At 40.1% G+C, this 230,686-nt stretch carries 199 protein-coding genes (2 of these 199 only partly in view); 127 read left to right on the forward strand and 72 right to left on the reverse strand.

Going from position 1 to position 230,686, the window contains the following annotated elements; all coding sequences use genetic code 11:
* Positions 1-333, reverse strand: partial view of a DUF4112 domain-containing protein gene (locus SAE01_RS00465; RefSeq protein ID WP_147201562.1) — the 5' portion only. The gene continues 141 nt to the left of window position 1, outside the view; 333 of the gene's 474 nt are visible here — the first part of the coding sequence; it begins with the start codon at positions 331-333; the stop codon falls past the left edge of the window.
* Positions 334-506: 173 nt separating this feature from the next.
* Here SAE01_RS00465 and SAE01_RS00470 point away from each other — a divergent pair, with 173 nt between their 5' ends.
* Positions 507-2,654, forward strand: a complete 2,148-nt coding sequence (locus tag SAE01_RS00470) for a glycoside hydrolase family 31 protein (protein WP_147202233.1) — start codon at positions 507-509, stop codon at positions 2,652-2,654.
* Between the two features lie 133 nt (positions 2,655-2,787).
* Here the strand turns inward: SAE01_RS00470 and SAE01_RS00475 are convergent, their stop codons facing one another.
* Together SAE01_RS00475 and SAE01_RS00480 are read right to left on the reverse strand one after the other, a co-directional pair.
* Positions 2,788-4,290, reverse strand: a complete 1,503-nt coding sequence (locus SAE01_RS00475) for a RagB/SusD family nutrient uptake outer membrane protein (protein WP_147201563.1) — start codon at positions 4,288-4,290, stop codon at positions 2,788-2,790.
* 11 nt (positions 4,291-4,301) lie between these two features.
* Positions 4,302-7,403 (reverse strand): SusC/RagA family TonB-linked outer membrane protein, encoded by a 3,102-nt coding sequence (locus SAE01_RS00480; protein ID WP_147201564.1) that lies wholly within the window; start codon positions 7,401-7,403, stop codon positions 4,302-4,304.
* Positions 7,404-7,851: 448 nt separating this feature from the next.
* Here SAE01_RS00480 and SAE01_RS00485 point away from each other — a divergent pair, with 448 nt between their 5' ends.
* From SAE01_RS00485 to SAE01_RS00645, 33 genes are all read left to right on the forward strand, one after another.
* Positions 7,852-8,646, forward strand: a complete 795-nt coding sequence (locus tag SAE01_RS00485; protein WP_147201565.1) for a polysaccharide biosynthesis/export family protein — start codon at positions 7,852-7,854, stop codon at positions 8,644-8,646.
* A 10-nt stretch (positions 8,647-8,656) separates the two neighbouring features.
* A complete protein-coding gene (locus SAE01_RS00490) occupies positions 8,657-11,068 on the forward strand; it encodes a GumC family protein (protein WP_147201566.1) in 2,412 nt (803 codons plus the stop codon).
* A gap of 65 nt (positions 11,069-11,133) precedes the next feature.
* Positions 11,134-14,046 (forward strand): asparagine synthase (glutamine-hydrolyzing), encoded by a 2,913-nt coding sequence (asnB, locus tag SAE01_RS00495; RefSeq protein ID WP_147201567.1) that lies wholly within the window; start codon positions 11,134-11,136, stop codon positions 14,044-14,046.
* A 5-nt stretch (positions 14,047-14,051) separates the two neighbouring features.
* Positions 14,052-14,927: an ABC transporter permease gene (locus SAE01_RS00500; protein WP_218029041.1), complete on the forward strand. Its 876-nt coding sequence runs from the start codon at positions 14,052-14,054 to the stop codon at positions 14,925-14,927.
* Between the two features lie 102 nt (positions 14,928-15,029).
* Entirely contained in the window at positions 15,030-16,265 is a 1,236-nt protein-coding gene (locus tag SAE01_RS00505) for an ABC transporter ATP-binding protein (protein WP_147201568.1), read from the forward strand.
* Positions 16,265-17,227: an FkbM family methyltransferase gene (locus tag SAE01_RS00510; RefSeq protein WP_147201569.1), complete on the forward strand. Its 963-nt coding sequence runs from the start codon at positions 16,265-16,267 to the stop codon at positions 17,225-17,227. The genes SAE01_RS00505 and SAE01_RS00510 overlap by 1 nt, the downstream gene beginning before the upstream one ends.
* Positions 17,217-18,257, forward strand: a complete 1,041-nt coding sequence (locus SAE01_RS00515) for a glycosyltransferase (RefSeq protein WP_147201570.1) — start codon at positions 17,217-17,219, stop codon at positions 18,255-18,257. Before SAE01_RS00510 ends, SAE01_RS00515 begins: the two co-directional genes overlap by 11 nt.
* Before the next feature lie 7 nt (positions 18,258-18,264).
* Positions 18,265-19,341: a glycosyltransferase family 2 protein gene (locus SAE01_RS00520; protein ID WP_262713350.1), complete on the forward strand. Its 1,077-nt coding sequence runs from the start codon at positions 18,265-18,267 to the stop codon at positions 19,339-19,341.
* A gap of 14 nt (positions 19,342-19,355) precedes the next feature.
* Entirely contained in the window at positions 19,356-20,534 is a 1,179-nt protein-coding gene (locus SAE01_RS00525; protein ID WP_147201572.1) for a glycosyltransferase family 4 protein, read from the forward strand.
* On the forward strand, positions 20,534-21,457 hold the full coding sequence (locus SAE01_RS00530; protein ID WP_147201573.1) for a hypothetical protein: 924 nt from the start codon (positions 20,534-20,536) through the stop codon (positions 21,455-21,457). The genes SAE01_RS00525 and SAE01_RS00530 overlap by 1 nt, the downstream gene beginning before the upstream one ends.
* Positions 21,458-21,497: 40 nt before the next feature.
* Positions 21,498-22,520 (forward strand): glycosyltransferase family 2 protein, encoded by a 1,023-nt coding sequence (locus tag SAE01_RS00535; RefSeq protein WP_147201574.1) that lies wholly within the window; start codon positions 21,498-21,500, stop codon positions 22,518-22,520.
* A 106-nt stretch (positions 22,521-22,626) separates the two neighbouring features.
* Complete coding sequence (locus SAE01_RS00540; protein WP_170234041.1) at positions 22,627-23,451, forward strand: FkbM family methyltransferase; 825 nt, start codon at positions 22,627-22,629, stop codon at positions 23,449-23,451.
* Positions 23,452-24,588 (forward strand): glycosyltransferase family 4 protein, encoded by a 1,137-nt coding sequence (locus SAE01_RS00545; RefSeq protein WP_147201576.1) that lies wholly within the window; start codon positions 23,452-23,454, stop codon positions 24,586-24,588. It begins immediately after the preceding gene.
* A gap of 105 nt (positions 24,589-24,693) precedes the next feature.
* Entirely contained in the window at positions 24,694-25,647 is a 954-nt protein-coding gene (locus tag SAE01_RS00550) for a glycosyltransferase family 2 protein (RefSeq protein ID WP_147201577.1), read from the forward strand.
* 167 nt (positions 25,648-25,814) lie between these two features.
* A complete protein-coding gene (locus tag SAE01_RS00555) occupies positions 25,815-26,660 on the forward strand; it encodes a glycosyltransferase (RefSeq protein WP_170234042.1) in 846 nt (281 codons plus the stop codon).
* Position 26,661: 1 nt separating this feature from the next.
* Positions 26,662-27,627: a glycosyltransferase family 2 protein gene (locus tag SAE01_RS00560; protein WP_170234043.1), complete on the forward strand. Its 966-nt coding sequence runs from the start codon at positions 26,662-26,664 to the stop codon at positions 27,625-27,627.
* Positions 27,624-28,490: a glycosyltransferase gene (locus SAE01_RS00565; protein ID WP_147201580.1), complete on the forward strand. Its 867-nt coding sequence runs from the start codon at positions 27,624-27,626 to the stop codon at positions 28,488-28,490. Before SAE01_RS00560 ends, SAE01_RS00565 begins: the two co-directional genes overlap by 4 nt.
* A gap of 4 nt (positions 28,491-28,494) precedes the next feature.
* Positions 28,495-29,667: a glycosyltransferase family 4 protein gene (locus tag SAE01_RS00570; protein ID WP_147201581.1), complete on the forward strand. Its 1,173-nt coding sequence runs from the start codon at positions 28,495-28,497 to the stop codon at positions 29,665-29,667.
* Between the two features lies 1 nt (position 29,668).
* The gene (locus tag SAE01_RS00575; protein WP_147201582.1) at positions 29,669-30,427 is read left to right on the forward strand and encodes a class I SAM-dependent methyltransferase; all 759 of its coding nucleotides are present in this window, start codon (positions 29,669-29,671) and stop codon (positions 30,425-30,427) included.
* Between the two features lie 18 nt (positions 30,428-30,445).
* Positions 30,446-31,321: a glycosyltransferase family 2 protein gene (locus SAE01_RS00580; RefSeq protein ID WP_147201583.1), complete on the forward strand. Its 876-nt coding sequence runs from the start codon at positions 30,446-30,448 to the stop codon at positions 31,319-31,321.
* 87 nt (positions 31,322-31,408) lie between these two features.
* Positions 31,409-32,200: an FkbM family methyltransferase gene (locus SAE01_RS00585; protein WP_147201584.1), complete on the forward strand. Its 792-nt coding sequence runs from the start codon at positions 31,409-31,411 to the stop codon at positions 32,198-32,200.
* Positions 32,201-32,232: 32 nt separating this feature from the next.
* Positions 32,233-33,189 carry a hypothetical protein gene (locus SAE01_RS00590; protein WP_147201585.1) on the forward strand — a complete coding sequence of 319 codons (957 nt, stop codon included), beginning with the start codon at positions 32,233-32,235 and terminating at the stop codon, positions 33,187-33,189.
* On the forward strand, positions 33,186-34,118 hold the full coding sequence (locus tag SAE01_RS00595) for a glycosyltransferase (RefSeq protein ID WP_147201586.1): 933 nt from the start codon (positions 33,186-33,188) through the stop codon (positions 34,116-34,118). Before SAE01_RS00590 ends, SAE01_RS00595 begins: the two co-directional genes overlap by 4 nt.
* Before the next feature lies 1 nt (position 34,119).
* Positions 34,120-35,424, forward strand: a complete 1,305-nt coding sequence (locus SAE01_RS00600) for a glycosyltransferase (RefSeq protein ID WP_147201587.1) — start codon at positions 34,120-34,122, stop codon at positions 35,422-35,424.
* Entirely contained in the window at positions 35,424-36,446 is a 1,023-nt protein-coding gene (locus tag SAE01_RS00605) for a glycosyltransferase (RefSeq protein WP_147201588.1), read from the forward strand. The genes SAE01_RS00600 and SAE01_RS00605 overlap by 1 nt, the downstream gene beginning before the upstream one ends.
* A gap of 402 nt (positions 36,447-36,848) precedes the next feature.
* A complete protein-coding gene (locus SAE01_RS00610) occupies positions 36,849-38,057 on the forward strand; it encodes a glycosyltransferase family protein (RefSeq protein ID WP_147201589.1) in 1,209 nt (402 codons plus the stop codon).
* Positions 38,054-39,334 carry a glycosyltransferase family protein gene (locus tag SAE01_RS00615; RefSeq protein ID WP_147201590.1) on the forward strand — a complete coding sequence of 427 codons (1,281 nt, stop codon included), beginning with the start codon at positions 38,054-38,056 and terminating at the stop codon, positions 39,332-39,334. Before SAE01_RS00610 ends, SAE01_RS00615 begins: the two co-directional genes overlap by 4 nt.
* Positions 39,335-39,416: 82 nt before the next feature.
* Positions 39,417-40,637 (forward strand): glycosyltransferase family 4 protein, encoded by a 1,221-nt coding sequence (locus SAE01_RS00620; RefSeq protein WP_246113127.1) that lies wholly within the window; start codon positions 39,417-39,419, stop codon positions 40,635-40,637.
* Between the two features lie 5 nt (positions 40,638-40,642).
* A complete protein-coding gene (locus SAE01_RS00625; RefSeq protein WP_147201591.1) occupies positions 40,643-42,031 on the forward strand; it encodes a hypothetical protein in 1,389 nt (462 codons plus the stop codon).
* Between the two features lie 119 nt (positions 42,032-42,150).
* Entirely contained in the window at positions 42,151-43,305 is a 1,155-nt protein-coding gene (locus SAE01_RS00630) for a glycosyltransferase (protein ID WP_147201592.1), read from the forward strand.
* A gap of 288 nt (positions 43,306-43,593) precedes the next feature.
* A complete protein-coding gene (locus SAE01_RS00635) occupies positions 43,594-44,205 on the forward strand; it encodes an exosortase/archaeosortase family protein (protein ID WP_147201593.1) in 612 nt (203 codons plus the stop codon).
* Positions 44,153-44,722 (forward strand): WcaF family extracellular polysaccharide biosynthesis acetyltransferase, encoded by a 570-nt coding sequence (locus SAE01_RS00640; protein ID WP_147201594.1) that lies wholly within the window; start codon positions 44,153-44,155, stop codon positions 44,720-44,722. The genes SAE01_RS00635 and SAE01_RS00640 overlap by 53 nt, the downstream gene beginning before the upstream one ends.
* 177 nt (positions 44,723-44,899) lie before the next feature.
* The gene (locus SAE01_RS00645) at positions 44,900-45,718 is read left to right on the forward strand and encodes a glycosyltransferase family 2 protein (protein ID WP_147201595.1); all 819 of its coding nucleotides are present in this window, start codon (positions 44,900-44,902) and stop codon (positions 45,716-45,718) included.
* 45 nt (positions 45,719-45,763) lie between these two features.
* Here SAE01_RS00645 and SAE01_RS00650 read toward each other — a convergent pair whose 3' ends face one another.
* The 3 genes from SAE01_RS00650 to SAE01_RS00660 all read right to left on the reverse strand — a co-directional run bounded on the left by SAE01_RS00650 (position 45,764) and on the right by SAE01_RS00660 (position 47,434).
* Positions 45,764-46,021 (reverse strand): hypothetical protein, encoded by a 258-nt coding sequence (locus SAE01_RS00650; protein ID WP_147201596.1) that lies wholly within the window; start codon positions 46,019-46,021, stop codon positions 45,764-45,766.
* A gap of 101 nt (positions 46,022-46,122) precedes the next feature.
* Entirely contained in the window at positions 46,123-46,860 is a 738-nt protein-coding gene (locus SAE01_RS00655; RefSeq protein WP_147201597.1) for an SDR family oxidoreductase, read from the reverse strand.
* Between the two features lie 79 nt (positions 46,861-46,939).
* Positions 46,940-47,434 (reverse strand): metallophosphoesterase family protein, encoded by a 495-nt coding sequence (locus SAE01_RS00660; protein WP_147201598.1) that lies wholly within the window; start codon positions 47,432-47,434, stop codon positions 46,940-46,942.
* Positions 47,435-47,706: 272 nt separating this feature from the next.
* Here SAE01_RS00660 and SAE01_RS00665 point away from each other — a divergent pair, with 272 nt between their 5' ends.
* The gene (locus SAE01_RS00665; RefSeq protein ID WP_147201599.1) at positions 47,707-48,108 is read left to right on the forward strand and encodes a hypothetical protein; all 402 of its coding nucleotides are present in this window, start codon (positions 47,707-47,709) and stop codon (positions 48,106-48,108) included.
* A gap of 137 nt (positions 48,109-48,245) precedes the next feature.
* Complete coding sequence (locus tag SAE01_RS00670) at positions 48,246-51,071, forward strand: TolB family protein (RefSeq protein ID WP_147201600.1); 2,826 nt, start codon at positions 48,246-48,248, stop codon at positions 51,069-51,071.
* A 173-nt stretch (positions 51,072-51,244) separates the two neighbouring features.
* Here SAE01_RS00670 and SAE01_RS00675 read toward each other — a convergent pair whose 3' ends face one another.
* Complete coding sequence (locus tag SAE01_RS00675; RefSeq protein ID WP_147201601.1) at positions 51,245-52,909, reverse strand: T9SS type B sorting domain-containing protein; 1,665 nt, start codon at positions 52,907-52,909, stop codon at positions 51,245-51,247.
* A 119-nt stretch (positions 52,910-53,028) separates the two neighbouring features.
* Entirely contained in the window at positions 53,029-53,598 is a 570-nt protein-coding gene (locus tag SAE01_RS00680) for an alpha-ketoglutarate-dependent dioxygenase AlkB (protein ID WP_147201602.1), read from the reverse strand.
* A gap of 165 nt (positions 53,599-53,763) precedes the next feature.
* Here SAE01_RS00680 and SAE01_RS00685 point away from each other — a divergent pair, with 165 nt between their 5' ends.
* Positions 53,764-54,795 carry a hypothetical protein gene (locus tag SAE01_RS00685; protein WP_147201603.1) on the forward strand — a complete coding sequence of 344 codons (1,032 nt, stop codon included), beginning with the start codon at positions 53,764-53,766 and terminating at the stop codon, positions 54,793-54,795.
* A gap of 328 nt (positions 54,796-55,123) precedes the next feature.
* Here SAE01_RS00685 and SAE01_RS00690 read toward each other — a convergent pair whose 3' ends face one another.
* The 5 genes from SAE01_RS00690 to SAE01_RS00710 all read right to left on the reverse strand — a co-directional run bounded on the left by SAE01_RS00690 (position 55,124) and on the right by SAE01_RS00710 (position 60,078).
* Entirely contained in the window at positions 55,124-56,137 is a 1,014-nt protein-coding gene (locus tag SAE01_RS00690) for a fatty acid desaturase (protein ID WP_147201604.1), read from the reverse strand.
* Positions 56,138-56,280: 143 nt separating this feature from the next.
* Positions 56,281-57,372 carry a dual-specificity RNA methyltransferase RlmN gene (gene rlmN, locus SAE01_RS00695; RefSeq protein ID WP_147201605.1) on the reverse strand — a complete coding sequence of 364 codons (1,092 nt, stop codon included), beginning with the start codon at positions 57,370-57,372 and terminating at the stop codon, positions 56,281-56,283.
* Between the two features lie 263 nt (positions 57,373-57,635).
* Entirely contained in the window at positions 57,636-58,043 is a 408-nt protein-coding gene (locus SAE01_RS00700) for a hypothetical protein (RefSeq protein ID WP_147201606.1), read from the reverse strand.
* Between the two features lie 112 nt (positions 58,044-58,155).
* The gene (gene hisS / locus SAE01_RS00705) at positions 58,156-59,517 is read right to left on the reverse strand and encodes a histidine--tRNA ligase (protein WP_147201607.1); all 1,362 of its coding nucleotides are present in this window, start codon (positions 59,515-59,517) and stop codon (positions 58,156-58,158) included.
* 87 nt (positions 59,518-59,604) lie between these two features.
* Positions 59,605-60,078 carry a low molecular weight protein-tyrosine-phosphatase gene (locus SAE01_RS00710; RefSeq protein ID WP_147201608.1) on the reverse strand — a complete coding sequence of 158 codons (474 nt, stop codon included), beginning with the start codon at positions 60,076-60,078 and terminating at the stop codon, positions 59,605-59,607.
* Positions 60,079-60,246: 168 nt separating this feature from the next.
* On the opposite strand from SAE01_RS00710, the gene SAE01_RS00715 reads away from it, so the two are divergent.
* Genes SAE01_RS00715 through SAE01_RS00725 form a run of 3 tightly spaced genes read left to right on the forward strand, consistent with a single transcriptional unit; the run spans position 60,247 to position 61,971 of the window.
* Complete coding sequence (locus tag SAE01_RS00715; RefSeq protein ID WP_147201609.1) at positions 60,247-61,497, forward strand: Zn-dependent hydrolase; 1,251 nt, start codon at positions 60,247-60,249, stop codon at positions 61,495-61,497.
* Positions 61,498-61,518: 21 nt separating this feature from the next.
* Positions 61,519-61,713, forward strand: a complete 195-nt coding sequence (locus SAE01_RS00720) for a hypothetical protein (RefSeq protein WP_147201610.1) — start codon at positions 61,519-61,521, stop codon at positions 61,711-61,713.
* Between the two features lie 3 nt (positions 61,714-61,716).
* On the forward strand, positions 61,717-61,971 hold the full coding sequence (locus SAE01_RS00725) for a type II toxin-antitoxin system RelE family toxin (protein WP_147201611.1): 255 nt from the start codon (positions 61,717-61,719) through the stop codon (positions 61,969-61,971).
* Between the two features lie 348 nt (positions 61,972-62,319).
* Here the strand turns inward: SAE01_RS00725 and SAE01_RS00730 are convergent, their stop codons facing one another.
* The 3 genes from SAE01_RS00730 to SAE01_RS00740 form a co-directional block, all read right to left on the reverse strand.
* On the reverse strand, positions 62,320-63,276 hold the full coding sequence (locus SAE01_RS00730) for an alpha/beta fold hydrolase (protein ID WP_147201612.1): 957 nt from the start codon (positions 63,274-63,276) through the stop codon (positions 62,320-62,322).
* 107 nt (positions 63,277-63,383) lie between these two features.
* A complete protein-coding gene (locus SAE01_RS00735) occupies positions 63,384-64,241 on the reverse strand; it encodes a phosphoenolpyruvate hydrolase family protein (protein WP_147201613.1) in 858 nt (285 codons plus the stop codon).
* A 35-nt stretch (positions 64,242-64,276) separates the two neighbouring features.
* Positions 64,277-65,500, reverse strand: coding sequence for a Tm-1-like ATP-binding domain-containing protein (locus tag SAE01_RS00740; RefSeq protein ID WP_147201614.1), 1,224 nt, complete (start codon positions 65,498-65,500; stop codon positions 64,277-64,279).
* 180 nt (positions 65,501-65,680) lie between these two features.
* On the opposite strand from SAE01_RS00740, the gene SAE01_RS00745 reads away from it, so the two are divergent.
* The gene (locus SAE01_RS00745) at positions 65,681-66,916 is read left to right on the forward strand and encodes an MFS transporter (RefSeq protein WP_147201615.1); all 1,236 of its coding nucleotides are present in this window, start codon (positions 65,681-65,683) and stop codon (positions 66,914-66,916) included.
* A gap of 73 nt (positions 66,917-66,989) precedes the next feature.
* Here SAE01_RS00745 and SAE01_RS00750 read toward each other — a convergent pair whose 3' ends face one another.
* Positions 66,990-67,955: a cytochrome c family protein gene (locus SAE01_RS00750; RefSeq protein ID WP_147201616.1), complete on the reverse strand. Its 966-nt coding sequence runs from the start codon at positions 67,953-67,955 to the stop codon at positions 66,990-66,992.
* 338 nt (positions 67,956-68,293) lie between these two features.
* Between SAE01_RS00750 and SAE01_RS00755 the strand changes: the two genes are divergently transcribed.
* Together SAE01_RS00755 and SAE01_RS00760 are read left to right on the forward strand one after the other, a co-directional pair.
* Positions 68,294-68,578, forward strand: coding sequence for a hypothetical protein (locus tag SAE01_RS00755; RefSeq protein WP_147201617.1), 285 nt, complete (start codon positions 68,294-68,296; stop codon positions 68,576-68,578).
* 194 nt (positions 68,579-68,772) lie between these two features.
* Positions 68,773-70,131 carry an erythromycin esterase family protein gene (locus SAE01_RS00760; protein WP_147201618.1) on the forward strand — a complete coding sequence of 453 codons (1,359 nt, stop codon included), beginning with the start codon at positions 68,773-68,775 and terminating at the stop codon, positions 70,129-70,131.
* A 152-nt stretch (positions 70,132-70,283) separates the two neighbouring features.
* Here SAE01_RS00760 and SAE01_RS00765 read toward each other — a convergent pair whose 3' ends face one another.
* The gene (locus SAE01_RS00765; protein ID WP_147201619.1) at positions 70,284-72,497 is read right to left on the reverse strand and encodes a xanthine dehydrogenase family protein molybdopterin-binding subunit; all 2,214 of its coding nucleotides are present in this window, start codon (positions 72,495-72,497) and stop codon (positions 70,284-70,286) included.
* 2 nt (positions 72,498-72,499) lie between these two features.
* On the reverse strand, positions 72,500-72,958 hold the full coding sequence (locus SAE01_RS00770; protein WP_147201620.1) for a (2Fe-2S)-binding protein: 459 nt from the start codon (positions 72,956-72,958) through the stop codon (positions 72,500-72,502).
* A 287-nt stretch (positions 72,959-73,245) separates the two neighbouring features.
* On the opposite strand from SAE01_RS00770, the gene SAE01_RS00775 reads away from it, so the two are divergent.
* From SAE01_RS00775 to SAE01_RS00790, 4 genes are all read left to right on the forward strand, one after another.
* The gene (locus SAE01_RS00775; RefSeq protein ID WP_147201621.1) at positions 73,246-73,479 is read left to right on the forward strand and encodes a hypothetical protein; all 234 of its coding nucleotides are present in this window, start codon (positions 73,246-73,248) and stop codon (positions 73,477-73,479) included.
* A gap of 1 nt (position 73,480) precedes the next feature.
* Positions 73,481-74,380, forward strand: a complete 900-nt coding sequence (locus tag SAE01_RS00780) for a PstS family phosphate ABC transporter substrate-binding protein (protein WP_170234045.1) — start codon at positions 73,481-73,483, stop codon at positions 74,378-74,380.
* A gap of 38 nt (positions 74,381-74,418) precedes the next feature.
* On the forward strand, positions 74,419-76,104 hold the full coding sequence (locus SAE01_RS00785) for a tetratricopeptide repeat protein (RefSeq protein WP_147201623.1): 1,686 nt from the start codon (positions 74,419-74,421) through the stop codon (positions 76,102-76,104).
* A 113-nt stretch (positions 76,105-76,217) separates the two neighbouring features.
* Positions 76,218-76,898 (forward strand): YggS family pyridoxal phosphate-dependent enzyme, encoded by a 681-nt coding sequence (locus SAE01_RS00790; RefSeq protein WP_147201624.1) that lies wholly within the window; start codon positions 76,218-76,220, stop codon positions 76,896-76,898.
* Here SAE01_RS00790 and SAE01_RS00795 read toward each other — a convergent pair whose 3' ends face one another.
* The 4 genes from SAE01_RS00795 to SAE01_RS00810 all read right to left on the reverse strand — a co-directional run bounded on the left by SAE01_RS00795 (position 76,899) and on the right by SAE01_RS00810 (position 81,039).
* A complete protein-coding gene (locus SAE01_RS00795; protein WP_147201625.1) occupies positions 76,899-77,099 on the reverse strand; it encodes a hypothetical protein in 201 nt (66 codons plus the stop codon). It lies immediately after the preceding gene.
* A gap of 35 nt (positions 77,100-77,134) precedes the next feature.
* A complete protein-coding gene (locus tag SAE01_RS00800) occupies positions 77,135-78,664 on the reverse strand; it encodes a serine hydrolase (protein WP_147201626.1) in 1,530 nt (509 codons plus the stop codon).
* A 246-nt stretch (positions 78,665-78,910) separates the two neighbouring features.
* Positions 78,911-80,029, reverse strand: a complete 1,119-nt coding sequence (locus SAE01_RS00805; RefSeq protein WP_147201627.1) for a WD40/YVTN/BNR-like repeat-containing protein — start codon at positions 80,027-80,029, stop codon at positions 78,911-78,913.
* A gap of 197 nt (positions 80,030-80,226) precedes the next feature.
* The gene (locus SAE01_RS00810; RefSeq protein ID WP_147201628.1) at positions 80,227-81,039 is read right to left on the reverse strand and encodes a hypothetical protein; all 813 of its coding nucleotides are present in this window, start codon (positions 81,037-81,039) and stop codon (positions 80,227-80,229) included.
* Positions 81,040-81,511: 472 nt separating this feature from the next.
* Here SAE01_RS00810 and SAE01_RS00815 point away from each other — a divergent pair, with 472 nt between their 5' ends.
* From SAE01_RS00815 to SAE01_RS00835, 5 genes are all read left to right on the forward strand, one after another.
* Positions 81,512-83,464, forward strand: a complete 1,953-nt coding sequence (locus tag SAE01_RS00815) for a DNA topoisomerase IV subunit B (RefSeq protein WP_147201629.1) — start codon at positions 81,512-81,514, stop codon at positions 83,462-83,464.
* 245 nt (positions 83,465-83,709) lie between these two features.
* Positions 83,710-84,564, forward strand: coding sequence for a DUF1835 domain-containing protein (locus SAE01_RS00820; protein ID WP_147201630.1), 855 nt, complete (start codon positions 83,710-83,712; stop codon positions 84,562-84,564).
* An 18-nt stretch (positions 84,565-84,582) separates the two neighbouring features.
* A complete protein-coding gene (locus SAE01_RS00825; RefSeq protein ID WP_147201631.1) occupies positions 84,583-85,923 on the forward strand; it encodes a serine hydrolase in 1,341 nt (446 codons plus the stop codon).
* Positions 85,923-86,309, forward strand: a complete 387-nt coding sequence (gene gloA2 / locus SAE01_RS00830; RefSeq protein WP_147201632.1) for an SMU1112c/YaeR family gloxylase I-like metalloprotein — start codon at positions 85,923-85,925, stop codon at positions 86,307-86,309. Before SAE01_RS00825 ends, gloA2 begins: the two co-directional genes overlap by 1 nt.
* A gap of 14 nt (positions 86,310-86,323) precedes the next feature.
* Positions 86,324-88,834, forward strand: a complete 2,511-nt coding sequence (locus SAE01_RS00835; protein WP_147201633.1) for a DNA gyrase/topoisomerase IV subunit A — start codon at positions 86,324-86,326, stop codon at positions 88,832-88,834.
* 206 nt (positions 88,835-89,040) lie between these two features.
* Here the strand turns inward: SAE01_RS00835 and SAE01_RS00840 are convergent, their stop codons facing one another.
* On the reverse strand, positions 89,041-89,556 hold the full coding sequence (locus tag SAE01_RS00840) for a DUF4251 domain-containing protein (RefSeq protein ID WP_147201634.1): 516 nt from the start codon (positions 89,554-89,556) through the stop codon (positions 89,041-89,043).
* Between the two features lie 243 nt (positions 89,557-89,799).
* Between SAE01_RS00840 and SAE01_RS00845 the strand changes: the two genes are divergently transcribed.
* The 9 genes from SAE01_RS00845 to SAE01_RS25135 all read left to right on the forward strand — a co-directional run bounded on the left by SAE01_RS00845 (position 89,800) and on the right by SAE01_RS25135 (position 99,448).
* Complete coding sequence (locus tag SAE01_RS00845; protein ID WP_147201635.1) at positions 89,800-92,472, forward strand: DNA translocase FtsK; 2,673 nt, start codon at positions 89,800-89,802, stop codon at positions 92,470-92,472.
* 270 nt (positions 92,473-92,742) lie between these two features.
* Positions 92,743-93,372: an outer membrane lipoprotein periplasmic chaperone LolA1 gene (gene lolA1 / locus SAE01_RS00850; protein WP_147201636.1), complete on the forward strand. Its 630-nt coding sequence runs from the start codon at positions 92,743-92,745 to the stop codon at positions 93,370-93,372.
* Between the two features lie 93 nt (positions 93,373-93,465).
* Complete coding sequence (locus tag SAE01_RS00855; protein ID WP_147201637.1) at positions 93,466-94,770, forward strand: aminopeptidase P N-terminal domain-containing protein; 1,305 nt, start codon at positions 93,466-93,468, stop codon at positions 94,768-94,770.
* Positions 94,771-94,845: 75 nt separating this feature from the next.
* A complete protein-coding gene (locus SAE01_RS00860; protein WP_147201638.1) occupies positions 94,846-95,655 on the forward strand; it encodes a CDP-alcohol phosphatidyltransferase family protein in 810 nt (269 codons plus the stop codon).
* A gap of 66 nt (positions 95,656-95,721) precedes the next feature.
* Positions 95,722-95,970 carry a phosphoribosylformylglycinamidine synthase subunit PurS gene (gene purS, locus SAE01_RS00865; RefSeq protein ID WP_147201639.1) on the forward strand — a complete coding sequence of 83 codons (249 nt, stop codon included), beginning with the start codon at positions 95,722-95,724 and terminating at the stop codon, positions 95,968-95,970.
* 172 nt (positions 95,971-96,142) lie between these two features.
* Positions 96,143-96,808 carry a 16S rRNA (cytidine(1402)-2'-O)-methyltransferase gene (rsmI, locus tag SAE01_RS00870; protein WP_147201640.1) on the forward strand — a complete coding sequence of 222 codons (666 nt, stop codon included), beginning with the start codon at positions 96,143-96,145 and terminating at the stop codon, positions 96,806-96,808.
* A gap of 25 nt (positions 96,809-96,833) precedes the next feature.
* Positions 96,834-97,280, forward strand: a complete 447-nt coding sequence (locus tag SAE01_RS00875) for a PepSY-like domain-containing protein (protein ID WP_147201641.1) — start codon at positions 96,834-96,836, stop codon at positions 97,278-97,280.
* A 34-nt stretch (positions 97,281-97,314) separates the two neighbouring features.
* A complete protein-coding gene (locus SAE01_RS00880) occupies positions 97,315-99,174 on the forward strand; it encodes a M1 family metallopeptidase (protein ID WP_147201642.1) in 1,860 nt (619 codons plus the stop codon).
* A 97-nt stretch (positions 99,175-99,271) separates the two neighbouring features.
* A complete protein-coding gene (locus tag SAE01_RS25135) occupies positions 99,272-99,448 on the forward strand; it encodes a DUF6728 family protein (protein WP_307725110.1) in 177 nt (58 codons plus the stop codon).
* Positions 99,449-99,484: 36 nt separating this feature from the next.
* On the opposite strand, the gene SAE01_RS00885 is transcribed toward SAE01_RS25135, so the two are convergent.
* The 4 genes from SAE01_RS00885 to SAE01_RS00900 all read right to left on the reverse strand — a co-directional run bounded on the left by SAE01_RS00885 (position 99,485) and on the right by SAE01_RS00900 (position 102,090).
* On the reverse strand, positions 99,485-99,775 hold the full coding sequence (locus SAE01_RS00885; protein ID WP_147201643.1) for an ATP-dependent Clp protease adaptor ClpS: 291 nt from the start codon (positions 99,773-99,775) through the stop codon (positions 99,485-99,487).
* Positions 99,776-100,500: 725 nt separating this feature from the next.
* Positions 100,501-100,929 (reverse strand): SRPBCC family protein, encoded by a 429-nt coding sequence (locus SAE01_RS00890; RefSeq protein WP_147201644.1) that lies wholly within the window; start codon positions 100,927-100,929, stop codon positions 100,501-100,503.
* A 101-nt stretch (positions 100,930-101,030) separates the two neighbouring features.
* Complete coding sequence (locus SAE01_RS00895; protein ID WP_147201645.1) at positions 101,031-101,453, reverse strand: hypothetical protein; 423 nt, start codon at positions 101,451-101,453, stop codon at positions 101,031-101,033.
* 283 nt (positions 101,454-101,736) lie between these two features.
* On the reverse strand, positions 101,737-102,090 hold the full coding sequence (locus SAE01_RS00900; protein ID WP_147201646.1) for a YraN family protein: 354 nt from the start codon (positions 102,088-102,090) through the stop codon (positions 101,737-101,739).
* A gap of 40 nt (positions 102,091-102,130) precedes the next feature.
* On the opposite strand from SAE01_RS00900, the gene manA reads away from it, so the two are divergent.
* Both manA and SAE01_RS00910 read left to right on the forward strand, forming a co-directional pair.
* On the forward strand, positions 102,131-103,324 hold the full coding sequence (manA, locus tag SAE01_RS00905; RefSeq protein ID WP_147201647.1) for a mannose-6-phosphate isomerase, class I: 1,194 nt from the start codon (positions 102,131-102,133) through the stop codon (positions 103,322-103,324).
* A gap of 88 nt (positions 103,325-103,412) precedes the next feature.
* Entirely contained in the window at positions 103,413-103,985 is a 573-nt protein-coding gene (locus SAE01_RS00910) for a DUF6580 family putative transport protein (protein WP_147201648.1), read from the forward strand.
* A gap of 64 nt (positions 103,986-104,049) precedes the next feature.
* On the opposite strand, the gene SAE01_RS00915 is transcribed toward SAE01_RS00910, so the two are convergent.
* Together SAE01_RS00915 and SAE01_RS00920 are read right to left on the reverse strand one after the other, a co-directional pair.
* On the reverse strand, positions 104,050-104,769 hold the full coding sequence (locus SAE01_RS00915; RefSeq protein ID WP_147201649.1) for a LytR/AlgR family response regulator transcription factor: 720 nt from the start codon (positions 104,767-104,769) through the stop codon (positions 104,050-104,052).
* On the reverse strand, positions 104,769-105,806 hold the full coding sequence (locus SAE01_RS00920; protein ID WP_147201650.1) for a sensor histidine kinase: 1,038 nt from the start codon (positions 105,804-105,806) through the stop codon (positions 104,769-104,771). Before SAE01_RS00920 ends, SAE01_RS00915 begins: the two co-directional genes overlap by 1 nt.
* Before the next feature lie 646 nt (positions 105,807-106,452).
* Here SAE01_RS00920 and SAE01_RS00925 point away from each other — a divergent pair.
* Entirely contained in the window at positions 106,453-107,694 is a 1,242-nt protein-coding gene (locus SAE01_RS00925) for a multidrug effflux MFS transporter (protein ID WP_147201651.1), read from the forward strand.
* Between the two features lie 40 nt (positions 107,695-107,734).
* Here SAE01_RS00925 and SAE01_RS00930 read toward each other — a convergent pair whose 3' ends face one another.
* A complete protein-coding gene (locus SAE01_RS00930) occupies positions 107,735-108,157 on the reverse strand; it encodes a hypothetical protein (protein ID WP_147201652.1) in 423 nt (140 codons plus the stop codon).
* Positions 108,158-108,470: 313 nt separating this feature from the next.
* Between SAE01_RS00930 and SAE01_RS00935 the strand changes: the two genes are divergently transcribed.
* A complete protein-coding gene (locus SAE01_RS00935) occupies positions 108,471-109,904 on the forward strand; it encodes a Gfo/Idh/MocA family protein (protein ID WP_147201653.1) in 1,434 nt (477 codons plus the stop codon).
* 60 nt (positions 109,905-109,964) lie between these two features.
* On the opposite strand, the gene SAE01_RS00940 is transcribed toward SAE01_RS00935, so the two are convergent.
* The 5 genes from SAE01_RS00940 to SAE01_RS24345 form a co-directional block, all read right to left on the reverse strand.
* Complete coding sequence (locus tag SAE01_RS00940; protein ID WP_147201654.1) at positions 109,965-110,597, reverse strand: transmembrane-type terpene cyclase; 633 nt, start codon at positions 110,595-110,597, stop codon at positions 109,965-109,967.
* Positions 110,598-110,805: 208 nt separating this feature from the next.
* On the reverse strand, positions 110,806-112,053 hold the full coding sequence (locus SAE01_RS00945; protein WP_147201655.1) for a hypothetical protein: 1,248 nt from the start codon (positions 112,051-112,053) through the stop codon (positions 110,806-110,808).
* Positions 112,054-112,179: 126 nt separating this feature from the next.
* The gene (locus tag SAE01_RS00950; RefSeq protein ID WP_147201656.1) at positions 112,180-113,508 is read right to left on the reverse strand and encodes a DEAD/DEAH box helicase; all 1,329 of its coding nucleotides are present in this window, start codon (positions 113,506-113,508) and stop codon (positions 112,180-112,182) included.
* A 166-nt stretch (positions 113,509-113,674) separates the two neighbouring features.
* Positions 113,675-114,049, reverse strand: coding sequence for a hypothetical protein (locus SAE01_RS00955; protein ID WP_147201657.1), 375 nt, complete (start codon positions 114,047-114,049; stop codon positions 113,675-113,677).
* Positions 114,050-114,116: 67 nt separating this feature from the next.
* Complete coding sequence (locus tag SAE01_RS24345; RefSeq protein WP_170234046.1) at positions 114,117-114,326, reverse strand: hypothetical protein; 210 nt, start codon at positions 114,324-114,326, stop codon at positions 114,117-114,119.
* Between the two features lie 4 nt (positions 114,327-114,330).
* On the opposite strand from SAE01_RS24345, the gene SAE01_RS00960 reads away from it, so the two are divergent.
* The 3 genes from SAE01_RS00960 to SAE01_RS00970 all read left to right on the forward strand — a co-directional run bounded on the left by SAE01_RS00960 (position 114,331) and on the right by SAE01_RS00970 (position 118,858).
* Complete coding sequence (locus SAE01_RS00960) at positions 114,331-116,628, forward strand: TonB-dependent receptor plug domain-containing protein (RefSeq protein WP_170234047.1); 2,298 nt, start codon at positions 114,331-114,333, stop codon at positions 116,626-116,628.
* A 2-nt stretch (positions 116,629-116,630) separates the two neighbouring features.
* Positions 116,631-117,626, forward strand: a complete 996-nt coding sequence (locus tag SAE01_RS00965) for a DUF4249 domain-containing protein (protein ID WP_147201659.1) — start codon at positions 116,631-116,633, stop codon at positions 117,624-117,626.
* A 140-nt stretch (positions 117,627-117,766) separates the two neighbouring features.
* On the forward strand, positions 117,767-118,858 hold the full coding sequence (locus tag SAE01_RS00970) for a spore photoproduct lyase family protein (protein ID WP_147201660.1): 1,092 nt from the start codon (positions 117,767-117,769) through the stop codon (positions 118,856-118,858).
* Between the two features lie 337 nt (positions 118,859-119,195).
* Here SAE01_RS00970 and SAE01_RS00975 read toward each other — a convergent pair whose 3' ends face one another.
* The 3 genes from SAE01_RS00975 to mce form a co-directional block, all read right to left on the reverse strand.
* Positions 119,196-120,350 (reverse strand): mannonate dehydratase, encoded by a 1,155-nt coding sequence (locus SAE01_RS00975; protein ID WP_147201661.1) that lies wholly within the window; start codon positions 120,348-120,350, stop codon positions 119,196-119,198.
* A 225-nt stretch (positions 120,351-120,575) separates the two neighbouring features.
* Positions 120,576-120,965, reverse strand: a complete 390-nt coding sequence (locus SAE01_RS00980) for a hypothetical protein (protein ID WP_147201662.1) — start codon at positions 120,963-120,965, stop codon at positions 120,576-120,578.
* 249 nt (positions 120,966-121,214) lie between these two features.
* Positions 121,215-121,619, reverse strand: coding sequence for a methylmalonyl-CoA epimerase (mce, locus tag SAE01_RS00985; protein ID WP_147201663.1), 405 nt, complete (start codon positions 121,617-121,619; stop codon positions 121,215-121,217).
* Positions 121,620-121,753: 134 nt separating this feature from the next.
* Here mce and SAE01_RS00990 point away from each other — a divergent pair, with 134 nt between their 5' ends.
* From SAE01_RS00990 to SAE01_RS01005, 4 genes are all read left to right on the forward strand, one after another.
* Complete coding sequence (locus tag SAE01_RS00990) at positions 121,754-122,971, forward strand: IscS subfamily cysteine desulfurase (RefSeq protein WP_307725111.1); 1,218 nt, start codon at positions 121,754-121,756, stop codon at positions 122,969-122,971.
* 93 nt (positions 122,972-123,064) lie between these two features.
* A complete protein-coding gene (gene iscU / locus SAE01_RS00995) occupies positions 123,065-123,484 on the forward strand; it encodes a Fe-S cluster assembly scaffold IscU (protein WP_147201664.1) in 420 nt (139 codons plus the stop codon).
* Between the two features lie 129 nt (positions 123,485-123,613).
* Entirely contained in the window at positions 123,614-123,943 is a 330-nt protein-coding gene (locus SAE01_RS01000; RefSeq protein WP_147201665.1) for a HesB/IscA family protein, read from the forward strand.
* Between the two features lie 383 nt (positions 123,944-124,326).
* The gene (locus SAE01_RS01005; RefSeq protein ID WP_147201666.1) at positions 124,327-124,554 is read left to right on the forward strand and encodes a CDGSH iron-sulfur domain-containing protein; all 228 of its coding nucleotides are present in this window, start codon (positions 124,327-124,329) and stop codon (positions 124,552-124,554) included.
* Between the two features lie 148 nt (positions 124,555-124,702).
* Here SAE01_RS01005 and SAE01_RS01010 read toward each other — a convergent pair whose 3' ends face one another.
* The 6 genes from SAE01_RS01010 to SAE01_RS01035 all read right to left on the reverse strand — a co-directional run bounded on the left by SAE01_RS01010 (position 124,703) and on the right by SAE01_RS01035 (position 135,429).
* A complete protein-coding gene (locus SAE01_RS01010; protein WP_147201667.1) occupies positions 124,703-125,698 on the reverse strand; it encodes a catalase family protein in 996 nt (331 codons plus the stop codon).
* On the reverse strand, positions 125,689-127,113 hold the full coding sequence (locus SAE01_RS01015) for a Dyp-type peroxidase (protein WP_147201668.1): 1,425 nt from the start codon (positions 127,111-127,113) through the stop codon (positions 125,689-125,691). The genes SAE01_RS01010 and SAE01_RS01015 overlap by 10 nt, the downstream gene beginning before the upstream one ends.
* A gap of 280 nt (positions 127,114-127,393) precedes the next feature.
* On the reverse strand, positions 127,394-128,674 hold the full coding sequence (locus SAE01_RS01020; protein WP_147201669.1) for a hypothetical protein: 1,281 nt from the start codon (positions 128,672-128,674) through the stop codon (positions 127,394-127,396).
* 18 nt (positions 128,675-128,692) lie between these two features.
* Positions 128,693-131,047: a GMC family oxidoreductase N-terminal domain-containing protein gene (locus SAE01_RS01025; protein ID WP_147201670.1), complete on the reverse strand. Its 2,355-nt coding sequence runs from the start codon at positions 131,045-131,047 to the stop codon at positions 128,693-128,695.
* A 385-nt stretch (positions 131,048-131,432) separates the two neighbouring features.
* On the reverse strand, positions 131,433-131,741 hold the full coding sequence (locus SAE01_RS01030) for a hypothetical protein (RefSeq protein ID WP_147201671.1): 309 nt from the start codon (positions 131,739-131,741) through the stop codon (positions 131,433-131,435).
* Between the two features lie 214 nt (positions 131,742-131,955).
* A complete protein-coding gene (locus SAE01_RS01035) occupies positions 131,956-135,429 on the reverse strand; it encodes an amidohydrolase family protein (RefSeq protein ID WP_218029042.1) in 3,474 nt (1,157 codons plus the stop codon).
* A 311-nt stretch (positions 135,430-135,740) separates the two neighbouring features.
* Between SAE01_RS01035 and gldF the strand changes: the two genes are divergently transcribed.
* The 5 genes from gldF (at position 135,741) to SAE01_RS01060 (ending at position 143,290) form a co-directional block, all read left to right on the forward strand.
* Complete coding sequence (gene gldF, locus SAE01_RS01040; RefSeq protein ID WP_147201672.1) at positions 135,741-136,463, forward strand: gliding motility-associated ABC transporter permease subunit GldF; 723 nt, start codon at positions 135,741-135,743, stop codon at positions 136,461-136,463.
* A 229-nt stretch (positions 136,464-136,692) separates the two neighbouring features.
* A complete protein-coding gene (gene gldG / locus SAE01_RS01045; protein ID WP_147201673.1) occupies positions 136,693-138,405 on the forward strand; it encodes a gliding motility-associated ABC transporter substrate-binding protein GldG in 1,713 nt (570 codons plus the stop codon).
* A 166-nt stretch (positions 138,406-138,571) separates the two neighbouring features.
* On the forward strand, positions 138,572-139,546 hold the full coding sequence (locus SAE01_RS01050; RefSeq protein ID WP_147201674.1) for a TerC/Alx family metal homeostasis membrane protein: 975 nt from the start codon (positions 138,572-138,574) through the stop codon (positions 139,544-139,546).
* 21 nt (positions 139,547-139,567) lie between these two features.
* The gene (locus tag SAE01_RS01055; protein ID WP_147201675.1) at positions 139,568-142,033 is read left to right on the forward strand and encodes a bifunctional UDP-N-acetylmuramoyl-tripeptide:D-alanyl-D-alanine ligase/alanine racemase; all 2,466 of its coding nucleotides are present in this window, start codon (positions 139,568-139,570) and stop codon (positions 142,031-142,033) included.
* 222 nt (positions 142,034-142,255) lie between these two features.
* Complete coding sequence (locus tag SAE01_RS01060; RefSeq protein WP_147201676.1) at positions 142,256-143,290, forward strand: toll/interleukin-1 receptor domain-containing protein; 1,035 nt, start codon at positions 142,256-142,258, stop codon at positions 143,288-143,290.
* Positions 143,291-143,336: 46 nt separating this feature from the next.
* Here SAE01_RS01060 and SAE01_RS01065 read toward each other — a convergent pair whose 3' ends face one another.
* From SAE01_RS01065 to SAE01_RS01080, 4 genes are all read right to left on the reverse strand, one after another.
* The gene (locus tag SAE01_RS01065) at positions 143,337-143,525 is read right to left on the reverse strand and encodes a hypothetical protein (protein ID WP_147201677.1); all 189 of its coding nucleotides are present in this window, start codon (positions 143,523-143,525) and stop codon (positions 143,337-143,339) included.
* 91 nt (positions 143,526-143,616) lie between these two features.
* Complete coding sequence (locus SAE01_RS01070; RefSeq protein WP_147201678.1) at positions 143,617-146,652, reverse strand: glycosyltransferase family 117 protein; 3,036 nt, start codon at positions 146,650-146,652, stop codon at positions 143,617-143,619.
* A gap of 331 nt (positions 146,653-146,983) precedes the next feature.
* Positions 146,984-148,309, reverse strand: a complete 1,326-nt coding sequence (locus tag SAE01_RS01075; protein ID WP_147201679.1) for a M56 family metallopeptidase — start codon at positions 148,307-148,309, stop codon at positions 146,984-146,986.
* Between the two features lie 10 nt (positions 148,310-148,319).
* On the reverse strand, positions 148,320-148,679 hold the full coding sequence (locus SAE01_RS01080; protein ID WP_147201680.1) for a BlaI/MecI/CopY family transcriptional regulator: 360 nt from the start codon (positions 148,677-148,679) through the stop codon (positions 148,320-148,322).
* A 191-nt stretch (positions 148,680-148,870) separates the two neighbouring features.
* Here SAE01_RS01080 and SAE01_RS01085 point away from each other — a divergent pair, with 191 nt between their 5' ends.
* Entirely contained in the window at positions 148,871-149,878 is a 1,008-nt protein-coding gene (locus SAE01_RS01085; protein ID WP_147201681.1) for an aldo/keto reductase, read from the forward strand.
* A gap of 248 nt (positions 149,879-150,126) precedes the next feature.
* Positions 150,127-151,290, forward strand: coding sequence for a mannonate dehydratase (gene uxuA, locus SAE01_RS01090; protein ID WP_147201682.1), 1,164 nt, complete (start codon positions 150,127-150,129; stop codon positions 151,288-151,290).
* A 5-nt stretch (positions 151,291-151,295) separates the two neighbouring features.
* Here uxuA and SAE01_RS01095 read toward each other — a convergent pair whose 3' ends face one another.
* Positions 151,296-151,871, reverse strand: coding sequence for a hypothetical protein (locus SAE01_RS01095; protein WP_147201683.1), 576 nt, complete (start codon positions 151,869-151,871; stop codon positions 151,296-151,298).
* Between the two features lie 368 nt (positions 151,872-152,239).
* On the opposite strand from SAE01_RS01095, the gene SAE01_RS01100 reads away from it, so the two are divergent.
* A complete protein-coding gene (locus SAE01_RS01100) occupies positions 152,240-152,656 on the forward strand; it encodes a response regulator (RefSeq protein ID WP_147201684.1) in 417 nt (138 codons plus the stop codon).
* Positions 152,657-152,661: 5 nt separating this feature from the next.
* Here the strand turns inward: SAE01_RS01100 and SAE01_RS01105 are convergent, their stop codons facing one another.
* Entirely contained in the window at positions 152,662-153,234 is a 573-nt protein-coding gene (locus SAE01_RS01105; RefSeq protein ID WP_147201685.1) for a hypothetical protein, read from the reverse strand.
* Between the two features lie 138 nt (positions 153,235-153,372).
* On the reverse strand, positions 153,373-153,618 hold the full coding sequence (locus tag SAE01_RS01110) for a hypothetical protein (RefSeq protein WP_147201686.1): 246 nt from the start codon (positions 153,616-153,618) through the stop codon (positions 153,373-153,375).
* A gap of 201 nt (positions 153,619-153,819) precedes the next feature.
* Between SAE01_RS01110 and SAE01_RS01115 the strand changes: the two genes are divergently transcribed.
* On the forward strand, positions 153,820-154,038 hold the full coding sequence (locus SAE01_RS01115; RefSeq protein ID WP_147201687.1) for a hypervirulence associated TUDOR domain-containing protein: 219 nt from the start codon (positions 153,820-153,822) through the stop codon (positions 154,036-154,038).
* A gap of 119 nt (positions 154,039-154,157) precedes the next feature.
* Here the strand turns inward: SAE01_RS01115 and SAE01_RS01120 are convergent, their stop codons facing one another.
* Positions 154,158-154,370 carry a hypothetical protein gene (locus SAE01_RS01120; protein ID WP_147201688.1) on the reverse strand — a complete coding sequence of 71 codons (213 nt, stop codon included), beginning with the start codon at positions 154,368-154,370 and terminating at the stop codon, positions 154,158-154,160.
* A gap of 287 nt (positions 154,371-154,657) precedes the next feature.
* Entirely contained in the window at positions 154,658-155,722 is a 1,065-nt protein-coding gene (locus SAE01_RS01125) for a hypothetical protein (RefSeq protein ID WP_147201689.1), read from the reverse strand.
* A 216-nt stretch (positions 155,723-155,938) separates the two neighbouring features.
* On the opposite strand from SAE01_RS01125, the gene SAE01_RS01130 reads away from it, so the two are divergent.
* The 6 genes from SAE01_RS01130 (at position 155,939) to SAE01_RS01155 (ending at position 162,758) form a co-directional block, all read left to right on the forward strand.
* Positions 155,939-157,222 carry a M20/M25/M40 family metallo-hydrolase gene (locus SAE01_RS01130; RefSeq protein WP_147201690.1) on the forward strand — a complete coding sequence of 428 codons (1,284 nt, stop codon included), beginning with the start codon at positions 155,939-155,941 and terminating at the stop codon, positions 157,220-157,222.
* 376 nt (positions 157,223-157,598) lie between these two features.
* The gene (gene fabF / locus SAE01_RS01135) at positions 157,599-158,846 is read left to right on the forward strand and encodes a beta-ketoacyl-ACP synthase II (RefSeq protein ID WP_147201691.1); all 1,248 of its coding nucleotides are present in this window, start codon (positions 157,599-157,601) and stop codon (positions 158,844-158,846) included.
* Between the two features lie 338 nt (positions 158,847-159,184).
* Positions 159,185-159,733, forward strand: coding sequence for an RNA polymerase sigma factor (locus tag SAE01_RS01140; RefSeq protein WP_147201692.1), 549 nt, complete (start codon positions 159,185-159,187; stop codon positions 159,731-159,733).
* A 59-nt stretch (positions 159,734-159,792) separates the two neighbouring features.
* A complete protein-coding gene (locus SAE01_RS01145) occupies positions 159,793-160,794 on the forward strand; it encodes a sensor histidine kinase (protein ID WP_147201693.1) in 1,002 nt (333 codons plus the stop codon).
* On the forward strand, positions 160,791-161,510 hold the full coding sequence (locus SAE01_RS01150; protein WP_147201694.1) for a LytR/AlgR family response regulator transcription factor: 720 nt from the start codon (positions 160,791-160,793) through the stop codon (positions 161,508-161,510). The genes SAE01_RS01145 and SAE01_RS01150 overlap by 4 nt, the downstream gene beginning before the upstream one ends.
* 135 nt (positions 161,511-161,645) lie before the next feature.
* Complete coding sequence (locus SAE01_RS01155; protein ID WP_170234048.1) at positions 161,646-162,758, forward strand: Kelch repeat-containing protein; 1,113 nt, start codon at positions 161,646-161,648, stop codon at positions 162,756-162,758.
* Between the two features lie 80 nt (positions 162,759-162,838).
* On the opposite strand, the gene SAE01_RS01160 is transcribed toward SAE01_RS01155, so the two are convergent.
* From SAE01_RS01160 to SAE01_RS01175, 4 genes are all read right to left on the reverse strand, one after another.
* On the reverse strand, positions 162,839-163,879 hold the full coding sequence (locus SAE01_RS01160; protein ID WP_147201696.1) for a methyltransferase: 1,041 nt from the start codon (positions 163,877-163,879) through the stop codon (positions 162,839-162,841).
* Between the two features lie 87 nt (positions 163,880-163,966).
* Complete coding sequence (locus tag SAE01_RS01165; RefSeq protein ID WP_147201697.1) at positions 163,967-164,839, reverse strand: M28 family peptidase; 873 nt, start codon at positions 164,837-164,839, stop codon at positions 163,967-163,969.
* An 88-nt stretch (positions 164,840-164,927) separates the two neighbouring features.
* Entirely contained in the window at positions 164,928-167,021 is a 2,094-nt protein-coding gene (locus SAE01_RS01170) for a right-handed parallel beta-helix repeat-containing protein (protein ID WP_147201698.1), read from the reverse strand.
* Positions 167,022-167,250: 229 nt separating this feature from the next.
* The gene (locus SAE01_RS01175) at positions 167,251-168,645 is read right to left on the reverse strand and encodes a tetratricopeptide repeat-containing protein (protein ID WP_147201699.1); all 1,395 of its coding nucleotides are present in this window, start codon (positions 168,643-168,645) and stop codon (positions 167,251-167,253) included.
* Between the two features lie 491 nt (positions 168,646-169,136).
* Here SAE01_RS01175 and SAE01_RS01180 point away from each other — a divergent pair, with 491 nt between their 5' ends.
* The 17 genes from SAE01_RS01180 (at position 169,137) to SAE01_RS01260 (ending at position 187,091) form a co-directional block, all read left to right on the forward strand.
* Positions 169,137-169,487 carry an NADH-quinone oxidoreductase subunit A gene (locus SAE01_RS01180; RefSeq protein WP_147201700.1) on the forward strand — a complete coding sequence of 117 codons (351 nt, stop codon included), beginning with the start codon at positions 169,137-169,139 and terminating at the stop codon, positions 169,485-169,487.
* Positions 169,478-170,029 (forward strand): NADH-quinone oxidoreductase subunit B, encoded by a 552-nt coding sequence (locus SAE01_RS01185; RefSeq protein WP_147201701.1) that lies wholly within the window; start codon positions 169,478-169,480, stop codon positions 170,027-170,029. The genes SAE01_RS01180 and SAE01_RS01185 overlap by 10 nt, the downstream gene beginning before the upstream one ends.
* Complete coding sequence (locus tag SAE01_RS01190; protein ID WP_147201702.1) at positions 170,026-170,478, forward strand: NADH-quinone oxidoreductase subunit C; 453 nt, start codon at positions 170,026-170,028, stop codon at positions 170,476-170,478. The genes SAE01_RS01185 and SAE01_RS01190 overlap by 4 nt, the downstream gene beginning before the upstream one ends.
* Before the next feature lie 58 nt (positions 170,479-170,536).
* A complete protein-coding gene (locus SAE01_RS01195) occupies positions 170,537-171,682 on the forward strand; it encodes an NADH-quinone oxidoreductase subunit D (protein WP_147201703.1) in 1,146 nt (381 codons plus the stop codon).
* A 58-nt stretch (positions 171,683-171,740) separates the two neighbouring features.
* Positions 171,741-172,817 (forward strand): NADH-quinone oxidoreductase subunit NuoH, encoded by a 1,077-nt coding sequence (gene nuoH / locus SAE01_RS01200; RefSeq protein ID WP_147201704.1) that lies wholly within the window; start codon positions 171,741-171,743, stop codon positions 172,815-172,817.
* Between the two features lie 53 nt (positions 172,818-172,870).
* Complete coding sequence (locus tag SAE01_RS01205; RefSeq protein ID WP_147201705.1) at positions 172,871-173,347, forward strand: 4Fe-4S binding protein; 477 nt, start codon at positions 172,871-172,873, stop codon at positions 173,345-173,347.
* Positions 173,348-173,465: 118 nt separating this feature from the next.
* Entirely contained in the window at positions 173,466-174,086 is a 621-nt protein-coding gene (locus tag SAE01_RS01210; protein ID WP_147201706.1) for an NADH-quinone oxidoreductase subunit J family protein, read from the forward strand.
* Position 174,087: 1 nt separating this feature from the next.
* Positions 174,088-174,402: an NADH-quinone oxidoreductase subunit NuoK gene (gene nuoK, locus SAE01_RS01215; protein WP_147201707.1), complete on the forward strand. Its 315-nt coding sequence runs from the start codon at positions 174,088-174,090 to the stop codon at positions 174,400-174,402.
* A gap of 47 nt (positions 174,403-174,449) precedes the next feature.
* On the forward strand, positions 174,450-176,384 hold the full coding sequence (gene nuoL / locus SAE01_RS01220; RefSeq protein WP_147201708.1) for an NADH-quinone oxidoreductase subunit L: 1,935 nt from the start codon (positions 174,450-174,452) through the stop codon (positions 176,382-176,384).
* A gap of 74 nt (positions 176,385-176,458) precedes the next feature.
* A complete protein-coding gene (locus tag SAE01_RS01225) occupies positions 176,459-177,937 on the forward strand; it encodes a complex I subunit 4 family protein (RefSeq protein WP_147201709.1) in 1,479 nt (492 codons plus the stop codon).
* Positions 177,938-177,998: 61 nt separating this feature from the next.
* Positions 177,999-179,408 carry an NADH-quinone oxidoreductase subunit N gene (locus SAE01_RS01230; protein WP_147201710.1) on the forward strand — a complete coding sequence of 470 codons (1,410 nt, stop codon included), beginning with the start codon at positions 177,999-178,001 and terminating at the stop codon, positions 179,406-179,408.
* Positions 179,409-179,517: 109 nt separating this feature from the next.
* Positions 179,518-179,901 (forward strand): hypothetical protein, encoded by a 384-nt coding sequence (locus SAE01_RS01235; protein ID WP_147201711.1) that lies wholly within the window; start codon positions 179,518-179,520, stop codon positions 179,899-179,901.
* A gap of 269 nt (positions 179,902-180,170) precedes the next feature.
* Positions 180,171-182,126, forward strand: coding sequence for an ABC-F family ATP-binding cassette domain-containing protein (locus SAE01_RS01240; RefSeq protein ID WP_147201712.1), 1,956 nt, complete (start codon positions 180,171-180,173; stop codon positions 182,124-182,126).
* Positions 182,127-182,244: 118 nt separating this feature from the next.
* Entirely contained in the window at positions 182,245-182,766 is a 522-nt protein-coding gene (locus SAE01_RS01245) for a DUF8685 domain-containing protein (protein ID WP_147201713.1), read from the forward strand.
* Positions 182,767-182,854: 88 nt separating this feature from the next.
* On the forward strand, positions 182,855-184,078 hold the full coding sequence (locus SAE01_RS01250; RefSeq protein ID WP_147202238.1) for an MFS transporter: 1,224 nt from the start codon (positions 182,855-182,857) through the stop codon (positions 184,076-184,078).
* A gap of 235 nt (positions 184,079-184,313) precedes the next feature.
* The gene (locus SAE01_RS01255; protein ID WP_147201714.1) at positions 184,314-185,732 is read left to right on the forward strand and encodes an MATE family efflux transporter; all 1,419 of its coding nucleotides are present in this window, start codon (positions 184,314-184,316) and stop codon (positions 185,730-185,732) included.
* Positions 185,733-185,933: 201 nt separating this feature from the next.
* Positions 185,934-187,091, forward strand: coding sequence for a sigma-54-dependent transcriptional regulator (locus tag SAE01_RS01260; RefSeq protein WP_147201715.1), 1,158 nt, complete (start codon positions 185,934-185,936; stop codon positions 187,089-187,091).
* Positions 187,092-187,170: 79 nt separating this feature from the next.
* On the opposite strand, the gene SAE01_RS01265 is transcribed toward SAE01_RS01260, so the two are convergent.
* A complete protein-coding gene (locus SAE01_RS01265) occupies positions 187,171-188,046 on the reverse strand; it encodes a MerR family transcriptional regulator (protein ID WP_147201716.1) in 876 nt (291 codons plus the stop codon).
* 148 nt (positions 188,047-188,194) lie between these two features.
* On the opposite strand from SAE01_RS01265, the gene lepB reads away from it, so the two are divergent.
* Together lepB and SAE01_RS01275 are read left to right on the forward strand one after the other, a co-directional pair.
* The gene (gene lepB, locus SAE01_RS01270; RefSeq protein ID WP_147201717.1) at positions 188,195-189,700 is read left to right on the forward strand and encodes a signal peptidase I; all 1,506 of its coding nucleotides are present in this window, start codon (positions 188,195-188,197) and stop codon (positions 189,698-189,700) included.
* 66 nt (positions 189,701-189,766) lie between these two features.
* The gene (locus tag SAE01_RS01275; RefSeq protein WP_147201718.1) at positions 189,767-190,261 is read left to right on the forward strand and encodes a cytidine deaminase; all 495 of its coding nucleotides are present in this window, start codon (positions 189,767-189,769) and stop codon (positions 190,259-190,261) included.
* On the opposite strand, the gene SAE01_RS01280 is transcribed toward SAE01_RS01275, so the two are convergent.
* Positions 190,258-190,719, reverse strand: coding sequence for a hypothetical protein (locus tag SAE01_RS01280; protein WP_147201719.1), 462 nt, complete (start codon positions 190,717-190,719; stop codon positions 190,258-190,260). The genes SAE01_RS01275 and SAE01_RS01280 overlap by 4 nt on opposite strands.
* Before the next feature lie 139 nt (positions 190,720-190,858).
* Here SAE01_RS01280 and SAE01_RS01285 point away from each other — a divergent pair, with 139 nt between their 5' ends.
* The gene (locus SAE01_RS01285; RefSeq protein WP_147201720.1) at positions 190,859-191,329 is read left to right on the forward strand and encodes a PA2169 family four-helix-bundle protein; all 471 of its coding nucleotides are present in this window, start codon (positions 190,859-190,861) and stop codon (positions 191,327-191,329) included.
* 101 nt (positions 191,330-191,430) lie between these two features.
* On the opposite strand, the gene SAE01_RS01290 is transcribed toward SAE01_RS01285, so the two are convergent.
* The 3 genes from SAE01_RS01290 to SAE01_RS01300 all read right to left on the reverse strand — a co-directional run bounded on the left by SAE01_RS01290 (position 191,431) and on the right by SAE01_RS01300 (position 193,403).
* Positions 191,431-192,492, reverse strand: a complete 1,062-nt coding sequence (locus SAE01_RS01290) for a flavin reductase family protein (RefSeq protein WP_218029043.1) — start codon at positions 192,490-192,492, stop codon at positions 191,431-191,433.
* Between the two features lie 86 nt (positions 192,493-192,578).
* Positions 192,579-193,073, reverse strand: coding sequence for a methylated-DNA--[protein]-cysteine S-methyltransferase (locus tag SAE01_RS01295; protein WP_147201722.1), 495 nt, complete (start codon positions 193,071-193,073; stop codon positions 192,579-192,581).
* On the reverse strand, positions 193,074-193,403 hold the full coding sequence (locus SAE01_RS01300; RefSeq protein WP_147201723.1) for a tRNA-binding protein: 330 nt from the start codon (positions 193,401-193,403) through the stop codon (positions 193,074-193,076).
* A gap of 42 nt (positions 193,404-193,445) precedes the next feature.
* Between SAE01_RS01300 and SAE01_RS01305 the strand changes: the two genes are divergently transcribed.
* From SAE01_RS01305 to SAE01_RS01315, 3 genes are all read left to right on the forward strand, one after another.
* Entirely contained in the window at positions 193,446-193,859 is a 414-nt protein-coding gene (locus SAE01_RS01305) for an OsmC family peroxiredoxin (RefSeq protein ID WP_147201724.1), read from the forward strand.
* Positions 193,860-193,963: 104 nt separating this feature from the next.
* Positions 193,964-194,992: a nucleoside hydrolase gene (locus SAE01_RS01310; protein WP_147201725.1), complete on the forward strand. Its 1,029-nt coding sequence runs from the start codon at positions 193,964-193,966 to the stop codon at positions 194,990-194,992.
* 28 nt (positions 194,993-195,020) lie between these two features.
* A complete protein-coding gene (locus SAE01_RS01315; protein ID WP_147201726.1) occupies positions 195,021-196,490 on the forward strand; it encodes a sulfatase family protein in 1,470 nt (489 codons plus the stop codon).
* Between the two features lie 33 nt (positions 196,491-196,523).
* Here SAE01_RS01315 and SAE01_RS01320 read toward each other — a convergent pair whose 3' ends face one another.
* The 5 genes from SAE01_RS01320 to SAE01_RS01340 all read right to left on the reverse strand — a co-directional run bounded on the left by SAE01_RS01320 (position 196,524) and on the right by SAE01_RS01340 (position 201,221).
* Positions 196,524-197,102 carry a D-sedoheptulose-7-phosphate isomerase gene (locus SAE01_RS01320; protein ID WP_147201727.1) on the reverse strand — a complete coding sequence of 193 codons (579 nt, stop codon included), beginning with the start codon at positions 197,100-197,102 and terminating at the stop codon, positions 196,524-196,526.
* A gap of 17 nt (positions 197,103-197,119) precedes the next feature.
* Complete coding sequence (locus SAE01_RS01325) at positions 197,120-198,079, reverse strand: ROK family protein (RefSeq protein WP_147201728.1); 960 nt, start codon at positions 198,077-198,079, stop codon at positions 197,120-197,122.
* Between the two features lie 90 nt (positions 198,080-198,169).
* Positions 198,170-198,937 (reverse strand): TIGR03915 family putative DNA repair protein, encoded by a 768-nt coding sequence (locus SAE01_RS01330; protein ID WP_147201729.1) that lies wholly within the window; start codon positions 198,935-198,937, stop codon positions 198,170-198,172.
* On the reverse strand, positions 198,938-200,194 hold the full coding sequence (locus tag SAE01_RS01335; protein ID WP_147201730.1) for a putative DNA modification/repair radical SAM protein: 1,257 nt from the start codon (positions 200,192-200,194) through the stop codon (positions 198,938-198,940).
* Between the two features lie 202 nt (positions 200,195-200,396).
* Positions 200,397-201,221 carry a sugar phosphate isomerase/epimerase family protein gene (locus tag SAE01_RS01340; protein ID WP_147201731.1) on the reverse strand — a complete coding sequence of 275 codons (825 nt, stop codon included), beginning with the start codon at positions 201,219-201,221 and terminating at the stop codon, positions 200,397-200,399.
* Between the two features lie 276 nt (positions 201,222-201,497).
* Between SAE01_RS01340 and SAE01_RS25035 the strand changes: the two genes are divergently transcribed.
* The 4 genes from SAE01_RS25035 (at position 201,498) to SAE01_RS01360 (ending at position 206,817) form a co-directional block, all read left to right on the forward strand.
* A complete protein-coding gene (locus SAE01_RS25035; RefSeq protein WP_170234049.1) occupies positions 201,498-203,318 on the forward strand; it encodes an outer membrane beta-barrel protein in 1,821 nt (606 codons plus the stop codon).
* 50 nt (positions 203,319-203,368) lie between these two features.
* Complete coding sequence (locus SAE01_RS25040) at positions 203,369-203,875, forward strand: outer membrane beta-barrel protein (RefSeq protein WP_262713351.1); 507 nt, start codon at positions 203,369-203,371, stop codon at positions 203,873-203,875.
* A 230-nt stretch (positions 203,876-204,105) separates the two neighbouring features.
* Positions 204,106-206,427 carry a hypothetical protein gene (locus tag SAE01_RS01355; protein WP_147201734.1) on the forward strand — a complete coding sequence of 774 codons (2,322 nt, stop codon included), beginning with the start codon at positions 204,106-204,108 and terminating at the stop codon, positions 206,425-206,427.
* A gap of 231 nt (positions 206,428-206,658) precedes the next feature.
* Positions 206,659-206,817: a lmo0937 family membrane protein gene (locus SAE01_RS01360; protein WP_147201735.1), complete on the forward strand. Its 159-nt coding sequence runs from the start codon at positions 206,659-206,661 to the stop codon at positions 206,815-206,817.
* 120 nt (positions 206,818-206,937) lie between these two features.
* On the opposite strand, the gene SAE01_RS01365 is transcribed toward SAE01_RS01360, so the two are convergent.
* Both SAE01_RS01365 and SAE01_RS01370 read right to left on the reverse strand, forming a co-directional pair.
* The gene (locus SAE01_RS01365; protein WP_147201736.1) at positions 206,938-207,525 is read right to left on the reverse strand and encodes a glutathione peroxidase; all 588 of its coding nucleotides are present in this window, start codon (positions 207,523-207,525) and stop codon (positions 206,938-206,940) included.
* A 145-nt stretch (positions 207,526-207,670) separates the two neighbouring features.
* Positions 207,671-208,459 (reverse strand): 3-keto-disaccharide hydrolase, encoded by a 789-nt coding sequence (locus SAE01_RS01370; protein WP_147201737.1) that lies wholly within the window; start codon positions 208,457-208,459, stop codon positions 207,671-207,673.
* Between the two features lie 143 nt (positions 208,460-208,602).
* Here SAE01_RS01370 and SAE01_RS01375 point away from each other — a divergent pair, with 143 nt between their 5' ends.
* Together SAE01_RS01375 and dnaK are read left to right on the forward strand one after the other, a co-directional pair.
* Positions 208,603-210,168, forward strand: coding sequence for an N-acyl-D-amino-acid deacylase family protein (locus SAE01_RS01375; RefSeq protein ID WP_147201738.1), 1,566 nt, complete (start codon positions 208,603-208,605; stop codon positions 210,166-210,168).
* Between the two features lie 243 nt (positions 210,169-210,411).
* A complete protein-coding gene (gene dnaK / locus SAE01_RS01380) occupies positions 210,412-212,325 on the forward strand; it encodes a molecular chaperone DnaK (protein ID WP_147201739.1) in 1,914 nt (637 codons plus the stop codon).
* 115 nt (positions 212,326-212,440) lie between these two features.
* Here the strand turns inward: dnaK and SAE01_RS25165 are convergent, their stop codons facing one another.
* Together SAE01_RS25165 and SAE01_RS01390 are read right to left on the reverse strand one after the other, a co-directional pair.
* A complete protein-coding gene (locus SAE01_RS25165) occupies positions 212,441-212,791 on the reverse strand; it encodes a Uma2 family endonuclease (protein ID WP_147202239.1) in 351 nt (116 codons plus the stop codon).
* Complete coding sequence (locus tag SAE01_RS01390; RefSeq protein WP_147201740.1) at positions 212,740-213,039, reverse strand: Uma2 family endonuclease; 300 nt, start codon at positions 213,037-213,039, stop codon at positions 212,740-212,742. The genes SAE01_RS25165 and SAE01_RS01390 overlap by 52 nt, the downstream gene beginning before the upstream one ends.
* 146 nt (positions 213,040-213,185) lie before the next feature.
* Between SAE01_RS01390 and SAE01_RS01395 the strand changes: the two genes are divergently transcribed.
* The 11 genes from SAE01_RS01395 to SAE01_RS01445 form a co-directional block, all read left to right on the forward strand.
* Positions 213,186-213,614, forward strand: a complete 429-nt coding sequence (locus SAE01_RS01395; protein ID WP_147201741.1) for a hypothetical protein — start codon at positions 213,186-213,188, stop codon at positions 213,612-213,614.
* A 501-nt stretch (positions 213,615-214,115) separates the two neighbouring features.
* Positions 214,116-215,105 carry a PorP/SprF family type IX secretion system membrane protein gene (locus SAE01_RS01400; protein ID WP_147201742.1) on the forward strand — a complete coding sequence of 330 codons (990 nt, stop codon included), beginning with the start codon at positions 214,116-214,118 and terminating at the stop codon, positions 215,103-215,105.
* Between the two features lie 312 nt (positions 215,106-215,417).
* Complete coding sequence (locus SAE01_RS01405) at positions 215,418-217,694, forward strand: GH92 family glycosyl hydrolase (RefSeq protein WP_147201743.1); 2,277 nt, start codon at positions 215,418-215,420, stop codon at positions 217,692-217,694.
* A gap of 53 nt (positions 217,695-217,747) precedes the next feature.
* Positions 217,748-218,869 carry a glycoside hydrolase family 76 protein gene (locus SAE01_RS01410; protein ID WP_147201744.1) on the forward strand — a complete coding sequence of 374 codons (1,122 nt, stop codon included), beginning with the start codon at positions 217,748-217,750 and terminating at the stop codon, positions 218,867-218,869.
* A gap of 75 nt (positions 218,870-218,944) precedes the next feature.
* Positions 218,945-220,369: a glycoside hydrolase family 125 protein gene (locus SAE01_RS01415; protein ID WP_147201745.1), complete on the forward strand. Its 1,425-nt coding sequence runs from the start codon at positions 218,945-218,947 to the stop codon at positions 220,367-220,369.
* Between the two features lie 437 nt (positions 220,370-220,806).
* Complete coding sequence (locus tag SAE01_RS01420) at positions 220,807-224,022, forward strand: SusC/RagA family TonB-linked outer membrane protein (RefSeq protein ID WP_147201746.1); 3,216 nt, start codon at positions 220,807-220,809, stop codon at positions 224,020-224,022.
* A gap of 22 nt (positions 224,023-224,044) precedes the next feature.
* Positions 224,045-225,949: a RagB/SusD family nutrient uptake outer membrane protein gene (locus SAE01_RS01425; protein WP_147201747.1), complete on the forward strand. Its 1,905-nt coding sequence runs from the start codon at positions 224,045-224,047 to the stop codon at positions 225,947-225,949.
* Positions 225,950-225,974: 25 nt separating this feature from the next.
* On the forward strand, positions 225,975-226,682 hold the full coding sequence (locus tag SAE01_RS01430; RefSeq protein WP_147201748.1) for a DUF3823 domain-containing protein: 708 nt from the start codon (positions 225,975-225,977) through the stop codon (positions 226,680-226,682).
* A gap of 248 nt (positions 226,683-226,930) precedes the next feature.
* A complete protein-coding gene (locus tag SAE01_RS01435) occupies positions 226,931-227,698 on the forward strand; it encodes a ThuA domain-containing protein (RefSeq protein WP_147201749.1) in 768 nt (255 codons plus the stop codon).
* Positions 227,699-227,749: 51 nt separating this feature from the next.
* Entirely contained in the window at positions 227,750-228,865 is a 1,116-nt protein-coding gene (locus tag SAE01_RS01440) for a Gfo/Idh/MocA family protein (protein WP_147201750.1), read from the forward strand.
* 196 nt (positions 228,866-229,061) lie between these two features.
* Positions 229,062-230,686 carry the start of a PVC-type heme-binding CxxCH protein gene (locus SAE01_RS01445; protein WP_147201751.1) on the forward strand. Its footprint extends 2,059 nt past the window's final position, so the window shows 1,625 of its 3,684 coding nt (coding positions 1-1,625); the start codon lies at positions 229,062-229,064; its stop codon lies beyond the right edge, outside the window.

Below are 230,686 nucleotides of genomic sequence, written 5' to 3' on the forward strand. Positions count from 1 at the left end.
TCTCATCAAACGCATGTTTTTTGTGTTTGATTTAAATCCGACGTCAAACAGGTCGCCAACTAAAGGGATAGAGCCAATGATCGTGTCAATCAAAACATTTAAAATCATCCTTGCTAACACAAAGCCGCTTGCTCCATTTTTCACCATTACAAATAACATAAATGTGGAAATGCCAAAAGTGGAAAGATCTCCTGCACCTGGTATCAAACCAATAATGGCATCAAGACCAAAACGAATATTTGTTCCCGGTACTTTAAACTGGTTGTCCATTAACCTTGCAAGAAATTCAAGCTGTCTTAATTGAGGATTATTTGTAGGAAGTTGCTCGCGCATGCTGAGGTTTTAATGTTTTGATATGGTACAATTACTCAAAAATGCTTCCAACATTTAAGGGCAAAAAAACGCAAGCAAAAAGAGGTAGGAGTGACGTCTCTAAGCTTCGAAAAATTATTTCCTTCGTTCATCGCTATTTGCTAGGTTTAGTTTGCCATCATGCTTTCCTATTTATGAAATTGAAACAATTGCTTTCTTATGCTCTACTGCTGACAACGTTCCACCAATCAATTGCACAACCACCCAAGTGGATCGTTATTGCTCCCGGTGTTTGGAAAGCAGTGATTGGTAAACCGGAAGCATACAACTTACTTATTGCGTCGGGAGCTAAACCATATGCAGCGGGGTTAGCAAAAATGAGTACAGAAGTTTTTCCTTTCAACGAGGTTGACATTGCAGCTACTGTCAATGATGGTAAGACAGCTTTACGTTTTCCATTAAATAAGGAAGAGCAGTTGTATGGCTTCGGTCTAAACTTTCAAACAGTACAACAGCGGGGCAAAATCCTGCGATTGCACGTGGATCATTACGGAGGAAAAGATGATGGCCGAACGCATGCGCCGACACCTTTTTACGTCTCATCCAACGGCTATGGTGTTTTCGTTAATTCAGCGCGTTATATCGATGTATATGCAGGAAGCGCAGTTCGTAAAGACAGTAAAGATGCGCCCTCGGAAAAAGATAGGAATACTGATAAAACATGGCCCGCTCACCCTTACTCAGATGCGGTGGAAATGCTGGTACCTGCTAGCGGTGTAGAAGTATATGTCTTTGCCGGACCTACTGCTTTAGATGCCGTTAGACGTTTCAATCTTTTTAATGGAGGAGGTGTATTGCCGCCGCGTTGGGGCCTGGGATTTACACAAAGAGTAAAGTCTTTATTGACAGACGAAGAGGTAACGAAAGAGGCACAGGCTTTCGAAGAAAAAGGTTACCCGCTAGATTTTATTGGATTGGAACCCGGTTGGCAAAGCAGATCCTACCCCGGCACTTTCGAATGGGACAAGAATCGTTACCCGGATCCCAATAAGTTTGTGAACCAGATGTTGGCCAGGGGAATACGTCTCAATTTATGGATCAACCCCTATGTATCAAAATCGGCCTCTTTTTATAATTTGATCAAACCGTACACGGCTTCCCACACCGTTTGGGTAGGCGAAATCCCTGATTTTACTATTCCCGCTGCAAGGAAGATTTTCTTCGACCAATTGCAAAAAAATCAGGTAGACATTGGCGTAAGCGGTTATAAGATTGATGAGGTAGATGGCTACGATCATTACCTCTGGCCCGATGTCACCACCTTCCCGTCGAAAATAAGTGCAGAGCAAATGAGGCAGACGTACGGAATGTTGGCGATGCGCTACAGCATGCCTATGTTTCATAGCCAGAATAAAAGAACATACGGCCTGGTCAGGGCAAATAACGGAGGCGGCGTTTCGTTTCCTTATGTTATTTACAACGACTACTATAACCACGAAGATTTCATTACCGCACTCATCAATAGTGGTACTGCCGGTGTTTTATGGACACCTGAGGTGAGGGCGTCGAAGACAGCAGGGGAATGGTTAAGACGTTTTCAGACCGTAATATTTTCACCAATGGCAATGATTAATGCGTGGTCAAGCGGCACTAAACCGTGGTCCTACCCTGAGGTTGCAGAGCAAGTAAAGGAACTGGCATTGTTGCGAATGCAGATGATGCCTTACTGGTACAGTGAGTTTGCAAAATATCATTTTGAAGGAACGCCACCGTTTAGAGGAATGCATCTTGAACCTGGGTTCAGGGCTGAAGTAAAAAAGGAAGCAGGAAGCAGTAGCTTGGAAGAAAATCCTTACGCAGAGGCTGTTGCAAAAGAAATCAAGGATCAGTATATGGCTGGAGAAAACTTGCTTGTCGCACCTTTATTTACAGGACAAAAAACGCGTAAAGTAGTTTTGCCAAAGGGCAAATGGTACGACTTCTACACGGGTGCATTTGTCGGCGACGGAGAAGTGCTCACTATTGAGCCAGGACTTAATAAAATACCGGTGTATGCAAAGGATGGAGCTATAATACCTATGATGAAACCTCTGCTGCATGCTCCCAAAACCGCCCAAAAAGTTGATCTTGAAATTCGATTTTATGGCTCAAAACCTTCAAAGTACAGGCTGTATGATGATGACGGGGAAACTTTTAATTATGAAAAAGGTGAGTATAGTTTTCGCGAGTTAAAGGTTGAAAAAAATAGTGCAGGATTATTAACCGGAACAATATCAAATGCAACGGTAGGAAAGCCGAACACAGTGGGTAATGTAACATGGAAGTTTATGACACATTGGTAAACTAATTATCCTTACTGGATTAGGAAAAAAAAATCTCCTATTTCTTCGAATTACTAATCAATGAAGAATAAATCAAATGAAAAGATGGATGACTTTTACAAATCATCCATCTTTCGTTTTCGAATAAAAAAGGTTAATATCCCTGGTTTTGTGTTAGTTTATCATTTATTAAAATCTGAGGTGCTGGTATAGGTAACAACACTTCGTTTTCTGAATAAATATAGTCCTGCGCATTAAAAGCAACACCGCCTCTACTAACGGTAGGATTTGCTTTCTCCCGAGCACCATGTGCGTTCATAAACGCAACTAGCTCTGCACCAGTTTTGGTTCTCTTAAGATCAAACCACCGGTGGTTTTCGAAAGCCAATTCTACCCTCCTTTCCTGCAGCACCGCTGTTCTAAAGGCTGTTTGGTCAAGTCCGCTTAGGGGCAAAAGTCCAGCCCTCATTCGAACTCTATTGAGGTAGTTAAATGCTTCGGCCGTTGGCCCGGTTGCTTCGTTAATAGCCTCTGCCAGCATAAGCAACACATCTGCGTACCTAATAACCGGCCAATTATCATCTGTACGACCGGCAATAGTGTGGGCATGCTTATACTTAGTTACATAAGGTATTGGCACGACTGTACCATTTGTAGCAGTGTACGAGGTTTTTAAAGACACATCCTTACGTAGGTCACCTGCCTCATATGCTGCGATCATGTCATTGGTTGGTATATTACGACCAGAAGGCACAACGCTCGCATAACCTGTAATAGCTGCACCGGAAAGCCTTGGAGCGAAAATATACATGAAATTACTTTGCTCGCCCAGGTCATTGCCTCCCTGGTACTGTATCTCGAAAACAGACTCAACATTGTTTTTTTTATTTGGATCAAATACGTCAGCATAACTTGGCATCAAGCTATAGCCAAGTGGTAAGATTCCATTTAAAGTGGAGACTGCTTCAGTATACTTTTTTTGCGTCAGGTAAACTTCACCTAATAAACTTATTGCAGAGCCTTTGGTGGCACGTCCCAGTTTTGCTGCAGGTTGTTTTGCAGGCATTGAAGCAATTGCATCCTTTAAATCACTTTCTATCTGCGTATATACCTGTGCCTGCGGAACCCTTAATTGCGCAAAAGCTTCGTTGGGCGTTTCAAGCGTTTTTGTAACCACCACTACATCGCCCCAATAACGCACGAGGTCGAAATATAATAGGGCACGCAGAAATTTCAGCTCCCCTTCAGTTTGCTTTTTTGACTCATCTGTTATTTCCGAATTTGGAAGTTTTCCCAATGTATTATTTACATTGTACATAACGCTGTAGTACAAGTTCCACAAATTCGAAATTTCGCCATTTCCTGAATTCACCGTAGAAAACTCGAAAGCTTCCCAACCTGCAGCGCCACCCCGATCTAGCGGGTTTAAATCGAAAGTGGTATTGTCTGACATCATTTCTTTAAATATGTAGCTAATGTTGGTGATGCGTTGTAGCTGTCCGTAAACGCCGTTCACCGCCTGGTCCACCTGCACCTGGTCCTTAAAGAATAGTTCGGTTCCTATTCTTGTAGGGTCAGTTTTGTTCAAAAACTCTTTGCTGCACGAGGTAGAAAATAGGCAAATAATTAGAAGCCCTATAGTTATTTGATATTTCATTAGTGTAGAATTTAAAAGTTAAGTTTAGCGCCTATAGCAAATGTTCTTGGAACCGGGTAAGCCTCATCATCGTTACCACCATCAATGCTTTGTCGCTGGCTCACGTCGGGGTTATTTCCGGGATATTTAGTAAAAAGGAATGCATTAGTAACACTTATAAAAACCTTCGCGCTGCTGATACTTTTGATCTTTGGCAAAGCGTAGCCAAGGCTAATGTTTTTGATCCACAAATAACTGGCATCATATACATAACGATCACTGCTTTCCCTCGACCATTTAAAGTAATTGGTGCCTCCCTGCGAATGCACATCATTAGGATTTGAACCCGGATTTTGAGGAGACCTCCATCGGTCTTTAGCTTTATCGAGTACATTGAACACCCCATCCATATTCATTGTAGACGCTTCAATGTTCCGGTAAATTTGGAAACCCTGTGCTCCTATAAGTAATATATTGAAGTCGAACTTTTTGTAGTCCATAGCAAGCGTATGTGCCCATGTAAATTTTGGACTCGGATTACCAATTTCAACCATGTCTTTTGTATCATACGTTACTTCGCCATTACCATCAGCATCCCAAAATCTCATTCCTCCCGGGATCACGCCATCCTGCTTAGGAGCTTTATTAATCTCGTCCTGCGTATTGAAAATTCCAAGTTTTTTATACCCGTATATCATACCTATTGGGCGTCCGACTTTCTGGATATTGTAACCACCATAAAAACTGTTACCTGTGATTAACATATCATTTGGCCCCTTAATAGCCAGTATCTTGCTACGATTGAACGCTATATTAAAACTGTTACGAATGTTTAAAAGGTGAACCTTTGCACGATAGTCGACAGCAAACTCAAAACCTTTGTTCTCTACTTTGCCGATATTATCGAGGGTTGTTGTAAAGCCGGACACTGCAGGTATACTAACAGGCAATAACATGTCGTTTGTTATCTTTTTATAGTACTCGGCGGTAACAACGACCTTATTGCTGAAAAGAGATAGATCCATTCCGATATCCACCTGCCGCGACTTTTCCCACTTCAAAGCTGAATTTGCAAAAGAAGTGACGACTTTACCTGCTGCGATTGCATTGCCCAATATATAATTATCAGTACCAAGGAATGCTAAACTTGAGTAGTTACCAATATTATTATTACCCGTTTCACCAACACTGGCTCTTAGTTTTAAATCGGTTAACCAGGAAAGCTTAGGCATGAACTTTTCCTTTGTTACCCGCCAACCTATAGATGCCGCTGGAAAGGTTCCATATTTGTTTTTAACGCCGAATCTCGAACTCCCTTCTCTTCGAATTGAGGCCGAAAGCAAGTATTTATCCTCGAAGGCGTAGTTCACCCGGCCTATATAAGCTAACAAGCTCCAGCCTGCCTCAAAAGAGCTGGAAGACCTTAAAATCGCAGCTCCCAAGTACGGTACAAGATCGTCAGGGAATGTGTTACCACTTCCCGAAACGCCCCTTAATGTTTCTTCCTGCGCAGTAAAACCAGCGAGGAAATCGAGTGAATGATTTTCACCAATATTTGGGGCGTATGTCAGTAATTGATCGAGCGAATAGTTTAATAGCTGGTCGGTATTCTCATTTGCAATAGCAAGCTTTGGAGGAGCACCAGACTGGCCTGACCCTAACAGGTTGCCTATAGTAGAAGGCTGGAAAAATCTGAAGTTGTTGTAATTCAATCTTACATTGGCTGAAGACCTAAACCTTAAATTTTTTAGTAAAGCAACTTCCACAAAGCCGTTTGATAATATATCTGCTATGTTTCGCTTATTAATAACATTGTTAAGCAGGAAAACGGGGTTGGGATAACCAAAAACACCGTCAGAACCACCTATGTATGGTCTCAATTTTCCTGCGCTGTCATACATGGGCTCCCGGGGATCCATTATAAGAGTTGATCCAACAATAGCATTCCTGCCATCGGTATTTGTCAGGTTTTGCCTCGAATAAGTTGCGGCCGTATTCCATCCAACAGTTATGAATTTATTTACTTGTCCTCCAATATTAGCTCGTATAGAGAAGCGATCATAGTTTGTTTTGATTATCGCCCCTTCCTCTTTGTAGTAACCTATTGAAAGCATCGATTTGATTGGTCCGCTTCCTGATGTCATCGAAATATTATAGTCTGTGTATGGGGCATTATTATGGAGTATCTCATTGAACCAATTTGTCGAATACTTGGTTTGTTCAGGGTAACGGAAACCAATGGGCACTTCATCTATCGATGGCTCCCTGTTTTGGAAATAGCGGACATTATCCATCCACACCTCTTTCTTAAACTGGGCGAATTCAGGGCCGTTTAAAACAGTTACTCTACGGGATTTCGGAATATTCTGGACACCATAGTCAACCGAAACATTTAAACGTGTTTGCCCTTCTTTAGCACTTCTTGTAGTTATGAGTACAACCCCATTTGAACCCCTGGCACCATAGATGGCCGTAGCAGCAGCATCTTTCAATATCGAAATGCTTTCGATGTCATTGGGGTTTATATTTACTCCAGAGCTTGTTCCCATGGCAAATCCGTCAATTACATAAAGGGGTTCGCTGCCAGCACCTAACGATGAAATACCCCTTACCCTCACCTCGAATTCAGCGCCGGGACGACCATCTTTTTGTTTCACTACCACTCCCGGTGCCTGGCCTTGCAGCAACTGTGTTACACCTCTTGACGGAGCTTCACCAATGTCTGACATGTTTACTGTTGAAATTGCAGCAGTGATGTCGCGTTTCCTTTTGCTGCCGTAGCCAACTACTACCACTTCATCAAGGCCTCCGGCAGACGTGTTTAACTGCACGTCCAACTTTGTATTACTGTTTAATACAACTTCCTTAAGCGTGTATCCAACGTGTGTAAAAACAAGGGTTGATCCCTTGGCTGCGCTTAAGGTAAAAGTTCCATCGGCATTTGTAGTAGTAGCAATTTGTTTGTCCTTTATACTTACTGTTACTCCCGATAAAGGTGTGGCATTGGTGCCTGTAGTCACCTTGCCAGTAATGTCTAAATTTTGAGCGAATGCGAAATTGTTTACAAGAATAAACGCAAGGAAAAACAATAGCCTTTTAGTCCTGTAAAAGGATTGTAGATGTTTTACTTTCATAATGGCTGATTAATGGTTTGCAATTTTGTTTTGTTGTTGCAGAGGAAGCATTAGATGTGTCTATTTAAAGATAGTTGTTGTTTTTTAACAATGCAACCACCAATGATTTGAAACTATTGGTCAATGTTTAAGACTAAAAAAACTTTTTGATGCATGTTAGAATGCTATGGGCCAAACAATTTCCTCTTTGGAAACGATGTGTACCCGTATTGGTCGTTTTTCTTTGTCGCTTAGTTTTAGTTACTCAAAATGCACTACTTTTCCTTTTTTGGGAAAAATTCTAGAAAAGGGACAATAAATAGCAGCACAAATCGTTTTGACTCTATTACCGATACATTTGCCCGCTTCGAAACGGGATCTGTAAAGAAAAGAGGGGCTTCCGTTACATCCAATAAATTAGTCACTGTGACTTAGATGGCGAAGCCGTGAAAACGATTTTATTAAAACGATGATGAGTTATAGAGTATGGTCCTGTGTCTTAGTCCTAATCGTTTCTTTTCAGTTTTTGCAATCGTGTCACCCGGAAAGAAGGTTAAAAACATTGGTATATTTTAATGAGCAGGGCGACACAACGCTTTCTAAAGTTGTTCAAAGCGTAGAGCCTAGTATACAGCCTGGGGATAGGTTAAGTATTGTCGTCAGTGCTTTAAATCCAATCTCTGCCGCTCCTTACAATTTAACATCAACAACACTGGCAGGAACAACCGCTGGTTTAGCAGCTGGATATTTAGTAGAAGCCGATGGAACAATTCAATTTCCGCAACTGGGCAAATTGCAGGTTGCAGGAATGAAGAGAAAGCAGCTTGTCGATTTCCTATCTAAGATGCTTACTAAGTATGTAAACGATCCTATCGTCATTATTGAACTTCTCAATTTTAAAATTACTGTGTTGGGTGAGGTTAATCACCAGGGAACGTTTAATATTCCTGAAGGGAAGGTAACAGTTATAGATGCTATCGGGTTAGCTGGCGATCTTCCTTTTACTGCTCGTCGGGATAACATTACTATTATTAGGGAGAAAAATGGCAATAGGGAATTTGGTAAAATAAACGTTCTTTCTAAAAATGCATTTAGTTCTCCTTACTACGTACTACAACAAAACGATGTTGTGTATGTCGAACCTACAAAAGATAAAGTGGCTGCCAGCGATCAGTCTTTCATTAGAAACTTTTCTATAGCCACCTCTGTTCTTTCTGTGTTTACAACAGTAGTTGTACTGGTGATAAATACAATAAAAAAATAGCTGTCGATTAATGTCTGATACTAGTGCCTTATCGTTGTTAAAACAGGATGATAAAAAATTTAAGCTCAGCCCCAAAGAACTTATTTTTAAATACCTGATTTACCTACCCTTATTTATTATTTCTATAGGCATTTCCTTAGCAATTGCTCAATTTTATTTAAGGTACCAAATCCCATATTATAGCTCTGGTATCTCGCTGTTAGTTAAAGATGACAAAGGTTCACGAGGCAGCAGCAATGCAGACGCGCTAGAAGAAATTGTGTTGTTTAAGCCCAAGACCAATTTGATAAATGAAATTGAAATTTTAAAGTCCGCAACTTTAATGGAGCGTGTGGTGCGTAATCTTAATTTGAACGAGCAATATTCGATAGAGGGAAATTTTAAACGTACAGAAAGTTATAACAACAGGGTATTTAATTATGAGAACATCTTCCAGAAAGATACCTCTGCTGGTTTTAGCATTGTGCTTCATTTTAAAGACAAGGACCATTTTGAAGTTCAGGGATTAAATAACCAGTGGTTTTCGCCAGGACAGGTGGTGCACGGGAGCCAGGGGGACTTCAAAATAAACCTGCTAAACGAGAATGCAATTAATCCCGAATACAAATACGTCATGCAGTGGCAGCCTCCTTTTCAAACGGCAGGGGGAATTGCAGGAGGAATAAGCATAAGGCAATTAAACCCTCAAGCCAATATTTTAAGAATAGACCTGACAACAGAAATCCCTCAAAAAGGAATTGATATACTGAATGGCTTAGTTAGAGCTTATAACAATTCTACTATAGAAAATAAGAACAAGGTTATTGATAATACGGTAAGATTTATAGACAATAGGCTAGTTCTATTAACTTCCGAACTCGGTAAAGTTGAACAAGGTTTGCAGGAATTCAGGCAGAAAAATGAAATTGTCAATATCCAGAGTCAGGGCCAGATCCAATATGAAGACCTGAAGAAAACTGAGGAGGAGCTAAATCAGCAAGAGCTGCAGATAAGGTTGATAGACATGATTTATGACTATATTAAAACTCCAACAAAAAGATATAGTCTCGTTCCGTCTTCACTAGGAGTTCAAGATCCAACGTTACAAGGTTTAATCACTAGTTATAACAGATTTCAGGCAGAAAGAGAAGAGAAGCTAAAAACTATGCCTGCTGCAAATCCGGCTGTTCAAGGGCTGGAAAGCCAAATAGAAAATGCCAGGGTAGATATACTTGAAAATTTATCCAACATTAAAAAGCCCGTCGAGTCAATACGAAGACGTCTGTTTAGCGAGTATAACAGAATAAGATCTCAAATTCAGGCTGTACCGTCCAAAGAGAGGGAACTTTTGGAAATTGCTCGCCAGCAGGGAATAAAGGAAAAATTGTACCTTTTTCTATTACAGAAAAGAGAAGAGTCGGCTATCACAATGGCATCAAGTACTTCGAATGCTTCCTCTATAGATCCCGCGTCTTCCTCGTGGGCTCCTATCAGTCCTGACCGCAGTGGTACCATGCGTACTGCATTCATTATCGGTCTCCTTGTACCACTTGGCTTTATTTATTTAAAAGACATATTAAATGATAAGATTACTAATAGGACTGATATTCTAAAAGCTACTGCCATGCCAATTATCGGTGAAATCGCACATCATAAAATGGCAGATAGGGAAGTGGTAATTGGCTCGAAAGATCGTAGTATTATTTCAGAGCAATTTAGAATGGCTCGTACAAATTTGCAATATTTCATCATTGATAAAAAGAGCCCTGTAATTCTTGTTACCTCTTCAATGGCAGGAGAAGGTAAAACATTTACCTCAATGAATTTAGGCGCGGTATGGGCAGTGGCCAACAAAAAAACGGTAATACTTGAACTGGATCTACGTAAGCCAAAAATATCCCGAGCTTTAGGTCTGCTGGATAGAAAAGGGATTAGTAATTATGTAATAGGTGACGTACTAAAGCATGAATTGCCCGTTAAATTGGAAACTACTCCTAACTTATATATCGTTCCCGCAGGGCCCGTTCCTCCCAATCCTTCTGAACTTTTATTGGATGAAAAAATTGAAGAGCTATTCATATATCTAAGAGAGAATTTTGATATCATCATTATTGACTCTGCGCCTGTAGGCTTAGTTAGCGACGCAAAAGTTCTAAGTAAGTACGCAGACTCAACGGTTTTTGTTGTTCGTCAGAGATACACTCCGCGGAAGCGATTGGAAAACATTAACGACGTTTACGTTGGCAAGGCTTTTCCAAACTTGAATCTTTTAGTTAATGATGTAAAAATAGGCGGAGTGAATTCGTACTACGGTTACGGTTATGGTTACGGCTATGGCTACGGTTCGAGCTATAATTACAATCTTTCATACAATTACGGATACTCTACCGAAATGGGTAAAAAAGGTATCGTTGAGAAATTGAGAAGTCTTTTCTTCAAATAGAATTCTTAATTGTTGTCTTATTACTAATGAACCACGAGCAAAAAACAATTTATAGATTTTAGACTTTGTGTAGAATAGCCGGCATATTTGATCCATCCACTCTTACTCTTGCTAATGACATTACTGTCATGAAAGATAGTATGAAACATGGTGGACCTGACGGTGAAGGAATATATCTGGATGATAAGCTGCCTCTGGCTTTAGGACACAGAAGATTATCGTTGCTTGATCTTACCTCGGCCGGTCATCAACCTATGGCTGATGCAAACGGCAATCTTCAAATTGTTTTTAACGGAGAGATATATAATTTTCTAGAGTTAAAAAAAGAACTGACAGTTCTGGGTCATATTTTTAAGACAGCCTGTGATACGGAGGTTATCTTGAAATCGTATCTGCAGTGGGGAAAGAATTGCTTTCAAAGATTTAATGGAATGTTCGCCATGGCGATATTTGATAAGCTTACTTCACAACTGTTGCTCGCCCGAGATCATGCCGGAATAAAACCTCTCTACTATAGCATGGAAGGAGGGAAACTTTTTTTTGCATCAGAAGTGAGAGCTTTTACTGCTCTAAAACCTACGTGGAACGAAAACGAAAAGTGGAAAATATACTTCCTTACTTTTGGTCATTTGCCAGAACCTTTTACCACTCTTAAAGGAGTGATCCTGTTAGAGAAAGGAACAGTTGCCACTATAGAATTACCAACATTGTTCATACGCCAGGAGGTGTTCTGCAAGTTTTCATTCCAAAACATCATCAATACAATACCTGAAGCAGTTACTGCAATAAGGGAAACGCTGTCAAAAGCAGTAGAACGTCATTTAATATCAGATGCACCTATCGGCCTCTTTCTAAGTGGAGGAATAGACTCAAGTTTGCTCACGCTGCTATCACATAAAACCCTACAACAGAACCTTCATACAATTTCTATCATTTTTGAAGACGAAAAGTTCTCCGAGGCTAAGTATCAGAAATTAGTAATTGATAAGACAGGTGCAAAACATAGCTCCTGCCTGGTTACCGAAGAGGAGTTTGCGGCTACGTTGCCAGACATTTTGAAGGCAATGGATCAACCAAGCATTGATGGCATCAATTCTTATTTTATTTGTAAGTATGCCCATAGGTTTGGTCTTAAAGCAGTATTAAGTGGCATTGGTGCTGATGAATTATTTGGAGGGTATGAGTCGTTTTATAGAACTGAGCGTGTGCGGTTATTCAAAATGCTTCCTGCTTTTGTAATTGGTTTGACAGAGAATTTTTTCGAACAAAGAAAAAAGAAACTGTCTTTTTTAAAGCGCAAAAGTTTCCTTGGAGATTATCTTTTCAATCGTGGCTTGTACACCCCTGAAGAAACTGCATTAATACTAGGCATTTCGGTAAAATCAGTTAATGAGGCATTGGACGCAATAAAGTTCTCCGGCTTTAGAAACAACAAAATTGACAATAGAGAATTAGTAAGCTGGGGAGAACAAAACATCTACATGCAAGGTCAGTTATTGAAGGACATTGACTATATGAGCATGTGGCATGGTCTCGAGGTACGGGTGCCTTTTCTCGACAAAGAACTTGTTGAAATTGTGCATTCTATTTCCCCCTATATTAAATACGATACAAACGTAAAAAAGCATCTCCTAATAAAATCTTTTGTAGACATTCTGCCCTCAGACATTTACAATCGAAAAAAACAGGGATTTATCTTTCCTTTCAAAAAATGGATTATTCCTGTCCAAACTACTGCCCAACGTGCTCCTGAATTTATAAAGAAGTATCAGAAGTTAAAATCGGGCAAGTTGCAATGGGTGCATTACTGGGCATATTTGTTGGCTTGTCAGAAACAAACAATTAAGTACTATGATAAGGAGCTAAAAAAGATACTCTTTCTCAACTTAGGTGCATTTCGTTTTACAGGTGGAATTGAAAAATTTAACCGAGCTTTTCTTAAAGCTCTCTCAGATCTCGAAGTGGATGGAAAGTTAGTTGCCAACTGCCAGTCTGCTTACGACTATTCAGTTGACCCTCTTTACTTTGACGCAAAAAATTATAAAGGATTTAAAGGAAATAGGGTGTCATTTGTTTATTCTGCCCTGAAGGAAGCAAGAAAATACGATACTATTATTTTAGCGCACATTAATTTATCGCTAATAGGATGGGGAATTAAAAAATTGTCTCCTAAGAAAAATGTCATCTTGATTACTCATGGTATTGAAGTATGGGATCAACTTACAGGAGTAAAAAGCTATCTTATGCACAAGGCGGATAGCGTTCTAGCAGTAAGCAATTTTACTAAAGAAGCAATTGTAAAAAAACATAAGATAAGCCCGGAAAAAGTTTCAATTTTCTCGAATACAATTGACCCATACTTTTCGTACCCTCACGAGTTTAAGAAGCCAGAGTACTTGATGAAACGGTATGGGCTAAAGGAAACTGACTCAGTAATATTTACTCTAACAAGACTTTCAGCATCAGAAAAATATAAGGGTTATGACAAGGTAATAGACGTGCTTCCTTATTTAAAAAACTGTGTTCCCAATGCTAAATATATTATTGCTGGTAAAGCTGACGGAAAGGAAAGCAAAAGGTTAGTCGCTTTACAACAAGCAAATGATCTGCTCGATACAGTAATGCTTACCGGATTTATAAAAGAGGAAGAAGTAGTTGACCATTTTTTACTTGCTGATGTGTTTGTTATGCCTAGTAGAAAAGAAGGTTTTGGAATAGTTTTTATTGAGGCTATGGCATGTGGACTTCCTGTAATAGCAGGCAATAAAGATGGCAGTGGGGACGCTCTACAGCAGGGAAAACTGGGTAGGTTGATTAACCCTGACAGTGAAGCTGAAATGTTTCAGGCAATTGTAAATACGCTGCAAAAGGAAGAGAATACGATAAACGTTCGGGCCAAAAAAGTTCTTCAACAAAAAGTGAAAAAGGCTTTTGGTTACGATACGTATAAAAGAAATCTAGAAGAAATATTAGTTTGATAAAAGTGACAGAAAACTTAGCAGTAAACTTGCCGGACGAAGGAAACTGGGATATTGTAATAGAGCCGCAGGCAAACCTTTTAGACATTAAACTAAAAGATGTCTGGCAATACCGCGATCTTCTTTTTTTGTTTGTTAAAAGAGATATAACAGCACAGTATAAACAAACAATTCTTGGCCCGTTATGGCACTTCATACAGCCAGTTTTTACTACTATAGTCTTTGTGATGGTTTTTGGCAAAATTGCCAACATCCCTACTGATGGTATTGAACCTGTTTTGTTTTATATGAGTGGTATTACCATCTGGAATTATTTTTCGTCATGCCTCAACTCAACCTCTGGGACATTTGTTGCAAATGCAGGCATTTTTGGTAAAGTGTATTTTCCTCGTCTTGTGATCCCCCTAAGTACTATGATGAGTAATATGGTCAAGTTCGGCATTCAGTTTTTTTTACTTATTGTAGCTATTGGTTATTTCGGTCTAACAAACGGTAGTTTTTATTTCGGCTTTAGTTGGCTGCTTGTGCCACTTCTGGTTATTATGATGGCAGCGATGGGGCTTGGGGCAGGAATCATTATCTCGTCACTCACCACCAAGTATCGAGACTTTACTGTACTTATTGGCTTTGCAGTCCAATTGCTTATGTATGCGACACCTGTGGCGTATCCGTTGTCTTATCTAAAAAACGAAAGTGTTATAAATGTTGTCAGATATAATCCTTTGACCCCTATTATTGAAGCTTTTCGCTTTTCTTTATTTAACAAAGGTGATTTTAACGGCTTTCAGTTGCTGTATAGTAGCATCTTTATAATAGTAGTATTATTTATCGGGCTGATTATTTTTAGTAAGGTGGAAAGAACATTTATGGATACAGTTTAGATTGTAAGTAAAGTCACGCTTTAGTATATCGAGCTCTAAACCTGATATTCCTCCGCATCTAAGAGTGTCTGCTTACTCCTTTACAGTCCCAACTTCACTCTTTTGTCAACAGTTATAAAAGTAGAAAATCTAAGTAAGCAATACCGACTTGGGCAAGTAGGCACTGGTTCATTGGCTCACGACTTGAATAGATTTTGGCATCGGATGAGAGGGAAGGAAGATCCGTATTTAAAAATCGGAGAAATAAATGACCGTTCGGTAAAAGGAAGCAGCGAATATGTATGGGCGTTAAAAGATATAAATTTCGAAGTTAAGCATGGTGAAGTGCTTGGAATTATTGGTCGGAACGGAGCAGGAAAAAGTACCTTATTAAAAATATTAAGTCGCACTACAACTCCTACAACTGGGAGTGTTAAATTAAAAGGTCGTGTTGCATCTTTACTGGAGGTAGGAACAGGCTTTCATCCTGAGCTCAGCGGCAGGGAAAATATTTTTTTAAATGGTGCTATTCTGGGAATGACTAAGCACGAGATCAAAAGCAAGTTCGATGAAATAGTTGACTTTTCTGGAGTAGATCGTTACATAGACACACCGGTAAAGCGTTACAGTAGTGGCATGTATGTGCGATTAGCCTTTGCGGTAGCTGCGTTCCTCGAGCCGGATATATTAATAATTGATGAAGTGTTGGCAGTGGGTGACGCTGAGTTTCAGAAGAAGGCGTTGGGCAAAATGAAGGATGTAAGCAACAAGGAAGGAAGAACAGTTTTGTTTGTAAGTCATAATATGACAGCAGTAGAAGCACTGTGTGAAAATGTTGTGATTATAGAAAAAGGCACCGTGAAATATACCGGACACACAATAGAAGGGATAAAGGACTACCTACGTATTGAAAGTGATAAAGGGACTTTTAAAGTAGCTACCCAGGAATTTGAGTGGCTTAATTTTTATTCCAAACCTCAATTTGATGCAAACGAAGATCTTGAATTTCAAATTGAGTTTAACAGCCGCGCCACTTATAATGAGCTTTTTGTTGATTGTGCAATTGTAAATGAGAAAGGGGATATAGTCATTCACATTAAATCTGATACCATCACTAGCCCCCATGCCGCAAGAGAAGGAAAGGTTCTAACAAATTTTTTAGTTGAATCTCCAAAACTGGTGCCTGGAAATTATTCTATCACTATTTACGCCTACAACAAAAGCGAGGTCTTGTTTTGGGGTGAGAACATTGTCGGATTTAAGATTAATTCAAAAAGCTTTTTTGGAAACAGGATGTTTATCGAAAACAACAGGGGAGTATTGCTTCCACGGATAGATGTAACTTTTCAGCAATCATAATGAGAATAAAGAATGACTATTTGAAATATTTACGTTACACCAAAAGCACGTTTTGGTCAAACTATTTATTAGAAAAAGGTGTGCCGGTCAGTGATTTTTATTATTTAAAGAAAGGTAACACTGTGCACATCAGGTCAATCGATCATTCATTTTCGCCAGGCGATTATCCCGTTTTTTTTGATGGGTATAATAAATATTGTTGGAAGTTCATCGAAAATGGTTTTCGCTTCGTATTTACCGAGAATGATTTGTTTATAGAAATCGGAGATTTGAAGATAAAGATTGATACCGTTCAGGAACTATATATAATCAATGAGGTTTTTCTTGAAAACACCTATAAAATTGAAAGCAGTTCCGACTATGTTGTATTCGATATTGGTATGAATGTCGGAATTACTTCACTATATCTTAGCAGTCTTAAAAACATAAAAGATATTTATGGATTTGAGCCTTTCAAACCAACTTTTGACTGTGCTACTGCAAATGTCGGCTACAATACTCGACATATGTCTAAGATCCATCTTAACAATTTTGGGCTCAGTAATGTTAACAGTTTTATTAACCTCGGTTACGATCCGAAGAATAAAGGCAATCTGGGAGTTAAAACTGTTGGTGTGGTTGAAAACGACGGGAAGAATGTTGAGCAGATTGAGTTAAGGAAAGCAAGCGAATGTTTACGACCGCTGGTTGATAAGCATTCTACAGACCGGTTTATTATTAAGTTGGATTGTGAAGGCAGCGAATATGACATTATCGAAAACCTTGATCAGGAGTTGATGCTTGAAAAGTTTGATGTATTTATGATCGAGTGGCATAAAATGGAGGGTTATAAGACAAGGTTAGACACTTTGATTAGTTTATTAAAAAAGAGCGGATTTGTGGTATTTGCAACAGGTAGCTTCGATCATGAAATCGGGATGATTTACGCTCTAAACAACCATTCTTTGCAACGTGAGCAATAAGAAGGTCTTTGTCTTCTACTATGAATGGGTATCGACGGAAGGTAATCACGCGGGGATGGCACATTTGGTAAAAGCATTTAAAAATAGACATCGTCAACAGGTAGTTCTCATAAAAGAAGCGCGGTATCAAAAAGAAAAAGATTCGATTATCAAGTTATGGGCAAAATACATTTGGCTTTGTTCAAACGTGCTAAAGTTACTTCTACAAGTTAAACAAAAGGACCAAATATTTTTTACTGAATATGGAGGAATTGGTTGGCAGACAAAAATTGCATCGATACTAAACCTAATCAAGCCAAGAGTTGGGTTGATTGGACTGGTTCATCTTCCTTTATCAATACTAACCGATTATTACCAAACGGAAGATAAATTGAAGAAAGTATTAAACTTGGTAAATAGTTTAATAGTGTTTGGTAGCTCTCTGGAAAAAGATTTACTCAGCTTGAACATTAAGCCAAAAGTTGTTCGAAGTTTCCACTACGTGGATCCGTATTACCTCAACGAAGACAAGGCGCAGTTGGAACGCGATGGGAAGCTCCGGGTGCTATTCATGGGCAATTTGATGAGGAACTATAAACTACTGATTTCACTGATCGGTTCGCTTGATCCCCAGACCTTTACCTTCGATGTCTGTTTGGGCAACCACAATTTGAAAGAGATATTTCAGCAATTTAAAAATGTAAATGTCTACGGGTACCTGCGGGAAAATGAGCTTTTGCAAATAATGAAAGATGCCGATATAAGTTTAAATATTTTAGAGGACACTATCGGTAGTAATGTGATAACAACTTCTTTAGCCTGCGCTTTACCATTAGTTACTAGTGATGTAGGCTCGATAAGAGATTATGCCGACGAAAGTTGTGCCTTGTTTTGTAAAAATGACACGGAATCATTTATAGCTGCTGCGAAGCATTTGCAAGAAGATTCCTTTGTCGTAAGGACGATGAGCAGACAGGCATTAGTGAAAGCAAAATCTTTTCTACTCGACGAGTCGTTAAATTTCTTCGATAATTTTTTCCATCTTAACTAGAACATATATTAAAAAATTTTCTTTAGTAGTAGGCTTCCGTAATCGTGAAGTAACAAGGATAAAAAGAGCATTAGATTCTTTAGCCCTTCAAACCTATAAACGTTTTGAATTGATTTTTATAGATTATGGAAGCGATAAAGAACTTGCCGCGGGGGTAAAAAAAGTAGTTGAGGATTATGAATTTGCTAGGTACTATTATAGTTGCAGCGAGGGATTGTTTTGGAGTCGCGCTCACGCATTAAACACTGGCATAAAAAAGGCCAGCGGTGATACTTTATTGATGTACGATATCGATCTTATTGTCGAAGCCGACTTCCTTAAAAAAATTTCTGGATTAAATTACGATAGACAATTTTACACTTTTAGCTGTTTTTATTTACCTGCGCATTTTAATCTGGAAAATAAAGACTTGACAAAAGATGGCGTACACTACGAACAGAATTATGTCGGTTTGTGTGCGGTCAAAAAGGAATTTGTATTTGATTTAGGCGGTTTCGATGAATACTTCGCAGTATGGGGTGGCGAAGACGATGATTTATATGAACGACTTAAATGGGTCGGTGTTGAAAGAGAACAAATGACGGCTTCAGATTTCAAAGTATTTCACCAATGGCATCCGAGCCAAGCACCTACTACGCCATCAACATGGTATCTCACTATGGTTGATTATTTATATTCGAAAAAAAGAAATGGGTCTAGATTAAATGAATGGGGAAAATTATACAAAGCTGAAGGTAGGGTCTGTTTAACACTTTTTAATAACCGACAATATTACTCCAAACATCGGCTGCAATTGTTAGAGAAAGAACGGTTCCTCTTTTTTAATTTGCTGATAAAAGATGTGCACGAATTGGAAGCAGGAGAAACTGCCTATTTGGAACATGAATTTCGAGCGATTAGCAAAAAGTCGAAATTCCGGTTCATTTCTAATTCAAAAAATAGTGCCACTGCTTTGAATTTAATTTCTATAGAAAAGATTAAAGATTTTTTTGAAAATTTTATTGGAGTGAACCGTAAACTTTTCAATGATTATTTTTTCTGCATCTCTGATACTAAGCTTTTGTTCATCTGTCAGAAAAAATAAGCTACGGAGAAAGAATGCTGTTATTATTTCTAAGATGTATTCAGGCATATTTCTTACTGCTGATTACAAAGAAAGAACGGCGTTCGTGTCTGGTAATACCCCAATTTCAAATTTATGGGGGCACCAAAACTTACTTTAATTCCCTAATTAAGTTTCTTACTGAAGAGAATTATCGGATAACAGTAATGCTGTCTGCTAACCAGTTAGATGACGAAATCAAAAAATTACAGTCTACTCATTCTTTTGTGATTGAAATTGTAGAATTTGATGTATGGCGGACAAGATTTCAACGTCCCCTTTTAAATAGGATTAATAAGGATTATTTGACTTATCAAATGCGGGAATTAATTTTTTTTTGGAAAGCATTAAAGACAAAGCGTGCTTCTATGCTGGTCTGCTCAATTAGCAATCCTGAAGAATTGCTATTTCTTTTTCTTTCACCAATTAGAGTTTTGTATGTGCTCCATACCGCCACGATGGATCGGATGGACAAATTCAAAAGAATCCTTCTCAACATTTGTTTAAGTAGACATAGACAAATTGTAACTGTATCAAATTTCGCTAAACGTTATGTTTTAAAAAACTGGACTGCGGGAAAGAATGGAAAATATATCCAGGTTGTACATAATTATTACCAACCGAACTTAGACTGCACTGAATTGACAACGAATGGAACCCCGGTAATTCTAACAATTGGCGGAACTGCGTCATATAAAAATCCTTTTTTTTGGACGGAGGTGTGTAAGGAAGTGGCGAGAAAATATAAAAAGCCCATTCATTTTATTTGGGCCGGAGACGGACCTTTGTTAGAAGAATGTAGAGCGAACGTGGAGGATTGCCCACAGATAAAATTTATTGGATTTGAGCGAAACGTGGAAAATTTATACAAAAATTGTTCAATATATTTTCAGCCAAGTCTTTACGAAAGTCATGGCATTGCAGTTTTGGGCGCAATGTATCATCAAAAACCATGTGTAGTTTCAAACAGAGGTGGGATGCAAGAGTCTATAACAAACAATGATACCGGTTACGTAGTTGACATAGATAATATCGATAGTGCTGTAGAAGCTTTGATATCCCTATTAAAGGATGCTAGTCTAAGTGAAGAAATGGGAAAAAAAGCCAAAAATAGGTTTGATAGACTGTTTACCATAGAACAGTGGAAAAACAAAATGGGTGTAATATTGAATTAATGATGGTTAAAAGGGCCTATTACCTATATCAAAACATCATTAGCCAATTGACTGGTGGTTCTTATGATGTCCCTTATAAACAGAAAATATTCGGTGCAGCAGAAGGTAATGATATTATTTCTCAATTGTTGACAGCAGATGAACCTTTTATGGTGTCAAGGTTTGGTTCAACTGAACTTGCAATAATTTACCATTATGAAAGATTCAAGTATAAAAAGCGGATTTTTTGGAAAGCAGATATAATAAAAGATCTCCAGGAAGGGGGCGGAGTATTTCCTCCTACAGAAGCCATATTAAAAGAATTTAGTAAGTTATACCTGGACTGCGCGGGAGACGTCGACTTGCTAGGTGTTTGGTTTAAGCCGGGTGAAAATGTTATTACCAACGGATTTTGCAAAAAGGCCAGATTAACAAAGTTGGAGGGATTAGAACCCTACTATTTTGATAATCCGTGGAGTCGTTTACTGGAAGACAAACGCGTCTTGGTTATTCATCCTTTTGAAGAATCGATAAAGTATCAGTATAACAACAAGAGGGCATTGTTATTTCCCGATAGAAATATTCTGCCACCATTTGTTTTATCCACCATAAAAGCAACACAGTCTTTTGCTTATAATCAAACTCCATTTGAAGACTGGTTTCAAGCATTAGAGTTCATGTATAAACAGATCAATGAAGTTGATTTTGATGTGGCCATTATTGGTGCCGGAGCTTATGGATTGCCTTTGGCCTCATACATCAAAAGAAAAGGAAAAAAGGCAATTCATTTGGGTGGTGCTACTCAGGTTTTATTTGGCATTAAGGGACGCAGATGGGATGAAAGATCTGAAATTTCTGCTTTATATAATGACAATTGGAAACGTCCCTACCCATCAGAGTACCCCCAAAGTGCTGAAATTGTCGAAGAAGGATGTTACTGGTAAAAATAATTTTCCTTTTCTTTCCTAATCGGCCAAAAGTTTTATGAATGGCTTTAGCATTATCATATGCTGCTATAATTCATCAAATAGAATTATAGAAACGCTTAAATATTTAACTAAGCTGGAAACGGGGGATATTTTATTTGAGGTATTGGTGATTGACAACGGAAGTACTGATGATACTAGGAACTTGGCTGCTGCTTATTTACGAAATACTAATCTTGATTATTCTATAATTACTGAACCATCAACAGGCAAGACAAACGCCCTTTTAAAAGGGTTTAATGCTTCACGCTACGACAAGATGCTTGTATGTGATGATGACGTATTACTTTGTTCTGATTACCTGCTCCTAGCAGACGAAATATTAAATGCCGATTGTAGTATTGGTCTTTTAGGTGGTAGGGGCTTACTGAAACAAGAAATACAAACACCGGAATGGTTTAAAGCCTGTGCAAATGCATTTGCAGTCGGTGATCAATCGCCGGCTTCAGGCGACATCACACTACAAAAGGGATATGTATGGGGAGCAGGCTCAGTGATTAATAAAACTGCATGGACTGACGTAAAAAAAAAAGGGTTTAGAAAGTTTTTTACAGGATTGACGGCAAATAGTAAATCAATGGCCGGTGAAGATTCAGAATTGAGCATATGGATTGTAGCTGCAGGATATAAATTGTTTTATGATGCTCGACTGATATACATCCACAATCTTAGCAACCAGCGTATTAGTTGGAAGCACATGATAGAAATGCAAATTGGCTTTGCCCGCTCGCATGTGTATTTGATTCTACTCAAAGAATTGTTAGACAACAGAAGAAATAACCTAGTTTTCGATTATGAAAGATACATATTCGCAAATTTTAAAAAGATGATTCGTTTATTGCTATCGGACTTCTTTACGATCAGGTACTTTAAATCGCTCTGGATTGCTTTAATTGAAAAAAGAGAAGGTTATATCACTACATTGGTATTGTGTCATAGATTTTACGCTGTTAAAGAGTACGTAAAGGGCAGGAGAAACCTAAGAACGATGTACGAATCAATCAACAATAATGTTATTTAGAAAAATAGTACATAAGATAGGTTCTTTACGGGGAGTATCTTTTTATTACAGAATGCGATTATGTTTCTATTATTTCACGAAGCAATTTCATTTGCCGTTTTCCCAAATGGATGAGAGTTTAAATATTTTCCTTTCAACTTATTTAATAAAGAATGATGCCTTCCTGGTTTCAGATAACTGGAGTACATACACAATCAGATACAGATTTCAAAATTCTCTGCCTTACCAATTGACATTGAGAAAGTATCCCTCCAGCGATTTCTCTGTCCGGGAACAAATATTCGGTGATCAAGAATATTTGCCTCTAACTGAATTGATAAAGAAAAGTTGTTTTCCAATTAACGAAATGAAAATAATTGATGCAGGTGGAAACATAGGCGGTACTTCTATTTTTTTTCACAATATTTTTCCTGGCGCTAAATTTATCATTGTTGAGCCTGACAATGGTAATTTTGACGTTTTGCAAAAAAATATCAAACAGAATAATTTTGGTAGCTATAAGTTAATTAAGGGTGGTCTTTGGTCGAAATGCTGTTATTTGAAAATAGATCGTGATTTTAGGGATAAAAATGACTGGTCGGTACAAGTAGTTGAGTCAGAAAAGCCAACAGATTTGTTGGGTTACGATATTGCAGGTTTAATGAAGCTTGGCAATTTTGATACTATAGACATTTTAAAAATAGATATTGAAGGGGCAGAAAAGAAGGTTTTCGACGATTTTAACTCTGTTTCCGCTTTTTTATCTAAGACACGATTTATCGCAATAGAGATTCATGATGAATATAATTGCAGAGAGCAGATAAATGATTGCCTGCTGCAAAATAATTTTATTTTTTTTACCGCAGGTGAGCTTACTATTGGGGCTAACAAATCCCTTGTTTTTAATGTCCAATCTTTTTTACCCGCTAACGCCAGCAACGAATTTGTCTGAATGAAGATTGCTTACGTTACTACTTACAATGCTTTAGACATACATAAATGGTCAGGGCTTGGTTATTACATTGCCAAAAGTATTGAGGACCAGAGTAACGAGATTGAGTACATCGGCAACTTGAATGCTAAACCTAATCTTTCATTGCGCCTTAAGTCTAAACTCTATGAAAAATTAGGGAAAAACTTTGCACTTGAAAGGGAGCCGTACATTGCGAAGCAATACGCCCGGCAAGCTGAACGGCTTGTGAAAAAAAGTAACATTTTTTTTTCGCCCGGCACAATTCCTACTGCTTTTTTACAAAGTAATAAGCCAAAGGTATTGTACACAGATGCCACGTTTGCAGGTTTGATTGATTTTTATCCTGAATTTTCTAATTTTTCTAGGGAAACTATAAAGCACGGAAATGAAATAGAGCAGGCGGCTCTGTCATCTTCAGCTATGGTTATTTTTTCGTCAAATTGGGCGGCAACCACAGCCATTGAAAGTTATAATGTGAATCCTGATAAGTTAAAAGTTGTTCCTTTTGGTGCTAACGTTGAACACAATTATGCATATGAGGATATAAAGGCAATTGTTAGGCAACGATCAACGGACGAGTGCAATATTTTGTTTTCTGGCGTTGATTGGAAAAGAAAGGGAGGGCAGTTTGCTATAGAAGTTGCAAAAAAACTAAACCAGTTAGGACTTTCTACAAAGCTTCATTTATTGGGCTTAACCAGTATACCTGATTATTCAATTCTCCCTGATTTTGTAATTAACCATGGCTTTGTAAGTAAATCCACCGAAGAGGGTAAAAAGCAAATTAACAGAATAATCACCAACAGTCATTTTTTAATTTTACCTACAAATTCGGATGCTTCTCCTTTGGCCTTAAGTGAAGCAAATTCTTTTGGGACACCTTGCGTTTGCAGTAATGTGGGAGGTATTACTACTATTATAAAAGATTACATCAATGGTAAAACTTTCCCACTTTCAGCAACTGTTGATGACTATGCGACCTATATCTATGAAGCCTTCAAAGACAATTTGCGCTACCAAGAACTTGCACTTGGGTCGTTCAACGAATACAAAGTGAGATTAAACTGGAATGTGGCTGGAGCGGAAATAAATAAGTTATTGAAAGCGCTGAACTAAAAATTAAAGAAGGAGTTTTGAGAGCTTTTTTGGTCCTGTAGCATAATATTAACCCGATTTCCTTATCAATTCTAATAATTAATATTAAAGGCATCAGCCTGCACTATGGCGATTCCCAAAATTTCTATCGTTACACCGTCCTTTAATCAAGGTCTATATATCGAAAAAACGATTTTATCTATCATTACCCAGGGCTACCCTAATCTTGAATACATAATTATTGACGGTGGAAGTACTGATAATACGATTGACATTATTAGGAAGTACGAACAGCACATCTCGTACTGGGTAAGTGAACCTGATAAAGGGCAAAGCGATGCCCTGAACAAAGGGTTGTCAAAATGCACCGGAGATATTTTCAACTGGATAAATAGTGACGACTACCTTGCTGATAACGCTCTTTTCAAAATAGCAGATTATTTTACCAAAAATGCATCAATTGATGTCGTGTGTGGATGGTGTAGTTTATTTGACGAAGAAACTTTAAAGGAGAACTTTAAACACCAGACAGAAATTTTCCCATCACTTGAAGAAACTTTGGTAGAGCAACGAATTAACCAGCCCGCGAGTTTTTACAGGCTCGGTGTTGTGAAGCAGGTTGGAGGCGTAAATCAGGCGCTTCATTACGTAATGGACCTTGACCTATGGTTTCGGTATTTGGCTGCTTACGGGCAGAAGGCTGTTTTGTTGGTAGATGATTTTTTTGCTTATTTCAGACTACACACTGCCTCTAAAACTGTTCAGTTACAGCTTAAATTCAGAGAAGAGGAAAGGTTGTTGTGGTATCATTTATTGCAGCAATTACAGGTTCAAAACACACTTACTTCTTTTTTCAGAACCTCAACAAATTATAACAACCTAATTAATTGGAATTGCCGGGCGATCAACAGGCAAAAGTTAATAAACTTTCTTTGTAAAAAGTACCTGATCGAGTTTTATAAAACAAAAAACGTCAGTGCTGCCCGCTTTGCATTTTTTAATCAATTAAAAGCTGGCAATCTTAGGTTACAGAGGAACTATGTAGGGATGTTTTATCATCTTTTTTTAAGGTTGTCATGAGAATGGTTTGAAGGAAATTCGCCAGGAGTTATTAAAATTGGAAGTTACAAGTAGGGTTGCCTTAGAGAATAAGGCGACGCAAAAAAACGCCAGCGAAACGTTTTAGGAATTGAAATAACTGTTTTCAACTGGTCAAACGAGTAAAATTTTTGGAACAAATGTGTGAGGTGAGTATAATTGTACCGTGTTATAACCAAGGAAGATATCTGCCAGAGACAATTGGTTCTGTACGTTCGCAAACTTTTTCTGATTGGGAGATCATTATCATCGACGACGGTTCCAGCGATATTGAAACCAAAGAGTTGCTTGGTAATTTAAATGAACCGAAGGTCAAAATAATACATACGGAAAATAGAGGTGTTGCGGCGGCAAGGAACACCGGAATAGAGTCAGCAAAAGGAAAGTACATTTTGCCTCTCGACGCTGACGATTTAATCGGAAAGGATTATTTAAAGGAAGCTGTTGCATGCCTTGCTGCGGACATAGAGTTAAAAGTTGTCTATTCCAATGCCAAATATTTTGGTGATGAAAAAGGATTGATCAGTTTGGAGGATTACGACCCCAAAAAAATGTTGCGGCAAAATTTGATTTTTTGCACCGCACTATTTAGGAAATCGCATTGGTTGAAATGTGGAGGTTATGACGAAGAGTTTTTGACGGGTTGGGAAGACTGGGAGTTTTGGTTGCGTTTAATTAACAGCGAAAGGCAGGTGCATAAATTGCCGGGTATTCATTTCTATTACAGGATAAAAAAGGGGTCAAGAAATGCTAACTTGCAAAATGAAAGACTTAAACATGCAGAGCAGCAGTTATATAGCAAGCATATAAAACTGTATAGGAAGTCCTATCCTAATCCTATATCTCTGATCAGAAATTACGAGAATCTTCTTTATGAACAACAACAGTTCGAGAATTATAAAAAAACCTTGCGCAGCTCATTGAGCTACCGTATTGGCAATTTTGTTTTATTGCCACTAAAATATCTAAATCGACTCAAAAAATCATCGGTATAGTTTGCCTGCAGTTTCAATCATTATTCCAAGTTGCAATCACGCTCGTTATTTGGAGCAAAGAATAGAGTCTGTTCTCTCTCAAACTTTCACCGATTTTGAACTAATTATCCTTGATGATGCAAGTAGCGACAATAGTGTGGAAATTATAAAGAGATTTACCAGGATTGATAAACGAATGTCTTTTCATCCTTCAAACAGCAACAGTGGTTCTCCGTTCGTTCAATGGAACAAAGGCGTAAGGCTTGCAAAAGCAGACCTAATATGGATTGCTGAATCAGATGATGTCGCGGCACTTGATTTTTTAAAAGTGATGGTTGAGCAACACAATGTTAATCCCGCAATAGCCCTTGCTTTTTGTCAAAGTAATCGAATGAGTGATAAAGGCATTATATCGGGTACCTGGAAGACTTTTACGGATGATTTAAAAAGCGATAGGTTCGGCGGTGACTTTATTATGAAAGGAATAGATTTTATTCGCTATTTTCTTATTCATAAAAACGTGGTACCAAACGCCAGTGCTGTAGTGTTTAAAAAAAGTGTTTATAATGAAGTGGGAGGTGCAAATGAAAAACTAACCACAAACAGTGATTGGCTTACGTGGTTGAAAATGTTGTTAAAATCTGATCTTGCTTTTACCTCCAAACCCTTAAATAATTTCCGTTATCACTCGAAAAGTGTAATAGGAAGATTAGCAAATAGTGAAAACAAAAATTACAAAGAGCAATATGACTTAACCATGCGAAATGAGTTTGAAAAATATTGTAAAGCGGCATCCGTCACTCTTCCTGAAAGTATTGCTGATGAGAACAAGAAATACCGGTCTTTTGATTATGGAAACAAGGGAATTTATCAATGGACAAAAGGCGAAGCTTTAGATGGCTTTATAAATCTTGTTAGAGCTTCGCTGTCTCCAAAACCTACTTTTGGGTATTTTAGAAGGCTAATGAAAGGGGAGAAACAGTTTTGATTTCAATTATTATTTGTTCGATTAACCACGAGTTTTTGAAACAATTAAAACTGAATATCGAAAAAACAGTTGGATTAGCATTTGAGATAATTGCGATCGATAATAATATTGAGAAAAAGTCTATATCTGCCGTATATAACCAGGGTGCTAAAGCTGCAAATTTTGATTACTTGTGCTTCCTTCATGAGGATGTGACTATTCATAGCAAGTACTGGGGACAACGTTTAATGGAGCTATTAACAGACGAAACAGTCGGGTTGATTGGAGTATCAGGAACTGTCTATAAATCCAAGTATGCCGCTACATGGTCTGCGTGTGACCAAAGCCTGTATAGGACACACTCTATACAACATTTCACTGATCGTTTAACCCCGAAGGTTACATGTATAAATCCTGGTCAAGCTTCAACTGCAGAAGTTGTCGTAGTAGACGGTGTTTTCATGGCAACACGTAAAGACGTGTTCACGCAGTTTAAATTTGATGATAACAATTTTAAACGCTTTCATGGCTATGACCTCGATTATTCGCTACAAGTAGGTACGAAATATAAAGTGGTAGTTACTTTTGAAATTTTATTAGAACATTTATCGCCAGGGCAATTGAACAGGCAGTGGCTTGATGCATCTTTAATCCTTCACAAAAAATGGAAGAAATCTTTACCAGCGAGTATTGGGAACATAAGTAAGAAAGCAGTATCAGTCTCCGATTCCCTGGCATGTAGTCTTGTTCTTATGATGATGATCAAATACAATTGCTCAAAGCTGGGCGTCGCAAACAATTACTTCAAATTGATCACAACCTTTTTTCGTTACAACCGTTTGAAGCACTCCAAAACCGTTATTAAGTATTTATTGTCGACGTAACTTCATGACTGGGAAAATTAAAGTATACCATTTTCATAATGGAAGCGGGGGAGGGGTTTTATCAGTTATCAGTAATTTGATACAGTTTCAGCAACACCCAGAAATTGAAAACCATGTTATCTATACTATAAACAAAGACACTATACAAAGTTTTAACGCACCAGAACTGCCTGGAGTTAAGAGTGAACAGGTCTTTTATTATTCACCAAAATGGAATTTTTATTATACCTGCAGTCAGTTAGCAAGACTACTACCTGATGAAAGAGGAATTATCGTAGCACACGATTGGTTAGAGCTTGGAATGGTAAGCAATCTTGGGTTAAACAATCCGGTCGCGTTTTTCTTACATGGAAATTATGAGTATTACTTTGATCTGGCAAAAAAGCATCTGGATGTAATTGACGAGTTTATTTGTATTAGCAGACCCATCTATAACAAGCTGACAAGTTTTTTAAAGAATAGGGATACAAGTATTTTCTTAAATCATTTTCCAGTACCTGAACTAGACCCTATAGATAAAAACAATTCTATTCTAAATATTTATTTCGGCGTCCGGAGTCTTACCGATGCTAACAAGCAGTTTTTGCTTCTGCCAAAAATAGACAGGTTACTGCGAGAGAGGGGTGAAATAGTACGATGGACAATTATAGGAGCGGGAGGAGCAGAAAATGAAGTTAAGGAGCCTTTAGAATCCTTACAAAACGTTACTTATTATCCGAAATTACCAAATAATGAAATTTTAAAATTGATCGCCAGCCAGGATGTATTTGTTCTCCCATCTCAAAATGAAGGGCTCCCGGTTGCACTTGTTGAAGCAATGAAGGCTGGGGTTGTCCCCCTTATTACCGATTGGCTTGGAGCAACAGAGGATTTGGTAATTAATGGCGTATCAGGATTTTATATTGCCTTAAATGATCATGGGAGATATGCAGCTATGATATCAATGTTGCATAACGATAGAAAATTGCTAAGAAAAGTTTCTTCTACTGCAAGCGAGATAGCCAGGTTGCGCTTCGACCCTTACAAAAATACTTTTGATATTGAAGAACATTTTATAACTGTCGCTAAGGAAAAAAAGGTAAAGTCTGCCAAAAAAGTTTACGGAAGCAGGTTGGACAACAAGTATATACCGAATAGTATAACAACGTATTTCCGGCACCAATCAAAAGGAAGTTGAAATGTTACAAACCTTAAGCGAAATATTTAAACTTAAAACGATTGAAATAGACGAGAGCGGCGAAAGAATTCCGCTTCATTCACACACGTCGAAAGAGCAAGGCGAGTTCTTGCAGGATATGTTTGATCTGATTAATCCAAATACATCGTTAGAGGTAGGATTTGCGTACGGAATATCAACTTTATTTATTCTTGAAAAACATCGTCAAAATAATTCATCAGAACGATGCCATATCGTTATAGAACCTGATAGCTACTGGGGCGCAGCAGCGGTTCATAATATTCAAAAAGAAGGATTAATAAAGTATTTGGAGATAAAAAAAGATTTTTCTGATAGAATATTAACTTCCCTATACCTTCAAAACCATCGCATTCAATTTGCATATATAGATACTACAAAGAGATTTGATATTGTAATGCAGGATTTCTATTTTATTGATAAAATGACAGATGTCGGAGGCGTGGTGATTTTAGATGATTGCGGTGGAGGATGGCCAGGAATACAACGTGTAGCTAGGTATGTGAATAGTCTGCCACATTATAAACTATTAGGGAAGCATGGTCAAACCCGGCAGAGTGTAAAAAGAAGCCTCATCTTAGGACTGGCTAATATATCATTGAGGTTAGTTCCGTTAAAAGAACAACTAGTAGAAACTTCTAGTTTTAAGACTAACAAAGAGTTGGGCTTGAATTATGCCTGCCTCGCTTTCAAAAAAATATTGGAGGATGACAGAAAATGGGATTGGGACAAGTCGTTTTAATTCTTGTGTTGCAATAGCATGAAAGAAGCAGCGGTGGTTAGTATTTTGATGACGGCGTATAACAGGGAAAATTTCATCAAAGAAGCAGTAGAGAGTGTACTGTCGTCGACATTTGTCGATTACGAATTCATAATTGTTGACGACTGTTCCAGCGACAATACTTATAACATTGCGAAGGACTATGAGCAAAAAGATAGTCGTATCACGGTTTACAAAAATGAAAAGAACCTGGGTGACTATCCCAATAGGAGGTATGCCGCTTCTTTAGCGCGCGGCAAGTATATAAAGTTTGTAGACTCTGACGACGTGTTGTATCCGCATGGGTTGGAAGTAATGGTAAGAGGTATGGAGCAGTTTCCATCGGCTGGCTTTGGGATGATCTGGGGAGATACGATAAGTGAACCGTCCCCGAAACTTTATACTCCTCACGAAGCATATTATTCATATTTCTTTAACAATAGATGGATGCAGGTGGGCCCCTCGGGGGTTATTTATAAAAGAGAATGTTATGAGGCAGTCGATGGTTTTGATACATTGCCTTATATAAGCGATTTTGATCTTAATTTGAAACTTGGTGCTCGTTGGTCCGTTGTCCGTTTGCAAACAGACTTGTTTTTTTATCGTGTCCACCAGGGGCAGCAACTTGACCTCGGGCAGCAATTAAAAGGGTATCCTGTTCTTACCTACTTAATCCAGAAAAAACATCTGGAGTCGCCTTTTTGTCCCTTAACAAAAGAAGAAAAGATACAGGCTTTGCTTATGATTGACAAATTGCAGGCACGAAGATCTCTCCTTCATCTTTTAAAAAGTTTTAATTGGAGGGAGTTTAAGCTTTTAGTTGAGGCGAGTGGGTTAGGATGGGTTGGATTTAGAAAAGGTATTGTTCAAACATAATTGGTGACATGAGTTATCACAAAAGGCGAGGAAGTTGTAAAAAACAATTAAAGGTTTAAGAGCCACCTAAATTTAAGACTTCAGCATATGGACTTTGACCGCACAGAATATATTCTCGCTCCTTGCGGGTTGGAGCAGGAATTGAAAATCTTATTTCCACGCAAAAAATCTCTTACTATTTTTGAAATTGGTGCATGCGAGGGAGAGGATAGTGTCAAATATTCAAGACTTTTTCCTGAAGCGAAAATCTATGCATTCGAGCCTTTGCCTGCTAACATACCACTAATTCAACACAATTTTCTTAAGTACGGAGTTAGAAATGCTTCCTATTTCAATAAAGCACTTTCAAATAAGGAGGGACAAGCCGAATTCTATGTCTCATCTGGAAGACCAGATGAAGCCCTCGAATCAGACTGGGATTATGGCAATAAATCAAGTTCCTTGCTACAACCGGAAAAGCACCTGGAAACAGCTCCCTTTATTCAATTTAAAGACAAAATTGTAGTCGAAACAATAACACTTAAATCCTTCTGTATAGCAAATAATATCAAGGCTATTGATTTTGTTCATATGGATGTGCAAGGGGCAGAACTGATGGTGTTAGAAGGGGCAGGCGACTTTATTTCATCTATAAAAGTTATTTGGCTCGAAGTATCAAAGGTGAATTTTTATAAAAACCAGCCATTGGTGGCCGATGTTAAGAAATTTATGTCAGAGAATAATTTTGTTCTAATTAAAGATGCTGCACATGGAATACAAGGAGATCAATTATATGTATCGAAAAATTATTATTCTAACCTGAAGATTTTTTTAATAGGTAAACAGCTTTATCTAGAGTCATTGTTAACTCGTGCATTACGAAAACCAGGATTTAAGTAACAACACTCAAGTGCTTGTTTTTCACTACTATTATGCTAAAAGCTTTTAATCTCCAGATAAAGAAAGTTACTTCATTAAAGGCCGAAAAGAGGTATTACGAGAGCGTTATTAGAGGTCTTGAAGAATTAAATAAAATAAGAATCGAAGCAGATGAAACAGTCTTAAACAAGTCAATAGAAGGCCTCGTATTCTCTAAAGACCGGCCCATGCAATTGCATGCATTATTAATGTCTTATTTTAAAAGGGCATCCAATCCTGCTGCAATAACTATTTTATTTAAAGCATCAAATCAAGACTTCAGCAACGCATATAAACAATTGATGAATGAAATGGGGAGTTATGCTGTTAATTTTATTGAGGAAAGCAATTTTTATAGCCAGGTGAATGAATGGGTAAAAACTAATAAAGCGGGCAGAATATTTTTTCTCACGGACGATGCGATTATTTTAGAAGAGTTTGATATGAATGACGTATTGCAATTTAATCCGCTGTCTACAATTTTCTCCCTTACAAAAGGCACCGACCTTACTTTTTGTTTCAATCATAACCGTCCTCAAAGTCTGCCTGATTTTAAAAAGATACCAAATACTAATCATTTGGATCAATATTTCTTAGATTGGGTGTGGGAAGACATGCCTAATTCTCCTGATTGGGCCTATCCATTATCGTTGGACGGAACTTTTTTTTTAAAGAAGGAAATGGAGGTTTTAATAAGAAATATAAAGTTTAGAAATCCTAATACTTTTGAAGCGAACCTACAGGTTTTTGTACGGGCTTTTTTACCTAGAAAAGGCGCTTGTTACCCTAAAGCGAAATATGTAAACATTCCTTGTAACCTTGTTCAGACGGAGGTTAAAAACCGAACGACAACTGCTTATACCGTTGAAGAGCTTAATCGGATTTGGAATACAGGAAAGCGAATTGACATTATGAAGTTCCATCTATTAGATGCACAGTCCGCACAGACAATGAAATTTGAGTTTGCATGAGTAATGCAATGCCTTTGGTAACTATTGCTATTCCTTTTTTCAACCCCGGCTCGTATGTCATCGAAACTTTGGATAGTGTTTATAACCAAAGCTACTCCAACATTCAATTGATTTTATACAATGATGGTTCTACAGATAACTCACTTGGGTTAATACACAAATGGCTGGAGCATAAAAATGATCGGTTTAAGAACCTGGTTGTAATCGACGAGAAGGTAAACAAAGGTGTTGGTTATGGTTGCGATATCATGTTTAGAAGGAGTTCAGGCATTTATTTCCAAATGCTTGGGGCAGACGATCTGATTTATTCTGATAAGATTTCCAACCAGGTGCAGCTGTTGGATCAAAACATCGAGTGTGGGATGGTTTATGGAAATATGAACAGGATAAATGAAAATGGCAGCAATTTAGGGAAGGATTATTTTACCTGGCAACGGTTTGCAACGTTTGCAGAAGAAAATCCTCCTTCTGGCTCTATATTCAATCAACTGATACAGGAAAACTTCATTCCAGCGTCTTCTGTTTTAATTAGAAAATCTGTTATTGAAGAAGTGGGTGGATATGATTCTAAATTAAAATCAGAGGACTGGGACCTTTGGTTAAGAATAGCAAAGCGGTATAAAGTTATTGGAGTAAATGAATTGTTTGGAGCTTATCGTATTTTGCCTACCTCGGCAATGCATTCCTCAAGAAATAAAATACATGTTCTTGAATCATTAAATGAAGCATTAGTTAAACATCAGGGAATATCAAAAGGAATTGATACTGTAATAAAACGCCATTTATACAAAAACACCATTGAGATGTACCGGCTAGGGCGAATTTCAAAAAGATGGGCAAATAATTTATATACTTACAAAACGGGCATAAAGCCCCTCGTTTATTACCTTCTGATGACTTTTGGTATCATGGTAAATCAAAAGAGATAAAGTGAACGTTTGTTTATGTGTAAGCTGGTATTTTCCTAACTCGGTCGGCGGCACAGAAACATATGTTCAAGCTTTAGCAAGGTATTTACAACAAGAGGGGCATGATGTAATAGTTTTGAAGCCGGGCCATAAAGACGAGGAAAATTATTTTTATGAAGGTATTGAAATTCGAAGTTTTTTTCCAGGTACTGATTTCAAGAGGCGGATGTATTTAGGATTGCAAGCACCGGAATTAACTGATTTTGAAGAAAAACTTAAGGCAACAAGTCCGGATGTTATTCATTTTCACTCGCTGACCGGACCTTCTGGTATATCAATCTCTCATATTGAAAAGGCTCGCAAAATAGCGGCTAAAGTTTATTTTACTTTTCATCTGCCTCATCTTACCTGCGCTACTTCCACCTTTAAGTACTTGAAAAAGCACGATTGCGAAGGAGTCGCAGAGCCAAAAAAATGTGCAGAATGTTTATTTGCCCATAGCGGTTGGCCAATACCGGCAGCAAAAGCATTAGGAGCGTTTTCCACTAGCCTCAATAAAAGAAATATAAAAGTTTTAGGATATAATCCTCTTTTCACCAGGCTCGGTTCTGCTGTATGGATAGAACTTAGGAAGGAGCAGTTAGGCAAGTTGAGTTCGTTATGTGACAAGCTCATTTGCTTGTCTTCCTGGTTTTGTAAGGTCCTGAAAAAAAACGGGGTTCCAAAAGAGAAGCTTGCTCTCTTTGAACAAGGCGTTCTTATGGAAGTAGGAAAGCCTGTACGAAAAGGCAACCCACAGATAGACGTATCAGAACCTGTTAGACTGGTTTTTTTAGGAAGACTAGACCCGATAAAAGGATTATCACTTTTATTATCTGTTATTAAGGAGTTTGACGAAGAAGAATTTATTATCGACCTATATGGTCCTATAGACCAAGGCTATTGGCAGCAGCTAGAACCTTACTTTAAAAAAGGAAATATACAATACAAAGGGATTTTGAAGCGGGAGGAAATCTTACAAACGTTAAGTACCTACCATGCAATGGTAGTGCCCTCATTGGTAACAGAAATGGCGCCTCTGGTATTGCAGGAGGCTTTTGCTGCAAGTATTCCCGCTATAGCTTCAGATGTTGCCGGTAATGCAGCTTTTGTAATACCCAATGTAAATGGGTGGCTTTTTAAAAGCGGAAATACGGAATCTTTAAAAGAAGTCCTTTCATGGTTATTGAAAAATAAAAATGAATTGACGAAAGCAAGTAACAATATGTACCCCGTACGAACTATTAAAGATATCGGGGGCGAACACCTGGAGTTGTATTTGAGCTAATGAAAATACTGATTGTGATGGATCCGGGGATATTGGTGCCGCCAAAAGGGTATGGTGGACATGAGAGATTAGTCGCTTTGTTTGCAAGAGAATATCAACGGGTTGGTCATGAGGTGCATCTTTTGGTCACTGCCGGTTCCTTTGTCGAAGGTTGTATAACGCATGCGTTTGGGAAAGAGGGTTTTCCTCCAAAACATTCTGATGCCTTAAAGGCAATTCCAACTGCATGGAAATTTTTGTGGGCACATCGAAATGACTTCGATTTGATCCACAATTTTGGACGATTGGTCTACTTATTACCCGTTCTAAATAAACGGGTAAAGAAGATAATGACTTATGGAAGAGAAATAAGTAAAAGAAATATTCGGTATATAAACGAGCTTCCTTTAAATAACATCGTTTTTACAGGTTGCAGTAACAATCTTGTTTCAAGAGGTAATGTAGCCGGTAAATGGAAGACTGTTTATAATGCTATTGATTTTAATAAGTATCAGCTACAGGAAAAGACAGTTGCAGAAGCACCGTTAATTTTTTTAGGAAGGATAGAAAAAGTAAAAGGATGTCATACTGCAATTTCGATCGCAAAAGCAACAAATAATAAACTTATTATCGCAGGCAATATCTCTCCACTTGCAGATGAACAGGAATATTTTAAACAAGAAATAGAGCCCTACATCGACGGCAAACAAATTTTGCATGTGGGCCCGGTAAACGATATACAGAAAAATGGATTTTTGGGGCAGAGTAAAGCGCTGCTTTTCCCTATAGAATGGAATGAGCCTTTTGGAATAGTGATGATAGAGGCAATGGCATGCGGAACACCGGTCATTGCTTTTAACAAAGGGTCTGTTGAGGAAGTTGTTGATGAAGGGTGCACCGGTTATAAGGTAAATACTGCCGCGGAAATGAAAGACGCGGTGCATAGAATACATAATATTGATCGCCGCAATTGTCGTGAACACGCAAAGAAGAGGTTCGATGTCAAGGTAGTTTCAGCACAATATCTTTCGTTAAACAGATAATAAATGAAGTTTATAAAAAAACTAGATGGCCCTGATTTTTCAGATTATTATTATTGAATGATTATTTGTATGATGTGAGAGGCGAACAGATGTGTTACAACCGGAAGTTAGGATGAATATTTAATTTTTATAATCACATATAACCTTTTACGTATTTCAAGATTAGTAAATCCTACTCCAAAAAATATCAGCTCATCTTGACCCGGTTGGGTACAAGTTTACGAGGTTACACATCTGCTACAATAAAAAATGGTTAATGAAAGTTAATGCAGCATTTAAGGCCTCAAGGAGGTCAGGAAACATTTTATTAACGAAATAATTGAAAAAGAAAAGATCAATTCCTATTCTGTTTATCCATCTTGGTTTAACAAATGAAACATTTGGTTCAAAAACGGTAGTAATTTGAAGATCGTTTTAATTACTACAGGCCAGCCTTCTGTAAATCCACGCGTCGTAAAAGAAGCTGACGCCCTTACTTCGGCTGGCCACGATGTTATTGTCTTATTTAGTTTCTGGATACAATGGGCAAATGAAGCAGATGTTAAACTTTTAAGTCATGTAAAATGGGCTTATAAACTTATTGGTGGTAGTCCAAATAAAAATAAGGCCATTTATTTTTTTACAAGGGCTCGTTTTCTAATCTGCAAGGAATTAAATAAAAAGTTTGGAAACAAACATTGGTTCGCTGAGAGAGCGCAGGCAAGATGTTTTAATGAACTGTTGCAGGCAGCCCAGTCACTTAAGGCAACATGGTACATAGGGCACAACCTAGGGGCTTTAGCGGTGGCAGTGATAGCTGCTGAGTTCCAGGATGCATCGGCAGGCTTCGATTTCGAAGACTATCATCGTGAAGAGAATACTGATATGCTCCAGTATGAGCATCAGAGAATTGTATACCTCGAGGAAAAATACATACCGCGGCTTAATTACGTAAGCACTGCGAGCTCATTAATAACTGCAAAAGTTAAGCAACACTTTCCATTCTTCTCAAAGCCCCTGATTACCCTTTTAAATTGTTTTTCATTAGCTCAGCAACCTTCATTCAATCAGAAGGCAGATAACGATAACACTCTCAATCTTTTCTGGTTTTCTCAAACTGTCGGTACAAATCGCGGATTGGAACTGGTTTTAAATGCTTTAAAAGCCCTTAACGACGAATCTATATTTTTGACACTGGTAGGACGGTGTACAACTGAAACAAAGGAAAGTTTCCAGCGAATGGCGGGCGGGGCAAAAAGAAATATTCATTTTGCCGGAATTGTTGAACCGGTTAAGATTATTAACATTGCCGCGACGATGGACATTGGGTTAGCATTGGAACCCTCTATCCCAATAAACAGGGATATTTGTTTAACGAATAAAATTTTTACGTACCTGCTTGCTGGAAATGCTGTTATTCTTTCAGATACAAGCATGCAAAAGTTATTCAATGAAAAGTATAATATCGGTCAGTGCATTGAAGGAAATCAAGCACTATCATTGGCAGAAAAAATCAAGACTTATAAAAACAAGAAAATACTGAACGCGCAGCGTCAACACAATTATCAATTGGCACATCAACTCTTTAATTGGGAACATGAGTCAAAAAAACTACTGCAGCTGCTGTCTTGAAAACTATTCTTATCATCTCCCCGCACTTTCCTCCATCAAACCTCGCAGCGGTTCACCGTTCCCGTTTGTTTGCACAACACCTTCCTTCATTTGATTGGAACCCAATCATCCTCGCCGTACATGAAGATTTCTACGAAGAAAAATTAGACTGGAACCTGCATCAGCTTTTGCCGAGCCAACTAAGAATTGAAAAAGTAAACGCGTTTAAAACTACTAAACCCAGATTAATAGGCGATATAGGATTACGAGGTTTTTTTCAATTATATAAAAGAGCAAAGCAATTAATTGAAGACGAACATATAGACTTTTTACACATTCCTGTTCCATCATTTTATGTTTCCTTATTGGGTCGTTGGTTACATCATTCAACAGGTATAAAATATGGGATCGATTATATAGATCCTTGGGTGCATCGTTTTCCCGGATCTGATAAAATATTCTCCCGGCATTGGTTTACTACCCAAATAGCTAAATTTCTGGAGCCAATAGCCGTAAAAAAAGCTTCGTTGATTACAGGTGTTGCAGAAGGTTATTATAAAGGAGTGCAGGATAGAAACCCGGATTTGGTAGAAAAATGTGTATTTGCAGCAATGCCTTACGGTGGGGAACGGGCGGACCACGATAAGGTGGAAAGCATGCATTTGAAAACATACCTGTTCGAGAAAAAGCCTGGTAAGATACAACTGGTATATGCTGGCGCCATGCTTCCAAAAGCCTATGCACCTTTAGACCGGGTTTTTACTGCTATCGCTAATTACCTGGATATCTTCACCGACCTTGAAATCCATTTTATTGGTACCGGTAATTCTGCCAACTTTGCAACTGGTTTTAATATAAAGCCGATTGCCCAAAAATATGGTTTGTGGCAACGCGTAATTTTTGAATATCCCGCACGTATACCTTACCTCGATGTGCTTGTTCATTTAAATGCTGCAACCGGCGTGTTTATTTTAGGGAGCACAGAGCCTCATTATACACCTTCAAAAGTTTACCAGGGGGTACTATCAAAAAAGCCAATTTGGGCTGTTTTGCATGCTCAAAGTACCGCTTGTGCGGTATTGGCGCAGGCAGGGGCCGGAGTTGTTTTAGAATTTGACGGTGAAGCGGACTTAGATAAGATTTCTAAAACTCTCAGGGGGAGTTGGCAGGCTTACCAAAACTTCTCGCTTCAATACGATTTTCCTAAGGTTAATAAAACAGAATTTAAAAAGTATTCTGCCGAAAACGTGACAGCTATCCTTGCAGAAAGCATTGAAAAAGCTTCGGCGATGCAATAGAAACTGAAAGTGTCGTGATAGCTATCGGAATGTGAGGCCGTAAGACTGACGGAATCAGAAACGGTTGATGCTATGAAAAGTGATGTTGGTAACAAAAAAGAGAAACTGGTTGGATACGGGACAGCAAATGAATCTTAAAAAAAAACGCCTTGCGATAATCACTTCTCATGCTATACAGTATAACGCTCCTCTTTTTAAAGCAATGAACGAGGATAATAATTGTTTTACAATCAAGGTTTTTTATACCTGGAGTCAGTCTAATGAAAAGGTTTTCGACAAGGAGTTTGGATTTGCTTTTGATTGGGATATTCCGTTATTTGAAGGATATGATTACACGTTTGTGGAAAATTCCTCATTAGACCCCGGTACACATCATTTTAGAGGAATTATTAATCCTACATTAAATGATGAAATTGAAGACTGGAAAGCGGATGCAATGTTGGTATTCAGATGGAGCTTCGTTAGTCATCTAAAAGCAATGAGGCATTTTTATAATAAGGTACCTGTATTATTTAGAGGCGATTCGACTTTAATTGATGAACCATCTGGATATTCTTTAAAAAAAATAGTGAGGCGCCTCTTTCTGAACTGGGTTTATAGTTATGTTGACCGTGCATTGTATGTTGGTAATGCCAGTAAAAAATATTTTTTGGCACATGGAGTGAAAATGACACAGTTAATTTTTTCCCCACATGCCATCGACAATGATAGGTTTTCAAGTGAAGAATTAAACTATAGTGAAAAGGCTCAAAGCTGGCGTATGAGATTGGGTATTAGGAAAAGTGATGTTGTTTTTCTGTTCGCTGCAAAACTTACAGCAAAAAAAGACCCCGAGTTGTTAATCAAAGCTTTTCTTGCTTTATCGATGGCCAATACTTGGTTGGTAATGGTAGGCAATGGCGAATTGGAAAAGCAACTAAAGGATAAGTACTACTCTTATCCCAATATCATTTTTATTGATTTTCAAAATCAAAGTGTGATGCCTGTTGTTTACCGACTGGGTGATGTTTTTATATTACCATCAAAAGGGCCCGGAGAAACGTGGGGTTTAGCAATAAATGAGGCAATGGCTTGCAAGCGTGCGGTAATTGCCAGCGACAAATGTGGTTGCAGTGAAGACCTGATCATCAATGGCAAGAACGGTTACATTTTTCAAAGTGGGAATGAAGAAAGCCTGAAACGATCCATGGAACTGGCCGGGAAGAATTTTAAAGACTTGGGAAATAATTCGGGTAAGATGATTAATGATTGGAGCTACTCAAAGACAGTGGAGCATTTGAACACGTTCTTTGAAAATAAATAGGTTTGATGAAGAGAATCGACATTAGTGGATTAGGGGGATTAATGATACTTCTGGCTGCGTTCTCTATCGCGATGCCAAACAGTTTATACCTTTTGCTTGGCTACGCTGTTTTATTGATAATTATGGTTTTTACCTGGAGGCTTTACTTGCCTAATGTCTTTACATTCCTTATGGTATTTCATTGGGTACAGGTGGTGTCATATATTTTTTTTGTAAATAGTTCATGGCATGGTGACATGAACTTTCTTACAAAATCTTCCGCGTCAGCTCTACTATATTCCTTAACGGGCCTTATCGTGATGTCATTTGTTTTTTCTGAGGTCGCTTATAAAAACATTCAGGTTTCTATTGAGGTATTTGAAGAGGCGTTGGACAAAATAGATCCGCGCAAAGTGCTTTACCTGTATCTTATTCTATATTTCTTGTCAGGGGTATTAAGTCGTTCAGCGTTTGCATTTGGCGGATTAACGCAGGTGTTCATAAACATAGCTTTACTAAAATGGGCCGGCTTTGTATTGTTAGGTTACCTCAGTTTTAAATACAAGGAATACCGCATTTTCTTTGCAGTAGCATTTATACTTGATTTCGTCGGCGGCTTTTTCAGCTTTTTTTCGTCGTTCAAAGATGTCTTTTTTTACACTGCCGTTATTGTAATGACCTTCATCTCAAAAATTGACTTTAAAGTGAGTCTTAGATCAGTGGTAGTCGTTACATCGTTGTTTTATATGGCCGTAGTTTGGACGGTTATAAAGGGTGACTACAGAAGTTTTTTAAATGAAGGTAGCGGACAACAAGTTGTGAATGTATCCCAGGAAAGAGCTTTTGATAAATTATCAGGCTTAGTTTCATCTGTTAACAAAGAGTCTATAAATGAAGGGGTCAGGTCTTTTTTTTACCGGTTACAGTACGTGTACCATTTTGCAAAAAGCATTGACATGGTTCCTGCCAATATTCCGTACCAACATGGGGCAGTGTGGCGTGAAACTGTTGAATTTGTGGTAGTACCGCGAATGTTAAATCCGAATAAAGGTTCTTTGGATAATTCGTTGAAGGCAAGTAAGTTTACCGGTATCCAGTTTTCTGGCGCTTCGCGTGGCGTATCTTTCAGCCTCGGATATTTTGCAGACTGTTATGTTGATTTTGGCGTTCCAGGTATGTTTATAGCGCTTGCAATAATTGCATTTATTTTTGCTAAAATCTACCGTTTTTTCCTTCTTAAGGCCACTGGCAACATAGTCGTGAACTACGCCATTGTTATCGCTTTTTTCGTTCAGTTTAGTTTTTTTGAAATGGATGGTACTTTTATGTTTGGGAGACTTTTTACAAGTTTTATTGTTTTTCTCGTTCTCAAGTACACTCTCTTTTCGAAAATGGAGAAATTTATCAGCTATTAAAGTATTTTAACTGTTTCCTTTTTGTTCAATAGTAACACTTTTTGAATTTAAAGTTGGCTCATGCTTGTTATTGACACCAACGTTTAAGTTCTATTGTTCGTGGGGTCGTTTAATCACTTATGGTAGATAAGAAAAGATTGCTAATTTTCTATGATTGGTTTTTTCCTGGATTTAAAGCAGGAGGACCGATCCAGTCTTTAACCAATTTAGCAGTAGCATTAATCCCTGAATTTGACATTTACGTAATAACTAGTTGCCGTGATTTGAGCTCAAGTATTCCTTACCCAAATGTCAAGGTTGATAGTTGGAATGATGTGCAGTTAAGAGAGAATCCAAATCTGATTAAAGTTTTTTATTCGGACAAAAAGAATCTGGACAAGCAAAAGATAGCTATTTTAATAAATGAAATAACTCCTTCTGTCGTTTATCTAAACGGGATGTTTTCCTACACTTTCTTTTTGGTGCCGTTAATTGTTCTAAGAAAGTTTGATAGAGCTATAAAAATTGTTATATGCCCACGGGGAATGCTAAAAAAAGGTGCTTTATTAGGGAAAGCTTTTAAAAAGAAAGTTTACATCAAGTATTTGAAATTTTCCGGTTTGCTAAATACTAGTTATTGGCATGCCACCTCAAGAGAAGAATTATGCGACATTAATAATCAATTTCCATCTAATAAAGGAATTATCATTGCAGGCAATATTCCAAGAAAGCCTTTGAGTAGTTTTCATCCTATTGCGAAACAAGTGGGTGAACTAAAGCTTGTTTACCTGGCGCTGATTAACGAGCACAAGAATTTGCTATTATTACTTCAAATAATACAAGAAATAAAGTCCGGTATTTCGTTAGATATCTATGGACCTGTTGTTGATGAGAACTATTGGAGAAAGTGCCATCGTTTAATAGAAGAAATGCCAGGGAAAGTTCAATACAAAGGGCCCGTTGAACCGAGACTGATCCATGATGTTTTAGAAAGGAATCACGCCTTTATACTATTAACCAAAGGAGAAAATTTTGGGCATGCAATATTTGAAAGTTTTGGAGTAGGGAGACCCGTAATAACGACTCATTATACTCCGTGGCAAGCCTTGCATGAAAATGACGCTGGGTGGAATGTTAGTTTAGAGAGTAGAGATGATTGCATTAATAAAATTGACAAATTTATGCAGATGCCTCAACTGGAATACAACAAGTTTTGTCTCGGAGCTCAAACGCTAGCCAATAATTATTACAATAAGCTGCATACTAATACAGCTTATAATAAACTCTTTTCATAATTATAACTGATAGTGTTTGCGTTATCTATAGCCCCTTTCCGGGGCTTTTTCTTTTAATTTATCTTTTGAAACTAGCATTGAGAAAGGGATACAATTTCTAAGGTAAAAACTCGTTTTACTATTAACAGGAATCATTTTAAAAGACGTAGAAAAAGATGCTACACAGGATTTGTTTTTAAATATAATAGGCAATAATACTTACACCTGTAATTAAAAGAATTTAATATACAAAGCCATTAATAATATTACTTTTGAGAGAGAGGTTAAAAACATCGGCTTAAAAACTATATGAACTTAATCAAAAATGTTCTTGTTAAAAACTCTCCTTATCTATTCTTATTTAAGTTTTTAGCAGTGTTTTTCTTTCTTTATTTTTTTTTCCCATTTTATCGAGGTTTAATTGGACGGGGTGGTCAAATGTATTCTCCTTATTTTGAAAGTCATTTTAATATAATAACAAGCCTTACCAGGCTTCTTACAACTTCTGCTAACTATGTATTGGAGGGCGTCGGATTTGAAACCATACAGAAAGATTACCACTCTATAAAAATTGGATATTCGAAAGGTATTACTGTTAACCCCTCATGCCTAGGTTGGGCTGTTATGAGTTTTTGGGTAGCATTTGTGTCAGCTAACAAAGGTTCATTAAGCTACAAGTTAAAATGGGTTTTATTTGGTCTTACTTCTGTTATCTTACTAAATATTATCCGCATTGCCTTGATAGCTGTTGCTAATCATGCAAATTGGCGGACCATTACTTCCTTGGATCACCACCAAACTTTCAATGTGGCTTCTTATGTTTGTATTGCCATACTTATCGGAGGATATGTAAATGTGCAAAAAAAATATGAAAGGATCCATCGTGCAGGAGAAGTCAGTGAAATTATCGGCATACGATAATAGTTGGTACCGCCCGGGACCGAAGTGGAAATCAACTTTATGGCTTGTTGTAAATATCCTTTTCTTCGACAACGGGTTTGCAATTTTCAACGGTCTAAAATGTTCTATCCTTCGCCTATTTGGGGCGAGAGTCGGGAAAAGAGTCGTGATAAAGCCTTCAGTCAACATTAAATATCCCTGGTTTTTAAATATTGGTAATGATGTTTGGATAGGTGAAAAGGTTTGGATAGATAATTTAGGAACTGTTACCATTGGAAACAACGTTTGCATTTCTCAAGGCGCTTATTTGCTAACCGGCAACCACAATTATAGCGCACCTCTGTTTGATTTAATGATTGGTACTATTGTTCTGGAAGATGGAGTGTGGCTTGGAGCTAGATCAACTGTCTGCCCTAACGTTACCTGTAAAACTCATGCTGTTCTTGCAGTTTCGTCTGTTGCTACTAAAGATCTTGAAGCCTTTTCTGTCTACCAGGGAATACCTGCCGAAAAAATTAAAACAAGAATTATTTCTTAATTCCTCATTTGGGAAAATATTTTATCTCTTTCTGCGTTTACATATATGACTATCAGAAGGTTATTACGAAGATTAATGACCTGAAAGCTGCATAAAGCACTGATAATAATTAAGAAGCACGTTTTTTCAGTAATCTATTATAGGATAATTTTTAAAAAAGTATAATATTTCAAGTTTATGAAAGTCTCAATAATTACAGCCACTCACAATAGTGAACGTACTATTAAGGACACTATCTCCTCTGTGAAACAGCAGACTCATAAAGATGTTGAACATATTATTATTGACGGCGCCTCTACTGATAAAACAGTTAACCTACTTGATCTTTATGGTCATCAGGGCCCTAAAATTTCAGAAGTGGACCGTGGCATTTATGATGCCATGAATAAGGGAGTTTCCATGGCGGGAGGAGAGATTATTGGTATTTTAAATTCTGATGATTTTTATTCAGACAGGCATGTTATTGACAAAGTGGTCAAGGTATTTGCGATGACTGGCTGTGACGCGGTTTATGGTGATCTTGAATTCGTAGATAACAAACAGACAAATAAGGTCGTACGTAAGTGGGTCGCGGGTAGTTATAGTAAAGATTCTTTTTTAAAAGGATGGATGCCACCACACCCAACAGTTTTTATAAGGAAGGAAGTTTATGAAAAGTACGGTTTGTTCAATCTCAAGTTCAAGAGCTCTTCTGATTACGAACTGCTGCTACGATTAATGTTCGTCAAAAATATTAAAGTTCAATACATACCTACCGTATTGGTTCAAATGAGGACCGGTGGTCAAAGCAACAAGTCTTTAGGTAATCGCCTAGCCGCTCACAAAGAGGATTACATGGCGTGGTTATCAAACGGCATTTCGCCAAGATGGTACACATTAGCAATGAAACCATTAAGTAAAATAAAACAGTTTAAACTAGCAGAAAGAAAAAGCTTTGCAGATCACTTAATCTTAAATAATCTTTTGCAAGGACAAGCCAGTTCAGATAGCTTCTAAACTTTTCATAATACACTTTCAAGTTTTGGTGCTTAGATCTTTGCTTTAAACCGATACAAAGTCGTCGTCACCCATACTGCCCCCCGGTTCTATTATATCATACCCTCCTTCTATATTAGGCAACTCTTTTCCGTCTGCCGTAAAGACTCCTGATCCTTGTTCTTTTTCTTGATTTTCTCCTAACTCTTTTCTTTCGAATTCCTCACGTTCTTCCTTGTTTTTAAAGTCTTCCGTATCGTGCAGAATGACCTTCGATTTTTCTATTTCTTTGTTTGCTTCTTCCAGGTCTTTGTAGTTGTCCATATGTTATTTTTATTTTTTCTTGAAAAAGTTAAGCTGCAAAAGTAGAGCCATAGTGGAAGTTAATATATAAAGGGTGATCTAATCTGTTTGGTATTCGTACATCAATTCCTATTCATAAAATCGAACATTGCTTCGCGGTTTTCGTATGAGTTTTTTGCCATCGCTATTGGTGCCATTAGTTTATCTGTTTTAATGGCTTCCATTGCTTCAGCCAGGAAATCCGCTATTGCCATTCCTCCATGAGTTTGTGTTTTATCTGCTCGACGATCAGATCCCAATTCGGTGTCAACTGCGGGCGGCGCTATCTCAAATACTTTGACCGACGTACTTCTTAATTGATGCCGAAGAGATAAGGTAATAGAATGAATGGCAGCTTTGGTAGCACAATAAACGGGCATGAAAGCAATTGGCACAAAAGCTAAGCCTGACGAGATGTTTATAATAGCAGATTCTTCTTTCGTAGAAAGATGTTGTGCGAAGAGAGATGAAAGGTGAATAGGCGCCGTGAGGTTTGTCGCAATCTCACTATTTACCCTTTCTAGGTTAATAGGTTTAGTAAGGTCAGTCAACAATTGCAAACCAGCGTTATTAATTAAAATGTTTACTTGAGGGTAGTGGTTAATAACCCAACTTGCCAAGTTTTCCCGGCCGTTGGCTTCGGCCACGTCGCACACTTCTGTAATAATACCCTTGTGTTCCTGCTCTATTTTTGCCAGGCGTTCTTTGCGCCGGCCGCATATAATTACTGTGTTTCCCAAGCGTAAAAATTCTTCGGCAAAAGCCAGCCCAATTCCGGAGGTTCCGCCTGTGATTAGTATTGTATTTCCTGTTGTTTTCATTTTAGAAGTTCTTGTGTTAAAAAGGTCAATAGTAGCAAACGAATAGAGCGAGACAACTGCAGTGTTTTAATCATATTTGTTATCTCTTTCCGAGCTCTATGACTTCGCAATCTCTGATATCTGCGCCATCTATTACAAAACGAACTAACGTCCTAACCTTATGCCAGCCTTGTTTTCCTGCAGCCCCTGGGTTTATGTGGAGGCACTCAAACTTGTTATCGTACATGATTTTTAAGATATGAGAATGACCTGAGATGAAAATTTTGGGACGGCTTGCCGCCATTTCAGTTTTTGCCAGTGGGGTATATCTTCCCGGATAGCCTCCAATATGTATCATTAATACTTTTACATCTTCGCAAGCAAACTTTAGTACCTCAGGAAACTTGCTTCTGATGTCTTGTCCATCGATATTTCCAAATACCCCTCGTAAAGGTTTAAACCTCTCTATCGCCTCCGCTACTGCGATTGAACCAAAGTCCCCTCCATGCCAGATTTCATCGCACTGATCAAAGTGTTTGAAAACGGCCTCATCCAAGTAGTGGTGAGTATCAGATATCAGCCCGATTTTTTTCAATACTTATTTGTTAGATTTAAAAATTTATCCTTTTCGCAATTTCATTAATTTAGATACTTAAATTTTAGAGCCAGCATGCAACTCTATGGTATAATATTTTTTGTGTGACGATTGCTCTATCGTTGCCCATTGAAATAACGTACAAGAGTGCGACGCAATGATGTAAAATAGTAGCAATCAAGCGGGGCCAATAAAGATTTCAGATATTATAAAAAGAAGGTTTCTAAGAAAACTACATAATAAGAAAATTAATCAACTAAAAACGACAGCTTATGCTAAAAATCAGTGAACTAAAAGAAGGGGATCTTGTAATGGCGGAATATGACGGCCAGTGGAAAGAGGGCGAAATAACAAATGTTGATCGCCTTGATGGCAAGGTAGAAATTACCACTGCAGAGGACCAGGAATTTTGGTATGACGCTAAACATATTAACCCCATTCTATTAGACGAGTCTTATTTGTTTAAACTAGGTTTTCAGAAGCAAGCAAATGATGATGGCTCAATAAAATATACAAAAGGCGCATTTAGAACACTGTTGCATGAGCAGGGGAATTTTTCAAATTTTGAAATGTGGTATCGTGAAGACAAGCGGCACATTTCTCATCCTATCTACGTGCATGAGTTTCAGAATAACTACCTCGATATGACCAAAGTTCCTTTGGTAAAAGGCTAGCCAAAAATGGGGACGGGCGTGTTTGCAAAACAAATGCGCTTCGTCTTGTTTTAAACGGAACTCTTTCATTTCATCTGCGCCTGCTGTATCAACTTCTTTACAGCAGTACCCGGAGAAGTTAGCTAAAGCACTATCACTTGCGTTTTATTTTTCTATCTATTGTCGTGTTACTTCAATCGGCCTCCGCTTACTGCCAGGTATTTGGCGGCAACCCTTCCTCAATAAAATGGAACCAGATAAATACGGATACTGCAAGAGTTATTTTTCCCGTAGGATTGGAAGATGCAGGCAAAAGAGTTTCATCAATTGTTCATGAACTTCAGAAAAGTCATACCCGATCAATCGGGAGTAACCTAAGGAAAATAAATATTGTTTTACAAAACCAGTCAACAGTCTCAAACGCTTATGTTGGCCTCGGGCCTTATCGGAGCGAGTTTTATCTATTTGCTCCAACAAACTCTTTCGAGTTAGGTGCCATTAATTGGGCTGATCTTTTGTCTGTGCATGAGTACCGGCACGTAGAGCAATATAGCAACTTCAATATCGGATTGTCTAAAGTAGCCAGTGTCTTATTTGGACAGGAAGGGCAAGCTTTAGCAAACTCAGCTTCAGTGCCTGACTGGTTTTTTGAAGGTGACGCTGTGTTTAACGAAACTGCGTTAACTAGACAGGGCAGAGGAAGGCTACCTTATTTTTTCAAGGGTTACGAGTCGCTGTTTAAGCAAGACAAGCGCTACTCGTATATGAAGCTTCGCAACGGCTCTTTGACTAATTACGTTCCCGATCATTACCAGTTGGGCTACCTATTAGTGGCGTACGGCAGGGAAAAATATGGGGCTGATTTTTGGAAAAAAGTCTCTCATGATGCGGCTGCATTCAAACCGTTCATTTATCCATGGCAGGGAGCTGTAAAAAAATATGCTGGCATTGGGTACAAACAGTTTGTAGCAGAGGCGTTTGCTTTCTATCACAACATGTGGACCTTGTCTAAAGGGAAGACGGTCGATTATATTACACCCATTCACGGTAATTACATAACTGATTATAAATATCCTTACTTAAGCGCAGACAGATCTATTATTGTTTTAAAAAGGAGCTATCGCCGTATTCCTGCATTTTATAAGTTGTTGCCGAATGGAAAAGAGGAAAAAATTGGGGTAAGAGATATTTCAAACGACGATTACTTTTCTTTCAATGCAGGTAAAATTGCCTATGCTTCTTACAAAGCTGACAAGAGGTGGGGTTACCGGGAGTTTAGCGATATAAAGGTGATGGATATTAAAACAGGTAAATCTGAAAGGATAACGAATAAAGAAAGGTACGTGTCGCCTGATATTTCGCACGATGGAAAAAAAGTAATTGCTGTTGAAATGAGGACGAACCAGATGTCGGACCTGGTTGCCCTAAGCTTAAAAGGGGAGACGTTGTTCCGGTCAAAGGCTTCAAGAGGTATCGTCTACACTTATCCTAAATTCAGCGCTAATGACTCGTTTGTATACACGCCCGTAAGAAATGAAGGTGGAGAAATGGCTTTGCTTAAAATTGAATTTTCTACAGGAAAAGAGACAAAGCTCATCCCGTTTTCTGAACGCATTTTTGGCATGCCGACCGTGCAGGGCGATACCATTTTCTTTACCAGTTCTTACCGTTCAAGTGATGAAACATGGGCGTTTATCGAAAGTAAAAACAAGACTTACCGGGTTGCGGTTCATCCTACAGGTTTTTACCAGGCAGTCTATGACGCTCCCAATAAAAGGCTGATCGCTTCAAATTTTACCGCCGATGGTTACAGGCTTGCCAGTATTCGTGATACTGCACTCTTATGGCGTTCCCTTGAAAGCAAAGAAGACGCGATCCCGGATATTTATACTGTCGCGGCTCTGCAACAGGAAAAATATACTACACTCGAAAATATCTCGACAAGAAATTTCCCGGTCAAAAAGTATAGGAAAACATTCAACCTGCTAAACTTTCACAGTTGGCGTCCGGAGTACAGCGATCCCGAATTCTCAATTATGCTCCTGGGGCAAAACGTTCTTAATACGCTTCAAAGTGATTTGTATTATACTTATAACCGAAACGAAAGCAGTCACAAGGCAGGGGTAAATGCCACTTATGGCGGATGGTTTGTTCAACCTACTTTAGGAGCCAGTCAAACATGGAACCGGTCTGTCTCTTTGAATAGAACTGCGAACCCAATAAGGGACAGTATCGCAAATTACAGTGAGTTTAATGTTAATGCGGGCCTGCGGCTTCCGCTCAATTTTTCATCTGGCAAACAATACCGTTACCTTACAGCGACCGCTACTATCAATCGTCAATCCATTAGCGGAACGGGTATTTATAAAAACTTTATCCGCGATCAAAGCTTTAATTATTGGCAGGGAAGGTTACAATATTCAGGGCAGATTCAAAAAGCGGTACAACAAATCTATCCACAATGGGCGCAAACGTTTTTACTGCAGTACCGCAGTACCGTCAACAGGATAACCGCTAACCAGTTTCTTGCTTATGGCTCCCTTTTTCTCCCCGGTTTTCATATAAACCACAACATCGTTTTTACGGTTGCTTACCAACGCCGCGATACCTTGGGACAGTACCCGTTTTCAAACAATTTTCCTTTTTCGCGTGGCTATTCGGTAGTCGATTTCCCCCGCATGTTTAGGATTGGTTCGAATTATCACTTTCCACTGGTGTATCCTGATTGGGGCGTCGGTAATGTTGTTTACTTTAAACGACTTCGGGCCAATGCCTTTCACGACCTTACTAGGGTAAAAAGCCTCCGGACCGGCAACAAGTTTTTGTTCAACTTGGTGGGTGGCGAGCTATTCTTCGATACAAAATGGTGGAACCAGCAAGATGTTTCTTTCGGCATTCGCTACAGCCGCCTGCTTGATTATGGTACACTTGGCCTTAAGCAGCCAAACAAATGGGAGATCATTTTGCCGATTGGATTATTTTGATAGGTATTTTATTAATACCAGCGACAAGTCTCCGATATAACATTCTTGCGTCGCAATCCGTTCAGCTTTTAATCATTTTTGAGCTATTTTCCGAAATCATCAAAACCAATCACAAAGACACGCTTCAAAACTTAAGGAACATATAGAGAGCGTATGGTAGGTCGATGTATAACTTATCTTAATAGAGCAACTGTTCCCTTTATGACCACCTCCTTGTCTTGAATGATTCCCTTAATGAGGTACACATATGCACCCATGTCTAGAAACCTACCCTGGTAGCTGCCGTTCCAACCTTTGGTGATATCAGCAGTTCGAAAGACAGCATTCCCCCAGCGATCAAAAACAGAAAATTCCTGCAAACGAAGAGACGCACCCGGCGGAATTCGAAACACATCATTTCTTCCATCCTCATTAGGTGTAAACGCAGTAGGCATCTGGAAGCTGTGCAGCACCTTAACAATTAACTCCTTTGTAGCCGCACACCCATTTGCATCAACGACGGTTAAACTAAACGTAGTGTCAGCCTTTAGCGGAACAGTTAAGGAGGTTAACGATAGTGGCGTAAGCAATATGCCTGAAGGTTGCCACGCAACAGAAGCTGGATTGCCTGAAACAGTAGCTGCAACCTGGGCGGGTGAGCCTGACATAACAGAAACCTCTGGTGGCGAAAAGGTAATTACAGGAGTCTTTCTTACGGTGACCACTTTACGATTAGAAGGTACATTCACCGTAATTGAGCAGCCCGGGATATTTGTTGAAAGTACACAGGAAATAGTGTCGCCATTTGCAAGTTGGGTGCTTGTGAAAGTAGATGCATTGCCAGCAGCATGCCCATTAACCTGCCACTGGTACAATTTATAATCCCCTGCGTTCTGGGCGTTGGCTGAAAAGTTGAGTGCAACTCCGGAACATACATCGAGAGTTGGTGCAGCAATCACGAGGGTTGGATCTGGATAATCCCGAACCTGTATAGCCACTTTATTTGATGGTGCACTAGTGCTGGTATGACATCTCGAGTCCTGGTCAATGGTAACTGTGCAACTTATTGAATCACCATCCTTCAAGGTACTGGTGACAAGAGACGGTCCGACGTCTCCTGTTGCTTTGCCATTTATTTCCCACCTGAAAGATGGAACCGCGCCGCCGTTGGCTTTAGCCGTAAACGTAACTTCTTCGCCCCTGCAAATTTGAGTTTTGCTTGGTGATATAGTAATGTCGGGATGGATCATTGGGTAAACGTAAATAGTCATTTCAGAACTTGCAGACCTAAGCGTACCAGGGCAAGCGGGGCTTGAAATTGTTAAGACACATTCTACGCGAGAACCATTGGTTAGATTGGTAGTAGCGTATTCAGGGGTATTTGACCCGACTGGCAGTCCGTTTACTTTCCACTGGTAAGTTGGTACTGCGTTTCCGTAAGAAGCTTTTGACGTGAAGACAGTTAATTCTCCTTCGCATATAAGGGGATCGTCGTTGGCGATCGTGATAGAAGGCTTTGTGCTTTCAATTACGTGCATTGTAATCGGCTTGCTAATGACCGTAGTGTCAACACCGCATAAAGTTTTGCAACTGTATTCGCATGTAATCAAGTCTCCGTCATCGAAATCGGCAGAAGTGTAGTTGACATTGTTATTAACCCCGGCGTTTGCGTTGTTTCTTTTCCATTTGTACACGTTGTTTGTTCCTTCATTTGTAACACTGGCGTGAAAGGTTACTGTCGTACCGAGGCAAATATTATTCTGACTAGCAGTAATGGAAACCGTGGGAATGCAGGTATTATTTTGAGCAAACAAGTTACCGGTCAAAACAAGAAATATAATCACACAAAACTTCGACATAAACAGCAGGCAATTGCGGGGAAACTCTTCGCAAGTAAGGTAAGAAATATTCTAATCCATTAAAAGGGAAGGTAAAAGCTTCAAAGTTGAAGGTGCAGCTTTTGTGCTTAGCCCTAAGCTTATGCTCGCAATGTTCGTAACGTGATAGAATAACGGGTTTCTTTCACCGGTGAAATACTATGTTGCCATTCAGTTCTTGCAGGTCCTTGAATTATATAAAGAGAACGCCGATGAACCGGAAAAGAAATAACTGACCCTCGCCCTTGTTTTGCTTTGTCCTGTGGCCGCAGTCGAAAGTTGCAATCAGCCATTATTGAGATGCCTGCAATAATATCGAAAGGTGGAGCATCACGATGCCAGTTAATAACCGAACCGGGAGGATATTCCGTTACTAGCAGTTCCGCAAATTTCCCTGGTGCTAAACGGAGGTGTTTATTCACCTTGTCTACTAAAAAATCGAAAGAAGCCGGAATTTCTTTTCCTGCTGTTAAACTACCATTGTCGAAACTGTAGTCGTAACCAAAGCTGGCTACTTTTCTATTTGCCGTAAATCCCTGGAAGTTGAAATTGTGTAAGTCAATTTTTAAAACCTGCCTGTATAGTTCAATCTCCTCATCGGTAGTGATGAAATTTTGAACATAGGTAAACCCTTCAGGATAGGCAGGCTCTATGGGAAATAAAGTGTTCATGCCTCAACAAAGACAAATTCTTCGCCAGCCTTAAATGGCTGTAAAATTTATATTAGGAGAATCTGTAAACGGTAGTAAACTGATTTAAAACCTACATAATACACAAGTGACAATGTTTAGAACTATGACTTGTCTTCAATCTATTTTAGAATATATTTGACCGTTATGAAAAATAGATTTTCCTTGAAAAGAATGCAATTATTACCCTTACTGCTAATCGTTTCTATCGGTTGCAGCCAGGCTCCTGCGGGGAATGAAAAAAAGGCAGATGTTACTAATGAAAAAGGACAGCCTGCTGGCGAACCTGTGAGAAAACTTGTTGACACTGCAGCTTACGATAAAATAATTAGAGATTTAACGAATGGCGATACAACCGGCAAGTGGCCTGCAAAAGCCCCTTATCCTTTAGCAGGAGCAATACTGCCTTTTAATAGAATCGTTGCTTACTATGGTAACCTTTTTTCTAAAAAAATGGGCATTTTGGGTGAGTTACCTAAAAATCAGATGCTTGCAAAGCTTAAGGGTGAGGTAGCCAAGTGGCAGGCTGCAGATCCTTCTATACCAGTCATTCCTGCGCTGCATTACGTGGCAGTTACTGCGCAAGGAACTCCGCAAAAGGATAATATGTATCGCTACCGCATGCCTTTTAAGCAGATTGATACCATATTAAGTTGGGCGAAGGAAATTAACGGGCAGGTGTTTGTCGACATACAAGTTGCTCATAGTAACGTTAAGACGGAAGTGCCTCTTCTTGAACCATATTTAAAAATGGCAAACGTGCACCTGGGAATTGATCCGGAATTTTCTCTTAAAAATGGTGAGGTGCCAGGTAGCAAAATCGGAACTTTTAATGCTGATGATATTAATACTGCAATCGATTATCTGGCTGAATTAGTACGAAAAAATAACCTTCCTCCTAAGATTTTAGTTGTCCATCGTTTCACCCAGGGAATGGTAACAGGTTTTGATCAGATCAAAAAAGTTCCTGAAGTACAGATCGTGATGGACATGGACGGATGGGGACCGAAATTTCTTAAGAGGTCGACGTATCTCAGGTATATTAAAAAAGAGCCTGTTCAATTCACCGGCTTCAAATTGTTTTATCACAATGATACCAAAACAGGAGCAAGCCAATTGTACACGCCACAGGAACTATTGCAGTTTGTGCCAAAACCCATTTACATCCAGTACCAGTAAGAATTCATGTAGAAATATTTTAAAGGCTCTTGCAAATAGCAAGGGCTTTTTCATTTAAAGTTGATACAGCTCAGACATTTGTGTGCCTTTGCTGGTTTCATAAAGTGCCAAATCTTTTTTTAGCTAACACTGCTGCAACATCGCCTATTAACTCCTTAGACCGACGAAGCTTGTATTATCTCAAATTGAAAAAAGGGGAATAGAAAGATTGAAAGTACAAGGGAGTGACACAACGATGTTGAGGACAGTTGTATCGTCCGTCAAAAAAGTATTAAAAACAGAAAGGAGATGCGCAAGCATCCCCTTTCTGTAAAATATGTTTTATTATTTAAGCGATTACTTCATCACCTGTTTCAACCAATTTTGCGGCTGGTATAACATGCTCTTTAGTCACCTTTACTTTGCCGCGATTTGCACGGGCAACACGGGAATAAATAGAGATGTTTTTGTCGAACAGGAAGCGGAAAAGTAAGCCCGTGTAAGAAGTATGATAACCTAATGTATCGTAATACTGGTTGGCAATCTTTTTTACTTTAGGCAACCTGTTCCAGGCTACTGAAGGAAAATCGTGGTGCTCGTTGTGATAGCCCACGTTTAGATTAACTGTGTTTAGGACGCCATAATAGCTCTTGGTTTCCTGGTCGCCGTGAGTAAGATAATGCTCCTGCACCCAACGTGCACCCAGCGGATGAAGACCAACAGAAAAGAAGAAACCTGCTACAAGATAAACAACACTGTGGGCGCCAAGGAAGTATACAACGGCAGCCATAAAGCTAAATTGAACGATCCAGTTGATCACTGTCCACTTGTCCCAAATCGCAATTTCCTTTAGACGCATAGGCCTGAGTAATTGAAAAATAGGGTAGAATAACAACCAGACGGCTTTGCCGATCCTTGAGTTGTCAATTAAACGCGCCTCCCATTGAAAGGGCATATCTGCGTCTAATTCTTCCACACCCTGGAAAGAGTGGTGTTTAATATGATACTTCTGAAAAGAAACTGAACTAGGGAAAACAAGCGGCAAATTGGCCAAGATACCTGACCATGTGTTAGCCATCCTGTTCTTGAAAAGGAGATTATGTGCACATTCATGAATACAAACAAAAAGCGTGTGGCACGCGAACGCGCCAATAAGATAAGCCGCGCCAAAAACTAACCACCAATTGGCCTCTTTTAATAAGACAGCCAGAGTGATCTGTACTCCCACACACAACAGAATAACAAAGATTGTGTAGGGGTTTCTTCCTATTAACTTACGAATCTCAGGGTGCTTTGTAATAATTTCTTTTGTCCGCTGTTTGTGTGGTTCACTTTCATCGGACCACTTAAAGTTTTTTTCCAAGGCTGCTGGTGTTTGTGTTATGAAATGGGGTACAATTTAGGCCGATATTTCTATTTAGAATACAGACTAACAATAATTTAAGGAGAGGGGCTAATGAATAATTACAAATGAATAATGAATAATCTGAGCTTCTCCACTCATTATTAATTATTCATTGTTAATTGTTCATTATTCATTTTCTCAACAAGTTCAAGTGTGTTTTTGTTGGCAAGTTGGCCGCACGCGGCATCTATATCTTTACCACGGCTCCGTCTTAGGCGAGCGTTTACACGTGCTTTTGACAGATGATTCATAAACTTTTCTACGGTTTCCTCATCTGGTTTTAGAAATTTCGCGGCATCGATAGGGTTGTATTCAATAATATTTACAAGATCTGCGGGAACCTGGCGATAAATTTTTATCAGTTCGTCCGCGTCTTTTATCGAGTCATTGAAGTTTTGAAACAGGATGTATTCAAAAGTTATCTCGTTTCCGGTTTGCTTATAAAAATAGTTCAAAGCTTCAATCAACGCTTTGATGTTGTTGCTTTCGTTGATCGGCATAATCTCGTTACGCTTCACATCATTTGCCGCGTGCAAGCTCAATGCAAGATTGAAACGTACTTTATCATCGCCCAGTTGTTTGATCATTTTTGCAACCCCCGCCGTCGAAACGGTTATTCGTCTCGGGCTCATTCCCAGTCCCTCGGGTGAAGTTATTTTCTCAATGGCTTTTAGTACGTTCTTATAGTTGAGCAACGGTTCGCCCATGCCCATAAAAACAATGTTGCTAAGCTTTTTATTATACACTTTGTTGGCCTGCTGGTTCAGCAAAACAACCTCATCATAAATTTCATCGTAATCAAGATTTCGCTTGCGTTCCATGTAACCGGTGGCGCAAAACTTACAACTAAGGCTGCAACCAATCTGTGAGGAGACACAAGCAGTCTGGCGTTCATCGGCAGGTATCAAAACACCTTCAACCATATGGCCTTCCACTGTTTTAAAGCGGCTTTTTACCGTTCCGTCTTCACTGTATTGGGTAGTCTCTACCTTTAGTGCAGGTAGTGTGAAATGTTCTTGTAGTGTAGTCCTTAATTCTTTGCTCAGGTTCGTCATAGCCTCGAAACTATGGGCCTGTTTCAGCCAAAGCCATTCGTAAACTTGTTTGGCCCTGAATTTTTTCTCACCAATTTGTTCAAAGTAATTCGTCAACTCTTCTAGACTCAAGTGACGAATATTCTTTTGTGATTTCATGGCTGCAAAGGTAAGTGAGCCGCCATCTCGTGCAGGATTATAATATGTAAAGTTTTCTGAAATCGAGGAGAAATATTTGACAAAATTTATTGTAAGGCTCTTGTGGGAACAAACTTTTGAATAAATATTAAACATCGTTGTGTCACTCACTTGTACTTTAAGCTTTTTTGTCAGCCTTTTACTTAGTTACCAAATCTTTCCAACCCATTGTATCGCAAATACAAAGAGGTGAAATCCCTTTCACCTCTTTGTACAATCAGTGATTACTTATTGTCATAATAATTTCCATTGCGGCGGTTGTTGTTGCCACGGTACTCCTTTTCGTACCGTTCGTCGTTGCGGCGATTGTTGTAACGTTCATTTCGTCTTCGTTCATTCTCGTAATACGGCCTTCCTTGTCGTGATCCGTAAATCTGCCTGCCTTGGTTCGAAGGGACATTTCTAGTGGTTCCAACAATTCGTCCATTCCTGTCCAAGACTCTACCATCCCTTGTAACAATCAGGTCTCCGTTTCGCCCATTATTTGAGGGATACGTTGGATAAGGATACCTGTCAGAACCAGACGGATATTGGCGTGATTGCGGATACTGGCGTGAGTCAGGGTAGGAGCTACTGCTACAACCTATGATTGTAACTGAAGCGGCTATGATTAGAAGTAGGGGAATTTTCATATTATTTTTTACATCACAAAAGCCAATACAGTACCAGAAACTGTTCGTTTAACACCCCTTACTGTTAAAGCCGCTTCGGCCACAAACAATTATCCAAAACTTTTCTTAATTCCTAAAAATCAGTGATAATTAGCTCGGTCTGTAATACTGTTTTTTGTTCACCCTTCTTTAAATCTTTAACCATACAAGTTCCTTCGTGCAGTTCCTTGCTTCCTATTATAACCGCATAAGCAATACCTTTTTTATCTGCGTACTTAAACTGCTTATCAAACTTTGCGTTTTCATGAAACAGTTCTGCTGAAATTCCTTTATCTCTCAGCTGCTGCATCAATCCAAAAGCTGTTTTACTTTCTGCTTCGCCCAGGTTAAAAAACAACACCTTCGTCCCTGTTTGCACAGTTGCCGGAAAGAGTTTTAATTCTTCCATCACATCGTACATTCTATCGACGCCAAAGCTGATCCCAACCCCGGGTACGTTTGGCACGCCAAACAAGCCTGTGAGGTCATCATATCTTCCACCTCCACCAATACTTCCCATTTGTACGCCTTTGGCTTTCACTTCGAAAATTATCCCGGTGTAATAGTTAAGGCCGCGCGCAAGTGTAAAATCGGCGGACAATTGACCGATGACTGACGACGGAAGGAAGCTTAGTAGAAATTCTATTTCAGCAATTCCCTTTTTACCCGTTTCTATGCCTCCAATCAGATCTTGTAGTGCAAGGATCTTTTCTTCGTTACTTCCGGTTATTAAAAGATAATTCTCAATTTTCGCGATTTGGTCTGCTTGTAAACCTCTTTGAGAAAGTTCTTCCTTTACTTTCTCCATTCCAATTTTATCCAGCTTGTCTATGGCAATAGTTATATCCATCATCTTGTCTAAACCACCACACAATTCTGCTAACGCCGCCAGTATTTTCCTGCTGTTGATCCTGATTTCTACATCTATTCCGAGCTTTTTAAAAACGTTGCTGTAAATGCTTGTAAGCTCGGCCTCATTTAAAAGGCTGGTACTGCCTACCACATCGGCATCGCACTGGTAGAACTCCCGGTATCTTCCTTTCTGAGGTCGGTCCGCCCGCCACACGGGCTGAATTTGATACCGCTTAAAAGGGAGTGTGAGCTGACCAAAATTCATAGCCACATATCTTGCAAACGGAATGGTTAAGTCATAGCGGAGAGCCCGCTCGGTTAGGCCTTTTGTATTTTTTCCGTCGAGTACTTTTTCAAGCTCCTGCCGGGCTTGCAGATGCTTTGAAGGATTATCGAGGCCATTATTTAAAATCTTAAAAATGAGCTTGTCACCTTCCTCTCCGTATTTGCCCATCAGGGTGTCGAGGTTTTCCATGGCCGGTGTTTCAAGTGGTTGAAACCCGTACAATTCAAAAACAGTTCTGATTGTGTTGAAAATAAAATTTCTTTTACTGACTATCTCTGCCGAAAAATCTCTTGTCCCTTGCGGTAATGTTGCTTTCATGTGTCGCCCCAGCCCAAACGGCTTTTATTTTACTGATTATTACTTTTTGCTTTTTGCTTCAGATTTCCTTTAAAGTAAGGATTGCAATTAAACCACGTGCATACCCGCAGCGTACTTTTTAATGATGGCATCGCAAGCTTGATCGAGCGTTTCATACACTTTGCGGAAACCTTCTTCACCGCCATACCATGGATCGGGCACTATCCGGTCTTCGCCTGGATACAGTTCGTTTAAGATAAGATCGACTTTGCCGGAGTCCCAATTATTGCCACTTATTCTTTTTACATCAAGATAATTTTCGTCATCCATCACATAGATTTTGTCGAAATTTTTCATGTCCTCTTTAGTAAAATAACGACACCTTGCTTCCCCAATATCCAGCCCGTTATCAAGCGCCACCTTTTGTGAAAACTTGTGCGGCGCACAGCCTTCATTGCGTCCCAACGTTCCTGCGCTATCCACTTCCCAATCAAGGCCGGCTTTTCTTACTTTATCTTTTAATATGCCTTCTGCCAACGGACTTCTGCAAATGTTGCCCAGGCAAACCATTAAAATCTTCATGCGGCAAAGATAACTATTAGTGGATAAGTGATGAATCGAACGGAGCTGTAGCTAGCTGAAGCAAAAAGTAGATAGCCTTGCCATGAAAGTAGAAAGTCAAAAGGCAAAAGGAAAAAGTGAGGTTATTTTTGACTTTTTACTTTCTACTTTTGAATTAAACCAACTGCAATGACCGTCAACTCTATCCGCCTCGAACAGCACTTTGAGCAAATGAGTGAAATTGGAAAGCTCGGCGAAACCGGCACCAATCGTCCCACACTTTCGCCTAGCGAGAAACAAGCGTTCGAACTTGCCTCCTCCTGGATGCAAGCAGCAGGCATGACAACCAGGATTGATAACTTTGGAAATCTCATAGGAAGGCTGGAAGGAACCAAGCCAGAACTACCGGTTTTGATGATGGGCTCGCACCTAGATAGTCAACCTTATGGTGGACGGTTTGATGGTGTAGCAGGAGTGCTATGCGCTATTGAGGCCGTTACAACAATTGTCGAAAAAGGCATAAAACCCGAGCGAACTATAGAGGTGGTTTCCTTTGCTGATGAAGAGGGCTGGCGCTTTAACAAAGGTTTGTTTGGAAGCCGCGGTATTCTTGGTCGTCTTGAAGAAGGCGAATTGGACAGGGCAGACAAAGATGGGATTACCCGTCGGCAGGCACTGATAGACTTTGGCTGCGATCCCAAGAAATTTGATGACAGCTTGTACCCACCCGGCTCCATTCATTGTTTCCTTGAGCTGCATATAGAGCAGGGGCCTGTGCTTGATCTTGCCCATAAACCCATTGGTGTTGTTTCGGGCATTTCCGGTCCTTTATGGTGGACAGTAAAGCTGAAGGGAATGGCCGGCCACGCCGGATCGGTGCCCATGCCCATTCGCCAGGACGCACTTGTTGGTGCAGCTGAAATTATTCTTGCCCTTCGCCAAATCGCTACACAAATTCCTGATGCACCTACTGTTGGTACTGTAGGGACCATGAATGTTTTTCCGGCAAGTCGAAATGTCATTCCCGAAGAAGTCACTTTTACCGTTGACCTTCGTGATATTGATCTTAGTCGCCGCAACATGTATGAGGCGCAACTTCGTGAACAGATAGAAGCAATTTGTGGCAAACATCATCTTACTTATTCCATTACAGAAGACTGGAACAGTGAACCCCGCTATTGCGCGGATTGGCTCAAACAGATTATCCATGCGCAATGCAATAATCTTAACCTCGATGCTCCCGAACTTATGAGTGGACCTTTCCATGATGCTATGGCGCTAAGCTATGCTACAGATTACGCTATGATATTTGTCCGCTGTAAAGATGGTATTAGCCACAACCCACTTGAATTTGCCTCTTACAAAGATTTGGCGTTAGGTGCGGAAGTATTGTATGGGACAGTGTTGGAGGTTTTGAAGCATGAGCCTTATAATTTGTAAATTTGAAAAAAAGGTAACAATATGGACGCTATAACTATACTGAAAAACGAGTCGAATAATCACCGGGTAATGCAGATTGACCTTGACCTTCTGGGACAGAATGATGAACAACTGGAAGATGTTTATGATATTATAGCAATTGAACTTCGCAGAAATGAAGAGACAATACCTTGGGATAAGGCGAAACAACAATTACTAGATGAAGGTAAATTGTAACATATGTATTCGATCGAGGTAAAGAAATCAGCTCTTAAAGAATTAGCTCAAATCACTCTACCTTATAGTAGAAAAATTGTTGAAGCTATCGATAACCTTGCAACTAATCCAAGACCTGAAGGGGTGAAAAAGTTGAAAGGTGAGGAAGCTTTTAGAATCCGAGTGGCAGATTACCGAATAATATATACAATCGAAGATGTAATTAAAATTGTAGAAGTTCAAAGAATTAGGCATCGAAAAGATGCTTACAAAGGATAATTTTAAAGAGGAGGGGTAGTTAAAACTTTAATTTAGTTTAGATCTTTCCTTGATCATTCTTAGTAATCGCTAAAAGTCAAAAGCCGGTAATTGGTGAGAAAATAAAAGGAACAAAATGAACGCGGCCCATGTCGCTAAAATCAAAATGATTTGTTGTTTAAACATAACCATAGGATGCATTGGCGAGTTTTTTGATTTTAGCTCACCTTGTTTGTCTACATGAATGGTTTGTCTTCTTATTAAATTTCTACTTCTTCGCATGCTTTTAAAGATGATTATTTTGCCACTAATTCAAAGTTAAATTTTATAGCTATTTCGCGATAAGGTTCGTCTTCTAATTGGATACCCTTAGGGTCTCTTTAGAAAAGTAAGAAGACGTTTTAAGTACGTAGGCAAGGCTTGTATGTGAGGTATGTGACCGACGCCGGGAACTTCCACTAGTATTGAATTTTTTATAGCATTTTTTGTTTTTCTTCCAAGAGTGGGGTACTGTCCGTATTGTTTCTTTTGCTCGTCGTTCAGCAAATTTTTACCTACAACTGTTCTGTCTTCCTGCCCGATAATTAGTAGGGTAGGAGCCTGAATTTTGTCAAAGTAGTACACCACAGGTTGCTCATATATTACCTGGTAGGTAATAGCTGAGACAAGGGCATTAGTGTCTTTGTTTCCTATCATAGAAGCGTCTAATTGAGCTTGCACATATTGTTCATACTCCGGTTTCCATTCAGGATAATACGATTGCTGGTACTTTTTTAAAGATTCGTAAGTGGACTGCTTTTCGTTTTCATAAAGTTTATCGGTTGACTGATATGGAACGAAGAGACTATAATCTTCGAGGCCGATAGGGTTTTCAAGAACTAATTTCGAAACGATGGTAGGATACATTACGGCAAACCGTATCGCCAGCATTCCACCCATTGAATGGGCCACTACATTCACTTTTGTAATGCCTAAAGTATCAAGCAGCTTCTTGGTATTATTGGCCAACAATGGAAAGCTGTAGTGAATAACCGGTTTGTCAGATTTCCCCCATCCAATCTGGTCGGGCAGGACAACCCGGTATCCTTCTTTGATAAGGGCTGCTATAACATCCCGCCAATAATAACCATTAAAATTTTTTCCGTGTAGTAACAAAACGGCTTCTCCATTTGGTTTAGCGGGCGTTACATCCATATAAGCCATCCTATGATCGCGGCCTTCAATACTAACATTCAGGTAATGAACCGGGTAAGGATATGAGAGTTGTTGTGAAAATGAGTTGGATATCGCTGTCAAAAAAATTAAAAGAATAAAGAGTGTCTTCATAACGTTCATCGCTGTGTTTTAGAAAGCTATCTACACGAATATGTTCTTCAACCTTCATGCAGATTAAGTAGCGAAACATGACGCAACGATAGTGCCATGAAAATGTATTATAATGTCAGTTCTTTAAATCTTTTTGTAAGGTCAGTAAGCGATTTTTCAACACCCATTCGTTCTAACGATGAGGCGCCCACAAAGCCATGAACTTTTGTTTCATCCAGTATGATACGTACGTCTTCAGGCGTGTTTATCGGTCCTCCGTGAGCCAGGAAAAAGATATCAGGATTTACCTTCTTTCCCGCTTCCATAATTTCTTTAGTTAACGAGATCGCATTCTCCATAGTCACGGTGGCTTCTACCACACCTACCGAGCCTCCAACTGTAGTACCTACGTGTGATATAATCGCATCAGCACCCGCTTCTGCCATCAACCTTGCTTCCTCTGGTTTGGCAACATACACTATTGAAAAGAGATCCATTTTTGTTGCAAGCCTCACCATTTCAACTTCTTTAATAAAACCCATTCCCGTTTCTTCGAGCACGTTTCTAAAATGTCCATCCACGATACAATGTGTAGGAAAATTATTTACACCAGAAAATCCCATTTCCTTCACCTTCAGCAGATGATGCCACATTCTACGGCGGGGATCAGAACCATGCACACCACAAATAACAGGGATCTCATCTACCACAGGTAAGACCTCAAACTCACCAATGTTTAGCGCTTCAGCATTTGCATCACCGTATGCCATAAGACCGGCGGTGGAACCGTGGCCGGCCATTCTAAACCGCCCCGAATTATAGATGATGATTAAGTCCGCACCACCCTTCTCGATAAACTTAGCACTAATACCTGTGCCGGCGCCGGCTGCGATAATGGCTTTGTTTTGAGTCAAGGTTAACTGTAAACGATCTCTCACTTCCTGTTTACTATAAGGGTTACCTCTTCCGGTCCATTTGTTAGGCATATAAATCTTTTGTTTTTTGAAATTTTGCTTGGGGCTTAATTCTTTTCAATTATCTCTAATAATGTACTTACCAGTCTTGTTGCAAACATTGCATCGTTGATATGTGCATCTACTTCAACGACAGGTATTTTACCTATGCTATTTGCCTTGATTGTTTCAAAAAGTACTTTATCAACTTCCGGGCGGTGAAATACTCCACCTTCTATATCTATCTGCGAAACTCCTTTTACCGGTATTAAAATAACAACAGGTGTAAGTGATTTCCTTACTTTTTGTACGAGCCTTTCGCCTAGAATTTTATTCTCTTCTTCATTTGTTCTCATTAACGTAACCTCTGGTGACCAGCTATACAACTCGCGGTTTTTATAATGGGAAGGCACTGTCTCTACTCGTCCAAAATTAACCATATCCAAACATCCGGGAACAACTACTTGTGGTATGCCTAGATTGGCAGCGGCATCCATCCGGCTAGGACCAGCGCTGCAAATTCCACCACACAAATCATCAGCTAATTCAGTAGTGGTAATGTCTAGCACAGCATTAAAATACCTTTCGCTAATTAACGCCTCCATCGTTCGGCCGCCTATTCCATTTGCATGAAAAGGGAATACTTCATATCCTTTACTTTTCAACAATTCCGTGCAGAGATTCACGCAAGCGGAAGTATTGCCAAACATACTTATTGCAATCCGTCCTTTGGTTTTAGACGCTTCCTCGGCACTTACATTTGAAATGCTGCAGATACTAGCGGCAGCCTGCTTTATTAGCAACCTACTAATGCTGTTTAGGCCCGCCATGTCTACAATAGAAGGGAATAAAATGATATCACGGCTTCCAATTAAGCCTGACAAGTCTTTCCCCGTCATCGTTGATAAACAAATTTTCGGTATGCCTAATGCGATTTCCTGCATCGCCGTAATAGCGATATAAGTTCCGCCTCCTCCACCCATTGCAATAGCTCCCTTAATCTTATTTTCCTTCATTAACGCTGCAACAATTTTTGCGGCTCCCTTGCCCATCACAGTTACGGCATGTCCCCGATCACCTTTTTTTCTTAAATCTGATAATGAAAACCCTGCTTCACGAGCCACCACATCGGCATCAAAACGAATTGGAAATTTTACGTCGGATTGCATCACACCTGTGTTCATGGCAATTATACTTTCACCCTCAGCCTCAATGCAGTTATACAGAAAGGAATATTCCTCGCTTTTTGTGTCGAAACAACCCAGGATTAATATGCTACCGCCTGCTTTCAAGATGTTGATGTACGAGTTGGTTTTGAAAAAAATAACACATTAGATGTGCCATAAGAATTTGTAACGGACCGCGTTCAAAATACAATGTTCTTATATTTTCGCCATAGATTTTTAATTTAAGCAAATACCCACTCTTCCGTTTTCGAAACCAATTCTTTTGTTCTTTATAACTTTGCCGGCATGATAAAGGAATCTCAGAGCGCTGTTACAGCCGAAACGATTGGAGTATCAAAAGAAATGGCAGAGAAAACAGTGTTCCCTATACTTTTAACCATTAGTCTTTCGCATCTGCTGAACGATACTTTACAATCCTTGATTCCTTCCATCTATCCAATGGTGAAGGATACTTACGCTTTAAGTTTCTCGCAAGTTGGTTTAATAACACTTACGTTTCAACTGGCTGCATCGCTGTTACAACCGGTTGTGGGATTTTATACAGACAAAAAGCCGCAGCCCTTTTCATTAGCAGTTGGTATGTCGCTTACGATGACCGGCCTGATCGTTTTAGCCATCAACCATAGTTACCAAATTCTACTCGTTTCTGTCGCTCTCATAGGTCTCGGCTCTTCTGTTTTCCACCCCGAAGCGAGCAAGGTTGCTTATATGGCAAGTGGCGGCAGAAGAGGGCTTGCGCAGTCGATCTTCCAGGTAGGAGGGAATGCCGGCAGCGCTTTAGGTCCGTTGTTGGCGGCAGCTATCATTATTCCTTACGGACAAACGTCTATTTTATGGTTTTGCCTGCTGGCATTACTTGCCATCACTTTGCTGGTTGGCGTAGGTAAATGGTATAGCGGAAATATGCATCGTATAAAAGGGAAGCCCGGTGCTAGCGCCAAAGCCGGTCCTGTGTTGTCAAAAGGAAGAGTAACGGGTGCGGTTATCATTTTACTGGTACTGATCTTTTCAAAATATTTTTACCTGGCCTGCATCTCAAGTTATTACACCTTCTACTTGATAGATAAGTTTCACGTATCAGTTCAAAATTCACAGGTGTACCTGTTCGTATTTCTATTTTCTGTTGCCGCAGGCACTTTGTTGGGAGGGCCGCTTGGAGACAGGTTTGGCCGTAAGTATATCATCTGGTTTTCTATACTTGGTGCTGCTCCTTTTACCCTGTTGCTTCCATACGTTTCGCTGTTTTGGACTTGTGTGTTAACCGTTTTTATCGGGTTTATTCTTGCCTCGGCTTTTTCAGCCATTTTGGTTTATGCACAGGAATTAATACCGGGCAAAGTAGGAACGGTTGCCGGTTTGTTTTTTGGATTTGCTTTTGGAATGGGTGGATTGGGATCTGCCTTGTTAGGGATGCTTGCAGATCATACGAGTATTCAAAACGTTTTTAGGGTCTGTGCCTTTTTACCATTGATTGGTTTGCTTACCGGTTTGCTGCCGGATATAGGAGGAAGGAAAAGATAAAAAAAGAACCTTTTTTAGATTTTAAATAAAAAGACCTTGAGGATAAGTCAAGGTCTTTTTTTGCGTAAGTGTTTTACTCTGCACCCTTTCGTTCGACAGCATTCTCGATCACAGGGACTGTTTTTATATAGGCATAAATAGCTCGGGCTTCTTTATCAGTAAGATTGCTATACGGTATCATGGGGTACCGTAAACCGGGCTGATTAGCTGGAAGCTGGCCGAACTTGATTGCCTTTACAAATTCTTCTTCGGTCCAATTACCAATGCCGGTGCGTTTATCCATTGTAATATTCAGGGTTGAAATTGGCTTGCCCTCCATATCAAACATCTTATTTCCACCACCAAAGAACCCTTCGGATTTTGATGGGACGAGATAATCATTTTTCGCAAAGTCTTTTGAATGACATGCATAACATTCAAGCTGATAAAGGGCTATATACTCTCCGTGCTTAACAGGGTTGGTAGTATCTGGTTGAGGAATTGGTTTTTCAGGATAATCAAATGGTTTAAATGCGCCAATGTTGGTTAGAAATTTTGTAAGAAAGGAAGGATCACATTCCGGTTGTTTAGTTGGCTCCGCTTTAACCCACTCATTGTCGCTTCGAAGAAATGCAATAATAGAACTCATGTCTTCGTCTGATATATGAACGAGTTTGGGCATGTAAGGTGGCACATACTGACCGTTGGGTTTAGTGCCGGTTCTTAAGAAAGCAACGAGTTCCCCATCGGTCCATTTTCCAATACCGGCATCAGCATGACTCGTGATATTTTTAGAATAGATTTTTCCGAATTGAGTTACTTCAGTTAGTTCTCTACCGGTAAAGCGATGCGTTTGCTCATTATAATGACAACTGCGACAAAGCATAGAGGCGAGTTTTGCCCCGTTGTCGATGCGTGCCTGTGTATACTCAATTTTAACGTCGACTTTTTTAGCCTCGTACTTTGGTATTCCCCTGAACGATACTACAGCCGCAGCTAATGCAACTAAAACGATTAGTCCGCCAATGACTAGCAGAACTACTTTGAGACCTTTTTTCATAAATCAGTTTTGGTTTAGGTTTCTCTAATATAATAAAATACAGCAGAAACGGTAGGGGAGGCTTTTTGTTATCATTTGCTAATAGTCATATATGGAATTTAAAATAACAGTTGAAAAAAGCTCAATAGTAGCAAAACAGATGAACGTAGTGCGACGCAACTATGCTTGAGAATGATAAAGAGCTGGCACCAAAAAACTGCTATAAAAAATGTTTGCGTAACCAGTGAAAGACATTGTTTTTAACAGGTTTTTCAGTGAGCGATCATACCTAACCTTCGCATCCTATGTATATATTTGTGGAGGCATTTAATTCTAGAAATCAGCAAAAAATCATGACCATGAGAAAGTTATTTATACTTGGAATGTTGGTAGTGTATAGCCATGTCACAAATGCTCAAAATGCTTCTGAAAACGTTCAAACCGTTGCCGACAGTACGCCGGTTTCAACTAACATTGCTTCTTCTGAGGCCCGCCTAAATAGGTTGGAGAAAGATATGCAGTCTCTAAAAAAGGAGAATGAAATTTTGAAAAAGCAAATGAAGCAGGCTTCATCTGCATTCCCTAATGCTAAACGGAAAATTACTGTTTCAAGAGTTGGTAGTAAGCAAGTAATTGTAGAATAACTTTTTCTACCAGACCAATTCAATGCAGCCCTTTCGGCTGCATTTTTTTTGCCCTCTTATTGTTGATTTTTTTCAACTCTTTTCTAAAAATATTAAAACAACAAGCTCTACAACCCCAACTTCTTTTTTATAGATAAGTGGTGTCTTATTTGCGTTCATATTAAGAAATATTTTACTTTAAAAAATTAGTGGTAATGAAACATGTAGCAGTAAGAGTGTGGGCGATACTATTTGCCTCCATATTAGCCTTTGGATGTAGAAAAGATAAGAGTTCGGCGCCTGGTGGCGACGTAGCCACCCATCCGCTTAATAGTTCGCAAGATTTGGATGTGCTGTTGCAACAGATCGGCAATGCACGTATTGTTCTTCTGGGAGAAGCGTCTCATGGCACAGCAGAGTTTTATAACTGGCGGGCGGCTCTTTCAAAGAGACTAATGCAGGAGAAAGGATTTGATGCAATTGGGGTAGAAGGGGAGTGGGCCGACTCTTACAGAGTCAATAATTTTATTAAAGGGCCATCGAAGGATAGCCTGGCAGCAGTCAACGTCTTGAAGCAATACAATAGATGGCCGACGTGGATGTGGGGGAATTATGAAGTTGCCTCGCTAATAACATGGATGAATGGATTTAACCAGGCAAAGCCCGCGACCGAAAAAGTGGGGTTCTATGGCCTCGACGTTTACTGCATATGGGAGTCATCGCAGGAGTTAGCACCCTATCTGCAACCATTAGATGCGGACATTGCTGGTGCATCGCAACAGGTACAACAATGTTTCTCTCCTTTTAGCGCTGATGCCCAGCAGTACGGTTACGCGGTGGCAAACGCGTCTGCTAATTGCCGCTCACAAGCTACCAACCTTTGGAACTTAATTCTTGCCAAGACAGGTAATGCAACTGCTACCACTGAACCACAGTTTGTAATGCAGCAAAATGCTTTAGTGGTGAAGAATGGTGAACAGTATTATAGAACATCGGTGACCAGTTACGAGGAATCGTGGAATATAAGAGACAAGCATATGGCGCAAACAATTAGCCGATTGCTGGAGTTTATGGGACCGGATTCGAAGCTGATTGTTTGGGAGCACAATACGCATGTGGGTGATGCCCGTTATACGGACATGGCCAGCCAGGGAACAGTGAATGTGGGTCAACTGGTAAGGGAGCAGTTTGGTGAGCAAAATGTTTTTGCGGTGGGTTTTGGATCATACCAGGGATCGGTGATAGCATCAAATACATGGGGCGGTCCGATCCAAATTATGCCTGTTCCCGCTGCACCTGCGGGAAGTTGGGAAGGTTATTTACACAGTATCAGTCCCGCAAATAAAATTCTTTTATCAAGCGAATTAAGAAGTAATGGGTCATTGCAAAACTCAATCGGTCATAGAGCGATAGGAGTGGTGTATAATCCTAATAACGAACAGGGTAATTATGTGCCCTCCATTATTCCGAAACGATATGATGCCTTTGTTTTCATAGATCAAACTTCTGCGCTGCACCCCATACCCATTCAGCAACAAAACGAACCGCCTGATACTTATCCTTCAGGCTTTTAACCTTTTTAAGTGCATTTCGTCGTCATTAAAAAAATAAGAAACTGGATTTGAGTGAAACGTGAAAGACCAGCTAATAAAAAAACCGGCGACAAAAAATTGTCCCGGTTTTTCTATGTGAAAGCCTTTGTTCTTAATAAGCTTTAAACGATTCCCTAAGCTTTTTTTGTTTTTTGAAAACTGCTCTTAGGAAGTTTTGTATTAGTCTTTATGTTAGGAGTTACAGTCGGATTTTTGAACACGTCTTCTTCCATAAACGGTTGGTTTTTTACCCTCTTTCCTGTGGCGGCAAAAATAGCATTTGCTATTGCTCCACCTGTTGGAGGAAGTGCGGGTTCACCTAAGCCCGTAGGCTCTATTCCGTTGTTAACAAAATGCACTTCAACTTCAGGAATTTCTTTCATCCGGATTAACCGATAAGTATCGAAATTCTTTTGAACTGCAGCTCCGTCTTTAAAAGAAAGCTTGCTGAACATAGCGTGCCCCATTCCATCTACGATGCCTCCCATTACTTGTTGACGCGCTCCACTTAGATTTACAACCTCGCCACAGTCCGCAGCAGCATATATTTTTTTAACAACGGGTTTTCCTGCCTTCATCACTACTTCGCCAATTTGGGCTACGTAGGAACGATGTGAAAAATAAACGCTAAATCCTTGTGATGCGCCTTTTTTTGTTCCCCATCCGGCTTTCTCCGCAACCAGCTTTGTAACACCCATCATCCTGTCGATATCATATTTTACAGCGCCAACTGGTTTTTCCTTTGCTTTTTGTAAAAGGTCAAGTCTAAATTGAATTGGATCTTTCCCCGCTGCATGTGCAACTTCGTCAAAGAACGCTTGTTCTGCGAAAGCCAGAAAGTTGGTAATTGGTGCACGCCATGCACCTGTAGTAATTGGCGAAACGTGTTCAACATTATCGATTAATAAATTGTCAACAGCACCTGAAGGAAAGTTATCTTCTCTTGTAGGATTGCCGGAATTGATACCTACACCTCTTAGCTTATAACCAACAAGATTTCCTGACGCATCTAACGCCGCTTCGAAACGATAACGAACAGCAGGGCGATAGCTACCACCAGTCATATCATCCTCGCGGGTCCAGATTACTTTTACAGGGGCTTTTATCAGGCTTGATAATTCAGCAGCCTCGGTAGCATAATCAGTTTTCAACCTTCTTCCGAAACCTCCACCGAGCCGGGTAATGTTTAAAGTAATTTTATCTTCCGGTATTCCCAATAATTTCGATGTAGCCTGGCGGGCAGCACCCGGTGTTTGTGTAGGACCTACCAACTCAACTCCATCAGCACGAACGTCTGCAAAGAAGTTCATAGGCTCCATTGGGCTGTGTGATAAGAACGGACATTGATATTCGCTCTTTATAATTTTTGCCGCGTTTTTAAAGGCCGCATCAACGTCCCCGTCTTTTCGACGTACTGTTACCGTGCCTGTGTCTAATAAAGACTTGAATAATTTATCGTGATCCGCTGTACTTTCAATGTTGCCATCTTTCTCATATTCTATCTTCACCAATTTCCTCGCTTTCATTACTTCCCACGTGGATTTGCCGACGACTGCCACGTTGTTCTTAAATGTTACTACGTTAACTATTCCGGGCATAGCCTTAGCTACTGCATCGTCTACCGATTTAATTTTGGTTCCAAAAGCCGGCGGTCGTTGAAGCATTGCATACAACATTCCTTCGCGATGAAAATCCAGCCCAAACAATCCTTTGCCTGTAACAATATCTTTATTGGCAACGTTCTTTACTTCTTTGCCTATCAGCTTGAAGTCTTTCCTGTCTTTTAATTTAACGTCTTTGGGAACAGGTAGCTTTGAAGCATCCTCTGCAAGTTCTCCATATCCTAGTTTGTTCCCCGTTTTAGAATGAACTACAAATCCGTTCAGTGCAGTACATTCTTCCACAGGAACACTCCACCTTGCAGCCGCTGCGTGCATCAGCATATTCTTTGCTGTGGCCCCGGCGTTTCTAAGTAATTTCCAGGAATGCGGCACAGCGCCACTTCCTCCTGTAACCTGCCGATCAAAGCTTTTAGTGTCTAACGGGGCTTGCAGTACTTTCACTTTTGTCCAGTCTGCTTCCAACTCTTCAGCCACAATCATTGGAAAGGAGGTCATGATGTTTTGCCCTAATTCAGGATTAGGCGAAAAAATCGTGATAGTACCGTCAGTCGCAATTGACAGGTAACTATTGAAACCTACATTTCCTGCGGCTATCCCTGCTTCGTTCACAACCACCGGAGTCTCAGCTTGCGCACTAAACCAGCTAAATCCAAGCATTAAGCCACCGCCTGTCAGTCCGGTTAGTTTTAGAAATTCTCTACGACTATTTTTATTTATAGTTGACATAATTAAATTTTTGTACTTGCTAATTTAACTGCTTCCCGAATGCGATGGTATGCACCACAACGGCAAATATTGCCATGCATCGTTCCTTCTATTTCTTCCGTAGTCGGATGAGGCTTTTGTTTCAGGAGTGCTGCGGCAGTCATAATCTGACCTGCCTGGCAATATCCACACTGAGGAACATCCACTTCGTTCCAGGCCAATTGCAGAGGGTGTTCTCCTGAAGGAGACAGTCCTTCAATAGTAACAACCTTCGACGAACCTATCGACGATATAGGTAGTACACACGACCTGGTAGCTACGCCATTAAAATGTACGGTACAGGCGCCACATTGAGCAATTCCGCAACCGTATTTGGTTCCAACTAATCCCAGGTGGTCTCTTAATACCCACAACAAAGGAGTATCTTCTGCAACATCGACCTGGTGCTCTGTCCCGTTAATATTCAACTTAAATATGGCCATGACTTTATTAATTATGAATTATATATAAAAGTAGTGAAAATAGGATTTAGTTGAAACAACAAAAATGTTTGGGGACAGCTAATACTTTTCATGCTGCAATTATGGATTTATAATTAAATGGCATCTATTCATTTAATATTTAGCAACGCAATTTCTTTTTTTGGTTAAAATTTTGTTCCGTTATAAACTAAAGTAGACATACAATTACGAAGCCTTAAATGTCTTTCACGTTGCAAATAGAGTCTACAGTAAAATTATTAATATTGCGTGCATTTAAAAAAGCAGTCATGGAAAACGATTTAAGAGAGAAAAGAGTTAAAAGCTACTCAGTGATGCGATCGGTGCTTGATTACACAATGGGCATTCTATATCTTGCGGCTGCTGCCTTTTTATTCTTTGCAGAAAAGTTTGGATTTGAAATGGATAACTTTGATATCACCTTCAGATACATGTTTGGAGGAATTTGCGCACTCTATGGTGGTTGGAGAATTTATCGCGGTTTTAAGAAAGACTATTATTAATATGAAGCAATGGAAATTTTTACTGGTGATTTTATTGCTTGCAGCGTGCAATAATCAGTCTGAAAACAATAAGCCGCAACAAAACAAAACCAGCAATACTCTATACATAAGCGTTGATGAAAGTTTTCAACCTATTATTGAAGAAGAGTTAAAAGTTTTTAAATCTGCCTACCCTGATACTAAAGTAGTAGCTGAATATAAACCTGAGGCAGAATGTCTTAGAGATTTAGAAAAGGACAGCACTAAGATTGTTATTATTTCAAGAGAGTTGAACCGGGAAGAGACGAAGTTTTTTGATGGGAAAGTTGGTTTTAAACCAGAGTTTGGGCAGTTGGCGAAAGATGCGGTCACTGTTATTGTAAACTCCGAAAACCCGGACAGTTCTTTTACAGTGAACGAACTAAAGCAATTATTAGCAGGTAAAGGCAATGGTAAATTACAAGTTGCAATAGACGGCAATACTGCAACCAGTACGGTACGATATTTAAAGGACTCTCTTCTAGCCGGGGCTGCCTTTGGAAAAAATATTACGGGCGCAAAAAATAGCGAGGATTTAATTAATTACATTTCATCTACGCCATCTGCTATTGGTTTCGTGGGTATAAGCTGGATCACTAATCCACAGAGTAAACAGCAGGAAGATGCAATAGGTAAATTAAAGATGGCTTTGATAGAGTGTAAGAACTGTGAGGAGGGTACTTTTGCCCGGCCATCACAGCAAACTATAACATTTAACCAATATCCTTTGGTACGGGGATTGTATTATGTGCTCAAAGAAAACTATGCCGGTCTTGGTTCCAGATTTGTCGAATTCCTAAGTACAGAACGGGGGCAATTAATCTTTAGAAGAGCTTTACTGGTGCCTACTAAGATGAACTTTGGAAGGAGAAGAATAATTTAAAAGAAGTAAATAACAAACAACACAAAAAACAAAGAAACATGAAGAAACTTACGACCTTGTTATTAGCAGTTTTGTTATCGGGTAAATTATTACTTGCACAAACTGTTGATGAAGCAAGAAAGAGTTTATACTATGGACGAACAACTTCAGCCAGGCAAACTCTTGACAAACTGATAGCTGCAAATCCTAAAAATGCAGATGCAATTTATTGGCTTGGGCAGACATATCTGAACATGGATAGTATCGGAGGTGCAAGACAAGTGTATCAAAATGCGCTTAACAGCGGAGTAAATGATCCATTGATATGGGTTGGAATGGGACACGTAGAACTCCTCGAAGGAAAGAAAGATGCTGCACGTCAAAGGTTTGATGCGGCTATTACTGCAAGCATCAATAAGAAAAAAGAAAATCCAAATATTTTAAATGCAATTGGTCGTGCAGAAGCTGACGGTCCTGCTAATGTCGGAGACCCGGCTTTTGGTATTGACGTACTTAAAAGAGCTGCAGCGTTAGATCCAAACAATGCTGACATCTATACCAATCTTGGTATTAGTTATTTAAAACTTGGTCCTGATCAGGGTGGTAACGCTTACGAAGCTTTTGGTAACGCTTTGAGAGTAGATCCAAAAAATGCAAGAGCAAGTTATAGGTTAGGTAAAATCTTCCAGAGTCAGGGAAATAGTGAAAAATTCCTTGATTACTATAACACTGCAGCAACTGCCGATCCAAGTTTTGCGCCTGTTTATCTTGAGCTGTACGACTACTATGCAAACCGCGATGTAAACAAAGCAAAAGAGTATTTGGAGAAGTACATTGCTAACTCTGATAAAGATTGTAGCACCGACGCAGCCTATGCTGATTACCTTTTCCGCGCTGGTAAATACCAGGAGTCTTTGGATAAGGCGAAAGCTATGGAAAATGGTGGTTGTAAAAATTATCCTGGCCTAAAAGTTATCTATGCCTATGACTATGAAAGATTGGGAGACAGTTTACAGGCAAGACAAAATATTGAGTCATATTTAAGCACAGTGCCAGCTGATAAAGTAAAGCCAGCTATCTATGAATTTGCTGGAAAACTTTTGTTGAAATTTCCTGACCAATCAGCAGCAGCAACTCAATATTTAGAGAAAGCTATGAATGCTGACACGGTTCCTGCTAACAGGGTTGCTTACATCAATACTATCGCTGAGTCACTGGGTAAATCAGGTAACTATGCAGAGCAATTAAATTGGTATCGTAGACTTGCTGTAGCTAAACCTGATTTAAGTGCAAGAGATTTATATTTTATGTCTGACGCTGCATTGAGAGCAGGTAATTATGCCGCAGCTGATAGTTTTGGAGCCATGTATATCCAGAAATTCCCTGATCAACCTCAAGGTTATTCTGGTCGTGCAAAAGCAGCAATTGCAGCAGACGTAGATACTACGAAAGGTAGTGCTGTTCCTGCAGTGATGCAGTATATCCAGTACATGGAAAAGACAGATAAAGAAAAGTACAAGAACACTATCATTTCCAACTATGGATACTTAGTGTATGTGCATGCAAACGTCCAGAAAGATTACCCTGCAGCTTTAAAGGATTTAGAAGGTATTTTAGCTGTGGACCCAACAAACCAATATGCAACAGCTACTGTAGCACAGATCAAAAAAGCGATGGCCGGACCTCAAAAACAACCCGCTGCCACTCCGAAGAAATCGACTACGCCGGTAAAGAAACGAGCGTAACCAGATAGTTTAATAAAAAGAAAAGCTCCCTTTAAAAAAGGGAGCTTTTCTTTTTATTGGCCGCTCCCATAGCTTTGCAATTCTTAGATTAAAATTTTAAATCAGACGAACCGATGCCGGTAAACGAAACAAAGTACAAGGAAATAATATCAGAGCTTGCTCTTAAAAACGTGGCTCTCGTTGCCGTTAGTAAAATTCAATCCGTCGCTGATATAGGAAAGTTGTATGATCTTGGCCAAAGGGAATTTGGTGAAAACTACGTGCAGGAACTAGTTGAAAAGCAGCCTTTATTACCGGCCGATATTCGTTGGCATTTCATTGGTCATTTGCAAAGTAATAAAGTCAAATACATTGCGCCGTTTGTTCATCTGATCCAAGGCGTTGATAGTTTGAAGCTTCTTAATGAGATTAATAAACAGGCGAAGAAATTAGACAAACAGATTCATTGCTTATTGCAAGTGCACATTGCACAGGAAGAAACAAAGTTTGGTCTAGATGAAGTTGAACTTACAGAAGTTATGTCTGCCTTACACACCACTCCAACCAAACTGGCTAATGTTTTTATAGATGGGCTAATGGGTATGGCAAGCTTTAGCGACGACACAGAAAAGGTAAAGAAGGAAATGAGGTATTTGCAATCATTATTCAACAAGCATCAGACAAAGTCCGCACCGAACTGCAACTTTTCAATTCTCTCAATGGGTATGAGCGGAGACTATGAACTGGCAATACAGGAAGGCAGCAATATGGTAAGAATCGGAAGTTTACTTTTTGGTGCACGCCCTGCCAAATAGCTATCTGACCGCATCTCTTTTAGGGTCTTTCTTAATAAGCATGTACAAGACTACTCCTGCACCTATTGCCAGCAAAACTCCTATGATCCACGCCCAGTAATTAGTTTGGTATTGCTCCTCCACCGGCTGCTGAGGAGCAACTGTCTGGGAGAAAACAGCAGTCATGCATAAGATAAAAGCGGCAGTAAGAATCGGTTTCATAGCGGTTGTTTATAGAAGTAAATTTAATACAATAACTACTTTTTAGTAAAGTTGTAAGCATCGTAATCAATAAATTCATTTACCCGTAGTTCTATGGAAACAACCTTTTTATTGACAGTTTTAAATTTAACCCCAAAAAGGCCAAAACCTAGGTTGTTATATGTCAATAAGAATTCATCCTTGTCCATATAATCTAGCGTTGCTTTTAAATTGGTGTGACCTTTAAAATCTATTGATAGTCCCTTTCCCTGTGTGTCTGTTTCTATTGTCACGGGTCCGTATAGCTCGTTTTCATACGTTCCTACATAAGCAGTCAGATCAAGTGGCGGCTTTTTCCCCTGTACTCTGGCCTTCAAAGCATTTGTAGTTTTTACTGCATCGTCCAGTTCTTCTGTAAAACCGTTTAATAATGCTTTACTTCTGTTTATATATTTTACTCCCAGGTAAGCATCAAGAATCTGGTACCTCAATGCTTCGAAAAAGTTCTGGTTGTCGTTGTTTGTAAGAATGGTAATGCCTAAATTTTCTTCAGGTACAAAACAAGTGTTCGTAACAAAACCATCAGCCCCGCCTGTATGAAAATAAATTTGCTTACCATTATAATCAGCCATAAAAACACCCAAACCATAGCCCTGGAAATGGATAGGATAAACAGCTGAAGGCAGACTCCTTGTTATGGTGTTTATCTCCCGCGTCCTTCTCACAACGGGCCATTGCAAAACTCTTTTTCCTTCGTACCTCCCACTGTCTAATTGCATAAGAAGCCAGTGGCTTAAATCTTTCACGTTACTTACAATACTTCCGGCAGGCCCGAGGTTATCGACGTTGTCGTACGGTAATAGAGTCAGCTTTCCCGTGAAGCTGGTAGTATATGGTTTCGATGCATTGGCACGCTGACCAATTCCGTTGCCAAGTGTATGTGTGTTCGTCATGCCTAGCGGCACAATTAGACTGTCATAAATATAGACCTCCCAAGGCTTTCCGGTAACTACCGGAATGACCTCCCCTGCCGTAACAAAACAACTGTTGCAATAGCCATAACTCTGTCTAAAAATACCGGTAGGTTGCAGCAGCTTCATCTTATTTATGATTTGCTGTCTTCCAAGATTACTATTCCAAAAAACAAAATCTCCTTGGAAAGTTTTCGTGCCCAGTCGATGACTAAGAAGGTCGCGGATAGTAACTAAATCTGTTGTGTTTTTGTCGTACAAAGAGTAACCCTTTATGTACTTACTTACTTTGTCATCTATCGAAATCTTTTTATTGTATTCCAACTGGGAGAGGGCGGTGCCGGTAAACAATTTGCTGTTGCTCGCAATCATAAAAAGCGTGTTTTCGTCAACTGGCTCTTTCGTCTCTATATCACGCACGCCAAATCCTTTCATCACTACAGTCTTGCCATCTTTCACTATTGCAATAGAAAGCCCCGGAATGTTCCAATCCTTTAGCCCCTGGTTGATATAAGAGTCCAGGCTATCTGAAACAAAAGAAGGAGTACGTTTTTGAGCATTAAGGGTACCTATACAAAACAACCACAAACAAGTAACGATAAAATATTTTTGCATCAGGCTAAGTTAAGGCCCGAAAATACATAAAACCCGTTCGAAAATTTTTAAGAGGAATGTTGAAAGTTATGTAGTGAGCAGTACAAAAGCTGTCTGCTCCTGTTGCGTCGCACTCTTGTACACTTCTTGTTTACTCAGCTATTAATCGCCCAGCGCTTTACAAGCTTAAACAGAAGTTTACATTGAACCAATGATTCAAATCGTTGTATTATTCCTTCACCAGACCAAACCGTTTTACTACAAAAACTATTGGTAAACTATTTTTCCAATCTTTCCTTTCTCGCCTGCAAGAAATACTTGTTTTCCTTTGCTTACCATACAAACATTAAAACTTTCCAAGCTGGCTTTTTTCCACTCTTTCTGACCGTTCTCGGCATAATCTACTCCGGTGGGACCGCACGCAACAAGCGTTTTATCTTTTATAATCCGAACGCAACTCCTATACCCTAAGGGTGGCCCGACGGAAGGGGATCCCCATTTGTTGCCTGCGTCAGTAGTGTAGAAATAGTTGTCGAAATAATCCTTGGGTACCTTATAATCTCCACCAATACAGTAGATCGTTTTTTGTTTATCTGTAGCCATTGAAAACGTGCCTGCAGTTTCCTTTCCCTGCAGCAGCGGCGTGGCAACAACCTTACTTTTTTTACCCGGCCGCCCTATCATATACAAATTTGAAACTGTTCCACCTGTAACAAAGGCAAACTCAAAATCAGGGTTGTCTAAAAAGGAAATGTTTGTACCACTTGCAGAAAAAATTGCTTCGCCCGTTTGTGCCGGAGGCATCTGGTACATAGGTGCTTCCTTCCATGTTTCGCCGCCGTCAAAAGTTCTTATGATATAAAACAGTCTTCGATTGACACCTCCAAGATTTAAAGGGTCGCCTATACAGATGCCTTCCTTTTCATTTTTAAAATCCATTGGGTCGAGAAACATTCCCTCCATTGCACGTTCAAACACCTTTTTCCACGTCAATCCACCATCAATTGTTTTTACTATATAGGCAGGATTATCAACCGCCATTGCAATGGCAGTACTACTGTCAAAAGCGTCGATATCTCTAAAATCCTTTTTCTCAAAGCCCGGTACTACCATCCACTTCCATGTAGCGCCTGCATCTACAGATCTGCCAATTGTGCCATTGCTGCCACTAACCCAAATTACTTGGTCAGAAGGTATGCTCATGCCGCGTAAACTTGTGTTTGTTCCTGTCGTTAGTACCTGTACTCCCACACTTTTTTGAGCAATTATGGTAGAACTAAAAAAGGCGAAAAAAAAGAAAAGAATAATGGACATCCTCATAAAAGCAATTTGAGTAAAATTAGTTGATGCAGGTTTTAGTAAACGTTCTTTGTACCCTAAAAACATTCATTCCGTTTAAAAGGTGTAAAATAAAAAGAGGCCGTCATTTTACTGACGAGCCTCAAAAAATACCCCCCAAAGTTTAATAGCGTATTAAAATAAAATCGTGTGTTCGATCAAAGTTGCATTAGCTGCAGAGTGGATGAAATTCCGTGATATAGAAAGAAGAAGTTGTCACCCTTGGGTGACAACGATAAAATATTTTACAATAATCCTTCTTTTTTTAAATAAAGCGCTGCGTCAACTGTGTTGTCAAAGTCATGGTGAAAGAAGTCTCTCGCCTTTTTGAGAAAACGGCTGTAGTACTGGTGAAGATCGTCTATTGGTATATCTAGTAAGTCTGCCAATTGCTTTTGCTTGATGCCTGGTTCGTATGCAATTTTTCTTGCTACCTGCATTTCCTTAGGGGAGAATACTTTTAGTTTTAGAAAATGTTCAACAGCTCTCTGCAAGATTTCTCCACCTCTCTCATCAGTCTCCCCGGTTGCTGTGAAAAACTTGGGACCAAGAGGTTCGCCATTATATTCGTCGCTAATAATGGTGAACTCATGCAGGCAAGCAGTAAGCCTGTTATTAATGTCGTATTGAAAAACGGAAGAAATTTTATTGGCTAACACATAATGTCCCTTATAATGCTTCAAAGCTATAAGGCTGCTATATCTCTGCACCATAAAGTTGAGCGCGTACTTGCCAATGCAGAGCGTATTGTACAAATGCAAAGCAATCATTTGAACAGCCTTTCGCCTGCCAGGATGAATAATGTCAAGATACTTTTTCATTGAAAAATCTCTTTCACTATAGCCCAACCATCTTTCAATCCCGTACGGCTGTTCTATTTCGTAGTGTTCAAGATTTGTAATAAAAAAGAAGCGACGGCTGCCAATAGTTTCTTTTAAAGAAGCAATTTCTTTTTGCTGTTGCTCTATAGAAACGGCGTATTGTATCGGTTGAGGAGGAATAAGAGATAAGACGTGAGATTTAAAGACAGGGTAATCGAATGTAATATTCGTCTTCATAATCTTCAGCTGGGTTTAGGTTGGTAAGGTTAGATTGAAAGCTAGTCCTCGTGGTAAATATCTGAATATTTACAATATTTCGTCGATAAATTTTAAACTTAAAATTGTGGCTGATAAGTAAATATTTAAAGGGGCTACGCAAACAAAACAGGAGCCGTGAAAAATTTATCTGTTACCGCGCCTCCTATAAATTTTTTGCACAAAAAACTGCCAATTGTTAAAAAACAAAAATTTTATAGGCTCCGTTACAAATTATATTTGCGTGTTAGTCCTTTCAGAAATAATGGGAAGATGGCTGATTTTGATGGGAAGTAACAGCAGTAATTTGAAGGACACACGCCTTGATGATTAAAAAGTAAAAGTACAAGTGAGTGACACAACGAGTGTTGATAGGAGTTGGAAAGTTGGTCACGAAAAACAGTTTATGCTTTTGATAGTATTGAGCAATTAATAACAACGACGTAAACAAGAAATGGCAGAGAAAATACAACAAGGGGATTATAACGAAGACAGTATACGTAGCCTTGATTGGCGCGAGCACATCCGTTTGCGGCCTGGAATGTACATTGGTAAATTAGGCGACGGCAGCAGTCCCGATGATGGCATTTATGTAATGATAAAGGAGGTGATAGATAATTGCATCGATGAGCACACAATGGGCTACGGAAAAAACGTGGAGCTAACAATTGCTGAAAAATCAGTAACCGTAAGAGACTTCGGTCGTGGAATTCCCTTGGGTAAAGTGGTAGATGTAGTGAGTAAAATAAATACGGGGGCTAAATATGATAGTAAAGCGTTTCAGAAAAGTGTAGGCTTAAACGGGGTCGGTACGAAGGCGGTAAACGCATTAAGCACATATTTTAAAGTAACAGCTTTTCGTGACGGCCGGCAGAAAACGGCCGAGTTTCAAAACGGTGTTTTGCTAAAAGAGTCGAAGGAAAAAGACACCACAGAGCCAAATGGAACCTTAGTGACGTTTACTCCGGACGAGACCATTTTCAAGAATTATCATTTCATCAATGATTATATCGAAAACCAATTGTGGAACTATTGCTACCTGAACGCAGGACTTGTAATTAACTATAACGGCAAAAAATATGTAAGTAAAAATGGTTTGCTCGATTTGTTGCAACGACGCACGAATGCGGATGAAATTCGTTACCCGATAATGCACTTAAAAGGCGAGGATGTTGAGATCGCAATAACCCATAACAATGATTACGGTGAAGACTTGTACTCTTTTGTGAACGGGCAATACACGACCCAGGGAGGAACTCATCAGCAAGCATTTAGAGAGGCATTTGTAAAAGTTGTGCGTGACTTTTACAAGAAAGACTACGAAGCAGCAGATATACGGGGAAGCATTTGCGCCGCCATTTCCATTCGTGTGCAGGAACCTGTTTTTGAGAGCCAGACCAAGACTAAGTTGGGTTCATTAACTGTCTATGATGGTGGTCCGACCATGCGGAATTTTATGGTTGATTTTCTTAATAAAGAGCTGGACAATTACCTGCATAAAAACCCTCAAACTGCTGATGCATTAAGGAAGCGTATAGAGCAAAGCGAGCGGGAACGAAAAGAACTGGCAGGGATAAAAAAGCTGGCCAACGAGAGGGCTAAGAAAGCAAACCTGCACAACAAAAAGTTGCGTGATTGCAAGTTTCATTACAACGACGAAGCTGAAGGAAGAAATAAGGAGGAGATTATAGAGAAGCGAAATCAAACCACCGTTTTCATTACCGAAGGAGACAGCGCAAGTGGCTCAATTACAAAAAGCAGGAGAGTAGATACACAGGCTGTTTTTAGCTTGCGTGGAAAGCCTTTGAATTGCTATGGACTTACAAAGAAGGTGGTATATGAGAACGAAGAATTCAACTTGCTGCAACACGCTCTAAACATAGAGGACGGGCTTGAAGGATTGCGGTACAATAACATTGTACTAGCTACCGATGCCGACGTTGATGGAATGCACATTCGCCTGCTGATGCTTACATTCTTTTTACAGTTCTTTCCTGATCTTGTTAAGAATGGACATCTGCATATTCTAGAAACGCCACTCTTTAGAGTGCGAAATAAGAAGCAAACGATCTACTGCTACAACGAAACTGAGAAACAGGAAGCCATTAAAAAATTAGGAGAGAAGCCTGAGATTACAAGATTTAAAGGGTTGGGTGAAATAAGCCCTGAAGAGTTTGCCCGGTTTATTGGAGACGATATAAAACTGCAGCCGGTAATGTTGTTGCCGGAAACACATATTCAACAATTGCTCGAATATTATATGGGCAAGAACACGATGCAGCGTCAGGAATTTATCATTGACAATCTTAAGATTGAATTAGACCTTACAGAAGATGTAGAGCATGATATTGAAGAGGCAAAAGTCGAAGCTGTAGCAGAACATATTTCTGAAGAAGTGGCTGCTTGATAAGCAGGACCTTTAAGCTTTTAGTAGTCGTTTTAATATTCATAACTTTTGATTGGGCCGTGTTAAGATTGCCTTTTGAAAGAACCTCAGTTTTTCATGCCATTGCTGATTATGAAGCCAGCTTTTATACTGCTATCTTGCTTTAATTGCGTTACACACTTCTAGTGCTGAAAGTCATGGACAAAAGCTTGGCAAAGCTTTGAACAATTATTAATAAAGATTTAAAAAACACCATAGTTTCTGGTATGATACACGTTGTTTTTGAAGAAGCCAATATCGAAGCATTAAGAAAGAGCTTTGAATTAGACTCTGCATTGCAGGGTGAAATTGTATCGATACAAGATGACTATGCAGTCGGGCCTATTACAAATAGTTTTAGTAAAGAAGGTGCTGAAGATCGCCGTAACTGGTGGAGAGAAATTTTGAAAGACGGACACTATACTGGAATTGCAGATGACGGTCATCTAGACGATGAAAAAGAGGTTGCAGAACTAAAAATTAAACTGGCAGAAAATCCAGAGGAAGTTGTTTGGATTTGGGCGGCGCAGAACAAGCACGATGTGTCAGGTTATTATTGGTTGATGAGTCAGTTGAAAGATTTCCAGGGTAGAATTTTTATTCTGTATCTCAATAATCTTCCTTTTATCAACGAAAAGGGAAACATTTTTTATCCAACAAGTTTGTTTCAAATTCAACCAAAAGAGTTTGTAAAAGCGAAAAAGCTTGCAAGGCCAATTACTTTAAGTGAGTTTGAAATTGATCCGGATGAATGGATGAAATTGGCCCGCGAAAATAAAGGCGTCCGCTTGTTAGAAGGAGGAAAGAAGCTTGTTCAAAAAGAATATGACTACTACGATAGCGAGTTTTTGAATTTCATTCCAAAAGAGTGGACAAAGGGTTTAAAGCTTTTTCAACAGTATTACAGCAAAGTGAAAAATACCACCGGTGATGCTTACCTCTTGTGGAGATTGAAGCAATTTATTGCAGATGGAAAAGTTGAGATGCAGGGGAACATGCAAAACATGAAAGAGTTTGAAGTCCGGTTAGCAGGTGCAGAAGCTACGCAGCTCATAGAAGCAAAAGAGGCAGAAATATTATAAACGTTATATACCCAAATTATGAAAAGGGCCAGCTTAATTGTTATCGTTACGGTTTTCTTTTTCAACCAGGCTTTTGCACAATCGGTTCAAGAGAAGTTGGATGCTTATATGCAGGCTCTCACAAAATATGCTGGCTTTAATGGGTCGGTGCTGGTAGCGAAAGGCGGAGATATTTTACTCGAAAAAGGATACGGTTTTAGAAATGCCGACGCGGGTACCATCCATGACGCAAATTCTGTTTTTCAGATCGGTTCGGTTACGAAGCAGTTCACATCCAGCATTATTCTACGTCTTGCTTCCGAAGGAAAACTCTCTTTAAAAGACACACTGAGCAAATACTTCCCTGAATACCAGTATGCAAAAAAGATAACTATTGAGAATTTATTGAACCATGTCTCGGGTATTTACAATTATACTCAGAATGCTGATTTCATGCAAAATCACGTGACAGAACCTTTAAGCCAAACTTCTTTCTGGGGTATGATTAAAGACAAACCGCTCAACTTTGAACCTGGGTCAAATTATAATTATAGCAATTCCGGTTACCTCATTCTTGGTTATCTAATAGAGAAAGTAACCGGCCAACCATATGAACGTGTTGCCAGGAAATATTTGTTTGAACCTGCTGGTATGACTCATTCTGGTTTCGATTTCACGCATCTTGCTTCACCTGTCAAATCTGTTGGTTATATGGCGTTGACTAAGGACGCAAAAACTCCTGCGCCGATTGTAGATTCGACTGTTGCTTTTTCGGCTGGCGCTATTTATTCAACTGTTCACGACCTGTATAATTGGAACACGGCCTTAAACTCGGGCAAAATAATTCAAAAAAAAAATTTAGAGAAAGCTTACACACCGTATAAACAGAAGTATGGTTACGGCTTTGGTATTGACAGTGTTTTTGGCAAAAGACTAATTAGCCATGGTGGTGGTATTCATGGTTTTGTTTCTGATCTTGCTTACGTGCCTGAAGATAAAGTAAGTGTGGTACTGCTTTCTAACAAGCCCTACCAACTATCTGTTGTCGAGCGTGACCTTTTAGCCGTACTATATAACCAACCCTATAAGCTGGCAGAGGAACAAAAAGAAGGGAAAGTAGACACTGCTACTTTGAACAAATATGTGGGAGAATATGAATTAGCGTCAACTTTTAAAATTACTGTTGTCCAGGTAGGTGGCGGACTGAAAGCGCAGGCAACCGGGCAACCTCAATTCGATTTATTTGCCGAATCAGAAAATATATTTTTTTATAAGGTAGTAGAAGCAAAAATTGAATTTGTTAGAAATGGAAAAGGAGAGGTTGAAAGTTTGATACTGCATCAGAGCGGAGCAAACATTCCGGGGAAAAAAATTAAGTAATGCAGATTAAGGGCATTCATCATATCGCTATTTTGACAGACCGCTACGAGGAAAGCAAAAAGTTTTACACTGACATTCTTGGTTTCAGTATTTTGAATGAAACGTACCGTAAGGAGCGCGACAGTTACAAACTAGATTTAGCCATTGAGGGAAAATATTGCATAGAGCTGTTTTCATTCCCCGACTATAAAGAAAGAAACAGCTTTCCGGAATCAAAGGGATTGAGACACCTGGCTTTTGCGGTAAATGATGTAGCAGAATGGATTGTCTTTTTACGGAGCAATAATGTACAAGTGCAAGATGTTAGAATAGATGAGATCACGAATAAAAAATTTACTTTTTTTTACGATCCCAATGGCCAGCCGTTGGAATTGTACGAAGGTTAACATGAGAAATATAAATGACGACAGAAACAGCAAACGAACTAACTAACAATGAAAGTGGCGTAACCGGGCAGTATAAAAACTGGTTCCTCGACTATGCATCTTATGTGATTCTTGAGAGAGCTGTGCCGGCTATCGAAGACGGGTTTAAGCCAGTGCAACGCCGTATTCTTCATGCAATGAAGGAGATGGATGACGGCCGCTTTAACAAAGTAGCCAACATCATCGGGCAGAGCATGCAGTACCATCCGCACGGTGATGCTTCCATTGGGGATGCTCTGGTGAACATGGGCCAGAAAGAGTTGCTGATCGAAACCCAGGGTAATTGGGGGGATGTAAGAACGGGCGATGCTGCCGCTGCACCGAGATACATAGAAGCAAGACTCAGCAAGTTTGCTTTAGATGTTGCGTTCAATAACAAAACGACTGAATGGCAACTTAGCTACGACGGAAGAAAGAATGAGCCGGTAACGTTGCCAATGAAATTCCCGATGCTGCTTGCACAGGGAGCAGATGGTATTGCTGTCGGACTTTCTACGAAAATTCTACCTCATAATTTCTGTGAGCTGATTGAGGCGTCTATAAAATATCTGCGCGGTAAAACTTTTACGATCTATCCTGACTTTCAAACCGGAGGAATGATAGATGTCTCCAATTACAACGAAGGTAAGCGGGGAGGAAAAGTAAGGGTCAGGGCCAAGATTGATGAGTTGGATAAAAAGACACTCGTCATTCACGACGTGCCCTATGGTGTGACCGTTTCTACCTTATGTGACAGCATTGTAAAAGCGAATGATGCCGGCAAGATTAAGATTAGAAAGGTAACCGACGCTACTGCCGCTGCAGTTGAAATTATTATTGACCTCGCTGCTGGTATTTCACCTGATATCACCATTGATGCCTTGTATGCTTTTACAGATTGTGAAGTAAGTATTTCGCCTAATGCCTGTGTAATAGTTGATCAGAAGCCGCACTTTCTAACGGTACAGGACCTACTGAAAATATCAGCCGACAATACAAAGACTCTGCTTCAAAAAGAGCTTCAGATAAAGCTTGGAGAGTTGCAGGAGAAATGGCATTATACTTCTCTCGAAAAAATCTTCTTCGAAGAGAAGATTTATAAGGAACTGGAAAAGAAACATGAAACATGGGAGAAGGTGTTAGCAGCTATTGAAAAAGCTTTTGTTCCGTATGCAATAAAACTGCGAAGAAGTGTTACAAGGGAAGATGTACTGAAGCTTACAGAAAAACCTGTGCGGCGCATCTACCGGTTAGACATAGATGAGTTGAACGCACAGATAAAAGGTATCGAGGGCGAGATCGACCAGGTGCAATATAACCTCGAGCATCTTACCGATTATGCGGTGGCGTACTATGAAGGTTTATTGAAGAAATACGGAAAAGGCCGTGAAAGAAAAACGGAGATCAGGCAGTTCGATGTAATTACTGCAAGGTCTGTGGCCATAGCCAACACGAAAGTTTACATGAACAGGGCGGAAGGATTCGTTGGCCTCGGTCTAAAAAAAGATGAGCTGATAGCAGAGTGTAGCGAATTAGACGACATCATTGTTTTTACTAAGGCTGGCAAGATGAAAGTGGTAAGGGTTTCAGACAAAGTTTTTATTGGTAAAGACATTATTCATGCAGCTGTATTTCAAAAGAACGACGAACGTACTACGTACAACGTTATTTATGTAGATGGTGCAAGTGGGGTAAGTTTTGCCAAGCGTTTTAATGTCACCGGTATAACCCGCGATAAAGAATATGACCTTACAAAAGGCTCCGAAAAAAGCAGGGTTCATTATTTTTCCGCTAACCACAATGGCGAAGCTGAAGTAGTCAAAATCATACTAAGTCCAAACAGTGCGGCCAAGAAGAAAGAGTTTGATTTTTATTTTGAGGAGCTTGATATTAAAGGTCGCGGCAGCATGGGCAACCAGGTTACCAAACATCCCATTAAAACAGTTAGGTTTAAGGAGGCAGGCAGAAGCACTTTAACGGGAAGAAAGCTGTGGTTTGATAGTAAGTTTGGTCGACTGAATAACGAAGAAAAAGGTGAGTACCTGGGAACGTTTGAGGAGGAAAAGCTCTTGGTAATCTATGACGATGGTAATTATGAGATCACTGATACTGAGCTTACCCAAAGATTTGAACCGGAGAAGATTTTACTGATTGAAAAATTCAAGCCTGAAAAGGCAATAACTGCCGTTTATCTTGATTCAGAAAAAGGGCAGTATAACATTAAAAGGTTTAAGATCGAAACCACTTCGATTAAAACAAAATTCTTATTTATAAAAGAAGGTAAAGGAAACCGGCTTGAAGCTGTGACCTCCGATGAAGAGCCTGTATTGTTGCTGCACAACCGTATTGGTGCGCAGGCATCAACTCAAAAAATACAGATTGCAGGTTTCGTTGAAATAATGGGTTGGAAAGCTATTGGCAATAAGCTGGTCAACTATTCAAAAGATGTAGAAATGGAATGGGAAACCAAAGCCGAGGAAGGTGATGTGCAGACTAAGTTATTTTAAATTGTAGCAAGCAGTTGTTACTAAATGCGTCTTTAGTTGCGACGCTCCGTTTTGACTTTATTATCTGTATTCAGCGAGTGGCGCTAAGAAAGTCGATTGCAACTTTACCGCCAGAACGGAGCGTCGCAAGAAAAGAACGATAAAGAATTAAAGCTGGCCAACTGGGACTTCAAAAGCAAGCACTAATTGTGTCGAATTGTGTCGAACTATCTTGACTTGCTTTTAGAAGTTATATACCCGTTAAAACTAATATTCTGCCTGTTATTACTTAAAACCTGCAGAGTAGCATAGCCGTCCTGTGATACGGTTAAAAACATTTGCCTTACATCTTTTGTGTCATTTGGCAGTATAGTAATGTCCCATCCACCTTTCTTTCTTTCCTTAGTGATATAAGAAAATTTAGTCGAAGTAAAGTGAATGCCTCCTTCAGAAGGGTTCATTGGAGCTACATAAGCACGACCGAAATAAGGCAGGTCAGTAACAACAGTATCGCTGGATAGCCTTACGGCATAAGTAGTGGTAAGGTTTATATTACGACCTGTTGCCGGATAGGCGTTCTGAGCAATAAATACAAAATCTTTTGATTGTACCAGGCTTTCTATTTCTGCTATTTTTTCTTCCTTTTTATCTTTTTTTGACTCCTGCGCAAACGCGAATTGTAGCGACAGAAGGGAAGCAGCAAACAATAAAAAGAATCGATTGAGAGATATATTCAATTTCATTTTTACACTATTTTTTGCTCTAATCTTTCAAAGCATATACCAGTCAGTGATGATGAAATCTGTTTTAAGAAAGTAATAAGTTAAAGTAGATCCTCTTACCACAATGGGATGATGTGAGTAACATTTCCGGGTCTTGCTTTTTATTCACAAAGCCGCCCGGATGTCTTGATAGCCACCCTTCAAGCCGCCCGAACATTACCAAAACCTCTAATTTCGTTTATATTTACTAAGTATAGTAAACACATGGCTAATCGTATAAAGAAGAAGAGTCCGCCACCTCCCAACCCTGCTAAATTGTCGCCCGACAAGCAGGAAGATGTGACGGTAAAAGAAATTGTGAAAGATGAACGTACGTACAAAATTGCAGGTACTATTAGTCTTCTGGTCGCGCTATTTCTATTTGTCGCGCTGGCCTCTTATGCCTTTACTTGGCAGGATGATCAATCGCTGATATTTAAATTTAGCGGTGTTAAGATTTTTAGCGCGGAAGATGTTCACGTCAACAACCTGCTTGGTGTGCTTGGCGCGTATGTAGCCCATTCTTTCATTTATAAAGGATTTGGTGTCGCCTCGTTCCTTTTTTGCAGCTTCTTCTTCGTACTAGGGATAAACCTGCTATTTGGCAGGAAAGTATTTTCCCTTAAGAGAAATGCGAGGTATGTCTTCACTGGTCTTCTCGTCATCAGTGTTACCCTTGCCTTTATTTTTAGAAATAGTCATTTTAGTTATGGTGGCGCATATGGAGAATTACTTACCGGTTGGCTTATTAAGTGGATTGGTGTAGTTGGAACAGGGCTAGTGCTGCTCGTTGCCGGCTTCAGCTATTTTGTCTGGCGTTTTAATCCAACGTTCACGTGGCCCGAGAAAAAGTTGGCTGCTTTTGCAGGTACTAATGCAAGCATGGCTCCTGAACCTCAGCCGCAAACTGAAGAAGCGGATAATAATGAGTCGTATATCCTGAAACAGTATAAGAGCGATGACAATGCCGATGAGGCAAGATTATACATTGAGAAAGAAGTAGCGGTTTCAAGCAATAAGCTTAAAAAGGAAGGTAAGGGAGTAGTTGTATTAATGCCGGAAGATGATATTATGTCTGAATATCCTTTGCACGACTTGAGGTTAGTAGAGAAGGAAGAGGACGAACCAGCAAACGTTGTAAGCAAAGAGGAACCCGAAGAGGAATACCGCGAAGTAAACGACTTATTTAAGTTAGAAATAAAGGAAGTTCAGCCGGATGAAGAAGTTGAACCTGTTATAGAAATGCAGGTTGATGAGGCGGTTAAAAAGCACCCTTTTAAAACATTAGAACCGGAGGAATTTGACCTGGAAATGGAAATCAAATCTGTGCCTGTTTTTGAGGATGATGTGGTGGAAGAAGTGCAGCCCTCGAAGCGAGATCTTAAGCTTTCTCCCTATGACCCGATGCTCGACCTGAGGGACTACAAGTATCCTTCGCTCGAACTGTTAGAGACGCATGGCAGTGAGAAAATTGTACATGATCCGGTTGAGTTGGAGAACAACAAAAATCAAATTATTGCTACGCTAAAAAACTACGATATCGCTATACAGCGTATTGCTGCAACCGTAGGTCCAACAGTTACGTTGTACGAAATTGTTCCCGCCCCCGGTGTTCGTATTAGCCGTATCAAAAATCTGGAGGACGATATTGCCTTGAGCCTTGCAGCTTTAGGTATTCGTATCATCGCCCCAATTCCCGGCAAAGGAACCATAGGTATAGAGGTTCCTAACGTAACGAAGCGCGTAGTGAGCATGAAGACTTTGCTGTCATCAGAAAAGTTTCAGCACAACACGTATTCACTGCCAATTGCCATTGGTAAAAAGATTGACAACGAAAACTTTATTGTTGACCTTGCTACCATGCCTCACTTGCTAATGGCGGGTGCTACTGGGCAGGGTAAATCTGTCGGACTAAACGCAATACTGGTTTCGCTGTTGTACAAGAAACATCCGTCGCAGTTGAAGTTTGTTTTGGTGGATCCAAAGAAGGTTGAGTTGAGCATTTACAAATCCATCGAAAAACACTTCCTGGCCAGACTTCCCGGCGAAGAAGACAGCATTATCACTGACACTAAAAAGGTAGTACATACTTTAAATGCACTTTGCATTGAAATGGATAATCGCTACGACCTGTTGAAGGAAGCCGGTTGCCGTAACATAAAAGAGTACAATGATAAGTTTGTTGCCCGTCGTTTAAATCCTGAGAAAGGTCACCAGTTCCTGCCGTTCATTGTCTTGGTAGTAGACGAGTTTGCTGATCTTATTATGACTGCAGGTAAAGAAGTTGAGATGCCGATTGCCCGTCTTGCGCAGCTGGCCCGTGCTGTTGGTATCCACCTGATTATTGCAACACAACGTCCTTCTGTAAATATCATTACAGGTACTATAAAGGCAAACTTTCCTGCCCGTATTGCCTTCAAAGTTTCCAGCAAGATTGATAGCCGAACCATTTTGGACGCCGGTGGTGCTGAGCAGTTGATTGGTAAAGGTGACATGCTTATCAGCTTCAATGGGGAGATAACACGTTTGCAGTGTGCTTTTGTTGACACCCCTGAAGTGGACAGTATCACCGATTATATTGGAGATCAACGCGGCTATCCGCAAGCGTTTTTATTGCCGGAGTATGTTGACGAAAAAGAGCTTGAGAGCAAAGATTTTGACAGTGGTAGTCGGGACCCATTATTTGAAGATGCTGCTCGCCTGGTAGTAAGCAGCCAGATCGGAAGTACATCTCTTATTCAGCGCAGAATGAAACTTGGTTACAACCGTGCAGGCCGCTTAATGGACCAGCTTGAGGCTGCCGGAATTGTAGGTCCGAACCAAGGCAGCAAGGCGCGGGAAGTGCAGGTAAAAAATGAGATGGAACTCGAGGAAATCCTGGAAGGGTTTTTAAACTAGCCTCCTTTTTAGCAACATTTTTATAAGATTAGAATTAAGTCGGTATTTTTTAATACCGGCTTTTGTTTTTCATAGCTTCATCCTTGCGACGCAATCTGTTCACCAGCAAATCGTATTGCATCTTATGGGTGCATTTGCTGGTATTTCAACTTCCACTCGCACACCTTATTCCAGCTCCGTAACTCTTCATCTTTTAACAAAAGAGGTTTAAACAATTAAATGCCCTCTTTGTCTCAAAACAATAATATTGCATTTTTAAAATAGAGATTCATGAAGAAGATATACTACCTCATTATAGCCCTAACTTTTATTGCCGGTTCTGCTAGCGCCCAGAGTGATCCAAACGCTAAAAAGGTTTTAGATGCAGTAAGCGCTAAATTGAAAACTTTTAAAGGCGTCACAGCGAACTTTACCGTGGTTTCAAGGGGAGCTTCAGGAAAGGTGAATCATAGCGCTGCCGGTAAAATTTATATCAAGGGAAACAAGTACTACATCAAACAAGGAGCGACCGAAATTTTTAGCGACGGAAACAAGACCTGGAATTATAATGGCAACAATGAAGTAACAGTGACTCCCGTTGACGAAGCCGACAATGCGCTTACTCCCCAAACGCTGCTTACTAATTTTTACGACAATGATTTTACTTACAAACTTGTTTCTTCCGCAGGCACTTATAACCAGATCCAATTAATACCGATTGATAAGCGTAAAAACTACAAGCAACTGAATGTTTCTGTAGATAAGTCGAAGACGATGATCACAAAGGCGCGGGTACAGGATAGAAACAATAATACCATCGATTTTAATTTGAGCAACATTAATACTGCAGCAAATATCCCTGACAATACTTTCGTTTTCAACAAAAACAAATACAAGAAAAATATTGAAGTAATTGAATAAACTTCTTCAAAAATTACAAACTAAACCGTCTCTGTAAAGGACGGTTTTTTTAATACATCAAACTTGTATCTTGCAGTATCTCAAGTAAGTAACATGAAGCATCTGCCTTTAAGTCCCCAAATTTTTATAAAGAATAGAGAAAGGTTTGTAAAAGAATTGAAACCCGGAAGCATCGCTATTTTTAATAGTAACGACGAGGTTCCTTCGAATGGCGATGCGATTTATACCTTCGTTCAAAACAGCGATTTATACTGGCTGACTGGAATAGAGCAGGAAGACACCATGCTGATACTTTTTCCCAACAACCCCGACGAAAAATACAGGGAAGTACTTGTCTTGTTACGTCCAAATGAAACGAAAGAAAAGTGGGACGGAAAAAGATTGAGGGCAAATGAAGCAACAGAGATTTCCGGAATAAAAACAATCGTATGGTTAGATGCTATAGATGCATTGTTACAAACATGGGTACACCTGGCAGATAACGTCTATTTAAATACAAACGAAAACGATCGCAAGGGCAATTTGCTGGAAACAAGAGACTACCGTTTTGCGAAGGAATTCATGCAGCGATACCCATTACACAAATATGAACGTTCAGCAAAAATTTTAAAAGGCATTCGCGCGGTCAAAACAGCTGAAGAGATTGAGGTAATGAAGGAAGCAATCGCTGTAACCGAAAGCGCCTTTAGAAGGTTGCTCGACTTTATTCATCCTGGAGTAATGGAGTGTGAAATTGAGGCCGCAATCGTGCACGAGTTTCTAAGAAAAAGGTGCAGGGGAGTAGCTTATAACAGCATTATTGCGAGCGGCGACCGGGCGAGAACGCTACACTATGTTTTCAATAACCAGGAGTGCAAAGATGGCGAATTAGTGCTGATGGACTTCGGCGCAAACTATGGTGGATACAACGCCGACCTTACCCGTACGGTACCCGTTAACGGTAAGTTTACTCCACGCCAAAGGGAAGTGTATAATGCTTGTTTACATCTGCACAATTTTGCAAAAGGTCTTTTAAAACCTGGCATATCTATAGTTGATTATACAGACAAAGTCGGTGATGAAGCTACAAAGCAATTCATCAAGATTGGTTTGTTGAATGACGAGGATGTAAAAAATGAAGACAGGGAAAACCGGGCTTATCGCAAATATTTGTATCATGGCATTTCTCATCACCTTGGGGTAGATGTACATGACCTGGGGACAAGAGTAGAACCAATACAAGCAGGTATGGTATTTACCGTAGAACCTGGCATTTATATAGAAGAAGAAGAGATGGGAATACGAATTGAAAACAATCTTTGGATAACGGAGAATGGAAATGTCGATTTGATGGAAAACATTCCAATTACAGTCGAAGAAATAGAATACCTGATGCAGGCAAAGCCTACAGCTAAGTAAGAACCTTTTTGCCGCTATAATCGAAATATCACTAAAATAAAATCTACCCTTTCCCTGGAGTAACGTTTACACTTAATGAAACAATTACCCAACATATTTACCCTTCTCAATCTGTTTTTTGGTTGTATCGCAATCGTTTTTATTCTTCAGAATGGAATGGTTCCTGTTACCGATCAAAACGGCGAGCTAGTGCTGATGCTTCCCGAGAAAATCTATTGGGCATCTGCCTTTATAGGGATCGCCGCGGTTATAGATTTTCTTGACGGACTGGTAGCCCGAATGCTTAACCTTAGTTCTGAAATGGGGAAACAGCTGGATAGCTTGGCAGACGTCGTCAGCTTTGGTGTCGCTCCGGGAATTATCATTTACCAGTTTCTCCGCCTTGCGTATGCACAACAAGAAGATGGGATGGAAATATCCTCTCTATGGTTATTGCCCGCTTTTATTGTTCCTTGTGCGGGAGCGTTTAGACTGGGAAGATTCAATCTTGACAAAGAACAGTCTTTTGGATTTAAGGGAGTTCCCATTCCTGCCGCCGGGTTATTAATTGCATCGTTCCCTTTAATTTATTGGTATTCTAACAGTACGATCGCAATTCGTCTCATGTTAAGTCCTTGGTTTTGGTATGCCCTTATAATTGTCATAGCTTATTTAATGATTTGTACGCTTCCAATGATGGCGCTAAAGTTCAAAGGGTTAAGTTTTAAAAACGATCTTCCTAAATTTATTTTGGTAGGCATAGCTGTTGTCGCCGGAGTCATTTTTCACTGGTTAGCTGTGCCCGTTGTTTTCGTGGCTTATGTCGCGCTATCGCTCGCAATGCCCGGCTATGCACGTGGAAGTAAAGCAACAAATGAAGACTTTGCTGCAAATTCCGTTCAGTAACTTATACATTACACATTCGCCTCTATTTCCTCATTCACCTTACATTTGCAGCTTCAAATAATTTCCATGACATATAACGTTCAGATAAAAGTAATGCCGCTTAAAGATTTACTTGATCCCCAGGGAAAAGCGGTATTAGGAGGTTTGCTTAACCTTGGCTTGAAGGGAGTGGAAGAGGTAAGAATCGGCAAACACATTACTTTGCAAATTGATGCTGACAGCGAAGATGCTGCAAAACAAGTAGCCGAAGAAGCCAGTAAAAAACTGCTTGCAAACCCGGTGATGGAGTTTTACGAAATCGAAATGATTAATTAAGCAATTGCTGGATTCGAGAAAATATCAGTCGAAGCATTTTTTTTGATACCAACTGACCAACTTTACTTAACATCTTTGTGTCACTCGCTTGTACTGGTTTACCTATTTTCGGCTTTAGTTTAATTGCTAAGTTGATGCTCTGTCCTTAACCTTATTTCAGCACCAGACTCTAATGCTTTATATAGTTCCAACACCCCTTGGCAATTTAAAAGATATCACGCTTCGTTCTTTAGAAGTACTTAAGAGTGTTGATGTCATTCTTGCAGAGGATACGCGAACATCTTCTAAGTTGTTGCAGCATTACAACATCTCAAAACCTATATCGCCCTACCATCAACACAACGAACATAAGATTGCTTCACACATAGCCGATCAGCTACTTGCAGGAAAAACCTTTGCATTAATAACAGACGCCGGTACTCCCGGAATTTCTGACCCAGCATTTTTATTGGTAAGAGAATGTGCAAAGCATAATATCAAAGTAGAAACACTACCAGGTGCCACCGCATTTGTTCCAGCCCTGGTTAATAGCGGCTTGCCTATTACGCGATTTACCTTTGAAGGTTTTTTGCCCTTAAAAAAGGGAAGGCAAACATTGCTAAAAAGGCTCGCAGACGAAGATCGAACGATGGTTTTTTATGAAAGCCCAATGCGGCTCGTGAAGACGCTGACAGAGTTTATAGAATATTTCGGAGCAGAAAGGCAGTGTTGTGTTAGCAGGGAGTTAACAAAAATGTTTGAAGAAAATAAACGGGGAAGTTTGCACGAAGTTTGTCAGCACTTCAGCGAAAAAAATGTGAAGGGTGAAATAGTTATAGTGGTGCAGGGCGCACCTTAATTTATAAACAAAACAAACTTTACTTATGTTACAAAAATGGGCTTTCACTTTTGTTTTATTTCTAAGTGTATTATCTGCAAGTGCACAATTTAGAAAGATTCCCGCAGTGGTCACTGACGCTTTCAAAGCAAAGTATGCAACCGCGACGGGCGTTGAATGGAAGGATAGGCTTACCGCTTTTGAGGCTAATTTCAAAGTAGGTGAAAAAGATATGAAAGCCTCTTTTACATCTAAAGGTGAATGGTTAAAAACTGAGTCGAACTTTACGTACAACAGTTTGCCACTGGAAGTAAAAGATGGTTTTAAGAAAAGTAAGTATGCAGATTTAACTGTAACAGGTGTAATGCAAGTTGAAGAAAAGGAAAAAGGTGTCCTCTATAAAATTGCAGTAAAAAAGAATGAGTACAGCAAAAGGAACCTCGTGTTTTCTAAAACAGGACAACTGATCAGCGATAACGGAACTATAATATAATTTAAAGCAAACGATAGGTTTAAGCAAGGGATACATGAAAAGATTATTAGCAATAGTTTTATTGGTTTCTATTTACAATATAGGTTTCGGCCAACCCGACAGATGGCAACAAAGGATCAGCTACAACATTGATGTGAAAATGGATGTCGCTTCAAATAAGTTTGATGGAGTAGAAAGGATCGAATACACTAATAATTCACCTGATACTCTGAACAAAGTCTACTTCCATACTTATTGGAACGCATTTCAACCCAATAGCAGCATGGATGCGAGAAGCAGGGAATTGGGCAAAGTTGTTATTGGAGTGGATAGAAATGGCAAAGACGTGCGCGATTGGGACCCGAGAGTTAAAGACAGAATATTAAATGCAAAGCCAGACGAGATTGGTTACCAGAAAGTATTGTCTGTGAAAACTAATGGCAGACCACAAAAATTAAAAGAACACGAAACAATTCTGGAGGTCATTTTAGACAAACCAATTCTACCTAAGACAAAGGTGTCTTTTGACGTAAGCTTCCAGGCCCAGGTTCCCATACAAATTCGCCGCAGTGGAAGAGATAATGCACAGGGTGTTAAGTATAGCATGGCTCAGTGGTACCCGAAAATGGTCGAGTACGACTACCAGGGTTGGAATGCGAATCAATATATTGCCCGCGAGTTTTACGGCGTTTGGGGTGATTACAATGTAAAAATTAGTATCGACAAAAGTTACTTGGTTGCGGCTTCCGGGACGTTGCAAAATGCAAATCAAATAGGGTTTGGTTACGAAGATGAAGGAGCCAAAGTTGTAAAACCTGCAGGCAATAACCTGACATGGAATTTTGTAGCTCAAAATGTGCACGATTTTGTATGGGCAGCTGACCCGAATTATGCAATGATAAAACGACAGGTCAAGAACGGTCCACTCCTGTTTATCATTTATAAAAACGTAGACAGCTTTAGAGCGCCTTTTCAGAAATTAGCTGATACTGTTGAACTCGCTTATCCTGTGATGGCCAAAACTTTTGGGGCTTATCCGTACAAAAATTATTCTTTTATACAGGGCGGCGATGGAGGGATGGAATATCCCATGGCTACCCTCATTAAGAATGCTGGTATTGGAACTGCAGTCCATGAGTGGATGCATAGCTGGTACCAGGGCATGATGGGTACTAATGAGAGTTTACATCCCTGGATGGACGAGGGCTTTACTACTTACGCAGAAGAAAGGGTAATGGCTCAGCTAAGACAAAAGAAAGCATTTGAGCAAGATGCAAGTTATGACAGCTATTACAAGCTGGTTAAAAGCGGCTTTGCAGAACCAATGACTACTCATTCTGATCATTACAGCACTAATTATGCGTATGGTCAAAACGCTTACTCAAAGGGCGCAGTGTTTATGGCCCAGCTTGGGTACATAACCGGAGATAAAGTGCGAGACCAAATACTACATGATTATTACAGGCAATGGCGATTTAAGCATCCAAACCCAAATGATTTTATACGAGTTGCTGAAAAGGCTAGTGGCATGCAATTGCAATGGTACAGGGAATATTGGGTAAATACTACAAAGACAATTGACTACGCTATTGATAGTTTATGGGAAGATGGTGCGAAAACAAAAATTCGTATCAGAAGGATAGGAGAGATGCCAATGCCAATTGATGTGCAACTGACGTTTAAAGACGGGAGTAAAGAATTGCACTACATTCCATTAGACCTGATGCTAGGAGAGAAGCCGGTTGAAGACGCTTCTATTTCCCGAACAGTTCACCAGGAGTGGAGATGGACTCATCCAAACTACGTATTCGAAACAACTCGCAAACTCCTAGATGTAACGCAGGTGGAAATAGACCCTTCAGAACGCCTAGCGGATATAAATAAGCGGAACAATATTTTGAAAATAGCCTGGTAAATTCGTCTACTGCGGTTTCTTATTTTGGGCGAGAGTCTCAACAAATGATGCTTTCAGGCTGTTACATTGTCAACAGTAACTTTGTAAAAAACAGGAAATGGGTATTTGGAGGCAAATAGCGGAGTATTTATACATCAAAAAAAGAGATCCAAACGAGCCGAGAACACAGTGGATGAAGTATATGCATGGCATGAATCGCCTGTCTATTCTGATATTTTTAGTCGCAATAATTATTATGATTATAAGGCTGGTTATTATACCAATGTTTCGATAAGCAAAAAGTCCTTTTATTGCAGCAATAAGATGTGAGTTAAGCCATTACTTCCAGCGTAGCTCCAATTCCCCTATCAGTAATAGCGTCGCACTGAGGTTTTAAATCATCGTAGTTTCCGTTTTTTACTGCATACTTTCCTTTGGTATGTATCAACATCGCGCACTGTTCTGCCTGCTCTTCCGAATGCCCACACACCTCAACCAATGTTTCAATAACCCACTCAAAAGTATTAACCTCATCGTTCCAAACGACAATTTGAAAAAGCTTTTCGAAATCTGTTAGTACGTCTACCCCGGTTTCTTCCAGCGTTTCTGTTCCTGGCACCATATCTTCTATTTTTTGCAAAGTTATCCTTAATACATTTTCAAATTGCGGATGCTTTTATAAAATTCTCATATCGTTTAACCGCAGTCTTAAGATGACTCGGGGTTCGATTAGTATCTATAGGAGGTCTAATATTATTATAGCAAGCGTTCGGTTGTATATAAAAAACTACCTGAATTTGTTTAAAGTAAGAAGATATTTTTTCAATCAGTCTTTTACTTTGTTGCCTTTTCTACCAATTTGTACCTAGAAGTAGGTCAAGTAAAAAGTAGGTTTGGATGAAAAAGATATGCCTTTACAAATCGACGGAAAAGCCCTTATTGCAGAAGCAGTAAAAGAATATATGTGAAGCAATATTATAATAAGAAAAAAACTATCAAAAATGTTCAATACTTGCTAACACCAGTTCTAAAATACTTTTTTTATATAAACTGATAATCAATACTTTTATGATACCCCAATTTTTCTAACGAACATTAAAGCTTTATGAAAGTTATCCAAGTTATTAGCTTAATTCTTACGTTTTCGTCAGTTATTATGATTGTTTATGTTAGCGTATCAAATTATTACGCAACCAGGAAAGAGGCAAGAAAAATTTGAAACAGACATTTAACCCTTTTAACAAAGAAGCACCGTGACAGGTGCTTTTTTGATTCTGTAAGTTCCTCTAACAAAGCTGATTTGATTTCATTGTCCCAGTACTTAAAGCGAAATTTAAGGGTATTTTTTCAAGTTTTGGCCAGGAAATTAGCTAGGCTTGTACCAAGAATATAAGCCCATCCTGCTGCGAAATTTTCTTTTGCCAAATCCCGATTATCGGCAGGAAATGTTTCAAGACCTTCGTGAGTTAATGTTAGTCGAGTGCGGGTGTCTTCGGGAGAAAGTTTGAAAGTTACCAATGACCTACCTACATAGCCCTCGTACTGCCAACTGTAAACCAGTTTGCTGCCTTCAACTACTTCGACGACTTTGCATAGGTGCAAGTAGGTCCGTTCATCTTTACCACCTTTAAACGAAAATTCAAAACCTACTATTGGCTTAAATTCTTCCAGTTCAAAATACCAATGTTTCATTTGATCCTTGTCAGTGATTGCAGTCCAAACTTTATCAATGGAAGCATTGTAAGTATATTCAATTACCACCGGATCATCAGCCATCTGGATGTGTTTTTGGTATAAATAAAAAACCGGACGAACCTGGTCAGGCCGTCCGAAATAATAATTTATAGAGCTTCAAAAATTCTACACGATTGCATGCATTATTGCTCAAACCATAAAAAATCTTTCGTTCTAATTTCCGGATCGCCACTGCCACCATCAAGAGTCAATATTTCCTCAGGTCGTGTTACAATGATCTCCGGCTTGCCTTTGTAATCCAATAGTTTACCGGTCACACAAACATGCTTACCAGCATAAGTATCTTCTGGTTTTGCTGTAAAATTTTTACGGTCCTCAGGGTTTATTACAATTGTTAACTTGTTGTTAGGAGCAACTCCACCCATATTTAGCAGGGTAGGTTGTGTTTTTGAATGTTCAAGAAATCGTGTGCCTGAAACCTTATCGCAAATTGTAACAGTCTTTCCTATGTTTTTAGCAGCATCATCAAGAGATACCTTTGTTTGGGCCAAGCCGCAGACGGTGAAAAACAAGCCAGCCGTTATAAAGGGTAAAATCTTTTTCATATTAGATATTTAAAGGTTGAAAATACCAATAATTCTAATATCGTAACCTTTTCGTACATTATTTTTTGAAAAGCAAAACTAGTAATTGATGCTAACGCTAAAAAGACTCAGGCAAGTGTAAAATCAATTAAAATTAATTTCAGTTCCTGCCAAATGTAAAATGTGCTTGTCTGATTTCGGGTTAGCTTCAGAACGCGGCTATTTTTCTCCGAACACTTTTGTCAACCTCCAAGGATCTTTGGAAGTAGTTATATTATTAAATTTAATTTGGGCAGGTTTTCTTTTATAGGTATATATCCTGGTTAAACCAGTAATCTATTGCATCTGGTTTAAATAGAATGGCGAGTACATCAAACTGAATCCATTTCCATCCCGGGTGCTGGTGTTGATATTGTTCGGCAGCATCTTTTAAGTTCTTCATTTTTTGCTTATTGATGCTTTCTTCGGGGTTGCCGAATTTAGTGCTGCGCCGCGTTTTTACTTCTATAAAATGGAGAGTGTCTCCCTTTTCTGCAATAATATCGACCTCGAGGTGCCGACATCTCCAGTTTAGCTCTTTCATTTTATAACCCCGTTCCTTCAGCCATTCGAGAGCCAACCGCTCACCGGCAAAACCCGTTTCATTGTGCTCTGCCATATTGTTATTATTTTCGGCACAAGTAAATTAAGATATTAAAGTGAAACACAGAATATTCAAGCTGCAGGGGAAAGTTCAACACTATGCATGGGGTGGTTACGACTTTATTCCTGACCTGTTGGGATTTGAAAATTCAGCCAATCAACCTTGTGCAGAGTACTGGATGGGCGCTCACCCAAGTGCTTCAGGAAAGCTTGAAACAGAAGACGGTTTACAGCCGTGGTATCAGCTGATACAGCAAGAGCCGGTGGATCATCTGGGTGAAAAGGTATATGAGAAATTTGGCGAACTGCCTTATCTGCTTAAGGTGCTTGACGTGCGGGAAATGTTGTCTATACAAGTACATCCCACAAAAGAGGAAGCAAGAAAAGGCTTTGAGAGAGAGGAAGCAGAAGGCGTACCTGTAAATGCTGCTCATCGAAATTATAAAGACAAAAATCACAAGCCCGAAGTGATGGTCGCATTGGGTGAATTTTGGTTGCTGCACGGTTTTAAAAAAGAGGAAGCATTGCAACAGGTGTTGGATACCGTGCCTGAATTTAATTTTTTAAGCAAAGTGTTTGCCGACACCGGCTATTATGGCTTATATAAAATGGTGATGGAAATGCCGCAGGAAGAGTCAGACAATTTACTGATGTCTTTAGTAGAACGCGAAATCACTACTCCTCATACGAAAGATCAACCGGGTTACTGGGTTTCTAAATTGTATAACGGGGTCCTGCCTTCTGGCAATGTTGATAAGGGGTTGTTTTCGATTTACTTTTTCAATATTGTTCGGGTAGAGGAGGGCGGGGCGGTTTTCCAGGGAGCCGGAGTACCGCACGCGTATCTGGAGGGGCAGAATGTTGAGCTCATGGCCAATAGTGATAACGTGCTTAGGGGAGGTTTAACTCCGAAACATGTGGATGTACCCGAACTTCTAAAGCACATAGTATTTGAAGGAATCGAGCCAAACATTTTAAAGGGCGAAGTATCTACAACGGGAGACATAGCTTATTCTTTGCCTGTTGAAGATTTCGGAATAAGTGCTATAAAACTTGAAAACGGGCGAGAATACGTTTCCAAAAGCCGGTCGGCAGAAATTTTTCTTGTAATGAAAGGTGAAGCTCGCTGCGATAACATTAGCTGTAAAAGAGGAGAGTCATTTGTAGTGCTTCCGGGAGAGGAGTACACGATCCGAGGTATCGAAGATGTACTTTTATACAAGGCGTTCGTGCCTATTGACCGCAGCTGACAATTTTTTTCAAACTTCTGTTAATCGTATGGCCCTCGTACAAAAGTTGAAATTTTAGGCTATTTTTGCCATGAATAAGAAAATAAAAATGAACAAACAAAACAACAAATTGCTTCTTTCAGCGGGTTTATTAATTGTTGCTGCCGCATTTACCAGGATGTTTCCACACGCACCGAATTTTACAGCTGTAGGTGCAATAGCAGTTTTTGGAGGCTCAGTTATCAAAGATAAAAAGCTTGCATTCCTAATGCCGTTGGGTGCTTTGCTGCTGTCTGACGTTTGTCTTCAGTTATTTACAGAAACCAAAGGTTTTTACGGAACTACGCAGTTTTTTGTTTATGCTGCTTTCATCATTATTACGGCTCTTTCTACTTTTATGCAAAAAAGGTCTGTAACCAATATCGCTTTAGCCGCCGTTTGGAGCGGTGCTATTTTCTTTGTTCTTTCAAATATGGGCGTTTGGGCAAGCAGTAATTTTTACCCTAAGTCTTTTGCCGGGTTAAGCGCTTGTTATGCTGCTGCTATCCCATTTTATAAGAATGAGTTTTTTGGAAATTTCATCCTTAACTCAATCATGGGAAATGTCTTTTATTCAGCTCTTTTATTTACTGCCTATGCAGTAATGGAAAGAAAAACTACTATGCAAGAAGCGATCGCATAATCGCTCTCTAAATCATATTAAAAAGTACTGCCCTTGCGGCGGGATTTTTTTGTCCTTTTTTTATCTAGTCATGCAAATTCTTGCCCGTTAGTTTGGTAATAACATCCCGGTAAGTCTCCCCAACAGGAAGTTCATTATCCTTAATAAACACACTATTTTTTCTAATGGCTGAAATGCTGTCAGTGCTTACGAGATAAGACTTGTGAATGCGTATAAACTTCGCAGCTGGTAACTGTTCTTCCAAAACCCTCATTGTCATTCTTGCTACAATTGGTTTGGTCGTGCTTTTTAAATGCACTTTTATGTAATCACGAAGACTTTCTATGTATAAGATGTCATTGAAGAAAACTTTGAGCAAGCTATAATCAACGTTCAGAAAAAAATGATCAGAAGTGATCGGCGCGATGCTTTCTTTATTCTGTGTTTTTAGTTGGTACAGCTCGCTTGCTTTGTTACAAGCTTTCATAAAGCGATCGATTGCCACCGGTTTTACCAGGTAGTCCACCACATCAAGATCGTAGCTATCGAGGGCATATTGCTTATAAGCGGTTATCAATATCACCATTGGTTTTTTTGCAAGGCTTTTTATGAATTGCAAGCCCGTTAATCCCGGCATTTGAATATCAATAAAAATGAGGTCTATATTATTTTCCTGCAAAACTTTAGTAGCCTCGAAGGCATCGGTACAAGCGGCTACCAGTTTAAGGTTTGGCACCTTGCTAATGTTGTCTTCGAGCAGGGCAAGAGCCAAAGGTTCGTCGTCGACGGCTATACAGTTAAGCATTATTGTAAGTTAAGTTTTAAAGAAATACGGAACCACCCGTTTTGCCGGGTTATTAACAGCTCATGCTGGTTGCCGTACAACAAATTTAAACGGCGTGTTACGTTTGGCAGGCCTATACCCGAAGTCTTGTCTTTTACTTCTTCCGTGTCGGTATTGTACTTATTTCTTACTTCAAAAGACAGCTGCTTATTCTCGGTACGAAGGCTTATGTTTATTTCCGGATCTTCAATCATTCCAACGCCGTGTTTAAAGGCATTTTCAACAAACGGGATCAACATCATTGGTTCGATTGACAGCCAGTCTTCTTTTGCGTCAAGTGACACATTCATTTTCACTTTCGAACCGAACCGTTGTTTCTGAAGGTCTATATAGCTATGCAAGTATTCTATTTCTGTACCCAATAACACCTTTTCTTCGTCGGTTTCATAGAGCATATACTGCATCAAATTCGACAGCTTCATGATCGTTGGCTCTAACTGATCACTTTTTAATCTTGCCAAAGCCACCATGTTATTCAGAACGTTAAAAACAAAATGCGGACTTATCTGTGAACGCAAAAAAGAGAGTTCGCTTTTTAAATTTTCTTCCTGTTTTTCTTGCAGAAGGCGGTCGCTTTCGGCTTTGTCCCAGAAAAGTTTATAAGTTATACTTGCCGCAATTGTGAGAAGAAAGGTTGTCAAATTAAAACTTGCCGACATTCTGAAAACAAACTTTCTTACTTTAATTAATTCTGTAAAAAGCAGGCCGTGAAACACCATAATAACACAATAAACCGCTACCAATATAAGTATGTACTGCAGGTATTTCCTCGTGTAAATAAAACGCTCAGTTAACACAAATGCATTGAGGTAGAAAACTCCGATCCAAAAAACGCTGGTGATCAGGTTAAGATATAAAAAGCCTTCCTCGTCCGGACTTTTAGCTTTTTGCCGATCGTAGGGCGAGCGCAGCAAGTAAGGCAAAGAAAGAATCAGAACCCATGCAGCAACATGTAACGAAACGCTTAACCACTTTTTATTTATTTGAAATTTTCTCATTGTTTCATTGATACTATGTACCCGGCTTTATACTTCTATGTTACTTCCGTTGCGTCGCACCCTTTTACTTTATAGCCAATATCAGCAAGAACCCCAAAGTGAAATAGCAACCAGCCATTCACTTTTGAAGTTATATATTTTGATAAACCTCGAAGGCTTTATTCATCATTCGGAACATCCAATAACGGCGCAAGGATGGGCACATTTACTCTCTATCTCATTGGCAAGCTAAAGTAATTTGTAGCTAGCCCATCTTCAGGCGAATGCTGCAAACCTCAGAAACAACGCGGCAAACCGGAAAAAGAGTAGGAATTGGCCTAGCGTTTTTAACGCCAGGTTCAGGAGTTCGTTCACGGTTTCGAAACAATACCAATCATTTTCTCCCTTTGGCAAAATTGATGCAATTTTTGTTTAAAGCTTTCAATCCAAGTGTGGGCCTGCTTCTATTAAGCGGAAGCACACTTTGAATGATTTGGATAAAGATTTGTCCTTTTTATAAAATTGTAAAGCCTGCTGATTGGGTTACAAAAGTACAAGTGAGTGACACAACGATGTAGCCTGATGATTTACAGCTCGCTAAAAAACCTAGTCACGCTACCCGGCAAAAGCATTTTATTACTTCTCTCCAATAACTTTTCTTTGCGGTATGGATAAGAAAAAGCGTTCGGTACTGATATTGATCCTGGGTTTACTTTGTGCAATCGGGCCTTTTTCGATTGATATGTACCTTCCGGGCTTTCCGGCGATCGCTGCAAACCTGCACACATCAGTTGATTATGTTGCTTACTCACTATCAAGCTTTTTTATAGGCATTTGTATAGGTCAATTATTGTGTGGTCCTTTACTCGATCGTTTCGGCAGGAAAAAGCCATTGATCACGGGCCTCGTTTTATACATCGTTGCGTCCATTGGCTGTTCTCTGTCAAAATCCGTAGAAGTGTTGATAGCTTTTCGTTTTTTACAAGCGCTTGGCGGATGCGTGGGCATGGTAGCACCAAACGCAATTATCAGAGATGTATTTCCTGTGGAAGAAAATGCGAAAATATTCTCGTTGCTGATATTGATACTAGGCGTATCGCCGATACTTGCGCCAACAGCGGGCAGTTATATTATTGCTGCCTTTGGCTGGCCCGTGGTATTCATTGTGTTGGCGGTAGTAACAGTTTTAATCTTATTGGCAGTTATTTTCTGGTTGCCCGAAAGTAAAATGGCTGATCCGTCGTTTTCACTTCGTCCTAAACCTATTCTCACAGGTTTCGCCAACGTATTGAAAGAGCCGCAATTCTATACTTATGCTTTTGCTGGCGCAACTGCTTCTGCAGGACTATTTGCCTACCTCGCAGGATCGCCCTTTGTCTTTATGGAATTGTACGGTGTGAGTGAAAAGCAGTACGGTCTTATCTTTTCGGTAATCGCCGTCGGCCTCATTGGCAGCAGCCAGCTTAACAACGTAATCTTGAAAAAGTACAATAGCGCTCAGATAATAAGAGTGGTATTGATAACCCAATCTACAATAGGACTTCTATTAGTAGCCGGAACGGCAATGGGTCTGGTGAACGTTTATAGCAGCATATTTTTAATGTTTTTGTTTCTAAGTTGCCAGGGGTTTACTTTTCCCAACTCTGCTGCGCTGGCAATGTCACCTTTCTCAAAAGGCGCAGGAAGTGCATCTGCATTAATGGGCGCTTTACAAATGGGCTGCGGTGCTGTCGCTTCTGCGCTTGTCGGTTTATTTTTTAATGGCACTGCTTTGCCAATGGCCGCGGTAATGGCCGGTTGCAGTTTGATTGGATTAGCCATTCTCCTCATTGGCAGGAAAACAATAGAATATAAAGCACGTCCCGAAGATGTAAAAGCGGAGTGCTTAGAATTAATGGAGAAATACTAAGATTGCCTTAAGAAATCGATGCTCATTTAAGAGCGAGTTCTTAGTCCAATAACTCTACTCTCGCCACATTATTTAGGGGTAGGGTATGAGGCTCATCAAGGGTGTAACTGGTAGAGTCTTTCATATACATATGAATTTCATGACTTGTTCCTGTTCTCTGTGTTTGACCCGCCCGGGAGGTGGGATTTTTAAAATAAACAAGCCGAAGCGAGTCGACTTTATCAAGCGTTACAGTCAACTGCTTTTTTGCCTTGTCTACATCAACAGAAGTAACGGTGTAAAAGTTGATGCCTGACTGCATGATGAAATATCGTTTGTTCTTTTGCGCACGTTCAATAATTCTGGGATAAGAAGAAGCGTCTGTGACAGGGCCGGAGTTATAACCAGCACTTGTGCATCCCCAAAAAGCGAATAAAATAAATGCTGCAAAAATGGTGGCGATATAAAACCTTGAGTACTTCATAGAAATTTTTTTGGTTGATGGAACTAAAATTAGTTGTTGTTATTTCTAAAATTATTGATTTTATGTTGCTGACTGCTTTGCACAATAAACAAGCACATTAGTAGAAACAATGAAAACTGGGCCAGCCGTGAAAGTTAACTTTTTAAGGCAATTTTTTATAAGGAAGTTAGGGGTAGATGTCACCGTTTTTCGTTTCTATGACTTAAATTTGGCCATAGTTTATTTCTACTCTTATCAAAAGTTTACTCATTTATCAAATCTGTCTTATTTACAAAACATTTACTAATCGCCATTTAAAAAAAACACTTGTTATATGGATAATAACTCGCAAGACCAATCGAGGAGAAATTTTATTAAAACCGGCTCACTTGCAGCCGCAGGCTTTTTTATTGTCCCCCGTCACGTTTTAGGAAGGGGATTTGTCGCTCCTAGCGATAAACTTAATATTGGTGCGATAGGCGCCGGTGGTAAAGGGCAAAGCGATATCGCTGCCTTTTTCAAATCAGGCAATGCTAACATCGTGGCACTTTGCGATGTGGATGATCGCCAGGCTGCAAAAACAAGAACTGCTTTTCCTAAAGCAACTTATTACAAAGACTACCGCGAAATGCTGGACAAGGAAAAGAAAAACATCGATGCTGTTTCTGTTTCCATTCCTGACCACGGACATGCGGTGCCAGCATTAATGGCAATGCAAATGGGTAAGCACGTGTACGTACAGAAGCCAATGACTCACGATATTTACGAAGCAAGAGTTTTGACTGAAGCAGCGCGTCGCTACAAAGTGGTAACACAAATGGGCAACCAGGGTTCTTCAGGGGATGGTGTTCGCCAGATGCAGGATTGGTACAATGCAGGATTGATCGGTGATGCCCATACCATCCGTTGTTGGACAAACCGCCCGGTGTGGCCGCAGGGTAACGGATACCCAACTACAAAAGATGAAATACCAAAGGAACTTGATTGGGAATTGTGGCTTGGTCCAACTAAGTTTCACGAATATCATACTGCGTTTGTTCCTTTCAACTGGCGCGGGTATTGGGATTTTGGAACAGGGGCATTAGGCGATATGGGTTGTCATATCATCGATCCGCCATTTAAAGTTGTTGGACTTGGTTACCCTTCGGAAGTAGAATGCAGCGTAGCTGATATCTATGAGAAAATGTGGACGCCTGCTTATCACCCTGAAAGCTGTCCGCCTGCTTCATCTATCAAAATGAAATTCCCGATGAAAAAAGGTAAACCTGATGTGAAACTAACGTGGATGGATGGTAACATCAGGCCAGAACGTCCGGAAGAATTGGGTGCAGACGAACCAATGGGTAACTCTGATGGCGGTGCGATCATAGAAGGTACTAAAGGAAAAATGATGTGTGGTTGCTATGGAGCAAATCCAACATTATTGCCTACATCAAAAACCAAAGACTACATGACTGTAAAACAAACAGTCGAAAGGGTACCTGGGGGACAGGAAGGCCACTACGCTCAATGGGTAAACGCAGCAATAGCTGGTTATGGTAAAGGCAAGACAAGCTCTAATTTTGATTATGCTGGTCCGCTTACCGAGACTGTACTTTTTGCAAATCTTGCCCTTCGTAGCTGGAACCTGAAAGATCCTACCGGAAAAACTTTCATAGGAAGAAAGAAACTTTTGTGGGATGCAGAGAACATGAAAGTGACAAATTTTGACGAAGCAAATCAATTTGTAAAAAGAGAATATCGTGAAGGATATGCATTAAAAGCATAATTGAACGAACTGATAAAAGAGTCAAAAGAGGTTGCCAGTTGGTGGCCTCTTTTGATTTATTTATATTTCTTGTTTCGGGGTTTTTGCAGTTTTGGAAAGTAATACGGTATAGATAAAATCAAAAACAAAACAGCTAAGGCCTAAGAACAAAACGAATGGCGATTTTGCTCCAAAGAGTATAGTTGGTGCAAGCGTTCCTATCATTTTTAAAACGGCAATTGCTACCGATTGCCCTTGCCTGCTTTTCCTGTTGTTAAGCATTGAAATAAATAACAGTGACATCATGAGGTTTTGTACGAAGGCTGCGTACATACCTTGAGAGTGATCTAACTCAACAGACATAAAGTACACAAACAGGTAACCAACAATAAGCCCCAGTAAAGAGTATGGATAAAACACACTTTCAGGTACGTTCTTTGGCCACTCTTTCTTTCCATACATAACGTAGGTAACCAGGATAACAACGTCAAATGCTAACCAGATCCTGTTGATTATTCCTTGTAGCCCCAACTGGTCAGGAATTAAAACGAAAGAAAAAATAAACTCCCAACCGACGTTAAATGCCAAAGCCCAAAAAGGCATACCGTAAGTCTTATCGCGAAAAGAGCGGATAATGATAAGGATATAAACTGTGGTCCAGCAAAGGCCACTAACAATAGTGAGAACTGTCTTAAGAGTTGCACCTATTTCCATGCAAGACTGGAATTTGTCATAAAATATTCACCTGTTTTCAAAACAGACCAATACCTGGCTAGTCACTTGTTCTGACTCTTTTTAAAACTAATATTCTTTGTCTTTAAAACAAATCCTGCTTAGAAAAATAATTTATTGAGCTTGAAGGTTTGATCGTTTTTAAGCTGTTTTTCTGAAGGACGTAAATGAAAAATAACTTATCAGCAAACTATAATTTATAACCCAGTCCGAATTGGATTGACGTTAAAATCCCCCTGTTGGCACTATAACTTGTAATGGTGGTTGGGAAATTATATGATAGCCAGGCAAAATACTTTTCGTGGATTACTGCGCCTGCCTGTGTATCTAACAAATACGTTGTAGTTGGCATTGTGGTTATGATTGTTTTTTGTTCGGTTGCGCTGAATTGAATATTATCAACCTGTTTGTTTTTACATAAGATTGTAATTCCACCGCCGGGAGCGATGAATAACTTGAAGTCGGACTTGTTGATAATATTATAACCAAAATGAAAACCTACTGATACCGTAGGCGAAGACTGAAACGTATTCACCTGGGCCGGATATGCAGTAGTACTATTAAAAAATGTAGTAGCAGTATGTTTGAATGCGGAAAGCTTGATTTGCGGGAACAAGAAGAATTTATGGAAGTTTCTGTTGATAGGTAGAATATAGCCGATCGCTACAACCGGTGCGGTAGTAGTAGGATATTCCTTGTTACTATACACCTGGCTTTTATCGCCTGAAAATTTCAAGGAGTTGAGGGACGCTCCGGCAAAAATTACAAAGCGGCCATTGTTAGGACCACCATCTTTCTTAAAACTGCTCTTTCCTTTATTCTGCTTGTTTACAAAAGAAGCAAGGCTTTCTTCGGTATAGATTAGTTGATCAATTTTTTCTTTGTCTGGTTCTGATGTAAATATTTCTTTCAACTGTTGCTTGTATCTCATCGATTCCCAAAAGCTATTATTGATAAGGTTGCCTTTTTGCAGTAACTCGTTGATGTTGTTATTGACAGCGTAAAACAGATTCATCCTGAGATCGTCTTTATACACGTACAATTTTAGTTGTTCGCTTGCAGCAATTTGTCTCAAAAAAGTATTTATTGTATCGTAAGTATCCGCTGTATTGCCTGTTGGTGCATTAGCAAAATCGACAGGGTTCGTCAGGCGAGTGCCGTGGTAAGAGATGTAAGTATCGTAATTATTAATCTCAAAGCTTTTGCAAGTGGCCGGAGTTAGTTGCGACGCAATACCCGTTGTGGTGGGAACAAAACTGACTCTGTCCGGATTGTTGCTCCATTGTTTATAGTTGACGAATGCACCTCTTATTGTGTCGCCAGAGAGGTTGATATAGTAACCTTTGAATTCTTTTTTTTGACTAAACGATTTTAAGGAAACGAAAAAAAATGTAACAACTAGAACAACATAACGGGAAAGCCTTGCGATTGAATTCATATAAAAGTTAAATGTGGCAACAAAACGTAAAAAACGCTTGAATAGTATTGCGAACGTACAAGAGTGCGACGCAAGAGTAGGTCAAATAAGTAAATAAAGTTGGGCACCTAAAAATTAAATAAAACTCTATTTCTTGCCGCGCCTGGTAATGGGCTTACCATACTTCTTCTTCATCTGGTCTCTGCGTGAGACCTTTTTATTAACCTTGCTGTTCTTTGCGGATTTCTCATGAAAGGATGCGCCTCGTTCTTCCTTCTTAGGCAGTTTCACCTGTATCTCTTTCATGAAGACTTTAGGCTGCTCGTCTTCGGTAAGCACTGAAGATATTTCGAGGTGCGGAGGTAGAGGCAAAGTTGTTATCTCAAATTTCATCAGGCTTTCTATTGCCGCCCTTTGCTCTTGTTCCCTTTCTGTAATAAAGCTAATGGCTACGCCTTTTTTGTCTGCGCGGCCTGTACGACCGATCCGATGAATATAATTTTCAGGAACAGGTGGAAGGTCGAAATTAATGACATGAGTAACTTCGGCAATGTCAATGCCTCGGGCAATAATGTCTGTAGCGATAATAAATTTATACGTTCCTTCCTTGAATTGTTTTACAGTATTGAAACGGTGGTTTTGTTCTTTGTTAGAATGGATAACCCCCGCAGTACCCGGGAAATTTGGTTCCAGTTGCTCGTACAGTTCATCGGCTAGTTTTTTAGAAGCTGCAAATACCAGCACTTTGGTCATCGACTCCTCTTCGGCGAGCAGTAGTTTTAGCAGGTTTACTTTTGTATAAAAGTTAGGTACTTCGTAAGCAGTTTGAATGATATTTTCGACAGGGGTTCCTGCCGGCGCCGCTTCAATTCTTACCGGGTCGTTGAAGTATTCATTCATCAGGTCTTCGACTTCCTCTATGAGAGTGGCCGAGAACAACAGGTTCTGGCGCTTGGGCGGCAGCAGGTCAAGAATATTTTTTAACTGTGTTCTAAATCCTAGGTTAAGCATTTCATCCACTTCATCTATGACTAGTTTTTTAATTGATTTCACCTTAAAAGCGCCTGCCATTGCCAGGTCAAACAGCCTACCTGGGGTTGCCACTAATACATCAAGTCCATTTTGTAGCTCTAGTTTTTGAGTATTGATATTTGCTCCTCCATACACACCAATAACATCTACACTTAAATAGGGAGTTAGCTTTTTCACAGCTTCTACCACCTGGGCAACCAGTTCGCGCGTAGGTACGACGATTAGTATTTGCGGGTCTTTTTCTTTCGAGTATTTCCAACTATTAAGAAGTGGAAGCAGGTAGGCAAAAGTTTTACCGGTTCCTGTTTGTGCTATTCCGCACACGTCAGCACCACTCATCACTACTGAAAAAACTTTTTGTTGTATAGTTGTAGGCATCGTATAGCCAAGATCTGTTAGCGCGTTTACGAGTTGTTTGTTGAGATTGAAATCCTTAAAAGTCATAGATAATAAATAGAAGCAAAGGTATGATAAGTGAAATCAAGAGAAATTGAACCAGGGTGATGTTGAATTCCGATTGAAATAAAGCAGGTAGCAAGTTTCATAAAAACAGAAAAGCTGCTTTAAATCATTTAAAGCAGCTTTCTTGTTTTGAATAAATTACCGGCAGTTAATTAAACTGGGCCGACATAAACTCAAGAAGTTTTTCATCACCCATTTTATTGGAAGTGCTTTCCTTAGCAACGGCGTTTTTAAACTGCGCGGTCTCTGACATGAAACGAATAAACTGTTCCTGTGCTGTGCCGGTTCCTGTTACATGTACTTCATCTACGTTTTGCATGTAAGAGGTAATATCTTTAAATAGTTTCTGCATCGAGCCCTGTTCTGAGTTGTTGGCCGCGTTTTCATTTGAGTTGTTATCGTCGCCGCTAACTTTAGCATGTCCAAGTACTACAAAATCCCCTGTGTCAATATTTTCTCTACCTACAATAGTTGCATGATGTGAATCCATCCAAACGCCAAATTGTTTTTTGTTCTTAGACATTTTAATTATTTAGTTGATAGGCGTCAACAACCGTACCCCATACAATTGAAATCACATTTCTGCCAACTTAAGTTATAAAACGGGAGGTTTGAGGGGTAAAGTGCCAGATGGTGATAGAAAACCTTTTTCCCGTTAACGTATCTGTAACAACTGAAGCGAGACTGATCCGATAATTTGCAGACTTATTTAAACCTATGCTGCTGCACGCAACCCGGCTCAAGTTATTTTCTCTTGTACTGTGCGTAGTATTGTCGCTTTCCGCTTCCGCCCAAAACATACAATTGTCGGTTCTCGTTTCGGATGCCGCCAGCAATAAAGTAGCGAATGCTACTGTAAGCATCAATCAGAAAAAATTTAAAACAGACTCGACCGGTAAGGGAACTTATTTCATTGTGCCGGGCACCAATAGTTTAACCGTTACCTCGGTTAACCATTATCCTTTTTCGCTTAACCTGTTTACAAACGTCGATACTGCTATCACGATCGTCCTTCAACTGCGCGCCAGTCTTCTTGGAAATGTAACCGTTACAACCAGCCGGAACGTGGTGAGAAACCAGATGGGCGTACAAACTATCAGCGCAACGCAGCTAAGAAAAATACCGGTGGTACTAGGCGAAGTTGATCCCCTAAAAACAATCACGCTACTACCCGGAATTAAGAGTGGCGGTGAGGCTAGTGCTGGCATTTATGTTCGCGGTGGTGGTCCTGATCAAAATCTTGTTTTGTTAGACGGAGTGCCTGTTTACAACCCAAACCACTTACTTGGCTTCTTTAGCATTTTTAATGGAGAAGCCGTGAAAAGTGTTGAAGTAATCAAAGGAGGTATTCCGGCAGAATACGGTGGAAGACTGAGCAGCGTTATCGCTATCGACACAAGAGATGGCAACAAAGACTCAGTAAAGGGAAGCGGTGGAATAGGATTAATATCAAGCCGAATCGCTTTAGAAGGGCCGTTGATAAAAGGTAAGTCCTCGTTTATTGTTAGCGCGCGGCGGACCTATATAGACCAGGTTGCACGGATAGTTGCAGCCAAGAAGGTCGGAGGAAACGGTTATTACTTTTACGACATTAATGCAAAAGCCGATTATTTTATCAATAGTACCAACCAGCTTGTTTTTACATTGTACACCGGCCGCGACCGGTTTTCTTTTGACAACAGCCGTACTCAACCAGTCGGCCGAAGTACTTTATTTCAGACATATTGGGGCAACACCTTAGCAGGACTTTCTTGGAGGCAGCAGCTCAACAAAAAGTTAAGTCATGAGACAGCGCTTGTCTTCAACAACTTCGCGCTTGATAGTCGCTTTGGTGCCCCCACTAGTACGTTCCTGTTCACCTCAGGTTTACAAGACAAGCAAGTGAAAACTGATTGGGTGTATAAGCGGAGCGACTGGCTCACGTTTAAAGTAGGTGGCCAATACATTAGGCATCAGTTTAAGCCTGGCGCGGGGGGCGTTACTTCCGGAATTCAGGAGTTTAAATCGCAAGTTAGCGATCAGTATGCCCGTGAAACCGCAGCTTATATCAGTTCCGATGTCAATGTAACTCCCAACCTGAATATTATTGCCGGCCTTAGATACAGCTACTGCAACCAGGTGGGGCCAACAAGAAGAGTGGTGTACGACAACGATGGCATACCGACAGGTGAAGTCCAGCAGTTTTCAAATGGACAAAGTATTGCGAAATACCATTACCCCGAACCAAGGTTGAGTGTTTTATATAAGCTTCCAAACACTGCCAGTATCAAAGCATCCTACACTCGCACGATACAATACCTTCATTTGGCTACCACAAGTGGCGCCACTTTTCCAAGCGATTTGTGGGTACCAAGCAGCGAACTTATTAAACCCTCAAATGCACAGCAGGTTTCGCTGGGTTATTTCAAAAACTTTGGCGACAATACTTACGAAGCAAGCATAGAGACTCATTACAAGGTCATGAATAACCAGATTGAATTTAGACCCGGCGCCCAGTTGTTGCTAAATCAAAACATTGAAGGAGAAATGATCTTTGGTTCAGGCAAGGCTTATGGCGTGGAATTGTTCGTTCAAAAAAAGCAAGGTAAACTGACAGGCTGGGTAGGCTATACGCTTAGTCGTGCGGAGCGAAAATTTGCGCAACTTAACCAAGGCAAATCCTTTCCTTATCGCTACGATCGTACACATGATCTTAGTATTGTTGCTAATTATCCCCTCAACGCGCGTTGGGAAGCCTCTGCCGTTTTTGTCTATGGAACCGGCAACGCTCTTACCATGCCTACCGGTCGCTTTACTTATAATCTTGGCTACAATCCTGGTGATCGAACGCCCATTTTTACTAACATCAACCAGTACAGCAAGGTGAACGATTACCGGATGGAAGCGTATCACAGAATGGACATTGCTTTCACTTATACGCCTAAACCCAACAGTACAAAACGCTTTAAAAGTAGCTGGAATTTTAGTATTTACAATTTGTACAATCGTGCTAATCCTTACTTTCTCTACCTCGAAGTAGATGATGATAAAAAAATTGTTCAGGGCAAAAAAGTGTATCTCTTTCCAACCGTACCAAGTGTAACATGGAACTTTAAATTTTAACCATGAAAAACAAATTGGTTATACAATTCATTCAAAGTATTGCTGGGTTAACAAGCAGTAATATTACTATGAAGCTTCTGTTGCGACGCTCCGTTCTAACGCAACTTTTCATAGCAGCGGTCGGCTGTTGTATTAGCCTTACAGCCTGCGAAAAAAACATCGACATTAAGATAGATAACAATGAGCCTTTGCTGGTTGTAGAAGCATATATCAACAACCAGATGCGCGACTACAACTATGTCGCACTAAGTCGCAGCCTTGATTACTTTTCAACAGACTTTCAAGGTGCGGCCGTTTCTAACGCCACGGTTACCGTAACTGAAGGTGAAATTATCAACCAGCAATATGTTTGGAACCGCTCCAGCAAAGTCCAATTACTTGAAGCCAACATACCTGCTGTACCAGCAAATTTTAGAAAGGGAGTTTATTTTGATCCGCGCTTGGTTACTAATTCGCAGGGTGCTCTTATTGGGGTACCAGGCAAGAGTTACCTGTTGGAAATCAGCGATGGTCAACAACAGTATACAGCGACTACCACTTTGCTGCCGCCGCTTCCTATCGATAGTCTTACGGTCGGCTTTTCATATCGCGATACCGATGATAACAACAAATTAAAGGCTCGAATCACCAACCATTATAAAGACCCGGATACCTTAAATAACACCCAGTTTTATTACTATCGCTTCTCCGAAAACCGAAACAACTTTGGTTGGGGCGGAATATCCAGAAGCCGGGCATTTGGAGTAGATGATGTAACTAATGGGCAGCAACTGCATTTGACTCATCCGCGCGGATTTGTGGTGGGAGACACGGTCAACTATTATATGGCAAGCGTGACCAGGGACGTCTATAATTTTTGGGATTCGTATAGCAAAGCCCGAAATAATAACGGTCCGTTTTCAACACCTGTTACCTTGATGAGCAACGTAAAAGGTGACAATGTCACGGGCTGTTTCACGGGGCTAAGTCTCACTTCTAAGACTGTTATAATCAAGTAAGTTTTGTTCAAAGACTAGTTTTGGCTTTAGAGCATTAAGTCTTTCAACCCCCTAAAATTTCCCTATCTACTTTAACGCTTTCTTACATATGACAGCATGGCAATCGGCAACAATCGGATTATGAATTGTGTTGTTAGTGCATGCAAATTTCAGATACTTTTCTTCCTACAGATATAGCAATTTCCCCTGAAAAACCTTCAAAGCTCTGGATGCCTAAAAGGGTACTTTTTACTCCGGATGCATTAGACGAACCTTTCGGCCAGAAAATACTGGAGCGGGTTAATCAGTACAACTTGCCAGTTGAAATTCTCAAGAATAACCGCGTAACAGGCTTGCGTGGAGAGACAGAAAGAGAAACTTACAAACTCGCCAAAAGCACCCTGGCTATTGTGAATGCTTCGCCGTCGGCTTTCAGGCTTCGCCCTATTCCGCCGTCTGCTGATTATCAGTTTCACCTTGCCGAAGGTTGCCCTGCGCACTGCCAGTATTGTTACCTTGCGGGAAGCTTACAAGGCCCTCCTGCTATTCGGGTTTTTGCCAATCTACCTTTGATTTTAAACAACACGCAGAACTATAAACTTCCCAATAAGATTACCTCATTTGAAGCAAGTTGTTATACCGATCCGCTAAGTATTGAACATCTTACCGGCAGTCTTGCAGAGACTATTGAGTTTTTTGGAAAACAGTCCGAAAAACATTTAAGGTTTGTTACGAAGTTTGACGCAGTTGACCCGTTGCTCCACCTGGAGCACAATGGTAATAGTCGTTGGAGAACGAGCCTAAATGCACCCTCTGTGAGCAGAAGATTGGAAGGAGGAACCGCTTCCATTTCTGCAAGAATAAAAGCTTTGAGAAAGCTTGCACTTCCAAGGCACGAGGGCGGAGGCAATTATCCTATTGGTGTTGTGCTAGCTCCGATAATGCCCATCGAAAATTGGCAGGAAGAATATGGTGTGCTCCTCGATGAGTTGAGGCATCAGCTCGATTTTCCAGTAAACCTAACCTTTGAATTAATTACCCACCGTTTTACTCCGGGTTCAAAGCAAGTGCTTACAGAATGGTACCCAAATACAAGCCTTGAAATGGATGAAGCAACGCGGGCTGAAAAGCGGAATAAGTTTGGCGGTACCAAGTATGTGTATACAAAAGATACTATGAAGGAAATGAAGCAGTTTTTCTACGGTGAGATAAACAAGAAATTTCCTGAAGCAGAGATTTTATACTGGACGTAGAGACTGGACGTCTTTAGACCAATTTGTTTAAAGTAGAAAAGCGGCTAAAAATCCTTCAATCCTCATTCCATTTTTAAAAATAAAAAAAACTTTTAATCTTGAGCTTCAGATGAATTAAGAGAAAGAAGTACAAGAGTGCAACGCAACGAAAGCTTGATAGAAGTCCTGTCCCTCGGCCCAAAAAAATTTAACTCGTGCTATTGAATAAGTTTTTGAGACGTGCAGAAGTATAGGTCTTCAGCTTTTCTTGCGTCGCACCCGTTTACATTTTCTCATTACTCAGCAGAGCCTATATTCCGTTATTATTTTTTTTGCCTGAAAAAGGTTCAAACAAACGTTAAGCTTTATTCTTACTCACGGCCTCCATCAAACCTTTTATATAGCCCCACGCAAACAACGATCCTATGGTGCTATAACCGGGAAACTCGTTGCTGTCTCCTGCCATCGTGGGCACATGGTCTGGTCTTATTGGTCCTCGGAACCCAACGTCGTAGTAAGCCTGCATCGCTTTGTACATATCGATTTGCCCTTCATCATGGAAAGTCTCGGTAAACTTCTGGCTGGGTACTTTGCCACTTAGATCCTGCACATTTCTGAAGTGAACAAAATGAATGAGCTTTTTCTTACCGAAGTATTTCACAGTCTCAGGAATATTTGCTCCCATTAAAGAGAAGTTTCCCTGGCACATCGTGATGCCATTACTAGGACTGGGATAAAGGCTCACTAAACGTTTAAAGTTGTCAACAGAAGTCATGATACGCGAAATGCCCCTGATGCTATCAACCTGCGGATCGTCAGGGTGCATCGCCAACTTCATTCCCACCTTCTCCGCCTCGGGAACAACCGCTTTCAAAAAATACTCGAGGTTCTTCCAAAGGGTTTCCTTTGATACCTCGCCATACTGGGTGAGTGGCGCATTCTTGATAGCTTCGTAATCAAAAGCGGTCATCAACGCACCACCACGTCCCGGCCTGGCGTTGTCAGTTCTATACCACCCAATTGCCGGCATCCAATTGTAGCAGATCGTATCGATACCGGCCTTCGACATACTCTGCATGAAAGTGATGAAGTTGGCAATTTCTTCATCCCGCCCTTCAAGACCTAGTTTTGTTTTCTCGCCCAAAGACGGAGGACCTTCTACCACGTTAAAGTTCAATCCCACTTTACTCCACGCCTCTTTTACAGCGATCACCGATTTTTCTTCAAAGGGCTTTGCCGTGTCCAATCCAACCATCTTAGTATTAATACCTCCCACCGCGCCAAATACATTCATTTGTTTTAGTAAAGCAATCTTTCTTTCATTCATACCGCTGAAGTACGCTTCGCTTGCCTGCATGCCTGCGTCTTTAGCGAGGTTTGATACCCCAGGTCCAACTCTTTCTTCTTTATTCACCGAAATAGGATTAGCGATAGATGTGGTAAGTCCACCAATAGATGCGGCCGCGGCAAGGGAAGCGCCTTTTTTAAGGAAGTCTCTGCGATTATCTTTCATGCTACTTAGGATTAATGGGAAGGGATTCTTGTTTAGAGGAATATGAGTTAGAGGTTCAGAAATGGCAATGGAAATTAGACAAATTTTTGAAAGATATCTTGACTTCGTTTGTGCATGTAGTCCCCACCTATTTCTTTCAGAGGAGAGAATAGAACAAGAGGGGATCTATGAACTAAAAAAGCCTTCCGAAGAAGGCTTTAAATAAATGCTGTGATTATTTGTAGATTAAGCTTTGCTTGCGTCTTTGTTGGTAGCTGAAACAGCAGTTTGTTCTTCCTGTTTTTTGATTACTGGCTGGTTTGAAGCTTTCACTTCTCCGTCTAATGTCTTTACTATAACTGTTGTTTTTATACTTGTTGGAAGGCTTACATAGGCTGCACCAAAATCATTGGTAGAAACAATTGATAACAAGTTGTCATCATTATCAAAAATTACGATACTTGTTTTTTTAGGAAAGTCACTTATCCAGATGTTAGTCTTAGTTTCGTTTGCTACTACCGCAATGCGGCTTTGTGGAGTTGTGTTCTGAGCCGAAGCAGTAAGGCAAAGGCTAGTTAAAAGAAAGAAAGCAACTAGTAAAAAACTGTTCCGGAAATATGCATATAATGAAGTCATAATTTTTATTTTTCAGGAACCTGTATGGCAACCGGCATGCCAACAGAATTTTTTTCTTTCACTTTTCTTTCAATCTAGAGGATCGGAATTGAATTTTTTTTCTTAAAAATGATGTCCTTTTTGGCTAGTGAATTACCTGAAGAGGTTAAGGCAACAGAATAACACGTACTGCTGCATGGCGGCAACACAATGATTAAAGACTACCTCAAGCTTAACACATGGAGATGAAAAGGTATTTGCAACGTGCTATTAATCAGCTATTTCCTGGCAAAGTTCTATTAATACGCCATTTGTTTCTTTCGGGTGCAGGAAGCAGATCAGTTTGTTATCTGCTCCTTTTTTAGGCGTTTCGTTGAGTATTATAAATCCTTCTTTTTCTAACCTTGCCATTTCTTCAAAAATATTTTCAACAGCGAAAGCTATGTGATGAATCCCTTCACCTTTTTTTTCGATGAACTTAGCAATTACTCCGTTTTCGTCAAAACTTTCCAATAATTCTACTTTCGTTTCCCCTTTTTGGAAAAATGCCGTTTTTACCTTCTCACTTTCGACAACCTCAATTTTATAGCAGTTAGAATTTAGCATCCTGGTAAAAAGAGGAATGGAATTATTAAAGTCTTTAACAGCAATTCCGATATGTTCTACTTTCATCATATACGCTAATTATAAAAAATTGATAATGTCTTTCGATTTGAGGAAAAACGCCCTATAGCCAGTTTGGCTTCACAAATTTATAGTTCAAATAGTGTTACTTTTGCATTAATAAGATTAGAAGAAAATAGAGTACTATGTTGAAATTACCGGTTTATTTAGATAACAATGCTACGACGCCATGCGATCCCAGAGTAGTCGAGGCGATGATCCCATATTTTACCGAGAACTTCGGAAACGCTGCAAGCCGTAACCATCCCTTTGGTTGGGCTGCAGAAGAAGCTGTTGACTATGCGCGCGAACAAGTGGCTAAATTAATAGGAGCGGACCCAAAAGAGATCATTTTTACAAGTGGTGCAACTGAAGGGGACAATCTCGCTATTAAAGGTGTTTATGAAATGTATGCTAGCAAGGGTAATCACATTATTACAGCAACTACAGAACATAAGGCTGTACTGGATACTTGCAAGCATATAGAAAAACTAGGCGGTGAGGTGACGTATCTCCAGGTGAAGCGTGATGGTTTAATTGATCTTGCTGAGCTTGAAGCTGCCATCAAACCAACCACCATCTTAATTTCAATTATGTATGGTAACAACGAAATAGGTGTTGTTCAGCCTGTTCGTGAAATAAGTGCCATTGCTAAAAGACATGGGGTGTTATTTTTTACTGATGGTGTACAGGCTGTAGGTAAAATTCCTGTAGATGTGATAAAAGACGGTATAGACTTAATGGCTTTTACAGCACACAAGATGTATGGCCCTAAAGGTATCGGTGCTTTATATGTTCGACGTAAAAACCCTCGTGTAAAAGTTACTGCGCAGATGGATGGCGGCGGACATGAAAGGGGAATGCGAAGCGGTACTTTAAATGTTCCAGGTATTGTTGGTTTTGGTAAAGCAGCCGAACTGGCTCGTCTTGAAATGGACCAGGATGCAAAAAGATTGAGTGGTCTGAGAGACAAACTTGAAAGCGAATTATTAAAACTGGAAGAGGCCTATGTGAACGGTAATCGTGAGCATCGTCTTCCTCATGTTACCAATATTTCCTTTAAGCATGTAGAAGGTGAAGGGTTACTAATGGGCTTCAATAAAAACATTGCTTTAAGCTCAGGTTCGGCTTGTACTTCCGCCTCTCTTGAACCAAGTTACGTTTTAAAAGCGTTGGGTTTGGGAGACGATCTGGCACATAGTTCGCTGCGATTTGGATTAGGCAGATTTACAACAGAAGAACAGATAGACTATACGATTGAACAAGTAAGTAAAACGGTATTGAAGCTTCGCGAGATGAGCCCTTTGTGGGAGATGTACAAAGAGGGTATTGACCTTAATTCAATTGAGTGGGCGGCACATTAAGTGAACTTTGTGACTGGTGAATTTGTTGAAAGCGTAATTAATAAAAACAATATAAATTCTCAACTTAAACTAGTTGGGGCAAAATAAAAAGATATGGCATATTCAGATAAAGTAATAGATCACTATCAAAATCCTAAGAACGTTGGTACTTTGGATAAAGCAAGTAAGAGCGTCGGTACTGGTCTCGTTGGTGCACCCGAGTGCGGAGACGTTATGCGTCTACAAATAGAAGTTGATGACGAGACAGGTGTAATCAGGGACGCAAAGTTTAAAACTTTCGGTTGTGGTTCTGCGATCGCATCATCCTCTTTGGCTACAGAATGGTTAAAGGGTAAAACAGTTGACCAGGCTTTGGCTATCGATAACATGGCAATTGTTGAAGAATTAAATCTTCCTCCTGTTAAGATTCACTGTTCAGTGTTGGCTGAAGATGCTATCAAAGCAGCTATCAATGATTATCGAGTGAAAAATGGCATGGAGCAAATTAAGTTCGAAGAAAGCATTGTTCACTAAGAGACGAAAAAGTGATTAGGTTGCGGCTAGGACCTGTTGAGCAATTGGGAAGATGCATGAATAATATAGTTAGAGCTGAAAGCTTGCGGCTTGGAGCTTCAAGCAAGCAGCTCTTAAAAAAGCTGGTGTATGATTTACGTAAGTGATAAGGCAAAAGTTAAGGTTGACAACCTGATGAGAGATGCCGAAATAAAAGGAGATGATTATTTTCTCAGAGTTTCAGTGGTTGGTGGAGGCTGTTCGGGATTAAGTTATAAACTTGATTTTGACAACGAAAAGAAGCCAATGGACCAGGAGTTTGAAGATAATGGAGTGAAGGTGGTTACTGATTTAAAAAGTTTTTTGTACCTGGTAAATACGACGCTTGATTTTTCTGATGGATTGAACGGGAAAGGATTTTATTTCAGCAATCCTAATGCAAGTCGAAGTTGTGGATGCGGAGAAAGTTTCGCGGTATAAATGCAAATAATATTATTGTAAAAAGAGCCGGCACTTAAATGTCGGCTTTTTGTTTTTTGCCAGCACGCGTGCTGATTTAACCAAAAAAATAAACCCTGCAAAGAGCAGGGTTATAGCAGTTTGGTTTTGAGTGCCAGCTAAGCGCTCCTAAGTAAGCAGATAGTTTTGGTTGCAAAACAATAAAAAAACCGTAAAAACTAAACCTAATACAACTACTTGAGACATGGGCATTTTATATACTGCTGCACAAGGTTTGAAAGATTCTAGGCATTTAATGGATTTTTAATAAAAGCGACAAAATTTAGTCAAAACGGAAATTCTAAATACGTCTCGCTAGTGCGTGTTTTATTTTCTTTAATTTGCCGGCAAATAATAAGATAAAAATGGCAACTACTAAAATTACAGTTAATAACAACGGATCTCTAAGAGTAGAAGGTGATTTTGAGATTGTTGATAAAAACGGGAATGTATACGATCTTAATGGACGTGAACTTGTATCAATCTGCCGGTGCGGCCTTTCCATGAATAAACCATTTTGCGATGGTTCTCATAAGGGACATTTCGAACATGATGCAGTTGCTTTTGCACTTCCTCCAAAGAAAACATTGTAGGATTTACGGCAATGTAACTGCCATAACTAATCGTTAAACCACTTCTGTTCGTAAAAATGCCAGCTCTTAAAGCTGGTATTTTTATTATATATAAAGCTTTTAAGGAGGAAGAGGAGAAGCGAGGTTGGCAGTAATCGATAAACTTCATTTATTTTGTATTTCTTTCTACTCTAAACTTACCAATGGCTTCATAAGCTGCTTTACGGGCGCGGTTAATCCCCCCTAAAGGTTGATTTTCTTTGTGGCAGTGCCACGGCGAATAAGTAAGATTTTCGCCAAGAGTGTTTACTTCAGGTGTATCAAATTCCTGTTTTAGTATTTCGATCGTGGCCACTTTGTGCCAGGGCGATTTCCATTCTACACAGACATCTTCCATTGGCATCTTTACAGGATCTTCCTGAAGCTGAATTTTAAAGTCATAATAAACAGAGCCGGCAGACAGGTCCTGCTTCATTCGGTTGCGCAGAAAATTCTTGTCCTTCAGATCAGTTGCAGGCTCAAGGTTTTCTGTAGCAGGGAACGCCCCATACTTAACTGCTTGGTCAGGTTTCCCTAATCTAAACGGGCTTACGCTGTAATATTTCAACGAAAACATGTTACGGGTTTTTTTCTGACTTTGTAGTGTACGATAAAGGGTCATCCAGTTTATAGGATTGAGGGCAAACAAAACGAGTCCCATCGTTCCATTACATACGGCCCGCACATTTCTCACTACATCCTTTACGTTAGGAGACATGAGAATAGGATAACTTACCATTAGGAAGTCCTGCGATTGAGGAAACCAGTGATCTTGAACAAGCATCTCGCCTGGAACATCTAAAAGTTTAATTGCCATCCCCCGCAAATCTGGCTTCTTGTCGTCAACCACTGTAACACTACCATTAGAAATACGTATCCATGCGTCGTAACTTTTGCCAGGAACGAGAAAGCCATATTGATAATTTTTCGGAAGATCTGGCAGAACAGTAAAAGTTGCTTTGACGCAGCCATGCATTTTTGCGTGAAACTGTCTCAAGGTTTTTCCCGGAGGGAAGTCGCGGTTGAGCCTTTTAATTACGATATCAATTATCTTTTGTGTGTCTTGTTCTTCATTCGGTTCGAAATACTCTTTTCCAATTTCAAGCATTTGTGATTTTACAGACATGATAAGTATTTAAGTGCTCTGATGCCGGGCATGAAAAAATAAGCTCCACCTTTTACTGTTACAAATTCAGGAACGTCGGTGAACCTTTTTCGAAGGGTTTTGTCGGGAATGGTAAAAGTGCCCGTTGTTTTGTGGTCAGAAGGGTAATGGTGATTTCCAATTATAGGATCGCGCTCATCGTGAAGGCCATTGAACTTTGGATTATTAACCCAGGCATTTTGAATAAATTCAAATTGCCGCCCGAGATCAGCATTAAAACAGATGAAATGCAGTCCCCGCTCTCCCTGGATATCTTTTACCTGTAGGATATCCTGTGGTTTCATTTCTTCCGTTACTGGTTGCCCGTACGACCGACCTCGCCGTAGAATGCGATGTTTGTTCGCTACTTTCATGGAAGCCAGGCGATCCATATCCAAAGCGTCACGTGGGTGTGATCTTCTTATATGTGATGCAAAAGGGCAACGGAGGCCTAGCTCATCTACTGAACGATAGTCAAACTTATTGTCGTTGTTGTGGTCTTTAATCTCCTCGTCAGGACATACAATTACTGGTGCTCCCCCTGGCCAACGGCCAACCATTTTCGCAGCCAGTTTTACCATCTCTTTAGCATCACTTTCGCCATTTTCTTTTTGCGTGCTTTTTTGCATGTAGTTCCAAAACAGTTCCACGTCCTGCTTCAGTTGCCTGAATACCATATAACTTCCATTCTTGCCCAAGTCATATTTTCCCAGCTTTGCCTTTGATGGAGGCAGGCATTCTGCAGCGTCTTTGTCGCCGGCAGTTGGGGTAGGCGTGTATTGGTTGTATTCATTCTTATAACCTAAAATAAATTCTCCCGTTGAAACCATGTTTTCAGGTTCGTCTTGCCTGCTCAGACCTTTAATAGTCGGCTGTGATATTCCGTCTTGGAAACCGAAGTGCTCTTTTCGTTCGTAAAGAACGCTAGTGTCTAATTTTGTTACTTCAGATAATCCATATCGTCCCAACTGTGCAATGTGTTTATCCTGCAGATTTTGTAATGCTCCCGCATCAGTCGCATAAAGCATTAATAAAATGTGCACCTCATCAGTATTCTTGCCGCCCCATTCCCAATTGTCTGGTGCACTTTCTCCAAAATCGCCTAAAAAAAGCTGTTTGTGTTTGGTTATCATTCCATCTTCAAATTCAAGAGGGAACGTGTCAAGAACTTGCTTATTTAAACCGAGCGCTGCCATTGCATTAAAGGTCAAAGCAATATTTAATGCAAGCTCCGGTTTTCTTTCTTCACCGGAGGTGATTTCAGGAGATACAACATGGAGCCATTTCTTAGCCAAAGTAGGATCGCTTATTCGAAGCAACAGGAACGCAGCCGCGGGAAGGTTTGAATAACCTCGTATAATGATGCCCTGAATATCTTTAAGTTCCAAGATTTCCATACTGTTTTATCTTAAAGTTTTTAGGTTGGATTTACTTTCAACGATTTTTGCATGATTTGCTGAATAACGAAAAATCTGTTCACGAGTGCGACGCAACAATGTTGTAAGTAGCACGGCAGGTATGGCTCAAAAATTATTGTTTTTTATTATGTTTGGCCAGCTTCAAACGTTCTTTTAGGCATTGTTGTGTCACTCACTTGTGCTCCCGCCTCTTTATTCCGCGTCTGCCTACTGTTGATGTTTTTAAACTTGCCTTGCGCAGATTGAACCTGCCCGCGGGCTACAACAAACTCAACCAGTGTGCTGCTTCTTTTTCGTTCATACTTCCATATAAACCATCTCTTATTTTCGAATTATTAAAGATGTTTTTTACTGAAACCTCTTTATTGGCAGTGTACCAAACATTGGTAATAGTCTGAAACTTTCTCGCCCAATTCATAAAGCCGTTCGCATCGTCCGCCCCGCCATAAATCATCAACCGGGTTTTGGGGTAGCCGACCGTATGACAAAACATTAAAGAGAGTTGTTTGCCGGCAATGTTTATAAAATCTCGCAGGTAGCTTTCCGAGTTTCCATCAAAATTGCTCAGAAAGATCATTTGCTTACCGTCATTAACAATAACCCATCGGGCGAAATGAACTGTAGGAATACCTGACAGTTTTCCCTTGCTGTATATATAAGGAGCTAAAAAGTTAGTCATGTTCAATAAGAACATCATTGTTTTTAGACGGATAACTCCAGGCTTAATGTTACCCATTGCTGAGAATTGAGCTTGCACAGGGCTTGTCTCCCGTTCAACTAATTCCCGGATATGGTTCTTGTCTAATTCGTAAGAAACATTTTTTTCTGTGATTTCTGTTAATAGTATAAGAAACAACCAGGCAATCACAAATGGAATGATAAGGGGTAGCAGCACAACCAGAGCGATGCAAACGAAAGCGAGCTTAATGTAGAAGCCTAGTTCGGATAGAATAAATGGTTTTGGAGCTCGTTTTTTTGCCCAGCTTAGAGTGGGATTATTGTGTACGAACTCAATCACCTTCTTCCTGATGTAGACCGGTCCTTTGTCTCTAAGAGCAGATTGTTGAGAGTCAATAAAGCTTTCAATCTGGTCTCGCAACTCATTTTCCTGTCTCACCTGCAAAACAGTTCGGTGGCCAATACCCACATAAAAAACTGCATTTTCCACCGTTTTTAGTTCCAGGTATCGACGCAGAGCTTCCCTGTTATAAGCAATGTTTTCAGGAAAGTCTTCGCAGAAGGAAAACATTTTCCATAGGCCATCACCTGCAACGGTTACTAGTTCTTCCAAATGATTTTTGTAAGGCTGGTCGTAGTTCGTTGTAAAAATGAGGTAAGGCGCAACGTTGTTTCCAAGAGCGTCCGTGCTCTCATTAAATACCACAAAACGGGCAAAATGAATGCTTGTAATTTTTTTGAATGGTATAATTGAATTTGTCTCAACGTCCTCGGCTACGATTTGCTCACAAAGAGCAATCGCATCCTGCTTCATACCGGGTTTTATGTGGGCAAGAACAGATAACGCGCCGTGCTTGGTCATATTTGTTTTAGAAATGATTTAGAAGGAGGGTAGTTTTGATTTTACGTAGATATCGAAAAGAGAGCCCGAAAAGTACTTTCCAAACTGGGCCATTATTTTAACCTCTTCGATTTTAGATTTTGCATGTAACACCTTCATAGTAGTCATCTGTTTTGCAAAGTCTGCTGTTTCAATAACCAGGATACCTTTGCCTAAAACAGGTGATGTTTCATCGTTACCGTCATGTACTGTTATAAAAAGAGTGCAGGTGTCTTTCCACATGTCAAAACCTTTATCGTCCCGTACTACTTTGTAACCGTAGAAATAATAGTTTTTACATTCTTCTGAATGCATCAACATGCTATACTTCATTAGTTTAGTTGGTACGTCCGCTACCTCATCTACAAATAAATTGAAAACGCCATCACTAATCGTGAGCGGTTTGGATGACAGTGCCGGAGCCTTCACAACACCTTCAAGCTGTGCCTTATGATTTTTGTCTTTCAGCATTGTTTCCACGTCATTCGAGGTTACAGTGAGCGTGAATTCAAATGCAGATCCGCTTTCCTTACCCAGCTTTTCTCCGATGTCGAAACTTGCTGTCTCGTTAGTCGAGAAGTAACCTTTCATTGTTTCTGTAAACTGGATACCCGGTTTACGTTCATTGTTTGGTAAAACAACGTCTTTGTAACTGTAGTCTATGGTAAAACCATAATCGGCAGCCATTAATTCACAACTTCTTTCCGCCAGGGCAGAGATTGTTATTAAAGGATTTACTCCCAACGGCAATGGTATAATAGCGCCATCTGAAATGTACAGTCCCTTGTGAACCTCAGTGCCTGTATTTGAAGAAAAAACTTCTCCTTTATGATTGACAACTCCTTTCTCTGCATCATCACCCATTACACATCCACCGAGAGGATGGACCGTCATCAGGTCGTAATTCAACAACTTTGTCCATGTTGGGTTCACCACGTATTCACCACCTATTGCTTCTGTTGCTTCGCGCAATTTTTTATCTACATCTGTAAAAATGGGTTGTTTGCCAACGCCCTTCCAGGTAATCTTTAAATGATCGTCTTCAAGACTCATTTTTCCATTTCCATCATCATGTGCCATTACGAGGAAAGCTTGTGTATGTTCTACCGCTCCGTGATGAGGTCCTCTTACCATACTATCTAATTCGCGGGCCTTTTTCTTTGCAAAATCAACAATACCGTCGGCGTGTTCTTTGCCAAAAAGCTTTGATATTGCTAACATGGATGGTGTGATTGCCGGAGCTACTGCACCCGGCACGTTGCCGTCTTCTATAACAATTCCTGCTTCGAGTACAGGTTGTTCGCGTAGGTCAATTACCGAAGTAATGCATGGGCCAACAGGATCAAGACTTCCCGGAGCATGAGGGCCAAAGCCAACGGTATTTACTCGCTCGTCGCAGTTGTATCCAAACCCGAGAACATCGCCGTTCCCCGTGAATCGTTCTCCGACTTTATTAGAGGTTGTTAAGCCTCTTTCTTTAGATCGGAGTAAGATTTCTGTGCTACCCAAAGAACCTGCCCCGATGACAACAATATCGGCAGTAACAAAAAGTTCGGGAGCACCGAATATCTCGCTGTTGGCTGTTTGTATTTTATAATGAACACTCCATTTACCATTTGCTCCTCTTGATATATACTTGACCGACACCTCAGTAAATATTTCCGCTCCATGGTTCTTTGCATCAGGCAGGTAGTTCATTAGTGTAGTATTCTTCGCCCCGTAATTGCAACCGGTCATGCAATCGCCACATAGCTTACACTCATACTGGTCCTGTCCCGCATTATTTTTACCATCTTTAAAAGTTACATTGATATCAAGATACTTTGCTGTTTGTCCCATGCCTGCTGCTGACTTTTTCATTGCCTCAGCTTTGGGTAATTTTGGCCAACCGTTTTGACCTTCCGGATAGGGGTTTGGCTGCAACATATGCTTTGCCCTCGCAATATTTCTCCAATAAGAATCTGGGTCTTGTCTTATAGCAGTGGGCCACTCTGCATGTTCCAGTACTCTTTTCTCGGGAACGAGTGAAACATTTGCATTCACCAGAGATGTTCCGCCTAAGCCACAACCCTTGAATACACTTATATCATCGTTCATATGGAAATCATATAAGCCCGTTTTAGAACCAATGTGTTTCCCCTTGGTACTAAACTGCATTTCTTTTAGTGCCTGCACATTTGTTCTTGGATATTCCCCCGGTAAAAATTCTTTTCCTCTTTCAAGCAGGCAAACTTTTTTACCTCCTCTCGAAAGACGAGAAGCAGCAATGCTTGCACCGTATCCTGAGCCAATTACAACTACATCATAATGGTTTTTAATATCTCCTATTGGTGAAGACAATCGTTTGAAATTCATAAAATGTTTTATTGAGGATTTTCAGGAAAATAATAAAGTAGAGAAATATTTATTGCTTCTTATTTGTCTTAATTAAAAAGCTTGATACAAAGACTAGGGATATCCGAGGGAGAAGGAGCGGACTGGTAAAGAGATTAAAGAAGTGGGTGTGGTAATCCGGAAAGACGGTAGTGGCTTCATTAGTTTTGGCATTGAGAATAGCAGTTATATAAATAAGGTCACCTACAAGTATAGAAAAACAAATTCGTTATTCATAATTTTCAAAGGAGATATTTCATTGAGGAGCTTGACTGCAAAAACAAAAAAGTAGCAAAATAAAAAAAGCCATACTTAAGTATGGCCCGGTTAATTTTTATAAAATATTGAAATAAGGCTAAAAGGTTTTTTAAACTACATCGTCTGAAGTTGTCTTCGTAACAGTAACTCTGTCCGTACGACTTGCAGTGGTTGCACTATCGCCACGACCACGTAGTAATGCAACCAGCAGTAAAATAAAGACGGCCGCTCCAACCACCCAAACCCATGGTGAAGCATACCAATCACTCGACTCAGAAGTAACTGAGACTGACTTTGTAGTAGTGCTTGAACCCGAAGCTGAACTGCCATCTTGCGCCCAAAGAATAGTTTGAAAGAAGGCAATCATTAGCAAGGAAAGAAATGGCTTTAGCATCAAACCTTTTGAAATCTTTTTCATAATAATTTTTTTGTGGTTGATTAAAAAAATTTTGTTTTCCAATTCCATTTCGATTGCTTCAACAACTAAGCCAACTTAAATTTCAATAATATTTTCGTTTGATGAAAACGCTATTAAAAACATGTAAAGCTTATGGCAACAATAAGCAACTAAAGGGTAAAAAAAACGGCAGCTATTAGTCAATAGCTGCCGCTGTAAGTATCGTTGAAGTTTCTTATTCTTTCACTGTTGTATTCACCGCCGGTTTTTCATATTTCCATTCTTCTCTTACAAGTGTGTGTTTGATTGGATACACTTCATCACAAGTGTTACCGTCGTACAACCGGCCGTTTTTCATTACATACTTGATAGTGTTTGTATTCTTTATGTTGTCTAATGGATTTTTATCAAGAATGATTAAATCTGCTAGTTTACCAGTTTCTAAACTTCCAAGGTCTTTATCAAGACCAAGTCCTGTAGCCCCTAAGATGGTTGCCACTCTTAATGCATCGTGTGGCTTCATTCCTCCTGATTGCATTGCCCAAACTTCCCAATGATATCCTAAGCCTTGAAGCTGACCGTGACTTCCTATTCCTGCAAGACCGTTATTTTCAACCAAAGATTTCATTGATTTTGCGTGCTTTTGAAAAACGTGTTCTTCATCCATAAACCAGCTTCCACGTCTTCTTGTTTTTTCTGCCAGTTCCTCGTAAGGAGTAAAATATTGCAGCTTCGCGTCATGATAGGGCTTCTCTGTTTCGTAGAAATAGTTTTCCGCCCACGGGCCTCCGTAAGACACCAGCAAAGTGGGTGTTACTGTCATTTTCGCTTCAGCAATTGTTTTTACAACATCTTTATATAAAGGATAAATGGGGATGGAATGTTCGTGCCCCGGATAGCCATCAAGCAGGTTTGTGAGGTTTAATTTTATATCAAGACCCCCTTCTGTCGTAGGCATAAGGCGCTGGTTTTTTGCCGCCATTATAATCCATTGTCTTTGCTGCCGGTTTCCGGTCAGGTACATTTTTATATAGTTGGTATGGAAGTACTTGCTGTATTGCTTCAGGATACTTTCGGCCTGGGCTGAGTCTTTTATGTTGTAGGCCCAGTATCCAACTCCAGGACCGGTAGAATACACACGAGGACCTTCCATCATACCTGCATCTACCATGTCAGCATAAGTTAGTACATCGGTCGTCGCTGTTTGAGGATCACGGGTAGTGGTAATGCCATAAGCAAGGTTTGCAGCATAGATCCAGATTTGGTTTTTGTGCAAACCCCATTGCGGCCACATGTGCGAGTGTACATCAACAAAGCCGGGAATGATAGTCTTTCCAGCAGCATCAATTACCTGGGCAGTTGCCGGAGCGTTTAGCGAGCCAGTTTTACCAATTGCTTTTATGCGGTTATTTTCTACCAGTATATCTCCGTTTTCGATAATCTCTTCTTTATTCATTGTTATTATCCGGGCACCCTTAATTAACACCGCGCCTTTTGGGATATCTTTTGTGTAGTAGACTTTAACCTGGTTTTCTTCTGCCTTATATTTTGGGTCTTCTTTTGGTTTCAGGTCTTTTTTGAGTGAGTCTATTTTTGCAATTATCCTGTTTGATTTCATCGTGTCTCCCCGAAGCCCGAGCGAGTCAGCTTTCCTCCTGTCTTCAATTTTTTTTGCAACTCTCAGACTGTCTTCAAACGCTTCGGCTCTATCAACATCATATACAAAGTGCCCGTTGCCCAAACTAAAATGTATCTTTTTACCATTAGCTTCCCAGTTTGCAAATTCACCTCCTAAGTCTGTAACCTTTCTTGCAGGAAACTGTGCACTTGCAGGATCTGCCAAAGAAATATTAACTGGTTTGCCCGTTCTCGGAATGTTAACCATGTAAATCTCGTTGCTTACTTGTGCCAGAACACGACCTCCTTCAGGAGACATGGTAATTTGATCAGCGGTATTGGGTTTTACTTCAGGCTCCGTTACTAAATTTTCAGGAAGCAGGCAATTGTCTGATGCAGCAGAATATTTGGAAGAACGTTCAGCAAAGCCATAAGGTGTAATGCCCGTGATATGGGCGATTGTTTTTTCATCTGTCCCGTTCCATTGTATAGACAGGAGGTCCCCGGTGCTGTTGTTTAAATAGATGCGGTCTTGGCCCTTCACGAAATGCGGGTTACTTCTGCCACGAGAGTTATCGATCACTTTTATGTCTCCTCCTGCAGCAGGTATCCAGCAGATTTCATCTTGAGACATATTAAAGCCAGGCCCAACAGCCTCTTTGAATTGCTCTTTCGTACTCCGTTCGAAAACAATCTTATCGCCTTCGTTATTAAATATGGGGTTAAGATAAACGCCGGGCTCTTTGTTAAGCTTTTGAAGAACTGCTTTTCCCGTCGTATTTACTTTTATCAAGTCGCCACCCTTTGGCGCCCAGGTAATAAACACAATCGATTTTCCGTCTCTTGACCATGCAGGTTGTGCTTCAGTAAATTCGTTTGTTGTTAAACGCCTTGGAGTACCAGTCGGATAGTCCATCACATATAGCCTGTTCAACACTGTAAAAGCTAGTCTCTTTCCATCAGGCGATGGAACAGCATCGCGAATTTGGGTAGCCAAAGTTTTCAGGGTATCACTTACAGGATATTGAAACATCACTTTTGGACCTAACTCCATCTGCAGGTTTACAGTAAAAGGGATTTCTTTTTGTGTTGAACCATCAACGGGTATTGAGTACATTTTGCCGCCGTAAGAAGCAAGTAGCGCTTTACTATCCGGAGTAAAAGCCATCCCTGGTAACACACCCATCGTGGCAATTGATTCCTGGTCATCCCGTTGGACCGGGTATGCCAGCCACTTCTCATCTCCCGACTGAAGGTTGCGCAGGATGAGACCGGTTTTGTCTTCGTACCTGCTACCATATACCATCCATTTTCCATCTTTTGATACTGCGGGCGTAAATGCAGAACCATACCTGGAGGTGATAGTTGCTGTCTTTGCATTCTCCCGGTCGTACTGGCCCAACTCGTATTGTGGCAATTGCGCATTATAGTTCCATGAACCCGTTCTTCGGGAATAATAAATATATCTGCCGTCTGCACTTACAACAGGATCTATTGTTTTTATGTTTGGAGCATCTGTCAGTTGAGCCCCACTACCACCATTTTTGTGGATCATATACAACTGCTGGATGCGTCTTCCCTTACAATAAACAATGTATTCCCCGTCGGGTGTCCAGGTCGCATTGGCGAAATCCTGGCTCTTCTCTTTCGTTAGTTGTACGGTGTCTTTCTTTTCGAAGTCGATATACCAGATATTCTCAGAACCGCTCCTGTCAGAGATAAAAAGCAGTCGTTTCCCGTCGGGGCTAAATCGTGGATGAGACTCAAAAGAAATTCCCTTCATTACGGACGTTGCCGTGCCCCCTGCGACAGGTATTGTAAAAATGTCTCCCATCATATCAAAGACAATGGTTTGGCCATCCGGACTAATGTCAAGTGATGTCCATGTGCCCTCGGACGTGGTGAAATTGATTTTACGTTGAGGCTTTAATGGTAGCCCTTTGACCGTCTCATAGATTATGGTGTCTTTTTTAACGGTGTCTTTAAAGATAGGTGCAATCTTTTCAAAGGGCTTAAATGATGCACGCGACTGCATAAAGAACATTACGGTAAGCGCACTTACAACAAGTGCAAATAGTTTCAAGTGTTTCATGTACGATTTAAAGATTTGGGTAAAGCAAAGAGGCAAGTAATTGTTCGAGAGAAATCTGAGCTAAATATAGTGCGGACAATTTAAGCTTTAAAGGTTTTTGGTTTAATTTTTACCAAAGCCCATATGTTAGCTATTTGAAGAAATTGTTGGTGCTTACAAACGGATTCTTGTTGCGCACGTTAATTGAAAAACTGGTTTTGCCTTATGCCTGTAGTCTATAATTTGGGTCGGTTACCGCTCTACTTTTTCATACTTCTTCTTATCTCTGTTATAACATTGCTATTACTTTTCTTATTCTTAGTTTTGAATTTATGTGGATTATTTGCACGAAGGAATGGCGGCAGTTCTTTAGCAGCCTTACCGGTTATATTGCCATTATTCTTTTTCTGTTGTTAATGGGCTTATTCTTATTTGTGTTTCCTGACTCAAGTATTCTTGACTTTGGGTATGCGACTTTAGACAACTTTTTTAGCCTTGCTCCTTATATCATGCTTTTTCTTGTGCCTACCATTACCATGCGAAGCCTGGCGGATGAATACAAAAGTGGCACGTTCGAAATCTTAAAAACGTTGCCGCTAAGTCCTTCTAAAATTGTTTGGGGCAAGTATTTTGGCTGCCTCCTGGTAGTAGCGATGGCTTTGCTTCCAACAGTTATTTACGCAGTCAGTATCCAGCAATTAAGTTCGAAAGGAGGGATTGATGTTGGTAGCACTGTAGGCAGTTACATTGGTTTATTGATGTTAGGAGCGGTTTATACTGCGGTTGGTATTTGTACCAGCAGTTTTACTAATAACACGGTTGTCGCTTTTATCCTTGCGGCGTTTGTTTGTTTTCTGCTGTATAGTGGATTTACTGCAGTTAGTAAACTTCCTGTGTTTGCTAATGGTGCTGATTATTATATCGGAATGTTAGGTATCGATTTTCATTATAAAAGTATCAGCAGGGGCGTAATCGATACGAGGGATGTGCTTTATTTTCTAGCTGTGATTTTCTTGTTTTTGCTAATTACCCAGAGAAATATAGGGAGGAGGTAGACCCCAAGCTCGTGAAGGGGTAAACAGCAAACTTTGGGCTTTAACGGCGGAGCGTTAGTTTAAAGTTGGGTGGTTTTTTTGGCAGCGATCGTTTATAAAAACGCTACTTTTTTTTACACGTGGTAGTGAGGTCGGTGAATAAAGAATTAAAAGTACAAGGGAGTGACACAACGATGCTTAATTGAAATTGGGTAGCCGGGTATAAAAAAAGATTGGAAAAAATAATAAAATGGGCGAAAAATTATTGAAGAATAAATGGTGGTGGTTGTGGCTTTCAATGCTCTTTGTGGCGGTGATCTACGTGGCTTCGTTGACACATTTTAGAATTGACCTCACGAGGGAAAAGCGATTTTCTCTAAGTAACTCTACTAAGCGGGTTTTGAGAGAATTGGATGAGCCGGTGATGATTGATGTTTACCTCACAGGTGATTTGAGCGCGGGTTTTAAAAAGCTGAGCGTGGCGAGCGACGAGCTGCTAAGTGAGTTTAAAGAATATGCAAAGGGCAACTTACAGTACCGTTTTATAAGGCCGGGAGAAGGTTTGCCCGATACGTTGCGTTACCAGGTTTATGACAGTTTGGTAAAAATGGGCATTAAAACATTCAACAACCAGGTGACGGCTAGAGAGGGTGAAGAGAAAACTGAGCGGTTAATTTTTCCTGCGGCTACCGTGATGTACGGTGGACGTCAGCTTCCTGTTGACCTAACGAGCGGAAAGAGCGGAATGGATGAAGAAAGTACGCTGAACTACAGCGAGGCTCTACTTGAATTTAAGTTTGCTGACGCGATAGATAAGCTAACGAGAAAGGAGTTTCCGATAGTTGCTTACGCCGCAGGGAATGGCGAACCATTGCCTCCGAACGGAAAGATTAAGGACCTGTTTGTAACGATGAGCAAGAACTATAGGTTTGGGGTGATCGATGTCAGATCGGGCAGACTAGACGCTGATACCATTAATGCGCTCCTGATTGTAAAACCTGCTGAAGCATTTACGGATGCTGAAAAGTTGAAAATAGACCAATACGTAATGCACGGTGGAAACGTAATCTGGTTTGTAGATAAGTTGTATGCAGAAATGGATAGTCTGCTCCGTGCTCAATCCGACTTTGTCGCTTTCGATAAAAACCTGAACCTCGATGATATCTTATTTAAATATGGCGTTCGGATAAACGGCGACCTGGTGCAGGATTTAAAATCAGCGAAACAACCATTGGTGGTTGGCCAGGTAGGAAATCAGCCACAAATACAACGCTTGCCCTTTCCGTACTACCCGCTGCTCAGTTCGCCATCTACCCATCCCATTGCCAAAAATTTAGACGATGTGCTGAGTATTTTTCCGGGGTCGATTGATACTGTAAAGGCTAGCGGAATAAAAAAGACAATCTTGTTGGCAAGCGATACTAACAGTCGATCTCTAAGTACACCTGCTATCGTTAGTCTCCAGTCCGTGAAGAATGAAGAAGATTTGAGGCGGTTTACAAAAAGCTATATCCCCATTGCGGTTTTACTTGAAGGAAAATTTACGTCCCTATTTGCTAATAGACTGACCAACGAATTACGGGACTCGCTCGCAATGTCTACTACGAAACCTTTTTTGCCTGTTTCTAGCAAAGAGGGAAAACAGATTGTCGTGAGCGATGGAGACATCGTAACCAATGTAGTTACCGAAAGTGAAGGCGCTTTGCCAATGGGAGTGCAGCAGTACGAGAATTATCCTTTTGCAAACAAAGAGTTTCTGATGAATGCTGTAGACTACCTCGTAAATCCCAACGGTGTATTGGAAAGCCGTAGCAAGGATTTTACGCTGAGATTGTTAGACAAGGAGAAAATCACCAATCAGAAGACGTTGTGGCAGCTGATAAATATCGGGTTGCCCATTTTAATTGTGTTGTTATTTGGTTGGATATATCAATTGAAACGAAAAAGAGATTTCGCCGCGTAGCTTCAAGCTTTGAAGCTTCTATTGGCCTTTTTCTTATTTCCATTAATTTCCTTTATAGCGCGGGGCGCCTCTCGAATTGTCTCTTTGCGTTCCAATTATTCGACTTGTTTCTTGAGATTTCAGTCCGGCTTTTCAATGTATTTTTGTCGCTCATATATATTTTTCAATGTCAGTCAATCAGATCACCTATTTAACTTTCGTCATTGTTTTAGTTGCTGCCTTGGTGCTTGATTTGGGTTTGCTGAGTAAAAAAAATACCACGATCACTATTAAGAAAGCCTTGTTTCAGACAGCCTTCTGGATTGCTTTGTCGCTGGCTTTTTTTGGTTTTCTATGGATCGAGAAAAGTAGCATTGTTGCTGCGAAATTCATCACGGCGTACTTAATGGAGTGGAGCCTGAGCATTGACAACATTTTTGTTTTCATCCTTATTTTTTCTTTTTTCAACGTGAAGGAGTCCGATGCCGGGCGAGCCTTACTCATAGGTATTCTGTTGGCCATCGTTTTTAGAATTCTATTCATCGCTTTGGGTATCGAACTTATCGATCGCTTTCATTGGATTATGTATTTTTTCGGGGCATTCCTTATTTATACAGGGTTCAAGCTCTTTTTTCAAAACGAGGAGGAGGAATACCACCCTGAAAACAGCAAAGTGTACCTTTTTATGCGCAAGATGTTCCGCCTTACAGACGCAGAACCTAAGGGACGTTTCATCATTAAATCAAAAGGGAAAATATTTTTTACGGTCTTAAGCATGGTGGTGGTAATGCTTGCTGCTACAGACATTGTTTTTGCGCTCGATAGCATTCCTACTGTGGTGTCACTGGTGCGTGAAAGTCCTGATGTTCCTTTTTCGGCTGATGATATATTGGTTATCTATTCGTCTAATATTTTTGCAGTGTTAGGCTTAAGAAGCCTGTTTTTTTTACTAAGGGGGGCCGTGGATAAATTCAGCTACTTACAACAAGGTATAGCTGTAGTACTGGTTTTTATTGGTGTAAAAATGTTGATTGAATATTTCGACATTCATATATCTATTTATATCTCCCTGGCTGTGATTGTGGTTTGTCTTGTTTCGGCCATACTTTTCTCCATGTATAGAAACAAGAAAAGTCGCAGCGGCGTTTCCGAAAATTTGTAATACAGTCTAATATTTTGCGACTTGCCATATTCAATTCAAGAAATATCCGGGGTTATAAGCGACGATGCAATAATCGCAGACGCTGCTACTACAATTGAGTTCCTGCTTATCGACAGCCGGCGTTTGGTCTTTCCTGAATCTACCTTGTTTTTTGCCCTAAGTAGCCCAAGAAGAAACGGTGAAACGTTTATTGAAGAACTGTATAAATCGGGCGTTAAAAGCTTTATAGTGTCACGAAATTTTGATGCATCCAACTTTACCACCGCCAATTTTTTATTTGTTGATGATCCGCTGAGAGCACTGCAAAAGTTAGCCGCATTTCATAGGAAGCAATTTCAAATACCTGTTGTTGGCATCACCGGAAGCAATGGTAAAACGATTGTCAAAGAATGGTTGTACCAGCTGTTGCAAGATGACTATAACATTGTTAGAAGCCCAAAGAGTTACAATTCACAGATTGGAGTTCCGCTAAGTGTTTGGCAACTAAATGAGACACATACGCTTGCCATTTTTGAAGCGGGTATTTCAGAGGTCGGAGAAATGGATGCGCTCGAAGAAATCATTCAACCAACCATCGGCATCCTCACAAATGTTGGTGCTGCTCATAGTGCCGGTTTTGCGAGTAAAGAGCAAAAAGTAAAAGAAAAACTGAAGCTCTTTCACCGCGCTTATACAATTGTTTCCAACAACCAGGATACTGTTATTAACTCGGTAATTTCTCAAAGAAAAAAGGAAGATCTTTTTATCTGGGGAAGTGGCGACGCAGACCTCAAAATTGTTGACATCGAAAAAACTGCTAAGCAAAGTGTTATAGCAGCAATTTATAGTGGTAGAACGGTTTCGATTTCAATTCCCTTTACAGATAATGCCTCAGTTGAAAATGCAATTACCTGTTGGTCTTTGCTGTTGTACTTACACGTAGACGAGGAGGTAATCAAGAAGCGGATGCTTCGGCTGCAGTCGGTCGAAATGCGGCTGCAACTTAAGCGGGGAATCAATAATTGTTCAATAATCAATGATAGTTACAGCAATGACTTAAGCAGTCTTAGAATGGCACTTGAGTTTCTACACCAGCAGGCAGGCAACCAAGCTACCACCGTTATTCTTTCCGACCTCGGTGACACGTCAAGTTCTGACGAACAGTATCAAAAAGTGTTGCAGGCCCTTTTGCAACATAAAGTCCAGAAGTTTATTGGGATAGGCTCAAGGTTACTTGCCTTGCAGTCCTTTTTTCAAGATGCCATTCCTCAATCTTTCTTTTATAATTCAGTAGAGTCGTTTATTCACCAGTTTCTTAATATTCGTTTTCGGGATGAGGTGATATTATTGAAGGGCGCGAGGTCTTTCGAGTTTGAACAAATAAACCTGCTTTTTGAACAAAAGGTTCATCAAACAGTACTCGAAGTAAACCTGTCGGCCATGGCGCATAACCTGAAGGAATATCAACGGTATGTTCAGCCAACAACCAAAGTAATGGCAATGGTGAAAGCGTTTAGTTATGGCAGCGGCAGCGCAGAAGTGGCAAGCGTATTACAGTTCCACAAAGTCGATTACCTGGCTGTAGCTTACGCCGATGAAGGAGTGGAGCTTCGCAAAGCAGGCATACATATGCCGATTATGGTAATGAACCCGGAGGTGATTACTTTTCAATCGCTGGTTGAGTACAACCTCGAACCGGAAATGTATTCTTTCGCAATTTCTAAAGCCTTTAATGATTACCTGCAAAAAGAAGGTCTGCAGCAATTTCCTGTTCATATTAAAATCGATACAGGCATGCACAGGCTCGGCTTCGAGGTGGAAGATATAGATGATCTAATTCGCTTTCTGACGGCAAATCCACGATTAGTAGTAAAGAGTGTTTTCAGTCACCTTGTTGCTAGCGAGAACACGGCACACGATGCATTTACACAGCACCAGGCTGAGGTTTTTTTGCAGGTATGTGAGCAAATAAAGAACGCAATCGGCTATTCTTTTATCCGCCACATTTCAAATTCAGCCGCCATTTTTCGTTATCCTCAATACCAGTTTGAATTGGTTCGGTTAGGTATCGGGTTATACGGGGTTGATAGTAGTGCTGAAAAGGTATTATCACTACAACCTGTAGCTACATTACGTTCAACAATTGCACAAATTCGTGCGGTGAAAAAAGGCGAAACTGTGGGTTATAGTCGCAGAGGTTTGGTAACGCGCGATAGTTTGATAGCAACCATCCGGATTGGTTATGCAGACGGTTTCAACAGGAGATTTGGAAATGGTGTTGGCCACGTATTTATCAAAGGAACGCTTGCCCCTGTAATCGGCAGCGTGTGCATGGACATGACGATGATTGACATCACCGACGTACAGGGTGTAACTGAGGGAGACGTGGTTGAAATTTTTGGTACAAACCTGCCTATAGAAAAACTGGCTCAGTTGTGCGATACCATTCCTTACGAGATTATGACGAGTGTGAGCCAGCGTGTTAAACGGGAGTATTATCAAGAATAGTTTTGTGACAAGCTATAGAAATATTATTCAACATCCTTGTGTCACTCCCTTCAGCCGCATTTTTTCAATTCAAGCTATTTCCCACCAATTTTTGTTCTGTAATTATTCTCATTTCTTCTTCAATTCTTTAAGTCTTTATAGCAGGCTGGTCTCGGGAAGAAAAAAGAGCAATGCTAAGATTTCGGCTTTTTAACTGTACATTTCATTAGCCATAGTCAAGCAATGAATTCAGACAAAATCTTCTTTAGTTACTCGAGAACAGATGCCTCAGATTTTTCATTAAGACTTGCGCTTGATCTTAAAAAGGAGGGCTTTAATATTTGGATTGATCAGAAAGATATTAGGGCAGGATCAGAGTGGGATCTTGAAATTGAAAAGGCATTGGAGACATGTGATTGTCTGTTGTTTGTTCAATCAACAAAATCAGTAACGTCTGCAAATGTTTTAAATGAAGTCTACTATGCACTTGACCAAAATAAGAGAGTAATACCACTACCCATTCATACTTGTAAAACCCCTTTTAGGATAAAGCGATTAAACTATATTGATTTTACTTCCGACTATGATGCCGGTTTAGCTATGCTAATAAATGAGCTAAGGAGTGAACCAATTGAAGATATACACGAACATCAGGAAGAAGATAAGTTTAAAAGGTTTTCAAAGCTTTTATTCTCTAAGACCTCGAAAATTGTTATGTCCGTTTTTTTACTAGTTATTATTTCAGTCTTTTTCTATACAAAAACTAAAAAACCAGTAAGCAGGTCTAATGAAGAAATTAAAAATACACTAGAGAACTTTGCAGGTAACTATACGTTAGTTGATGTTAAACCCGATGCAAGATTAAAAAGAGGGTATCTTAAAATTGAAAAGGCAGAGGAGAAAAAAGTTAAGATCCGCACCAACTTTCAGTTCTACTATTTCCGAACAAACGACACCGCCTTTTTCGATATTTTAAATGGATTTGCAGAGTGCGCATCATGCGAATTAAAAGATGAAATGCGTTTTGCAGATAAGAGAATTGATATTGGAGCCAATCGATATAGAATTTCAAAGATAGCAGAGCGGGGAAAAAAGCTAGGAGACACTACTTTTAGTGCGGGCTATAATAGTGCCATTCCTGCTTCTGTAATCCTACATATAATTGATAGAGACACTCTTAACATTAAAGTGACCTTGTCTGTTTCTACTCCTATTTCCGGAGACTTTGTGGTTGACCCTTTTATCTACACATTCACCTTTAAAAGAAATGATGATTAAAAGGTTTAAACCTTTCTCTTAGATGTGTCGCAAGCGGAGGTCGTTATTATTCCGGATCTTTTGGATTACCAGTCAAAGGATTAATCGTTCCTTCTTCTTCAAGTGGCTCTTTAGGATCAAAAAAACCTTTTAACTCTGTAATCTGTGGATCGGTCTTATTCGTTTCTATCCTTTTGGCGTCTCTTTGTTCTTTGTCATCTGCAGACTGTTCTTTTGAATTTGTTGATAAGCTCATAATAATTTGTTTTATGACTAAACAACAAAAGGGGTAAGTAAAGGTTCAAATGTCAAATACCCATTATGTGAGGCTGCCGTTCCTTTCCATCTTATTTTGAATTCATTTGTTCACCTCCGTTTTCCTGCGAACGCGGCGTATACATTTCCTGCATTTTATCCATTGTGCTTAAAAGATTTTCAGTCATGCTCTTTTCCATCAACATCGCTTCTGCTTTATTTCCTTCTAACGAATTGTAGAAACGAATCTGCTGGGTAAGATCCTTTTTTATTGACCCACTTACCGTTTGCACAAGGTCTTTAGCGTCGGCCCTATAGCATGCCTCTAAAAATGCCAAAGAGTTCCGGTTATGCATATTGCCTGTACTGATATGGCCATAGGGGAAATTGTATTCAGGCATCATTTTATCTGCCTTGTGTAAAAATTTTCTTGCTTCTTCTTTCCTGCCTTTTGCGCTTAAGTCAAAAGCGAGTTCTGCATAGGAGCTGCGGATAGCAATCAACTGACGCCGGTTAGGTTCATCAAAATAAACACCCGGAATATTTGCGTTACCACTTGCAAATTTGTTCATCAGCTTATCCGCCATCCAATCAGTATTAATGTTGTCGCCTTCTACAGGAACAAACCGATACGCCATTCCATCTTTTCTCAAGTATCGACCAAACCCTAACTCGTCATACTGTGTAGTGAAATAAATTGGCCGTTTCCATTTATTTGCCGCAATAACATTCAAAACTGCAAGGTCATTTTTCATCAAAATATCTTTCGGAATATCAAACCTTACCTCACTCGCCACAGTGTCTTTTGCATTTACTGTTCCATTTTGTTTTACAAGATTAACATCAACTGGTATAGACACTTTATGAACCGGGAAAGTATTGATCATATCACTGCCGCCGGCAGGCATCATCTTACTTTGGTCATCGCTTCCAACATAATTCTTTAGCAGGTCGTACAGATCGAAATACTGGTTGTTATTTATTCCCGGTAATGGTCGGTAACGGATATAGTCTCTTTTGCGACCCTGTATCTGTTCGGGTCCCCAGATCAAATCCACCGGCTCACTCTGGTTAATCTTATACCGCATTTGATTTATGTACCAATCCGTTCCTGCCAATGGATTAATCACCACCCTTACATCCGGACGAATGCCCTCGACCTCCTGTGCATACCAGAGCGGGTAGGTGTCATTATCTCCCCCGGTAAAAAGAATAGCATTAGGCGCGCAACTTTCCAGGTAGTCTTTTGCTGAATCTCTTGCCAGTTGCTTCTTACTACGATCATGGTCATCCCACTCCTGCGCGCCCATTAGCACAGGCACTGCAAGCAGGCAAACTAAAGTTGCGAGATTCGTTGCAAGGGTTCGACTCAGCTTTTGCGACAGCCATGCTATAACAGGTAAAACACCTAAACCTATCCAAACAGCGAAGGCGTAAAATGAACCGACATAAGCGTAATCCCTTTCCCGTGGTTGGTAGCCCGGCTGATTCAAATAGATCACGACAGCAAAACCTGTAAAAAAGAAGAGAATAAATACTACGTTGAAATCTTTCCCTGATCTTCTATATTGATAAACCAGTCCGGCGGCTCCAAGTAAAAATGGGAGCAGGAACAGCTTGTTGTGTGCTTTATTATTTTTACTGCTGTCGGGCATCAGGCTTTGATCGCCATACAAAAGGTTATCAATTAAAGGGATGCCGGTAATCCAATTTCCGTCTCTTACGTTTGCAGGAAACATTCCTTGTACATCATTTTGCCTTCCCGAAAAGTTCCACATGAAATAGCGGAAATACATCCAATAAGTTTGATAGCTCACAAAGAATTTCAGGTTATCACTAAAGTCAGGATCTCTTTCAAAAGTGCCGTCCGTGTTCTTGCCAATATTTAAAAATTGAGCATAGTAGTCCCTGTGATTTTGGTCGTTGCTTGCATCCCAAACCCGGGGAAAAAGCATCATTTGGTTTTCGTCGTACACGTAATGTCCATCCTTTCCATTCTCTGCATATTTGTTTTTTGTTTTGATATACTTCGTCGAAGTTTCTTTAAAATCTATCGGATCTGCTGTAAACTTTTGACCGTACAACAACGGAAAATCTCCGTATTGCTCCCTGCTTAAATATCCCTGCAAACTCAAGGGGTTATCTACATTAAACATATCAACAGCAGGGTCGGCATTACTACGAATCATTGTCGTGATGTATGTGCTATACCCAATCAGCATGAAGACAAACGACCAGAGGCCCAAACCAACGAAGCTGTAGTTTTTCTTTTTTGCCCACCTCAGCCCATACACGATCAACCCGGCAAGCAAAACAAAAAAAGCAATAAAGCCACTGAAAAAAGGCCATCCAAGGTTATTCACGAAAAACACATCAAAAGAGCCGGCCCAGTTAATCGTGAATTGGATAACAGCTTTTTGAACAATACCAGTGATGATGCAGCCAACAACAAAAGCTATGAGGGCGCCTTTCTTTGTCGGCTTGTATCGCTTGTAATAATACACCATTACAATGGCGGGAATGGTCAACAGGTTAAGTAAGTGAACGCCGATGGAGAGGCCAATCATAAAGGCGATGAAGATGATCCATCTGTCAGCACTGATGCCAGTTTGGGTTTCATTGTCTACTGCATGTTCCCATTTTAGTATTGCCCAAAAAACAATGGCCGTAAAAACTGAGCTTAGTGCATATACTTCCCCTTCCACGGCGGAAAACCAGAACGAATCGCTGAATGTATAAGCCAGCGCACCTACTGCGCCTGCAGCCATAACCGCAATTACATCGCTACTTTGTAGAGCTTGTTTTCCCTGATGAATAATTTTTTTCGCGAAATGAGTAATCGTCCAAAAAAGGAAGAGAATAGTAAAGCCGCTCATTAATGCACTCATCACGTTTACAGCTTTTGCGGCAGTATTTGGATTATCGCCAAAAATGATAATAAAGAAACGTCCAAGCAATACAAACAATGGTGCTCCCGGTGGATGAGGAACCTGCAATTTATAAGCGGTGCTCACGAGTTCTCCGCAGTCCCACAAACTTCCACCAGCCTCAGTTGTTAGCAGGTACACGGTGCAAGCAATCATACAAACAACCCACCCTGTAATGTTATTAATACGACTATAATTCATTGTGTTTATTGTATTTTTTTAGGCAATAGATTTCCTTATCCAGCAGTGAAAGTTGTTGCTGGAGAGTTTTTTGATCAAAAAATAAGATGGTAGTTACCCGCTCTTTAATTTAGGTTTCATCGCGAAACAGTTAGAATTGTAGTTGTAGGTTTCAGGCAATAGGAATGCTATTAGACATCGTTGTGTCACTCACTTTTACATTTTATGTTAACTCACCTTTTAGAGCTGTAATGTTTCATAGTAAGGCGAAATCACCTGTTGAACAAGCTTTTAGTAAGCATGATTCTTCAAACAGAATTTATATTTCTTAAAGCTGCTCTTTAACTTTCGATTAGATGAAAGTTTGTATGGCTGAAGAAGTATAGAAGCGACTTTCGTTCTCCATATTCATCGCGCGATCTAAGGAATAGAATCGATTGAGCTTTGGGTCATTGCCGTAGCTACGAATTGAAATAGCGTCCTTTCTTTTTATAGCTGCAATACCTGGTTCCAGGTTTATTTTTACTTCAATTGAGAAGCTGTTCGCCACCGACGCCGTGTCAATCATAAACCTGATTGCGTTGCTCTTTAAATTGATATAGCCGTTCTTTTCCAAAAGACTCTTTAGCCTGTCTTTCTCATTTTGAATAAGTGTAAGGTTAAGTAGTTCGCCCGGCTTTAATAACGACTTATCCTTTTCTTGTACCACGATTGCTTTCACCTTTTCGTCAGGGATAGAATAGGTAAGTGTGCTTAAAGTAAAAGTCTCAGTAGTAACACTTGCTACTTTATCTGTTTTAGGGGCAACTTCTTTGCTATTCCTAAAGGCAAGCAACAACACAACTACCATGGGAACGAGCAATGAAAATTTTAATAAGTGCAGCTGAGATGTTTTTGATTTATTCATCATTATAATCCTGGTCTTCAGAGAAGAAAACTTCAAACTGCTTGCAATAGATGAAGGGATTTCGCCTGTAACTTTTAGCAACAGGTACTGGTAGCTTTTTCTGTCCACACCCCTTGTTACTACCGCATCATCTGCAATAAATTCAAGGTTTTCCCTTACCGCTTTTTTTATCATCCATGCAAACGGGTTATACCAGTTGAGAACGCAAATGATCTCGAGCACTAGCATGTCTAACGAGTGTTTCTCCTGCACATGAATTCGCTCATGTTTTAAGATGTCATGAAGTTCTTTCTCGCTATAGTTATTGACGTTTATAAAGATGTTATCTAAAAAAGAAAACGGGAGTATTTGCTGAGGAATGTTGTAAACGATGTCATCGCCAATAGCCACCACCGTCGACTGTGCTTTGATTTTTTGAATTGAGAAAAACTGTACTAATAATCTAAAAACTAATGCAATGGAAACGAGGAGAAAAACAACAGAAACTATCTGCCAATACACCACCATACCCGCGTTATTACTTTCAGCACCAATCTCAATTGCATGAATTGATGGGATTTCATTGACAAGAGAAATAACGCTCTGCTCCTTAGGCTGTATGAATACACTCACGTTAATAAACGGCACAACTAAAGATAGCAGCGAAGACGCCAGTAGGAAGTACCTGTTCCATCTATAATAAGTCATTCTTTTCAGTAGCAACGTATAGAACAGAAAAACGATGGCGAGGCTGATAGAGACTTTTAGTGCGTATTCGAAATAGACGGGCATAATCGTTTATTTATTTTTTTTCTTCAATAAGGGCGATGATTTCTTTCAGTTCTTTCGGATTCAACTTTTTTTGTGACACAAAAAAGTTGACCATTTCTTTATAGGAGTTATTGAAATAACTCTGCACAAAACCTTGCATGAATTGTTGCTTATACTCTTCGGCTTGAACTACGGCTTTGTACAAATAAGTATTTCCCAATAAACGGCTGGTAACAAATCCTTTCTTTTCCAGGTTTTTAATGGTAGATGCAAGGGTAGTGTAAGGAGGTTTTGGGTCAGGCATTTGATCAAGAAAGACTTTCACATTTCCCTCTTGCAGATTCCAGATCACCTGCATCAACTCTTCTTCCTGCTGAGATAATTTTTCCAAGTTCGATGTTTTCGTAAAATTACGAATAGTTCGTAGATCGCAAAATTTATTTTTATTTTTTGCCCGGTGGTTTTTTCTTAAGGTGTTAGTTTGGCGTAGGGTGAATTTTTTTGGATAAGAGGAGCTTAAAAGAAATAATTGCAAAGGCTTAATTTTTGCAAAAAACTTAAAAACTAATAATTCGTATCAACATGGAATTAAGAAAATTAGGAGAGTCGGAGGTAATGGTTACACCGATGGCTTTTGGTGCATGGGCTATTGGAGGTTGGATGTGGGGTGGGGCAGAAGAGAAGGAGGCAATCGAAGCGATCAAAGCGGCGGTTACAGCTGGTATTACCACCATTGATATGGCGCCTGTTTACGGTTTTGGTCGAAGTGAAGAACTTGTCGGTAAAGCGATGAGCGGCATGGCAAGAGAGTCTTACCAGATACTTACAAAGTTTGGTATGAACTGGCAATCAGAAGAAGGTAAGTACTTTTTTGATTCTGTTGACAATGATGGCAATCCTTTTAAAATGTATAAGTGGGCGTCGAAACAGAAAATAATGCAGGAGTGTGAAGACTCTCTTCGCCGGCTAAAGACTGATTATATCGACCTCTACCAAATACATTGGCCCGATAGTACAACGCCCATTAGCGAAACATTTGAAGCTGTGCAAAGGTTGATCGAACAAGGAAAAGTAAGGGCCGCAGGAGTTTGTAACTACAATGTGCGGCAGGTAGATGAAGCCTTGAAGACAATCAAGTTGGCCTCTAACCAGGTTCCGTACTCAATGATCAACAGGGATATAGAAATGAATGTAGTTCCGCAAGCAATTGAGCACAACATGGGAATCATTGCGTACAGCCCTTTACAAAGAGGTTTGTTAACAGGGAAAATTAAACCAGGCCACCAGTTCAACGAAGGCGACACAAGAGAAGGCAACCGTTTTTATACTGACGAGAATATTGAAAGAACAAGAAAGCTGTTAGAGAAGATTACTCCCATAGCTGAACAGCATGATGCGACGATTGCACAGCTTGTGATCAATTGGACTATTCACCGTCCCGGTGTTGCGTGTGTGTTGGTAGGGGCAAGAGATGCGAAACAAGTAAATGACAATGCTCAGTGCATGAGCTTCAGCTTAACAGAAGGTGAAATGAACCAGGTAACAAATGCTGCTGATGAATTTAGCCTTGCTGAAGAAAAGGTGCTGTAATGTTGCAAACCTCGGCACAAAAAATCAGGCATTTCTTGTTGCCACTGTCCACTCACTGCTTTGTAACATCAGTAGCCGTATCACGTTTTGATTCCAATTTTTTATCCTGTTGGTTACCCTTTATTTTTGAATGGATTTCGAGTGCTGGAAAATATTGAGTAAAAAGATTAAAAGTACAAGTGAGTGACACAACGATGTTGATATATATTCAAAAGCCAAGTACAAAATAAAAATAACGAGCTATGTTAATGGAGCAAACAATGCGCTGGTATGGTCCTAACGATCCTGTAAGCCTGCAGGATATCAGGCAAGCGGGATGTACAGGAGTTGTTACGGCACTGCATCACATTCCTGTTGGCGAAATTTGGTCAACGGAAGAAATAGACAAAAGAAAAGCAGAGGTGGAGGCAGCGGGGTTGACATGGACCGTGATTGAAAGCTTGCCTGTGCATGAGGAAATCAAAAAGCAGATAGGCAACTACGCTCAATATATCGACAACTATAAACAAAGTTTACGCAATGTGGCTACCTGCGGATTAAAGGTTGTCACTTATAATTTTATGCCGATCCTCGATTGGATGCGCACCGATATCTCATATACGATGAAGGATGGTAGTAAGGCTTTGTATTTTGAGAAGGCCGCTTTTGTAGCTTTTGATCTTTATATCTTAAAACGTCCCGGTGCTGAAAAAGATTATACGCCCGAACAAATTGAAAAGGCTAAGCAACGCTTTAGTTCGATGACGGACCAGGAAAAAGATGTGCTGTATACAAATACGCTGCTTGGGCTGCCGGGTAGTGAAGAGCGTTTTACCGAAGAGCAGATCTTAGCTGCGTTGAAAACCTATGAGGGAATTGATGCGCATAAATTAAAACAGCATCTTTTTTATTTTCTTCAACAAGTTGTTCCGGTTGCTGAGGAGGTAGGTTTAAAGATGGCTATTCATCCTGATGATCCTCCTTACCCTATTTTGAGTCTGCCGAGAGTGGTGAGTACTGAACAGGATGCGCAAGAACTGTTAGCTGCGGCTCCATCTCCTGCCAACGGGTTATGTTTCTGCACCGGATCTTATGGTGTTAGAGCAGACAACGACTTGCCGGGAATGGTGAAACGCTTAGGTGATCATATTCATTTTCTTCACCTCCGCAACACACGGAGAGATGAGGAGGGGAATTTTTATGAAGCGGACCATTTGGATGGAGATGCCGATATGTACGCGGTAGTAAAGGAGATTGTAATGGTGATGCGTAAGAGAAAAGTTTCTATTCCGATGAGGCCCGATCATGGTCACCAGATGCTGGACGATTTGAGGAAGAAAACGTATCCCGGATATAGTGCCATTGGACGCCTTCGCGGACTTGCTGAATTAAGGGGATTGGAATTAGGGATTTCGAGAAGTATAACTTCTTAAATACGTTAAGTGGTTAGATTGGTAGCACTTTCTAGTTTCGTAAGAACAAAATGGTAGGCGCTATAAATCGATCTTAGTTTATCCAAATCAGTTATTCCGGTTTCAATAATTAACTCAAGGAAAGGTTTGTTTTCTGCACCTGCTGAAGAATGGTGAGTAGTAATCGCGAAAGTAAAATTTTCAAGATTTTGTATAACTGTTCTTACAGATGGATCTGCAAAGACATTCCTGACTTTGTCTTTGTCATTTGTTTTTATAATTACCTTTTTATCAAATTCTTCGTAGCCAATTTCGACATCCTGCATTCCAAAAAATTTTCCAATTTCATCTGTAAAATGCTCCTGGTGTATGGCGAAACGAAAGTCTGTTGACGCATGCAAAGGAGCAGTAAACGAGGTAGTTTCGTAACCACTTTCGAAACCGCCGCCAAGATCAATATCTATATCTAAAACAATCTGCTGATTGCCGTGTTCAATTACAACCTTATACTCCAGAGGATCTGGGTTTTGGGCAAACTGGTTACTTACCTGTTGCCAAATTTCTTCTTCTGTTGTCCCCCTAACAATGTTGTCTTTGTCCATAAGAATGCTTTGTCTTTTTGTTTAAAATTAATTATTGTTTTGATTTTGTAGCTATCAGAACGAGTAAAAAACATAAGCAAGGTTCCTTCTTTTTTTAAAGCTTTTTTTGTGTAGTCGAATTTTGCTTGTAGACTTTTGAGGCTTGAAAACATCGATTCCCCATCTTTCTTCGAATGGGAATTTCTAAAGCGAAACATTGAAAGCAAAATTGTTATAAGACAAGTAATGCAATAGGTTGAAGATGAAAAATTTGATAATGTATTAAGATGGGTATATCAATTAATCTTATACGTTTCGTAATGTAGCAGAAAGTGGGACTTGGAACTGTTTTTGAAGAACAGGTAGAGGTTACAGCCAAACCAAGATCTATGACGAACAATGTTTATAAGGACGCTTATCCTGGATTGTTAGAAAAGGTTGTTTTAAGCGTGGATGATAATGAAATGAACCAGCTTGTTATTGCTAAAATAATGACTAATGCAGGAATGAAAACAGTTACTGTTCCGAACGGGGCAGAAGCAATAAAAAAATTAAAAGAAGGTCTAAAGCCGGATTTTATTTTAATGGATCTTGAGATGCCGGTGATGAACGGCATGGAAGCATCAGAATTTATTAGAAGAAATATTAGTTCTCAAATACCCATTATTATAAATTCTGGATCGGTTTCAGACGTGCAAAAATGGAGATTGAGAAGACTCGGTATAGATGAATTTTTAGAAAAGCCTTACAGCATGAAAGATGTGTTTTCCAAATTGTCTAAATACGCCGCTGTCTGCCCTGCGTAAGACCACTAGCCGCCATCATTATCGTCAGGATGCTTGGTCTGTAGATTTAGATGTACTTCCCAGCCACTATAGTTTGAAACCATCTCGACATCGGCCTGGAAGTTTTTATATCTCTTATCTTCCAACTGAAAATTTAGAGTGCTTACTGCAAACTTCAAGTCTTCGGTAGGTTTTTCCAAATTACCCTCAAATCCCACCATGCTTTTATCTATCCAACGCACCTGGCTTTTCTTTACGAGCCTGAAAACATTTTCATATACCCTGGCGGCTTCTTTATAGTCATCGCCTTTGTACATCAAACCCTGCCAGCTAGCAGTGGTGTCGGCTTTCGAATGATATTTATAGATAATGCACTCACTTGCTCCCGGCAGTTTTACCGTTGATTCATATGTTTCAGTTTCGCCTGCGCTAACCAGCGAGTTGCCTTGGATGGTTGAAAAGTTTACCCTGAAGTCAAGCACTATTTTCTCAAGTGCGTTAGAAAACTCTGGTGAGGGAAGAACTGATTTATAAAATTGAGCGTTGCAAAAATTAGCTGTAAATAATGTCAATAGTAAGACGAAGCCGCTTTTTCTCATAGTATTGGTTGAAGACGAGGATATTGATATAAACTTATTGGCAATTAAGATCAAATGTTGTTATTAAAAAGGTTGCCTGGTTACAACCTTGATAAAAAGTTTGATAACGCTCAGTTGCTGAAAGTAATTGTGAATAAATTATTTATTTACCAGTTCCTGCAATCTTCTTCCAAGAACGTTTTGTAGTTCCAAGAGTCTTTCATCTGACGAGTCCTCTATTATAAAATCAATTTTGTTTTCATTTCTTACTTCATAGTATAAATCTGTTGGAAGATCTTTTGCAAGCTCCTTATCATTAATGTGCACAACAATATTTCCATTGTTTTTTGGCCACTCTACATCTGCTTTCCTTCTTTTTTCTTCAAACTCAAAATATAGCATCATGACTTTACCGGTTGTTTTATTTATTAATTCTGCCTGCAAAATTGCGGCAATAGAAGCATTTGGTTTTCGTAGAATGGCTTAATTTTTTTTGAAGTTGGCGCTTTTTGAAATCCCGATTTTTTTCATGAAATTTTTCTTTCAAACAGCAATAAATACTAAAACTTTTGCATGAGGTAGCTGTTAGTAATAAGAAAAAAGCATATGAAAAAAGGAGACAAAGTTCATTGGAACTGGGGCAAATCGCAAGCAGAAGGAAAAATTGTTGAAAAATCAGAGAAGACAATTAAAAAGAAGATAAAGGGTACGGAAGTAAAGCGAAAAGGAAGTAAAGAAGAGCCATCCTATGTGATAAAGCAAGAGAATGGAAATGAAGTGGTTAAATCTGAAAGTGAATTGACCATGGGAAGTAAAGAAGAATAATTTTTTAGAAGTTCTTACTATTGATCTTTTTATGGAGATATTTCGAAACCAGCGAAATTGAAAATAAAAAGAGGCTGTTTCAATTAGAAACAGCCTCTTAAAACTTATTAAATATTTCACTAGTAATTCTTGTAATAAGAATATTCTTCTTTTTTATACAACGGTTTAGCAGCAGGATACAAGATGTCTTCAGCTAATTCGTAACCTTCTTCAGCGATCTTATCAAGCCTTTCCATTACACGGTGTCTTTTTGCTCTGCCAGCCAATAATACAACTAAGCCAATTACTGCTATTGATGTTATTCCTACTATAAGTATTTGCCTGTGTTTCATTCCTTTAATTTGTCGTTACAGTTATATTATCTCCTGCAAAATTAAGATTTTAAGTATTCATTCGACAGTTAACCCACTGAATTTAGCAATTGTTTTTTGACCAATTCATCAATTTGGCAAACCCCGGTTTTCGTACTTCCATCATTTACTTGCAATTAAAACACCAAGGCATTACAGGTCAATTTTTACTTGAGATTTAAAGTCTCTAAACGACTCTACTTTACTAGTTGCCCAAATAAAAAGCCCGGCCTAAACTAAGCCGGGCACGTGACTATATGGTGATAGAATTATTGGTACTGAATATAAATAGGCTTTGGCTGGAAGCTCAATACTTCCTGCGGGGAGTATAGCTGATCCGCACCTGACCTGATATCATTTTTATAAAAAATCTTAAAGCCCGTAAATTGAACAGGGTCTCTTTTTTCATATAAGAGATAAGAAGACTTTTTCAAAATCTTATCGCCCCATCCATCCATGTCCATTACAATTTGAACCTGCGGCACTCTTTTAATTCTTTGATAGTCTCTTATCATAGGATTTGTAAAGCGGTGAACCACCAGGATTTTTGGAGGAATATTGTTCTTCTTAACGATGCCAGCCAGGTAATCAATCACATAATTAATGTCGTCAGCGTTGTAAGTACCGATTACAGAACCGGGCTTTCTGCCACCCTTACCCAGCATCGCAAATTCGGGATCGACGCCTAAATGAACATTAGGCATGCTCAAATATTTCTCGAAAAGTGGAACTTCTGCAGGAAGCGTACTTAGACCCACCTGGATGTCAACAAAAGCAAGTCCGTTGATTTCGTTTGCCCAATTGATGATAGTATCAATTTGATGATAAGGCATACGCGCCCTGAATTTGCCGTCTTTCCCTGGTGCACCTTGCGCCGTTACTGCCACGTAGTGTAGTGCAGGTATTACTGGTAAACTTGTATCTGCGGCCTGCCAGTTTTTAACTTCACCTTTTAGCTTCGCAATCATTTCATCTTTCGGATATTCTCCCAGGGCGCCCATTCTTTTTGAATACAGGTTACCATAAAACGCGACGATCCTATGGTACGGCAAAATCGCACCCGGCGTAGGATAAGGAGCCTTTACCGGCCATTTTCCTGATGAATCACCATTTGCAAGTTCATGAAGTATTCTGTCATATGCAGCCGTATCAATCGGAGTCATTGACGAAAAAGGTGTAGCGTTTGAACCGGGATTTGAAGCGGAAGCAGGGGAGTTTGATACAACCGTGCCGGCTGAGTCTCCTTTTTTCTCATTAGTAGCCTGGCTATTTCCGCAACTAGTCAACAGAACTAATAAAAACGGAATAAAACTTCGATTTAGTGTCTTTCTCATATGGCCCAAATATATTTAAAAATCATTCCTCGCCTAATTAATCTGATTAAAAAACGACCTGCTCCAATAACGAAATGTGTATTTCATGTTAGTAGAAATATAGGCGCTGTCGGCTCTTTTCTGTGAAATATCAAGTACTTAAAACGATATGTGTGGACGTCTGAAATGAAAACTTATTCTTATTTTGGCTTGATTTGAAAACTTAAGAAGACAGACATGAAATCATTTTTTGCTATACTGCTCTCATTATCATCTTTCGCCGCTGGCGCGCAATTGACTAAGGCCGAAAAGAAGATTATTGACAATGTAAAAAAGCAAATGCCTCAAACGCTACAAACCCTTGAGAGGCTCGTAAATATCAACAGCGGTACACTAAACGTAGAAGGTGTAAGGAAAACAGGAGATATACTGAGGAGTGAATTTAATAAAATAGGATTTACTACAGAATGGATTTCCATGCCGGATTCGTTGAAACGAGCGGGCCACCTCGTAGCCTCACGGAAAGGAAAATACGGTAAGAAGCTTTTCTTAATTGGTCACCTCGACACGGTCTTTGAACCGGATATGCCTGCTAATCCTTACCGGGTTTTAAATGACTCTACAGCTACCGGCCAGGGAGTAAACGATATGAAAGGGGGAGACATGGTTATTCTGGCTGCGCTAAGGGCACTTAATTCTGCCGGGCTTTTAAAGAATACTACCATTACCGCATATTTCACCGGAGACGAAGAAAAGTCAGGATCACCTGTAACTGTAAGCAGGGGAGATTTTATTGCGAGAGCACAGCAGTCAGATATAGCGCTTGCTTTCGAAGGTGCAGGAGGCCTTCACTCAGTAGCTGATGCGAGACGCGGCTCCAGCGGTTGGCAGCTAAATGTATATGGAAAACAGGCGCATTCGTCTGGCGTTTTCAAAGTAGGGTATGGTGCTATTTATGAGGCTTCACGAATTGTAAATGAATTTCGCCAGCAGCTAAGCACCGAAAAATACTTAACCTTCAATCCGGGAATTTTTGTGGGAGGTTCTGAACTTAATTATGACTCTGCCGCTATTAAAGCGCAGGTTTCAGGAAAGACTAACATCATTTCTCCTGCAGCATTTGTTCAGGGAGATCTTCGTTTTTTAACCGAAGAGCAAAAAAAAGCTGCGAGGGAAAAAATGCGATTGATAGCCGCTACTAATAACCTTGCAGGTACCCAGGCAGAAATTACATTCGAGGACGGTATTCCCTCAATGGAACCGACAACAGGCAACCGTAATCTTGTACAAATACTGGATAAAGTGTCTACAGAAATGCGGGTGGGACGGGTAAGAGCTGGCGACCCGGGAGCAAGAGGTGCAGGTGACATCTCGTATGTTGCAAGATTTGTAGATGGGCTCGACGGATTAGGAGCAAGCGGTGTCGGCTCACATGCGCCGGGCGAAACGATTAACCTAAAAGAGTTTCCGGTGTTGATACAAAGAGCGGCGTTGTTTATTTATCGCCTTACCAGGAAATAGTAGCTGAGAGCGGAGCGGAGTTTAATAAACAAAGAAAACTTAAAGGAGTTCTTGATCCGCTGAACAATGTGATGTATGTGAACTGAGCGTAGCAACGATGATGCTATGAAAATAAACTGTCGGTAAAAAAAGATTACAAAAACCAGTTACAGCAACAATACCACTTCAAAAAACAATGTTTTGACAATGTTCCCTGATTATTACTTTCATCGGCAGTACTTTTACGCTTGCTTTTCTTAAAGCAACAGCTTTTTTAGAGGATATTTTTTGAATACAACGCCAGTAAAGCCGTTGACTTTCTGGAAAAATGGTAGGGAACGATGGTGCAGCTTTTGATGAACTTAGGAAAAAACTTGTAAAACGAAAGAAGACAAAAATGAAAAGAGTAGTAGTAACCGGCATGGGAGCTATAACGCCTTTGGGCAATTCTGTAAATGAGTTTTGGAAAAATATTGTCGCCGGAAAAAGTGGCGCGGCGCCCATCACCAAATTTGACACTTCTAAATTCAAGACCCGGTTTGGCTGTGAGGTTAGAGACTTTAACCCCGAGGAATATATAGACAAAAAAGAATTAAAGAAGTATGACCTGTACACGCAGTACGCCATTGCTGCCAGTGACCAGGCCATCAAAGACGCGCAACTCGATTTTACTCAAATTGAAGAAACCGAGCGATATGATATTGGTGTAATCTGGGCATCAGGAAACGGCGGTATGGCTACTTTCGAAGACCAGGTTCGCGATTTCCATTTAGGAGATGGAACGCCAAGGTTCAATCCTTATTTTATTCCCAAAATGATTGTTGATATCGCGGCAGGTGCTATCTCTATTCGTCATAAACTTCATGGCCCAAACTATTGCACCGTGTCTGCGTGTGCATCGTCTAACACGGCTATCATAAGTGCCTTTGATACTATCAGGCTTGGCAAAGCAACCATTATGGTTGCGGGCGGCTCAGAGGCCTGCATTACAACTGCTTCAGTTGGTGGTTTCAATGCCGCGCAGGCTTTATCAAAAAGAAACGAGGATCCGGAAAGAGCATCGCGGCCGTTTGATAAAGACAGGGATGGCTTTGTAATGGGTGAAGGTGCAGGCGCATTGATTCTTGAAGAATGGGAGCATGCCGTTAAGCGGGGAGCGCCAATTTATGCAGAGATGGTCGGCGGCGGTATGGCAGCAGATGCGTTTCATTTAACAGGTACTCCTCCCGATGGTTTAGGCGCTTTTGTAGGTATGAGCAAAGCCTTATCAGAAGCCGGAATCACTCCTGACAAGATTGATTATATAAATGCTCACGCTACCTCCACCGGGCTTGGCGACATTGGCGAGTTGAATGGAATTAAGAGACTTTTTCACAACGTTCGGGTTGCAATCAGCGGTACCAAATCTATGACGGGTCATTTGCTTGGTGCGGCAGGTGCCATCGAAACTATTATAAGCGTTCTGTCAACAAAGCACGACATTATTCCTGCTACTATTAACACAGAAAATTTAGATGAGGCGATACCCGAGGGTTTAGAAATAATACTAGGCAAATCAGTTCATAGACCGGTAAACTATGTGCTCAACAACACCTTTGGGTTTGGCGGACATACTGCCAGTTCTGTGTTTAAGAAGTATTCATAAGAAAACGATTTCCTCGTTTCTATTAATTGTTATAAATCTTTTTTGGTCTAGCGTAAATCCTTTAATCGACATCGTTGTGTCACTCACTTCGGCACTGTTTTCTTTATTCAGCTCAAGACAAAAACTGCTTCGGAATTATTCAAACCTAGAATGGCAGTTGCAAGCGCGGTCGTTCTAATATCTCAGTGCTTCAAACCTTTTAAAAGGAGATTCTCAGAATTGGAAAAATTTTTCAAAAATGGGAAGGATTCCACATTCCCCACTTTGAGATGTAATTGAAAATCAGGTTACTGCTAACCGGCATATTCATAGACCCATAGTGATAAACCAATATCATTATGAATACACATTCTACCCAAAGCGAAGCGTCACTAATTGAAAGTTGTATAAATGGTGACAGGAAAAGTCAGAAAAAATTATACGATTTATACTCTCCGAAACTATTTTTAATTTGCCTCAAGTATACCAAAAACCAGATGGATGCAGAAGATGTTCTGCAAGACGGTTTTGTAAAGCTGTTTACCCATCTTCACAAGTTCAAGGGCGACGGCTCCTTTGAAGGCTGGATGAGAAGAATTTTTGTAAATACATCAATTGAACAATTAAGGAGAAAAAAGTTCGAAACCAGAGATTGCGATTCTTTTGGCAACATCATACTAGACAAAGAGCCAACCGCACTCGATATCTTATATAAAAAAGACCTTATTCAAAGCTCTCAGAACCTAAGCAAAGGATACAGAACCGTTTTCGATTTGTACGCCGTGCAGGGTTTTTCTCATCAGCAGATAGCGAACAAACTCGGCATTACTGAGAGTACCAGCAAGTCTCAATTTTCAAGGGCTAAAGCCTTGCTAAGAAACGCAGTGCAGGAAAGGCAGTTGGCATAGGCAATCCGATTATTAGTCCCGCTTTAATTATTAGGCTTAAAATACCTAACTTATGTTTAATGAACGTATCCATAAGAGCATATTGGTATTACCTGGTGATTGGGTGGGGAGTCTATACCCTGTTTAATTTTTACATTAACAGTGTAGGCTATATCGACAACCTGGTCAACGCCTCGATTAATTGTTTGCTGACTGCTGTTTGTGGAATCGTCATTTCTTCTCTCTATCGATGGGCAGCCATCCGCAATGGATGGCTTGACCTTCCTTTGAAATGGCTGGTGGTAAGAGTTGTTTTGGCCGTAGTTACTATGGCGGCACTAATAACTTTCTCAAATCTCTTAATCGAGAAATATACCTTCCCTCAATTCACTCAAGATATTACCGCTATTTTGTTGACGAGGTATTTTGGTTCGTGGCTACAGGTGTTTTTTATCTACACGTTTATCTACCATCTTTTTGTCTATTACAAAAGATCTGTCGTTGCGGAAAAAGCAAAAGCGACGGCTGAGCTCGATACGCTACGACTTCAGATTAATCCTCACTTTTATTTCAATACCCTTAATAATCTTTACGGACTTGCGCTCGAAAAATCTTCAAGAACCGGAGAAGCAATTCTCAAGTTGGCGAACATCATGGAGTACGTGATCTATGATTGCCGCTCTGATTTGGTCTCTTTGGAAAAAGAGGTGAATTTCATTGAAAGCTACATCCAACTTGAGCGGCTTCGTTACGAAGATGATATGGACATCCAGTTCGATAAACAAATCAGGCACAACGATCTCTTGATCGCGCCCATGTTACTCATCCCATTTGTCGAAAACTCATTCAAGCACGGAAGCGAAAAAAGCAGTTCCGGTTTTTGGGTTACGATAAAAGCCTATCTCGAAAACAACTGCCTGTCTTTTTTGATACGTAACAGTAGCAAGCCCTCTTTGTTAAAAGGAGGAATTGGCCTTGAAAACGTTCAAAAGCGCTTACACTTTCTATACCCGGGAAAACATCATTTAGAAATTAATGATAGAGATGAAGTGTTTGAAGTAAACCTATCTATACAATTATGATGGAAACAAAATGCATCATTGTTGATGACGAACCGATTGCAAGGAGTATTCTAAAAGACTACATCAGTCGCGATGAGAGGCTTCAATTGACAGGCAGCTTCAAGTCGGCCGCAGAAGCACTTCTGCATATTCACAACCAACCCACTGACCTTATATTTCTTGATATAAAAATGCCTGGTATTTCAGGTATTGAGTTTTTGAAATCTCTCAAGACTCCGCCGATCATCATCTTTACTACCGCATTTCGCGAATATGCTACAGACGGGTTTGATTTAAATGCAATTGACTATTTGGTCAAACCTTTTTCGTCCGATCGTTTTCTACAAGCAATTAATAAAGTGGCAGAAGCTTTAAAGCATTCATCTAAAGAAGTTGAGACGGAACGAAAGGATTTTGCGACGTCGATATTTGTCAAAGACGGAACCAAGCTGATTCAAATTGGGATCGATGATATTTTGTATGTAGAAGCACTAAGAGAATACATCAAAATTGTCACCCGTACCAAAAAGTACCTCGTTCATCAGTCAATGAAAAGTGTTGAAGAAAAGCTGCCTTCTCATAATTTTATCCGCATCCATAAATCATATATCGCTGCTATTAATAAAATACATTCCATCGAAGGAAACATGATCGTTATTGGCGAACATATGCTACCTATCAGCCGACAACTAAAAGAAGAAATCATTGACAGGATTACAAAAAACCGGACAATCTGATGTAAAGCTTCGACGGTGTTATTGGTATTAATTCCATTCGTAAGAGGTTTTTTGCATTTGGTAGAATATTCTCAAGCAGGCTTCTCATCATTTCTACCTTGTATTACGATGTATCAATCACTAAAAATATTTATCATGAAAGTCTTCAAAAATCTTCTCGTTGCAATCGCGTCTGTCATTTGTGTTTCCTGCAATTATGCGAACTCAAAAGAATTATCAAAAGAAGGAACAACCAGCAACGTCCTTTCTACAAAGGAGATGCATGAGAACAGGGCCGCTCATGCTGCTACCATGCTTCCTGGTGGTAAGGTCTTTATCTCGGGTGGTTTTAAAAAAGGCCCTGATGGTTATAGTCAACTTTACAGTAAGACCTCTGAAATTTTCGATCCGCAATCTCATTCGTTCATGTTAGCTACAAGCATGAGTACTGAAAGATGTGCACATGCAGCGACAGCAATGCCAGACGGGAATGTATTGGTAACAGGAGGTAGCAACGGACATCACTTGTCAAGCGCAGAATTATACAATTCAAAGAGTGGAAAGTGGGAAGCACTTCCCGATATGAAAGCAGCGCGCTCAGGACATGACGCTATTTTACTACCCGACAACCGGGTATTAATAATAGGAGGCTCATCCAGGTCTGAAACTTTTGCTGAGCTGTTCGATTATAAGAGCAGGCAGTTTGTGCAAGTAATACCAGCGCCGATAAATCTTTCGGGTGCAGCTTCGATAATGCTAAAAAACGGAATAGTATTAATTGTCGGTGGCAGCGTCAATAACCAGCCAGTGAATAGCGGGCTGTTGTTTGACCCAAAATCAGGCACTTTTACAGAAACCGGAAAAATGAGTATTGTACGGCATAAATCTTCGATTGCCTTACTGCCCGACGGCAATGCGCTGGTAGTAGCAGGTGCGAACAACAGGGACTGGAAGGGAAAGTATAAAAGCACAGAGATCTATAACGTACAAACCAATAGTTTTTCGGCAGGACCAGAATTAAACTTTGAAAGGTTTAAACTAATGAACGCGGTGATTACCCTAAAGGACGGATCTATACTTGTTTCCGGCGGAGACAAGCACATAGAAATCCTGAAACCGGGAGCAGCTAAATTTGAAACGATAGGGGAGTTGGAGCAACCGTTGTACTATTCTACCTCAACGCTATTGAAAGACGGTAGCACACTGATCGCGGGCGGTTATGCAAACGATGTACAGGCAAGAAACAAAGCATGGATTTTTCGAAACTGAATAAATTATGAAACCGAGTTGTGGTTACCATGGCGTGATTTTGCAGCAGTCACAATAGCCGGCGACTTCGTTAATGAAATTTACCGGGGTTTCGAAGCAGATATCAGTCCGTAGTCCATTAGAGTTGGGATATTACCGGAATGAGGCGTTAATCCAGCCATAGAAAACCAGCTTCGATATTCTTTCCTGCTGTACGCACGGCCCTTTGTTCCTAAAAACAGCATCGCTGAATAGTCGGTGACAGCTAGCGGTCCGTTCATTTCATCATTTAGAAAAGCATCATGCACCCATAGCTCGCCGCCTGGATTAAGAGCCTTTGCAAATTTTATTGCAAGTTTTTCACACGTCTCGGTGGGCCAATCATGAAAGAGACTGGCAGCAAGTAAAATGTCTGCTGCAGGAAGTTCATCTTGCAGCATATCACCGGGTAAAAAAGTAATGCGCTCTTTTAATGAATTCGCTTCCTGACCCTTATTGCTGCAGAACTCGTCTAACAGTTCTGCAGCAACTTTTAAGACAGCTGGACGGTCAAAAACAATTGCACGTGAAGAAGGGTTTGCAAGAAGCCATTCGTAACTATAATACCCGGTACCTGCTGCAACGTCTAGTAAAACCCCTTTGTGTTTTGATATTTTGTTCGCCACAACAGGAGATAAATATTTCGCTCGTCCGGCTAATGCCATGGTGAAAAAACGAGCAGCCTCAGGATCATCCATTGGAGAAGGAGCGTCTTCATCTTTTACATATGACAGACCCTGGTTTGCTTCTGCAGGCCCATCATTTCGTAACCACTCAGCCATTTGTATTACACCCGGATCTTCTTTTTCTAAACCTGCATAACCAATTAAATTAACCTGACTAGCTGACGTAAGAAATTTACCTAATTCGCTAAGTTGAAGTTTCCCCTCCAAGCAAAACTCTAACAAATTCATTGCAAGTAAGGCGGGAAACAAAACCATTGCCGGCCTTTCCTTTAAGCGTAGTTTTTGTTGCAGTTCTTCAATCGATGAAGGCCCACTACTTAGTTCTTCAAAAACTTTCAGATGATGTATTGCGGCAACCAAAAGGTGAGAACTGGCTTTGGCTCTAAGGTGTCGCGTTATTGGAGCGAGATCTAACATGCGAGAAATAGTTTTTCACTTTTGATTATATCCCAGCTAAAGCGGTAACATGAGGAGAGGGTAAGTTAGCTAATCGTTGATATGGCGTTATATCTTTTCATCCATCTTTTTTACCACTTGCCTAATGACTTCCACAGCATCGATAAAGAAAGGCTTATTAATCGTTTTATATTCGTCTGTCGCCCTGTGATAATCTTTATGATCTTCTACTCCGAAGTATAGAAAAGGAATTCCTTTCTTGTTAAAAGAGCCCTGGTCGCTTTGATTGGTCCAATCATTAACTCCTTGTTTTGGATCATCATGCCCGGCAATCAATTTTAACGTTCCAAAAGATGTGGGCAAATATTCTTTAAAGCCGGGAGTTTGAAATGTGCCTGACACATACAGCTCGCCTTTTTCATTGTGACTGATCATATCCATATTGATATCGGCTTTAATATTTTCAAGGGAAACAGGAGGGCTGGCAACAAAAGCTTTTGAACCTTGAAGTCCCATTTCCTCGGCGTCAAAAGCAGCAAATACGAGAGTGTTGTTTGGCTTGTTTTTAGCAAAATAAGCAGCAAGCGACAATAGTCCTGCAGTGCCGGAAGCGTTATCGTCGGCACCATTAAAGATTTCGCCATTGATTACTCCGACATGGTCAAAATGAGCAGAGATAACAAGCACGTCTTTCTTTTTTCCCGGAATGTAGCCAACTACATTTACTCCTTGAATCTCTTCACCATTTCTGTTTTTGAATGAGAAAGGTTGGAGGTAATTCGGCGTATAAGCTTTTAGACCAAGTTTTTTAAAACGAGCCGCGACGAAAGAAGCTGCAATCCTATTTTCCGGGGTACCTGTCTTTCTACCTTTCAGGGAGTCTGACGAAAGGTATTCAACATCCTTCAAGAGCTGCGAAGAGGCGTTTTTTTGGGCATGCGAAAAAAGGGGAAAGAGTATTAATAATAGTAAATATTTCATGCGGTAAAAGTAAAGCAAAACGCTCTTGTAAGCTTCTAATAAACCTTCATTTGAAACGTTGAAAGCCACGGCCGTACTTTTATTAGATCTAATAGCGTGAATTCTTGATCTCCTTTCTTGGTCCCACCGTTTGCATGTCTATCGGCTGAAATCCCATCTTGAATACTGGTGAATTTTTCTGTAAGCTGAAGTTGAAGTGGTCGGCGTCAACAAAAAGCGGGTTGACAAAAGAAGAGTGGATGTCTTTTCCGTTTTGTTGCCATTCCTTCCATCTCCATTTATTAAAAACGATACTGTCAAGAGGCAGGGTTGGATTATAGTAAATATTATAATCGGCCTTAAACGTACTTTGAACCTTTTTAACCCCGGTTTTTTCATTTGGATGAAAATAGAAATCATAGTCTTTGTCTTCCCAGTTACCGTCGAACAATTTTCCTTCTTTCCAATAGACAATGTTGTTTTCAAAATACACGCTCTCGTGGGGATCAACACGAGTGCGGTTCACTTGCTGCAATCCTCCCAGCGCAAAAATGTTATTGCGAACGGTGAGCTCTTTTGCGTAATGAATATTATAACCGGCAAACTTGGTGTTGTAAACAATGTTGTTTTCAACTAAAATATGTGTCGAACCTTCATCATTATAAATCCCCCATCCGCCGTAGTTGTGGGAGTCTACATCATGTATAAGATTATTGCGAACAACAGTGCCGGGGGAAACGCCGAGGGTATAAACCGCGCCCATGTCTGACAACAATCCCTGCCCAATGTGATGGATGTAATTGTAGGCAACGATGTTATCGCGGCTGATACTTCTTTGGTAGCCCCATTCCCATCCAACAGAAACACCTGTATAATACCCATGATGAATGTTATTGTGAACCACCTCGTTGTTTCGTGAATGCATTAACAGCACGCCGACTGCCGACGGGAAAATAGTACCATAGTCACTGATTTCATTATCGCTAATAATATTATGGTGGGTTTGTAGTAATGGATTTTCGCCTGCTTTTGCACCATTTATTTTAAAGCCACCGGCAGCAATATTTGTGATGGTGTTATAAGTAAACTGGTTGTAAGAACATCCCTCTTCGAGGTTAAAGGTAAAGCCGCCCATATTGGTTATGGTACAATGATCGAACACACAACGTTGTGCTCCTTTTAAGTTTATAATCGCAGCTATGCCCGACGATCCCTGCGCATCATTTGTGTTTCCCGCAGGTAGTTGCACGTTCGCGTATTGGAAAATAATATTGCGGAAGTGCACATCAGTTACAGGCTTTTCAAGTGCATTTCCTTGCAAAGCCAAAAATCCAGTTGTCACCGGTGCATAGATGCCTGCTTTGTTTATATCCTCGCCCGGCAAAGGGATATAGTATAATTTCCCTTCTTTTTTATCAAGGTACCAATCTCCCGGATCCTGCAATCCTTCCCAAACATTCTCTACGACATACCGCGCTCCGTCATTATTGAAATCGTCAGTGAAAACTTTGCCGGAGGGATATTTAAAATTGACAGTATGAGTGCTATCATTTACAGATTCTATAGTGAGGTGTGTATCAGTCCAGAAATGATAGGCGATCACATCAATGTCTTGTATATTTTTCCAGTTTGATTTGATATCGCCTTGCGCAAATTCAAACCGTTTGCTCTTTGTTTGGTATCCTGCTTTTAAATCTCCATCCGGAAAACCCTTTACCCGGTAAAAACCTGTCTTTGGAAGCCTTGCCCTTTTTCGTTCTTTTCTGTTTACAAATAGTTGAATGAATGACCACTTTCCCGCTTTTACATCAGGCAGTTCTGCCACCCAAATGTTATCCTTATACTTCCTCCAGCCGGTAATTTTTTCGCCACCATTTAAGACAACTCTGTCTTTGTCATAAGCACTATAGATGACCGGGGCCAGTTGTGTTCCTCCATCTTCGGCTGTCAACAAAAGAGGTTCTTTTATTTTGTGTTCACCTTTTAGCAAATACACAAAAGTTGTGTCTGAAGGGTGTTGCTTTTTATGTGCTCGTACCACGTCACGCGCTTTTTGAAGCGTAGCGAAAGCGTGGGCAGGCGACAATCCGGAGGAGGCATCGTGTCCACTAACTGATACAAAATATTTAACCGATTGTCCTTTTGAAATATTAACTGAAACCGAAAACACTAATAAAATCATCAATTGTATAAATCGCTTCATAACGTTTTTCTTGGCTAGCTAAGATAATTAGATTAGGCAGCCCGGGGTAAACCGTGTGCACACAAAATGGAATAGACCATTTGCTTTGATATCGCTCTTACTGGAGTGTTAGATGGGTATAGAGCTTTTTTATGTAACAGGCCGTGTGCTACTATCGAGCATTGTTGTGTCACACTCTTGTACTTTAGGAATTGTGGCAGCAGGCTGCATTCGCTAAAAGACCATTAACTTATACAGGTTCTGTCACGTTGAGAAAGTGGCCATATTTGTTCATTAGCTCATCAAGCTTTTCTACCTGTTCATCAAATACTTCCAACATCCATGGTTTATGATCTATCTGCTTTGCTTGCTCTCGCGCTTCCACGTAAGCTTCTTTGTTTCCCAGGCCAAAATAGGCTTCAGCTCTGTTCACCAGGATCCAAAATTTTTGTTCATTTTCTATTGCCTTCTGGGTTGCAGCAAGCTCATTATCCTGCTGCATTACTTCTTCTTTTTCTGCTGAAGTATTCTCTGCATATTTCTTCCAGTCCTGCTCACACAGGCGAAGAGTAACCTCCCTTATTCTGTTGGCCAAAATCATGTCGGCTATCTTGTCTTGCCTTGTCTTAAACAAATTTGTGTCGACCCGAAGATTGATAAGGAAAGCAAGATTAATTGCGTTGTACCTGTTGTTGAGTAAAAAATAAGCCCGCTCATAATACTGGATGGCGTTAGCCAGGTGGTCTTCACCCTGCCCTTTGTAAAAAAGCCGCTTTTCTATTTTTGCTGCCAGCGTTACCGTTTCCGAATCGTTTGTATGCTTAAGGTCGAGGTCGTCTAAAATATCAATCGCATGATGGAGGGCAGTAAGCTTATCTGGTTTTTCTGCTTTATAAGTAGCCAACGCCAGGCGATGAAAAAGATATGAATTGGAAGCGATGAGTTTAGGGTCGGTTTTGCAGTTAGAAATCTTTATAGCCCTGTTTAAAAATACTTTCGCTATTTCGTATTCTTTGCTTTTTAGCGCATCTTCAGCTTCCTTCAGTATAACTGAAAGAGTTACATTATCGTCAGGGTTTTCGTCTTCATTATTTTTAATTGCTGCACCAACTTGCTGCGCCATTTCTTCGGCTTTCTGTTGCAGTTTTGGTGGAATTAATCCACTTAAAAAAGTATACACAGGACTATCAGGATCTTCTATTTTTAAAACAGTATCTAACGTGTCACTCAGTACTTTTTGAAATCGCAACACTTCCGCATAATCTATGTTTTCTCCAAGGTGACTGTATTTGGTTATGAGGATATGGTTTAAATCGAAAGGATAACACATTTGTTGTTCTGAAATTACAATCGTTGTGCGGGGTCGTAGTGCATGCCTGACCCCCAATTCATAAAAAGCATTTGCGTTGGCAGTAGAGATATCTGCAACGACTACATCGGCAGAAAGTAGCTGGCGATACATTGGCACATCAATGATGCCGCTATGCCGTATTTCATCTGCCCGCACGCACAACAATCCTTTGCTTTCAACAACGGGCTTTATGAGTTTGTGGTACGTTTCATCAAGGTTTAGCTTACGTCCCGTAGCGAGGTCTGTTTTAGTACCGAAACCCATGACAACGAAACACTTCTTTTGCTCTGGCATGTAAAAACACAGTTTATTGGAAAACAGAAATTTACATAATCGAAGGTCAAAAAGCAAGAGATAGGGGACGCCAAGACCTGCTGTGGTGGTCTGCTTAGTTGGAAGCTTTTTCTGCCGTTATTTCTTATTTTACATAATTGCCTTGATTTGCTTCAAAGCCAGGCTCCATGCGTAAAGCGTCTTTTTTGCCGAATAGAACCAGATACGTTGAAGTGAGTGACACAACGATGTTTAATAGTATTACCAAAAGCTGGTAACAAAAAACTTCGAAAAGTAGTTGAAATGGTTTGCCAATACCGATTGCTACTATTGCGCTTTTGTTGTGTCGCACTCTTGTACAAACTATCCTTGCTCGACGCTTTGCAAAAGCATTTATAGAAACAAAAGGAGGTATAAAAAATTCGGAAATTTTATAACTAATACTCGGGCAATAAGATTAAGTCGTAAATTTCAAAAGGATTCAATCTTCATCCTTACATAAACTGTCTACTATGGGTTCCGTCTCGCTGATAGTTTTAACGATTGCTGCTTTAGTCTTTTCTGCCGGAGGTATTCTCATTGGCCGACTGTTTAATAAAGGAAGCAAGAACAGTCAAAAAGGACAGGCATACGAATGCGGCATTCCTACAACCACCTCTCCCTGGAACCAGTTTAATGTTGGCTATTACTTATTCGCCCTGTTGTTCCTCATTTTTGATGTCGAGCTCGTGTTTATGTACCCGTGGGCGGTGGTTGTAAAAAAGATAGGTATTACTGCACTGTTCGAAATCCTCATTTTCGTTTTCATCTTATTCATGGGTTTTTTATACGCCCATAAAAAAGGAGCTTTAAAATGGATGTAAGAGAGCAAATACGTGAAACGAACAAAGAGTTTCCGGGACAGGTAATACCCACGCAAGGTGGCGGTATTATCGCCTCAACTTTCCATGATATTATTAACTGGGCACGCTCTAATTCTTTATGGCCACTAACTTTTGCAACTAGTTGTTGCGGTATTGAGATGATGAGCGTTGCATCTGCTAAATATGACTTTTCGCGGTTTGGTTTTGAGGTAGCCCGTGCTACGCCCCGGCAAGCAGATGTAATTATTATTGCCGGAACGATTGTAAACAAAATGGCACCGGTGCTAAAAAGATTGTACGACCAAATGGCTGATCCAAAATATGTAATAGCCATGGGTGCGTGCGCGATTAGCGGCGGCCCGTTTTTCTACAATACGTATTCGGTTGTAAAAGGTGCGGATCATATTATTCCGGTTGATGTGTATATACCCGGTTGTCCTCCACGCCCTGAAGCATTATTGCACGCCCTGATTTCTTTGCAGGAAAAGATTAAAAGTGGCTTGACAAAAGAACAGATCAAAGCTGAAACACTGCAACAATGACAAATGAAGAAGTTAAAGAGTTTGTGTTGGGAATACATCCATCTGCGGTCTTTGATGAAACAGGTGAATGGTTGAATATTCAAATCGATGCTGCGGAATGGAAGCGACTCGCAAAGCTGTTACGCAACGCGCCTTTCAACTTCGACTACCTGTTTTGTCTTACCTGCATTGATTGGAAAACATTTATGACCATGGTGTATCATTTATCATCAACGACACACAGACATACGATTGTAATTAAAGCGAAAGTTGACAGGGCTGATGCAAGAATAGAAAGTGTAGTTGATGTATGGAAGACTGCTGAATTTCATGAGAGAGAAGTGTATGATTTATTCGGAGTTCACTTCACCAACCACCCGGACTTAAGAAGATTGATATTAACGGATGATTTTGAAGGATATCCATTGAGGAAAGATTATGATGATCCGGTTAACATGATAAAGTTGTAGGAAAAGAGTAAAAAGTAAAAAGGTAAAAGTAAAAAGTAAAAATTGAGGTCCGATTTGCATGTATAGCCAGACTGAGATATTGAAAGAACCTGAGATCAATTCTTCTAATAGTGCGGAAGGTGAGCTTGTGATAAATATTGGTCCCCAGCACCCGGCTACACATGGTGTCTTGCACCTGGTTGTTACGCTAAATGGAGAAACGGTAAAAAAGGTTGAACCTCATCTTGGTTACATTCATCGCTCTATCGAAAAAATGTGCGAGAGTTTAAGCTACCGGCAATTTATTTACGTTACAAGCCGGATGGATTATCTCTCGGCCCACGTCAACAATCACGCATGCGCGATGACGGTTGAAAAAGCAATGCAAATAGAGGTTCCAACAAGGGCTCAATACATACGGGTGATTATGGATGAATTAACCCGCATTGCTTCACATGAATTGTGGTGGGGAGCATTGGCGATGGACTTAGGAGCTTTCACTCCTTTTTTCTATGCTTTTCGCGAAAGGGAAACTATTAATGACATTATGGAGCAAACATGCGGCGCAAGGCTCACAATGAATTACATGGTACCAGGCGGAGTGATGGCAGATATACATCCAAGCTTTCAACAAAAAGTAAAGGATTTTATCAAATTGTTTAAATCGAATATTGATGAGTATGATGAGCTCGTTACAGGAAGTGTCATTTTTCAAAGTCGTATGAAAGGAGTGGGTTGTCTGTCGAAAGAAGATGCTATCTCTTATGGTTGCACCGGTCCCGTTGCACGAGGAAGCGGGGTACATTGTGACATCAGAAAGATTTATCCATACGAGATCTATAAACAAGTTGAGTTTAATGAAATAATAGAGACGGCAGGAGATTCCTTTTCGCGTTACCTGGTTAGAATAAAAGAGATGAAAGAATCAATTAAGATCATAGAACAATTAATTGATAACATACCTGAAGGTGATTACCAGGCGAAAACAAAAGCCGTTTTGAAATTGCCGAAAGGTGAGTTTTATACCCGCGTAGAAACTGCAAGAGGAGAACTGGGAGTTTATATAGTAAGTGAAGGGGGGACAACGCCGTATAGGATAAAATTCAGGTCGCCCGGATTTTCAAATTTATCAGCATTAGATCATATGGTAAGAGGTAGCAAGATTGGCGATCTTATGGCAACAATGGGAACCCTGGATTTGGTAATTCCGGATATTGATAGGTGAGGGAATTAGGAATAGGAAAATTAGGAATATTTTGACTTTTGACTTTTTAATTTAAAACATGTTCAGCTTACAAGGCATAACAAGCGGAATTCAAAGCTTTCTCCATGCACGATTTAGCGCTTCGGGAGTCTTGATTTTTGAAAGTCTGATTGTGATTCTGTTAGCTACTACTTTGTTTGCTTTGCTAGGATTGGTATTGGTATGGATGGAAAGAAAAGTTGCAGCTCAAATGCAAATTCGACTTGGTCCAAATAGGGTAGGGCCAATGGGAATTTTTCAAACGTCTGCAGATACATTAAAGCTGATTTTAAAAGAAGGGTTAACACCTGATGGCGCGGATAAGCTTCTGTTCAACCTGGCTCCGTTTGTCGTTATGGTCGTTGCCATGTTATTGCTTGCGCCAATTGCTTTTGCAAAAGGTTTCCAGGTATGGGACATTAATATTGGAGTGTTGTACATAACAGCAGTTTCTTCTTTGTCAGTGATTGGAATTTTAATGGCGGGATGGGCAAGTAATAATAAATATTCATTACTAGGCGCCATGCGAAGCGGTGCACAAATAGTAAGCTATGAGTTATCAGCAGGACTATCTATTCTAACGATTGTTGTCTTAACCGGAAGTTTGCAACTAGGAGATATAATTAATGCGCAGCAAAATGGATGGTGGTTGTTTAAGGGCCATATACCGGTGATAATTGCGTTTGTAATTTTTATTATTGCAGCAACAGCCGAAACAAACAGGGCTCCATTTGATATGGCTGAAGCAGAGTCGGAATTGACTGCAGGATTTCACACAGAGTATTCGGGGATGAAGTTCGCGTTGTTTTTTCTTGCGGAATACATCAACATATTTATCGTGTGTGCTATTGCGGCAACTCTTTTTCTTGGTGGATGGATGCCATTGCATATTGGCAACTGGCAAGGCTTCAACCACCTAATGGATTACATTCCATCTTCCATCTGGTTCTTCGCCAAAACATTCGCTTTAATTTTCCTGATCATGTGGTTTAGATGGACTTTTCCAAGATTAAGAGTTGATCAATTGCTAAATTTAGAATGGAAGTATTTGTTGCCAATCAGCTTGTTCAACTTGTTATTAGTAACTGTTATTGCAATATTGGGATGGCATTTCTAAGTTTTAAGTGTAAAGTTTTAAACTCTGACCCGAGCTTTAAACGCTAAAGTTTTATGTTTCTAAAAGAATATTTATCTGACATCTATCACGCAACAAAGTCTCTTCTCACTGGCATGAAGAGAACCGGTTATTATTTTGTTCATCCGAAAGAAATAATAACCGAACAATATCCTGATAACCGGGAAACATTAAAAATGGCTGATCGGTTTAGGGGAGAAGTGATTATGCCGCACGACGCAAATAATGAACATGCTTGCACTGGCTGCACTGCCTGCGAGTTGGCCTGTCCAAACGCCACTATAAAAATTATTACAAAATTTGACGTAACACCTGAGGGCAAAAAGAAAAAGGCCCTTGACACATTTGTTTATCATCTCGAGCTTTGCACGATGTGCAACTTGTGCGTGGAGGCTTGTCCTACTGACGCGATAAAAATGGGACAAAATTTTGAACATAGCGTATACGACAGAAGTATGCTGCTTAAGAAGTTGAACAAGCCCGGATCGAAGATTAGGGAAGGGGTTGAGTAGGGTTGGGAGTTGTGAGTGATAAGTTGTAAGTGATAAGTTGTGAGTGATAAGTTCTAGTTAATAGCCTGGGTTTTTACTTTTAAATTTTGCCTTTTGCCTTTTTAATTAAACCAATCTAATGACTGCATCACAAATAATATTTTACGCCATTTCTGCTTTCATTTTAGGCGCAGGGTTATTGTCTGTCACCTCCACAAAAATTTTTCGGGCGGCTATCTGGTTATTGTTTTCGTTGGTCGGCATTGCTGGTCTGTATTTCTGGATGCAGGTTGAGTTTGTTGCTGCGGTACAAATAGTTGTATACGTTGGTGGCATCGTTGTTCTTATCATCTTCTCTATTTTCCTTACACAAGAATCGGGCAAAAAAATGCCTAAACCTTCAGCAAGGAAAACTGTCTTTTCTGTTCTGTCGGCTCTCTTTGGTTTCGGCTTTACTTATAATCTCATAAGTAAATATGGCTTCCCTATTGGCAATACAAAACCCTTTACTGTGGCAGTTAGCGATATCGGCACTCAAATGCTTAGTACTACCAACTATGGCTACATTTTGCCTTTTGAAGTGGTGAGTATGTTATTGCTTGCTTCTATGATTGGCTGTATCGTTATTGCAATGAAAACGCCGGAACAAAAACCTGGCGAACCAAAGCAAATAAAGGTAACTAACAACGAAGATGCACCGGCACCGACAGTAGTAGTTATTCCATCTGTTCCGGAACCATTAATAATTGCGGAGGTATAGTATGAATGAAGTTCCATTAACCCATATTCTTTTTGTAAGCACAGCGTTGTTCTTTATTGGCATGTATGGGTTATTTACCCGAAAAAATTTAATTACAATGCTAATGTCAATAGAGCTTTTGCTCAATAGCGTTAACATCAACTTTGTCGCGTTCAATAAGTATCTATTTCCCGATAAGTTAGACGGAGTCTTCTTTACCATTTTCATTATTACGATCGCTGCTGCTGAGGCTGCTGTTGCCATTGCTATTATTATCAACTTATATAGAAGCCATAAATCTATCGATGTGGAGGATGCAACCGAATTGAAATTTTAAATTGCTATAGCTCCACTTAAAAGGAGAGAACCGGAAAAACGACTGATATGAATTATCTTATACTAATACCTCTACTACCTTTTGCAACCTCTGTTTTACTTGGGTTGTTTGGAAGAAAGTATTTTAAGACATCTTCAGGTATCATCGCAACGGCCTCATTGCTTGCTTCCGCAATTCTTTCTCTGGTCACAGCCTATAACTATTTTTTTGTAAGTGGTAAGGTGAATGGCAGCTATCAGAAGATTATTGCCCTACAATATAATTGGCTTCAATTCTCACCAAATGTCTCTATCGATATGGGTATCATTCTCGATCCTATTTCAGTAATGATGATCGTTATTGTTACTTTCATTTCATTGATGGTGCACATTTTTAGTTGGGGTTATATGAAGGGTGAAACGAGGTTTGCAACCTACTACGCCTTTCTTTCCCTGTTTACTTTTTCAATGCTTGGATTGGTTCTTTCTTCTAACATTTTCCAGGTCTACATTTTTTGGGAGTTGGTAGGAGTGTCGTCTTATCTGCTAATAGGATTTTACTACAATAAACCTTCAGCAGTAGCTGCATCCAAAAAAGCTTTTATCGTTACGCGCTTTGCTGACTTCGGTTTTTTAATAGGTATTTTAATTATGGGATTTTATGGCGGTACCCTCGATATCTCCACCCTTATCGAACGCTTAACTTCTACTCAGTCTACAGAATTTATAAGCATTTCAACAGCTTCATTTTTAGGAATATCAGCCCTCACCTGGGGATTGACATTGGTGTTTATTGGTGGTGCTGGTAAATCGGCGATGTTTCCTTTGCACGTTTGGTTACCGGATGCGATGGAAGGGCCAACTCCTGTATCTGCGTTAATTCACGCAGCTACGATGGTCGTTGCAGGTGTTTATTTAGTCGCTCGATTGTTCCCCATCTTTTCAATGGATATCGCTGCCCTAAATATTGTAACCTGGGTAGGTGCTTCCTCCGCTTTGATTGCTGCGGTCATCGCTTGTACTCAAACCGATATCAAAAGGGTGCTGGCCTATTCTACCATGTCGCAGCTCGGCTATATGATGTTTGCTTTGGGAATAGCCAGAAATGAGGGTGAAAGCAGTGTAGGATATACCGCTTCAATGTTTCATTTGTTTACGCATGCGTTCTTTAAATCACTATTATTTCTCGGTGCAGGGGCTGTTATTCATCTCGTGCACAGCAACGATATGAAAGATATGGGCGGTTTAAGAAAGCGGATGCCTTTGACGCATCTATCGTTCTTAATTGCGTGTTTGGCAATTGCAGGGATCCCACCTTTTGCAGGGTTTTTTAGTAAAGAAGAAATATTGCTTGCCGCCTTTCAAACCAATAAAATCATCTATTTCCTTGCGCTGTTTACTGCAGCCCTTACAGCCTTTTATATGTTCAGGTTGTATTTTTCTATTTTTTGGAATAACACTTCGAAAAGCTCCAAAGTATTTGAAGCAGAGCATGGTCATGAAGGAACAATTTCTATGAAGCTGCCTTTGATAATATTGTCTGGGTGCACCCTTGTCGCAGGGTTTGTTCCTTTTTCAAAGTTTGTTACAGCAGATGGAGCTCCTCTTGAAACACACTTCAGCATAATATTTTCAATTGCTCCTGTCGTATTATCGGTTCTTGCCATTTTAATTGCAGCTAATCTTTATAAGACTCACAACGAAAAGCCCGCAAAAATTGCTGCTTCATTAGGAACCTTTTACAAGGTGGTAACAAGAAAGCTTTATATAGATGAAGCATATGTTTTTATAACTAAGAAAGTCATTTTCAACTTCCTTGGAAGACCTGCAGCATGGATTGATCGAAACATCATAGACGGTTGTGTTAATGGATTAGCCTATGTTACAGCAACAACGTCTAACGCCATAAAAGTTGTTCAATCAGGAAGGATACAAAATTACGCCTTGTATTTTTTTGGAGGTATTGCAGGATTAGCAATCGTATTTATTTATTGGTGGAAATGAATGGGCATCATCAGAATCCTGACAAAGCGAAATCGAATCTAACCTATGGTACTAGTGGCACTAAAAAGTAATTTATGAACTTATCGTTGTTGATTATTATCCCGCTACTTACCGCCGTTGGTGTCCTGTGTTGCAGGGAGTCTAAACAGGTGAGAACAATTTCACTTCTGGGTGCCATCGTGCAACTTGCATTGTCTCTTTTTTTATTATTTCAATACTCACAATCACATGTAGTCACTTCGTCGGATATGATGTTTCAGTCTAGCTATAACTGGTTTAAACCTCTTAATATTAATTACCATATTGGTGTAGATGGAATATCAATTGCGATGATCTTACTTACTGCTTGTATCGTAGTAGCAGGAGTGCTCATTTCTTGGACAACTGAAAAGCTAAGTAAGGAATATTTCTTTTTATTAATGCTACTGAGCGTTGGGGCTTATGGGTTCTTTATTTCGCTTGATTTGTTTACCCTTTTCTTTTTTCTCGAAGTGGCTGTCATACCAAAGTTTTTGTTGATCGGGATTTGGGGAAGTGGCAGAAAAGAATATAGCGCGATGAAACTCGTCTTGATGCTCATGGGAGGATCAGCTTTAGTGTTTGTCGGAATAGCAGGTTTATACTGGAACGCGAGCACTTGGGATATTTTGCAAATAGCTCAAACACCTCTTCCAATTCATATTCAGAAGATTTTTTTTCCTTTTGCTTTCATAGGCTTCGGAGTTTTTACGGCATTGTTTCCATTTCATACCTGGGTTCCTGACGGCCACTCTTCAGCGCCGACTGCTGCTTCTATGTTCCTCGCCGGGATATCTATGAAACTTGGTGGTTATGGATGTTTGCGTGTCGCTACTTATTTGATGCCTGATGCAGCGCATGCATACTCGTGGATCATTATTCTCCTTGCAACAATTGCCATCATTTATGGTGCCTTTGCTACTATGATGCAGACGGATCTAAAGTATATCAACGCGTATTCATCAGTTAGTCATTGCGGGTTTGTTTTGCTTGGTATCGGCATGCTTACAAAAACCTCCATTAATGGTGCTGTATTGCAAATGGTTTCCCATGGTTTGATGACAGCCCTTTTCTTTGCCACCATTGGTATGATCTACAGCAGAACACATACTCGTTTAGTTGCACAATTAGGCGGCCTGCTAAAGGTAACGCCTTTCATCTCTACCGTATTTGTGATTGCTGGTTTATGCTCTTTAGGACTACCGGGACTAAGTGGATTTGTCGCAGAAATGACAGTATTTATGGGCTCTTGGCAAAACCCTGATAAGTCGTATCGGCTCGCTACCATACTTGCATGTGCTTCCATCGTTGTAACGGCGGTATACATTCTGAGGGCAACAGGGAAAACAATTATGGGTCCAATAAGCAGCACTTACGAAACATTGAACGATGCGCGCTGGAATGAAAAACTCGCTGCTGGTATTTTGATTATCGGAATTGTAATAATTGGCGTAGCACCGTTTCTTATTAATCAACTAATAGGACCTGGAACAGATGAAATCGTGACCAAGGTGCTCGGTACTGTCAACCCCTAAAAACTTACAACTAGAACCTAAAACTCACAACTCACAACTTACAACTCACAACCTATTCCCTATGTCGATTGACTTCCTAATGCTACTGAAACAAGAGATGATGCTCATTGTCATCATCTTTATCCTCATGTTTTTGAAGCTGGGTAAAGACAGGAGCAATGAGAGTTATATGACCATTGTCAATGCACTGCTGCTGGCCAATGTTGTGATAGGTTTTTTTGGAAACGAGGAGGGAGTTTTGTTTGCTGAAATGTTTCGTACCAACAAACTAATGGTTCTGGAAAAAAACATTCTAAATCTTGGGATGCTAATTATTTCGATGCAATCTTTTGTTTGGCTGAAGACCCACAAACATGTTCCGGAATTTTACATACTACTGCTATCAACAATGCTTGGAATGTTCTTTATGATCTCCGCGGGCAACCTGTTGATGTTCTACCTCGGTCTCGAACTATCTACTATCCCTCTGGCTGCGGCTGCTAATTTTGATTTGGCAAAGAGACGTTCGTCAGAAGCGGCAATGAAACTTATTTTCTCTTCAGCGTTTTCGTCTTCTTTATTGTTGTTTGGGATTTCTTTAATCTACGGTACTACGGGTACCCTGATCTTCTCCCAGATACCACTGCATCTCGGTAACAATCCCTTGCAAATATTTGCATTCATTCTTTTGCTTGCCGGACTTGCCTTTAAAATATCTGTTGCTCCATTTCATTTATGGACCGCCGATGTGTACGAAGGTGCTCCTGTCGCGGTCACGTCGTTTCTTTCTGTTGTTTCGAAAGGGGCAGTGTTGTTTGTGTTTGTTTCTGTTTTGTATACAGTCTTTAAACCCTTAGCCGGCGCGTGGTATAACATGTTATTTATCTTATCATTGCTAACAATTATCATTGGTAACCTTTTTGCTATAAGACAAGACAATTTCAAACGTTTCCTTGCATTTTCTTCCATTGCGCAAGTTGGATTTATTTTAGTCGGCATAAGCGGAAGTTCAACATTTGGATCAGCATCGGTGGTCTATTTTGTCTTGATATATGTCTTCTCTAACCTTGCTGCATTTGGGGTAATCTCGCTAGTAAGTTCGATCACAGGCAATGAAAGCATCAGCAATTACAGAGGATTTTATAAAACCAATCCTGTGCTTTCATGGATCCTTACATTAGCGTTATTCTCATTGGCCGGAGTACCGCCGACAGCAGGATTTTTTGGTAAGTTTTTTCTATTATTTGCCGGGGCAGGAAAAGGCAATTATTGGTTCATAACTATTGCAGCACTAAACATGATCATCTCGTTCTACTATTATTTAAGAATTGTAAAAGCAATTTTTATGGATGAAAATGACCATCCTATTCCGCGGGTTTTAATTCCTTTGATGCCCCGTCTTGCCCTTTATACCTGTATTGCGGGGGTATTGGCTGTAGGGTTTATCAGCTATATCTACGATTATATTCATTCTTTGAGCAGGGGGATGTGAAGGTTGAATAACGAATAATGAACAGTAAATAATGAATAATGAATAATGGAAAATGAATAGTAAAAAGCTTCAAACCTTAAAGTCAAAACTTTAAACTTTAAACCCTCCCATGGCTATCAATAAAAATCATGAGTTTGAAGAATTAAACGGGGTGAAGTGTGCGATCGTTGAGAAGAATGTATCGCAAGAACGCGCAGACTTTTTAAATGATCTCCTTAAGCTAAATAAATATTCTGTCGTAAATGTTTCAAGTCCGCCACCTAAAACTGCGCCGGTTGCAGCTGCTGCTACAGGTCCGGTTGCTGAACCAGCTCCGGCACCACTAGCAACCTTTACTGTTGGGGTGACTGATGTTACTTTTAACCCTATTAATGCTGTTTTTGGTCGACTGCTAAAAACAAAAGACGGCCGCGTCGTTACGCTAGCGTACTGGCAACAAAAGGAATCGGTGGCGCATGACGAGATACCCTACTTTGAAAACAAAGCGAAGTAGTAAACAGGTTTCTTCCTTCAAATCTTTCCTCGCGAACTCAGGTTGTCTGCATCTTCAATTCTACGGGTGCAGCCTAGTTTAGGCTGAAACTATGAGATACAAGTATAAGTGAGTGACACAAGAATGCTGGGCAGAGAACGAATGCCCGTTACACAAAAAGTAACAGTAATAGAACTGAGATCGGCCAAGCTATGGCTCTTTTTACAAGTCTTTTTTCACATTTCACAATTGCCCTTTCACACCCTGCGCTCCTTATCTTTGCCGCCATTATGCATTACGTTACGGTAGAGAATTTGACGAAGGCCTATGGGATAGTGCCTCTTTTTAATAATATTTCATTTCATATAAACGAAGGTGATAAAATAGCCCTGGTGGCCAGAAACGGGGTGGGGAAGAGTACACTTCTGCGCATCCTTTCTGGTAAAGAAACTCCAGACAGCGGTACAGTTTGGATCAATAAAGATGTGACCGTCGCGTTGTTCGAGCAGGACCCAAAGTTTGATGAGAATAAAACGATACTCGAGAATATTTTCCATACAGAAAATCCTGTCATTAAGGCTATAAAAGAGTACGAAGCTGCAGTGGATGCCGCGGAGGAAGCGGCTGAGTCAGGTAAAGAAGATGACGGTCAGGCAATCAGCGACGCACTAACAAAAATGGATGATCTGGATGCGTGGTCCTTTGAAAGTAAAGTAAAGGAGATCATGGATAAATTGAATATCCATCATCTAAAACAGAATGTGGCCAGTTTAAGTGGAGGCCAGCGTAAGCGCGTTGCCCTGGCTCAAACCTTAATTGATCTCGGCTTCGAGCATCAACATACTTTGTTGATCATGGATGAACCAACCAACCACCTGGATGTGGAAATGATTGAGTGGTTGGAACATTACCTCAACGGTGAAAATGTAACGCTCTTATTGGTTACGCACGACCGTTATTTTTTAGATGCCGTTAGTGAGGAAATCTGGGAAATGGAGCGCAGTGAGTTGTATACTTATAAAGGCGACTATGCCAACTACCTGGAGAAAAAGACTGCAAGGATCGAGAGCGAGCTAAGTACAATTGATAAGGCTAAAAATACTTTTCGTAAAGAGTTGGAGTGGATGCGCAAACAACCTAAAGCGCGTACTACCAAGAGCAAGAGCAGGCAGGATAATTTTTATGAGGTAGAGGCGCAGGCCAAGAAGAAGATCGAAGATGCGCAACTTCAGTTAGAGGTGAAGATGACACGCCTGGGCGGTAAGATTGCCGAACTGAAAAAAGTGTATAAGAGCTATGGTGAGAAGGTGATTATGAAAGGCTTCGAATACACTTTCAGCAGGGGCGAACGCATAGGGGTGGTGGGTAAAAATGGGGTAGGAAAGAGCACATTTTTAAATATTCTCCAGGGAATTGAACCTGCTGATAGCGGCAAAGTAAATATCGGAGACACTGTTGTTTTTGGAAATTTTAGTCAACAAGGACTCGAATTTAAAGAGGATATGCGCGTGATAGAATATGTGAAAACTTTTGCCGAGACTTTTCCACTGGCAAAAGGTGGAAGCATGAGTGCATCGCAGTTTCTTGAACTGTTTCTTTTCCCCGGTGATAAACAATATACTTATCTAAGCAGCTTGAGTGGTGGCGAAAAGAAGCGTTTACAACTTTTGGTCATCCTTTTTATGAATCCTAATTTTCTTATCCTCGACGAGCCTACCAACGATTTGGATCTGCCTACATTAGGAGTGCTGGAGAATTTTTTAAGTGAGTTTCAGGGCTGCGTGTTGATAGTAAGTCATGACCGTTATTTTATGGATCGCCTGGTCGATCACTTGTTTGTATTTGAAGGCGATGGTGAAATAAGAGATTTTCCAGGGAACTATACTTTGTACCGCGAGTGGTTAAAAGCCAATGAGAAAAAAGGAAAAGATAAATGGGGTGAGCTGGGAAAAATGAAAAGTGAAGGAGCTAGTACTAATGTCGTTGCTGGTCCCCAGGCACAAACATCAACTAGTAATAAACAGGCGACGAATAACCAGCGAAAGCCTACTTATAACGAGAAGAAGGAATTTGAAGCTTTGGAAAAAGAGATGAAAGATTTGGAAGCTGAAAAGAAGAAACTGGAAGACAGTTTGGGAAACCTGCCCTTTGAAGAAATTTCAAAGGCAAGTATAAGAATTGGACAAATAGGAACTCTTCTGGCAGACAAAGAAATGAGGTGGTTGGAGCTAAGTGAGGTGATGTAGTAGCCCCTCCCCTAAAGGGAGAAGAGAGTAAGTAAACAAATTATTAACCTTAAAAAATGCTCCAGGGAGAAAATCAATTCAATTGTATTATACTCCCCTTTAGGGGCTGGAGGCACTTATGGAACTACTAGGCGTTGGGTCAAGAATAAATCATCCGTCTTTTGGTGTTGGTGTTGTTATAAGACTGCACAAAAGAATCTATGATGTTTGTTTTATCGAGGGAGGAATAAAGCCTGTATCAAAAGATTTTTCGGTTGAAGTAATTGAAGCTGTGGAACCGGAATACAGCGTCAGTTTTACTGAAGCTGAAGATGCACTCATAAAGATATTACGGGAGTGGAGTGATGTAACGGAAGTTGTATCAATGGGTGATAAATGGAAAAACGGAATGATGGTATTAAGACCGGCTGATAAATCATTAAAAGAAAACGAAGTTCCAATTGATGTCTTCTTCAATAAGATTGTGATGCTCCGTGATAGGCTGAGGGTGATGGAGCAAAAGATAAACGCCCACAAAATTTTGAGCAACGAAGAGAAAGTTGATTTGCAGCAATACATCACCCGTATATATGGTAGCCTTACCACTTTCAATGTGTTGTTTAAACATAAGGGTGATCAGTTTGAGGGGCAAAAAAGCTAGGGTAGAAGGACTGTTGATCATCGTAGAATTTATTGCTATTTTTTTAAATACCTTCAATTACTCTTCAAACTGCCATTTCCCTCGACTGATGCCCTCCCTTGTTTCTTCATATAAAGCAGCTTATTCCGGACTGTCGCGGCAAACGTGGTTTCTCTCGCTTGTTATTTTAATCAATCGTAGTGGAACAATGGTCGTACCGTTTATGACCATGTATGCAACACAAAAACTTCATTATAGTATTGTAGAAGCAGGTATGATCATGGCGCTGTTTGGTGCGGGTTCTATAGTCGGGGCGTTTATAGGAGGCAAGCTAACAGATGCAATAGGTTTTTATAAAATTCAGTTGTTTGCCCTGTCGGGAGGTGGATTGATGTTTATCGTACTTGGATACCTTCAGTCTTATGTACTTCTTTGTTGTGGCACATTTGTTCTCAGCCTTATAAATGAATCTTTTCGCCCGGCTCATTCAACAGCGATCGCTTTTTATAGCAAACCTGAAAACAGAACGAGGTCATATTCTCTCAACCGATTGGCTATAAATCTTGGATGGGCGTTCGGTGGAGCGCTCGGTGGCTTTCTTGCTTCGTACAACTATCATTTATTATTCTGGGTTGATGGATTAACAAATATAGCTGCGGCTGTTATGCTGTCGATTGTATTGCCCGTACCGCCAGGTCTCCAATCAACGTTGGCTAAAAACAAGACAAAGGCTAGCGACGGTATTTCGGCTTATAGAGATAAACAGTACTTGTTTTTTATCTTTCTCACCATCTTGTTTGCATTTTGCTTCTTCCAAATGTTCACCATCCTTCCAGTGTTTTTGAAGCAAAAATTAGCTTTAAACGAAAGACTGATTGGAGTGCTGATGGCTATCAACGGTCTTATCATCGCGGCCATAGAAATGGTAGTGGTTTTTAAACTGGAGGCAAAAGCCCAACCATTAAAATTCATAAAATTTGGCGTTTGGATGGTTGGTCTCTCGTACGAAGTATTCAACTTTTTGACAGGCGAATTTGCTTTGGCCTTATTTTCTATGGTGATCATAACCTTCGGTGAAATGCTTTCTATGCCGTTCATGAACTCTTATTGGATCAGCAGAAGCCAGGATCACAACCGGGGCCAATATGCAGCTTTATACACCATGGCCTGGGGTACTGCACAAATAGCAGCACCATCAGTCGGTGGATTTATCGCTGCCCGTTATAGCTTCAATACTTTATGGTGGATTGTCTTTGTAATAACGCTGGCTGCGGGAGTAGGCTACCATCAACTCGCATTGCTTTGTGCGCCAATTAAAAAATTAGGGGAATAAGGTTCAAAGTAAAATTCTGCCGTTTAAATAAATTTTCTCAGCAATTGTTTCAAAGCTTTTCCGGTTTCTAAAAAATAATTTTACATTTACTCCCGGTCTGACAAACCATTCAATTGTACGAATATGAAGTTCTGTTTCAGCTTGGTCTAATTAACCAAGACATTTTTCCTCTCTAATTCTTCGCGGCTATGCCGCTGTCATTGTATTTATTTTTAACGATCAACCAGACCTTCAAATGTCCACACAAACTATTTCTACCAAAAGAAGTTTTTCTTTCTTTTTCGAATTTATAAAACAATCAATCAAAGGCGGCCAGGAAGACTTTACCAAGGGAAGCATCCGTAGGGCTGTGTTTATGCTCGCCATCCCTATGATCCTTGAGATGTGTATGGAAAGCGTGTTTGCCGTAGTCGACATCTTCTTTGTAGGCAGACTGGGAAAAGATGCTGCAGCAACGGTTGGATTAACTGAATCTTTTTTAACCATTATCTATTCTATCGCTATTGGTCTTAGCATGGCGGCAACGGCTATGGTTGCAAGACGTGTTGGCGAAAAAAATCCCGAGGAAGCATCTAAGTCAGCTATGCAAGCCATATTGCTTGCACTTATTTTTACGGTAGCCTTATCGGTGGCGGGAGTCATCTTTGCAAAAGATATTCTTGAGTTATTAGGTGCTCCGCCTTCTGTGCTCGCTATCGGGGTACCGTATACACGAACGATGCTGGCGGGGTGTGTTGTTATCATCATGCTGTTTCTGATTAACGGTATTTTTCGTGGAGCAGGAGACGCAAGCATAGCTATGCGCAGCCTTACGATCGCTAATATTTTCAACATTATTCTTTGCCCGATTTTCATTTTTGGTTTAGGCCCCATTCCCGGATATGGCCTTGTTGGTGCCGCAATGGCGACAACTACCGGCCGCGGTATTGGTGTGTGTTACCAGGTGTATCATCTTGTAAAGGGCAAAGGGATATTGACAATTAAGCTTAGTCATCTTCTACCGGATAAAGCTATTTTGAAAACGCTAATAAACGTTGCCAGCACGGGAGCATTGCAATTTTTAATAGGTTCAGCCAGCTGGATTTTTCTTGCCCGTATCATTGCCGGCTTCGGCAGTAACGCGATTGCCGGATATACGATCGGCCTTCGTGTTCTCATGTTTTTTTTGTTGCCGGCCTGGGGATTGAGTAATGCCGCAGCTACACTAGTTGGTCAGAACCTTGGTGCAAACGAACCTGAACGTGCAGAAAAGAGCGTATGGGTTACCGGCAAATACAACATGATTTTCATGGGTATCGTTACGGTCTTTTTTATGTTTTTTGCCGGGCCTATCGTTTCGTTGGTAAATACCGACGCAGAAGTGGTTGCAGTAGGCACACAGGCATTAAGAATTATCAGTCTCGGCTATGTTTCCTACGGTATAGGAATGGTTCTAATGAACGCCTTTAACGGAGCCGGCGACAGCCGCACGCCTACATATATAAACCTTGCTGGTTTTTGGGCGCTTCAAATTCCACTTGCGTATGTGTTAGCAATTACTTTTCATCTTGGCCCGCTCGGAGTTTTCGTGGCAATATTAATTGCCGAGACCATTATCACTTTTGGAACCTTCCTTATTTTTCGAAGAGGTGCCTGGAAAAAAGTAAAAATTTAATATCTAAAAGGCTAGTTGCTTATGCAGGTTCTATTTTTTGAACCGGCATATGCTCCTTGCTCAACATTCTTGTGTCACTCACTTGTACGGTTCTGCCTTATTCCACTTTTCCAATTGGCTACTGTAGTACTAGCATCAAGCGTCAGCTTAACTAAATGAATTATTTAAACCCCTTAACTTAGCGCCCATTAAAAAAGTTAAATGGCAACAATACTGATAGTTGATGATGAAAGAGCTATTCGCAAAACCCTTACAGAAATATTGGGTTTTGAAGGATATAAAATAGAGGAAGCGGCAGACGGAGAGGAGGGTTTAAAAAAATTCCAGGCAGCCACGTATGATGTCGTATTGTGCGACATTAAAATGCCCAAAGTTGATGGTTTAGAATTCTTAAGTAAGGCAACAGCAGCAAATCCCGATGTTCCAATTATTATGATCAGCGGACATGGAACTATAGAAACAGCGGTCGAAGCGGTGAAAAAAGGAGCTTTTGATTTTATATCAAAACCACCAGACCTTAATCGGTTATTGATTACCATTCGCAATGCAATCGACAAAAACAAGCTGGTAAAAGAGGCTAAAGTCCTAAAGCGTCGCGTAAGTAAGGTGCAGGAAATGATTGGGGAAAGCGCTGCAATAAAGAAGATAAAAGAGACGATCGAAAAGGTAGCACCAACCGATGCACGGGTGATGATCACAGGTGAGAACGGAAGTGGAAAAGAGTTGGTTGCGAGGTGGCTTCATGAAAAAAGCAATCGGACAGATGGGCAGCTGGTCGAAGTGAATTGCGCCGCGATACCAAGTGAACTAATAGAGAGTGAATTGTTTGGCCACGAGAAAGGTTCCTTCACTTCCGCTATTAAACAACGAATTGGAAAGTTTGAGCAAGCTAACGGAGGCACCTTGTTCCTCGATGAAATAGGAGATATGAGTCTGAGTGCGCAGGCCAAAGTGCTGCGAGCGCTGCAGGAAGGAAAGATAACACGTGTAGGTGGTGAAAAAGAAATCGCGGTTGATGTAAGGGTAGTGGTAGCTACAAACAAAGACTTATTAAAAGAGGTAGAAAACAAAAATTTTCGCCTTGACTTATATCATCGGTTAGGCGTTATACTCATACATGTTCCTTCGTTAAATGACAGACGCGAGGATATCCCGTTGTTGGTTGCAAAGTTTCTGCATGACATTGCCGAAGACTACGGACAGGCAAAAAAAGACATTGACGCAAAAGCCCTGGACGCACTAAAAGAAAGAAACTGGACAGGAAATATTCGTGAGCTAAGAAACGTGGTGGAACGTTTGGTAATACTTTCGGGAAAGACAATTACAGCAGACGATATTACAAACTACGTAACGATGTAGTCAGAAGGCGGTAGATGGTTAACATGTGGAGTTCTCCTAGTAGTACAAATTCCACATGTTACCTACCCCCGGCTTTTTCTTATTCCTCCGTAAACTTCAAAATATCATCCATTGACTTCAACAGCCGAACGTTCGAGGGAACATGGGTTATTTGTCGCACCAGCATTCCTGACATAACTATTTTCTTCTCAGGAAACAATTTGCTGATTTCTTTCACATAATCCTGTGCATGTTTATTTGTTAGGTTGGTAACAAGATGAAACAGCATGTGGTCGAAGCTTTTGTTTTGTCTAAAAGTGTCTATAGCATCTAAAGGCACGTTGCTCCCGAAATAGGTTACCTTATTCTTGTTCTTTCTGAGTAAATAATAAATAAACTGTAAAGGCAGCTCATGATGTTCTTTCTCTGGAGCAAATAATACAATGTGTTTTTTGTTTGTTTCCTTTATTACAGGCAAACTGTCAATTGCTACGGCAAGCTTTCTTCTGATAATATTGCTTGTAAAATGCTCCTGCGCGGGAATCACATGATCCGTGAGCCATAGAACGCCAATCTTATCCTGGAAGGGATGGATGATTTTCAATATTGTATTTTCTGTGCCAACAACCTTCAAAGCTTCCTGGAATGTTCGCTCAAACCTTTCTTCATCCAGGTCGATCGATGCCTCCAGCAATTCTTTTATATAATATTCATTTCCGTTTTCAAGCGGCAGACCTTCCATCGCTTTCACCCTGATCTCATCCCCATTGAATGAAGCAATTTTAGAAATCTTAATGCCGCCATGATATAGATAGGAAATGCGTAAGATCTGCTTCAGGTTTTCATTATCATAGTAGCGGTGATTACTATCCTTTCTTTGCGGTACTGCAATGCCATAACGTTGCTCCCATATCCGCCATGTGTGAGCTTTTATTCCGCTTAGGTTTTCAATATCCTTTATTGTAAACTGGTTCATTCTGCTTATAAAGATAATTATCTCTTTTAGTCGTATCAAAATCAATTAGATGCAGTGGCGTGTTTTGTTTTTATTTAAGAAAACTTTTCAAAAACGTCCTTTGCAGCCAATTTTATAATGGTACATTTGCCACCATCAAAAACTACTTATGGGTTGGTTCATTTTTGTGATATACATAATAGGATGGCATATAGGCATGTATGGGATGTTTAAGAAAGCCGGCATTGAACCATGGAAAGCACTGATCCCCTTTTACAACACTTGGTGCATTGTTAATAAAACAAACATCCGCAAAATCTGGTTCTGGCTCCAATTTATTCCCATTGCCGGACAGTTTATTACAATATGGATCACTATCATTTTTGTAATGCATTTTGGTAGATTTTCTCTCCTTCATCATATAGCAACGGTTTTCTTCCCCTTTATTTACTTTCCCTATTTAGGCTACTCCAAAACTGAAAGATATGCGGGTCATGAGGTAGTAAAACGCTATCATAAAAGCGCCGCAAGAGAATGGATCGATGCTGCCGTGTTTGCCGTAGTAGCTGCTACCATCATAAGGACTTTTGTGTTTGAAGCTTATACGATCCCAACGGAAAGCATGGAAAAAACGTTGCTAGTAAACGACTTCCTGTTTGTAAATAAGATGAGCTATGGACCTCGCATTCCGCAAACGCCCATTTCTTTTCCGTTTGTTCACAACATCATGCCTTTTAGTACCACAATGCCTTCTTATACAACTCTTGTACAACTTCCATACAAGCGTTTGCCGGGTTTCCAGGAGGTTAAGAGGAACGACGTTGTAGTATTTAATTTCCCTGCGGGAGATACCATTATCAACCTTCCCGAATTTGGCTCGAAGGTTTTGTATTATGATGTTCTGAGAACGCAGTACAAAGGCAACAGGGACGCTTTAATGGCAGAGTATCCAATCCATGTTCACCCAATGGATAAAACTGACAATTACATTAAACGGTGTATAGCAATAGGTGGTGATACGTTACTAATTCGTGATGGCCGTGTTTTTATAAGTGGCAAAGCTTCGCCTATTCCCGTAGCATCTCAGACGGAATACATTGTTGAAACAAACGGGCAGCCTTTCAACGACGAATTTCTGCAAACTTCACTACACATTAATTCTGAAGAACCTAAAGACCAGATTTACGCTTACCAGGGGAAAGCCAATTCTTATGTTCTCAATATGACACCTTCTGAAGCGGAGTTGGTTAAAAAACAACCGAATTTTAAAAGCATTGATTTTGCCTATATAAACAATCCGGGCACGACCTTTCCGTACAGTGCAAATAATCTTTGGTCGCCCGATAACTTCGGTCCTATCTATGTTCCTGCAAAAGGAAGTACGATTACCCTGACTCCTGAAAATATTGACATTTATCGCAGGCTCATCATTACCTATGAGGGAAATAAATTGGAAGAGCGTGATGGCAAGTTTTTCATAAATGGACAACAGACCAATACCTATAAGTGCAAGTTTAACTATTATTGGATGATGGGTGACAACCGTCACCGCAGCCAGGATAGTCGTTACTGGGGTTTTGTTCCTGAGACAAATATCGTAGGTAAGGCTTCGCTGATTTGGTTTAGTTGGGAAAACGGCCCGCGTTGGAACCGTTTGTTTAAGAGCATTAAATAAAATATCTTTATTCATACCAATCCTTCCCGTTTTAGCGGGAAGGATTTTTTGTCTAAATAATTATCGATGAAGAAACAAGATTATACGTTTTCGTTTGAAGTGTACGACTCAATCGACGAACTGGAAGAGCACGATGCCTGGTTACTAAGTGAAGCCCGCCAGGTGACTCAACATGCGTACGCGCCCTATTCTCATTTCCAGGTGGGAGCTATCGCCCGACTGGATAATGGAGAAATTGTAGCTGGAAGCAACCAGGAGAATGCAAGTTTCCCTGTTGGTCTTTGTGCAGAAAGAGTGTTGCTCGCTTCAGCTGCATCTCTGTTTCCGAAGGTGCCGATAGAGACAATAGCCATCAGTTATCACAATGAAAATGGTGAAAGCAATCATCCTATTTCTCCCTGCGGTATGTGCCGTCAGAGTTTGCTCGAATACGAGTCAAGGGTGAATCATCCTATCAGGGTAATCTTAGGAGGGCTTGAAGGAAAAGTCTACATCATAGACAAAGCAGCGATGCTGCTTCCGCTCAGCTTTACCGCGGAGGATTTAAGTTCACCCGCTTAATATTCAATACTTGCCTGCGAGGGGAGCAACTCATTTTGTTGTTTAATAATGGTTTTAAAAGCCAGCGCTTTAACTGTTTTTTTGTCTCCAAAACAACCCCATAGTACAGTTACCTCCGTGTTGTCGTTAGTGAATTTCCGCGCAATACTTTCCGGAATTTTTGTCTTTTTCTCTTTTAGTGCCTGGAAAGCATATAACCGTACAATCGCGCTCTTGCTTTCTTCTGCAAGTTTTAAAAGCTGTTCTTCTGTTGCAATAGACTTCAGTTTTTCAAATAGTTCCAATTGTTTAGAGTAGGACCCGAAGTATCCGATTGAATACGATCTTTCGTACACGTCGTTCCGTGCCATCTCACCTACAACAATTTTAATGGTGTCGTCTTTATTATTTTGACCAAATGAAATAAGGTGTATAAAAGTCGAAATGATAGCAAGTAATAAAATTTTAGACAGTTTCATCTTGTACCGTTTTTTTAAATGATGCATTTTAAAAAGGGATTGCATAAATTTTTTTGCTGTTTTTGAATTTCTGTATCCAAAACTTTCCAAGCTGCAGGGGGTTGTGGCATAAGTTTTTAATGAATGCGAAAAAGATATTATGGAACCTACACAGACAACAATTGGAATTTTAAATGACCTGATTGAAATTAATAATGATAGGATAATTGGCTACGAAAAAGCAATCCAGGAATTAAAAGATGGAGATGATGAATTGAAAGTTTTGTTTGCCACAATGATAGATGAAAGCAGGCAGGTAAGAATGGCCCTTGGTACAGAAGTGCAGGCATTGGGCGGAGAAATGGAATCTGGTACATCTACCACCAACAGTGGAAAAATTTACAAAGCCTGGATGGACGTAAAAGCAGTTTTCAGCGGTCACGATAGAAAAACTGTTTTAAATAATTGTGAGTTTGGTGAAGACGCAGCTCAAAAAGCCTACGATGCAGCTTTACTGTCCGAGGATTTACCGGCATATTTACGGGAAATGGTTTCTAAACAAAAGCACATTCTTAAAAGATCACACGATGAAATAAAATCTTTGCGTGACCAGGAGAGGGCTCGGTCTTAAGACAAGTTAACAGCGAATATTACTTAATAGCCAACCAGCAACACCGGTTGGCTATTTATTTTCAGGAGAGCCGGTTTCCCTCCTGTAATGGTAACGTCATCTCATTTTTCTGTAATGATATTTTCCTCCACTCCTGCGGGATTGAAAGTTATTTCAACATCAGTTTCGGGGTAAGATACACAGGTAAGTATAAGGCCATCCGCGAGATCTTTTGGCGTAAGTACATCATTGATTGTCATCTTTACACTTCCGGTTGTACACCGCGCAGTGCATGTACTGCATCTGCCTCCGCGACAACTATATGGTAGTTGGATATGATGTTTCAAGCCGACCTCAAGCATGTTGTTAGGATAAGCGACTTCAATGTGATACTTCTTATGGTGATAGTTGATAGTAACTTTGTGAGGTGTTTTGTCAGCCATAAAAGGTGGCGGTGGGGCAGTGGCAAAAAAATTTTCCCGCTTGATCAGCTCTTGACTGTATTTCATCACTTTCAATGTAAACTCAGCCATTCTCATAAATGACTCGGGTCCGCAGAGATAAAATTTTACGAAAGAGGTATGAAGGTTTTCGAGCAATATTTTTTCCAGCAGGTTATTATTTAACCTTTGCGATGGTTTCTTGTGATCTGCAGGTTGACTGAAAATTTCCTTTAAAGAAAAAGTTCCGGCGAATGTCTTTTCTAATTGTAATAACTCATTCCTGAAGATGCTATCCTTTTCACTATGACTTTGATAGATTAGCAGCACTTGAGTTTTCGGAAAATGATGAAGCAGATGTTTAATTAGAGAAAAGACCGGGGTGATGCCACTTCCTGCTGCAATAAAAACTGCCACCTGGCTTTCAGCTTTTTCAATCGTAAATCTTCCGCTTGGGGGGAGGCTCGTTACGATGTCCTTCACTTTTAATTGATCAAATAAGTAACGGCTCAGTTCCCCGTTTTCAATTCTTTTAATAGTAAAGAAAAAGTTATTATCAACACCGGGAGTAGAGCTGATGGAGTAGGAACGGCGGATCTCCTTGTTATGAAGCGTGACCAATAAAGTGAGGAACTGGCCAGCTCTGTATTCTATATTTCGTTTGTTTATTTCTTCTACAAAAAACGTCTTACTTTCTGCCGTTTCCTGTCTTATGTTAGTTATCCTTAATTGTAGATGTTCCATTGTCATTCATCTTATTAATTACCTGCTGTTCATTCAGTTCATATTTTCCTTCATCTACAGTTGCTATCTATACTGTCAATCACTCATCAAAATAAAGTCTGTACTCCATTGGCAAACTTATTTTCATGGTCAAGCAGCCATTTCTTTCTCCATAATCCTCCTGCATACCCCACCAGCGATTGATTGCTTCCAATAACCCGGTGACACGGAACAACAATGCAAACATGATTCTTTCCATTACTTGCGGCAGCGGCCCGAATGCAATTAGGATCGCCGAGACGTTTTGCAAGTGTCATATAACTAATCGTTTTTCCAAATTCTATATTCAGCAGTTCACCCCATACTTTGCTTTGAAAGTCAGTTCCTTTCTGGTGAACAGGCATATCAAATGACAGGCGCTTTCCGTTAAAGTATTCTATCAGCTCCTCTATACATTGATGTAACAAAGGGTGATCGCTAGTGGTATTTACAGGAGTGTTTTGTTCATCGATAAATGAAATCTCTGTAATGTAATGTTCGGTACCGGCTACCTTTAAAAGGCCCAAAGGAGATTGATAATATGTAAAGTTGATCTCACTCATTTAGCCTATTTTTTTTCCGTTTTCGACAGTTCTTTCCGGTTGTAGTAAAATGACGTCGTTGTTCGCATCGTACACACCAAGCACAAGACATTCGCTATAAAAATTGGCAATTTGTTTTGGAGGAAAGTTTACGACAGCGACGATCTGTTGGCCCAGCAATTGCTCTTTCGTGTAATGAGTGGTAATTTGCGCAGAGGAATGTTTTATACCCGATGGCCCAAAGTCAATCTTCAATTGATAGGCCGGCTTTCGGGCCTTTGGAAAATCGTTAACTTCGACAATTGTTCCTGTTCGAATGTTAACTTTTTCGAATTCTTCCCATGAAATCATTGAAACCAATTTTTTAAAAATCAAATCTAAACAACAAAAAGTATGAAAAGAAATGCAACTGCCGTTTGGAACGGTTCCGGTAAAGAAGGTAAAGGAACGCTTAGTACTCAAAGTACAACATTAAGCAGCACCCAATATTCTTACAAGTCACGCTTCGAAGAGGGCGTGGGAACAAATCCTGAAGAACTTATGGCAGCCGCTCACGCAGGATGTTTTACTATGAAGCTCAGTTTTGTTTTAGGCGAAGCTGGTTTTACCCCTGAAAAGATTGAAACTACGTGTGCTATCGCTCTCGAAAACGGAGTTATAACAACTTCGGAGTTAAGAGTTACTGCTACAATACCTGGTATCAGCGAAGAGGAATTTCAAAAATGCGCTGAGAATGCAAAGGAAAATTGCCCTGTAAGCAAAGCTTATAGCGCTCTAAATATTACTATGGAAGCCAAACTAGGATAAGAATTTTTGTGGAATTAGCATTGGAAGCTTTGCGATTTGTGGTTACTGCTTCCGCTGCTAATTCCACTTTAATAAATATTATCTTGCTGCTATAAACATCCTGGATGCTCTCTACAATCTTCAAAGCAGCTTTCTTAATTGTTGGACTTAACGTTATAGCTGCTTCTGCCCAAACCAGTAATATTTTTGATTCAAATTTCGTAAAGCCTCGCTGCAGGGTTATTATCGATAACGACTTTAGCGGCGATCCTGATGGGTTGTTTCAGCTGGTACATCATTTATTATCCCCCTCCGTAGACATCAGGGCTGTTATCGGCTCCCATCTAAATGCTCGTGATGGTTTCGACAACTCGAAAACACAAGCCGATAACGCGGCAAAACAAGCACTCGAAATTATAAGGTTGGTAAAACCTTCGTCTAACATACCGGTCATTGCGGGATCAAATACAGCAATGATTAATGATAGCACGCCGGTGAAAAGTGAAGCGGTACAATTCATCATCAAAGAAGCAATGCGTGCTGATACTAAAAGCCCTTTGTATGTTGTTTGTGGTGCCGGCCTTACAGAAATTGCGAGCGCAGTATTGACGCAGCCGGAGATTGCGAAAAAAATAACACTCATTTGGATCGGCGGTCCCGAATACCTCGATCTTGCTTTTCCGCCACCTAATTATTCTTCTCCCGAGTATAACCTCAACATCGATATTAATGCTGCGAAAGTAGTTTTCAATAAGTCTTCAATCTCATTGTGGCAGGTTCCAAGAAATGCCTACCGCCAGTGTTTGTTATCGTATGCGCAGCTCCTGTATAACATCAAATCAAAAGGTGAAGTTGGAAAGTACTTAGCAGGAAAAATTGAAGCTATTATGAACAGGATTGGTAAGTTCGGGTTGAACATTGGCGAGACGTACGTAATGGGTGATAGCCCTCTCGTATTGCTTACGGCTTTGCAATCTTCTTTTGAAGCTGATCCCTCGTCGAGCCGGTATGTAATAAAGCTGGCGCCGAGAATTAATGACAGAGGCGACTATGAGTTTAATGATAAGGGTCGAAACATAAGGGTATATGATTGGCTTGATACTAACCTAATGTTTAGTGACTTCTTTGCGAAGCTTTCATTGTTTTCTAGATAAGTTTACCGTAACTGTAAATTTTTTAAAAATGTCTGGTACTAGTTTGCAGGCTTTCCTCACAATTATTCTGAGCGCTTTTTTGGTTAATGTTTCTGACGCACGACCAGGCAAGCAATCACGTCCCAATATTATTTTAATTGTATCAGACGATCATGGTCGTGAAGCTGTTGGTTGTTATGGGAATAAGGTCGTGAAAACACCCAACATAGATCGACTAGCTTCTGAAGGTACCCGCTTTTCAAACGCTTTCTGCACGGTGTCAAGTTGCAGCCCAAGTCGGTCCGCTATTCTCACAGGTATGCAAAGTCATTCAAACGGAATGTACGGTTTGGAGCACCAGGAGCATCATTTCAGTTCTTTCGATAAAATTCTTTCTCTGCCGGTGTTGCTTGAAAAGGCTGGTTATCGCACAGCCCGTATTGGCAAACTGCATGTAGCTCCGGAACCTGTTTATCATTTCCAAAAAGTTTTGCAGGAGGGAGCGGTTAACAACCCCGCGTCTATCGGAAGAAGCCCGGTAGAAATGGCCGATCTTTGTAGCCCAGTGTTTAGTGAGTCTTCTGAACAACCTTTTTTTTTATATTATGCTACCGATGATCCCCATCGTAGTAACAGTGTGCTTGCGAATGGTACTCCGTTTTTTGATGGCTCCCGGCCAAATGCTTTTGGCAATCGAACGCAAGCCTATCCTATGGTCGTAGAAAACACCTTCAATCCTGCTAATGTAGTTGTACCATCTTTTTTACCTGATACCAGGGCTTGTCGCGAAGAGCTGGCGCAATATTACCAGGCAATTAGCAGGATGGACCAGGGCGTTGGTCGCCTCATTAGTAATTTAAAAGCTGCCGGTAAATATGAGCAAACGGTCATTATTTATATCTCTGATAACGGCTCACCCTTTCCTGGTTCAAAGACTAATCTTTACGAGCCTGGTATGAGGTTGCCTTGTATCGTTAAGCTACCAAATGCTAGCAGGAAAAATTTTGTAAATGATGCCATGATTTCATGGGTTGACATAACTCCAACCATTTTAGATTTCGCTGACTTTACTGGTAGTATTAAACAATTCCAGGGAAGATCTTTTAAAAACATAATAGAGCAGGAAACAGTGAAAGGATGGGATGAAGTATACGCATCGCACAGTTTTCATGAAGTGATGATGTACTACCCCATGCGGGTATTACGTGAAAGACGTTATAAGCTCATTTATAATATCGCCTGGAAATTACAGTACCCAATGGCGCTTGATCTTTACCAATCTTACACATGGCAAAGTATCACAAAAACTAAGAGCGGCAAGTTGGGACAAAGGACCGTTCAGTCTTACCTACAGCGCCCAAAGTTCGAGTTATATGATTTGGATAAGGACCCAAATGAATTGAACAACCTGGCTGATAATGTTGGTTACAAGCATGAATTAAAAAGAATGCAGGACAAGCTCAGACATTTCCAGGAAAGGACGCACGATATGTGGCTTTCGAAATGGAATTATGAATGAAATAATTTTTACGTCAACTAGCCGTAATGATACTTACTTAGGTTCGACCTGCAGTTCCTTTTCTTCAATAAAAGCATAGCAGATCATATGGCAGATATGCATATGACAATCTTCAACGCGACCGTAGTGAACGGAATCAATAGTAACGCTATGGTCGGCAAGCTCTGCTAGTTTGCCTCTTTTTGCGCCTACTAATGCAATTGAATAAACCTGGTTTTGTTTACACCATTCCACCGCTTTGACAAGGTTTGGCGAGTTACCACTTACACTCATTGTAAAAACGATGTCTCCCGGGCGTGCATAGTTTTGCAACTGGCGGAGGAAAACGTCGTCATAAGAATAGTCATTTCCTATTGCTGTTATCCAACTAACGTTGTCGTTGATTGAAAGGCAGCGAAAGCGGCGATAGGTAAAGTCAGATGCACCCTTGCCCAGGTCTGTTATAAAATGTGAAGCATTTGCTGCACTTCCTCCGTTTCCAAAAACAAAGATTTGCCTGTCTTCCCGCAATGCTCTTTGAAAAGTAGAAATAATTTTATCTACCTCTTCAACTGGTATAGACTCTAATGCATGTTTGTGATCGTTGATATAATTCTGAACAAAATCTTTCATATCGTTATCGTTTTGGTTTATGTGTTAATTGATTTCTTATAAAGTTGAGCAGCTTCTTTTGCAAGTTCAAGAGCTCCCACCGGTACAACATCTTCAACAAGCGAAGCTGTTACAATAGTTGGAGCAGGCAGCAAGGCCTTAAGAAGATAATCCGGCAGTTTTTCAATAATGGGTAATCTGAGATGGTCTTTCAGCAATGACAGACCACCACCAATAATTATGATTTCGGGATTAAAAAGATGAACGACATGCGACAAGCCAAAAGAAATATCATCGGCTACTTCGTTCAAAATTGTAATAGCATCGCCGTCTTTTTCTGCCAAAGCGGGAGTAAGAAGATAAGCTTCCGGAGCATTTGAGTTTTTAGACAATTGAGCAAGCCTGCTTTCAGGATGCGTGGCTATATGTTCCCTTACTTTTTTGTTGACCGCCCAACCCGAACACCGACTTTCGATGGTAGATCCGTTTTTGTCGAGTCGGATATGACCAATCTCAACTTCACCCGGCGTTCGCCCATGATAAATTCTTTGATTGATGACCATTCCGCCACCGATGCCACTCCCTATGGTCATATAAAAGACTGTGTTGTAATCTTTGCCGCATCCATGAATCGCTTCTGCAAGGGCTGCAGTATTTGCATCGTTGTCAATAGCCACAGGTAGGCCCAACAATTCTTGCAGCCATGTTTTTAAATTGAAATTTCCCCAGCCTTCAATTTGATGAGATAATTGAATAGCACCTGTCTTCCAATCTACCGGGCCACCAAAGCCAACTCCGATAGCTTTCACCTTATTTTCCAACAATAACTTTTCTATTCCTTCCTTAATCTGATTTTGTATTCCGGGCGCTCCTTCTTGTGGATTTATCGAATATCGAATTCTCTCTTTAATTGCTCCAAACCTATCACCGGTAACCAGTTGCAGTTTAGTGCCTCCAATTTCAATTCCGATAAAAATGTCGTCATTCGCTGCCAGCATAAACAGTATGGTAAATGGATCGCCAAATTAGAATAATAACTTGATTGACATGATCGTTTTTGAAGAAAGGCAGAAATACTTTTTAAAAGCTTAAAAGGCGTGCTTTTCGGGTAAGAACTTCCAATATCTTTTAGGCATGTGCTGTATATGAAGTTTCATGTTTTTCCTCGCGGCTATGTTTACGCTGGCAAAATATTGCTGCCATAATCTTTGATACAGTTCTTCCTTTTCGTCGGTTATAATTTCAATATTTTTTCCTTTGTTGGTTTGCTCATCAAACGACATCACAACATTTTCTACAACAGAAAGATTATAGTAGATACCATAGTTTCTGCTGCTATCGTAAATCAGCCAACGTTGATCGGCATATCGTTCTTTAAAATGTTTCTGAATAAGTGGCAACACATTAAAGTCAGGCTGACAAATGGCATAATATAAATTATCCGCAGTCAATTGAAAACGAACAAAGGCTTCCATTCGATGACTTTCGCGGTATACTCTTTTTGCTGTTTGAGCGACCTTTAAAACTGTAGCATTAGAATAATCTCTTTCGATACTTTGCTTGCTGTTGAGCGTGTATTGTACATAACTCAATAATACGTTTTCAATTCCTTTTTCTTCTGATAAAAACGTTTTGTATAACGCTGATAGGGCAGAAGTGGAAAGTTTTGCAGCAAGGCCTTTCCATACTCTTGTAAATTTTTGTTGGTCAAACTGACTCTCCCGATGTTTATTGAAAACGTTTGGCTGGAAGAGCTCTTTCTTACAAATTTCTACGTCAGCAAATTTGTATTCATACACTTCAAATACAACCGTCAGCCAACCTTCAAAAGTGCCATCGTAAGTAATGGTGACCATCTAAAACAATTTAAGTTGCGGAGAGAAGTTCGGCGTATACTTACTTGTTCCCGATTGCAAAATTCGCTCTTTGATTTGTTGAGGCATCCAATCTTTAAAACTAAAATGATCGCTTTGACAAGTAACAAAATTGCGGGCCCTGTTAACAGCGATGCCAAACTTCTTCAAATTGTCCCAACTTAATTTATTAAACTTTCGGGCAGCTACAATCTTATTAGCCGAGCTAACCCCAATCCCTGGAATACGCATGATCATAGAAAGATCTGCTTTATTAATATCAAGAGGAAACAAGTGAAGGTTGCGAAGTGCCCAGCTCAGCTTAGGATCAATATCAGTATCGAGCAAGGGGTTGTCGTAGTTTACAATTTCTTCCACCTTAAAACCGTAGAAGCGTAAAAGCCAATCAGCCTGGTATAGCCGATTCTCCCTGATCATAGGAACCGGAGTTCCGATAGCAGGAAGGCGATTATCATTGCTGATAGGAACGTACCCGGAATAATACACCCGCTTCAGTTTCATCTTCTCGTAAAACTGGTTCGCCATCCACAAAATCTGCATATCATTTTCAGGCGTTGCTCCAATCACCATTTGAGTGCTTTGTCCTGCCGGGGCAAACAACGGTGCCTTTTTAAAGAGCCTCTTTTCTTCCCGGTTTTCCTCAATTGCCCCTTTCAGGTATTTCATGGGAGCAATCATATCTTTCCGGTTCTTGTCGGGCGCTAATAACTTCAGACTTTGCTCCGTTGGCATCTCCACGTTTACGCTTAATCGATCAGCATACAAGCCTGCTTCTTTCAACAACTCATCACTTGCTCCCGGGATGGCTTTAAGATGTATGTAACCATTGAAGTTGTGCTCGTGTCTTAATTTCTTTGCAATTCGTACCAATCGTTCCATCGTATAATCAGCATTTTTAAAAATGCCTGAACTAAGGAACAATCCCTCAATATAATTCCGGCGATAAAAATTGATGGTTAAATCAACTACTTCCTGCACAGTAAAAGCCGCGCGCTTAATGTCGTTGCTTTTGCGACTTACACAGTACGCACAATCAAAAATGCAGTGGTTGGTAAGCAAAATTTTTAAGAGTGAGACGCATCGTCCATCTTCAGTGTAAGCATGACAGATACCCACGCCTTTAGAATTTCCCAATCCTTTATTTTCGTTTTTCCGACTGCTCCCGCTCGAAGAACACGATACATCATATTTGGCTGCGTCAGCAAGTATAGAAAGTTTTTCGGTTAGCCTTTCACTCATTCTAATAGTATTAGTACAAATATACTATAAATGTTAGTAAAAGGATCTAAACAAAAAGGCAATTAAATGCCTTCTTGTACTTGAAAGATTTGCTTGTCAACTTTGGAAACTTAATTCAACATTGTTGTGTCACATACTTGTACTCTGGTCTATCCGTTCCGCCAATCTAAGAATTGGGTTAGGAACATAAACTGGGCTCCATCTATAATTTTTTCAAATATTGCATATCGTCTGTTAAACTCTCTAAAGCTGAAGAAGAGTACTCTTCCTGTTCTACGAAATAATATTTCATTCCAGCTTTATCCCCGTTTTTCAACAGCTTTTTAATATCCACGCCTCCTTTTCCAAATTCAACACTATTCTTTTTTGTGAGATCCATATCTTTCAAATGCCACAGAGGAAAACGATCAGGATATTTTTCAAAGTACTTGAATGGATCATTTCCAGTTACCACTAACCAACCAAGATCCATTTCCATCTTTACCAACTTTGGATCTGTTCTATCCAGCAAAATATCATACAACACTTGTCCGTCCACTTTTTCAAACTCTTCTTCGTGGTTGTGATAACCAAAAATAAGGTTCCTTTTCTTACAATCTTCTGCCGCTTTATTAAAAATATCAGCTGTCTTTTGATAATTTTCAACCGTCTGCCCGTGCGATGGCATTGAGGAGCAAATCAAATAGGTTTGCCCGGCTTCAGCCGCATCGTCCACTGATTTTAGCCAGTCTTTATCTATTCCTACATGCCCACTTCTAACAGTCATCCCAAGATCAGATGCAATTTTTCTGATCTCCTTGGGGGCTAGTCCATAGTAATTTCCTTTTTGGCTTCTTGCCGACTCCAATTCTTTGTAGCCAATTTTCGCAAGTTTCTCTAATGTGCCTTTTGCATCAGCTAACATTTCTTTCCTTACTGAATAGAGTTGAACTCCTACATTTTTTGTTTTCCTAAATTCTGCGGGCAGCATAAAAGTACCGGCCGCAAAAGTTCCCGAAGTTTTAATGAAGTCACGTCGTGATAGCATAAGATGACAATCTTTAAGAGTTTAAATAAAAGCGACTACACGCATACCGAAAAGGTGGTTATGGTGAAGACTTGAAGTTATTGATAATTGGTAAAGTAGCGTTGAAAATTATAGTATCCCTATGTTTCTTCGACTTGGGCAATGGTATAATTTATCATTACTTCCAACGTTGTTAAACTCGGTAACTTTTCATACCTAACCTTATTTTTACCGCTTAAACAGTTTCAGAACTTTTCTATGCAGGTAACATCGGGTCTTTTGTCAAAATGTATTGTGATGTTGGTCCTGACAGCATGTAGCCTCCACGTTCTTGCTCAGCACAGTTCAGTCACCGTTATTGTTGTTGATGAAAAAAAACTCCCAATACCTTTTGCGACAGTAAGAGCAAGTCTGCCAAGCGACTCTACCAAAAGCACCCAGAAGATTACCGACAGCAGTGGTGTTGCAGTGCTTCAACTTACACCAGGCTCAAGTTACCTCTTCAAGATTTCTTCTGTTGGTTACACTCAAACCGAAAAGAACGTTATGGTCACCGGTAATAATATATTCACGGTTACAGCAAGGGCAGAGGCGAAGGCTGTCGGCTCAGTAACGGTAACCGCTACAAAACCGATTATGCGACAGGAGGATGACAAGACAATTGTAGACCCTGAAAACCTCGCGGCAAGTAGTACAAATGCTTTCGAAATACTGGAAAAGATACCAGGTTTGTATGTCGACCAGGATGGTAATGTGTATTTAAGTAGTATCACCCCCGCAAAAATTTATATTAACGGCCGCGAACAGAGAATGAGCACAACCGACATTGCCACGATGCTTAAAAGTCTGCCTCCTGGTTCTATTTTACATGTGGAAATTTTGCGGACACCATCTGCTAAATATGATGCGAGCGGTGGAGGAGGAATTGTAAATGTCGTCCTAAAAAAAGGCGTTCGAATTGGTTTGACCGGAAGTTTAAATACAGGATTTAACCAGGGTGTTTATGGAAATCAGTTTGCGGGTATAAGCCTTAATAATAGCGCGGGTAAATTAAATAGTTATATCAACGTACAGACTAGCCGGCGAAATAGTTATGATCAAATTAAAACTGATCGATTGTTTGCTGCAGACTCAATACTAAAACAAGATGCCTATACCCGGTATCCGGGTAATACCTTTTATGTGGGTGGAGGATTTGGGTATGAATTAAGTAAGAAGTGGGAGGTCACTTATGATGGTAGAATAAGCCTTAGTAATTCGAAAAATAATACCGTTAACGGATCTGAAATTTCAAAAATCAGCTCAAAGGAGGTAGTAACCAGCAACATTGCTAATGTTCAAACCGAAGCAAACAGTAGTTCCCTTTCTCAAAGTATTTCAACAAAATTCAAAATTGATAGCGCCGGTTCTGAATGGACAAATGATCTTTCATATACAGCAAACCCTAACACATCCAGCCAGAACTTCAACACAGGTTTTATTATTCCAAGCCGTTCGCCCTCTGCCGGCAATGGGGATGTCAACACAAAATTTAATTTTTTGAGCCTTGCGTCTAACGTACTGTTTAAACTTCCGAAGAAGATCGTGGTAGAAACAGGCTTTAAATCAACTTTAATCGGTTTTAAAAATAACGCGGAGTATTTCAGAAAGGTAAATGGAAGTAGTGTTGTCGATAATTTTCGCACCGCGGGTTTCAGATATAGTGAGAATATAAATTCAGGCTACTTTCAAGCTTCTAAGAACATAAAAGGAATAATCATAAAAGCGGGGGTGCGGGCAGAAAACACCAATATGGAAGGAAAACAACTGGTGCCCAAAGACACCTCTTTCAACATACACCGCACCGATCTGTTTCCTTACGTGTATGTCAGCCGGAACCTAATGACCATAATGGGCTACGAACTGAAGGGCTATCTTGTTTATCGTCGCACTATCAGCCGTCCTTCGTACGATTTATTGAACCCTTTCCCAAGATATATTGACCCTTATCTGTTTGAAACCGGTAATCCCGCCCTGAGACCTCAGTTCACGCAAAACTATGAGGCTAACATTTCGGTAAATGAAAGGCCAATCTTTGCCCTTGGAGTAAATAACACTAAAGACATTTTACGAATGTAATCTACCAGGCGGATAGCAGTAGAAGTCTTGCATATCGTACGTATGACAACCTGGGTACCAATAAGGAGATGTATTTTAGAATATTAGGGGCAATACCAGGCAAGAAGTATTTTGTTGTGGCCGGTGCCCAGTATAATCAGAATTTTTACAACGGCTTGTATGAAAGTAAACCGCTCTCGTTTAAAAGGGCCAGCTGGTCTGTTTTTACATACCAGACTTTAAAGATTACGCCGACTACTCAACTAACTCTTAACGGCTTTGCAAGGTTCAACGGGCAGCTCCAGTTTTATGAATTGAGTTCTTTTGGCGCTCTCAACCTGAGCTTAAACCAGCAGTTTCTAAACAAAAAATTAATGGTTTCTATCAGCGCCACAGATATTTTATTTACAAATAACAACAGGTTCAGTCTCAGCGAGGGAACGGTAAATGCGGCAGGTTATCGCGAGGCAGATACACGACGTGTGGGCGTAAACATCCGTTATAATTTTGGCTTCAGAAAAAAGGAGGAGAGTAATCTCTTTAATATTGAGAGCCCCGATAAGCCGAATAATCCCTAAAGGTTTAACACTTTTCAACACCAGTTTGCCCTAACAACGAAATCGACACAACTCCTTCATTGCGTGATTTATATCGCCGTTAATCATTTTAAACTAATTCCTACACTAGAAAGTCTTATTATTTTTTGCATATCGTAGAGGGAGACGGATAGGTATCTTAAGTATTTTTACGGTATATTCATACGACGTTGAATACGAATTTTAAATAATATCTAGATAATATTAGTAAGATGAAAAAGTACTTTTTCTTTATTTTATTCCTTTTCCAAACATTATTGGTTGTGGCGCAGGATGTTAAGACGGATAGCTTAAGCAAAAAGACGGTACCTGGCAGCTTTGAAGACTTACTCTCAAGAGCTGCCGACGCTGTTGTTAAAGAGGACTTTCAAACTGCCAAAGCACTATATACACAAGCAGTTGCTCTACGTCCAAGCGATCCAAGCGCTATCAGGATGCTTTACAATGTGGTCAATACCATTAAATCAATGGAAGAAATAAGACTGCATAATCTTGACTTAAAGAGAAAAGCGGATATCAACATACTTCTAAACCAGGCGCAGAATGAGGTAATGCAAAAGAATTACGACAGTGCTAAAGTGCACTATACCCAGGTACTGGCTTTAAAACCAGTTAAATCGCAGGAAGATTTTGTAAGACAGAAGCTACAAGTGATTGAGTATGCGAAGCAAAATGCTAACAACTTAGTTGCAAAAACAACGTCCACTGCAACTGCCCCAACACCAACAAACAAAGTTGTTAGCACTCCAACAAACAATAGACCTGTAACTACTCGCCCGGTTGAACAACCTAAAAAGGAAGTAAAGGTTGAAAATCCGATAGCGCAACAAAAGCAGCCTGAGGTAAAAAATCAAACTGAAGAATCAAAGAGAAAAGCGCAGGAAAATGAGAACAAAAGAATTGCTGAGGAGAATCAAAAGAAACTTGCCGCGGAGAATGAAACGAAAAGGATAGCGCAAGAAAATGAAACTAAAAGACTGGCTCAGGAAGCTGAAAACAAACGAGTTGCGCAAGAGAACGAGAATAAAAGAATAGCATTGGAGAATGAAAGAAAATTAGCACAAGAGAGAGAAAATAAACGAATTGCACAAGAAAGTGAAAACAAAAGAATTGCTGGCGAGAACGAAAAAAAGTTAGCGCAAGAGAGAGAGAATAAGAGAATAGCCCAGGAAAATGAAAGTAAAAGACTCGCTTCTGAAAACGAAAAAAAGCTTGCACAAGAAGCTGAGAACAAAAGAATTGCCCAAGAGAACGAAAATAAAAGACTAGCACAGGAAAACGAGAAAAAGTTAGCGCAGGAAAGAGAGAATAAGAGAGTGGCACAGGAGAATGAGAGTAAAAGACTTGCTCTAGAAAACGAAAAAAAATTAGCCCAGGAAGCTGAAAATAAAAGAATTGCACAGGAGAATGAAAACAAAAGACTAGCGCAAGAAAATGAAAAAAGGCTAGCACAAGAACGAGAGGATAAAAGACTGGCTCAGGAAACTGTGAGTAAAAGAGTTGCTCAGGAAAATGAGAGGAAACTGGCGCAAGAAACTGAAAATAAAAGACTTGCTTTAGAAAGAGAAAATAAAAGAATAGCACAGGAAAATGAAGCAAAAAGGTTAGCTGCCACTACAAATACAACTGGAACATTAGGTGCCGGCGAACAAAACAATGGTGATTTAAAAGGTACCGAGGTACTTACTACTACCAACGAGCTAGCGAGAAAAGAGAAGTTCAATGCTTTAATTGAAAGTGCCATCAAAGCTATTAATGCATCGGATTGGGAAAAGGCGCTAAACCTATATAATGAAGTGTTGACTTTAAACCCAACGCCTGTACAACAGAAAGCGATTTACAATGAGTTGATTGTTATCAAAAGAAATTTGGACAAGGCAAAACCTAGATCAACCGGTTCGAGCGTTGCAAGAACAGGGTCTTCAGCAAGCAACACACAGTCAGGACAAAAAGAGGGTACAGCGTCTAAGTCAACAACTTCAAAAACGTTAGATGTAGCTTCAGCTGGGGTGGACGCAAAAAAGCCTGGCCTCGTATCAAACAACTCCCAACCTCAAACTTCTACTAATGCCTTAGATGAACCTATCGCCATTCAAAGTACGGACGCGCCTGCTGAAATGGACAATAACAAAGAAAATATAGAGTTTAGTCAAAAAGTTCTAATGCAACCAGCTTCTTACAATATAGCTGATGTAAATAACGATGTGAAGCTAACCTTTCAAGGGATTTCCACGAACGGCAGAAATACATTTTTCAAATTCCTTGTTCAAAATTACAGTCCAAACGATTTTAATATTGGTACTCTGCAGATGACATACATCCCAAACTTCGGGAAATTGAAAAAACTAAATCCTCGTTATATTTCTTCCTCTGCAACTACTTCCAAAAAAGAATTTCCTTTTGTAGTTGTAACTGAGAACCAGCCGAAAATTGAGCCTAATGAAGTGTTTGTTTTTGAAATGGAAGATCAATTAAAAAAGACAAAACTTACTTTGAATATTACTGGCGATAAGTTTCTTAATAGGAGCTTATAATTCTAATGTAGAACTTTCTTCTAATTTTATGGGTCACTTATTCAACATAAAAGATGATAAGTGCGCGGTGGCGCTTGTATACAACCGACCTATGCGGAGTTTTAGCCTTACCAAGACATTAAGCAGTTTGATGACAAAGCATTCTAAATACTCTACTGAAAAAGTGTTTGGCAAGGTATTTTTATAAAAGCAACAACGGGTATTATTTTATAAAACTAAAAACTTTTCGTCATGGGTAACCTTTTGTATGTAATCGCGGTAATTTTAATTGTTGCCTGGTTATTGGGCTATTTCGCCTTCCACGTAAGCAGTGGTCTGATACACATTCTTTTAGTAGCAGCGGTTATAATCTTCCTGCTAAAACTAATTGGCGGCAACAGGAGTATCTAGTTGAAGTGAATTACAATATTTAAAGGTGTTACTTTTAGTAACCCTTTTTTTATTTTATAGAGGGGCCTATCAACATTTGCAGCTCAGTAATGTGACCAAAGTGTGTTTTCCTTTTCCTGCTTAAGCAAGCTGGGTAGTAATATCTTTACTGAGAGGTTCTACTCCCGGACCGAAATAATAAGTTAGTACTCCTTTTTTGTCTATTAAATATTTTGAGAAGTTCCATTCGGGCGCTTTATCGTTCCAACCATTTTTACCTGGGTCTGACAGCCATGCGAAAACTTCGTTTTGATTAGCCCCTTTAACTACTTCGCTTTTACTTGCGAGTAAAAATGATACACCAAAATTTACCACGCAGAAAGAGGCAATATCATTATTAGATAATTTTTCTTGTTCCTTAAAATCATTAGAAGGAAATCCGATAACTATTAACCGGTCTTTATATAATTGGTGCAATTTCTTCAAGTCGCTTAATTGATTTGTATATCCGCAATCCGATGCTGTATTTACGATTAGCATATTTTTCCCTTTAAAATCTTTAAAGGATATTTCATCTCCGTTTATTAAAGTTGCCGTAAGATCATAAAATGAGGTTTGTGGTTCTATATTGTTCCTATTCTTTTTAACACCAGCTCTCAATCCAAATATTTTTCCCGCTTCCATCAACACTGGATAAAAGCTTTTTAAGATTGTTTGTCTTGCAGTCATGCTCTAGCAATTTTAATGAGTTAACAAAAGTGTTCGTCGAGTTTGCCTCTTCAAAATCAGTTCCACCTGGCTGTATTCACAGTTATTATTTTGGTTCTTTATGTACTAAAATCCAAAAAAACCAGCCTTGAGGAAATTCTCCCCGTTAATACTCCATTATCTCAACCTTTCTAAAATCCATGGGATGACTGTTAGACTGAAGGGAAATATATCCATCCTTTACTACATCGTTTCCTGCGATGATTAATTTTTTGGCTAAAGCATTCGTGGAGTCTAAACGTGGATTTTCGTATTGAATAACTTTTTCGCCATTTACAAAATGCCTGATTTTTCCATTGTTTACATCAATTTCGGCAGTAACCCATTCTTCACCATGGAAGGTTTTTTTTATATCTGGCAATGTACAGTTGGAAGCATTTTTTTTGCCATTGACCAGGATAGTCATTCCGGAAATACAGGCTTCACCAGTAGGGCGCTCTTCTTTGCCGTTTCCTCCGTGACAATTAAATTCTAGACAAACTGGGAATGATTGTGTTAGTCCTATAGTTGATGGAGATTGGCAGTGGTACTGAATGCCTCCATCTTTAAACCCCCAGGAAGGTGCACCGGGAGTTGTGTTACCTACAAACCTATATTCTACTTTCAACCGAAAATTGGCAAATTTCTTAATATAGTATAAAGCGCCAAACCTGTTTCTGAAACTGTCGTACTTGTCGTACCGAATACTTAGAATGCCATCCTCAACTCTAAAGGTGTTGCCGAAATTTTCGCCAAGTGGAAAACCAACAATTTTGGGTTTCCAGTTATTGAGGTTTTTTCCATTAAATAGGGTAACCCATTTTTTTGCATTCTTAGTTTTCGTTGCAATATTCTTTGAACTATAGGCCTGCAATAGAAATGGCAAAACCAGCACTAGAAGTCTTAGATGTTTCATGTTGTAATGATAACTTTAAAATAGGAAACAATAAAAATTCATGAAGGTTCTAAGCCAGCGCAGCTTAAGGAAATTCGTCTTTCTTAAGAAGTAAAGCGTCACTCGTATATTAACTACCATTAACTTAGTCGCAAACTTTTCTCATGCGATTTCTCCTGGTCTTATTTCTTTTTTCCTTTGCCATTCCCGACGATATCAGTGTAGACATTATCATCAAAAACGGAAAGATTCTAGATGGTACGGGCAACTCATGGTACTATGCAGATATCGCAATAAAGGATGGAAAAATCGTTCGAATTGGAAAGTTCAAAAACCTGAAGGCTGCACAGGAAATCGATGCATCGGGCATGTTTGTATCGCCCGGTTTTATAGACGTGCATACTCATATTGAAGGTGATGAAAATGCAAATCCACTAGCAAGCAATTTTATTTATGACGGAGTAACGAGCGTTGTCACCGGGAACTGTGGATCGTCGAGTGTTGATCTTAACAGATACTTTTCTAAGCTTGACAGCGTAAAGCTTTCGATTAACGTGGCTTCTCTTATCGGGCACAATAACGTACGTAAAGCAGTGTTAGGTACAGCGAACAGGGAACCGACCGGTGAAGAATTGACCCGGATGAAAGCCCTTGTTGAAGAGGCGATGAAAGCTGGAGCTGTTGGCTTTTCCACAGGGCTTATTTATATCCCCGGTACGTATGCTAAGACTGGGGAAGTGGTTGCGTTGGCAAAGGTTGCTTCCCAATACAATGGGGTATACGCCTCACACATCAGGGACGAGGCCGACAGTGTTGCTTTTGCAATAAATGAAGCTATACAGGTTGGACGGGAAGCCAATATGCCAGTCGAAATTTCTCACTTTAAACTAAGCGGTCAACAAAATTGGGGAAGATCTGATGAAACTTTAGGTCTGGTGAAGCAAGCGAGGAACGAGGGATTGGATGTCACCATCGACCAATATCCTTACACTGCCAGCAGCACTTCGCTAAGTACTTTATTGCCTGACCGGGTTCTATCTGACGGACAGGATTCAATTAATGCAAGGTTGCAAAGACCGGAAGTAAGACAGCAGATCTCAGAATACATGATTAAAAAACTGCGTCGGCGTAAACTAAAGCATTTTAGTTACCCTGTAGTGGCATCGTTTAAAGCTGATACTTCTTATAATGGTAAAAGCATTGAGCAGGTGAACTTAATGAAAGGCCGCAAACACAAGGCGAAGGATGAAGCCGAAACGATTATGGACATGATGCAACAGGGCGGGGCAGGAATGGTGTTTCATGGAATGAGCGAAGATGATGTAAAGAATATTATGAGATATCCTTTTGACATGTTTGCATCTGATGCCAGCATCAGGGTTTTTAATAGTGGCGTACCTCACCCAAGAGGGTATGGAACAAATGCAAGGGTTTTAGCTAAATACGTAAGAGATGAAAAAGTGATCAGTCTCGAGGAGGCAATAAGGAGAATGACTTCGCTGCCCGCTCAAAAGTTCAATCTAAAAGATCGGGGATTGTTAAAGGAAGGCTTTGCAGCAGATATTCTTATTTTTAATGACAAAGAGGTACAGGATCTTTCCACATTTGATAAGCCCCATCAGTACACACAGGGTTTTAAATACGTTTTGGTAAATGGTAAGGTGTGTGTTGACAATGGTGTACAAAACACGGTAAGAAATGGAAGAACATTAAAGTCTAATACTTTTTAGACCAGTACGACAACCATAATTCTTTGGCATAAAGCCTAAGTTCAAACAGGTGATTCAGTTGCAGTGAGTGACACAACGATGTTGAATTAAGCTCTCATGCACACTAACAAAATGTCTTTCTCTTCCTTCACATTACGACAGTTTTTATCGTTTTATTACTTCTCTGCCAATTTTTCACATAAAATCCAAGTGGCATAATGATTGACACAGGTAAGACAAATTATTAAATCAAAAGGATAAATTATGGGAAAGATTATAGGCATTGACCTTGGAACCACCAATAGTTGCGTGGCCGTAATGGAAGGTAACGAGCCGGTGGTTATAGCCAACGATGAGGGACGGAGAACTACACCAAGTATCGTTGCTTTTATAAAAGACGGTGAACGTAAAGTCGGCGATCCAGCTAAGCGTCAGGCTATTACTAACCCTGCAAAAACCATCATGAGCGTTAAGCGTTTCATGGGTCATAAATTTGATGAGGTTACAACTGAAACTGGGCACTGGAGCTACAAAGTTGTAAAAGGTGACAATAATACTGTTCGTATTGACATAGATGGTCGTCAATATACTCCGCAAGAGGTAAGCGCAATGATTTTGCAGAAAATGAAAAAAACTGCAGAAGATTATCTTGGTACCGAGGTAAACGAGGCAGTTATTACTGTTCCTGCTTACTTTAACGACGCTCAGCGCCAGGCTACTAAAGAGGCTGGTGAAATTGCCGGTTTAAATGTTCGCCGTATTATAAACGAGCCTACTGCTGCGGCGCTGGCTTATGGACTTGATAAAAAACATTCAGATCAAAAGATTGCTGTATTTGACCTTGGTGGTGGTACTTTCGATATCTCTATATTGGAGTTAGGTGAGGGTGTATTTGAAGTAAAATCTACTAATGGTGATACTCACCTTGGTGGTGATGACTTTGATAAAGTGATCATGGACTGGTTGGCTGAAGAGTTTAAGAGAGATGAAAACATCGACTTGAGAAAAGACCCAATGAGCTGGCAGCGTTTGAAAGAAGCTGCTGAAAAAGCTAAAGTTGAGTTGAGTTCTTCTTCAGAAACAGAAATTAACCTCCCTTATATCACTGCAGTTGATGGCGTTCCTAAGCACCTTGTGAAGAAATTGAGCCGTGCTAAGTTTGAACAATTAAGCGACAATTTATTCCAAAGATGTTTAAAGCCTTGTGAACTTGCGTTGAAAGATGCAGGTTACAATACTTCACAAATTGACGAAGTTATTTTGGTAGGTGGTAGTACACGTATACCAAGGGTACAGGAAATCGTTGAGAAATTCTTTGGTAAAAAGCCAAACAAAGGTGTTAATCCGGATGAGGTTGTTGCAATTGGTGCTGCTATTCAAGGTGGAGTATTGACTGGTGAGGTGAAAGATGTATTGTTGCTAGATGTTACTCCGCTTAGCCTTGGTATCGAAACAATGGGTGGTGTAATGACCCGTTTGATCGAAAGCAATACAACTATTCCAACTAAGAAAACTGAAGTTTTCTCTACTGCCAGCGATAATCAGCCAGGCGTACAAATTCATGTATTGCAAGGTGAAAGACCAATGGCAAATCAAAATAAGAGCTTAGGTATGTTTAATTTGGATGGTATTCCACCAGCTCCAAGAGGCGTACCTCAGGTTGAAGTAACTTTCGATATTGACGCTAACGGTATCTTACACGTAAGCGCAAAAGATAAAGGAACCGGAAAATCTCAAAATATTCGCATCGAAGCTGGTAGCGGCTTAAGCAAAGAAGAGATTGAAAAAATGAAGAATGAGGCTAAGGCGAACGAAGCTGCTGATAAAGAAGCTCGCGACAGGGTTGAGAAAATCAACCAGGCTGATAGCTTGATCTTCCAGACTGAAAAGCAACTGAAAGAGTATGGAGATAAAATTCCTGGTGATAAAAAAGCGCCAATTGAAAGTGCCTTAAACAAATTGAAAGACGCTCACAAGTCTCAGGATATTGCTCAAATCGACTCTGCCTTAGCTGAAATGAACAATGCATGGACTGCTGCAAGCGAAGACATGTATAAAGCGACACAAGATGCAGGTGGTGGTCAACCAGGTGGTAACGGTAACGGACAACAAGGTCCAAATGCCGGAACTGGTCAAGGCGAGCATGTAACTGATGCTGAGTTTGAAGAAGTGAAATAAGAATTTGATAAGGTATATAAAAGTTGAAGGCCCATCTCTTAGAGGTGGGCTTTTTGTTTATTGGCATTTGAAGTTTCTTGGACATCGTTGTGTCACTCACTTGAACAGTTAATTTTTATTGGGCTTGTACCAAATCTGTTCCCTCGTATATTTCTAAGAGAGGAATAGATATTTGAATTGCAGCAATTAATAGAACTTGATTAATACTTTTATATTCCTCCAATTCCCAATAACCATTTCCATTTATCCTCCAGCATTCAATTGCGACATTTATTGAGTCTATCAAAATATATTCTTTAAGAGTTGGAATATCTCTATATAGCTTGAACTTATCACCCCGGTCGTAGCTTTTGGTAGAATCTGATAAAACTTCAATGAGCACTACTGGATTGAGTAAATTAAAGTTATCGTTATTTAGCGTTGCAGGTTTGCCACAAACGACGGAGACGTCAGGGTATGTGAACAGAGTATTTTCCTCATATGAACCCGCATGTCGCTACCAAAGGGACGACATCCTTTGCCTTTTAATTTGGAGTGTAGGCTGGTTAAGGTATTTACTGCAATAACATTATGGGAAAGCTTGGCCCCTGACATTGCAAATATTTCTCCCTGGAAATATTCACTTTTTTTAGTCGCCACATTTTCCATTTCAAGATATTCTGCTATCGTAAAATGCTTTTTGCCGTATGCCACGAACGGTTCTCTAATTTCCATATTACAATTTACAACTAATTAATTATTGATACCAGTAGGAGTAATGTAGACCACATGACTGCGGGAATTCAAAAGTTTACAGCCTCGAACATTGCAGATAGAGCACTGGTACGAATTATGAAAGAATAACTCCAAAAAGGAGACTCATGGAAAATATTAACCAGGAAACAGATATTACGCTTGAACATTCTACCCCGGTGGAACTGGCTATACAGGATCAATTGAATGAATATTATCACGACCAGGAAAAAATTGATGCGCGGCTTCTGGAACTCGATGCCGAGATGGATCTTGAAAGCTATATGCAGACAGAAGGTACAGCTCTAACGATCGCAGGAGTTATCCTGGCGTTAACGGTGAATAAAAAGTGGTTGGCATTGCCCCTTGCTACTTCGCTTCTTTCTCTGGCAAATATTGTAAGAGGAAGAAATCGTCCCCTCACTGTGTTTAGAAAACTCGGATTTAGAACTCGGGCTGAAATTGAGAAAGAAAGATATGCCTTGAAGGCAATCAGGGGTGATTTTAAATATTTACTTGATGTACCCAACGCAGTTTGGAATGCGGTAAATAAGTAATGGAATAAAAAGAGGCTAAAAGCAGTTGTTACATTTAGCCTCTTTTTAAAAAGTCTTCCTATTTTATCAATAGCGACAGCAACGTTTCTGTCACCTTCTGCATCTCCCTTTGATACATCCTTAAATTAATTCCTCGCTGTATCACTAATTTAAAAGTTCTTCATCTACTTGTACCATTCTCAGGTATAACGTTAGCCTATTTTGTTTCCTTCCCTAATCTGGAAACTCGTTCTACGATGGGAGGAAACGAGCTATATAAGCAAGGGTTATTTCTCAATTAAAAAAAATTAAGACAACACAACAGGTCCCGCTACTCGATCTAAAGCCTTAGAATTAAGAGCATTACGTTTTAAGTCTTTTTAGGATGAGAAATAATGGAGGTAATTATTTGGCATTTGCTATTTCAGGCATTTCTCTTGCCAAAAGGATCAAACTAATAAGTTAATAGTGAATTTAGATAATACTTCAGCTATCATTTTCGCGTTATAGACACAATATCCTATGAAAGTATTTAATAATGAAAATCAAATGGTCTACAAAAAAGTAAAAAAACGAGTTGGGATTTTAGTTATTTTTTGTTCAATAATTCTTTCTTCAACTGCGCAAAATCTTAAGTTATCGCAATATAAAGCGACACCAAGTTTCTATAATCCGGCAACTACCGGAAAAATTCATGGAACATTTAGGGCAGGCTCAATTATAAGTAACCAGAAGACAGACTCCGCTACTTTAAATCATGCTCTAATATTTGGTGATCATAAAATTGAGCAGGAGAACGGAAGTTTAGGGGTTGGGATAAGTTATTATCAAAACTTCCAAAAGGAATTTTGTCTTACCGCGAAGTACTTAAGCGCCTCTATCGCAAAGCATATTTATTTAGATGTTGAAGACCGGCACATGCTAAGTTTTGGTGCCCAGGTTACTTTTGCAAATGGTACTGTTAATGCTTCAAAAACAACTTATAGCCGGAAAATATCAGGTGGTGGATTTGACATGGCTGGAGTGCCGATATCAAAGACAGACGGCTACAAAGATTTTAATGTAGGAGTAATGTATACTTATGAAGACGAGTTGATAACAATTGAGGGTGGTGTGTCTGCCTACCACATTTTCTCACCTGTAAATAACCTGACTAGTCATCCTACTAAATTACCCCGCCGTGTATGTTTCAATATCAACACTAAAATTTTTCTTGACGAACAGAATGAGCTTCAGCTTTCCTCTATGATGTGGAAAGAAGGTTTAGGCATCACGACTAATAATCCTACCCTGGTCGAAAATACTTATAGCGCCGCATTAGAAAGATTTGTTGGTGAAACTTCTGCTCTTTATGCAGGCCTGTCTACACGTTCGCTAAACACTGTTACACCTCTTGTTGGATTTGGTTTAAACAATAACGCAATCAGGATAATGGCCAGTTACGAACAACCATTCAATAGGGCAACCTACAATGTGAGCAGGGGCGAAATTTCTATGACCCTAACATTGTAGTACTGCAACAAGCAACTCATTCAGTGTTATTTCTTTTACTTATCACTCTCTAATAATAGGTAACAAAAAATTTTCTCAATCGCATTAAACCAATAAGTTTGACACTTATTGGTTTTTTAATTTCTATCCACCAGCGAATACTTATTAATGATCATTGCTAAATAAAGAAACAAGTCAACGACGTGAGGAAGATGACCTTATTGCTGAACAGCCTCATTCTCTTATTTTGAAAATAACCTTCCATTTGTTTCAAAGTATTTATTTTTCAAGCCCAAACAAAGGTGACTACTCCAGGGCTTTTAATATAGAATCATGACTAAGAAAATTATCTATTTCCACATACTATTTCAGCTTTTCGTAATTACGACTGAGGCTAAGGACAAACAACTGGTAGATTACGTAAATACTTTGCAAGGAACGAATTCAGATTTTAGCCTTACACGAGGTAATACTTATCCAACTACAGCGCTTCCGTTTGGAATGCATACCTGGACTCCCCAGACCGGCAAAAATGGAGATGGATGGAAGTATCAGTATGCGAAGAAAACGATACGTGGATTTCAACAAGCGCACCAGTGTAGTTCTTGGACAACAGATTATTGTGTCTATTCCTTTATGCCTGTAATTGGTCGGCTAGTAGTAAATGAAAACGATAGGGCAACAAGCTTTAGTCATGAAAACGAAATCGCGAAGCCGAATTATTATAAAGTAAAATTAGATAACGGCATAGTTACCGAAATGGCGCCAACTGAAAGAGGAGCGCATCTCCGTTTTACTTTCCCTAAAGATAGTGCTGCTTATCTTGTTTTAGACGGGTACACTGGTTTGAGTGGTCTGAAAATCCACCCTGCAGAAAGGAAGATTACAGGTTACGTCAGCAACAATAAAAACAATAAGGGTAACCTGATAAAAAGTTATTTGGAAGTTGTTTTTGATAAGCCTTTTAAAAGTTATGGTACCTGGGAGAATCGAAAGAATAGCATTCAGCAAGGTAAAACGGAGGGTGAAGGAGAGGGTATTGGTCTTTACCTGCAGTTTAAAGTTGGTGAGAAGGTTCAGGCCAAAGTTGCTTCATCTTATATTAGCCAGGAGCAGGCAGGGGTTACATTAAAAGCTGAATTAGGGAGGTTTAAAGGTTTTGAAGACACAAAAGCCGCAGCGGCAGAAGTTTGGAACAAGCACCTGGGAAGAATACTGGTTGAAGGCGGTACTGAAGAAGAGCGCGCAACTTTTTATTCCTGCTTTTTCCGCGCAAGTCTTTTTTCACGGCAATTCTATGAATATGATAAAGATGGAAAGCCGTACTATTTCAGCCCCTACGACGGAAAAATTCATGAAGGCTACATGTTCACCGATACAGGTTTCTGGGATACTTTCCGAGGTCAATTTCCTTTAAATGCCTTAATGTATCCTACCATGCACGGCCGCTATATGCAGGCGTTAATTGATGCACAGGAGCAATGCGGCTGGTTGCCTTCGTGGTCTTTTCCCGGCGAAGCCGGAAGTATGATTGGCAATCATGCAATATCACTTTTAACAGATGCATGGGTAAAAGGTATCCGGACATTTGATCCTGAAAAAGCATTAAAAGCCTATTTACACGAAGCAACAAATAAGGGTCCGTGGGGACCTTCAAATGGTCGCCACGGGTTCAAAGAATATTACCAGTTAGGGTATGTTCCTTATCCTGAATACGGTGAAGCGACAGCTAAGACTCTGGAGTACGCATATGATGACTTCTGCGGCTACCAGCTGGCTAATGCTACTAAAAATATGTTTTATAAAAATATTTTTGCCCGCCAGATGTATAATTATAGAAACGTGTATGATTCGGTTACCGGGTTTATGCGAGGTCGAAAAGCGAACGGCGATTGGAATGCAAATTTTGACCCGGTAGAATGGGGCGGACCTTTTACCGAAGGCAACGCATGGCACTGGCAATGGTCAGTATTTCACGACGTGCAAGGTCTCATCGATCTGATGGGAGGTAATAAAAACTTCAATGCAAAGCTCGACTCTGTTTTTTCTTCCCCAAACAAAGTAAACGTAGGTTCTTATCGAAGTATGATTCATGAAATGACCGAAATGGTGATGGCTAACATGGGCCAATATGCTCATGGCAACCAACCCATCCAGCACATGATTTACTTATATAATTATGCGGGTGAACCATGGAAAGCACAGCAACACGTAAGGGAAGTAATGAACAAGCTATATAATTCAACCGAAAATGGGTATCCGGGAGATGAAGACCAGGGACAAACATCTTCCTGGTACGTGCTCAGTGCAATGGGTTTTTACAGTGTTTGCCCAGGTACAGACCAGTACGTAATCGGCAGCCCGGTGTTCAATAGAATAACAATCACTTTAGAAGGTGGGAAGAAATTTGTTATTGAGGCACGCGACAATAATAGAGATAATGTATACATTCAATCGGCAACTCTTAATGGTAGAAATTATAGCCGCAACTGGCTAAGCCATGGTGATATTGCAAATGGAGGTTCGTTAAACTTTATAATGGCTAACCGTCCAAAAGAGAGTAGGGGCGTGGGAGAGGAAGACAAGCCATTTTCATTAAGTAAGAAGTAAAAAAATAAGCTTACAATAAAAGCAAAGTTGAATTTCACAACAGATCAATCAATATGATAGTAAGGAAAAAAAGCAGGCTCTTTTTAGTAGTGATGTTATTGGGTTATAATAGTATTAATGCTCAAAACATTCAAAGTAGCAGCAAGGGATTCTACAAAAACGAGATGAAATCTTTACAAGCCGCTATTCAAAAAAAATTTTACGACAGTGCTTCCGGCTATTATAAGGAAGTTGTGACTCCAGAAAAAAACCATAATTTATATTCGTACCTATGGCCGATTTGTGCTATGTACCAGGCAGCCAACGAAATTGAAAAAGTCGAACCGAAGCAACACCTTCTCGAACCTATTTTAAAAATTATTAGAGATTATTACGATCCTGCTCCGCCGGCTCCCGGCTATGCATCTTACTTAATGAAATTTAAAGGTGGCGACCGCTTCTATGACGACAACCAATGGATAGGTATAACTTCTATGGATGCGGTTACCAGGTTGAAAAATAAAAAGTACCAGGCAGTTGGTAACGAAATCTATAAGTACATGATGACGGGTTATGATACCGTTTTAACTGGCGGTATTTACTGGCAGGAGAATAAGAAGATTTCTAAGAACACTTGTTCAAACGGTCCTGGAATTATTTTGGCCTTGCAGCTGTATAAGGCTACAAAGAACAAAGCTTACCTGGACACGGCGTTGCTTTTATACAATTGGGTTAACGCTCATTTAAAATCTCCTTACAGTTTATATTATGATAACATCGACATAAAGAATAAAAGAATTGGCAGAGCACAATTTTCTTACAACACAGGTACGATGCTTCAATCAAATGTGTACTTGTATGAATGTACAAAGGACAAAAAATATTTGAAGGAAGCGATTTCTATTGCCGACAGTTCACTCCCATACTTCTATGGCAATAATAAGTTTCGGGACAACTATTGGTTCAACGCGGTACTATTACGCGGCTACCAGCATCTGTTGCAATACGACAACGACAAGAAATATATCCTGGGTTTTAAAAAGTGCCTAGATAATACTTTGCAAAATGATAAGAACGAGCAGGGTTTGTTTGGAAAAACTAAACCGCGTGACCTGGTGGCACATGGAGGTTTGCTCGAAATTCTTGCACGTTATGCTCTCCTTGAAGGCAAGTACGATCTTGGAAGCATGCAATAGAAAAATTCAACCAATTACATAAACGTCCTCGATAGTTTTTACTATTGCAAAAACTATTAGAAATATATCATAACTATGAAAAGAAGATCATTTATTCAAAATACCGGTTTGGTTGGTGCTGGCTTGCTTTTAAATAAAGCTTCCGCTTTTGCGGCCACGCCTGATACTACCTTTCCTATTGTAAGAGTGCCTGCTGCATCGAGAAACTTTTCAAGTAAACTTGTTGAAAATGCGATAACCGAATTCTCAGCGAACGTAAAAAATAAAGAGCTTGCCTGGCTGTTTGCCAATTGTTTTCCCAATACACTTGATACAACTGTTTTCCATACAATCAAAAATGATGTTCCGGATACTTACGTCATCACCGGTGATATCGATGCTATGTGGCTTCGCGATAGTAGTGCGCAGGTGTGGCCGTATATGCAATTTGTCAAACAGGATAAAGAGCTAGACAGTTTGATTGCTGGCGTAATCAACAGGCAGAAAAGTTGTATTTTAAGAGACCCTTATGCTAATGCATTTTACAAAGACGAGAATAAAGAAAGTGAGTGGGCAAGAGATAGAACTACGATGAAAAAAGGTGTGCACGAAAGAAAATACGAAATCGACTCATTGTGTTATCCTATCAGGCTTGCATATTACTATTGGAAAATAACAGCTAACACGAAACCTTTTGATGAGCAATGGCAACAATCGATAAAAGCAATTTTACAGGTTTTTAAAGACCAGCAACGAAAAGAAAACTTAGGGCAATATCGGTTTCAACGTAACACCACGAATGCTACAGATACCCAACCTATGAACGGTTACGGTTATCCTGTTAAACCTGTTGGTTTAATCTGCTCGGCCTTCAGACCAAGTGATGATGCGACTTTGTATCCTTTTCTTATTCCATCTAACTTTTTTGCTGTGGTAAGTTTACGGCAGGCCGCAGAAATGATGACGGCAATTGCAAAAGATCAAGGAACAGCGAGCCAGTTATTAGCGCTTGCAACCGAAGTAGAAAGTGCCCTGAAATTACAAGCAACTGTGGATCATAAGGTTTTTGGTAAGGTGTACGCTTACGAAGTAAACGGTTACGGCAGCTACAACCTTATGGACGATGCTAACGTACCAAGCCTGCTATCCCTTCCTTATTTAGGCGCAGTAAAAAATAATGATCCAGTGTACATCAATACACGGAAGCTGGTGCTGTCAGAGACAAATCCGTTCTTTTATAAAGGCAAAGCGGGAGAAGGTGTGGGCGGCCCGCATGTCGGGAAGGATATGATTTGGCCAATGGCAATTACAATGCGAGGTCTCACTAGCAACGATAACACAGAAATCAGGAACTGTATCAACCTTTTAAGAACAACGCATGGAGACACCGGCTTTATGCATGAATCGTTTCATAAGGATGATCCCAAAAAATTCTCACGGAAATGGTTCGCCTGGGCTAACACTCTTTTTGGGGAGTTTTTATGGAAAACGTATAAAGAAAAGCCACAGCTGCTTTCATAAGAAAACTTTATCAAGTGTAATTGGTTCCCGAAAAACTCTCCTTCCGATTAAGTTCTTAAGTAAGTGATTTACCAGGCAAATGGACCGTTGGTAAAGAATGCAAAGGCGTTTATAAATTGGCGTAAAGTCACAATGGTTTACCGAAAACAATGTAACTGTAAGCAAAACATAACTCATCGTTTTTGTGCACAACTTTGATCAAAATTGATTCAGGGAAAATGAATTTTTATTACATTGTTTTCCTATATATTTACAAAGCATTAACAGTACAATAAACATCGTCATAGCTTGGATGAAGTTCAATTTTGAAGGCCTTAGGCCGTTCTTCCAAAACAATTTAAAAAATATGCTTATGAATAAAACTACTACAAACAACTACACTCTTTAAGATCTGAATTCTAGAAAACTTACTCTTTCGACTAACTAAAACTTGCATTATGAAAATTGACTGCTACACTCTACTTGAGAAATTAGCAAAAAAGGCGACATGGCGTCAAGTAATTACGCCGCCCAAAATCTTTCTATTCCTTTTTCTTCTTACTTCCTTCATTGGAAAAGCTCAGACAACTACTGTAACGGGTAATGTTTCTGACTCAACAGGCAAACCGCTACAAGGTGTAACCGTTGCTACTGACCGCTCAAAAAGAAATGCTGTTACCAACGAAAATGGCAGTTTTTCTATCAATACTACTACAGCAGACAGAGCTCTTCTATTTACCTATGTTGGAATGAAACCGTTTACTCAGGCAATTTCAGCCGGCGGATCTTATAATATTACTTTAATGCCAGATATCACTGGTTTAAACGATGTAGTAGTGGTTGGTTATGGTACAAAGACCAAGCAATCAATAACAGGTGCCATTTCTACCGTAACCGCTAAGGATCTGGATCGTGTGCACGCAGGTGCTACTGTAAGTTCTGGGTTAGCAGGTAAAATAGCGGGTGTTACTTTTAGAATGGCAGAAGGGCGCCCAGGCGCTGGTGCGAATGTTCAAATTCGTAACATGGGTGAGCCGCTATTTGTTATAGATGGTATTCAGCAGGATGCCGGTCAGTTTAACAATCTTGCTCCGAACGATATAGAAAGCATTTCAGTACTAAAGGATGGTTCCGCCGCCATTTATGGGGTTCGTGCTGCCAACGGGGTTGTTTTGGTAACTACAAAAAAGGGTAGGATTAATCAGGGTACCAGAATTAATATTGATGCTTACGCAGGAGGTCAGAGTTGGACAAGGTTTCCGACTGTCACAAATAACTCGTACGACTACGCACGGTTCAGGGCGGAATCAGAAATGAATTCAAACGGCAAAACTTCTTATACACAAGCAGAACTGGATAAATGGAAAGCAGGAACAGACCCCGCTTATAGAAGTTTTAACTGGAAGGATTTTATTGTTAAAAACGGTGCCCCTCAAAACTCTGTCAACATAAACCTAACAGGTGGATCTGATAAAGTAAATTATTATTTATCTGCCACCAACTTGCACCAGACTTCTGTGTTGGGCAGAGAATTTAAGTTTAACAGGACAAACATTCAATCGAATGTTACTGCACAGGTTAACAAAAGGCTTAAAGTAGGCGTGCAAATAAATGGGCGGATTGAAACACGGGAAAACCCGGGATTGCCAGGCACTGACGACTATAATAATGCAAGACAAGCTATTTATAGAAACCTCCCTACTCTCAGGCCTTATGCTAACGACAATCCTGATTACCTGGCAGATAATGGTAATAGAACTGAAGTCAACTGGGCCTATCTTAATTATAAGATCGCCGGTAGGTACAAAGAGGACTGGCGTGTAATGCAAACAAATTTCGACGCTGAATATCAAATTCCAGGTATTAAAGGACTTACTGCAAGAGGTGTATACTCCTACTATATTGCGGACAAGCTATTAAATAACCATGAATACACTTACGATGCTTATACCTATAGGCCTGCAACAGGAGTGTATGAACGTACCAACGGAAGTACAAATCCATGGAGAGAGCGCGAACAGATAAAACAAATAAATACTACCGTACAAGGGCAGTTAAATTACAACAACACTTTTGGGGAGCACACAGTAGGCGCAACCGTTGTTGCAGAGAGATTGAAAACTACTCGCCTTAGAAACTGGATACACGCTTCTCCTACTACGAATGCTTTACCACTTATTTATTTTCCTACTGCAGACCAGTACCAGGACAGTGATGACAGAACAGCACGTATTGGTTATGTAGGCCGTATAAATTACAGCTATGCAAATAGGTACTATTTAGAAGCAGCCGCAAGAAGGGACGCATCATATCTGTTTCCACCTCAACACCGTGTTGGTTACTTTCCCAACATTTCTGCAGGATGGAGAATAACACAGGAGCCATTTGCTCAAAAAATTATAGGTGCCAAGTCTATACTAAGTGAACTGAAAATAAGAGGTAACTATGGTGTATTAGGTGATGATAGAAATCCAAGCAATGCAAGCCAGCCTTTGGTTCGTGAGTTTGGATATCTTGAAGGATATAACTATAACTCCGGTACTGCCATTTTCGGCGGAAATGCAGTTGTAGGTTCTGCCGATGCTGGAGTACCTATTACCAATTTGAGTTGGTTAAAAAGTAAGGTAACGGATATTGGACTTGATTACGGATTTTTCAATAATAAGCTGTCGGGAACATTTGACTATTTCTATCGTAAACGTACTGGTTTAATTGCTTCCAAATCTGATGTTGTACTTCCATCTGAAATAGGATATGCATTACCAGCAGAAAATCTTAATAGTGATGCTCAGTTCGGTGGGGAAATGTCTATAGCTTACAACGGTACTTTGGCGAAAAAAGTCAATTTTAACGTGGGGGGAAATTTTGGTTATGCCCGCGGTAAAACATTAGACTTTTACAAACCTAGATTTACCAACTCCTGGGATCAATACCGAAACTCAGGTGTAGACCGTTACAGGAATATAAATTGGGGATACGTGGCTGACGGACAATTTACATCACAGGAACAAATCAATAATTACCCGGTTAATATTGATGGAAAGGGAAACAGCACGTTACTACCTGGTGACCTAATTTATAAAGATCAGAACGGGGATGGCAAAATCGACCAGTATGATCAGCGTCCCATAGGCTCTGGGTTAGGAACACAACCATATATCAATTTTGGATTTACTGTGGGTGCTAATTACAAAAACTTTGATTTCCACGCCGACTTTTCAGGTGCATCCGGTTATACCTGGAATCAAAACTGGGAGACAAGATGGGCTTTCCAAAATGACGGAAATTTTAATACCATATTTGAAGACAGGTGGCATCATGCAGACATTTATGATGTAACCAGCCCTTGGATCCCGGGTAAATACCCTGCAAACAGGTATAATGTTGGTCCAAGTCACATTGATTATGAAGTGCAAGGAAATCGGAATTCTACTTTCTGGTTGCATGACGTGACTTATGTTAGACTTAGAACGCTCGAGTTAGGGTACACGATACCACCTACTATTTTACGTCGGGCTGGTGTTCAAGGCTTTCGTTTATATCTAAATGCATACAACTTAATCTCCTTTGATAACTTGAAACAGTTCGGTGTTGACCCGGAAATAAGTGATGACAATGGTCTTCAGCATCCTCAATCTAAGGTTATCAATGTGGGTGTTCATATTTCCCTATAACATTATTTTTAATATATTTTCAATGAAAAGAAATATTCTAATATTACTCATAGCCCTTCTTACAGGACTTGGGTCATGCAAAAAAGACAGTGAGTTTTTAAATATTACCCCTACGTCCATATTAAACAATGAACAAGCCTTTTCTGATCCTGCACAAGTAGTATCAATTCTCGCCAATCTATACACGCGACAGGCCGATTTTTCAAGCTTTAATTCGGGTTGGACTTCTTTTGCTGATTTTGGTGAAAGCTTTCCTTCCGATGCAGGTAGTTATGGTATTGTGCAAAGTAATCAATGGAATTATGACGCATGGAATTCATATAACTATGGATATATCAGGGAACTTAATCTCTTTATCCAAAGGGATAGCGCGGCAAAGACTTTATCCGCACCGGACAAAGCAAGGTTTATGGCTGAAGGCCGGTTTCTTCGTGCTAACTATTACTTTGAGATGGCGAAAAGAATGGGGGGAGTGCCTTTAATCTTAGAACCATTGCTGTATGATTTCAGCGGAGACCCCACTTATCTTCAGAGACCAAGAGCAAAAGAATCAGAGGTATACGATTTTGTGATAAGTGAAGCGGAAGCTATCAAAAATTTGCTGCCTGCAACTGCAAACGAAAAATCAAGGGCTACCAGGGGAGCTGCACTGGCGATGGAAGCACGGGCAGCACTATATGCAGGTTCAATTGCAAAATACGGAGCAAATACTCCTTTAGTTTCTCTTCCGGGTGCGGAAGTTGGAATTCCATTTAGTAAAGGAAATGAGTATTATGTAATTGCTCTTCGCGCGGCGAAAGAGATTATAGATGGAAAAGATGGATATGCGTTGTATCAGCGAAAAGCAGACCTCGCTGAAAATTTCGCGCAACTATTTTTGGACAAGGATAATACAAATACCGAATCTATCCTAATAGAGGATTACAAGGTAAAAACGTCTAAAGTGCATGGTTTTACAACCAATAACCAGCCTTTTTCTTCAGGAGAAGAGTCTGCGAACGGAGATGCGGGACGTTTGAATCCTTCCCTAAACTTGGTAGAATCCTTTGAAAAGCTGGACAATACTTATGCTCCACTTCCCTATAGAGATGCATCAGGCAATCCTATCTATTACAATAATCCAATTGATATTTTTGCAGGACGGGACGCTCGTTTAGCCGGTACTGTTATGTTGCCTGGATCTTCTTTTAAAGGGCAGCCTTTAGACATCTGGGCCGGCTACAAATTGGCCGACGGTTCGGTTCTTACAAACCAGGATGCAAGCAAGCTCGTGCCTTTACCTGGTACTACCACACCTGTACAGGTATTAGGTAAAGATGGTCCGTATGATGGAAATGAGAAAAGAACTCAAAGCGGTTTCTACCTTCGTAAATATCTTGATCCAACACCTGGTGCAGGATCCAGAGGTACAAATAGTGGAGTAGCGTTTATAAGATACAGGTACGCAGAAGTTCTACTAAATGCTGCGGAAGCTGCTTTTGAATTAGGACAGACTGCTGATGCTGCTAAATATATGAATATGGTTAGAGCAAGGGCGGGACTTACCATTCCATTAACCGCTGCTGACGTTACTTTCAATAAAATTGTTCATGAGCGCAGAGTTGAACTTGCTTTTGAAGGACATTACTTGTTCGATATGAAGCGTTGGAGACTTGCACATATTGTCTGGGACGGACAACAAATGACAGTTTCTGACCTCCTAAGTAATATAGGTGTAGCAACAAAAAGAAATACGCAACCGTATGGCTTTTGGCCTTACAAGTATTATAATCCAGGAAATCCAAATAATGGAAAATGGCTCTATGATATTGTTTTACCTAGTAAAGTAACAGGAACACTTAGATTTCGTCTCGGTAATTATTATTCTCAAATCAGCGACGCCATTACCAGTGCAAATCCTAAGATTGTAAAGCAACCTAACCAATAATTGTTTTAATTGTAAAATATAGAACATGAAAATTTATTATACAGTAGCCATTGCCTTTATCGCAATGACAGCTTTATCTTGTAAAAAAGATAACTATACCCCACCTTCTCGGGCACTAACAGGAAAGCTGGTTTACAAAGGAGAGCCATTACAGTTACAGTACAACCAGGTTGGTTACGAGTTGTACCAATACGGTTTCGGGCTAGTAGGAGCAATAGGTCAGTTTTTCACACAGGAGGGAAATTTTTCTTCTGTGCTATTTCCTGGCGATTATAAACTTACTGTTACCAATGGTTCTGTCCCATTTATTTGGAATAAAACTGCTGCAGGCAAACCAGACTCTATAGGAATAAGTCTGAACGAGAACAAGAATCTTAATATTGAGGTTACACCCTACTATATGATTAGGACGCCTCAATTATCAGCAAGCGGTGGTAAAGTAAAGGCAACTTTTAAAGTCGAGAAGGTTGTGACAGATATTGCCTCAGCCAAAGACATTGACAAAGTGGTACTCCTGATAAATAAAACAGCGTTTGTTTCTGATGACGGAAATGAGAGAATTGCATCAACGAATTTAGCCGGCACTGCTATCACCGATCCAAATAACATTAGTATGGAGGTTCCTATCCCTACAATCGTTCCGGCGCAGAATTATGTGTTTGCACGTGTTGGATTAAGAATCAAAAATTTGAATAGTTATATTTTCTCCCCGGTGCAGAAGATTACTTTTTAGACGAACATGCGAATTAGAAAACCAGGAAGCGTATTACTTTAAAAATCTTATTGATCATTTTTTATAAGTTAAAAAGGCCATTTTCAATGTTTGATAAAATGGCCTTTTTTAAATTATTGTCTTTCTAACTTATTTAGAAAAGGACTTCCTGACTACATCTTTACTTGGCGAGAAGATGTACGGCCTTCTCCATCTTACGAAAAGATCCTGTCCTTGCTTCACATTAATTGAGTATAATATTCATTCTTATGCATAGTATTCCTTTAGTATTCAAATTTCCGGCTAAAAGATTTTTACCTTTTCTCCTGATCATCTTTAGCCTGGTGCTATTTCAATGTAAAGTAAACTCTGCCGCAAGCGGAAATAGTAAGGCGAAAAGTATTAAAGTCCTTATTGTAGGCGGCGGCAGCTCACACGACTTCAATCGATGGTATAAGCAAGCAGATGCTGCGACACTTGAAAGAGATGGATTTGCTACGGTAACATACACTTCTAACACAGACTCTATTCTCAATTTCTTGCCTAATGCGGACGTACTGTATCTAAGCAACAACCAGCCAATAGCCAATCCTGCTGTTAGGCGAGCCATCTTCAATCATGTTAATGCTGGAAAAGGATTGGTTCTTGCACATGCCGCTCTGTGGTATAATTGGAAAGACTGGCCCGAGTATAATCTACAGCTGGTAAGCGGAGGATCGAGGGGGCACAATAAATACGGACCCTTCGATGTAACGGTCATCAATCAAAATCATCCTGTTACTAAAGGGATTTCAGGCAAGTTTAATTTAAAGGATGAGCTATATTATTATATACCTGACGCTGCCGGTCCTGGCATCGACGTATTGGCAAATGCAAGCAGTGAAGGGTCGGATAAGATTTATCCTTCTGTTTTTGTAATAAAAAATCCGAAAGCACGGATTGTAGGTATAGCATTGGGACATGATGCAGAGTCACATGATATTGCTCCTTATCAAACCATTTTAAAGAATGCAATTAAATGGGTAGCTCGAAAATAATTTTTCTTGTCCCCAAATACAGCTTAACGATTGCTATTAAAAAGTAAAACAATGAATGAAAAAATAACAGTGGTCATTGTAGGAATGGGCTTTGGCAAAGAGTTTATTCCCATTTACCAAAACCATCCTAACATCAAGGCGGTCGGTATCTGTACCCGCAATCAAAATACACTTGATGAGTTGGCCGCGAAATTTAATCTTGACAAAAATCTTTGTTTTCAAAATTTTGAAGACGTTCCTCTAAGAGCTGATGTAGATGCAATACATGTCGTTACACCTGTTCCTGATCACGCAAGAATGGTGCTTGCCTCTTTAAATGCAAACAAACACACGGCCTGCACCATACCGATGGCAACATCGGTGGAAGATTGCAAAGCTATTGTTGAAGCAAAAAGAAAAGCCAGGAAGGTGTATATGATGATGGAAACAGCTTTGTATACACGCGAATTTTTATATGGATTGCATCTTGCAGAAACGGGTCAACTCGGAAGAATACAATTTGTAAGAGGATCTCACATACAGGATATGAGTATGGAAGGTTGGGGCGAATACTGGAAAGGCTTTCCTCCAATGTGGAATGGAACTCATGCAATTTCACCTCTTTTAAGAATCAATAACACAAAGGCTGAAACTGTTGTTTGCCATGGATCAGGAAGGTTAAGCGACGATTTGGCAAGCAGGTATGGATCACCTTTCGCTGTAGAGACAGCAACATTTACTCTAAAGAACTCTGATGTGGTTGCTGAAGCGACGAGATCCCTCTTTGACGTCGTAAGGCAGTACAGGGAGAGTTATGATGTATACGGTACAAAAATGTCTTTTGAATGGGAGCAGTTGCAGGATGAAAGTCATGTGATTTTTGACGGCGGTGAAAACGCAAGAAGAATTGATGTTCCAGATACTGACGCGCTATTAATTCCTGAAATAGCACATTTTACCAAAAGAGAAAAAATAGACGATCCGAACCACGTTTCGTTTTTGCAAGGAGCAGGGCACGGCGGATCGCATCCGCATTTAGTACAAGAGTTTTTAGCAGCAATTGTTGAAAATCGTAACTCGGCTGTTGACGCCGATGTTGCGGCTAATTACACTTGTGCCGGTATCTGCGCGCACGAATCAGCAATGAACAATGGTAAAAGGATTAATATTCCTGATTTTGAATTATAGGGTCTATTTTCTTTAAAGCTCGTATCGATATAGAGGTACACAGGAATATCTTCTTCCAAAACTAGTACGAATCTTCAACCTGGTGTAACTACTTTCAACCCGATTCTCTATTTGCTTACTTTATCTAATAGTAGAAAAGTAAAGGGAAATAAGACGGGTTGCAAGAGTAGTCACATCCAATTTAATATTTAATAAAATGAGGAAAGCTACTGTGATATTGGTTGCCACCTTCTGGCTATTGAGCGGATGCTCAAATAAAGTGCGGCTTGGTAAAACCAATGCCAATTCCAATACAACCAACAACGATAACGCTGCAGCGAGTGTCGGTTCTTTAACTGCAAGTTCAACGAAAAAGGTCGCGAATACAAACCTTAAAAATCCAAGAAGGGGCGAAGTGCTGTTTTTAGGGAATCTTGAAAAACACCATGATGCAGGAAAATATGCTCCGTGGCTTGCTATCTCTTTATTTAAGATTGGTATCAACGTCACGTATACAACCGAAATGAATGATTTGAATACCGAAAACCTGAATAAGTATGACGGTCTGATCATTTATTCAAATCATGATAGTATATCTCCTGCACAGGAAGCCGCTTTAAAAAGTTTTGTCGAAGGAGGAAAGGGGCTTGTACCCATCCATTGCGCAGCGGGTTGTTTTAGAAATTCGGAGTGGTATATTAAAGCGGTAGGTGCCCAATACCAGTCAGAGACTACGGGCAATTTTACGGCAAATATTGTAAATGCCAATAACCCTGTTATGCAGGGTTTGTCTGAGTTTGATACCTGGGATGAGAAGTATATCCACCAAAAAATTAATAGCGACAAGACAGTACTGATGGAACGCGTGGATGGCGCTACAAGAGAGCCATGGACATGGATTCGCAAGCAAGGAAAAGGCCGTGTTTTTTATACTGCGTACGGTCACAATGATAGCACATGGACCAAGGCAGGCTTTATGAAATTGGTTAACAACGGAGTGCTATGGGCAATCGGAGATGATGTGAAGGACCAGATAGCAAGACTAAATCGGCCGAACGTAAGTATTTACAGCCCTGAGATTGAGGGCGATTTTACAAAACGTCATATTGTTCCCAAAATGCAGGAGGCCCTGAGCCCCGAAAATTCAATGAAGCTCACACAGGTGCCGGTTGATTTTGAGGTGAAGCTGTTTGCAAGTGAGCCTGATATAACCAATCCTATCGCGATGTCGTGGGACGAAAAAGGTCGTTTGTGGATCGTTGAGTCGGTAGATTACCCCAACACGTTTCTAGAAACTGACGGTGCTGCCAACGACCGTATTAAAATTTGCGAGGATACTGATGGTGATGGTAAGGCTGATAAATTCACTGTTTTTGCAGATAAGCTAAATATACCTACAAGTATGGTCTTTGCAAATGGTGGTGTGATCGTTTCAATGGCTCCATACTTCGTTTTTCTGAAAGATACCAACGGCGACGATAAAGCAGATATTCGTGAAAATGTCATGACCGGATGGGATAAAGGAGATACACACTTCGGTCCATCTAACCTTCAATATGGGTTTGATAATAAAATTTGGGGAGTAGTAGGGTCAGGCTTTAATGGAACTACTAAAGATGGCAAGACCTTGAATTTTAGAACGGGAGTATATCATGTAAAACCTGATGGAACAGACTTCGAATTTCTTGCAAACACAAGTAACAACACCTGGGGTTTAGGTTTTTCTGAAGATAACAATGTCTTTATATCTACCGCGAATAATACACATAGTGCCTACTATTCAATGTCTGGAAAGTATATGCAACGTGCACTGCCAAACGCCTCGTCTGATGCGGCTAATAC

This window comes from Segetibacter aerophilus, from assembly GCF_007991655.1.
Lineage (GTDB): Bacteria > Bacteroidota > Bacteroidia > Chitinophagales > Chitinophagaceae > Segetibacter > Segetibacter aerophilus.

Coding starts and splice junctions, on each gene's coding strand:
- SAE01_RS00470 (WP_147202233.1), top strand. CDS start 507: ATGAAATTGAAACAATTGCTTTCTTATGCTCTACTGCTGACAACGTTC.
- SAE01_RS00475 (WP_147201563.1), bottom strand. CDS start 4,290: ATGAAATATCAAATAACTATAGGGCTTCTAATTATTTGCCTATTTTCT.
- SAE01_RS00480 (WP_147201564.1), bottom strand. CDS start 7,403: ATGAAAGTAAAACATCTACAATCCTTTTACAGGACTAAAAGGCTATTG.
- SAE01_RS00485 (WP_147201565.1), top strand. CDS start 7,852: ATGATGAGTTATAGAGTATGGTCCTGTGTCTTAGTCCTAATCGTTTCT.
- SAE01_RS00490 (WP_147201566.1), top strand. CDS start 8,657: ATGTCTGATACTAGTGCCTTATCGTTGTTAAAACAGGATGATAAAAAA.
- SAE01_RS00510 (WP_147201569.1), top strand. CDS start 16,265: ATGAGAATAAAGAATGACTATTTGAAATATTTACGTTACACCAAAAGC.
- SAE01_RS00525 (WP_147201572.1), top strand. CDS start 19,356: ATGCTGTTATTATTTCTAAGATGTATTCAGGCATATTTCTTACTGCTG.
- SAE01_RS00530 (WP_147201573.1), top strand. CDS start 20,534: ATGATGGTTAAAAGGGCCTATTACCTATATCAAAACATCATTAGCCAA.
- SAE01_RS00535 (WP_147201574.1), top strand. CDS start 21,498: ATGAATGGCTTTAGCATTATCATATGCTGCTATAATTCATCAAATAGA.
- SAE01_RS00540 (WP_170234041.1), top strand. CDS start 22,627: ATGGATGAGAGTTTAAATATTTTCCTTTCAACTTATTTAATAAAGAAT.
- SAE01_RS00545 (WP_147201576.1), top strand. CDS start 23,452: ATGAAGATTGCTTACGTTACTACTTACAATGCTTTAGACATACATAAA.
- SAE01_RS00550 (WP_147201577.1), top strand. CDS start 24,694: ATGGCGATTCCCAAAATTTCTATCGTTACACCGTCCTTTAATCAAGGT.
- SAE01_RS00570 (WP_147201581.1), top strand. CDS start 28,495: ATGACTGGGAAAATTAAAGTATACCATTTTCATAATGGAAGCGGGGGA.
- SAE01_RS00575 (WP_147201582.1), top strand. CDS start 29,669: ATGTTACAAACCTTAAGCGAAATATTTAAACTTAAAACGATTGAAATA.
- SAE01_RS00580 (WP_147201583.1), top strand. CDS start 30,446: ATGAAAGAAGCAGCGGTGGTTAGTATTTTGATGACGGCGTATAACAGG.
- SAE01_RS00585 (WP_147201584.1), top strand. CDS start 31,409: ATGGACTTTGACCGCACAGAATATATTCTCGCTCCTTGCGGGTTGGAG.
- SAE01_RS00590 (WP_147201585.1), top strand. CDS start 32,233: ATGCTAAAAGCTTTTAATCTCCAGATAAAGAAAGTTACTTCATTAAAG.
- SAE01_RS00595 (WP_147201586.1), top strand. CDS start 33,186: ATGAGTAATGCAATGCCTTTGGTAACTATTGCTATTCCTTTTTTCAAC.
- SAE01_RS00605 (WP_147201588.1), top strand. CDS start 35,424: ATGAAAATACTGATTGTGATGGATCCGGGGATATTGGTGCCGCCAAAA.
- SAE01_RS00620 (WP_246113127.1), top strand. CDS start 39,417: ATGTTGGTAACAAAAAAGAGAAACTGGTTGGATACGGGACAGCAAATG.
- SAE01_RS00625 (WP_147201591.1), top strand. CDS start 40,643: ATGAAGAGAATCGACATTAGTGGATTAGGGGGATTAATGATACTTCTG.
- SAE01_RS00630 (WP_147201592.1), top strand. CDS start 42,151: ATGGTAGATAAGAAAAGATTGCTAATTTTCTATGATTGGTTTTTTCCT.
- SAE01_RS00635 (WP_147201593.1), top strand. CDS start 43,594: ATGAACTTAATCAAAAATGTTCTTGTTAAAAACTCTCCTTATCTATTC.
- SAE01_RS00640 (WP_147201594.1), top strand. CDS start 44,153: ATGAAAGGATCCATCGTGCAGGAGAAGTCAGTGAAATTATCGGCATAC.
- SAE01_RS00645 (WP_147201595.1), top strand. CDS start 44,900: ATGAAAGTCTCAATAATTACAGCCACTCACAATAGTGAACGTACTATT.
- SAE01_RS00650 (WP_147201596.1), bottom strand. CDS start 46,021: ATGGACAACTACAAAGACCTGGAAGAAGCAAACAAAGAAATAGAAAAA.
- SAE01_RS00655 (WP_147201597.1), bottom strand. CDS start 46,860: ATGAAAACAACAGGAAATACAATACTAATCACAGGCGGAACCTCCGGA.
- SAE01_RS00665 (WP_147201599.1), top strand. CDS start 47,707: ATGCTAAAAATCAGTGAACTAAAAGAAGGGGATCTTGTAATGGCGGAA.
- SAE01_RS00675 (WP_147201601.1), bottom strand. CDS start 52,909: ATGTCGAAGTTTTGTGTGATTATATTTCTTGTTTTGACCGGTAACTTG.
- SAE01_RS00680 (WP_147201602.1), bottom strand. CDS start 53,598: ATGAACACTTTATTTCCCATAGAGCCTGCCTATCCTGAAGGGTTTACC.
- SAE01_RS00685 (WP_147201603.1), top strand. CDS start 53,764: ATGAAAAATAGATTTTCCTTGAAAAGAATGCAATTATTACCCTTACTG.
- rlmN (WP_147201605.1), bottom strand. CDS start 57,372: ATGAAATCACAAAAGAATATTCGTCACTTGAGTCTAGAAGAGTTGACG.
- SAE01_RS00700 (WP_147201606.1), bottom strand. CDS start 58,043: ATGAAAATTCCCCTACTTCTAATCATAGCCGCTTCAGTTACAATCATA.
- hisS (WP_147201607.1), bottom strand. CDS start 59,517: ATGAAAGCAACATTACCGCAAGGGACAAGAGATTTTTCGGCAGAGATA.
- SAE01_RS00710 (WP_147201608.1), bottom strand. CDS start 60,078: ATGAAGATTTTAATGGTTTGCCTGGGCAACATTTGCAGAAGTCCGTTG.
- SAE01_RS00715 (WP_147201609.1), top strand. CDS start 60,247: ATGACCGTCAACTCTATCCGCCTCGAACAGCACTTTGAGCAAATGAGT.
- SAE01_RS00720 (WP_147201610.1), top strand. CDS start 61,519: ATGGACGCTATAACTATACTGAAAAACGAGTCGAATAATCACCGGGTA.
- SAE01_RS00725 (WP_147201611.1), top strand. CDS start 61,717: ATGTATTCGATCGAGGTAAAGAAATCAGCTCTTAAAGAATTAGCTCAA.
- SAE01_RS00730 (WP_147201612.1), bottom strand. CDS start 63,276: ATGAAGACACTCTTTATTCTTTTAATTTTTTTGACAGCGATATCCAAC.
- SAE01_RS00735 (WP_147201613.1), bottom strand. CDS start 64,241: ATGCCTAACAAATGGACCGGAAGAGGTAACCCTTATAGTAAACAGGAA.
- SAE01_RS00745 (WP_147201615.1), top strand. CDS start 65,681: ATGATAAAGGAATCTCAGAGCGCTGTTACAGCCGAAACGATTGGAGTA.
- SAE01_RS00750 (WP_147201616.1), bottom strand. CDS start 67,955: ATGAAAAAAGGTCTCAAAGTAGTTCTGCTAGTCATTGGCGGACTAATC.
- SAE01_RS00755 (WP_147201617.1), top strand. CDS start 68,294: ATGAGAAAGTTATTTATACTTGGAATGTTGGTAGTGTATAGCCATGTC.
- SAE01_RS00760 (WP_147201618.1), top strand. CDS start 68,773: ATGAAACATGTAGCAGTAAGAGTGTGGGCGATACTATTTGCCTCCATA.
- SAE01_RS00765 (WP_147201619.1), bottom strand. CDS start 72,497: ATGTCAACTATAAATAAAAATAGTCGTAGAGAATTTCTAAAACTAACC.
- SAE01_RS00770 (WP_147201620.1), bottom strand. CDS start 72,958: ATGGCCATATTTAAGTTGAATATTAACGGGACAGAGCACCAGGTCGAT.
- SAE01_RS00775 (WP_147201621.1), top strand. CDS start 73,246: ATGGAAAACGATTTAAGAGAGAAAAGAGTTAAAAGCTACTCAGTGATG.
- SAE01_RS00780 (WP_170234045.1), top strand. CDS start 73,481: ATGAAGCAATGGAAATTTTTACTGGTGATTTTATTGCTTGCAGCGTGC.
- SAE01_RS00785 (WP_147201623.1), top strand. CDS start 74,419: ATGAAGAAACTTACGACCTTGTTATTAGCAGTTTTGTTATCGGGTAAA.
- SAE01_RS00790 (WP_147201624.1), top strand. CDS start 76,218: ATGCCGGTAAACGAAACAAAGTACAAGGAAATAATATCAGAGCTTGCT.
- SAE01_RS00795 (WP_147201625.1), bottom strand. CDS start 77,099: ATGAAACCGATTCTTACTGCCGCTTTTATCTTATGCATGACTGCTGTT.
- SAE01_RS00800 (WP_147201626.1), bottom strand. CDS start 78,664: ATGCAAAAATATTTTATCGTTACTTGTTTGTGGTTGTTTTGTATAGGT.
- SAE01_RS00805 (WP_147201627.1), bottom strand. CDS start 80,029: ATGTTTTTAGGGTACAAAGAACGTTTACTAAAACCTGCATCAACTAAT.
- SAE01_RS00810 (WP_147201628.1), bottom strand. CDS start 81,039: ATGAAGACGAATATTACATTCGATTACCCTGTCTTTAAATCTCACGTC.
- SAE01_RS00815 (WP_147201629.1), top strand. CDS start 81,512: ATGGCAGAGAAAATACAACAAGGGGATTATAACGAAGACAGTATACGT.
- SAE01_RS00820 (WP_147201630.1), top strand. CDS start 83,710: ATGATACACGTTGTTTTTGAAGAAGCCAATATCGAAGCATTAAGAAAG.
- SAE01_RS00825 (WP_147201631.1), top strand. CDS start 84,583: ATGAAAAGGGCCAGCTTAATTGTTATCGTTACGGTTTTCTTTTTCAAC.
- gloA2 (WP_147201632.1), top strand. CDS start 85,923: ATGCAGATTAAGGGCATTCATCATATCGCTATTTTGACAGACCGCTAC.
- SAE01_RS00835 (WP_147201633.1), top strand. CDS start 86,324: ATGACGACAGAAACAGCAAACGAACTAACTAACAATGAAAGTGGCGTA.
- SAE01_RS00840 (WP_147201634.1), bottom strand. CDS start 89,556: ATGAAATTGAATATATCTCTCAATCGATTCTTTTTATTGTTTGCTGCT.
- SAE01_RS00845 (WP_147201635.1), top strand. CDS start 89,800: ATGGCTAATCGTATAAAGAAGAAGAGTCCGCCACCTCCCAACCCTGCT.
- lolA1 (WP_147201636.1), top strand. CDS start 92,743: ATGAAGAAGATATACTACCTCATTATAGCCCTAACTTTTATTGCCGGT.
- SAE01_RS00855 (WP_147201637.1), top strand. CDS start 93,466: ATGAAGCATCTGCCTTTAAGTCCCCAAATTTTTATAAAGAATAGAGAA.
- SAE01_RS00860 (WP_147201638.1), top strand. CDS start 94,846: ATGAAACAATTACCCAACATATTTACCCTTCTCAATCTGTTTTTTGGT.
- purS (WP_147201639.1), top strand. CDS start 95,722: ATGACATATAACGTTCAGATAAAAGTAATGCCGCTTAAAGATTTACTT.
- rsmI (WP_147201640.1), top strand. CDS start 96,143: ATGCTTTATATAGTTCCAACACCCCTTGGCAATTTAAAAGATATCACG.
- SAE01_RS00875 (WP_147201641.1), top strand. CDS start 96,834: ATGTTACAAAAATGGGCTTTCACTTTTGTTTTATTTCTAAGTGTATTA.
- SAE01_RS00880 (WP_147201642.1), top strand. CDS start 97,315: ATGAAAAGATTATTAGCAATAGTTTTATTGGTTTCTATTTACAATATA.
- SAE01_RS25135 (WP_307725110.1), top strand. CDS start 99,272: ATGGGTATTTGGAGGCAAATAGCGGAGTATTTATACATCAAAAAAAGA.
- SAE01_RS00885 (WP_147201643.1), bottom strand. CDS start 99,775: ATGGTGCCAGGAACAGAAACGCTGGAAGAAACCGGGGTAGACGTACTA.
- SAE01_RS00890 (WP_147201644.1), bottom strand. CDS start 100,929: ATGGCTGATGATCCGGTGGTAATTGAATATACTTACAATGCTTCCATT.
- SAE01_RS00895 (WP_147201645.1), bottom strand. CDS start 101,453: ATGAAAAAGATTTTACCCTTTATAACGGCTGGCTTGTTTTTCACCGTC.
- SAE01_RS00900 (WP_147201646.1), bottom strand. CDS start 102,090: ATGGCAGAGCACAATGAAACGGGTTTTGCCGGTGAGCGGTTGGCTCTC.
- SAE01_RS00910 (WP_147201648.1), top strand. CDS start 103,413: ATGAACAAACAAAACAACAAATTGCTTCTTTCAGCGGGTTTATTAATT.
- SAE01_RS00915 (WP_147201649.1), bottom strand. CDS start 104,769: ATGCTTAACTGTATAGCCGTCGACGACGAACCTTTGGCTCTTGCCCTG.
- SAE01_RS00920 (WP_147201650.1), bottom strand. CDS start 105,806: ATGAGAAAATTTCAAATAAATAAAAAGTGGTTAAGCGTTTCGTTACAT.
- SAE01_RS00925 (WP_147201651.1), top strand. CDS start 106,453: ATGGATAAGAAAAAGCGTTCGGTACTGATATTGATCCTGGGTTTACTT.
- SAE01_RS00930 (WP_147201652.1), bottom strand. CDS start 108,157: ATGAAGTACTCAAGGTTTTATATCGCCACCATTTTTGCAGCATTTATT.
- SAE01_RS00935 (WP_147201653.1), top strand. CDS start 108,471: ATGGATAATAACTCGCAAGACCAATCGAGGAGAAATTTTATTAAAACC.
- SAE01_RS00940 (WP_147201654.1), bottom strand. CDS start 110,597: ATGGAAATAGGTGCAACTCTTAAGACAGTTCTCACTATTGTTAGTGGC.
- SAE01_RS00945 (WP_147201655.1), bottom strand. CDS start 112,053: ATGAATTCAATCGCAAGGCTTTCCCGTTATGTTGTTCTAGTTGTTACA.
- SAE01_RS00950 (WP_147201656.1), bottom strand. CDS start 113,508: ATGACTTTTAAGGATTTCAATCTCAACAAACAACTCGTAAACGCGCTA.
- SAE01_RS00955 (WP_147201657.1), bottom strand. CDS start 114,049: ATGTCTAAGAACAAAAAACAATTTGGCGTTTGGATGGATTCACATCAT.
- SAE01_RS24345 (WP_170234046.1), bottom strand. CDS start 114,326: ATGTTTTGGGCGGAAGCGGAAAGCGACAATACTACGCACAGTACAAGA.
- SAE01_RS00965 (WP_147201659.1), top strand. CDS start 116,631: ATGAAAAACAAATTGGTTATACAATTCATTCAAAGTATTGCTGGGTTA.
- SAE01_RS00970 (WP_147201660.1), top strand. CDS start 117,767: ATGCAAATTTCAGATACTTTTCTTCCTACAGATATAGCAATTTCCCCT.
- SAE01_RS00975 (WP_147201661.1), bottom strand. CDS start 120,350: ATGAAAGATAATCGCAGAGACTTCCTTAAAAAAGGCGCTTCCCTTGCC.
- SAE01_RS00980 (WP_147201662.1), bottom strand. CDS start 120,965: ATGACTTCATTATATGCATATTTCCGGAACAGTTTTTTACTAGTTGCT.
- mce (WP_147201663.1), bottom strand. CDS start 121,619: ATGATGAAAGTAGAACATATCGGAATTGCTGTTAAAGACTTTAATAAT.
- SAE01_RS00990 (WP_307725111.1), top strand. CDS start 121,754: ATGTTGAAATTACCGGTTTATTTAGATAACAATGCTACGACGCCATGC.
- iscU (WP_147201664.1), top strand. CDS start 123,065: ATGGCATATTCAGATAAAGTAATAGATCACTATCAAAATCCTAAGAAC.
- SAE01_RS01000 (WP_147201665.1), top strand. CDS start 123,614: ATGATTTACGTAAGTGATAAGGCAAAAGTTAAGGTTGACAACCTGATG.
- SAE01_RS01005 (WP_147201666.1), top strand. CDS start 124,327: ATGGCAACTACTAAAATTACAGTTAATAACAACGGATCTCTAAGAGTA.
- SAE01_RS01010 (WP_147201667.1), bottom strand. CDS start 125,698: ATGTCTGTAAAATCACAAATGCTTGAAATTGGAAAAGAGTATTTCGAA.
- SAE01_RS01015 (WP_147201668.1), bottom strand. CDS start 127,113: ATGGAAATCTTGGAACTTAAAGATATTCAGGGCATCATTATACGAGGT.
- SAE01_RS01020 (WP_147201669.1), bottom strand. CDS start 128,674: ATGACCAAGCACGGCGCGTTATCTGTTCTTGCCCACATAAAACCCGGT.
- SAE01_RS01025 (WP_147201670.1), bottom strand. CDS start 131,047: ATGAATTTCAAACGATTGTCTTCACCAATAGGAGATATTAAAAACCAT.
- SAE01_RS01030 (WP_147201671.1), bottom strand. CDS start 131,741: ATGAAAAAGATTTCAAAAGGTTTGATGCTAAAGCCATTTCTTTCCTTG.
- SAE01_RS01035 (WP_218029042.1), bottom strand. CDS start 135,429: ATGAAACACTTGAAACTATTTGCACTTGTTGTAAGTGCGCTTACCGTA.
- gldF (WP_147201672.1), top strand. CDS start 135,741: ATGTGGATTATTTGCACGAAGGAATGGCGGCAGTTCTTTAGCAGCCTT.
- gldG (WP_147201673.1), top strand. CDS start 136,693: ATGGGCGAAAAATTATTGAAGAATAAATGGTGGTGGTTGTGGCTTTCA.
- SAE01_RS01050 (WP_147201674.1), top strand. CDS start 138,572: ATGTCAGTCAATCAGATCACCTATTTAACTTTCGTCATTGTTTTAGTT.
- SAE01_RS01060 (WP_147201676.1), top strand. CDS start 142,256: ATGAATTCAGACAAAATCTTCTTTAGTTACTCGAGAACAGATGCCTCA.
- SAE01_RS01065 (WP_147201677.1), bottom strand. CDS start 143,525: ATGAGCTTATCAACAAATTCAAAAGAACAGTCTGCAGATGACAAAGAA.
- SAE01_RS01070 (WP_147201678.1), bottom strand. CDS start 146,652: ATGAATTATAGTCGTATTAATAACATTACAGGGTGGGTTGTTTGTATG.
- SAE01_RS01075 (WP_147201679.1), bottom strand. CDS start 148,309: ATGCCCGTCTATTTCGAATACGCACTAAAAGTCTCTATCAGCCTCGCC.
- SAE01_RS01085 (WP_147201681.1), top strand. CDS start 148,871: ATGGAATTAAGAAAATTAGGAGAGTCGGAGGTAATGGTTACACCGATG.
- uxuA (WP_147201682.1), top strand. CDS start 150,127: ATGGAGCAAACAATGCGCTGGTATGGTCCTAACGATCCTGTAAGCCTG.
- SAE01_RS01095 (WP_147201683.1), bottom strand. CDS start 151,871: ATGGACAAAGACAACATTGTTAGGGGGACAACAGAAGAAGAAATTTGG.
- SAE01_RS01100 (WP_147201684.1), top strand. CDS start 152,240: ATGACGAACAATGTTTATAAGGACGCTTATCCTGGATTGTTAGAAAAG.
- SAE01_RS01105 (WP_147201685.1), bottom strand. CDS start 153,234: ATGAGAAAAAGCGGCTTCGTCTTACTATTGACATTATTTACAGCTAAT.
- SAE01_RS01110 (WP_147201686.1), bottom strand. CDS start 153,618: ATGATGCTATATTTTGAGTTTGAAGAAAAAAGAAGGAAAGCAGATGTA.
- SAE01_RS01115 (WP_147201687.1), top strand. CDS start 153,820: ATGAAAAAAGGAGACAAAGTTCATTGGAACTGGGGCAAATCGCAAGCA.
- SAE01_RS01120 (WP_147201688.1), bottom strand. CDS start 154,370: ATGAAACACAGGCAAATACTTATAGTAGGAATAACATCAATAGCAGTA.
- SAE01_RS01125 (WP_147201689.1), bottom strand. CDS start 155,722: ATGAGAAAGACACTAAATCGAAGTTTTATTCCGTTTTTATTAGTTCTG.
- SAE01_RS01130 (WP_147201690.1), top strand. CDS start 155,939: ATGAAATCATTTTTTGCTATACTGCTCTCATTATCATCTTTCGCCGCT.
- fabF (WP_147201691.1), top strand. CDS start 157,599: ATGAAAAGAGTAGTAGTAACCGGCATGGGAGCTATAACGCCTTTGGGC.
- SAE01_RS01140 (WP_147201692.1), top strand. CDS start 159,185: ATGAATACACATTCTACCCAAAGCGAAGCGTCACTAATTGAAAGTTGT.
- SAE01_RS01145 (WP_147201693.1), top strand. CDS start 159,793: ATGAACGTATCCATAAGAGCATATTGGTATTACCTGGTGATTGGGTGG.
- SAE01_RS01150 (WP_147201694.1), top strand. CDS start 160,791: ATGATGGAAACAAAATGCATCATTGTTGATGACGAACCGATTGCAAGG.
- SAE01_RS01155 (WP_170234048.1), top strand. CDS start 161,646: ATGAAAGTCTTCAAAAATCTTCTCGTTGCAATCGCGTCTGTCATTTGT.
- SAE01_RS01160 (WP_147201696.1), bottom strand. CDS start 163,879: ATGTTAGATCTCGCTCCAATAACGCGACACCTTAGAGCCAAAGCCAGT.
- SAE01_RS01165 (WP_147201697.1), bottom strand. CDS start 164,839: ATGAAATATTTACTATTATTAATACTCTTTCCCCTTTTTTCGCATGCC.
- SAE01_RS01170 (WP_147201698.1), bottom strand. CDS start 167,021: ATGAAGCGATTTATACAATTGATGATTTTATTAGTGTTTTCGGTTTCA.
- SAE01_RS01175 (WP_147201699.1), bottom strand. CDS start 168,645: ATGCCAGAGCAAAAGAAGTGTTTCGTTGTCATGGGTTTCGGTACTAAA.
- SAE01_RS01180 (WP_147201700.1), top strand. CDS start 169,137: ATGGGTTCCGTCTCGCTGATAGTTTTAACGATTGCTGCTTTAGTCTTT.
- SAE01_RS01185 (WP_147201701.1), top strand. CDS start 169,478: ATGGATGTAAGAGAGCAAATACGTGAAACGAACAAAGAGTTTCCGGGA.
- SAE01_RS01190 (WP_147201702.1), top strand. CDS start 170,026: ATGACAAATGAAGAAGTTAAAGAGTTTGTGTTGGGAATACATCCATCT.
- SAE01_RS01195 (WP_147201703.1), top strand. CDS start 170,537: ATGTATAGCCAGACTGAGATATTGAAAGAACCTGAGATCAATTCTTCT.
- nuoH (WP_147201704.1), top strand. CDS start 171,741: ATGTTCAGCTTACAAGGCATAACAAGCGGAATTCAAAGCTTTCTCCAT.
- SAE01_RS01205 (WP_147201705.1), top strand. CDS start 172,871: ATGTTTCTAAAAGAATATTTATCTGACATCTATCACGCAACAAAGTCT.
- SAE01_RS01210 (WP_147201706.1), top strand. CDS start 173,466: ATGACTGCATCACAAATAATATTTTACGCCATTTCTGCTTTCATTTTA.
- nuoK (WP_147201707.1), top strand. CDS start 174,088: ATGAATGAAGTTCCATTAACCCATATTCTTTTTGTAAGCACAGCGTTG.
- nuoL (WP_147201708.1), top strand. CDS start 174,450: ATGAATTATCTTATACTAATACCTCTACTACCTTTTGCAACCTCTGTT.
- SAE01_RS01225 (WP_147201709.1), top strand. CDS start 176,459: ATGAACTTATCGTTGTTGATTATTATCCCGCTACTTACCGCCGTTGGT.
- SAE01_RS01230 (WP_147201710.1), top strand. CDS start 177,999: ATGTCGATTGACTTCCTAATGCTACTGAAACAAGAGATGATGCTCATT.
- SAE01_RS01235 (WP_147201711.1), top strand. CDS start 179,518: ATGGCTATCAATAAAAATCATGAGTTTGAAGAATTAAACGGGGTGAAG.
- SAE01_RS01240 (WP_147201712.1), top strand. CDS start 180,171: ATGCATTACGTTACGGTAGAGAATTTGACGAAGGCCTATGGGATAGTG.
- SAE01_RS01245 (WP_147201713.1), top strand. CDS start 182,245: ATGGAACTACTAGGCGTTGGGTCAAGAATAAATCATCCGTCTTTTGGT.
- SAE01_RS01250 (WP_147202238.1), top strand. CDS start 182,855: ATGCCCTCCCTTGTTTCTTCATATAAAGCAGCTTATTCCGGACTGTCG.
- SAE01_RS01255 (WP_147201714.1), top strand. CDS start 184,314: ATGTCCACACAAACTATTTCTACCAAAAGAAGTTTTTCTTTCTTTTTC.
- SAE01_RS01260 (WP_147201715.1), top strand. CDS start 185,934: ATGGCAACAATACTGATAGTTGATGATGAAAGAGCTATTCGCAAAACC.
- SAE01_RS01265 (WP_147201716.1), bottom strand. CDS start 188,046: ATGAACCAGTTTACAATAAAGGATATTGAAAACCTAAGCGGAATAAAA.
- lepB (WP_147201717.1), top strand. CDS start 188,195: ATGGGTTGGTTCATTTTTGTGATATACATAATAGGATGGCATATAGGC.
- SAE01_RS01275 (WP_147201718.1), top strand. CDS start 189,767: ATGAAGAAACAAGATTATACGTTTTCGTTTGAAGTGTACGACTCAATC.
- SAE01_RS01280 (WP_147201719.1), bottom strand. CDS start 190,719: ATGAAACTGTCTAAAATTTTATTACTTGCTATCATTTCGACTTTTATA.
- SAE01_RS01285 (WP_147201720.1), top strand. CDS start 190,859: ATGGAACCTACACAGACAACAATTGGAATTTTAAATGACCTGATTGAA.
- SAE01_RS01290 (WP_218029043.1), bottom strand. CDS start 192,492: ATGGAACATCTACAATTAAGGATAACTAACATAAGACAGGAAACGGCA.
- SAE01_RS01295 (WP_147201722.1), bottom strand. CDS start 193,073: ATGAGTGAGATCAACTTTACATATTATCAATCTCCTTTGGGCCTTTTA.
- SAE01_RS01300 (WP_147201723.1), bottom strand. CDS start 193,403: ATGATTTCATGGGAAGAATTCGAAAAAGTTAACATTCGAACAGGAACA.
- SAE01_RS01305 (WP_147201724.1), top strand. CDS start 193,446: ATGAAAAGAAATGCAACTGCCGTTTGGAACGGTTCCGGTAAAGAAGGT.
- SAE01_RS01310 (WP_147201725.1), top strand. CDS start 193,964: ATGCTCTCTACAATCTTCAAAGCAGCTTTCTTAATTGTTGGACTTAAC.
- SAE01_RS01315 (WP_147201726.1), top strand. CDS start 195,021: ATGTCTGGTACTAGTTTGCAGGCTTTCCTCACAATTATTCTGAGCGCT.
- SAE01_RS01320 (WP_147201727.1), bottom strand. CDS start 197,102: ATGAAAGATTTTGTTCAGAATTATATCAACGATCACAAACATGCATTA.
- SAE01_RS01325 (WP_147201728.1), bottom strand. CDS start 198,079: ATGCTGGCAGCGAATGACGACATTTTTATCGGAATTGAAATTGGAGGC.
- SAE01_RS01330 (WP_147201729.1), bottom strand. CDS start 198,937: ATGGTCACCATTACTTACGATGGCACTTTTGAAGGTTGGCTGACGGTT.
- SAE01_RS01335 (WP_147201730.1), bottom strand. CDS start 200,194: ATGAGTGAAAGGCTAACCGAAAAACTTTCTATACTTGCTGACGCAGCC.
- SAE01_RS01340 (WP_147201731.1), bottom strand. CDS start 201,221: ATGCTATCACGACGTGACTTCATTAAAACTTCGGGAACTTTTGCGGCC.
- SAE01_RS25035 (WP_170234049.1), top strand. CDS start 201,498: ATGTTGGTCCTGACAGCATGTAGCCTCCACGTTCTTGCTCAGCACAGT.
- SAE01_RS01355 (WP_147201734.1), top strand. CDS start 204,106: ATGAAAAAGTACTTTTTCTTTATTTTATTCCTTTTCCAAACATTATTG.
- SAE01_RS01360 (WP_147201735.1), top strand. CDS start 206,659: ATGGGTAACCTTTTGTATGTAATCGCGGTAATTTTAATTGTTGCCTGG.
- SAE01_RS01365 (WP_147201736.1), bottom strand. CDS start 207,525: ATGACTGCAAGACAAACAATCTTAAAAAGCTTTTATCCAGTGTTGATG.
- SAE01_RS01370 (WP_147201737.1), bottom strand. CDS start 208,459: ATGAAACATCTAAGACTTCTAGTGCTGGTTTTGCCATTTCTATTGCAG.
- SAE01_RS01375 (WP_147201738.1), top strand. CDS start 208,603: ATGCGATTTCTCCTGGTCTTATTTCTTTTTTCCTTTGCCATTCCCGAC.
- dnaK (WP_147201739.1), top strand. CDS start 210,412: ATGGGAAAGATTATAGGCATTGACCTTGGAACCACCAATAGTTGCGTG.
- SAE01_RS01390 (WP_147201740.1), bottom strand. CDS start 213,039: ATGGAAATTAGAGAACCGTTCGTGGCATACGGCAAAAAGCATTTTACG.
- SAE01_RS01395 (WP_147201741.1), top strand. CDS start 213,186: ATGGAAAATATTAACCAGGAAACAGATATTACGCTTGAACATTCTACC.
- SAE01_RS01400 (WP_147201742.1), top strand. CDS start 214,116: ATGAAAGTATTTAATAATGAAAATCAAATGGTCTACAAAAAAGTAAAA.
- SAE01_RS01405 (WP_147201743.1), top strand. CDS start 215,418: ATGACTAAGAAAATTATCTATTTCCACATACTATTTCAGCTTTTCGTA.
- SAE01_RS01410 (WP_147201744.1), top strand. CDS start 217,748: ATGATAGTAAGGAAAAAAAGCAGGCTCTTTTTAGTAGTGATGTTATTG.
- SAE01_RS01415 (WP_147201745.1), top strand. CDS start 218,945: ATGAAAAGAAGATCATTTATTCAAAATACCGGTTTGGTTGGTGCTGGC.
- SAE01_RS01420 (WP_147201746.1), top strand. CDS start 220,807: ATGAAAATTGACTGCTACACTCTACTTGAGAAATTAGCAAAAAAGGCG.
- SAE01_RS01425 (WP_147201747.1), top strand. CDS start 224,045: ATGAAAAGAAATATTCTAATATTACTCATAGCCCTTCTTACAGGACTT.
- SAE01_RS01430 (WP_147201748.1), top strand. CDS start 225,975: ATGAAAATTTATTATACAGTAGCCATTGCCTTTATCGCAATGACAGCT.
- SAE01_RS01435 (WP_147201749.1), top strand. CDS start 226,931: ATGCATAGTATTCCTTTAGTATTCAAATTTCCGGCTAAAAGATTTTTA.
- SAE01_RS01440 (WP_147201750.1), top strand. CDS start 227,750: ATGAATGAAAAAATAACAGTGGTCATTGTAGGAATGGGCTTTGGCAAA.